The 230,686-nt window shown below is 46.1% G+C and carries 204 protein-coding genes, 4 tRNA genes, 1 pseudogene and 1 riboswitch (2 of these 210 only partly in view); of the genes and pseudogenes, 92 read left to right on the top strand and 117 right to left on the bottom strand.

The annotated features are described in order from the left end of the window. Together AKJ31_RS18200 and AKJ31_RS18195 are read right to left on the bottom strand one after the other, a co-directional pair. Positions 1 to 439, bottom strand: the 5' portion of a protein-coding gene (locus tag AKJ31_RS18200; protein WP_053410495.1) for a helix-turn-helix domain-containing protein. The gene continues 686 nt to the left of window position 1, outside the view; 439 of the gene's 1,125 nt are visible here — the first part of the coding sequence; it begins with the start codon at positions 437 to 439; the stop codon falls past the left edge of the window. After that, positions 432 to 1,115 (bottom strand): hypothetical protein, encoded by a 684-nt coding sequence (locus AKJ31_RS18195; RefSeq protein WP_245639070.1) that lies wholly within the window; start codon positions 1,113 to 1,115, stop codon positions 432 to 434. The genes AKJ31_RS18200 and AKJ31_RS18195 overlap by 8 nt, the downstream gene beginning before the upstream one ends. Positions 1,116 to 1,791: 676 nt before the next feature. Between AKJ31_RS18195 and trpS the strand changes: the two genes are divergently transcribed. Then, positions 1,792 to 2,814 carry a tryptophan--tRNA ligase gene (gene trpS, locus AKJ31_RS18190; RefSeq protein WP_053410494.1) on the top strand — a complete coding sequence of 341 codons (1,023 nt, stop codon included), beginning with the start codon at positions 1,792 to 1,794 and terminating at the stop codon, positions 2,812 to 2,814. Positions 2,815 to 2,924: 110 nt separating this feature from the next. Here the strand turns inward: trpS and AKJ31_RS18185 are convergent, their stop codons facing one another. Beyond that, positions 2,925 to 3,542: a LysE family translocator gene (locus tag AKJ31_RS18185; protein ID WP_053410527.1), complete on the bottom strand. Its 618-nt coding sequence runs from the start codon at positions 3,540 to 3,542 to the stop codon at positions 2,925 to 2,927. A 144-nt stretch (positions 3,543 to 3,686) separates the two neighbouring features. Between AKJ31_RS18185 and AKJ31_RS18180 the strand changes: the two genes are divergently transcribed. Then, entirely contained in the window at positions 3,687 to 4,244 is a 558-nt protein-coding gene (locus tag AKJ31_RS18180; RefSeq protein WP_053410526.1) for a helix-turn-helix domain-containing protein, read from the top strand. Between the two features lie 39 nt (positions 4,245 to 4,283). On the opposite strand, the gene AKJ31_RS18175 is transcribed toward AKJ31_RS18180, so the two are convergent. Both AKJ31_RS18175 and AKJ31_RS18170 read right to left on the bottom strand, forming a co-directional pair. Further along, on the bottom strand, positions 4,284 to 4,835 hold the full coding sequence (locus AKJ31_RS18175) for a sigma factor-like helix-turn-helix DNA-binding protein (RefSeq protein WP_072161395.1): 552 nt from the start codon (positions 4,833 to 4,835) through the stop codon (positions 4,284 to 4,286). Between the two features lie 115 nt (positions 4,836 to 4,950). Then, positions 4,951 to 5,637 (bottom strand): DJ-1/PfpI family protein, encoded by a 687-nt coding sequence (locus AKJ31_RS18170; protein ID WP_083439992.1) that lies wholly within the window; start codon positions 5,635 to 5,637, stop codon positions 4,951 to 4,953. A gap of 127 nt (positions 5,638 to 5,764) precedes the next feature. Here AKJ31_RS18170 and AKJ31_RS18165 point away from each other — a divergent pair, with 127 nt between their 5' ends. Continuing rightward, positions 5,765 to 6,715, top strand: a complete 951-nt coding sequence (locus AKJ31_RS18165) for a LysR family transcriptional regulator (protein ID WP_053410492.1) — start codon at positions 5,765 to 5,767, stop codon at positions 6,713 to 6,715. A gap of 58 nt (positions 6,716 to 6,773) precedes the next feature. Here the strand turns inward: AKJ31_RS18165 and AKJ31_RS18160 are convergent, their stop codons facing one another. The 3 genes from AKJ31_RS18160 to AKJ31_RS18150 form a co-directional block, all read right to left on the bottom strand. Further along, entirely contained in the window at positions 6,774 to 7,400 is a 627-nt protein-coding gene (locus tag AKJ31_RS18160) for an START domain-containing protein (protein ID WP_245639068.1), read from the bottom strand. 145 nt (positions 7,401 to 7,545) lie between these two features. Next, positions 7,546 to 9,351, bottom strand: a complete 1,806-nt coding sequence (locus AKJ31_RS18155) for a cation:proton antiporter (protein WP_053410490.1) — start codon at positions 9,349 to 9,351, stop codon at positions 7,546 to 7,548. Between the two features lie 212 nt (positions 9,352 to 9,563). After that, a complete protein-coding gene (locus tag AKJ31_RS18150) occupies positions 9,564 to 10,448 on the bottom strand; it encodes a LysR family transcriptional regulator (protein WP_053410489.1) in 885 nt (294 codons plus the stop codon). 119 nt (positions 10,449 to 10,567) lie between these two features. Here AKJ31_RS18150 and AKJ31_RS18145 point away from each other — a divergent pair, with 119 nt between their 5' ends. Continuing rightward, positions 10,568 to 11,239, top strand: a complete 672-nt coding sequence (locus AKJ31_RS18145) for a type 1 glutamine amidotransferase domain-containing protein (RefSeq protein ID WP_053410488.1) — start codon at positions 10,568 to 10,570, stop codon at positions 11,237 to 11,239. A gap of 75 nt (positions 11,240 to 11,314) precedes the next feature. Here AKJ31_RS18145 and AKJ31_RS18140 read toward each other — a convergent pair whose 3' ends face one another. Further along, a complete protein-coding gene (locus tag AKJ31_RS18140) occupies positions 11,315 to 13,219 on the bottom strand; it encodes a bifunctional metallophosphatase/5'-nucleotidase (RefSeq protein ID WP_053410487.1) in 1,905 nt (634 codons plus the stop codon). Positions 13,220 to 13,674: 455 nt separating this feature from the next. On the opposite strand from AKJ31_RS18140, the gene AKJ31_RS18135 reads away from it, so the two are divergent. After that, entirely contained in the window at positions 13,675 to 14,490 is an 816-nt protein-coding gene (locus tag AKJ31_RS18135; RefSeq protein ID WP_053410486.1) for a phosphate/phosphite/phosphonate ABC transporter substrate-binding protein, read from the top strand. Between the two features lie 9 nt (positions 14,491 to 14,499). After that, positions 14,500 to 16,158: an ATP-binding protein gene (locus tag AKJ31_RS18130; protein WP_053410485.1), complete on the top strand. Its 1,659-nt coding sequence runs from the start codon at positions 14,500 to 14,502 to the stop codon at positions 16,156 to 16,158. 146 nt (positions 16,159 to 16,304) lie between these two features. On the opposite strand, the gene nosR is transcribed toward AKJ31_RS18130, so the two are convergent. The 6 genes from nosR to AKJ31_RS18100 form a co-directional block, all read right to left on the bottom strand. Further along, positions 16,305 to 17,609 carry a response regulator c-di-GMP phosphodiesterase, NosR family gene (nosR, locus tag AKJ31_RS18125; RefSeq protein ID WP_053410484.1) on the bottom strand — a complete coding sequence of 435 codons (1,305 nt, stop codon included), beginning with the start codon at positions 17,607 to 17,609 and terminating at the stop codon, positions 16,305 to 16,307. A gap of 116 nt (positions 17,610 to 17,725) precedes the next feature. Beyond that, entirely contained in the window at positions 17,726 to 19,036 is a 1,311-nt protein-coding gene (locus AKJ31_RS18120) for a sensor histidine kinase (RefSeq protein ID WP_157052389.1), read from the bottom strand. 12 nt (positions 19,037 to 19,048) lie between these two features. After that, entirely contained in the window at positions 19,049 to 19,633 is a 585-nt protein-coding gene (locus AKJ31_RS18115; protein ID WP_053410482.1) for a chemotaxis protein CheC, read from the bottom strand. After that, positions 19,630 to 19,998: a response regulator gene (locus AKJ31_RS18110; RefSeq protein ID WP_053410481.1), complete on the bottom strand. Its 369-nt coding sequence runs from the start codon at positions 19,996 to 19,998 to the stop codon at positions 19,630 to 19,632. The genes AKJ31_RS18115 and AKJ31_RS18110 overlap by 4 nt, the downstream gene beginning before the upstream one ends. 9 nt (positions 19,999 to 20,007) lie before the next feature. Further along, positions 20,008 to 21,159 carry an HDOD domain-containing protein gene (locus AKJ31_RS18105; protein WP_053410480.1) on the bottom strand — a complete coding sequence of 384 codons (1,152 nt, stop codon included), beginning with the start codon at positions 21,157 to 21,159 and terminating at the stop codon, positions 20,008 to 20,010. Between the two features lie 318 nt (positions 21,160 to 21,477). Continuing rightward, complete coding sequence (locus AKJ31_RS18100) at positions 21,478 to 21,726, bottom strand: Rho-binding antiterminator (RefSeq protein WP_053410479.1); 249 nt, start codon at positions 21,724 to 21,726, stop codon at positions 21,478 to 21,480. A 183-nt stretch (positions 21,727 to 21,909) separates the two neighbouring features. On the opposite strand from AKJ31_RS18100, the gene AKJ31_RS18095 reads away from it, so the two are divergent. Continuing rightward, positions 21,910 to 22,431 (top strand): DUF2058 domain-containing protein, encoded by a 522-nt coding sequence (locus tag AKJ31_RS18095; RefSeq protein WP_053410478.1) that lies wholly within the window; start codon positions 21,910 to 21,912, stop codon positions 22,429 to 22,431. A gap of 75 nt (positions 22,432 to 22,506) precedes the next feature. Here AKJ31_RS18095 and AKJ31_RS18090 read toward each other — a convergent pair whose 3' ends face one another. The 3 genes from AKJ31_RS18090 to AKJ31_RS18080 form a co-directional block, all read right to left on the bottom strand. Continuing rightward, complete coding sequence (locus AKJ31_RS18090; protein WP_053410477.1) at positions 22,507 to 25,230, bottom strand: sensor domain-containing phosphodiesterase; 2,724 nt, start codon at positions 25,228 to 25,230, stop codon at positions 22,507 to 22,509. Positions 25,231 to 25,378: 148 nt separating this feature from the next. After that, entirely contained in the window at positions 25,379 to 25,816 is a 438-nt protein-coding gene (locus tag AKJ31_RS18085; RefSeq protein ID WP_053410476.1) for a DUF3859 domain-containing protein, read from the bottom strand. Next, positions 25,795 to 26,187, bottom strand: coding sequence for an ATP-binding protein (locus tag AKJ31_RS18080; RefSeq protein WP_053410475.1), 393 nt, complete (start codon positions 26,185 to 26,187; stop codon positions 25,795 to 25,797). The genes AKJ31_RS18085 and AKJ31_RS18080 overlap by 22 nt, the downstream gene beginning before the upstream one ends. A gap of 131 nt (positions 26,188 to 26,318) precedes the next feature. On the opposite strand from AKJ31_RS18080, the gene metA reads away from it, so the two are divergent. Further along, positions 26,319 to 27,263, top strand: coding sequence for a homoserine O-acetyltransferase MetA (gene metA / locus AKJ31_RS18075; RefSeq protein ID WP_053410474.1), 945 nt, complete (start codon positions 26,319 to 26,321; stop codon positions 27,261 to 27,263). Positions 27,264 to 27,419: 156 nt separating this feature from the next. Next, entirely contained in the window at positions 27,420 to 28,133 is a 714-nt protein-coding gene (gene pilW / locus AKJ31_RS18070; RefSeq protein ID WP_416340964.1) for a type IV pilus biogenesis/stability protein PilW, read from the top strand. Between the two features lies 1 nt (position 28,134). Here the strand turns inward: pilW and AKJ31_RS23285 are convergent, their stop codons facing one another. The 5 genes from AKJ31_RS23285 to AKJ31_RS18050 all read right to left on the bottom strand — a co-directional run bounded on the left by AKJ31_RS23285 (position 28,135) and on the right by AKJ31_RS18050 (position 31,455). Beyond that, a complete protein-coding gene (locus AKJ31_RS23285) occupies positions 28,135 to 28,323 on the bottom strand; it encodes a hypothetical protein (RefSeq protein WP_072161388.1) in 189 nt (62 codons plus the stop codon). A 15-nt stretch (positions 28,324 to 28,338) separates the two neighbouring features. Beyond that, positions 28,339 to 29,400: a 23S rRNA (adenine(1618)-N(6))-methyltransferase RlmF gene (rlmF, locus tag AKJ31_RS18065; RefSeq protein ID WP_053410472.1), complete on the bottom strand. Its 1,062-nt coding sequence runs from the start codon at positions 29,398 to 29,400 to the stop codon at positions 28,339 to 28,341. Further along, positions 29,397 to 29,909 (bottom strand): M48 metallopeptidase family protein, encoded by a 513-nt coding sequence (locus tag AKJ31_RS18060; RefSeq protein WP_053410471.1) that lies wholly within the window; start codon positions 29,907 to 29,909, stop codon positions 29,397 to 29,399. The genes rlmF and AKJ31_RS18060 overlap by 4 nt, the downstream gene beginning before the upstream one ends. Positions 29,910 to 29,992: 83 nt before the next feature. Beyond that, the gene (locus tag AKJ31_RS18055; RefSeq protein ID WP_053410470.1) at positions 29,993 to 30,754 is read right to left on the bottom strand and encodes an SDR family oxidoreductase; all 762 of its coding nucleotides are present in this window, start codon (positions 30,752 to 30,754) and stop codon (positions 29,993 to 29,995) included. An 86-nt stretch (positions 30,755 to 30,840) separates the two neighbouring features. After that, on the bottom strand, positions 30,841 to 31,455 hold the full coding sequence (locus AKJ31_RS18050; protein WP_053410524.1) for a Crp/Fnr family transcriptional regulator: 615 nt from the start codon (positions 31,453 to 31,455) through the stop codon (positions 30,841 to 30,843). Between the two features lie 157 nt (positions 31,456 to 31,612). Here AKJ31_RS18050 and AKJ31_RS18045 point away from each other — a divergent pair, with 157 nt between their 5' ends. Next, on the top strand, positions 31,613 to 31,843 hold the full coding sequence (locus AKJ31_RS18045) for a glutaredoxin family protein (RefSeq protein ID WP_053410469.1): 231 nt from the start codon (positions 31,613 to 31,615) through the stop codon (positions 31,841 to 31,843). Between the two features lie 66 nt (positions 31,844 to 31,909). Here AKJ31_RS18045 and modF read toward each other — a convergent pair whose 3' ends face one another. Together modF and AKJ31_RS18035 are read right to left on the bottom strand one after the other, a co-directional pair. Next, the gene (gene modF / locus AKJ31_RS18040; RefSeq protein WP_053410468.1) at positions 31,910 to 33,373 is read right to left on the bottom strand and encodes a molybdate ABC transporter ATP-binding protein ModF; all 1,464 of its coding nucleotides are present in this window, start codon (positions 33,371 to 33,373) and stop codon (positions 31,910 to 31,912) included. 115 nt (positions 33,374 to 33,488) lie between these two features. Next, positions 33,489 to 34,367, bottom strand: coding sequence for a LysR family transcriptional regulator (locus tag AKJ31_RS18035; RefSeq protein WP_053410467.1), 879 nt, complete (start codon positions 34,365 to 34,367; stop codon positions 33,489 to 33,491). Positions 34,368 to 34,474: 107 nt separating this feature from the next. On the opposite strand from AKJ31_RS18035, the gene AKJ31_RS18030 reads away from it, so the two are divergent. The 3 genes from AKJ31_RS18030 to AKJ31_RS18020 all read left to right on the top strand — a co-directional run bounded on the left by AKJ31_RS18030 (position 34,475) and on the right by AKJ31_RS18020 (position 37,016). Further along, a complete protein-coding gene (locus tag AKJ31_RS18030; protein ID WP_053410466.1) occupies positions 34,475 to 35,737 on the top strand; it encodes an MFS transporter in 1,263 nt (420 codons plus the stop codon). Beyond that, complete coding sequence (locus tag AKJ31_RS18025; RefSeq protein ID WP_053410465.1) at positions 35,734 to 36,294, top strand: DUF1415 domain-containing protein; 561 nt, start codon at positions 35,734 to 35,736, stop codon at positions 36,292 to 36,294. Before AKJ31_RS18030 ends, AKJ31_RS18025 begins: the two co-directional genes overlap by 4 nt. A gap of 146 nt (positions 36,295 to 36,440) precedes the next feature. After that, positions 36,441 to 37,016 (top strand): nucleoside triphosphate pyrophosphohydrolase family protein, encoded by a 576-nt coding sequence (locus AKJ31_RS18020; RefSeq protein WP_053410464.1) that lies wholly within the window; start codon positions 36,441 to 36,443, stop codon positions 37,014 to 37,016. A 288-nt stretch (positions 37,017 to 37,304) separates the two neighbouring features. On the opposite strand, the gene btuD is transcribed toward AKJ31_RS18020, so the two are convergent. The 9 genes from btuD to AKJ31_RS17975 form a co-directional block, all read right to left on the bottom strand. Further along, positions 37,305 to 38,060, bottom strand: a complete 756-nt coding sequence (gene btuD, locus AKJ31_RS18015) for a vitamin B12 ABC transporter ATP-binding protein BtuD (protein WP_053410463.1) — start codon at positions 38,058 to 38,060, stop codon at positions 37,305 to 37,307. Next, entirely contained in the window at positions 38,047 to 39,042 is a 996-nt protein-coding gene (gene btuC, locus AKJ31_RS18010) for a vitamin B12 ABC transporter permease BtuC (protein ID WP_053410462.1), read from the bottom strand. Before btuC ends, btuD begins: the two co-directional genes overlap by 14 nt. A 116-nt stretch (positions 39,043 to 39,158) precedes the next feature. Further along, entirely contained in the window at positions 39,159 to 40,187 is a 1,029-nt protein-coding gene (locus tag AKJ31_RS18005; RefSeq protein ID WP_053410461.1) for a succinylglutamate desuccinylase, read from the bottom strand. A 204-nt stretch (positions 40,188 to 40,391) separates the two neighbouring features. After that, positions 40,392 to 42,182 carry a M3 family oligoendopeptidase gene (locus AKJ31_RS18000; RefSeq protein ID WP_053410460.1) on the bottom strand — a complete coding sequence of 597 codons (1,791 nt, stop codon included), beginning with the start codon at positions 42,180 to 42,182 and terminating at the stop codon, positions 40,392 to 40,394. A gap of 26 nt (positions 42,183 to 42,208) precedes the next feature. After that, the gene (locus tag AKJ31_RS17995) at positions 42,209 to 42,823 is read right to left on the bottom strand and encodes a histidine phosphatase family protein (RefSeq protein ID WP_053410459.1); all 615 of its coding nucleotides are present in this window, start codon (positions 42,821 to 42,823) and stop codon (positions 42,209 to 42,211) included. Position 42,824: 1 nt separating this feature from the next. Then, on the bottom strand, positions 42,825 to 43,355 hold the full coding sequence (gene cobU / locus AKJ31_RS17990; protein ID WP_053410458.1) for a bifunctional adenosylcobinamide kinase/adenosylcobinamide-phosphate guanylyltransferase: 531 nt from the start codon (positions 43,353 to 43,355) through the stop codon (positions 42,825 to 42,827). Then, positions 43,356 to 44,129, bottom strand: coding sequence for an adenosylcobinamide-GDP ribazoletransferase (locus tag AKJ31_RS17985; RefSeq protein ID WP_053410457.1), 774 nt, complete (start codon positions 44,127 to 44,129; stop codon positions 43,356 to 43,358). Continuing rightward, entirely contained in the window at positions 44,129 to 45,157 is a 1,029-nt protein-coding gene (gene cobT, locus AKJ31_RS17980) for a nicotinate-nucleotide--dimethylbenzimidazole phosphoribosyltransferase (RefSeq protein WP_053410456.1), read from the bottom strand. Before cobT ends, AKJ31_RS17985 begins: the two co-directional genes overlap by 1 nt. A 6-nt stretch (positions 45,158 to 45,163) precedes the next feature. Next, positions 45,164 to 45,775 (bottom strand): flavin reductase family protein, encoded by a 612-nt coding sequence (locus AKJ31_RS17975; RefSeq protein WP_053410455.1) that lies wholly within the window; start codon positions 45,773 to 45,775, stop codon positions 45,164 to 45,166. A gap of 410 nt (positions 45,776 to 46,185) precedes the next feature. On the opposite strand from AKJ31_RS17975, the gene AKJ31_RS17970 reads away from it, so the two are divergent. From AKJ31_RS17970 to cdd, 6 genes are all read left to right on the top strand, one after another. After that, entirely contained in the window at positions 46,186 to 46,872 is a 687-nt protein-coding gene (locus AKJ31_RS17970; protein WP_053410454.1) for an NAD(P)H-binding protein, read from the top strand. Positions 46,873 to 47,058: 186 nt separating this feature from the next. Beyond that, positions 47,059 to 48,432: an L-cystine transporter gene (locus tag AKJ31_RS17965; RefSeq protein WP_053410453.1), complete on the top strand. Its 1,374-nt coding sequence runs from the start codon at positions 47,059 to 47,061 to the stop codon at positions 48,430 to 48,432. A gap of 142 nt (positions 48,433 to 48,574) precedes the next feature. Then, a complete protein-coding gene (gene sbcB, locus AKJ31_RS17960; protein ID WP_053410452.1) occupies positions 48,575 to 49,999 on the top strand; it encodes an exodeoxyribonuclease I in 1,425 nt (474 codons plus the stop codon). A gap of 139 nt (positions 50,000 to 50,138) precedes the next feature. Next, positions 50,139 to 50,504 carry a CidA/LrgA family protein gene (locus AKJ31_RS17955; RefSeq protein WP_053410451.1) on the top strand — a complete coding sequence of 122 codons (366 nt, stop codon included), beginning with the start codon at positions 50,139 to 50,141 and terminating at the stop codon, positions 50,502 to 50,504. Then, complete coding sequence (locus AKJ31_RS17950) at positions 50,504 to 51,181, top strand: LrgB family protein (protein ID WP_053410450.1); 678 nt, start codon at positions 50,504 to 50,506, stop codon at positions 51,179 to 51,181. The genes AKJ31_RS17955 and AKJ31_RS17950 overlap by 1 nt, the downstream gene beginning before the upstream one ends. A 250-nt stretch (positions 51,182 to 51,431) precedes the next feature. Beyond that, positions 51,432 to 52,319 carry a cytidine deaminase gene (gene cdd, locus AKJ31_RS17945; RefSeq protein WP_053410449.1) on the top strand — a complete coding sequence of 296 codons (888 nt, stop codon included), beginning with the start codon at positions 51,432 to 51,434 and terminating at the stop codon, positions 52,317 to 52,319. Between the two features lie 31 nt (positions 52,320 to 52,350). Here cdd and AKJ31_RS17940 read toward each other — a convergent pair whose 3' ends face one another. Beyond that, positions 52,351 to 53,553: a cyclic di-GMP phosphodiesterase gene (locus tag AKJ31_RS17940; protein ID WP_053410448.1), complete on the bottom strand. Its 1,203-nt coding sequence runs from the start codon at positions 53,551 to 53,553 to the stop codon at positions 52,351 to 52,353. Positions 53,554 to 53,907: 354 nt separating this feature from the next. Here AKJ31_RS17940 and purT point away from each other — a divergent pair, with 354 nt between their 5' ends. Next, entirely contained in the window at positions 53,908 to 55,083 is a 1,176-nt protein-coding gene (gene purT / locus AKJ31_RS17935) for a formate-dependent phosphoribosylglycinamide formyltransferase (RefSeq protein ID WP_053410447.1), read from the top strand. Between the two features lie 74 nt (positions 55,084 to 55,157). Here purT and AKJ31_RS17930 read toward each other — a convergent pair whose 3' ends face one another. Then, positions 55,158 to 55,805, bottom strand: coding sequence for a thiopurine S-methyltransferase (locus tag AKJ31_RS17930; RefSeq protein WP_053410446.1), 648 nt, complete (start codon positions 55,803 to 55,805; stop codon positions 55,158 to 55,160). 314 nt (positions 55,806 to 56,119) lie between these two features. Between AKJ31_RS17930 and AKJ31_RS17925 the strand changes: the two genes are divergently transcribed. Further along, positions 56,120 to 56,893 carry a nucleotidyltransferase family protein gene (locus AKJ31_RS17925; RefSeq protein ID WP_053410445.1) on the top strand — a complete coding sequence of 258 codons (774 nt, stop codon included), beginning with the start codon at positions 56,120 to 56,122 and terminating at the stop codon, positions 56,891 to 56,893. A 62-nt stretch (positions 56,894 to 56,955) separates the two neighbouring features. Then, positions 56,956 to 57,426, top strand: coding sequence for an ASCH domain-containing protein (locus AKJ31_RS17920; protein ID WP_053410444.1), 471 nt, complete (start codon positions 56,956 to 56,958; stop codon positions 57,424 to 57,426). Between the two features lie 55 nt (positions 57,427 to 57,481). Here AKJ31_RS17920 and AKJ31_RS17915 read toward each other — a convergent pair whose 3' ends face one another. Then, complete coding sequence (locus AKJ31_RS17915; RefSeq protein ID WP_053410443.1) at positions 57,482 to 58,225, bottom strand: sporulation protein; 744 nt, start codon at positions 58,223 to 58,225, stop codon at positions 57,482 to 57,484. Positions 58,226 to 58,419: 194 nt separating this feature from the next. Here AKJ31_RS17915 and hutC point away from each other — a divergent pair, with 194 nt between their 5' ends. From hutC to hutH, 5 genes are all read left to right on the top strand, one after another. Then, positions 58,420 to 59,130 carry a histidine utilization transcriptional repressor HutC gene (hutC, locus tag AKJ31_RS17910; protein ID WP_053410442.1) on the top strand — a complete coding sequence of 237 codons (711 nt, stop codon included), beginning with the start codon at positions 58,420 to 58,422 and terminating at the stop codon, positions 59,128 to 59,130. Between the two features lie 114 nt (positions 59,131 to 59,244). Then, entirely contained in the window at positions 59,245 to 60,483 is a 1,239-nt protein-coding gene (hutI, locus tag AKJ31_RS17905) for an imidazolonepropionase (RefSeq protein WP_083439991.1), read from the top strand. After that, positions 60,476 to 61,489, top strand: a complete 1,014-nt coding sequence (gene hutG, locus AKJ31_RS17900) for a formimidoylglutamase (RefSeq protein WP_053410441.1) — start codon at positions 60,476 to 60,478, stop codon at positions 61,487 to 61,489. Before hutI ends, hutG begins: the two co-directional genes overlap by 8 nt. A gap of 88 nt (positions 61,490 to 61,577) precedes the next feature. Further along, complete coding sequence (gene hutU / locus AKJ31_RS17895) at positions 61,578 to 63,275, top strand: urocanate hydratase (protein ID WP_053410440.1); 1,698 nt, start codon at positions 61,578 to 61,580, stop codon at positions 63,273 to 63,275. Between the two features lie 26 nt (positions 63,276 to 63,301). Beyond that, positions 63,302 to 64,834 (top strand): histidine ammonia-lyase, encoded by a 1,533-nt coding sequence (gene hutH, locus AKJ31_RS17890; RefSeq protein WP_053410439.1) that lies wholly within the window; start codon positions 63,302 to 63,304, stop codon positions 64,832 to 64,834. A 48-nt stretch (positions 64,835 to 64,882) separates the two neighbouring features. On the opposite strand, the gene AKJ31_RS17885 is transcribed toward hutH, so the two are convergent. From AKJ31_RS17885 to ydiJ, 3 genes are all read right to left on the bottom strand, one after another. After that, on the bottom strand, positions 64,883 to 66,499 hold the full coding sequence (locus tag AKJ31_RS17885; RefSeq protein ID WP_053410438.1) for a S1 family peptidase: 1,617 nt from the start codon (positions 66,497 to 66,499) through the stop codon (positions 64,883 to 64,885). A 117-nt stretch (positions 66,500 to 66,616) separates the two neighbouring features. Next, positions 66,617 to 67,078, bottom strand: a complete 462-nt coding sequence (locus tag AKJ31_RS17880) for a methyltransferase family protein (protein ID WP_053410437.1) — start codon at positions 67,076 to 67,078, stop codon at positions 66,617 to 66,619. Between the two features lie 65 nt (positions 67,079 to 67,143). Beyond that, complete coding sequence (gene ydiJ / locus AKJ31_RS17875; RefSeq protein ID WP_053410436.1) at positions 67,144 to 70,176, bottom strand: D-2-hydroxyglutarate dehydrogenase YdiJ; 3,033 nt, start codon at positions 70,174 to 70,176, stop codon at positions 67,144 to 67,146. A gap of 201 nt (positions 70,177 to 70,377) precedes the next feature. Between ydiJ and AKJ31_RS17870 the strand changes: the two genes are divergently transcribed. Further along, the gene (locus AKJ31_RS17870) at positions 70,378 to 71,061 is read left to right on the top strand and encodes a DUF3334 family protein (protein ID WP_053410435.1); all 684 of its coding nucleotides are present in this window, start codon (positions 70,378 to 70,380) and stop codon (positions 71,059 to 71,061) included. A gap of 65 nt (positions 71,062 to 71,126) precedes the next feature. On the opposite strand, the gene AKJ31_RS17865 is transcribed toward AKJ31_RS17870, so the two are convergent. Beyond that, positions 71,127 to 72,128 carry a DUF3187 family protein gene (locus AKJ31_RS17865; protein ID WP_053410434.1) on the bottom strand — a complete coding sequence of 334 codons (1,002 nt, stop codon included), beginning with the start codon at positions 72,126 to 72,128 and terminating at the stop codon, positions 71,127 to 71,129. Positions 72,129 to 72,548: 420 nt separating this feature from the next. Here AKJ31_RS17865 and AKJ31_RS17860 point away from each other — a divergent pair, with 420 nt between their 5' ends. The 4 genes from AKJ31_RS17860 to AKJ31_RS23280 all read left to right on the top strand — a co-directional run bounded on the left by AKJ31_RS17860 (position 72,549) and on the right by AKJ31_RS23280 (position 75,530). After that, a complete protein-coding gene (locus AKJ31_RS17860; RefSeq protein WP_053410433.1) occupies positions 72,549 to 73,232 on the top strand; it encodes a DUF2786 domain-containing protein in 684 nt (227 codons plus the stop codon). Positions 73,233 to 73,374: 142 nt separating this feature from the next. Next, positions 73,375 to 74,043 (top strand): YiaD family glycine zipper/OmpA-like lipoprotein, encoded by a 669-nt coding sequence (locus AKJ31_RS17855; RefSeq protein WP_053410432.1) that lies wholly within the window; start codon positions 73,375 to 73,377, stop codon positions 74,041 to 74,043. 169 nt (positions 74,044 to 74,212) lie between these two features. Further along, positions 74,213 to 75,184: a tetratricopeptide repeat protein gene (locus tag AKJ31_RS17850; RefSeq protein ID WP_245639067.1), complete on the top strand. Its 972-nt coding sequence runs from the start codon at positions 74,213 to 74,215 to the stop codon at positions 75,182 to 75,184. Between the two features lie 169 nt (positions 75,185 to 75,353). After that, complete coding sequence (locus AKJ31_RS23280; protein WP_169780642.1) at positions 75,354 to 75,530, top strand: hypothetical protein; 177 nt, start codon at positions 75,354 to 75,356, stop codon at positions 75,528 to 75,530. An 81-nt stretch (positions 75,531 to 75,611) separates the two neighbouring features. Here the strand turns inward: AKJ31_RS23280 and maiA (AKJ31_RS17845) are convergent, their stop codons facing one another. Genes maiA (AKJ31_RS17845) through hppD form a run of 4 tightly spaced genes read right to left on the bottom strand, consistent with a single transcriptional unit; the run spans position 75,612 to position 79,487 of the window. Continuing rightward, positions 75,612 to 76,259: a maleylacetoacetate isomerase gene (gene maiA, locus AKJ31_RS17845; RefSeq protein WP_053410430.1), complete on the bottom strand. Its 648-nt coding sequence runs from the start codon at positions 76,257 to 76,259 to the stop codon at positions 75,612 to 75,614. Next, on the bottom strand, positions 76,259 to 77,269 hold the full coding sequence (locus AKJ31_RS17840; protein ID WP_053410429.1) for a fumarylacetoacetate hydrolase family protein: 1,011 nt from the start codon (positions 77,267 to 77,269) through the stop codon (positions 76,259 to 76,261). Before AKJ31_RS17840 ends, maiA (AKJ31_RS17845) begins: the two co-directional genes overlap by 1 nt. Before the next feature lie 24 nt (positions 77,270 to 77,293). Then, positions 77,294 to 78,421, bottom strand: a complete 1,128-nt coding sequence (locus tag AKJ31_RS17835) for a homogentisate 1,2-dioxygenase (RefSeq protein ID WP_053410428.1) — start codon at positions 78,419 to 78,421, stop codon at positions 77,294 to 77,296. Then, positions 78,414 to 79,487 carry a 4-hydroxyphenylpyruvate dioxygenase gene (gene hppD, locus AKJ31_RS17830; protein ID WP_053410427.1) on the bottom strand — a complete coding sequence of 358 codons (1,074 nt, stop codon included), beginning with the start codon at positions 79,485 to 79,487 and terminating at the stop codon, positions 78,414 to 78,416. The genes AKJ31_RS17835 and hppD overlap by 8 nt, the downstream gene beginning before the upstream one ends. Positions 79,488 to 80,008: 521 nt before the next feature. Between hppD and AKJ31_RS17825 the strand changes: the two genes are divergently transcribed. The 3 genes from AKJ31_RS17825 to AKJ31_RS23625 all read left to right on the top strand — a co-directional run bounded on the left by AKJ31_RS17825 (position 80,009) and on the right by AKJ31_RS23625 (position 83,446). Beyond that, positions 80,009 to 81,115, top strand: a complete 1,107-nt coding sequence (locus AKJ31_RS17825; protein WP_053410426.1) for a M20/M25/M40 family metallo-hydrolase — start codon at positions 80,009 to 80,011, stop codon at positions 81,113 to 81,115. Between the two features lie 337 nt (positions 81,116 to 81,452). Beyond that, positions 81,453 to 82,883: a hypothetical protein gene (locus AKJ31_RS17820; protein ID WP_053410425.1), complete on the top strand. Its 1,431-nt coding sequence runs from the start codon at positions 81,453 to 81,455 to the stop codon at positions 82,881 to 82,883. A 416-nt stretch (positions 82,884 to 83,299) separates the two neighbouring features. Further along, positions 83,300 to 83,446, top strand: coding sequence for a hypothetical protein (locus AKJ31_RS23625; RefSeq protein ID WP_169780644.1), 147 nt, complete (start codon positions 83,300 to 83,302; stop codon positions 83,444 to 83,446). A gap of 311 nt (positions 83,447 to 83,757) precedes the next feature. Here AKJ31_RS23625 and AKJ31_RS17815 read toward each other — a convergent pair whose 3' ends face one another. Next, positions 83,758 to 84,495 carry a hypothetical protein gene (locus AKJ31_RS17815; protein WP_053410424.1) on the bottom strand — a complete coding sequence of 246 codons (738 nt, stop codon included), beginning with the start codon at positions 84,493 to 84,495 and terminating at the stop codon, positions 83,758 to 83,760. A gap of 14 nt (positions 84,496 to 84,509) precedes the next feature. Then, positions 84,510 to 84,668 (bottom strand): hypothetical protein, encoded by a 159-nt coding sequence (locus AKJ31_RS23270; RefSeq protein WP_169780641.1) that lies wholly within the window; start codon positions 84,666 to 84,668, stop codon positions 84,510 to 84,512. Positions 84,669 to 84,919: 251 nt separating this feature from the next. On the opposite strand from AKJ31_RS23270, the gene AKJ31_RS17810 reads away from it, so the two are divergent. The 3 genes from AKJ31_RS17810 (at position 84,920) to AKJ31_RS17800 (ending at position 88,305) form a co-directional block, all read left to right on the top strand. Beyond that, positions 84,920 to 85,258, top strand: a complete 339-nt coding sequence (locus tag AKJ31_RS17810; RefSeq protein ID WP_053410423.1) for a YggL 50S ribosome-binding family protein — start codon at positions 84,920 to 84,922, stop codon at positions 85,256 to 85,258. A 297-nt stretch (positions 85,259 to 85,555) separates the two neighbouring features. Continuing rightward, a riboswitch (glycine riboswitch) is annotated at positions 85,556 to 85,661 on the top strand. Positions 85,662 to 85,765: 104 nt separating this feature from the next. Then, complete coding sequence (locus tag AKJ31_RS17805; protein WP_053410422.1) at positions 85,766 to 87,136, top strand: alanine/glycine:cation symporter family protein; 1,371 nt, start codon at positions 85,766 to 85,768, stop codon at positions 87,134 to 87,136. A 170-nt stretch (positions 87,137 to 87,306) separates the two neighbouring features. Continuing rightward, on the top strand, positions 87,307 to 88,305 hold the full coding sequence (locus AKJ31_RS17800) for an LLM class flavin-dependent oxidoreductase (RefSeq protein WP_053410421.1): 999 nt from the start codon (positions 87,307 to 87,309) through the stop codon (positions 88,303 to 88,305). A gap of 55 nt (positions 88,306 to 88,360) precedes the next feature. On the opposite strand, the gene AKJ31_RS17795 is transcribed toward AKJ31_RS17800, so the two are convergent. From AKJ31_RS17795 to maiA (AKJ31_RS17770), 6 genes are all read right to left on the bottom strand, one after another. Further along, positions 88,361 to 89,032 carry a 3-oxoacid CoA-transferase subunit B gene (locus AKJ31_RS17795; RefSeq protein ID WP_053410420.1) on the bottom strand — a complete coding sequence of 224 codons (672 nt, stop codon included), beginning with the start codon at positions 89,030 to 89,032 and terminating at the stop codon, positions 88,361 to 88,363. After that, positions 89,029 to 89,685, bottom strand: coding sequence for a CoA transferase subunit A (locus AKJ31_RS17790; protein ID WP_053410419.1), 657 nt, complete (start codon positions 89,683 to 89,685; stop codon positions 89,029 to 89,031). The genes AKJ31_RS17795 and AKJ31_RS17790 overlap by 4 nt, the downstream gene beginning before the upstream one ends. 13 nt (positions 89,686 to 89,698) lie before the next feature. Then, positions 89,699 to 90,904 carry an acetyl-CoA C-acetyltransferase gene (locus AKJ31_RS17785; protein WP_053410418.1) on the bottom strand — a complete coding sequence of 402 codons (1,206 nt, stop codon included), beginning with the start codon at positions 90,902 to 90,904 and terminating at the stop codon, positions 89,699 to 89,701. Positions 90,905 to 91,026: 122 nt separating this feature from the next. Further along, on the bottom strand, positions 91,027 to 92,313 hold the full coding sequence (fahA, locus tag AKJ31_RS17780; RefSeq protein ID WP_211263068.1) for a fumarylacetoacetase: 1,287 nt from the start codon (positions 92,311 to 92,313) through the stop codon (positions 91,027 to 91,029). Between the two features lie 109 nt (positions 92,314 to 92,422). After that, the gene (locus tag AKJ31_RS17775) at positions 92,423 to 92,956 is read right to left on the bottom strand and encodes a VOC family protein (RefSeq protein WP_053410416.1); all 534 of its coding nucleotides are present in this window, start codon (positions 92,954 to 92,956) and stop codon (positions 92,423 to 92,425) included. Between the two features lie 72 nt (positions 92,957 to 93,028). Further along, the gene (gene maiA / locus AKJ31_RS17770) at positions 93,029 to 93,670 is read right to left on the bottom strand and encodes a maleylacetoacetate isomerase (RefSeq protein ID WP_211263067.1); all 642 of its coding nucleotides are present in this window, start codon (positions 93,668 to 93,670) and stop codon (positions 93,029 to 93,031) included. Positions 93,671 to 93,928: 258 nt separating this feature from the next. Between maiA (AKJ31_RS17770) and AKJ31_RS17765 the strand changes: the two genes are divergently transcribed. Genes AKJ31_RS17765 through AKJ31_RS17750 form a run of 4 tightly spaced genes read left to right on the top strand, consistent with a single transcriptional unit; the run spans position 93,929 to position 97,236 of the window. Continuing rightward, positions 93,929 to 94,960: a TRAP transporter substrate-binding protein gene (locus tag AKJ31_RS17765; RefSeq protein ID WP_053410415.1), complete on the top strand. Its 1,032-nt coding sequence runs from the start codon at positions 93,929 to 93,931 to the stop codon at positions 94,958 to 94,960. After that, positions 94,960 to 95,475, top strand: a complete 516-nt coding sequence (locus tag AKJ31_RS17760; protein ID WP_053410414.1) for a TRAP transporter small permease — start codon at positions 94,960 to 94,962, stop codon at positions 95,473 to 95,475. Before AKJ31_RS17765 ends, AKJ31_RS17760 begins: the two co-directional genes overlap by 1 nt. Beyond that, the gene (locus AKJ31_RS17755) at positions 95,472 to 96,776 is read left to right on the top strand and encodes a TRAP transporter large permease (protein WP_053410413.1); all 1,305 of its coding nucleotides are present in this window, start codon (positions 95,472 to 95,474) and stop codon (positions 96,774 to 96,776) included. Before AKJ31_RS17760 ends, AKJ31_RS17755 begins: the two co-directional genes overlap by 4 nt. A gap of 10 nt (positions 96,777 to 96,786) precedes the next feature. Continuing rightward, complete coding sequence (locus tag AKJ31_RS17750) at positions 96,787 to 97,236, top strand: MarR family winged helix-turn-helix transcriptional regulator (RefSeq protein ID WP_053410412.1); 450 nt, start codon at positions 96,787 to 96,789, stop codon at positions 97,234 to 97,236. Positions 97,237 to 97,302: 66 nt separating this feature from the next. On the opposite strand, the gene AKJ31_RS17745 is transcribed toward AKJ31_RS17750, so the two are convergent. Further along, on the bottom strand, positions 97,303 to 97,938 hold the full coding sequence (locus tag AKJ31_RS17745; RefSeq protein ID WP_053410521.1) for a LysE family translocator: 636 nt from the start codon (positions 97,936 to 97,938) through the stop codon (positions 97,303 to 97,305). A gap of 209 nt (positions 97,939 to 98,147) precedes the next feature. On the opposite strand from AKJ31_RS17745, the gene AKJ31_RS17740 reads away from it, so the two are divergent. Then, positions 98,148 to 99,638, top strand: coding sequence for a carboxypeptidase M32 (locus AKJ31_RS17740; RefSeq protein ID WP_053410411.1), 1,491 nt, complete (start codon positions 98,148 to 98,150; stop codon positions 99,636 to 99,638). Positions 99,639 to 99,715: 77 nt separating this feature from the next. Here the strand turns inward: AKJ31_RS17740 and AKJ31_RS17735 are convergent, their stop codons facing one another. Beyond that, positions 99,716 to 101,008: a diguanylate cyclase domain-containing protein gene (locus tag AKJ31_RS17735; protein WP_245639066.1), complete on the bottom strand. Its 1,293-nt coding sequence runs from the start codon at positions 101,006 to 101,008 to the stop codon at positions 99,716 to 99,718. A 531-nt stretch (positions 101,009 to 101,539) separates the two neighbouring features. Here AKJ31_RS17735 and AKJ31_RS17730 point away from each other — a divergent pair. After that, positions 101,540 to 101,794, top strand: a complete 255-nt coding sequence (locus tag AKJ31_RS17730) for a hypothetical protein (RefSeq protein ID WP_053410409.1) — start codon at positions 101,540 to 101,542, stop codon at positions 101,792 to 101,794. Between the two features lie 10 nt (positions 101,795 to 101,804). Here the strand turns inward: AKJ31_RS17730 and AKJ31_RS17725 are convergent, their stop codons facing one another. The 4 genes from AKJ31_RS17725 to AKJ31_RS17710 form a co-directional block, all read right to left on the bottom strand. After that, positions 101,805 to 102,716: a pirin family protein gene (locus AKJ31_RS17725; RefSeq protein WP_053410408.1), complete on the bottom strand. Its 912-nt coding sequence runs from the start codon at positions 102,714 to 102,716 to the stop codon at positions 101,805 to 101,807. Positions 102,717 to 102,880: 164 nt separating this feature from the next. Then, a complete protein-coding gene (locus AKJ31_RS17720; RefSeq protein ID WP_053410407.1) occupies positions 102,881 to 103,636 on the bottom strand; it encodes a DeoR/GlpR family DNA-binding transcription regulator in 756 nt (251 codons plus the stop codon). Further along, positions 103,633 to 104,619 (bottom strand): 4-hydroxythreonine-4-phosphate dehydrogenase PdxA, encoded by a 987-nt coding sequence (pdxA, locus tag AKJ31_RS17715; protein ID WP_053410406.1) that lies wholly within the window; start codon positions 104,617 to 104,619, stop codon positions 103,633 to 103,635. Before pdxA ends, AKJ31_RS17720 begins: the two co-directional genes overlap by 4 nt. Then, on the bottom strand, positions 104,616 to 105,920 hold the full coding sequence (locus AKJ31_RS17710; RefSeq protein ID WP_053410405.1) for a four-carbon acid sugar kinase family protein: 1,305 nt from the start codon (positions 105,918 to 105,920) through the stop codon (positions 104,616 to 104,618). Before AKJ31_RS17710 ends, pdxA begins: the two co-directional genes overlap by 4 nt. Positions 105,921 to 106,112: 192 nt before the next feature. On the opposite strand from AKJ31_RS17710, the gene AKJ31_RS17705 reads away from it, so the two are divergent. The 9 genes from AKJ31_RS17705 to AKJ31_RS23065 all read left to right on the top strand — a co-directional run bounded on the left by AKJ31_RS17705 (position 106,113) and on the right by AKJ31_RS23065 (position 114,818). After that, on the top strand, positions 106,113 to 107,249 hold the full coding sequence (locus AKJ31_RS17705; RefSeq protein WP_053410404.1) for an iron-containing alcohol dehydrogenase: 1,137 nt from the start codon (positions 106,113 to 106,115) through the stop codon (positions 107,247 to 107,249). 9 nt (positions 107,250 to 107,258) lie between these two features. Continuing rightward, positions 107,259 to 108,134: a dihydrodipicolinate synthase family protein gene (locus tag AKJ31_RS17700; RefSeq protein ID WP_053410403.1), complete on the top strand. Its 876-nt coding sequence runs from the start codon at positions 107,259 to 107,261 to the stop codon at positions 108,132 to 108,134. 31 nt (positions 108,135 to 108,165) lie between these two features. Then, positions 108,166 to 109,164, top strand: a complete 999-nt coding sequence (locus AKJ31_RS17695) for a TAXI family TRAP transporter solute-binding subunit (RefSeq protein ID WP_053410402.1) — start codon at positions 108,166 to 108,168, stop codon at positions 109,162 to 109,164. A 116-nt stretch (positions 109,165 to 109,280) separates the two neighbouring features. After that, the gene (locus AKJ31_RS17690) at positions 109,281 to 111,161 is read left to right on the top strand and encodes a TRAP transporter permease (RefSeq protein WP_053410401.1); all 1,881 of its coding nucleotides are present in this window, start codon (positions 109,281 to 109,283) and stop codon (positions 111,159 to 111,161) included. A 77-nt stretch (positions 111,162 to 111,238) separates the two neighbouring features. Next, a complete protein-coding gene (locus AKJ31_RS17685; RefSeq protein ID WP_053410400.1) occupies positions 111,239 to 112,396 on the top strand; it encodes a sialidase family protein in 1,158 nt (385 codons plus the stop codon). A 61-nt stretch (positions 112,397 to 112,457) separates the two neighbouring features. Then, positions 112,458 to 112,934, top strand: coding sequence for a NanQ anomerase/TabA/YiaL family protein (locus AKJ31_RS17680; protein WP_053410399.1), 477 nt, complete (start codon positions 112,458 to 112,460; stop codon positions 112,932 to 112,934). Continuing rightward, positions 112,931 to 113,608, top strand: a complete 678-nt coding sequence (locus AKJ31_RS17675; RefSeq protein ID WP_053410398.1) for an SDR family NAD(P)-dependent oxidoreductase — start codon at positions 112,931 to 112,933, stop codon at positions 113,606 to 113,608. Before AKJ31_RS17680 ends, AKJ31_RS17675 begins: the two co-directional genes overlap by 4 nt. 385 nt (positions 113,609 to 113,993) lie before the next feature. Beyond that, positions 113,994 to 114,203, top strand: a complete 210-nt coding sequence (cspE, locus tag AKJ31_RS17670) for a transcription antiterminator/RNA stability regulator CspE (RefSeq protein WP_053410397.1) — start codon at positions 113,994 to 113,996, stop codon at positions 114,201 to 114,203. A 471-nt stretch (positions 114,204 to 114,674) separates the two neighbouring features. Further along, on the top strand, positions 114,675 to 114,818 hold the full coding sequence (locus AKJ31_RS23065) for an adenosine deaminase (protein ID WP_157052387.1): 144 nt from the start codon (positions 114,675 to 114,677) through the stop codon (positions 114,816 to 114,818). Between the two features lie 101 nt (positions 114,819 to 114,919). On the opposite strand, the gene AKJ31_RS17665 is transcribed toward AKJ31_RS23065, so the two are convergent. Together AKJ31_RS17665 and AKJ31_RS17660 are read right to left on the bottom strand one after the other, a co-directional pair. Continuing rightward, entirely contained in the window at positions 114,920 to 115,942 is a 1,023-nt protein-coding gene (locus AKJ31_RS17665) for a phospholipase A (protein WP_053410396.1), read from the bottom strand. A gap of 119 nt (positions 115,943 to 116,061) precedes the next feature. Then, positions 116,062 to 116,703, bottom strand: coding sequence for a MarC family protein (locus tag AKJ31_RS17660; RefSeq protein ID WP_053410395.1), 642 nt, complete (start codon positions 116,701 to 116,703; stop codon positions 116,062 to 116,064). A 199-nt stretch (positions 116,704 to 116,902) separates the two neighbouring features. Here AKJ31_RS17660 and nfsA point away from each other — a divergent pair. Beyond that, positions 116,903 to 117,624 (top strand): annotated as a pseudogene (gene nfsA / locus AKJ31_RS17655) (oxygen-insensitive NADPH nitroreductase). Between the two features lie 77 nt (positions 117,625 to 117,701). Here nfsA and AKJ31_RS17650 read toward each other — a convergent pair. Then, entirely contained in the window at positions 117,702 to 118,757 is a 1,056-nt protein-coding gene (locus AKJ31_RS17650; RefSeq protein ID WP_053410394.1) for an Ig-like domain-containing protein, read from the bottom strand. Between the two features lie 411 nt (positions 118,758 to 119,168). Here AKJ31_RS17650 and AKJ31_RS17645 point away from each other — a divergent pair, with 411 nt between their 5' ends. Beyond that, entirely contained in the window at positions 119,169 to 119,936 is a 768-nt protein-coding gene (locus tag AKJ31_RS17645) for a DUF4344 domain-containing metallopeptidase (protein WP_053410393.1), read from the top strand. Positions 119,937 to 120,123: 187 nt separating this feature from the next. Here AKJ31_RS17645 and AKJ31_RS17640 read toward each other — a convergent pair whose 3' ends face one another. Next, positions 120,124 to 120,954 carry an HDOD domain-containing protein gene (locus AKJ31_RS17640; RefSeq protein ID WP_053410392.1) on the bottom strand — a complete coding sequence of 277 codons (831 nt, stop codon included), beginning with the start codon at positions 120,952 to 120,954 and terminating at the stop codon, positions 120,124 to 120,126. 337 nt (positions 120,955 to 121,291) lie between these two features. Between AKJ31_RS17640 and AKJ31_RS23060 the strand changes: the two genes are divergently transcribed. Further along, complete coding sequence (locus AKJ31_RS23060) at positions 121,292 to 121,435, top strand: hypothetical protein (RefSeq protein WP_157052386.1); 144 nt, start codon at positions 121,292 to 121,294, stop codon at positions 121,433 to 121,435. A 58-nt stretch (positions 121,436 to 121,493) separates the two neighbouring features. On the opposite strand, the gene AKJ31_RS17635 is transcribed toward AKJ31_RS23060, so the two are convergent. Then, positions 121,494 to 122,117 carry a bifunctional 4-hydroxy-2-oxoglutarate aldolase/2-dehydro-3-deoxy-phosphogluconate aldolase gene (locus AKJ31_RS17635; protein ID WP_053410391.1) on the bottom strand — a complete coding sequence of 208 codons (624 nt, stop codon included), beginning with the start codon at positions 122,115 to 122,117 and terminating at the stop codon, positions 121,494 to 121,496. Positions 122,118 to 122,254: 137 nt separating this feature from the next. Further along, positions 122,255 to 123,211: a LysR family transcriptional regulator gene (locus tag AKJ31_RS17630; RefSeq protein WP_053410390.1), complete on the bottom strand. Its 957-nt coding sequence runs from the start codon at positions 123,209 to 123,211 to the stop codon at positions 122,255 to 122,257. Positions 123,212 to 123,316: 105 nt separating this feature from the next. Here AKJ31_RS17630 and AKJ31_RS17625 point away from each other — a divergent pair, with 105 nt between their 5' ends. Continuing rightward, complete coding sequence (locus tag AKJ31_RS17625) at positions 123,317 to 124,645, top strand: MATE family efflux transporter (protein WP_053410389.1); 1,329 nt, start codon at positions 123,317 to 123,319, stop codon at positions 124,643 to 124,645. 104 nt (positions 124,646 to 124,749) lie between these two features. On the opposite strand, the gene AKJ31_RS17620 is transcribed toward AKJ31_RS17625, so the two are convergent. Beyond that, entirely contained in the window at positions 124,750 to 125,721 is a 972-nt protein-coding gene (locus AKJ31_RS17620) for a porin (protein WP_053410388.1), read from the bottom strand. 642 nt (positions 125,722 to 126,363) lie between these two features. Between AKJ31_RS17620 and AKJ31_RS17615 the strand changes: the two genes are divergently transcribed. Together AKJ31_RS17615 and AKJ31_RS17610 are read left to right on the top strand one after the other, a co-directional pair. After that, the gene (locus tag AKJ31_RS17615) at positions 126,364 to 126,816 is read left to right on the top strand and encodes a hypothetical protein (RefSeq protein WP_053410387.1); all 453 of its coding nucleotides are present in this window, start codon (positions 126,364 to 126,366) and stop codon (positions 126,814 to 126,816) included. Positions 126,817 to 127,125: 309 nt separating this feature from the next. Next, complete coding sequence (locus AKJ31_RS17610) at positions 127,126 to 128,556, top strand: OprD family outer membrane porin (RefSeq protein WP_053410386.1); 1,431 nt, start codon at positions 127,126 to 127,128, stop codon at positions 128,554 to 128,556. A 232-nt stretch (positions 128,557 to 128,788) separates the two neighbouring features. On the opposite strand, the gene kdgR is transcribed toward AKJ31_RS17610, so the two are convergent. From kdgR to AKJ31_RS17565, 9 genes are all read right to left on the bottom strand, one after another. Further along, positions 128,789 to 129,577: a DNA-binding transcriptional regulator KdgR gene (gene kdgR / locus AKJ31_RS17605; protein WP_053410385.1), complete on the bottom strand. Its 789-nt coding sequence runs from the start codon at positions 129,575 to 129,577 to the stop codon at positions 128,789 to 128,791. Positions 129,578 to 129,898: 321 nt separating this feature from the next. Next, positions 129,899 to 131,863: a methyl-accepting chemotaxis protein gene (locus AKJ31_RS17600; RefSeq protein ID WP_053410384.1), complete on the bottom strand. Its 1,965-nt coding sequence runs from the start codon at positions 131,861 to 131,863 to the stop codon at positions 129,899 to 129,901. Between the two features lie 95 nt (positions 131,864 to 131,958). Next, entirely contained in the window at positions 131,959 to 133,659 is a 1,701-nt protein-coding gene (locus AKJ31_RS17595; protein WP_053410383.1) for a dipeptide ABC transporter ATP-binding protein, read from the bottom strand. Beyond that, the gene (locus AKJ31_RS17590; RefSeq protein ID WP_053410382.1) at positions 133,659 to 134,819 is read right to left on the bottom strand and encodes an ABC transporter permease; all 1,161 of its coding nucleotides are present in this window, start codon (positions 134,817 to 134,819) and stop codon (positions 133,659 to 133,661) included. Before AKJ31_RS17590 ends, AKJ31_RS17595 begins: the two co-directional genes overlap by 1 nt. A gap of 3 nt (positions 134,820 to 134,822) precedes the next feature. Next, positions 134,823 to 135,830 carry an ABC transporter permease gene (locus tag AKJ31_RS17585; RefSeq protein ID WP_053410381.1) on the bottom strand — a complete coding sequence of 336 codons (1,008 nt, stop codon included), beginning with the start codon at positions 135,828 to 135,830 and terminating at the stop codon, positions 134,823 to 134,825. A 439-nt stretch (positions 135,831 to 136,269) separates the two neighbouring features. Beyond that, a complete protein-coding gene (locus AKJ31_RS17580) occupies positions 136,270 to 138,195 on the bottom strand; it encodes an ABC transporter substrate-binding protein (RefSeq protein WP_053410380.1) in 1,926 nt (641 codons plus the stop codon). A 275-nt stretch (positions 138,196 to 138,470) separates the two neighbouring features. Further along, positions 138,471 to 140,279 (bottom strand): alpha-L-fucosidase, encoded by a 1,809-nt coding sequence (locus AKJ31_RS17575; RefSeq protein ID WP_053410379.1) that lies wholly within the window; start codon positions 140,277 to 140,279, stop codon positions 138,471 to 138,473. Between the two features lie 264 nt (positions 140,280 to 140,543). Then, positions 140,544 to 142,463 (bottom strand): ABC transporter substrate-binding protein, encoded by a 1,920-nt coding sequence (locus AKJ31_RS17570; RefSeq protein WP_053410378.1) that lies wholly within the window; start codon positions 142,461 to 142,463, stop codon positions 140,544 to 140,546. Then, positions 142,453 to 144,213, bottom strand: coding sequence for a DUF2264 domain-containing protein (locus tag AKJ31_RS17565; protein ID WP_053410377.1), 1,761 nt, complete (start codon positions 144,211 to 144,213; stop codon positions 142,453 to 142,455). The genes AKJ31_RS17570 and AKJ31_RS17565 overlap by 11 nt, the downstream gene beginning before the upstream one ends. A gap of 205 nt (positions 144,214 to 144,418) precedes the next feature. Here AKJ31_RS17565 and AKJ31_RS17560 point away from each other — a divergent pair, with 205 nt between their 5' ends. Beyond that, a complete protein-coding gene (locus tag AKJ31_RS17560) occupies positions 144,419 to 145,870 on the top strand; it encodes a sulfatase family protein (RefSeq protein WP_053410376.1) in 1,452 nt (483 codons plus the stop codon). A gap of 17 nt (positions 145,871 to 145,887) precedes the next feature. Here the strand turns inward: AKJ31_RS17560 and AKJ31_RS17555 are convergent, their stop codons facing one another. Continuing rightward, positions 145,888 to 147,090 (bottom strand): anaerobic sulfatase maturase, encoded by a 1,203-nt coding sequence (locus AKJ31_RS17555; protein WP_053410375.1) that lies wholly within the window; start codon positions 147,088 to 147,090, stop codon positions 145,888 to 145,890. Between the two features lie 135 nt (positions 147,091 to 147,225). Between AKJ31_RS17555 and AKJ31_RS17550 the strand changes: the two genes are divergently transcribed. Both AKJ31_RS17550 and AKJ31_RS17545 read left to right on the top strand, forming a co-directional pair. Next, positions 147,226 to 148,704 (top strand): sulfatase family protein, encoded by a 1,479-nt coding sequence (locus tag AKJ31_RS17550; RefSeq protein ID WP_053410374.1) that lies wholly within the window; start codon positions 147,226 to 147,228, stop codon positions 148,702 to 148,704. 3 nt (positions 148,705 to 148,707) lie between these two features. After that, positions 148,708 to 150,174: a sulfatase family protein gene (locus tag AKJ31_RS17545; RefSeq protein ID WP_053410373.1), complete on the top strand. Its 1,467-nt coding sequence runs from the start codon at positions 148,708 to 148,710 to the stop codon at positions 150,172 to 150,174. A gap of 67 nt (positions 150,175 to 150,241) precedes the next feature. Here AKJ31_RS17545 and AKJ31_RS17540 read toward each other — a convergent pair whose 3' ends face one another. The 10 genes from AKJ31_RS17540 to kdgK form a co-directional block, all read right to left on the bottom strand. Further along, positions 150,242 to 152,812 (bottom strand): polysaccharide lyase family 8 super-sandwich domain-containing protein, encoded by a 2,571-nt coding sequence (locus AKJ31_RS17540; protein ID WP_053410372.1) that lies wholly within the window; start codon positions 152,810 to 152,812, stop codon positions 150,242 to 150,244. Positions 152,813 to 153,085: 273 nt separating this feature from the next. Then, positions 153,086 to 155,101: a polysaccharide lyase family 8 super-sandwich domain-containing protein gene (locus AKJ31_RS17535; RefSeq protein ID WP_053410371.1), complete on the bottom strand. Its 2,016-nt coding sequence runs from the start codon at positions 155,099 to 155,101 to the stop codon at positions 153,086 to 153,088. Positions 155,102 to 155,157: 56 nt separating this feature from the next. Then, complete coding sequence (gene gnpA, locus AKJ31_RS17530) at positions 155,158 to 157,344, bottom strand: 1,3-beta-galactosyl-N-acetylhexosamine phosphorylase (protein WP_053410370.1); 2,187 nt, start codon at positions 157,342 to 157,344, stop codon at positions 155,158 to 155,160. A gap of 58 nt (positions 157,345 to 157,402) precedes the next feature. Further along, on the bottom strand, positions 157,403 to 158,572 hold the full coding sequence (locus tag AKJ31_RS17525; RefSeq protein ID WP_053410369.1) for a glycoside hydrolase family 88 protein: 1,170 nt from the start codon (positions 158,570 to 158,572) through the stop codon (positions 157,403 to 157,405). A 169-nt stretch (positions 158,573 to 158,741) separates the two neighbouring features. Continuing rightward, a complete protein-coding gene (kduD, locus tag AKJ31_RS17520) occupies positions 158,742 to 159,503 on the bottom strand; it encodes a 2-dehydro-3-deoxy-D-gluconate 5-dehydrogenase KduD (RefSeq protein WP_053410368.1) in 762 nt (253 codons plus the stop codon). Positions 159,504 to 159,632: 129 nt separating this feature from the next. Beyond that, positions 159,633 to 160,688, bottom strand: coding sequence for a UDP-glucose--hexose-1-phosphate uridylyltransferase (locus AKJ31_RS17515; RefSeq protein WP_053410367.1), 1,056 nt, complete (start codon positions 160,686 to 160,688; stop codon positions 159,633 to 159,635). 14 nt (positions 160,689 to 160,702) lie between these two features. Beyond that, entirely contained in the window at positions 160,703 to 161,719 is a 1,017-nt protein-coding gene (galE, locus tag AKJ31_RS17510; RefSeq protein ID WP_053410366.1) for a UDP-glucose 4-epimerase GalE, read from the bottom strand. Positions 161,720 to 161,723: 4 nt separating this feature from the next. Next, positions 161,724 to 163,346, bottom strand: coding sequence for a SulP family inorganic anion transporter (locus AKJ31_RS17505; protein ID WP_053410365.1), 1,623 nt, complete (start codon positions 163,344 to 163,346; stop codon positions 161,724 to 161,726). A gap of 18 nt (positions 163,347 to 163,364) precedes the next feature. Next, positions 163,365 to 164,000, bottom strand: a complete 636-nt coding sequence (locus tag AKJ31_RS17500) for a bifunctional 4-hydroxy-2-oxoglutarate aldolase/2-dehydro-3-deoxy-phosphogluconate aldolase (RefSeq protein ID WP_053410364.1) — start codon at positions 163,998 to 164,000, stop codon at positions 163,365 to 163,367. A gap of 15 nt (positions 164,001 to 164,015) precedes the next feature. Beyond that, positions 164,016 to 164,954 (bottom strand): 2-dehydro-3-deoxygluconokinase, encoded by a 939-nt coding sequence (kdgK, locus tag AKJ31_RS17495; RefSeq protein ID WP_053410363.1) that lies wholly within the window; start codon positions 164,952 to 164,954, stop codon positions 164,016 to 164,018. Positions 164,955 to 165,182: 228 nt separating this feature from the next. On the opposite strand from kdgK, the gene kduI reads away from it, so the two are divergent. Together kduI and AKJ31_RS17485 are read left to right on the top strand one after the other, a co-directional pair. Further along, positions 165,183 to 166,019 carry a 5-dehydro-4-deoxy-D-glucuronate isomerase gene (gene kduI / locus AKJ31_RS17490; RefSeq protein WP_053410362.1) on the top strand — a complete coding sequence of 279 codons (837 nt, stop codon included), beginning with the start codon at positions 165,183 to 165,185 and terminating at the stop codon, positions 166,017 to 166,019. A 350-nt stretch (positions 166,020 to 166,369) separates the two neighbouring features. Beyond that, positions 166,370 to 168,106, top strand: coding sequence for a methyl-accepting chemotaxis protein (locus AKJ31_RS17485; RefSeq protein WP_053410361.1), 1,737 nt, complete (start codon positions 166,370 to 166,372; stop codon positions 168,104 to 168,106). Positions 168,107 to 168,201: 95 nt separating this feature from the next. Here the strand turns inward: AKJ31_RS17485 and pheT are convergent, their stop codons facing one another. Together pheT and pheS are read right to left on the bottom strand one after the other, a co-directional pair. Continuing rightward, a complete protein-coding gene (gene pheT / locus AKJ31_RS17480) occupies positions 168,202 to 170,589 on the bottom strand; it encodes a phenylalanine--tRNA ligase subunit beta (RefSeq protein WP_053410360.1) in 2,388 nt (795 codons plus the stop codon). Positions 170,590 to 170,607: 18 nt separating this feature from the next. Continuing rightward, positions 170,608 to 171,591, bottom strand: coding sequence for a phenylalanine--tRNA ligase subunit alpha (gene pheS / locus AKJ31_RS17475; RefSeq protein WP_053410359.1), 984 nt, complete (start codon positions 171,589 to 171,591; stop codon positions 170,608 to 170,610). Positions 171,592 to 171,855: 264 nt separating this feature from the next. Between pheS and AKJ31_RS17470 the strand changes: the two genes are divergently transcribed. Next, positions 171,856 to 172,338, top strand: coding sequence for a GNAT family N-acetyltransferase (locus AKJ31_RS17470; RefSeq protein WP_053410358.1), 483 nt, complete (start codon positions 171,856 to 171,858; stop codon positions 172,336 to 172,338). Here the strand turns inward: AKJ31_RS17470 and AKJ31_RS17465 are convergent. The 5 genes from AKJ31_RS17465 to AKJ31_RS17445 form a co-directional block, all read right to left on the bottom strand. Continuing rightward, positions 172,325 to 173,434 carry a GGDEF domain-containing protein gene (locus AKJ31_RS17465; RefSeq protein WP_053410357.1) on the bottom strand — a complete coding sequence of 370 codons (1,110 nt, stop codon included), beginning with the start codon at positions 173,432 to 173,434 and terminating at the stop codon, positions 172,325 to 172,327. The two genes, AKJ31_RS17470 and AKJ31_RS17465, sit on opposite strands and share 14 nt — an antisense overlap. Positions 173,435 to 173,649: 215 nt before the next feature. Next, on the bottom strand, positions 173,650 to 174,819 hold the full coding sequence (locus tag AKJ31_RS17460; protein WP_425425100.1) for a hypothetical protein: 1,170 nt from the start codon (positions 174,817 to 174,819) through the stop codon (positions 173,650 to 173,652). A gap of 20 nt (positions 174,820 to 174,839) precedes the next feature. After that, positions 174,840 to 175,628, bottom strand: coding sequence for an outer membrane lipoprotein-sorting protein (locus AKJ31_RS17455; protein WP_053410355.1), 789 nt, complete (start codon positions 175,626 to 175,628; stop codon positions 174,840 to 174,842). Between the two features lie 10 nt (positions 175,629 to 175,638). Further along, a complete protein-coding gene (locus AKJ31_RS17450; RefSeq protein WP_053410354.1) occupies positions 175,639 to 178,017 on the bottom strand; it encodes an efflux RND transporter permease subunit in 2,379 nt (792 codons plus the stop codon). Between the two features lie 176 nt (positions 178,018 to 178,193). Then, on the bottom strand, positions 178,194 to 178,982 hold the full coding sequence (locus AKJ31_RS17445; RefSeq protein ID WP_053410353.1) for a TetR/AcrR family transcriptional regulator: 789 nt from the start codon (positions 178,980 to 178,982) through the stop codon (positions 178,194 to 178,196). A 220-nt stretch (positions 178,983 to 179,202) separates the two neighbouring features. On the opposite strand from AKJ31_RS17445, the gene AKJ31_RS17440 reads away from it, so the two are divergent. Then, complete coding sequence (locus tag AKJ31_RS17440; protein ID WP_053410352.1) at positions 179,203 to 180,282, top strand: PQQ-dependent sugar dehydrogenase; 1,080 nt, start codon at positions 179,203 to 179,205, stop codon at positions 180,280 to 180,282. Positions 180,283 to 180,386: 104 nt separating this feature from the next. On the opposite strand, the gene AKJ31_RS17435 is transcribed toward AKJ31_RS17440, so the two are convergent. The 4 genes from AKJ31_RS17435 to AKJ31_RS17420 all read right to left on the bottom strand — a co-directional run bounded on the left by AKJ31_RS17435 (position 180,387) and on the right by AKJ31_RS17420 (position 180,799). Further along, a tRNA-Gly gene (locus tag AKJ31_RS17435) sits at positions 180,387 to 180,462 on the bottom strand. Between the two features lie 14 nt (positions 180,463 to 180,476). Further along, positions 180,477 to 180,563, bottom strand: a tRNA-Leu gene (locus AKJ31_RS17430). A gap of 83 nt (positions 180,564 to 180,646) precedes the next feature. Next, positions 180,647 to 180,722 (bottom strand) — tRNA-Gly (locus AKJ31_RS17425). Between the two features lie 3 nt (positions 180,723 to 180,725). Further along, positions 180,726 to 180,799 (bottom strand) — tRNA-Cys (locus AKJ31_RS17420). A 453-nt stretch (positions 180,800 to 181,252) separates the two neighbouring features. Between AKJ31_RS17420 and ansB the strand changes: the two genes are divergently transcribed. After that, positions 181,253 to 182,311 carry an L-asparaginase 2 gene (gene ansB, locus AKJ31_RS17415; protein ID WP_053410351.1) on the top strand — a complete coding sequence of 353 codons (1,059 nt, stop codon included), beginning with the start codon at positions 181,253 to 181,255 and terminating at the stop codon, positions 182,309 to 182,311. 60 nt (positions 182,312 to 182,371) lie between these two features. Here ansB and pgsA read toward each other — a convergent pair whose 3' ends face one another. The 3 genes from pgsA to uvrY form a co-directional block, all read right to left on the bottom strand. After that, positions 182,372 to 182,929: a CDP-diacylglycerol--glycerol-3-phosphate 3-phosphatidyltransferase gene (gene pgsA, locus AKJ31_RS17410; RefSeq protein WP_053410350.1), complete on the bottom strand. Its 558-nt coding sequence runs from the start codon at positions 182,927 to 182,929 to the stop codon at positions 182,372 to 182,374. Between the two features lie 72 nt (positions 182,930 to 183,001). After that, the gene (gene uvrC, locus AKJ31_RS17405; RefSeq protein ID WP_072161383.1) at positions 183,002 to 184,834 is read right to left on the bottom strand and encodes an excinuclease ABC subunit UvrC; all 1,833 of its coding nucleotides are present in this window, start codon (positions 184,832 to 184,834) and stop codon (positions 183,002 to 183,004) included. Next, positions 184,834 to 185,478, bottom strand: coding sequence for a UvrY/SirA/GacA family response regulator transcription factor (gene uvrY, locus AKJ31_RS17400; RefSeq protein ID WP_038138544.1), 645 nt, complete (start codon positions 185,476 to 185,478; stop codon positions 184,834 to 184,836). The genes uvrC and uvrY overlap by 1 nt, the downstream gene beginning before the upstream one ends. Positions 185,479 to 185,838: 360 nt before the next feature. Here uvrY and AKJ31_RS17395 point away from each other — a divergent pair, with 360 nt between their 5' ends. From AKJ31_RS17395 to AKJ31_RS17385, 3 genes are all read left to right on the top strand, one after another. Continuing rightward, positions 185,839 to 186,324 (top strand): DUF3015 domain-containing protein, encoded by a 486-nt coding sequence (locus AKJ31_RS17395; protein WP_053410348.1) that lies wholly within the window; start codon positions 185,839 to 185,841, stop codon positions 186,322 to 186,324. 144 nt (positions 186,325 to 186,468) lie between these two features. Beyond that, positions 186,469 to 188,322 (top strand): Lnb N-terminal periplasmic domain-containing protein, encoded by a 1,854-nt coding sequence (locus AKJ31_RS17390; protein WP_053410347.1) that lies wholly within the window; start codon positions 186,469 to 186,471, stop codon positions 188,320 to 188,322. 72 nt (positions 188,323 to 188,394) lie between these two features. Continuing rightward, entirely contained in the window at positions 188,395 to 190,758 is a 2,364-nt protein-coding gene (locus tag AKJ31_RS17385) for a DNA polymerase II (protein WP_053410346.1), read from the top strand. Here the strand turns inward: AKJ31_RS17385 and AKJ31_RS17380 are convergent. Further along, the gene (locus tag AKJ31_RS17380; RefSeq protein ID WP_053410345.1) at positions 190,726 to 192,828 is read right to left on the bottom strand and encodes a PTS sugar transporter subunit IIC/EAL domain-containing protein; all 2,103 of its coding nucleotides are present in this window, start codon (positions 192,826 to 192,828) and stop codon (positions 190,726 to 190,728) included. The genes AKJ31_RS17385 and AKJ31_RS17380 overlap by 33 nt on opposite strands. Positions 192,829 to 192,909: 81 nt before the next feature. Next, positions 192,910 to 193,677, bottom strand: coding sequence for a nucleotidyltransferase domain-containing protein (locus AKJ31_RS17375; protein ID WP_053410344.1), 768 nt, complete (start codon positions 193,675 to 193,677; stop codon positions 192,910 to 192,912). Between the two features lie 129 nt (positions 193,678 to 193,806). Between AKJ31_RS17375 and yeiP the strand changes: the two genes are divergently transcribed. Both yeiP and AKJ31_RS17365 read left to right on the top strand, forming a co-directional pair. Continuing rightward, positions 193,807 to 194,373: an elongation factor P-like protein YeiP gene (gene yeiP, locus AKJ31_RS17370; RefSeq protein WP_053410343.1), complete on the top strand. Its 567-nt coding sequence runs from the start codon at positions 193,807 to 193,809 to the stop codon at positions 194,371 to 194,373. A 2-nt stretch (positions 194,374 to 194,375) separates the two neighbouring features. Further along, positions 194,376 to 194,696 carry an HI1450 family dsDNA-mimic protein gene (locus AKJ31_RS17365; protein ID WP_053410342.1) on the top strand — a complete coding sequence of 107 codons (321 nt, stop codon included), beginning with the start codon at positions 194,376 to 194,378 and terminating at the stop codon, positions 194,694 to 194,696. A gap of 102 nt (positions 194,697 to 194,798) precedes the next feature. Here AKJ31_RS17365 and ihfA read toward each other — a convergent pair whose 3' ends face one another. Further along, positions 194,799 to 195,095: an integration host factor subunit alpha gene (gene ihfA / locus AKJ31_RS17360; RefSeq protein ID WP_053410341.1), complete on the bottom strand. Its 297-nt coding sequence runs from the start codon at positions 195,093 to 195,095 to the stop codon at positions 194,799 to 194,801. Between the two features lie 547 nt (positions 195,096 to 195,642). On the opposite strand from ihfA, the gene AKJ31_RS17355 reads away from it, so the two are divergent. The 7 genes from AKJ31_RS17355 to AKJ31_RS17325 all read left to right on the top strand — a co-directional run bounded on the left by AKJ31_RS17355 (position 195,643) and on the right by AKJ31_RS17325 (position 201,860). Then, a complete protein-coding gene (locus AKJ31_RS17355) occupies positions 195,643 to 196,833 on the top strand; it encodes an acyl-homoserine-lactone synthase (RefSeq protein WP_157052384.1) in 1,191 nt (396 codons plus the stop codon). Continuing rightward, on the top strand, positions 196,826 to 199,330 hold the full coding sequence (locus AKJ31_RS17350) for a hybrid sensor histidine kinase/response regulator (protein ID WP_053410339.1): 2,505 nt from the start codon (positions 196,826 to 196,828) through the stop codon (positions 199,328 to 199,330). The genes AKJ31_RS17355 and AKJ31_RS17350 overlap by 8 nt, the downstream gene beginning before the upstream one ends. A gap of 157 nt (positions 199,331 to 199,487) precedes the next feature. Beyond that, a complete protein-coding gene (locus AKJ31_RS17345; RefSeq protein WP_053410338.1) occupies positions 199,488 to 200,039 on the top strand; it encodes a septation protein A in 552 nt (183 codons plus the stop codon). 98 nt (positions 200,040 to 200,137) lie between these two features. Next, positions 200,138 to 200,536: an acyl-CoA thioester hydrolase YciA gene (gene yciA, locus AKJ31_RS17340; protein ID WP_053410337.1), complete on the top strand. Its 399-nt coding sequence runs from the start codon at positions 200,138 to 200,140 to the stop codon at positions 200,534 to 200,536. 105 nt (positions 200,537 to 200,641) lie between these two features. Then, positions 200,642 to 200,938 carry a YciI family protein gene (locus tag AKJ31_RS17335; protein WP_053410336.1) on the top strand — a complete coding sequence of 99 codons (297 nt, stop codon included), beginning with the start codon at positions 200,642 to 200,644 and terminating at the stop codon, positions 200,936 to 200,938. 2 nt (positions 200,939 to 200,940) lie between these two features. After that, a complete protein-coding gene (locus tag AKJ31_RS17330) occupies positions 200,941 to 201,336 on the top strand; it encodes a GspS/AspS pilotin family protein (RefSeq protein ID WP_053410335.1) in 396 nt (131 codons plus the stop codon). Positions 201,337 to 201,638: 302 nt separating this feature from the next. Beyond that, the gene (locus AKJ31_RS17325; RefSeq protein WP_053410334.1) at positions 201,639 to 201,860 is read left to right on the top strand and encodes a hypothetical protein; all 222 of its coding nucleotides are present in this window, start codon (positions 201,639 to 201,641) and stop codon (positions 201,858 to 201,860) included. A 73-nt stretch (positions 201,861 to 201,933) separates the two neighbouring features. Here AKJ31_RS17325 and AKJ31_RS17320 read toward each other — a convergent pair whose 3' ends face one another. Beyond that, entirely contained in the window at positions 201,934 to 202,182 is a 249-nt protein-coding gene (locus AKJ31_RS17320) for a DUF1289 domain-containing protein (protein WP_053410333.1), read from the bottom strand. 196 nt (positions 202,183 to 202,378) lie between these two features. On the opposite strand from AKJ31_RS17320, the gene AKJ31_RS17315 reads away from it, so the two are divergent. The 5 genes from AKJ31_RS17315 (at position 202,379) to AKJ31_RS17295 (ending at position 207,257) form a co-directional block, all read left to right on the top strand. Beyond that, complete coding sequence (locus tag AKJ31_RS17315) at positions 202,379 to 202,825, top strand: META domain-containing protein (RefSeq protein ID WP_053410332.1); 447 nt, start codon at positions 202,379 to 202,381, stop codon at positions 202,823 to 202,825. A 357-nt stretch (positions 202,826 to 203,182) separates the two neighbouring features. Continuing rightward, positions 203,183 to 204,328 (top strand): ABC transporter substrate-binding protein, encoded by a 1,146-nt coding sequence (locus AKJ31_RS17310; RefSeq protein WP_053410331.1) that lies wholly within the window; start codon positions 203,183 to 203,185, stop codon positions 204,326 to 204,328. An 8-nt stretch (positions 204,329 to 204,336) separates the two neighbouring features. Further along, positions 204,337 to 206,046, top strand: a complete 1,710-nt coding sequence (locus tag AKJ31_RS17305; protein ID WP_053410330.1) for an ABC transporter permease — start codon at positions 204,337 to 204,339, stop codon at positions 206,044 to 206,046. Beyond that, the gene (locus AKJ31_RS17300; RefSeq protein WP_053410329.1) at positions 206,012 to 206,659 is read left to right on the top strand and encodes an ATP-binding cassette domain-containing protein; all 648 of its coding nucleotides are present in this window, start codon (positions 206,012 to 206,014) and stop codon (positions 206,657 to 206,659) included. Before AKJ31_RS17305 ends, AKJ31_RS17300 begins: the two co-directional genes overlap by 35 nt. Beyond that, entirely contained in the window at positions 206,652 to 207,257 is a 606-nt protein-coding gene (locus AKJ31_RS17295; RefSeq protein WP_053410328.1) for a CDP-alcohol phosphatidyltransferase family protein, read from the top strand. Before AKJ31_RS17300 ends, AKJ31_RS17295 begins: the two co-directional genes overlap by 8 nt. Before the next feature lie 39 nt (positions 207,258 to 207,296). Here AKJ31_RS17295 and AKJ31_RS17290 read toward each other — a convergent pair whose 3' ends face one another. The 4 genes from AKJ31_RS17290 to AKJ31_RS17275 form a co-directional block, all read right to left on the bottom strand. Beyond that, positions 207,297 to 208,232, bottom strand: a complete 936-nt coding sequence (locus tag AKJ31_RS17290) for a class I SAM-dependent methyltransferase (RefSeq protein WP_053410327.1) — start codon at positions 208,230 to 208,232, stop codon at positions 207,297 to 207,299. Between the two features lie 11 nt (positions 208,233 to 208,243). After that, a complete protein-coding gene (locus AKJ31_RS17285; protein ID WP_053410326.1) occupies positions 208,244 to 208,939 on the bottom strand; it encodes a TIGR01621 family pseudouridine synthase in 696 nt (231 codons plus the stop codon). A 49-nt stretch (positions 208,940 to 208,988) separates the two neighbouring features. Beyond that, positions 208,989 to 210,602, bottom strand: coding sequence for a methyl-accepting chemotaxis protein (locus AKJ31_RS17280; RefSeq protein ID WP_053410325.1), 1,614 nt, complete (start codon positions 210,600 to 210,602; stop codon positions 208,989 to 208,991). Positions 210,603 to 210,846: 244 nt separating this feature from the next. Continuing rightward, positions 210,847 to 212,277, bottom strand: a complete 1,431-nt coding sequence (locus tag AKJ31_RS17275; RefSeq protein WP_053410324.1) for a sodium-dependent transporter — start codon at positions 212,275 to 212,277, stop codon at positions 210,847 to 210,849. A gap of 360 nt (positions 212,278 to 212,637) precedes the next feature. On the opposite strand from AKJ31_RS17275, the gene cls reads away from it, so the two are divergent. Both cls and AKJ31_RS17265 read left to right on the top strand, forming a co-directional pair. Continuing rightward, on the top strand, positions 212,638 to 214,092 hold the full coding sequence (gene cls, locus AKJ31_RS17270; RefSeq protein WP_053410323.1) for a cardiolipin synthase: 1,455 nt from the start codon (positions 212,638 to 212,640) through the stop codon (positions 214,090 to 214,092). A 66-nt stretch (positions 214,093 to 214,158) separates the two neighbouring features. Then, positions 214,159 to 215,364 carry a cystathionine beta-lyase gene (locus AKJ31_RS17265; protein WP_053410322.1) on the top strand — a complete coding sequence of 402 codons (1,206 nt, stop codon included), beginning with the start codon at positions 214,159 to 214,161 and terminating at the stop codon, positions 215,362 to 215,364. Between the two features lie 69 nt (positions 215,365 to 215,433). Here the strand turns inward: AKJ31_RS17265 and AKJ31_RS17260 are convergent, their stop codons facing one another. From AKJ31_RS17260 to pspA, 7 genes are all read right to left on the bottom strand, one after another. Continuing rightward, a complete protein-coding gene (locus AKJ31_RS17260) occupies positions 215,434 to 216,000 on the bottom strand; it encodes a DNA-3-methyladenine glycosylase I (RefSeq protein WP_053410321.1) in 567 nt (188 codons plus the stop codon). A 59-nt stretch (positions 216,001 to 216,059) separates the two neighbouring features. Then, positions 216,060 to 219,161, bottom strand: a complete 3,102-nt coding sequence (gene vmeI, locus AKJ31_RS17255) for an efflux RND transporter permease subunit VmeI (RefSeq protein WP_053410320.1) — start codon at positions 219,159 to 219,161, stop codon at positions 216,060 to 216,062. After that, complete coding sequence (locus AKJ31_RS17250) at positions 219,154 to 220,242, bottom strand: efflux RND transporter periplasmic adaptor subunit (protein WP_053410319.1); 1,089 nt, start codon at positions 220,240 to 220,242, stop codon at positions 219,154 to 219,156. The genes vmeI and AKJ31_RS17250 overlap by 8 nt, the downstream gene beginning before the upstream one ends. 1 nt (position 220,243) lies before the next feature. Then, positions 220,244 to 221,275: an efflux RND transporter periplasmic adaptor subunit gene (locus AKJ31_RS17245; RefSeq protein WP_053410318.1), complete on the bottom strand. Its 1,032-nt coding sequence runs from the start codon at positions 221,273 to 221,275 to the stop codon at positions 220,244 to 220,246. Positions 221,276 to 221,407: 132 nt separating this feature from the next. After that, positions 221,408 to 221,797, bottom strand: a complete 390-nt coding sequence (gene pspC, locus AKJ31_RS17240) for an envelope stress response membrane protein PspC (protein ID WP_053410317.1) — start codon at positions 221,795 to 221,797, stop codon at positions 221,408 to 221,410. Continuing rightward, on the bottom strand, positions 221,790 to 222,023 hold the full coding sequence (gene pspB / locus AKJ31_RS17235) for an envelope stress response membrane protein PspB (protein WP_053410316.1): 234 nt from the start codon (positions 222,021 to 222,023) through the stop codon (positions 221,790 to 221,792). The genes pspC and pspB overlap by 8 nt, the downstream gene beginning before the upstream one ends. Positions 222,024 to 222,207: 184 nt before the next feature. Further along, the gene (gene pspA / locus AKJ31_RS17230) at positions 222,208 to 222,876 is read right to left on the bottom strand and encodes a phage shock protein PspA (RefSeq protein WP_053410315.1); all 669 of its coding nucleotides are present in this window, start codon (positions 222,874 to 222,876) and stop codon (positions 222,208 to 222,210) included. 200 nt (positions 222,877 to 223,076) lie between these two features. Between pspA and pspF the strand changes: the two genes are divergently transcribed. The 6 genes from pspF to AKJ31_RS17200 all read left to right on the top strand — a co-directional run bounded on the left by pspF (position 223,077) and on the right by AKJ31_RS17200 (position 229,441). After that, complete coding sequence (pspF, locus tag AKJ31_RS17225; RefSeq protein ID WP_053410314.1) at positions 223,077 to 224,069, top strand: phage shock protein operon transcriptional activator; 993 nt, start codon at positions 223,077 to 223,079, stop codon at positions 224,067 to 224,069. Positions 224,070 to 224,217: 148 nt separating this feature from the next. Next, entirely contained in the window at positions 224,218 to 225,831 is a 1,614-nt protein-coding gene (sapA, locus tag AKJ31_RS17220) for an ABC transporter substrate-binding protein SapA (protein ID WP_053410313.1), read from the top strand. Continuing rightward, positions 225,831 to 226,793 carry an ABC transporter permease gene (locus tag AKJ31_RS17215; RefSeq protein ID WP_053410312.1) on the top strand — a complete coding sequence of 321 codons (963 nt, stop codon included), beginning with the start codon at positions 225,831 to 225,833 and terminating at the stop codon, positions 226,791 to 226,793. Before sapA ends, AKJ31_RS17215 begins: the two co-directional genes overlap by 1 nt. After that, on the top strand, positions 226,780 to 227,667 hold the full coding sequence (sapC, locus tag AKJ31_RS17210; RefSeq protein ID WP_053410311.1) for a putrescine export ABC transporter permease SapC: 888 nt from the start codon (positions 226,780 to 226,782) through the stop codon (positions 227,665 to 227,667). Before AKJ31_RS17215 ends, sapC begins: the two co-directional genes overlap by 14 nt. After that, a complete protein-coding gene (locus AKJ31_RS17205) occupies positions 227,667 to 228,665 on the top strand; it encodes a peptide ABC transporter ATP-binding protein (protein WP_053410310.1) in 999 nt (332 codons plus the stop codon). Before sapC ends, AKJ31_RS17205 begins: the two co-directional genes overlap by 1 nt. Further along, positions 228,662 to 229,441, top strand: a complete 780-nt coding sequence (locus AKJ31_RS17200; protein WP_053410309.1) for a peptide ABC transporter ATP-binding protein — start codon at positions 228,662 to 228,664, stop codon at positions 229,439 to 229,441. The genes AKJ31_RS17205 and AKJ31_RS17200 overlap by 4 nt, the downstream gene beginning before the upstream one ends. Positions 229,442 to 229,514: 73 nt before the next feature. Here AKJ31_RS17200 and AKJ31_RS17195 read toward each other — a convergent pair whose 3' ends face one another. Together AKJ31_RS17195 and AKJ31_RS17190 are read right to left on the bottom strand one after the other, a co-directional pair. Continuing rightward, positions 229,515 to 229,895 (bottom strand): DUF2750 domain-containing protein, encoded by a 381-nt coding sequence (locus AKJ31_RS17195; protein WP_053410308.1) that lies wholly within the window; start codon positions 229,893 to 229,895, stop codon positions 229,515 to 229,517. A gap of 69 nt (positions 229,896 to 229,964) precedes the next feature. Next, positions 229,965 to 230,686 carry the 3' portion of a manganese-dependent inorganic pyrophosphatase gene (locus AKJ31_RS17190; protein ID WP_053410307.1) on the bottom strand. Its footprint extends 184 nt past the window's final position, so 722 of the gene's 906 nt are visible here — the last part of the coding sequence; the start codon falls outside the window, past its right edge; it ends in the stop codon at positions 229,965 to 229,967.

The raw sequence follows: 230,686 nt of genomic DNA, 5'->3' as shown, positions 1-230,686 counted from the left end.
AAATAGACAGTTCACCTAAGCCCCAATGTTCCCGTAGAAGTTGTGCGGCACTTTCAGGATCTGCGAAATCTTCGCTGCTGCAATCTAAAACATCATGTTGCTTTAAATTGAATCGACTTTCTAACCAGGTATTAAACTCAACAGCCAATGTTCCGGCACTGAGAGCTGCGTCTCTTTTGGACGCACTAAGCTTCGTCATCGCTCGGAAGCTTACGCCTTCTTTTACAATTTGCTCAGGATTATCGGCGTAGAAAAATTCAACAGGGTAATTGAGTATATCTGCTATACGACTAACTAAGGTTGAGTCAGTTGTGTCCAGAAGACCCTTATTTTCATATGTTGAAAGCGTTCTCGTAGTAATCCCTGTCAGTTCGGCCAACGCCTTTTTTGTATATCCTCTTCTTTCTCTAGCAATTTTTAGTCTTAATGAATTAAACATTGTCGTTACTTACTTCTTCGATATCAAAGTCAATTTCATCATTGAAATCGACTTGTGAATCAACGATTTCTTCGTTGTCCATGTCAATAATTATACGGTTTTCAAGATCAAATCCTGTCACGTAACCTCTCTTATTGTAGGATACAGGTCTCGCCAGCTCAGCGGTAAGTTTATTGGTATTTTTATCAAAATTATGGAGAAGGAACCAAACATCACAATTTAGTTTGGTTTTGGGATTCGACTCAGGAAGGGTTTCTGGAAACAAGTCATAGTTGAGATTTTCTTCAAACTTAAGCGCTAAAAGATCAAGAGTAAAGTCGCCTTTTTCTGTAATGGATTGCGGGAAACCTGCTAGGTTTCCAGTCTGCTCACAAGCACTACAAAGGTAGATTGCAATTTTTTCTTCTTTATTGATCGTAAGCTCTACATTACGAATGGACTCTCTAACATATCCGTGTGGTTTTAGTAGTTCGCGGAGAGCGCGGATAGTATCACCATAAAAATACTGACCACCACTTGTCACAGGGTTGTTTTCAGTCATTCTTTTTCTGGCACTTAAACCTCGTTGCAATGCTTCCTTAATATGTGGAAGATTAGAAACTAAGCGAGCTCGCTGGGGCTCTTCGATTTGATTGCTTTTTTCTGTCTGGGCGTTACTGGTTAGTGCTGAGTTCATTTTGTCATCCTCAATTCTATTTCCTATATTCTAACCTCGATCGAGATCGAAAAACAAGAAACGAAAGGAGGTGCTGTCTTTCCCCCCAAACTTAACCCTAATTTCTCGTCAGTGTCGTCGTACTAACCACGCTCAACAATTCCCGACGGCGACGTCAGTCATAACATGCGAGTAATCAGGAGATGTGATTTTGCTGGTGGGATTAGGCGTGATTCGAGGCAGGACTACTATGTTGATTGTGCGGAGAGGTTGGGTCAGACCTTCGCTCATAATCGTTAAATGGGTAGGAATACTGAACAGACTGAGATTTTCAACGTCATTTGCCATACCTGAAGTTATTCGTCCTTCAATAATTTAATTTATGACTCTAAACAATTTATGCCCAACTCCGTGTTACCAACAGCATATCCTTAATCTGTAGTCCCCACCCCACACACCAGTACCAAACATTTGTCTTTTAAGATAAATCCCCATTAACCAACAGGTTGAGTTTCTAAATCATTGTTGTTAGATTGGCTGAATGAAATATATCCCAACGACTACATCATTCTTCTTTTGGTGGCGCTCTAATTAGAGCGGCACTGAATTCTTACATTCTTTAGCTGCTGGAAGGTAGCTAAGACTGTAATCTCTTTATATCTCCAGTAGCGATCTGTTTTAACTAGGAGATATCCCCATGAACACCAAGCAACCTACCGACAAACCTGAAATTATTTTGACTGGCGATAGAGCAACAGGCCCACTGCATCTCGGTCATTATGTTGGTTCTTTAGAGCAACGAGTCGCGCTACAAGAAATCCACGAACAAACTATCCTCGTTGCTGATATGCAAGGTCTTACCGACAACGCCCATAACCCGAAAAAAGTCTCCTCTAATATTCTCAATGTGGTTGCCGATTATCTGGCTGTTGGCATCAACCCTTTAAAAACGACGATTTGTCTTCAATCACAGCTACCTGCCCTTGCGGAACTGACTATGTATTACAGCAACCTAGTCACCATCAGCCGTTTAGAAAGAAATCCAACGGTCAAAAATGAGGTTCAAAACAAGGGCTTTGAACGTTCTATTCCTGCTGGCTTTTTAACCTACCCCATCTCTCAGGCAGCCGATATCACCGGCTTTAATGCAACCTTGGTTCCGGTTGGCGATGACCAATTACCAATGCTTGAACAAACCAATGAGATTGTAAGAAAGATTAACTCGCTAGCAGGACGCGCGGTTTTGAATGAATGCAGGCCATTGTTGAGTAACTCGCCTCGCCTGCCTAGTACCGATGGAAAAAACAAAATGTCTAAGTCGATGGGCAATACGATTAACCTCGGCGCGAGTGAAAAAGAGATAACCGCAGCAGTCAAATCAATGTATACCGACCCAAACCACCTAAGAGTTAAAGACCCTGGGAATATCGAAGGAAATGTCGTGTTTACCTATCTAGATGCTTTTCATCAAGATAAGGCTTATGTAAGTCAGCTCAAAGAACACTACCAACGTGGTGGCCTTGGTGACGGGACAACCAAGAAGGTATTGGAAGAGTGCTTGCAAGACATGCTTAGACCAATAAGAGAAAGGCGCGCAGAGTATTTAAGTGATAAAGCTCAGCTGATTGATATTTTAGCCAAAGGAAGCCAAATCTCTCGAGAGAAAACAGAAAAGATCCTGTTTGATGTTAAAGAGATCTTTGGGCTGAATATTTTCTGAATAGCTTGTTTTAACAAAACAGATTAGAGCCGGCGAGATCTCCGCTGGCTCTAATATGCAAAGCTGAACTAAATGGGTTTACGGGATTCGACTTTGTTTCCGAACTGCACCTAAACAGCCGTTAACTGCGACCATACATCGAGAGCGACAGGCAAAACCGAAATCACGAGTAACAAAGCCATTGAGATATTAAACCAACGTAAATAGGTTTGATTCTCTAATTTTTGACGCAGTAAAGAACCAAACATGAGCCAAACCCCAACACAGGGAAACGAAACAATAAAGAATGTTGTCGCAATTGTAAGGTTTTGAGTTGCGTACTGCTCCCCTACTGTTGTGAATGCTGAAATCGCTCCAATCGCGACGACCCAAGCCTTCGCATTCACCCACTGGAAAATAGCGCCTTTCAAGAAACCCAAAGGCCTTGCCTGCTGGTTTCCGTTAGCGACAGAGCTAGTGCTCGCAATAAGCCAAGCTAAATAAAGAAGATACGCTGTCCCTACTATTTTTATAATCAAGCTCAGATGAGGGAACATGTTAAAGAGTTGGCTGAACCCTAAACCAACCAGCAAAAGCATGATCGCAAACCCGACACAAATTCCTGTAAGCAGAGGTAAGCTCTTTTTAACACCAAAATTCAATCCCGAAGTCATAACCATAATGTTATTGGGGCCAGGCGTCACCGAGGCAGAGATAGCAAATAGCGCTATAGATATCATGTAGTCCAATTCCATTCCCTCTTGATGTTGGCTGTCCTGATTTCGTTCATTTAACTGAACAAGTGATTTTTATAATGAACAAGAACAACCGTACTGTCAATAAAACGATCGTTTGTTATAATGAACGAAGTTTTTCTTACCTGGCTTTTAACCATGCATAAAAATGAACCACCTATTGCACAAATTGCCGCTACATTAAGTTCAGAAAGAAAGCGATCAGGGCTGAGTATTGCGGAGGTTGCCAGACAAGCGAACATTGCTAAATCGACCTTGTCACAACTAGAAAACGGCGTCGGAAACCCGAGTATAGAAACGCTGTGGGCTATCTGTGTGGTGCTTGATATTCCAGTCTCCCGCTTGCTTGAAGCCCCCAAGCAAGAGATAAAAGTGATTCGCTACGGGGAAGGCGTAACCGTTGCATCAAAACGTAAGACTTACCAAGCGACTTTGCTTGCTGCATGTCCGCCGAATGCCAATCGAGATATATACATGATTGAAGTTGCGCCTGGGCAACCGCATTACTCGGAGCCACACAATCAGGGAGTGATCGAGCACGTCCTGATTATGCAAGGAAGCGCGCGACTTGGCTTGGTCTCAGAAAGCTATGAGTTAAATGAAGGTGATTACATTTGTTATCCGGGAGATTTACCGCACATGTTTGAAGCCTTACAAGAAGGAACACGTGCAATATTGATCTCTGAACATCGATAACCAATTACCTACTCGACGATTTAGGTTCGATCTAAGTACTTATACACTTGGCGTTGCACTACTGCAGGTTAAGGTGGCCAACGCGTGATCATCCTGTTGTTTCTTCAGTTGCATACGTGCGTTAAACAAACGAGTCTCGACTGTATTGGCGCTAATTCCCAAAACCTCGGAGATTTGCGCGTTGTTCAGCCTAACCATTAAGCTCAGCACCAACGGTTCGCGGTATTCCAATGGCAGAATCATTATCTGCTGTTGGAGCATGTGGTGCTCACTGTTCGATGACGAACAATATTTTCCGTCACGTTTGTTGCAATCAAAGCACGCAAGACGCTTTGTGTACTCCATACGCAAAATAGAGATAAGCGACAATATAACGCTTGTTTCGTTTTTTAAGCTGTCGAGACGATGCCACACTTCGCGATAAGTTGCGTGTACTAACTCTTCCGTCATTTTCTGCTCTATGCACAGCCAAAAAGCGTAGCGGTAAATGGTTCGATACGTATCTTGAACAACCGCTTCATAGCGGCTCTGTTTGTCCACAGTGCAAAGGTCAGGTGCTACTCGGTCTCTCTTGTTCAATAAGTCAGTCATCGCCATTTAAACCTTTAGTCAGGAACAGCTAGGCGAATACGTTTTTGATTCGATGCTTAACATTACCTAGCACCCAGATCCTTATTCGCTCTAGCCATTCCCCAATCAAACACCCTTAAAACGGTTGAGTGGAAAAGCGCGAGTATTGAAGCGCGTCGGCGACTTCCTGCGCTTTGGACTCCGAACTCATAAGATGAAGTAACTTTAACGCCGCTTGATAGCTGACGAGACTACCGTTCGAGGTAATGACCTTATCATCGACAACAAAGTTCTGATTCACCTGCACTTTCACCGCTGGGTAATCTTTTTGTAGATCAGATTCACCACCAGCCCAAGTTGTGGCTTTTTTGCCATTCAGAAGACCAGCTTCCGCCAACAGGTACGCGCCTGAGCAGTTGCTCGCCATCCAGTCAGCCTCTTTCGACGTTGCTTGAATAAACTCGATTAACTGATTGTTCTCGATAAGTGGGTCCATATCGTAGCTGGAAGTTAGAATGAGCACGTCCAACTCTGGAAGCTCCCCTATCCAAGCATCGACACCAATCTTTAAGCCTTCTTCGGTGGTGATTGTTTTCTGGTCCGAGACTGAAACCGTGATCGCTTCATAGTCACTAAACCAAGTCAGTCGACTCGCGACACCAAACACTTCCAAAGGCGCGGTCACGTCCGATGTTAGTACGCCGTCATAGACCAGAATACCGATTCGTTTATCCGCGGCTTCTGCAGATGTCGCCACCGAGAAGAACATGATCAACGCTGCTACCGACGTGCGGAGTAAGACTTTTAATCCATTTTTCACCATCATTTTTTACCTCGTTATTAGAGCATCAAGTTGTTGAGTTCCATTATATTTAGGCAAATTAGTGATTGAAGACCCGCTTTCCACTATCTATAGTGAACAATATTCATGAATAGAATTGACTCACGGTATGGATAAGATTCGGTCTTTGCGCTTTTTTATCGCGACTCTAGATGGCGGAAGTTTTGCGGCGGCAGCCAAAAGCTATGGCACCGACCCTTCTACGGTGAGCAAGGCCATCCATCGACTTGAAAGTGATTTAGGTATTCAGCTCTTCCAGCGCTCTACGCGGCAACTCCGCTTGACCGAAGGTGGACGCTTATACGCAAACACCGCAAGACTTGTTTTAGAAGAACTCACCGCCTGTGAAGAGGCGTTAAAGCGTCAGAATGATGAGTTATCGGGTACGCTCAAGATCAATGTGCCCGTTTCCTATGGCCGGCTTTATATCCGTCCGTTGATAAAAGAGTTTTGCTTGCGCTACCCGAATATCAGCGTTGATATTCATTATGACGACGCTTACGTCGATATTATTGAGCAAGGAATTGATGTCTCGATTCGGTCTGGCTCAGTTCAAGATAGTCAGTTAATTGTCCGACAACTCAGCCCCATCGACCTTATCATTTGTGGCAGTAAAGATTATTTGGAACGACACGGCGTCCCACGTGGTTCTGAATCATTTAACGATCATTCATGGATACGTTTTCGCTTTAAGCAAACGGGTAAACTGTTACCGATCAAGATGCCAGAATCGAATGGCGAGAGTGAGTATGATCCCTTCAACAACTTTATCGTCAATGATGGGGAATCGATGGCTGAGCTTTGCGCCGACGGTTTAGGGCTTTCACAAATGCCGCATTTTATCGCTAGAGACTGGTTGAAATCAGGTCGCCTGTTGCCTCTATTCCCAAGTGTTCGCCAAAGCGGAACAGGTGTGTATCTCCTTTATGCCAAGCGAGAATATTTGCCAGCGAGGGTGAGAGTATTCATCGACTTTCTCACCCAAGCTATCCAAGATCAGGGAGAAACCCCGCTAAAAACTTGGGCTGAATCATTAAAGGTTTATCAACCGGAATCATAGCTTTTGGAGGTTTGTAAGGGCATTGGTGGCATTTCAAATTACCGTTCAAACCGTAGCCCTACTCATCGATTTGTGGGTGCGTATATTGTTGATATTTGGGTAGTTGCTCGCGCAAGTTATGAAAGGTAGCTCTAGCACTCTGCTTAGAGAGTTTGTTCATTAACCAGTTGGGAAGCAAACCTCCCGGATCAGCAAAGGCTTTGTACTCGATTAATGTGGTGCCGTTGGTGAGTTTTTGTAACACCCAAGTAGCATCGACTGAACGGATACGAATATAGCCGTTTTGCTCAGCCATAGCGGACTCCGGCGCTGCTTTGATGGCTAAAGTAAATCCGAACTCATCAACCGAATATTTTGAATACGTGACCATGTCACGGTCTTTCGCTGGCCACGGTGCAGAGAATTGGGTATAGACGATGTTCTCTGTCGCGGAAATCTGCTGCAAAACACGGCTATGACTGGCGTTATCAATCCAGTTTGGGATATTGTCACTGTCTTCCAATAACGTTAAAAATGCGCCATAGCTGGTTGGCGTGAACATTCGAGCTCGAATCTCAACCAAGCCATCTTTGTGTTCTCGCGTATAGATAGTTATCCCGTCATTGTCGCTATCAAATTGCCAGTAGTCGTTCTCTTGTGCCCACACAGCCGCTGATAATAAAGCGCCCGCTATAAGCACACTCATCCGTAAGCTCGCCATCACTCAGTTACTCGTAAAGTATTCCTGATTTAAGCTTATACAACTTAGCTCTTGAGATACAAAAAAGGCTTGGATACTCCAAGCCTTTTGAACTCTATTCTAAGCAAACCAATGCCTTTATTTGGCTACCTTAACTGGCTGCGCTTTCTTTGCTCTCGTTCTCTTTTACCAATGCTACCACCGTTGATCCGGCTACGATCTCTGGTTGGTTTGAGGTACTGAACATGCGAACTTTATTGCGCGCATCAACAATAAACAAAGGCAGTAGGAGTGCACTCTTATATTGGTTTTGATAGTCTTCAAAACTGAATGCTTCGCTAATTTTGGTGTGTTTTATTTCTGCGCCTTGGTTAATTAGGCTTGCTAGCTTTTTGTAGCTCACAGGCTCTGAGAAGAGGATTTTTCCGTGGTGCTGTTCCGCGGTAATATGCTTATCACCGCCGTTTGTATTGCCGTTTAAGCAGTAAACGTTTTGCTCGCCAAACTCGTTGATAAAACGCATCCCCGCAGTGACGTTTAAGTGCTTATCTGGCGTCATTGCCATCACTTTACCGATGCCGATTAAATCCAGATACTCGTCTGCGTGACTCGACATCGGATTACCATAATAGGTTTCTAGCCCAGACATCCTCGCTTGTTTAATGTAATCCCAGTTCGAGTCTGTAACCACAACACGGCAGTCGTATTTCTTGATCGCTAAACCGACAGCACGCGCTACATCGTTCGCACCGACGATCATCACACCGCGTGGTGATGGTTCAGCCACATCCAACATCAACGCGATTGGTCTGGCTGAAATACTCTGCAGCACAACGGTGCCGATGATCACCATGAACGTCAAAGGAACCAGTAACTGTGCCCCTTCCACATTGGCTTGGGTGAGTTTGATAGCAAACAGTGATGAAATCGCCGCCGCAACAATACCGCGAGGTGCCACCCAAGCGAGAAACGCTTTTTCCTTAAAACTCAAGTTGCTGCGTAAAGTAGAAATAAAGATCGATGCCGGACGGGCGATAAGTTGAATCACGACAAACAGCAGCGCAGCGCCCCAACCTAACGCATGGAAATCATCTACCGTAATGCGCGATGCAAGCAGTAAAAACAGACCTGAAATCAACAAGATCGTCAAGTTTTCCTTAAAGTGGAGAATATGTTTAATATCGACTTCTTTGGCGTTAGCAAGCCACATCCCCATGACAGTAACTGCCAAAAGTCCCGCTTCAGATTCAATCGCGTTCGAGCCAGCAAATACACCAAGTACCACCGCCAACACCGCAAAGGGTTGAAGGTATTCCGGCAGCATCTGACGGCGTAACACCACCGCGATAAATTGCCCCGCGGCGGCGCCAATTAAGAAACCGACCACGATGATAATGCCGAACACTTCAAAGCTGTGCGCTTTACTGTTCGAGACAATAAACTCATACACAATCACAACAAACAGCGCGCCAATTGGGTCAATCAGAATCCCTTCCCAGCGCAATATGTTGGCGAGTTTTGCTTTAGGTCGAACAGTACGTAGCAAAGGCACAATCACGGTTGGGCCAGTCACGACGGTCATACTGCCGAATAGCCAAGCCAGCGGCCAATCAAAGCCGAGAATATAATGAGTCGCACAACTGGTGATCACCCAAGTTACGAGCGCCCCTAGTGTGACGATACTTTGCACCGTTCTGCTGACTTCTTTAATCTCTTTAAAGTTGAGCGTCAAACTGCCTTCGAACAGGATCACCGCAACCGCTAACGAAATGAGAGGAAACAGCAGTTCGCCAAACAATGCGTTGGGCTCGAACAAACCAGTAAATGGCCCGATCGCCAAGCCAGCAATCAATAACAATAAAATGGCTGGAAGTTTTAATCTCCAAGCCAACCATTGGCACATTAAGCCGACTACACCAAGCGCGGCCAATGTTAAGCCAATCATTTCCTCATGCATTTTGTATCTCGCAAGTTATTTAGTTGAGCATGTATCTATTGAATCTAATACAAGTATTTTTATTTATCGGTATTACGTTAGCGAAGCGGTTACTCGCTTTGAAATTTTAATCGCTAGTTTGCGATTTTATCATTACAACTATGGTCAAATTTGATACTTCCACAAACTCTGTCTAGCAGAACCCGACCTAAAACAGTCACTCGCGATCTCTGCTACTCACTCCAATCAGAAAAATGGGCGACTAAGAAATCGATCGCGAGTCTGACTCGTAAGGGCAAAAATCGTCGGTTTTGATAAACAATCCAACTGCTGGTGCCGCTTCCCCAATAGTCCTCAAGCACAGGAACGAGTCGACCACCACTCAGCGCGCCGTTGTAACTGCTTTTAGGCAAATAAACAATGCCAAGCCCTTCTTCACACGCTTTAATCACCGCGCTAGAGCTATTGCTACGCCAGCGCCCTTGAACCCGCACCTGATTTAGCGGCGCGCCGTCTTTTTCAAACAACCAATGATCATTGTTCGCAATAATACAGCTGTGATGTTTCAGTTGTTCTGGATGTGTTGGAAGACCAAACTGTTCAATGTAGCCTTGACTGGCCGCCGCTGCCATTGGCCTGTCCACCAGCTTTCTCGCAACCAGACCAGAGTCGTTGAGTCGGCCGTAGCGAATCGCGAAATCAGTGCCGTCTTCAATGAAGTTAACCATTCGCGTATTGAAGTTCATTTCCACGCTAAGGTTTGGGTGTGCTTTGCAAAACTCCATCAGTGCAGGCGCGACATAGTTTTCGGCAAACGCACCGGCCGCACTGACGCGCAATGTACCGCTTAGCTGGGTTTGTTGTGAGGTGATCTGCTCGTTGGCTTGCTGCAGACCCACCACCAAGTCCTTGCAGTGTTGATAGTACGCTTGCCCCGCTTCGGTCAGGGTGACCATACGCGTCGAACGAGCAAATAACGCAACGCCGACTCTTTCTTCTAGCCGTGATATTTGACGACTCACGTGGCTGGTGCTGCACCCGAGTTGCTTCGCCGCAGCAGAAAAGCCATGACTCTCTGCGACAACAACAAACTCATTGATACCTTCAAAACTGTCCATCACTCACCTTTGCTATATAGCAATAATGTTTTGCTTATAAGCCGTATTATCACTCATTTGGTTTAAGTTTAATATCAATGCATCAAACAAAGACAAGTCAGAACAAATAGGAAAGCGTTATGAAACGAGTACTAATCCCAGTGACTAACCACGCGACTCTTGGCGATACCGATCAAGCGAACGGTACTTACGCTCCAGAACTTACTCATGCACTCAATGAGCTTCTTGCTGCGGGTTATGAGTATGACATCGCCTCTATCCAAGGTGGTAAAGCGCCACTGTACGGCACAGACATTGAGGGAGATGCCGTCAACGCAAGCATTTTAGTTAACGATGATTTCTTAAACCGTATCAACAACACGATTCCTGTTTCACAGGTTAATGGCGAAGATTATGATGCGATTTTCTATCCAGGCGGCTTCGGCTTGCTCTCAGATTTGTCGAGCAACGAAGAGTTTGCTCGTATCGCAGCGAAACATTACGAAAACGGCGGTGTGATTGCGGCGGTCTGTCATGGTCCTGGTGCGTTGCTACCAATCACGCTAAGCAATGGCGAGAAGCTACTGGCGTCTAAATCGGTGACAGGTTTTACCCGTGAAGAAGAAATTGATTTTAACACCATCAACGACATTCCATTTTTGCTAGAAGAATCGCTGGCGCGTAGCGCGGCTCGCTATAACAAAGTTCAGCCATGGCAAGAGTTTGTGATTGTTGACGAGCGCGTTATTACTGGTCAAAACCCAGCAAGTGCTCACGGCGTTGGTAAAGCACTGGTAGATTTGCTGTCATAGCTCTATCTGCACTAACAGAAAAGGCTTGGAGTGATCCAAGCCTTTTTACGTTCTACGTAGAGTTGATGGAAAGAATTAGTTCAGTGCGTCGATTAGAATTAACTCGCGCTCTAGTGCCACTTTCTCTGCATCACTCGCGTTCTTCAACATATCTTTACGCACAGCAATCGCTTGCTGCTTATCTTTATCTGAACCGAACATCAATGACTTAACATTAATCGATTCAATGTTACTGTAGCGGCCATCTGCACTGCTTGGTACGTCAAACTTGCCGTCGTTGATCAACTGCTTAACCACGTCACGCTGTTTGGCATAACTGTCTTCCAACCCTTTAAGCTGCCAACGCTGCATTGGTTTACCCACATAAACACCGTCTTTCACCTCAGTTAAATAACGGATGGTTAAGTTGCGAATGGTACCCTGCTCTTCGCCATATTCCGCTTCGGTGTCAAATAGGACTGGGAAATCGCGCCCTTCTAACACGCCACCTTTTTTGGTTAAGTGACCCATTCGGTAGCTATTCATACCAATACGAACTTCACTGTCATCTTGCACCAGTGTTCCGTCTGCAAATTTGAGCTCTGTGATTCGCTTGCCTTTCGGTTGCGTCAGGTCGATGGTGTAAGTCACGCCAGCAAAGAAGTCATTGGTCGAGTATTTCGATGCGCGTCTTTCAGGGTCAAAGCTGTATGTCACATCGCCCGGTTTTACGGAGTTGAAATAGCCTGCCGACCACTCCATGTACGTCTTCAGCTCTTTGCCTGTCATTTGGTAAACCGTGATTTCACCACCTGCGTATTGATAGTTATAAGCGATGTCTTTCGCTTTGATCGGGCCAACATCCAACTCGGCGTTGTCATTGTCGATTTGTAGCGCGATAACGTTCGCTTTTGGCGCGTAATAGAAACTCGCTTCTTGGAATAGCGCACTGATACCAGTGTCTTGAATATGGACTTGCGGAATGCCGCGAATTTCATTTTCAGGAACAAGGTCGACGCCTTTTAACTCGGCCACTTCGCGGTTCGCCATTTCACGCAAACGCTTGTGATACGGCTGATAGAGACTTTCCATCGTCTTATCAGACTCAACGCCATTGATCTTGTAGGTAAAGCTGTCTTTGTTGATGAGGGTGAACTTGCCATCGCGTTCCTCGAATTGGAGGTCAATTCTAGATAGCGCGCGACCGTATTTATCCGGTTCAGTCACGATAACACCGTTGATCACCGCTTTATCGATGCGAGTATGCATGTGGCCTGCAACGATAGCATCTAACTCTGGGTTTGAATTGGCGATGTCACTCACACCGGTATCAGCGATATCGTTCTCGTTGTCTAATCCCATATGGGCAACCAGCACAATCGCATCGACTTTGTCATCAATCTCGGCGATCAGCTTTTTCACTTCGAGGGTTGGATTGGTAAAGGTGACGCCTTCGAGACGATTGGTGCCCTCTGCAAATACTTGCGTCATCGGTGTATCCATACCAATCACACCGATCTTAATGCCATTTCTCTCAAGTACGGTATAACCCGGTAAGAAAGGATTACCATCTGGACGTTTGATATTGCCACCCAAAGACTTGCCTTTGAACTGGCTAAGAGAACGGTTTAACACATTCAAACCAAAATCAAATTCGTGGTTACCCAGCACCCAAACATCGTACTTCATTTGGTTAAAGCCGAGCATCATTGGATCCACAGGCTCGTCTTTAAATGTTTCAACGAAATTGCCCTGAATGGTGTCGCCCGCATCAACCAAGATGGTATTTGGTTGCTGCTGACGGATTTCTTGTACTTTGGTGGCGATTTGGCTCAAGCTACCGCGCATATTGAGCTTGTCAGCGGCGTAATCCCAAGGCATAAAATGCCCGTGCAGGTCTGACGTGCCCAAAACGGTGACTTGGTGAATATCACCGTCAGCCGCCCATGTGGGCAGTGACAGCGAAAGTAGAATTGCGCTAGAGAGGAAGTTCTTTTTCATATTGTTATTCATTCTATTGTAGGTAAATCAGATGAATACTATTTTAGAACCAAAGCTTTATTTGTGATCGAGTTCCTCTTTAAACAATCCGTTAACATGGTGTTGCATATATTTGAGAGATGAAGCTCACAAATAGTATATCGATAAGCGCCGCAAGCCTAATCATATGTTGAAGCCTTTAATCGACAAAGCCACCTATGATCAGGTGGCTTTTATTTCATGGGCGTCGCAATGGATAATAAATCAGTTCAATATAATTATCTTGATAATAAAACCGAACAGCCTTCACAGTAAAAGCGTAAGAGAAACAAATTCGCACTAAGGGAGTGGCGCTTACGTCAAATAGTTCAACTTTTTGCTTTCAAAGTCATGAAAATTGGGGAAAAAACTCGTAAATGAAAGTCTATTGGCTACGCTTTAATTAGATCTGTCAACGAAGGTGGTAAGGTTAAAGTATGAAGAAACTATGGTTGTTAGCATTATTCGTTTGCATTCCCGTTCACGCTCAAGAAAAGATATTAACGTTTGGCATTGTTCCGCAGCAATCCGCCATAACCCTAGCGAAAAACTGGGGACCAATTTTAGAAAAGCTGTCTGAAGACACGGGTTATAAAATCGTGTTTAGAACGGCCAAAAACATCCCAGAGTTTGAACAGCGCGTTTTGAATGGGGAGTATGACATTGCTTACATGAATCCTTATCACTACACCGTTTTTCATCAAAAACCTGGCTATCAAGCTTTTGCAAAACAACAAGACAAGCGTATACGGGGTATTATTGTTGTGAAGAAGGATAGCAATATTACCGACCTCAAACAGCTTGATGGAGAAACTCTGGTTTTCCCTTCCCCAGCCGCCTTTGCCGCCAGCGTAATTCCTCGCTCATCGCTTAAGGCAATGGGAATCAACATCACGCCTCAATATGTTTCTTCTCATGATTCGGTTTATCTGAATGTCGTCAAAGGACTGTTCCCAGCTGGTGGAGGCATTGAACGTACACTAAACAACACCGACAACGCAGTACGCGATGACCTAAAAGTACTTTGGCGAACTCCAGACTATACTCCACATGCGTTTGCTACCCATCCTGACCTACCGAAAGAAGTCAGTGACAAAGTGTCTAGCGCGATGCTAGCACTTAATGATACAGACGCAGGGAAAACGCTCTTATCACGTATTAAGTTCAAAGGGATCGAAGCCGCTCAAAATGAAGATTGGGACGACGTGAGAGCCTTGAATATTACCCTGCTCGATAAACTCCTTGAGCAATAGGCGTTTGCAATGTCTTTAAGATTAAAGACCATTTTTGGTGTTGCACTGATTGAAGCGGTATTGTTGGCGATATTACTGTCGCTTACGCTCAATTACCTTCGCACCACCAACTTTGACGGTTTGGATCAGCGGGCTTTCTCCACTTCGGCATTGTTTGCCTCTACGGTAAAAAATGCCGTTTTGTCTTACGATCTAGCGACTGTTGAATCATTCTCACAGGAACTGGTGAGCCACGACAGTATCGACTATGTCGCGGTATTTAGCGACGGAGGACAGCTTCTCTCTGGCGTCGGTGAGCTTCCCGATGATTTTAACCCCTCCCGCCTTGAACGAAAATCCAGCGAAGTAAACGACGGTATTTTTGATGTATCAAGCCCTATTGAAGAAGCGGGAATCAACTTTGGTTCTGTCTGGCTTGGCTATGATATGTCTGAACTAAATGCAGCAATCAATGATGCAAAAAAATGGAGCACCTTCATCGTTGTCGGCGAGATGACTTTAGTAGCGTTGTTTTCGTACTTCTTAGGCGGATACTTGACCCAACGACTTAGTGAGCTCAGAGATGCAGCGGATGTGATCGCCGCAGGTGGCCGTGATATTCACATCCAGGATGAGGGCAAAGATGAACTGTCAACCGTATCGCGTGCGTTCAAGAACATGGTTGATCAAATCAAACTATCCGAGGGTAAAGCGGAGCGTTACTATCGAGAGCTGGAACAAGCCAATGCGACTTTGGAAACTCGAGTGAAAAAGCGTACACAGGCGTTACTTGATGCGAATAACCAACTTACCGCCACCAACGAGCGACTGAAACGTACTCAGAAAAAACTGGTCGAGTCAGAGAAAATGGCGTCAATAGGTACAATGGCAGCAGGCGTTGCCCACGAGATTAACAATCCGATGGCGTCTGTAAACAGTAACCTTCAAATGTGTCAAAAGTACCTAGCAACTTACCAAGAATGGCTGTTACAAAGCGAGTTGATGCACCAAAAACAAATCACTGACGCCGATAAAGAACAGCTTGCTCGCTGGAAACAAGAAAATTACGTTGAGTATCTCGATGAAGACTTTAATGACAGCTTGAACGACGCAATGATTAGCGTCGAACGTGTACGCAATATCGTGACTGCATTGCAGCAATACGCCAACCAAATCAACCAAGAAAAAGGCATGCGGAAGCCGGTCTTCCTCGATCAACTTTTGTCTGAATGCGTAAGTAATCTCCCTCGCCCTGAGAAAGTACAGGTGTCGATTGCTCCGACATTATCCCAACTCCCTCCTCTACTGATTCACCAAAACGATTTCCGCCAACTGTTCACGGAGTTAATTAAGAATTCAATCCAGGCGTGCGCGCGTCAAGGTCATGAAGCTCAAGGAACAATTGAGATTTCAGCGGAAGAAACCGAGCACCATATCATCGTTTCAGTAGCCGATGATGGCGAAGGCATTTCTGATGATAACCTGACACGTATTTATGACCCATTTTTCACAACACAACCAGTCGGACAAGGGATGGGATTAGGCCTTACGTTTGCCTATAACATCGTTCATAGCCATGAAGGCATTATGCACATCGAAAACCACGGCTCAGAGGGAACAACGGTGCTGCTAACATTCCCGATATCCATACTGGCGAATACCGCAAATGATACTGCAAGTAATGCCTAATCCACCTTACGTGCTTATATATCTGAACGTCTGAACAAATAGAGTAAGAAGCTGGCTTTATCCGTCTCTCAGTTACAATGAGCCCCTTGAATCTAACTTCAATTAGGTTCAAGGGGAGAAAAATTGCGGATTAAAACTTGGCGTAGCTAAATATAAACAGCGATGGGCACCGATACGGAAGCTTCAATTTGCTTCAATCGACTCAACATTGCGGAAGTAATTTCTTGTCCTGCTGATAGCATCATTTGTCCATTTGGATGGTAAACGTCTTGCTTTAAAACCGCGCCGATCTTCAGTTCATCCAGACCAACACAAAGGTCAACATTCGACTGTTCAACATCGTGTTTTAATACGTCAATGAAATGCTTAACAACATCAGGGTCATACAACCCTCCCGCATTCTGACTTAAGAAAGCTCGAGCGCTACTTGGTTTTAAGCGACCAGAGTTTTGTTCACTAGAGACAAAAAACTCATAGTTCTTAACGACACGTATAATACGCGCACCGATTGGGATAGCATCGCCCGCTAAATGATCGGGGCTCCCGGTACCATCAAAGTTTTCGTCTTGGTGACGAATGATATCCACCAAAGGGGCGAAGCGTTTGATCTGACCAATAATAATCGCACCAACTTCTGCATTCGCAGGTGGTGCCCAACGAATTTGAGTACCATCAGAGCGTGCAGTATTGTGCCTTACATTGTGAGTATCACTTCGCTCAATTAGCCCAATTTCGTGTAAAAGCGCACTCAAATAACATTGTGTCACTTGTGCTTCTGACAACGCCATTCGAATTGCTATGAGTTTAGTATACTCGGCAATACGATCGTTCTGTTTATGCGGCTGTCCTGTCGCGTGTTGTATGATGGCAGACAACGCAGCGAGGATATCTTTAAATGTGCGGGTACGATTAGCCAACAAGGCTTCCAGCTTTTTGTTCGATTCTTGCAAGGCAGCCGTTCGCTGTTTCACTTTGTCTTCTAATACGTTGTTCCACTCGCTCAACTGTTGGTTTTTTTGTTGCAGCTCTTCGGTTAACGCCTGTTTCTGCAAGCGTAACTGAAACAGCTCTGATGCCTGTGATAGTGTCTGCTTTAAGCTCTCATTATCCCACGGCTTAGCGAGGTAAGTCTGAATACCTCCACCATTTACCGCACGGATCGTTGATTCAATATCACTGTAACCTGTCAGCAAAAAACGGATAGAATCAGGTTTTATCACTTTTGCTTTGGTCAGAAATTCCGCCCCATCCATTTCAGGCATTCGCATATCAGAGATAATGATCGACACATCGTTATCCGCTAGATGATCCAATGCTTCTTGCCCACAAGTAAAGGACACCACATCGTAGTCATATCTCAGAACCCGAGTCAGAGACTTCAAAATGTCTGGTTCATCGTCCAGTAGCAACAGCTTCAATTTTTCTGTTGGAGAGTTCAGGTCGTCGTTCATATATCGGCTCCTGCAACACAGTGTGTTAGAAATACATTACATTCATCCATGAATGGTATAAGACTGATTTAATTAGTTATTTTTCAGCTAAGCGTTAACGGCTTATCAATATGCTTTTACTTAGCCACCGCTTGCGCTTCTTGTTCGTTCGTTTTATGGACCGGAAGGGTAACCGTAAACGTCGTCCCTACTCCGACTTCACTCTCAACCTCAATCTTGCCTTTATGCTCTTTGATGATTCCATAGGAAACCGACAGTCCTAATCCGGTCCCATGACCAACAGGCTTGGTGGTAAAAAAGGGTTCGAATATATTACTCAAGTTCTCTTCAGGTATTCCTGTGCCATTGTCTTGAATCTTAATTTGAACATTGTCGTCGTTAATTGATTGCAAGCTAACTCGAATAACCCCATTTTCCTTGATCGCTTGGCTCGCATTGACCAGAAGGTTAAGGAAGACCTGATTGAGCTGCATAGGTTGACAATAGACAAGAGGCAGTTCGTCGTCATATTCGCGCTCAACCGTTGCTGTGTATTTAATTTCGTTGTTAATGATGCGTAGTGTGGAATCTAAGCCCTGACATAAGTCGCTGTACGCCCATTCTGAATCATCGGCATGAGAAAACTCTTTAAGATTTTTCACGATTGCCATAACGCGTGATGAACCTTCAAGTGACTCTGAAATCAAATCCGTGACATCTTCTAGCACATAAGCTAATTGCGACTGCTCCATCAACATGCGCTTCTTGGCAACTAGCGCTTCATCGTCCGTATCATCAATTACCTGCTCTAACGATTTCACTACTTCCGTAATCTTGCGAAAGTAGTCATCTAGCGTCTGAATATTCGATGTAATGAAACCCAATGGATTGTTGATCTCATGGGCAATGCCCGCCGATAGTTGACCAATAGAGGCCATTTTTTCGGATTGTAGTAATTGGCTCTGAGCCTTTTTCAAGTTGATCAGTGTTTTTTTCAGCTCATTCTGCTCACGACGAAGACGGCGTGATAATGTCGTCAGTTCATTTTGCTGACACGCCTGAGTCGTCAAGTCATAAACACAAATGCACACGTGGTCGAGCGAACCATCCTGAGTGTGAATTGGGATAAACTCTAGGTTCTGGAACATTTCATCTTCTTGCCCCGAGACTTGGCGAGAAGATTGGAATGGCAGTACGTGAGGCGCTTGCTCCCACGAAGAAAAGCTGGGCGATTCGATCACAAAAGCGGTATCAATCTTTCTCTTCAATACAGACGCCCCATCAGGGAACACTGTCAGGACGTTCTTGCCAACTATATCCTCTTTCGCTAATCCAGAACGAGTCTGAAAATAGGCATTCGCCATAGCAATGGTGTAGTCTTTACGAACGATACATATGGCCACAGACAGTTGATTCAGCAAATCCGAGAGTGCTAACTTTGCTTTCATAATCTCTCCTTCCTAGAGCCATTCATCCAACCGCTTAACCACGACATTAAATCCATCTTCTGAAAAACAAATAATGGTCTTGGTTTCAAAACTTACGGACTCAACGAGAAACGACACGTGCAGCACAAGCGCTTGCTTCCATTTGTTCTTTGGTATCGGTTGGCGCGCTGGCGAATACATGACAGGAGGTTGAGTTCTTGTCGCTAACTGAATTTGCTCACATAACCCTCTCAAGCTTGCGCCTGACAAAATGTTTGAGATCTCCAATAGGCAGTCTTTAAATGTTTGACTATCCATCGCGTCCTCATCGTTAAGAGCAAGCAACTCACCCGCGAGAGTTCTCCCACCTTGCTTGGTCAACTGGGTTATCACTTCCCCTGCCATCTGTCCAAAGAAGGGTTGGCGCGTGAAGTAGTACTCGTCAAGATCACCAAACATTTCCATTAACCTCTCAGGCGATGCAAGATCAACACTGGGGACGGTTAACGTCACTGGGTGGTTAGATAACATGGCAAGTTTACATGCAGCTTGCCCCATTGAGATATTGAGTAACTCTTTGAGAGAGTCTTCGTGATCAGCACTGAGTATTTGATTCATATCAGGCCTACCTCATGTAACAGCTCTCGCAATGAGGATGCGTCTAACGGTTTTTTCAGAAACGAAACCGCCCCAAGTTCCATAACTTTTTGTTGGGATGCTGGTTGGATATCAGCGCTAATGACGAACACAAAGTTTCTCGCGGCCTGTTTTTTTAACTCAGAAAGGACTTCAAACCCATCCATCTCTGGCATGGTTAAGTCCAAAAACATCACATCAGCTTTGCCTTCACGAAACTTTTCCAACGCTTCTAATCCATTAGCAGCTTCATGTACGTTGTCGCTTAACTCCGGAGGAAGTGCGCGGATAACCGCTTTCCTCGACATTTTGGAGTCATCAACAATAGTAATCGAAACGGACGACATAGCTTCCTCCTACTCTACTGGTGATAACAAAGGTTTAGACAACATGACGAGTTTATCAGGCAATGAATCATGCCAATCATTCAATGACGCTTCTGACTGCGCCTCTAGAAAAGTATTAGCAAACTTAGCAATGTGGCAGATGCCCCAGTGGGTTGGATCTTCACCAAGCTTGGCGCGACCTAACTCCAATACGGCTTCGGCAACTTTTAAATCATAGCCCCACAAAATCAAAACATAGGCACTGATAACATCACTATCTTGGTACTGATGCTGTAAAGCCAGTGGATTTTCCTTGCAGACTTCTGGTACGTACCCCATTTCTCGCAAGGTCAATTTGCCAATAGCAGAGAGTAAACAGACCAAATACAATTTCTCTTGCTGTTCACTATCCCACCCGAGCATCTTAGCAATAGTCACTGAGACGCTAGCAAGATCCCGATGATGCAGCACTATGCGTTCATGTTCGGTATTATTCAGTCGTTTAAAACAATGGCGACTCAACATCGCAAGTGCAAAAGCGCTCACAACACTCATACCCAGCCTTGATACGGCGGTGTTGAGAGAGCTGGTTTGCGTTTCAAATCCAAAATAAGCAGAGTTAGCCGCTTTGAGGACTTGGCCGACCAACGGAGGTTCATTTGCCACTATTTGTGCAAACTCAGCACAACCGCATTGGTCATCTTTAATGCAACGTTCAAGTTGTTTGACGATGCTGGGCATAACAGGCAAGGATTCGATACCTGCTAGCTTTTCTCGGCACAAAGAAGAAAATGGAAACGTTCTTAAACGCTCAGCACACGTTAAGACCAGCTCGAAGTCTTTCTCAGTGAACGGTTTAGGTAAGATGAAGTGCGTCCAGTTGTTGCTAAGCGCATCAATCTCGACCGTAGTATCACCAGTAATCAAAGCTCGTGTGCTATTGGGAAACTGTTTACGCACTTGAACCAGTAGCTCGTCCCCTCTGATTCCCGGCATCAGTAAATCACAAAGAACTAAATCTGGAGATATGGAATGCGACGTCACATAGTTCAGCCATGAAATCGGCTCTTCAATTAGCGTAACAGACCATTCAGGCCTGAGTCGTCTCAACAGTCGACTGGCCGCTTTCAACATGAATTTATCATCGTCAATGTACAGAACATGAAAACCACTACTTGCCATATCTGCTCGCTATTGGTTCTACCACGTAAAGTTTGCACGTGGATTCAAACGCAAACTTACTCTCTATTTTGAGCATAGCTAAGAACTAAAGTTTTGCAGCCAGATCACCAACTTGTGTGAGCATTTGTGCTTTAGAGCACAGCGTACAATGAATTTTATTTGTATCGATGGGAAATTTTGCCGTACTCCGTCACGAAAGGAGCCGAGAGAATATCGTCAAGTATCAACATTTGCGTATGAAACTAAATTCACCTAACAGCCCTCCACTCATCTATTAAGCAGTGGCATCTATACGCAACAACAGCTTCGGTCTACCTCTTATTGTGAAAAGCGCACCGACTGAAAATGAGGATTAGCGACCAGTACGTCTAAACTAACGAGCGAATCGAGCTCAATCAACGTGTGCTCGCCGTTTTGTTCGACTTTTATGCACTCTTTACGAACGTTATTGCGTGCAGTATCCAGAGCAACACACTCCAACACCTCACCAGACTTGAGTGTCAGTTTAATTGGGTAACGATACATACACGCGATTTCGATGTAGTCATATTCATTGCAGCTTATCATTAACGTTTTCCTATTTTCGGTGGTGGTGGGGCTACTTTACGCCCAGATTGCGCTCTAATGCTATCTCTTATCCCTCAAGGTTAGAGAATAGACTGGTGAAAAAGAAGGAATCTTTCCTGCTATTCTTTATTTGATTTCGCTGTCCTTATACAATGCGGACAAATTGGAAAAAACGGATTAATCATGGCAAAACTAACGCTACAAGAGCAGATGCTAAAAGCTGGCTTGGTGAATGAGAAGAAGCTGAAAAAAGCGAAGAAAGGCTCCAAAAAATCTCGCGTTCAAGCACGTGAAGTGAAAGCCGCAGTTGAAGAGAACAAACGCCTGCAACAACAGCGTGATAAAGAGCTCAGCACGCAACAGAAAGAGCAGCGCTTAAGTAAAGAAGTTCAGGCTCAAATCAAGCAGTTGATCGAGATGAATAAAATTGATTTGGCTGACGGTGACATTAAATACAACTTTACCGATGGAACACTGGTTAAGTCACTTTACACACCAGCCCTTGTCCGCGACCAGCTTGTTAAAGGCATTCTTGCAATTGCGCGTTATGAAGAAAGTTATGTAGTGATTCCGAGCAGTGTGGCAAACAAGATTGCACAACGTGATGAGCAAGTGATCATTGCACAAAACGAAACTGAATCGGATGCGGTTGACGAGGATGACCCGTACGCGGATTTTGTCGTACCAGACGACCTAATGTGGTAATCACCACCAGCCCATCCCCCAAAGTAAAAAGTAGCCCGTATTGGGCTACTTTTTTATGGTGAGATATACCACCGACTATCGCTGAGCGATAACGAACGCCTCTTCCACTGGCATCGGTTTATAGAAATAAAACCCCTGAATCTCTTCGATGTTCCAGTTTCTCAACTTACGTACCTGAGACGCCGTTTCAACGCCTTCCGCGACTGTGGTCAAACCAAGTTCCTGCGCCATTTTAACGATATTACGGATAAGAATTTTAGCCCGCTCGTTTTGGTCCAACTGATCGATATAAGACTTATCCAGCTTAACGATATCCAGCGGGAAACTGCACAAAGTACTGAACGACGAGTATCCTGTCCCAAAGTCATCCAACGCAAGCTGAATACCCAGAGACTTAATCTCTTCCATTCGGCTTATCACTTCAGTTTCGACACCCATCAGCATACTTTCTGTCATCTCTACCACTAACTGCCCCGCTTGAACTTGGTGCTGAGCGGTGACTTCTTCTAAGTATTTCACTAAGTGGGTGTGATAGAAGTGCGTTGAACTCAAATTAACGTGGACCGTCACTGGGCGAAGATTCGCGTTGCCACGTTGGGTATTCACTTTTTCGATAAACTGACAGGCTTGTTCAATAATCGATTCACCTAGCTCGATTTCAAGGTTGTTCTGCTCAGCAAGTGGAATGAACACCCCCGGCGAAACAATACCCAGTGTCGGATGAAGCCAACGTGCCAAAGCCTCAAAGCCGTTAATCTCTCCGGTTTTGGTGTCTACAATCGGCTGATAATACGCCACAATTTGTTGCTCGCGGATCGCGTTAGGTAGCTCGCGACAAATATCAGAAGAAAGCTTCGCGCGTTCAAAGATTTCACTACCAACTTTGATGATCTTTAATGTCGATTCTTTACTCGCCTCATTTTGCACCGCATACACCGCTGCTTGGAGTAAGTAGTCTAGTTCTTCATGAGTGATTTCAGGGTCTAACATTGCCGCTTGAGCGCTCAAGTCCAGTTCCACACCCAAGATCTGTTTCTTCGAAGACAATTCGTCTAACACACGGGTCGTACCGTGAACTGCTTCTTCGCACGCTTTGTAGTCTGGGATCAGTACAACAAACTCGTGCACGCTAATACGACCTACCTGAAACTGCGGTAGATAATTAACAAACATAGAAGCGATATAGCGAATCGCATCATCGAAAATTTGGTTGCCGAACACCTCTGATACGACTTTTAAACGTGGGATACTGATGTAAATAAAGGAAAACTGGTTCGGTGTAGATGTAATAAAGCTGTTTGCTTTATCAAAAATGGCTTTACGGTTGCTAAGCTCAGACAAGTAGTCTCGTTCACTCAATGTCTCAATCAATTGCTCTTGCAGTTTCTTCTCTCGCTGGTCCTGAATCGCTAGCATGATCGCGTCTTCACCTTCATGCTGGATCAGTGTCGTCTCAATCGTACACTCAACCTGCTCTCCTTTGCTGGTCAACACACAAGCTTCGAAGTGCTTTTTACCGCGATTAAATTCGCGATACATGATGTCCACCTGACACTCTGGTTGGTCTTCATTATCAGGACAAAGCAAATCCAGCGGGTGCTGTAACACATCTTCCTTCTCGTACTCAAGAAGCTCCAATGCGGTCTGATTTATATCGATAATTTCTCTGTCACGTACCAGCACCATCGCAATATTACGGCTCTGATAAAGAGCTTCAAACTTTTGCAACGTATCTTTTAAACGTTCTTGAGTTGTCGATGTGTTGCTTGATAGCGCCTGAAGAAGGTGCGTTAAAAGATCCAGCTCATCTTTGCTTTTCGACTCTGAACGCTCAAGTTGATGAGTCGAGAACAACTCTTCAATGTTCTTTTCCAGATCAGAAAACCGTATCGCCACCTTTTTACGGAACAACAATAACGTGATGAGTGATATAACCGTAGTAGCGGCGACAAACGCGGCAAGCAAGTACTTAAATAACTGACTGCCTTTAATATAGTGTGTGCGTTCAATTTGCGTGCATAGCGCAGCAATCGGTTGACCCGATAGGCCAATCAGCTCAGACCATTCGGTTAACGTTGTTGCCGATTTGTCTATGTGGATGTGACCATCTTCAGTGCTGACGTAAGACTCAGGGAGCCTCTCAATCACATTATTGCCAGTCAGAATATTCGAGTAATCCCCTGGAAAACGTGCCGAGAGATTTTGACCCCAAATCATCCAACCGGAAGAGGCCGATGTCCCCTCACTGTTTCTGACTGGCGTTAAACTCACCGACCAAATATTATCGCCAAGCCAAACCAAACCACTTTTGCTGACGCGTTTGTCGTCTAACGTCTGGTTCATTGCTTTGATGTGACCAACAACATATTGGTTGGTCAATAACTCAGAAATCCACCCATCTAGATGACTATCCCCTTCATAACGAGAAAGAGTAGTGACAACGTCACCCTTTAGTGTCATAAACACCATAAGATCAAGGTTCAACGCATCGAGCGTTTCCGCCATCAAATTGCGCTCTATATAGGCGTCGACGTCCCCGCCAGAAAGTAACTCATGTGTTTCGTCCCACATCGCCCAATCGTAAGAATGGTCTTCTTGGCTGGTGACCATCATACTGATCACGCTACTCGCTTGTTTTCTAGCGGCTTCTGCGTCCATCCTTTCCAGCTCATCTAAGCTGACCAAAAAGAAATAACGAATGATGAATAAGCTACTTAGTGTGACCCCAAGTAAGCCTATGGCGAAATAGAGCGCGGTTTTGGTTTGCAAATTGAAGTTCAGAAAGCGAAAAAGTCTCATATGTAATTGTTATATTTTTATAATTACAAAGAGTTTATGAAATTTATCAGTATGCGGGTTTGATATAGTTCTAAATTATTGATTAATACGTCACAGTATCCTGTAAAAATGGCGCTGAATTAAGAAACCAGCGCCATATGATGACTGGCTAGAAACCGCGGCTTTTCCAGAACTCCCCTTCGTCTCTAGCGTAAACGTCGAACGTTTTGTCTGCGATCACTTTGCCGCCTAGCGTGATCGTCATGCGCCACTTACCGATGTTAGACTCCATGCCATTGATTGGGTCGAGCAGTTGAATCGTGTCACCTAAGTAGAAGTCCCAGTCATTGCTACCGACGTGCAAATCACCGGTAAACGGTTCGAGTACCTGCCCTTTTTTACCCAGCACGCCCGGATGCTCGATACAGAACTCAATCACTTCACCCTTGGCTTTCTTGATATTGATGATGTAGCCAAACTCAACCTCTTCGTCAGCGGGTACTTTGGTGGTGAATTCTTGGATCTTCGGTAGATGCTTAGAATGAGAATCCCACTCTTTGTAAATGCCATAAGAAGTCATTTCAACTACTGGGGAACGCTTTGCCATTCTTGCCACCGCTTTTTCATTTTTTCGATTGTTTCAGGCTCGACGCCATGAATATTGCCAAAGTTCTCTGTGCATTCGATCACTTCAAGTGTAGCCCCGTAGCGCTTTGCCATCTTGAAGTAAGGCGCCATCTCCCAACGACGAACAAAAGTATTGGAGACCACAACACTTTGCTTACGCGCCAAACTTTTCGCCGTCATCGCCTGGCACCATTGATGCGCCAACGCGATCTTTTCAGCTTGGTACGAATAACAACCTTTGTTATCAACAAAGTACATATCAGCTTCGTAATGATTGGCGGGAAAGGTTTTCGCTAGAGTGCTTTTTCCTGAACCGGGTAAACCACGAATAAGGGTCAGTTTGAGGGTCATCAAATGTGAGATTAGAGTTTGTTTGCCCGAATCATAATATGAAATGGCTCTAAATTGCTATCGACAAGCCGATCTTATTGGGTTAAGTTTAGATGTATAGACGTCCATAAACAATGCTTAGGGAGTAAGCTGTGCCTATTAAGATCCCCGATCAATTACCTGCAACTGACGTATTAAGACAGGAAAACATATTCGTCATGCCAGAATCTCGTGCTTCCACGCAGGAGATTCGTCCGCTCAAGGTTCTGATCCTCAATCTTATGCCTAAGAAAATTGAGACGGAAACTCAGTTTCTGCGTCTACTGTCTAACAGTCCGCTGCAAGTCGATATCGAACTGCTGAGAATCGATGATCGCCCGAGCAAAAACACCCCAACCGAACACTTGGATAATTTTTATCGTCAATTCGAAACCATCAAAGGACGTAACTTTGATGGATTGATTATTACTGGCGCGCCTTTGGGCTTGGTTCAGTTTGAAGATGTGATCTACTGGGATCACTTACAAACGATTATGAGCTGGGCAAAAGACCACGTCACCTCAACATTGTATGTCTGTTGGGCGGCGCAAGCGGGTTTGAAACTGCTCTACAATTTGCCAAAACGCACTCGCAAAGAGAAGTTGTCTGGCGTGTATCATCACGAAATCCATCACCCGTACCATCCTGTTTTACGTGGTTTTGATGACACATTCTTAGCGCCGCATTCTCGTTATGCAGACTTCTCGCCAGAATACCTCGAAGAGCATACTGACCTTGATATTCTTGCGACGTCTGATGTCGCGGGTGTCTACCTTGCAACAACCAAAGACAAGCGTAATGTGTTTGTCACCGGACATCCTGAGTACGACCCGTTAACACTGCATAACGAGTACATCCGTGATTTGGGCGAAGGTATGGAACCAGCGATTCCAGTTAACTATTACCCGAACAACAACCCAGATAATAAGCCAAGCGCAAGCTGGCGTAGCCACGGACATCTTCTGTTCGCAAACTGGCTCAATTACTGCGTTTACCAGCAAACTCCATACGATCTTGAACACTTTAGCGAAGCCAACTTCACTAAAGACGACGATTAAACCATCCAACAAAGGGCTGACTTCAAGCCCTTTTGTTTTCTCTGCCTTTTCATTCTGGCGATAATTGCCGAGTCAGTCGCATACTTCCGTTATGCACCTAATCACAAGCCGTTGTTTACGTTATACATGCTACTAAATTCTTCAGGGTAGAAAGATATTATGCGTCGTTTAGGAATTCTGTTGGCGATAACTCTATCAGGCTGTGTCACTGTGGAAACGAGTAGCAACTCGGAACCCGTCGCCGAACCAAAAGAGCGCGCAGAAGCGCGAATTGCACTGGGGATTGGATACCTAGAGCAAGGCAACATGTACAAAGCGCGAGAAAATCTAGAGAAGGCGATGGAGCACTACCCTGGTTACTACCGTGCTCAGCTCTCGATGGCGCACTACTTTGAGAAAGTCGGTGAAGCAAAGTCTGCACAACGTATGTATGAAACGGCGCTAAGACAGCACCCACGAAACGGTAACGTACTCAATAACTACGGCACTTTCCTATGTAAGCTCGGTGACTATGACAAAGCCGATAAATTTTTTAGGAAAGCCGTTGAACAGCCCTATTACTATCTCATTTCTGCCAGCTACGAAAATGCTGCGTTTTGCGCGTTGAAAGCGGGAAATGTCGATCAAGCGAAAACCTACTTCAGTCGCACTCTAGACCACGATCCAAACCGAGTTCGAGCGCTGCTTAACTTGGCGAAGCTAGAAATAGACGCTGGCGAATTTACCGAAGCAAGAATTCGACTAATGAAGTTTAATCAGAGATACGGAGTGCAAAAGGCGTCGCTACAACTGCTGGCAGAGTTAGAGAGCAAAGCCGGAAACGAAGCGCTAGAGCAGAAGTATCGTAAGACGCTTGAACAGCTGGGATAAGTTATTTTCGACGTCGGTGGTGCGTCCTGCGCCTCCGACGTACTCTCGAAGCGCGTAGGATCTTCTGATGTTCTTTGTAGAGAATTCGAATGAACCCAACTAATCCAATCAACAACAGAACGCTAAAAAGCCATAGAAAGCTGGTACAAAACCATTCAGGTTGACAGGGCATATAAATTTCAAAGTCCATACACCCTCTCCTTTATCAACTCTTTAGTTTTAACCAATCTTGGCGCTGCTTAGGCGTTTTGAACGTCCAAGCCATAAAGCGACTCACTTTTTGTCCTTGGCTCATTTCAACAATCTGAACTTCTTTCGCCCCTGCTTTCTCGAGGTTTTTACGCATCCAACGCACGTTGTCTTTTTTCGAAATCAGGGTTGAGAACCAAAGCACTTGGTCAGCAAAATCTCGGCTTTCAAAAGCCATATTCTTGATGAACGCGGCTTCGCCACCCGGACACCAAAGCTCGGCGTTTTGACCGCCAAAGTTGAGTATAGGTGATTCTTTTGGCTTAATATTTTGACTTACTTGGCCTCTTTTGGCTTTGTTCGCCGACAGATTCCTCAATTTGCGATCTGTGCCTTGTTGGGCCTCTTGCAAGGACTTATGGAATGGCGGGTTACAAGTCGTCAGATCGTAATGCTCGCCCGGTTGAATGATGCCTTTGAAAAAATGTCGGCTATCACTTTGTAGTCGACATTCGATCTTCCCTTTCAGACCATTATTCTGCTTCGCAATCAAATTGGCGTTTTTCACCGATACTGGATCAACATCAGAACCCACATACGTCCACCCGTATTGTGTGCTGCCGACAATCGGGTAAATACAGTTCGCACCGACGCCAACATCCAATGCACGAACCAAGTTATGCTTTAGCGACTTAGACTCTTTCGTCAACAATTCCGCTATACGGTGCACATAGTCTGCACGCCCCGGAATGGGTGGACAAAGATACCCCTCAGGGATATCCCAGAAAGTGACACCGTAATGATGAGCTAACAACGCCTTATTCAACAACTTAACTGCAGCCGGATCAGAAAAGTTGATGCTCTGTTCACCTTTTGGATTCTTAATCACAAAACGTTTCAGCTCTGGCAGTGCAGCAACCAACTTAGGAAAATCATAACGCCCTTGATGAACATTTCGAGAATGCAGTCCCGTTTTACCTTTGACGGTGGTCACTTTCATCTCAGAGGCGTTGACCGCCGGCTTCGCTGATGTGTTTGGCTTGGCTTTGGCTCGGTTTGGTTTATTCGCTTGGTTCATTTCGGTTCATTCTGTTTAGCGGTTTCAAGATAAATCATAAACAAACGAGCATCCAGCTCTAGCTGATGGTATTCCGGTTCCATGTGGCAGCACAGCTGATAAAACGATTTGTTGTGCTCTTTCTCTTTTAGGTGTGCCAGCTCATGCACGACTAACATGCGCAGCAACGGCTCCGGCGCGGTTCTGAACACACTGGCAATGCGGATTTCGTTCTTTGATTTAATTTTTCCACCATGGACTTTCGCGACATAGGTATGTAGGCCAAGTGCATTATTGATTAGGTGGATTTTACTGTCGTACACCACTTTACTTAGCGGCGCGGTCTTTTTCATATAACGATTTTTGATCGCCATGGTGTATTCAAACAGCGCTTTTTCACTCTTAATGGTGTGGTTCTCAGGGTAGCGGTTTTCAAACCAGGCTTTCAATCGACCAGAGTCCACCAGCTTAGTCACTGGCGTCGTTATGTGCTCTGGGTAGCCCTGAATGTATCGAAGTGCAGGATTCATTGGTCAGTTCATTAGTTATAGCGCCTACAGGATACCGTCTATCTATTCCTGTAGGCAACTAAACATAGCGCGGCCCTGCATTATTAGCTGCGATTAACAACCAAAAAACCGAGCGTCGGTTTGAGCCTCGCGAGTAAATAAGCAACTTTAGACAAGCCGATGCGAATCTCTTCCTGTCCTCGCCCCAGCTGTTGCAGCGTCTCTTTCGCGACGTTCTGTGGCGTCGTCGCTTTCACTGTCTCAGGCAAGCCATTGGCGTGAAATGGCGTGTCTACCAATGGCGGTAGCACTTCAATCACCTTTAAGTCGTGGTGTTTGGTCTGCTCTCTCAGGCTTTGCGTAAAGCTGTGCAGCCCTGCTTTCGCCGCACAGTAATATGGATTAGCAGCTTTAGGCTTGTACACTAAACCTGTGGTCACATTGATTATCATTGAACCCGGTTGGCGTAATAATCTTGGTAGTGCTTCAAGAGACATACCGATATGAGCTTCAAGATTGTGTTTGAGTTCCAGCTCATAATCATCCAGATCGTCCAACTCCAAGGCGCGAGACATACGTTCGACCAACTTATGTGAACGACTCCATCCAGCGTTATTTATCAGCACATTGAAATTGGGATAATGTTCATCCATCCAACGAAAGAACGCGGCTCGCTCCTCTCTAATGCTGATATCCATGCTAAAGGTAGTGACACCTCTGGCTTCCAGCTCGGCGAGTTTCTTCTTATCCCGACCAATCACGATCAATTGATTTTCCGCTTGTAACCTTTTAACCAACTCAAGTCCTATACCAGAACTGCCTCCCGAAATGACGATGGTTTTACCGACGAGTGTTGAATGTTGCATAGCTATTCCCCTGCTAGTTATCTGTACGAGCAACTACGATAGCGAGGTAACTGCTAAACAACTTTAACAAAGGTTAAAAGTAAACTTTATCCACGTTTATGATAGGCATTTTGTACTCCCAATCGAGCTCGTATACGCGATAAAGACACTTCGGAGATACCAAGATAAGAAGCGATATGATAGTTCGGTAGTACCTGACGTAATGACGGATAGCGCAAGCAGAAATCCTGATACAACTCTGTTGGCGACAATAGGAGTAAGTCGGCTTCTCGATTCTCTTTCTTTAGCGCCAAGCGCATTAACATCGCTTGCGTTAAGACCTGTAGGTCGGCTTGTTGGCTCGCTAGTGTCTGTAACTTGTCATACGGCAGGCTAATACATTCCACCGCTGTGAGTGCATCACAACCAAATCTTGCCGGAGATTGCTGGTGCATTGAAGACAAGCTTGAGGCTACCTCTCCAGTTTGCAAAAAAGACTTATTGCACCGTGTACCATCAAGTTTGATGTAGTAATGGCAGGCAATACCAGAGCAAACAAATCTTAGCTCGCGAGTGATATCTCCTGGATTGAAAATACTCTCACCAGAAGCAAATTTAACGTACCTGCCAGCCTTTACGAGTAACGCCTTCGAGTCATCCGAGATTGGCGTTAGATTGTCGAGAACTTTGAATAACGCTTCAAACGCGCTAGTGATCTCCATACCTGTTCTTCCTTCTAAACTCGTCATTAAAGACAACTGAGCGAAACACCACCATACGACAAAAGTACTCCTAACTTTCAAAAGAGTCCTTTCACCGGACTTGCCATTCATCGTCTTTTCATTACACTTCACCAGACTCGGAATTAGGAGCTCACGAATGAAACGACTTGTACTGTACGTTAAAGACAAATGCCCGCATTGCAAAGATGCGCAGCGTTATCTTGACTCAAAAGGTTACCAGTACCGTTTAACCAACGCGAAAATGCAACGCGGACGTAAAGAGTTAGACGCCATCGGTGCGCGCTCTCTACCTGTTTTAAAGATCGGTGATCGCTATATGATCGGTTGGAATCAGAAAAACTTTGAGCGTATGTATAAAGATAGCTAAGCCACTTTGCGCGGTCATTTCACAACCGCGCTTAGTCACTACCGCGCTTAGGTAGCTAATCCCAACCTATCTGTTCATATCTGTAATGGTTTGCGCTTTGTAGCACTGCGCACTGTCGTCAAACACAAACTCTAACTCATTTTTGATGCTCTCGAGCTTGTCCTTTTGATAGTGAGAGACATACAGCAATTGGCTTAGATTCTCGCGCGCGATTAACTCTAACGCATTCTTTACTAAGCGACGCCCTAAATAATCCAACCCTTGGTATGGTTCATCAAGAATCAGCAAAGCAGGCTGTTTGACGATCGCTCGAGCAATAAGCAGTAGGCGCTGTTGTCCATATTCCAACGAGCGAAACGACACATTGGCGTACTCGGTCATATGTAGGATTTCCAACCACTCGCGAGCAATTTGAATCTCTTTCTTCGACGGTTGCTGATATAAGCCAATCGAGTCGTAAAAGCCTGAAAGGATCACTTCTAACGCATTACAACTCACGCGGTACTGCAAATGCAGCGCGGAAGAGACCATACCGATATTCTTTTTGATTTCCCAAATCGTTTCACCGCTGCCACGCTTTTTACCGAAGATGTCTATGTCGTTGGAATAGCACTGAGGATGATCACCGAAGATAAGCCCTAACAGGGTACTTTTACCACAGCCGTTCGGGCCTTTGATTTGCCAATGCTGGCCGTTTTCTATGCGCCAGTTGAGGTCGGTGAAAATGGTTTTATCTGTGTACTCGACTCGCCCATTACGGATTTCAAATACTGGATTGGAGAAATAAGGATCGTGCTGGTGACGATGGATAAGTGCCAGCATCTCTTCACTTTGCTGTTGGGATTGCGACTTGATCTGCGCAATGACAGGATGGTTTTCCCACTCGCTCTTGCACATCACATTCTCTAAATGGCCGTGATTAAACAGCGCGATATGCTCTACCCAATCTGGCATGTCTTCTTCGCGGTTGAAGGTCACCAACATCTGAGTGGTTTTCGCCAACTCAGTCAGGTAAGTCGCAAGCGTTGCTCGGTGTGCAATATCCAAACCAGTGAATGGGTTGTCCAGCACCAGTAATTCAGGCTGAGTGGCTAACGCGCGCGCAATCATTACACGCCTTGTTTCACCAGTAGAAAGTACTCGAAAGCCGCTCGATGCTAAGTGGACTAAGTCTAAGTCTTCGATTAACCGCTCGGTTAACTCTTGATTTTGGCATTGGTCAAAAACCAGCGCATAGACGCTGCTACCTTTATCAATTCGGTCGAGAAAATCGGTGTCATCTTTGGCGATCTCATCTTCCAATAATCGTTGTTGTTCAACCAAAGAGACTTGAGCAATTTTACCTTCTCCCTTGCTCACGACGCCCGCAGTTACATCCAATTCATCGCACAGCAAACATCCTAGCGCTGAGCCAATATCGCCCTCGGTACTAAATACGCCCCAAGATTCCTTGTCGGCTACGTTCCAGTTGTCGATGGTTAAGCGGTTGGTTCCCGAATCTACGCTCAGGTCTTTAATGTTGATTTGCATGGTTAGGCTTCCTTACCCTCGTTCTTTTTAGAGTTTTAGACAAACTACTGTAATCAATCAGTTGGTGCGATTAAGGATGTAAAAAACGTGATACCGGCATCTAACTTTGTACCTCTTATTTATGCGCGGCATACTGCTTAACGAACTCGATAAATGTACGGTCAGCAACAGAAAGATAACCATCCCTGCGCCAGGCAAGCGCAAGGTTGAGTTTCACTCGCTCGTCAAACGGCACCGCCACGACTTCCGATTCGTGGTCGGTGACCAGTTCGAGCAAAGCGGTAATCGCAAACTCGTGTTTGACGATACTCAAAATCATCGGCAGCAAGTTTGTCTCAAACGAAAATTGCATTTCTGTGCCGTATTGCTGCGCTTTCTTCTCAATAAAATCACGATGAAAATAGCCACGCTGGAACATCACCAACTCGTGCTCAAAAAACTGCTCAAAGCTGATGGTCTGTTGCTGAGCGATGGGGTGCTGCTTGCCGACCACCGCGACCATTTCGCTGTCGAGTAACGAGTCTACTTCCAAGTCATCAGGTACGTTTTCGTTATTGATCACCCCGATATCGAGTTCACCATCGAGCAACATCTGTTTGATAGATCCCGTGCCCGCATCAACCAAGGTGAGTTTTAAATTTGGGTAGCGCATCTTAAACGCCATCATGATCTCTGGAAAAAAGTATGAGCCCATCATGCTTGGCGCACCCAATCGCACTTCGCCTTTTTCCAACCCTTTCAGCTCATCGATGGCCAGTTGCGCATCTTCAATTTGCTGTAAAACCCGTTTGGCGTGTTCGTAAAGCACTTTGCCTTCATCGGTCAATGCTACTTTGCGTTCTTCGCGGCGAAACAATTCAACGCCCAGCTGCTGCTCGAATTTCTTAATAGAAATACTCAATGCGGGCTGAGCGATGTGCAGCGCTTTCGCCGCGAGCGTGAAGTGATTGTGCTCGGCAACGGCGACAAAATGGCGTAGGTGTTTGGAGTCCATAACTCTTGATATATAAAATATATGAGGTCGATATTTTTAATATATTTTATCAATCCAACTTCCACTGATACATTGCTCACACTATCCACACAAAAGCTAACGGCAAAATGATTGAATCAGGCACGAAAGAGTATCGACAAGTCACCTTATGTTTGGCATTGGGCTCTTTCCTTGTATTTTGTAACTTGTACTTATTCCAGCCAATGTTGCCTTACATGGCGCAACACTTTGCCGTAAGTGAAACACAAATCAACTGGATCTTCGCCGCTTCAACATTGGCTCTTTCTGTTTGTTTAGTGCCTTGGGCGGTGGCTTCCGAGTCCTTTGGTCGCCGTAACGTGATGCTATTCGGCTTACTTGCCATGCCTGTCATCGGTATCGCGATGCTGCTTAGCCAGACGTTAATCAGCATTATCATACTTAGAGCGATCATGGGCATTGCCTTAGCTGCGTTTGCTTCGGTTGCCGTGGCTTACATGGTGGAAGAACTTTCAGAGCAAGCGTTTAGCCGCGCCATTGGTGGCTACATTGCAGCTAACTCATTGGGTGGTATCGTAGGGCGAATCGCTGGCGGTACGTTAACCGATGCGTTTGGCTGGCAACAAGCAGTGGTTGTTATCGCCATTGTCACATTAATTGCGGGCATTGCCGTTGCGTATCTATTACCAAAGCAGCAACACTTTACTCCGCAACGTGGCATGCTGCGTTATCACAACCGCGCGTTGGTCAAACATCTTCAAAATAAGACCATCTTAATTGCGATGCTGATCGGCGGTGTTAACTTTGCACTGTTCGTCAACCTCTACTCAGTAATGGGCTTTAGAATGGTCGCGGAGCCGCATTCCCTACCGATTGGTTTAGCATCGTTGATCTTCTTGTGCTATCTGGCTGGCACGCTGAGCTCAAAACTCACCTCGGTGTGGAACAAACATTACGCGCCGATTCCGGGTATGGTGGTGGGCTCTCTGATTAGCTTATCTGGAATGTTGATCGCTTACTTCGAGAGCATTCCAGCGATGGTCATTGGTTTGATGTTGATAAGCTCGGGCGCGTTTTTCACTCACACACTTGCCTACGCTTGGGTGAGCCAAAAAGCCACTCACGCGAAAGCCACCGCAACGGCACTCTACCTAGTGCACTACTATGTCGGTGGTAGTTTGGGTGGATTCTTCCTAATTTATTGTTGGCAGCATGGTGGGTGGGGAACGGTGATTCAGGGTGGCTTAGCACTTTACACTGCTTTATTCGCGCTGTTTTTCATCTTGTCTAAGACCTACGCGTCTAGGGTCAGCTCGAGCGCTACACAAAACGCGCCACAATCCAGAGATTCTGCTATTCTTGCAGCAAATTCAAATCTGGAACCAAAATGACAATGAATCGCTCAACGGTTGAGATCGCTGAACAAGTAAACCAGTGGCTCAACGATGTGGTTATCGGGCTTAACTTATGCCCTTTCGCCGCTAAGCCTCAACGCAATAAACAGATCAAAATCTACGTCAGTGAAGCAAGCCAAGAAGAAGCACTGCTAGAAGATATTCTCACCCAGTTGATGGAACTGGACTCGACAACCGCGGAAGAGCTAGAGACAACGCTGGTGGTTGTACCCAACATGCTGAGTGACTTCTACGATTACAATTTGTTTATTGACTGGGTTGAAGCGCTGATTCGTCAGCAAAACTGGGAAGGTGTTTTCCAGCTCGCGACTTTCCATCCAGACTACTGTTTTGGTGGTACAGATCCAGAAGACGATGAGAACTTGACCAATCGCTCGCCGTATCCAGTCTTCCACCTGATCCGCGAAGAGAGCATGGAAAAAGTACTCAAGCACTATCCAAATCCAGAAGCGATTCCTGATACCAATATTGCACGCGTTGAATCACTGACTGATGAAGAGAAACGCAAACTATTCCCTTATCTCTTCAGGTAAACGCCAGCACACAAAGAGCATCTTAATGGTGCTCTTTTGGTTTCTGTCTGGCCATCAACATTGACCGCTCTATCTTGCATAAAAATGGCAGCTTGCGCCCAGCTTTGGTAGTATTGCGCCACCATAAATTAATCCAGGTTCAAGACATGCACCTTTCAAAACTTACCAACGAAATCTTTGAGCATCTTTACCGCGATATCACTGAATTCCGCAGTACTTTCGACCTTCCAGTCGCCTCTCCAGAAAGCTTAGATGAGAAAGCAGATACGCTACACACATCATTAGCAATTGAAGAGCTAACTGAGTTAGCCGAAGCGGATTGTAAAACAGAGCAAGCAGATGCGATCGTTGATAGTGTTTATGTCTTAATGGGTCGTCTGGTTCATTTGGGCCACGATAAAATCGAAGATAACCTTGCGATTAACTACTTAATTGATCTGCTACTTAACGTTGCTGTAAACCGTGGCATCGACTTTGTTCCTTGTTGGGATGAAGTGCATTCAAGCAACATGAGCAAAGTATGTCGCAACGAAAAAGAGTACGCAGATACAGAAGCGTACTACGCTGAGCAAGGCATCAAGCTGATGGCGGTTCAGAAAGGCGATTACATCATCGCTAAATGTGCAGAAGATTTCGTGTCTGACAGCAAAACTATTCGCCAAGGAAAAGTACTGAAATCGGTATACTACCGCCCAGCGGATCTTGCGTCTTTGACGGCATAATCAATCGTCAGATAAAAAGCCGCCACCTTGGGCGAACCCTAGGTGGCGGAAGCTGCCATAAAACAAAGTGGCTTTAATTTAAACCAATTCTCTGGTTTCCCTTCAAATTGGCCAAGCCTAACAAGAACGAGAATGTATCGATTTAACTAAAGCGATTAGCGTGCCAAGTTTGCATACATTCGTAAGTTATTGATTTATGGTACAGCTCGATTTCCTGTCTCTATTTGAGTTGATGAGATTGAGCAAAGTGAGTGCAACTTGCACCACATTGAACAAACAATTCCTCAGTTATTCAAAGATCAGCACGGGTTTGTCGTTAACCCAAGCTTTAGTGACACTGGTTTTAAATACCCGAGCCAATTCTTCTTCGCTCAGCACATATTCTGGGGTTCCCCATTGCTGGAGTACGCCGTTATCCAACATCAAAACTTTATCTGCGTTGTGCAGAGTACGGTTAAGGTCATGATTCGACATCACCACCGCAATACCCATGTCAGCAACCGTGCGAATCAATTTATACAGCAGCCCTTCCTGCCCGATGTCTAACGGCGCCGCAGGCTCATCAAGCATTAGAACTTTGGCGTCTGGATTGAGCGTCGGCCAAACCTGAAGACAAATCGCACATAGACGTACACGTTGCCACTCACCGCCGGAAAGGTGATGAATTGGGCGCATCAACTTGTCTTCGAGTTCAAGTAGCTGCGCGAGATCTCGCACTACACCATCGACGACGTTCAGCTGCTTTTGAGCACGTGTCGGTACAGATAACATGAGGTACTGGGCAACAACTAAGTTAAACGCAGGTCGGTCGCTTTGGCTCAAAAAAGCGCGATAACTCGCCAACGCTTCCACCGAAGCTTGCTGTACATTGAGATCCGCAATCGTGACGTCACCGCCGTGCTCAAGCAAGCCCGAAATCGCTGATAAAAACGTACTCTTACCACTGCCATTCGGGCCAATAACATGGAGTATTTCACCCTGCTCTACCGTCAATGAGAGCGGTAAAAGACGTGAGCCGACCGATAAACTACTAACGCGAATCATGATTTTTCACCAACATCCAAATGAAAATTGGTGCTCCGATTGACGTTGTCACGACGCCTAAAGGCAGCTCCGCTGAGTCAAGTGAGGTGCGAGCAATAATATCGGCGAAAACCAGCAAGGCCGCACCACTCAATGCCGACATGGGTAACAAGTAGCGGTTTTCGCTGCCAAGTGAAAGGCGCAGTAAATGTGGAACTACCAATCCAACAAAACCGATCACTCCGCCCAATGCCACTGCGCCGCCAACCAATACCGAGACGGCGAGAATCAGCTTCCATCGCACAGCTTCCACATCGATACCCAATTGTTTCGCGTGCGTTTCACCCATCATCAGTTTGTCTAACACTTGTCCTTTAAAGCAGAGCCAAATCAAAACTGGCAAGAGCATTAGCGTCAGAATATGGTGATACCAACTCGCACCGCCAACACTACCCATTAACCAGTACATAAGCTGTCTTAGGCTTAGGTCATCACTGAAGTAGAACGCCCAGGTCACTACTGCGCCGCTCAAGATGCCTAGAGCCACACCAACCAGCAGCAAACGCGTGGTGGTTAAGCGGGCAACTTGTGCGAAAGAGACCAAAAGCAAGGTAAAGAGTAACGCACCAACCACCGCGGCCAACATAAAGCCGACAGGCGTGGCAAACACGGGAATGAAAAACAGCACCAACACCATCATGACACTGGCACCGCCAGAAATGCCAAGTACACCCGGTTCAGCTAACACATTGCCGAGCAGCACTTGTAGCACCGCACCCGAGACAGCCAATGAGGCACCAATAGCAATTGCCGTCAACAATCGCGGTAAACGTAATTGCAGTACCAGTTGCTCCATTAGCGGAGTCACTTCAGAAAATGGGGAGATAAAGACTTCCCCTACCATTAGGTAGAGCGAAGAGAAAAGCAGAAGGCTCACAATGGCCGCAATCGCGAAGAGGTTCCAACGGCGCTGCTTTCTGTAGATAAGTTGGCTAAATTCCATGTGTGTCCGACAAAACGAGTTTGTTGATCCTTTTTGGTACAACAATTAATGGCTTAACGATACCGTTAAGCCATTTAAATAGAAAGCCTGAACAATGAATTTAGCGCAGGATAGCGTTAGTCGTAAACGACTTGCCCTTCTTCGTAGCGTGTTTTCACCGGGCATACCATCAGAGCAGCACGCTGACCGATTGCGACATGACGATTCGGGAAGACAATTGCTTCACCTTCGTTTTTCGCCATGAGCGGTTTGTCGCCATCGTGACCAAACACTTCGCCGTGCTTAAACGCTGTGAAGTTTTCTACATTGTCGTCAAACATAAAGTCAAAATCGTCGTGCAGACGAACGATGGTGCGACTCACGCGGTACATCACTGGCGTGCGAGGCAAATGCTCTGGTTTACTAGACGCCACCAAATCACGCAGTGCTAAATCAAACGCAACCAGCTTTTCTAGCTCGTTTTCGCCAATACGCGCGACGCGTCCTAACTCAATCGTTAACGCCTGTGCGCCAAAGTTCTCAGCACTGTACCAACTAAAGGTACTAGATGGCGCATTGGAGAACATCACCGCTTCAATATGGCCACTTGCAACAAAATCCATCAAGGCTTTGCTGCGCACCGGATGACGCGTTTTCGGGCTGACAACAAACGAATAGTGTTTAGAAAGGCGAATCGCACAGTGCATGTCTAGATGCCAACGCTGATGCTGTTCTGTGCCTTGATAAAAGTCACTCACAACACGTTTTAAATTGGCGGCAATATCGACTTCTTTTGAAGGCTCGTACTCTTTGTCGTCAAAAAGTCGGTTTAGGTTAACATCGATAAAGCGCGTATGTGCGTTGGTCGCCTCTGGATGGGCAACAATAAACAGCAGTCGCTCGGTCACTGGTTGAAAACCAGTTTGGATATCGGAAATGATCTTGTCGGCAATTTCCATCGGCGCAGTTTCGTCACCGTGAACACCGCAAGATAGAATAATGTGTTTGCTATCCGCAGAAAGGTTCTTAGGAATGACTTCCAGAACGCCGCGTTGATGCAATTTAAAGACGGTTCCACCAGCTACTGTCATTTCTGCAGCTGGCATTTCTTGTTCTAAATCTAAGCTGTCGAAAAGAAAAGATTGGCGAAAGAGTTTTTTCGTCATGCGCTACTCCTTTATTGCACAGCGAGTATGTTAATGAATTGTTTTGACAAATTATGTAGGGGGGATCTCACTTATCGACTCTAAATGCTATCCCGATTTGTAATTTGGTCAGTTTGTGCACTATGAGGTGCTACTTTATGCTCTCGCGATGCAAAATAGCCGAGGATTGCTCGGCTACGCAATAATACCATAAATGAAAAATGACTATAGTTGATCTAGCAAAGATTCAAACTCATCGATTTTACTTGCGACTCGATCGATACTTTGTTGCCAGAATTCAGCACCAGACAAATCCATACCCAGATGCTTCTGCACCACTTCTTCAGCCATCATTGAGCCTGTGTCTCGCAACAGGTTAACGTAGTCTTGATAGAACTGTTTACCTTTCGCTTCGCGTTGCGCGTAAACACCGATACTGAACAAATAACCAAACAGGTATGGGTAGTTGTAAAAGCTCACTTCTGAAATTGAGAAATGCAGCTTGCTCGCCCAGAAGTAAGGATCACTCCCTTCCATTGAGTCACCGTACCATTCCTGCCAAGTTGAACTCATCAGCTCACATAGCTGTGATGCTTCCAATTCACCTTCGCGGCGCTGCTCATAAAATGATTTTTCAAACTCGTATCGAACCGGGATATTAATCATCAGCGCGTAGCAGCTCGACAACTCTTCCCACAGCATTTCGAGTTTTTCTTCGCGAGTTTCGACTTGATCTAAGAGGTAATCGCGAACGATGTTTTCCGCAAAGATTGACGCGGTTTCAGCGAGAGTCATCGGGTAGCGCGTCATACACAGTGGCATATCACGCATCACCCAGTTGTGGAACGCGTGGCCGATTTCGTGTGCCAGTGTCAGCAGGTTTGATCGGCTTCCTCCCCAAGTCATGAATACAAGTGGGGTTCTGGTTGCGGCGAACTTGGTGCAATACGCGCCAAGACGGCGATTGTCACTTGGCGCCGCATCAATCCAACCATTGTTGACCATGGTCGTGACAAACTCTGCCATTTCAGGATCCACTGTCGCAAACGCCGAGCGAATGATTTCGATTGCTTCGTCAAACGGGTAAGTTTTCGGCTCAGCATCCGTCAGACTTGGCATTCCCGCTAAGTGGTTCCATGGTTTCATCTTGTCTAGGCCATGCACTCGAGCCATCAACGCGCCTGCTTTCTGGCCGACCGCTCGGTTTGCTTTCGCGGTGTCCATCATTGCGTCTAAGGTACTTGCTTCAATACGGCTACCGTGCAAACTCGGCTCAAGAAAATGAACGTCTCGTAGACGCGAGCGCTTTTGATACTCAGTCAAACGCCAACCCGACAGTGCGTTCAGAATCGCAGCGAAGGACTCTTGGTTCTGACGCATCGCGTTTTGGATGCCCTGCCACGCTGGCTTCTGAGCATCGAAATCCGTACCGTAAAGCACACTCGCCGCTTGTGAGAAACCCATTTTATTGTTTGAGCCGTCTTCTAACGTCACTTGCAGTGAGCCGGTAATATTGTCGTACAAGCGACCCCAAGCATCTTTACCATCCACTTGCAACGCAGACACAAGTTGCTCTTCGGCAATACTCAGTTTGGTATCCGCCAATTTACGTTGACAAGCAATCTGGAATCGTTGACCAGCGACATCTTCACTTTCGTGTGCCAACACTTCATCAATAAAACCTTCCGGCGCGCTGACCAGCGCATCTTGGAAAGGAGTGAATGCCTGTTCCAGTTCAGAGCTCAATTTCGCCAGACGTCCCACCAAGCTTTTTGCTTCAGCATTGGTTGCATCCACCGACGCATGACAGTTAGCAAATGTGTTGATGGTGGAGAGTAACTTACCGGCGGCTTCGCGGGTTTGAATTGCGTTTTGCATTACCGATACTGAGTTTCTGGAATCGGCGTGAACTTCAAGCGTTTGAATGCACTGCTGAATAAGTGAAATATCTTGCGTAATTTTGCTATCACCTAGCCCTTGGTAAGCGATAGTAAGATCCCATTTTGGTGTGGTCATCTGTTTGAATTCCTTACTGCAGTGACTTATTGAATCGGTGCTGAAATTGAGCATACCCGTTTGTAAGTCGTCTCTGCTTTAATGAGCTGTATATGGCTAATTGACTGATGGTTTATCTGCAATACTGAGTAAAGCGCACTGTTTTTCCAATCGAGCGGCAACAGTGATGCCAAAATCATCCTTATCGTACCACCATGACAAATAATCAATGTGTCGTCTGCGACATCTTCGACAAACTGCGTCCAGTAGGTTGATATTCTTGTATAAAATTCGTCTAGTCTTTCTGCATTAGGTAGGTTGTGTTGCGCTGGGTTTTCCCAGAAGCTTTCAAGCTGCGGCCAGTGCTCGGGGATTGAATCAAAAGCCTGACCATCCAAATCTCCGAAATCCATTTCGCGCAGTTCTGGTGCGATAGCGAGATCCAACTCAGGTTGAGCGAGAAGCAACTTTAACGCGAGGTCTCGACAGCGGGCTAAAGGAGAACTAACAACTTTAGTCACGCGTAATTGGCGTTTAACGAGCTGCTGACAGATCTGCTCTTGTACTCTAACGTCTACTTTTACGTCAGTTTTGCCATAAAGCGCGGGGTCGCCGAGCGTTTTACCGTGTCGAAGCAGATAGATATTGATGGTTTTGCTCATCTTAGCCCTTTAGTTTCATCGGTAAACCCGCCGCAACAAAAGTCACTTCATCAGCAACCTTTGCCAGCGCTTGGTTCATCCAGCCAGCATGGTCAACGAATAGCCTAGTCACCTCGCCCATTGGTACAACCCCAAGACCAACTTCATTGGAAACCAAGACAATATGCGCAGAGCTATTGGCAAGCGCACCCACCAACTCGTCGACTTTGCTACGGATGGTGTCGTCTTGCGCAGCTTCGCCTTGTTCAAAAATCACATTGTTCAACCATAATGTCAGGCAATCGACTAGCACAACGTCATCAGCAGTAAAGCGGCTGATCAGTTGTGGCAGTTGCAATGGGCATTCGTGCTCTTGCCAGCTTTCATCACGTCTTTGTTGATGGTGCTGAATGCGATTATGCATCTCTTGGTCAAACGCGATTGCCGTGGCAACGTAATGAAGTGCTTTACCTTCCCTACGTTGCTTAACGTTTGCTTCCGCAAAACTCGACTTGCCCGAGCGCGCGCCACCTAAGATCAAATGTACCGACATTTACACTCCAAACCACGCTAGGATAACCAGATAACTCAGCAGTTCCGTTAACTGTTGAGCAGCGCCCAAACAGTCACCCGTGAAACCGCCTAATCGCTTCAGTAACCAGCGCTTTAGTGCAAAACGAAATATCAGCCCCGCCGCGACGAGTGCGACCATCAATCCGGTGTCAAAACAGATTAATGGCAGTAACGAGGTCACGATCAGGATCGTCAGCTCCAATTGCGATTGCTTATTCGCCAGTGGCTTGCTTTTGCTAGTATCAATATCAGACACGTAAGGCATGTCATAAATTAAACTTGCAGCAACGCCTCGGCTGAACGCGTATACCGCGATGATCACGACGACTAAGTCGGCTGACTGCGCAAGCTGTGAAAGGAACACAAACTTACCCAGCAACGCCATGACTAGAGCGCTCGCGCCATAGGTTCCGATGCGACTATCTTTCATGATGGTCAAACGTCTTTCGACCGTCATACCACCACCGATGCCATCGGCCATGTCCGTCAAACCGTCTTCATGGAATGCGCCTGTCAGCATCAAGCTAAAGCACATCATCAAAAACACGGCGACTTCCGTGCTAAACAGCGTACTGGCGACCCAGTAAACCAGCGCACATAAGCAGCCAAGTAATAACCCCACCAGCGCGAAGTAGCGCCCGGCTTGGTTCATTCTCTGCTCAGAGTACGGCGTATCACTCGGTATCGGTAAGCGGGAGAAAAAGCCTAAAGAGAGCCAAAACAGCTCAAGCTGATATTTAAGCCCAGTGAGCATTACACTGTCACTCCTGCTTGCTCAAAGCTGGCCATATTGTTGTAGAACTCCACTGCCGCTCGTACCAACGGCACTGCCAGTACCGCGCCCGTGCCTTCTCCCAGTCTCAACGAGAGGTCAAGCAGTGGCTCAGCGTGTAGCTCTTCCAGCATGTACTTGTGTCCGGCCTCGTGGGATTGGTGGGCAAAGATCATGTAATCTCGACACTGCGGATTTAACTGCGTCGCCGCGTAAGCCGCTGCAGTGGCAATAAAACCGTCGACTAATACTGGTGTCTTCTGCTCCGTTGCTTCGAGATACGCGCCCACCATTTGGACAATCTCAAATCCGCCGACGTGTTCTAAAACCTTGTACACATCTTGTCCTGCACAGCGTTCTACGCCTTGTGCCACCAAAGTCACTTTCTTAGCGTATTGTTGGTCAGAAATGCCTGTGCCACGACCAACGCAATCAGCCACCGGACGATTAGACAGTGCTGCTAAAATAGCCGACGCACTCGATGTATTACCGATACCCATTTCGCCAAACATCACTAAGTTAGAGCCTGATTCGATAATGGTTTTGACCACTTGTCGACCGAGTAAAATCCCCTCACTCACCTGCTCGGCCGTCATTGCGGCTTGTTGGGCAAAGTTATTTGTTCTGTTGCCCAATCGCTGCACGATAAAGTCGTCACTTTGATGCTCCACTGGCAGCAAGATGCCACAATCAACCACCTTTAGCGCCACATCGTTTGCACGGCAAAAACAGTTGACCGCCGCACCACCCGCAATAAAGTTGAGCACCATTTGTTGCGTCACAGCACTTGGCGCAATGCTTACGCCTTCATCGGCGATGCCGTGGTCACCGGCAAACACAACTACGGTTGGCTGCGTAATCTCGAGTTTGGTAACTCGCTCACCTTTTTGATTGCTTTGAATCAGCGCGAGTTGATGAGCAAGTTGCTCTAATTGTCCTAGTGAGCCAAGCGGTTTGGTTTTTTGGTTAATGCGATGCCAGATAGCATCAGAATAGGATTGGTCTAACATGATGGTTTACTTCGGTCTCGCTACTGAAAAGGTCTTCTCTAACACAGCGTATTGACTGCCGCCCAAACGTGACAGCGGATTCACTTGTAACGCGTCAACCACCACACGGTCTTCACGCTCTCCGATCACTTGCGGATCGATATAAATATTCTCTATCTCGGCGAAAATCAGGCTTTGAGGCGTTTCACCGATCTCTTTAACTTCAAACAACTTACAGCCAAATGCGATTGGGCATCCTGTAATTCTCGGCAGCTCACAGCCTTCAAACTCAACCAACTCAACACCTGCAAGGTCAATTTCAGACTCGCCGTGTTCTAGCGTTGCAGCGCTTTGCGTCACCGCATCTGCAAAATCAACACTGGCGATATGGACAACCATTCGCCCTGTTTCCAAGGCATTACGCGTTGTATCTTTTACCTCTCCACTCGGCTTTTTGCCGACTGAAAACATCATCAACGGAGGATTACTCGATACTGGCGTGAAATAAGAAAATGGCGCTAAGTTGTAGTTTTCATCACCCGATTCAGTTAACACCCACGCAATCGGACGCGGAATGATGGTTTGAGTCATCAGATGATAAATTTGAGTCGGCGCAAGCGTGCTGAGGTCGATATTCATCGTAAATCCCTTTCTTGGCGTGTATTCCTGAGAAACCCTGAGTGTAACGTGAAATCATAGGGTTAACATCTGCTTTATGCTTTAGGGTGAGCCGCGGTTTGTCGACTCATACTTGAAAATGAGACAAGAACAAGAAAGATGAAATTTTTTCGGCGTTCGGTCTATCCTTATAATCGAACACCTTTTTTTATTTTAAGCAAAATACGAGGAAAGGTTTCAGATACTGAATGGTATAAAAAACATGATTCTAACAAGAATGCTGAGCTCGACTCAGCGTGTAGTGAAGGAGGTCTGTTATGCTTGCCAATCAACGACAAAAGAAACAGAAACAAAAAAAATCGAGTCCAAAAACACAAAAACGTGTGCCATTATCTCTTACCTGACTGTAATTTAATCAAACTCGAGATCTTATGACTAATCAGGGTAATCTCATCGTCATCACGGCCGGCGGTTCTGGCTTAATTGGACACGAACTGATCAAACAGCTCTTAGAGCAAGAACCGATTGATAAAATCTACGCACTCAGCCGACGGGAGTTACCCTTTACTCACAATAAGTTGGACGTCATTACCGATGCAAACCTAGAAGTGAAACATTGGGATGACGAACATGCGCGCCCGCAATACGGATTCATTTCTCTTGGTTCAACTAAAAAACAAGCCGGTAGCCAGCAAGGACTAGAAAAAATCGACTACGAGTTGGTGTGCAAAGTCGCGCAACAAATGAAACTGCTGGGCGTGACACGTTTGTGTGTGGTTTCCAGCCTTGGCGCTTCGCCTCATTCGCCCTCTCACTATTTGCGTTGCAAAGGAAAAATGGAGTTAGCGCTAGAAAAGATGGAGTTTGAACAACTGGTATTTGTCCGCCCAGGGCCTTTGGTCGGTATTCGCGATAACCCACGTACCGACGAGCAAGTCGTCCAATCTATTTTAGGCGCACTTCGTCCATTAATGATTGGCCCGCTCGCAAAACTGATTCCTATCCACGCCAGCGACGTCGCCAAAGCGATGCAATACAGCGTGTTTAAGCACTCCAATAAGCGAGTCACCATTTTAAACAGCATCGATATGCGCCAGCTAATCAAACAATATCAATAGCTTTTCTACTTCAATTGAATAGCAACATCATGCCTAAGAGAAAAATTAATAACTTTTAGGCATAAGAAATTACTTTTAATCACTTTATTCATTATCCACGAATCATTATCTTGCCCATCCGAATTCTATTCTTCATAAGCATTAAGTCCCTTAATGCACCTTAAAAATACATAAGGATAATCAGATATGTCAGTAGCTGCTATTGCGTCGTTAGCGGTATTCGCCGGCATTCTCTTCTTGCTGTTCGGTCAACAAAGAAAAGAGAATACTCTATCGCGCCTGGTACTTTTCGGTTTAGTGCTAGGTAGTGCTTTTGGTTTGGCTCTTCAACTGATCTTCGGTGAAGGCAACCCTGTAATTAATGAAACCCTAGAATGGGTAAACGTCGTGGGTCGTGGTTACGTCGGCCTGCTGAAAATGGTGATCATGCCGTTAGTACTTGTTTCTATGATCGCTGCGGTCGTGAAACTTGAAAAAGGCGGTTCATTAGGCAAAATTTCAGCGCTCACCATTTCTATCCTTTTGATCACGACAGCAATCTCTGCCATCGTTGCTATCTTCGTCACTCAGGCATTTGGTCTTTCGGCTGAAGGTCTAACTGAAGGTGCGCGTGAAACAGCTCGTATAGCAGTACTAGAGAGCCGTGCAGACCGTGTTAGTGACCTAACTATCCCGCAAATGCTGGTTAGCTTTATTCCGACCAACCCATTTGCTGATCTGACTGGTGCTCGCTCTACCTCGATCATCGCTGTCGTTATCTTTGGCGTGCTAACAGGCATTGCTGCACGTAAAGTCATGGCGGAGAAACAAGAGCTAGAAACGCCAATTCGCACTTTCGTCGAAGCGATTCAATCTATCGTCATGCGTTTAGTGAAAATGATCATGGCGCTAACACCTTACGGTATTGCAGCGTTAATGGCGAAAGTCGTCGCGACATCAAGTGCTGGTGATATCCTGAACCTGCTTGGCTTTATCGTGGCGTCTTACGTGGCAATTGCTCTGATGTTTGTTGTTCACGGTATTCTTGTGGCGTTCTTCGGTGTGAACCCGAAAGAGTTCTTCCAGAAGATCTGGCCGGTACTGACCTTTGCGTTTACGTCTCGTAGCTCTGCAGCGTCTATCCCACTGAACGTAGAAGCTCAAATCGAAAAACTAAACGTGCCGCCAGCGATTGCGAACCTTTCCGCGTCATTTGGTGCGACGATTGGTCAAAACGGTTGTGCGGGTATCTACCCTGCAATGCTCGCGGTTATGGTTGCGCCAATGGTCGGAATCGATCCAATGGATATCAACTTCATCCTTTCGCTAATTGCTATCATCGTAGTAAGTTCGTTCGGTATTGCAGGCGTTGGTGGTGGTGCAACATTCGCAGCGCTTATCGTTCTGCCAGCAATGGGCTTGCCAGTGACTATTGCGGCACTACTTATCTCTATCGAGCCATTAATCGATATGGCACGTACTGCGCTGAACGTATCAGGTGCGATGACGGCAGGCACAATCACCAGCCGCATCATGGGCAAGAAGACAGTAAGCGAAGAACTGGAAACGCAAAAAGCGTAAACAGAATAGTTCCTTCCTCAATGGCCGACATCATGTCGGCCATTTTTTTAGCACTCAGGCCAAGAATATCCCTTGCCGATTGCCTTGATGAAGCGGCAGTGTTCTAATACCTAAGTGAATTTCAAATACTTGGTAATAGAGCATGCAACAAGAGCACCAACCTACGTTTTTCTTTTTTGATTACGAAACGTGGGGAACTAGCCCTGCTAAAGACCGTCCGTGTCAGTTTGCAGGCGTTCGCACCGATCAGGACTTTAATATTATCGGTGAGCCTCTTGTCATCTACTGCCAACCACCTACTGATTATCTACCGTCGCCAGAAGCGGCGCTGATTACTGGCATCACACCACAAACTGCGCAAACGAAAGGTCTCTCTGAGCCAGAGTTCATTGCCAAAATCCATGAGCAACTGGCAACACCAAACACCACTAGCCTTGGCTACAACAGCATTCGCTTTGATGACGAAGTCACTCGCTACACCTGTTACCGCAACTTCTTTGACCCGTACGCGTGGAGCTGGCAAAACGGCAACTCTCGCTGGGATCTACTGGATGTTATGCGTGCATGTCATGCCCTGCGCCCTGAAGGGATCAACTGGCCAGAGAACGAAGAAGGTTTTATCAGCTTTAAGCTCGAACACTTGTCGGTTGCCAACGGTATTGAACACGCGAATGCGCACGACGCAATGGCGGACGTTATTGCCACTATTGAGATGGCGAAAAAGCTTAAAGCGGCACAGCCAAAACTGTTCGACTATTTCCTCAATATGCGCCATAAACGTAAGTTGAATGAGCTTATCGACATCGTCAATATGACGCCGTTGATGCACGTATCGGGCATGTTAGGTCGTGAATGCAACTACACCAGCTGGATTGTGCCCGTGGCTTGGCACCCGACCAATAAAAACGCAGTCATCACGGTGGATTTGGCGAAAGACCCTCAGCCATTACTCGATTTAACTACCGAGCAATTACATGAGCGTCTGTACACCAAACATAGTGAGTTGGCAGAAGGTGAGCTTCCAGTCCCAGTTAAACTGGTTCATTTGAATAAGTGCCCTATTCTCGCTCCGGCTAAAACGCTAACCGCTGAAAACGCAGAAAACATTGGTATCAACCGCGAGCAATGCTTAAAGAATTTGGCAACCTTGCGCCAGAATCCAGAAGTTCGTGAAAAGCTGTTGGGCTTATACAGCATCGAGCGCGAGTACGAAGGCAGCAATGACGTTGACACTCAACTCTATGACGGTTTTTTCTCTCCAGCAGACAAAGCGTCGATGGATATCATCCGTGAAACTGACCCAAACAATCTAGCCGCACTGGACATTTCGTTTAATGACCAACGAATCGCTCCACTGCTATTCCGCTACCGTGCCCGAAACTTTCCATGGACTTTGGACGAAACTGAGCAACAACGCTGGGCAATGCACTGCCGAGAGTACTTCGAAAGTCGTATTGAAGAGTATATGCTCAATTTGGAAAACTTAGTTCACGAACATGGAAGTGATGAAAAGAAGATGGCTATTTTAAAATCCGTATACCAATACGTTCAAAAGCTAGTATCTTAAGTAGTCAAAACGCCTGCACCCTACTCCTCACCGATTATTAAACTAAAACAGCTGGTGAGGTTTTGAACTCCAACTCCGATTGGAATCTTACGTTGTGAAAATGCAACGAGCAGTTTATATACTTGGACGACAACTTCATATGGCTAAAAATTTGCTTAAATACGTCGTATCTTTGGGGCTGATCTTCTTGTGCCTAATGGCAGGCATTAATCTTCAACACCTCTTAGACATTTCTATCCCGGGCAGCATCATTGGCATGCTTATTCTATTCGGCCTTATGGCGAGTGGATTGGTACCGGTTGAATGGGTTCGCAGTGGTGCCACGCTGCTTATCCGTTACATGGTGCTATTGTTTGTGCCGATCAGTGTCGGCCTCATGGACCATTTTGACTTGTTGTTTGCTAACGCAGTGCCGATTCTCGCGAGTGCCATTGGCGGTACCGCGATTGTGTTGGTGGTACTCGGATTGTTCTTAGATCGCGTACTTAAGGGAGGAAACAAGTAATGTGGTTATTAGTTACTATAATCGTCTTCCTCGCAGCACGCTGGATCTGCAAAAAATGCAACACACCGTTGATGAACCCACTCATCATCAGTCTTGTGGTGCTAATCCCAACTCTCACTTACTTCAAAGTACCGTTTGAAACCTATTACGAAGCGAATGGGTGGCTTAACTATCTGCTACAACCGGCTGTTGTTGCCTTAGCGTTTCCACTCTACGAACAACTGCCACAGATTCGAGCCAACTGGCGCATTATCGCGCTCGCGTGTGGTGTTGGCAGCGCGATGTCAATGCTGACCACCAGCGTTATCGCTGTATACATGCAAGCTGATATTACGCTCATCGCTAGTCTACTAGGTAAATCAGTGACAACGCCTATCGCGATGGAAGTATCGAGCCACTTAGGTGGTGAACCTGCAATCGCGGCAATTTTAGTCCTGTTAGTTGGTCTATTTGGGGCAATCGTCGCTTACCCAATTTACAACCTGCTCAACATTACCCACCCTATTGCGAAAGGATTAACCATGGGCACAGTGTCTCACGCACTGGGTACTGCGGCTTGCGCAGAAAGAGACGGGCAAGATGCTGCGTTCAGTTCGTTAGCACTCGTGCTATGCGGCGTGATCACCTCAATACTCGCTCCATCATTTTTTGCCTTTGCAGTCTGGCTAGCGGCATAACAATAATCTGCTACGCCGAGTATCGGGATATTTATTCGGCGTAGTTCACTTAATTTTGGACTGCAATCGTTATCATGTGTGACATCACTCTAACTATGAAACACAAAGTTTCATTGCATTATTTAATGTGATTGTATTCACAGATTTATTTACTGCTTTCCATAAAATGAAATGCCAGTATCGAAGTGGGTTCACGCTGTAATGCACTGCTTGTCTTCGATATCACCACATGTTTACACAAGGATTCAACATGAGAAGCCGCATTGAACAAGCGCTATCAGAAGCGCCAAGCAAGGTAGCAGAGTACCTGTCTCCGATTCTGCTCGCTGATGATTTTGACGCGACTATTTCTGCTAAGCAGTTCCAACAACTACTTACGATCTCTGGTCTGCAGGATGACGAACTGCGCGTTGCATTACTGCCGTTTGCTGCTGCCTATTCTTACGCACCTATCTCTAATTTTTACGTAGGTGCCATCGTGCGTGGCTTATCTGGTCGTCTTTATTTTGGTGCTAATGTCGAAATCTTAGGTGCTCAGCTAGGACAGACTGTTCACGCAGAGCAATCAGCGATTAGCCATGCTTGGATGAAAGGCGAACAAGGCATCTCGGACATCACGATTAACTTCAGTCCTTGTGGTCACTGTCGCCAGTTTATGAACGAACTGACGACGGCAAATGAACTGGTGGTTCAACTTCCACAACGTGACGAAATGACACTGCAAGAATACTTGCCAGAGTCATTCGGCCCTGCTGACTTAGGTATTGAATCAGGCTTGATGACGGCAGTTGATCACGGCAAAACAACCGAAGAATCCGACGAATTAGTCCTTGAAGCGCTCAAAGGTCTTAACAAGAGCCACGCGCCATATACGCATAACCTAAGCGGTGTCGCAATCAAAGCGAAAAACGACAAAGTATACTTGGGTGCTTACGCAGAGAATGCGGCATTTAACCCAAGCCTACCACCGCTACAAGTCGCGATGATTCAAATGTTGCTAGACGGTCAGTCTTTAGAGCAAATTGACTCTGTTGCGTTAGCTGAAATGGCCGATGGCAGCATTAGCCATTTAGCCGATACACAAGCGACACTAGAGGCTGTCAACCCAGACATTCAGGTTTCATACCTCGCAGTATAAAATTGATTAAGGCGCTCAATGAGCGCCTTTTTTATATGTCATAAAACGGACTTGGGTCGACTTCCAACTGGCTCGGGGCAATCGCCTTTTCTATATTGAGCTGACTGTGTTTGAGATCGACGAAACAGACATCGATAAAACGATGGTATTTACGCGAGTAGAAGCATTTTACTTCTGGCTTAAGAGGATTACCGCTGTTTGACGTCCAGACAATCCCTACTTTCCCGTCACTCAATTCAACCAACGCCCCGACTGGGTAGATACCGACGCAATTGATGAACTTATAGACCATTTTCTTATCCAACTGAAACGGTGTCAGACTAAGCAAAATCTTAAACGCTTCAGCCGAGCTCATACCGCGTTTATAGCAGCGGTCTGCGGTCAACGCGTCATAAATATCAACAATCGAGCTCATACGACCGTAAATTGAAATTTGATCGCCACTCAAACCCTCGGGATAACCTTGTCCATCGAGCTTCTCATGGTGCATTAAACAGACATCGCGGCTGATATCACTAACACCAACCACCGAACCAATCATCTGTTGGGCGTGTGTTTGGTGGCCTTTCATGTGCTCAAATTCTTCTGGTGTCAAACGCCCTGGCTTGTGGAGGATCTTATCATCCACTTTGATTTTGCCGATATCGTGGATAATGCCGCCAATTGCCACTTGTTTTAGTTCCTCTTTGGAAAGTCCTAAATGCTTACCAAAAGATACAAGCAGGGTTGCAACATTCACTGAATGCTCAAGCAAATATTCGTCTTTGTTTCGTAGTGCCGAAACACAATGAAGTGCGTCTGAATCAACTAAGACTTGCTCAATCAAATCATCCGCCCAACGCTCTAACTCATCGACGTGAACCGAATTGCCAGCAAATGTTTGGTTGAGAATTCTATGCGCGAGCGTTTTCGCCTCTCGAATGATTCGTGAAGCACGCTTCTGGTGAGAAAAACGACTTTTATGTACGCGTTTAAACTTAATCGGTGATGTCTCTTCGGGATCATCCTCGGTCAACTTTACTGGCTTAAACACACAACCTTTTACTGACAGGCTTTGGTCAACCCAAGCGTATTTGATGCTGTTCTTTTTCAGCTCGTCAATCGCACGTTGAGAAGACACCCGCCCTGCATTCGACAGGTTTACCCGCTTATTGTCTTCAATCGCGGTAACAAACATACCAATGCTTAAAGTGTCTAAAGGTATTTTTATTGAGTTTTTAGGATCGTAATGCATCTATTCAATTTCTATTGTGGCAATCAATGTCACTTTATCTATTAAACCCTCACCCCAATTGAGTGAGGAATGAACATCGGGTATCACCGCGATCCATGGCGACCCGTTAAATATAGTTTAAAAATCTTGCATTGACCCCATGAATATTTTTGAGAATGAACATAAAGTTGCATAAAAATTTAGAGTAATAATACTAACACACTTTCAAAAGTGTGATCTTCATCATATTGCAAAAATTACCAATCACGATGTGTACTACTCACTAAACAAGCTTGCGCAAACGTTTGCTTTTTGAATATTAATCAGTATGATCCGTCGCATTAATTCAAATCCGCTCTGTTAGAAAGGTTAATTATGTTTGGTACGGCTACTCGTAAAAATGCTACTCGCGTACTTCTATTAGGTTCTGGTGAACTAGGTAAAGAAGTGGCGATTGAATGTCAGCGTCTTGGATTGGAAGTGATCGCGTGCGACCGTTATGAATCGGCTCCAGCAATGCAGGTTGCTCACCGCAGCTACACTCTCGATATGTTGGACGGTGATGCTTTGCAGGCCATTATTGAAAAAGAGCAGCCTGATTACGTCGTACCAGAAATTGAAGCTATCGCGACCGACAAGCTCGTTGAGCTAGAAAGCCAAGGCTTAAACGTTGTACCAACAGCAAAAGCCACCAAACTGACAATGAACCGTGAAGGCATTCGTCGTTTAGCCGCGGAAGAGTTACAACTGACTACTTCACCATATCGTTTTGCTGACAGCTATGAAGAATTTACCGCTGCGATTGAAGCGGTTGGCATTCCTTGTGTTTGTAAGCCAGTGATGAGTTCATCAGGCAAAGGTCAGAGCGTGATCAAAAGTGCTGATGATGTAGATAAAGCGTGGAGCTATGCTCAAGAAGGTGGTCGTACTGGCGCAGGCCGTGTGATTGTCGAAGGCTTTATCGATTTTGATTACGAAATTACCCTTTTGACTGTGCGTGCGGTTGATGGCGTTCACTTCTGCGCGCCGATTGGCCACCGTCAGGAAGACGGCGACTACCGCGAGTCTTGGCAGCCACAAGTGATGTCAGACGCGGCTCTGCAAGCAGCGCAAGACGCAGCAGGCAAAGTGGTTAACGCACTCGGCGGTTACGGCCTCTTTGGTGTCGAGCTGTTTGTAAAAGGCGATACAGTTATCTTTAACGAAGTCTCCCCTCGCCCACACGATACTGGTTTGGTCACCCTAATGTCTCAAGACAGTTCAGAGTTCGCTCTACACGTTCGTGCATTCACTGGCTTACCAATCTCAGCCATTACTCAATACGGTCCGTGCGCTTCTGCGGTTATCCTTGGTCAAGGCACTTCTCAAGACATTCGCTTCGAAGGCATGGAATTGGCTCTGGCTCAACCTCAGACTCAGTTGCGTCTGTTTGGCAAACCAGATATCGATGGCCGCCGCCGTCTTGGCGTCGCCATTACACGCCGTGACACCATTGAACAAGCCATTGAAGACGCGGTCAGCAACGCAAACAAGGTTAAAGTTATCTACTAACGATAAACAACCGAAAAGAAAAAGGCTTGGATATTCCAAGCCTTTTTACGTTTTAAGCGATTTGTTTATGTCGTTTAAGCTTCCAACAAATAGACTTCTTCAGCAAAGCGCGACAGCCCTTTCTTGGCGATTTTAGGATGGTCTTCATCCGCGTCATCACGATTGAGTTTGGTTATCTTGAACTCTGCAAACAATCGACGTACTTCCTGCTCAGAAACCGAGAACGGAGGTCCTGACATTTCTTCCTGAACATAGTCCAAAGTCACCAATAAGATACGGCCGCCTGGATTGAGTAATGATTTCACGCGCTGAGCGTATTCTTCACGCATCTCTTGTGGCAAAGCAACCAGCGCTGCACGGTCATAAATGATATCCGCGTTCTGAACTGGCGCAGTAAAGAAATCACCAGTGTAAATCGATAACTCGTCGAACTGATACAGTTCGTGCATGCCACTGATTGACGTCACCATCGGTGTGTAAAAGTGCTCAGCAAAAAACGCTCGAACTGCAATTTTACTTAGCTCAACACCTTGTACATCCTCGTGTTTAGTCGCCAACCAAACCAAGTCTTCTGACTTACCACACAACGGCACCAAGACTTTATCTTCATAACTTGGGTTGGTGTGTTGCCAATATTTGATCAGTAGTGGATTCACATCATCAAGATGAAAACCGATCTGATTACTCGCCCACTTTCCGTGCCAAAATTCTGGATCTCTCATTGTTATCTCGGGTCTGACTTTAATAGCCATAGACTATACGAAAGCCGCCAGCAGTGGTATCCCCACATTAACTGACTGTTCATACTTGGTTCAGATTAGTTCTTTATACTCAAACACGTACTCAAAATTGAACGTTTGCTTTTTTGCCGCTCTATACGAATGAGAGCTAGCTCTAAAAACGCAAATAGTCAGAGTTGTTTGGATTGGGATTCACTATTTTGCCCCAAGATATCAAACAGAGAGTCGTAGGACTTAGTGCTTGAAACCTTTTTTCGACACCTTTTTCTAAGCCGCTACGAATCTAAGGAGAGTGAATGAGCTTATTCCTGCGAACAACAGCACTGATGCTATTAATGCTCAGCCGAGCACCGGCGTTTGCCGCGATTCCAACCGCTCCGGCTGGGGAACAAAATCGTTCTGGTAATCAGAACGAAATGTGTTCTAAAGCGTTTAGACATAACTTGAGTGGTCTGTATGGCATTGCCTCTACCGACAACACTCCACGCCAGCCATATTCTGACTTCGATATCCTCTACTCCAAAGCACATCAAGCTCAAGCCGAGCTGGAAACTCTATGTAAAAGTGCCGCACTACTGACCTCCACTGAAGCTTACTTCGCTGGTGTGAAGTCTTCTGACCGAGCAAAAGCGAAAATCGAACACGAGCTCGACGGACAAGTAGAGCGCATCACTGACTTGGCGCGCGCGACCATCGTTGCCGATGACATTGAGAGTCTGACCACCGTGTACGAAATCCTTAACCGCGAAACAACCATCGTAAAAGTGAAAAATCGCTTTAAAAACCCGGCAGCATCAGGCTATCGCGATCTAAACCTGCTTGTTCAATTGCCAAAAACTCAACTCGTAGCGGAAGTACAAATTCACTTAAAAGCGATTGCAGATGTGAAAAGTGGCCCTGAACACGATCTTTATGAGAAAATTCAAAAGATTGAACGACAAGCTGCAGCAGAAAGCCGTGACCTGTCTGAGTTCGAAATGGCGCAGATCCGCACTATGCGCAACCAGTCAAAAGAGCTCTACCAACACGCTTGGCAGCCTTATTTGACCACAAACCTAAGTGCTGCTTAACGGCCATAAACCAACGACAACGCCTTTCAGCACTGTTGAAAGGCGTATTTACAAGGATCCGTATGACACCCGAGCAACAAGTTTTTCTCGACCAATATTTGCAAACGCTGAGCGTTGAAGAACGTGATGCGATTCCTCAAACCATCGCTGAATACTTCTGTGCTGATGAATACAACGCGAACGAATGCGCGCGCTTGATCAATATTGGTCAAAAACGGGCGTCGTGTAGCCTTAAACAGGGTTATGAGATTGAGAACGAACCTTTCCCAGAAGTTGGTCGACTTACCGTTGTTCTCAACTGGAAAGAAGAACCCGTCTGCATTGTGAAATTAACCGATGTGTCTTTCTGTCCGTTTGACCAGGTAAGCGAAGAGTTTGCTCAATCGGAAGGCGAAGGAGATGGGACTTATGAATGGTGGCGAAAGGCGCATATCGATTTCTTCACCCAATACGCCAAAGAAATTGGAGCTGAGTTTACGCTCAGTTCAGAGTTGGTGTTAGAGTGCTTTGAAAAAGTCTATCCAATTGATTAAACATCAATAATCAAAGCGCTACCTGACGATGATCAGGTGGCGCTTTTTCTCACGTTTACACCGACAACACGCGGCTCACCGCTTGGCTGATTTCACCGTCACTTGCACCTAACGGCAGCGTAAAGGAAATGTATTGATCGCCACGCATACTCAGTGAGCGATCCACTTCAGCCAGACAATGCATCACGCCGCCTTCCAAGATAAACGACAGCTCAATTTCCTTTTTATTAATAAAACCGTTGTTGCGGAACTCAATTTCTTGATAGCAACCTGACTTCGATGAGAAGTTTCCGCCACGTAAGTAACCTTTTTCTACATCTGCTTTAACCATAGCAAAGCCCGCACTCTCAATGGCGCTAATCACTTTCGCAGCGACTGGTAGAGGTTTAACTTCGATAAAATCACGGTCTTTAGGATCGATCGCGAAATCGATGTCCAACGACGTTTCTACCCAAACGTGACACAGGTTCTTTAGCGCATTTAATGCCGTGATGGGTGTTTCATCATCAAGTTTTAGTTCGAAAGGCACTTGTTTGTTTTCATTGGGCTGAATCGTAAATGGCTGTACAGCTTGTAGCTTGCCAAGAACAAAACTTTGATAGCTGACACTGTTGTCGCTTTCGACTTTCACTTCTGTACATAGCTTCAAGTTGATTGCATCAATCTGTTGCTCGACATCCCCACCTTGGATATGTACAACACCCTTTAGCGTGTCACCTTGAAACACTGACATACTTTCTAAAACTGTATCGACTTTCGCAGCGCCAATGCCTAATGAAGCCTTTAACTTACCGAACATTCTTTTTCCTTTTGCCTTTCGTTGTTAGCAACACTGGTTTAACGTGCCCTTTGTGATAGATCAAGCCATTTTAGTGATTTGCCAAGGAAAATGTGGCGAACTCGCAGATTCGACTCAATGCTTAACAGCTTGCTTGAAAATTCCATTTAAATGTATAAACATTTGTATAGTCAAAAAGAATATAAGAACACAACATGAGCAACGCACCTTTATACCTGCAAATTAAGCAGTTCATTAACGATAAGATTGAGTCTGGTCAGTGGCCTGTTGGGCACCAAATCACCACCGAAATTGAACTCACCAAGCAGTTTGACGTCAGCCGTATGACGGTCAACAAAGCGATACGGGATTTAGTCTCCGAGGGCAAACTTCAGCGTAAGCCACGTTTAGGCACCTTTGTTTGTGCGCCTGAAGAGAAAGCGGAATCCCCACTGTTAGATATCAGAAACATCGCGGAAGAAGTCACGCAGCGCGGTAAAGCTTATACCAGTAAAGTAATCAAACAAGCCGCGATACGAGCCGATGAACGCATTGCGACCAAGCTCGGCGTGATGCTCAATACGCCAGTTTTCTATAGTGAAATCATACACTTTGAAGATAGCGCGCCAATTCAGTTAGAGTTACGTTGGGTAAACGCCGCCTACGCGCCGAATTATCTAGATCAAGACTTTACGCAAATCACACCCAACCAGTACCTGTCGCAAAACTGCCCTCTTAGCGCAATTGAGCACACGGTTGAAGCGATCGTCGCAGATTCCCATGTCCGCGCTTCCTTAAACCTAAGCGGCAATGAACCTTGCTTGCTGTTAAACCGTAGAACCTGGAGCCAAGACAAACTGGTGAGTTCAGCATTACTCTACCATCCAGGCACGAAGTACAAATTAAGCTCTAAAGTTCTACTCTAATCCAGCCAATTATTTTGCTTAATGATCACATTTTTATAACATTAAACTTGATCATTTGACTAACCCAAACCATTATTTGTATATACATTTAAGCATATGGATATAACTGGCAAAATGGACACTCATAACAATCACCATAATACGACCCAAAGCAACGACATGACGCTCATCAATGCGCGTATCGTATCGATGACTTCGGGCGCTGCCGGTTATCAGGTGTCGGAACCTACTCACATTCATATTCGTGCCGGAAAAATCGTTGCTGTCTCAAGCGATTTACCTGCAATTGGTCACGTTTACGACTGCCAAAACAAGCTCGTTACACCGGGTTTCATCGATTGCCATACCCACCTTGTTTACGCCGGTAACCGTGCCAACGAGTTTGAAATGCGCTTGAACGGAGTGCCTTACCAAGAGATTGCCAAACAAGGTGGCGGTATTTTATCGACGGTCAAAGCAACGCGTGCAGCCAGTGAAGAACAACTTGTTGAACTGGCTTTACCTCGGTTAGATGGGCTGATTCGAACTGGCGTCACTTCCGTTGAAGTGAAATCTGGTTATGGTTTAACCCTCAATGATGAAATCAAGATGCTGCGCGCTGCAAAAGCACTCGAAGATCATCGCCAGATCCGCGTGGAGACCACATTACTCGCCGCGCACGCTCTGCCGCCAGAGTATGCAGGCAAAGCAGATGACTACATCGACATGGTCTGTCAGGAAATCATCCCACTTGTTGCAGAAGAAAAACTCGCTAGTAGCGTCGATGTTTTCTGTGAATCAATTGGATTTGACCTCGCACAGACCGAGAGAGTCTTTATCGCCGCGCAGCAGTATGGCTTAAAAGTTAAAGGCCACACCGAGCAGCTTTCAAACCTTGGCGGCACTGCCTTAACAGCCCAGTACTCCGGCTTGTCAGCGGATCATATTGAATATCTTGACGAGCAAGGCGTTGTTGCAATGCGAGATTCAGGCACGGTTGCGACCCTACTGCCTGGCGCGTTCTATTTCCTAAAAGAAACCCAACTTCCACCCATCGAGCTGCTGCGTAAACATCAAGTGCCGATGGCGATTGCCACTGATCTGAACCCAGGCACGTCACCTTTTGCAGATTTGACTATGATGATGAATATGGGTTGTACCTTGTTTGGACTCACTCCGGAAGAAACGCTCAGAGGTGTGACTTGCAATGCAGCTCAAGCTTTGGGTTTTGCAGAAAGTCGAGGTCAGATTCAGACTGGATTTGACGCCGATTTCGCAATTTGGGATATCGAACATCCGGCGGATTTTAGCTACCAGCAAGGCGTATCGCGTTTGTCCGCTCGTATCATCAACGGGGAACTGAATCATGTCTGATCAAATGACGACTCGCCTACCCAATACGAACCAAGATTTTCATTGGCAAGGCAGACATGACGCGGAAGACGGCAGCTTAGGTAAGCGTGTCCATCATGTAATTAAAAAAATTCCGGTTCAGGAATTAGAACCGTATCGCAATGCAGTCAGTGTACTTGGTTTTGCCTGTGACGCAGGGGTTGCACGTAACAAAGGTCGCGTTGGTGCACGTAAAGCGCCGGACCTTATTCGTCGTGCACTCGCGAACATGGCTTGGCACAACGAAAGCACGTTGATCGACCTCGGCAATGTGGTATGCGAAGACGATTTACTCGAGCAAGCCCAATCGGACTGTGCGGCTGTGATTGCCCAAGCATTGCGTTCTACCCCCGTTATTACGTTAGGCGGCGGACATGAAGTGGCATGGGCTTCTTTCCAAGGTCTGGCACGTTATTTTGAATACCTCAGCCCAGCTAAGCCTCCGAAAATCGGCATCATTAATTTCGATGCGCACTTTGATTTACGAGCCTTTGAAAGCATGCAAGCGGACGTAAAACCAAGCTCGGGTACACCATTTAATCAAATTCAACACTATTGCCAACAACAAGGCTGGCCATTTCATTACGCCTGTTTAGGTGTCAGCCGTGCAAGCAATACCGAAGCACTATTTAAGCGCGCAGATGAGTTAAATGTTTGGTATGTGGAAGACAAAGACCTTGCCCACTTGAACCATATTTATCACCTAACTCAGCTGCAACACTTTATCGACAACTGCGATTACATCTACTTAACGATCGATTTGGATGTGTTCCCAGCCGCCACAGCACCGGGAGTAAGCGCGCCCGCGGCAAGAGGCGTCAGCATGGAAACGTTGTCGCCGTTTTTGGACCGAATTTTACATTACAAACAAAAGTTGGTTATCGCCGATATCGCCGAGTACAACCCGACCTATGACGTAGACAGTCAGACTGCTCGGTTGGCCGCTCGACTTTGTTGGGATATCGCCAACGCACTTTCAGAACAATAGTAGAAACCAGTGAGCAGTGAAGCTAGGCCTTAACGGGCTTGGCCACCCTACTGCTACCTGAATTTAGTGAAACACAAGGAGTCTTACCATGACGGAACGCCAAGTAGAAGATAAGCGTCTCGATACAACACGCACAATCCGTGCCCCTCACGGCACAACGTTGAGAGCAAAATCTTGGCTGACGGAAGCACCGCTTCGTATGCTGATGAACAACCTAGATCCTGATGTGGCGGAACACCCGCATTCACTGGTCGTTTACGGCGGCATTGGCCGTGCAGCTCGCAACTGGGAATGTTACGACAAAATCGTTGAAGTGCTAGAGCGTCTTGAAGATGATCAAACGCTTTTAGTCCAGTCTGGTAAACCTGTTGCGGTATTCCCTACTCACAAAAATGCTCCTCGTGTTTTGATCGCCAACTCAAACCTAGTGCCACACTGGGCAAACTGGGAACATTTCAACGAGCTAGATAAGCAAGGCTTGATGATGTACGGCCAGATGACAGCAGGTAGCTGGATTTACATCGGCTCTCAAGGCATCGTCCAAGGCACTTACGAAACATTCGTTTCCGTGGCGAAAAAGCACTTCGACGGCAAACCGAAAGGCCGCTGGATCCTAACTGGTGGTCTTGGCGGTATGGGTGGCGCGCAGCCTCTTGCTGCAACGATGGCGGGTTTTTCGATGATTGCGGTTGAGTGTGACGAATCACGTATCGATTACCGTCTACGTACGGGTTATGTGGATAAGAAAGCCACTAGCCTTGATGAAGCGTTGGCGATCATTTACGAATCTGATACGCCAGTCTCTGTTGGTCTGCTTGCAAACGCGGCGGATGTATTCCCAGAGCTTGTAGAGCGCAACATCACTCCTGACGTGGTCACCGACCAAACTTCGGCACACGACCCTCTCAACGGCTACCTACCTCTTGGTTGGTCAATGAAACACGCGGCTGAAATGCGTTTGAAAGACGAAGCGGCCGTCGTCAAAGCAGCGAAAGAGTCAATGGCTGTGCAAGTAAAAGCGATGCTAGAGCTACAAGAGCGCGGCGCGGCAACGCTGGACTACGGTAACAACATTCGCCAAATGGCACTGGAAGAAGGCGTAGAAAACGCGTTCGACTTCCCGGGCTTCGTACCGGCGTACATTCGTCCATTGTTCTGTGAAGGTATCGGTCCTTTCCGCTGGGCGGCGCTGTCTGGTGACCCAGAAGATATCTACAAGACAGACCAAAAAGTGAAAGAACTTATCCCAGATAATCCTCACCTACACAACTGGCTCGACATGGCGCGCGAACGTATTCAGTTCCAAGGTCTGCCTGCTCGTATCTGTTGGGTTGGTCTGAAAGATCGTAAACGCTTAGGCGAAGCGTTCAATGAAATGGTCAGAAATGGCGAATTGAAAGCACCTATCGTTATCGGTCGTGATCACCTAGATTCAGGTTCGGTTGCAAGTCCAAACCGTGAAACAGAAGGCATGATGGACGGTTCAGACGCTGTGTCAGACTGGCCACTACTTAACGCCCTGTTAAACACCGCAGGCGGCGCAACTTGGGTCTCTCTACACCATGGTGGCGGTGTAGGCATGGGCTTCTCTCAACACTCAGGCATGGTGATCTGTTGTGATGGTACCGATGACGCAGCAGAGCGTATCGCACGCGTTCTTCACAATGATCCAGGCACTGGTGTTATGCGTCACGCAGATGCGGGCTACGACATCGCCAAGAAATGCGCAGCAGAGCAAGGTCTAGACCTACCAATGCTCAACGAAGAATTGAAAAAGCTAAAATAAGCAGACCTGAATTAAGGAAAATGAAAATGTTAAATTTAATGCTAAAGCCGGGAAATCTTAGCTTAAAAGAACTGCGTCAAGTGAGCCGCTCCCCTGTGAATCTATCACTCGACCCAGAAGCATTTCCAGCAATCGAAGAAAGCACTAAGGTTGTTGAACAGGTCATTGCTGACGACCGTACCGTTTACGGCATCAACACGGGTTTTGGTCTACTGGCGAATACTCGTATCGCTCCAGAAGACCTAGAAACGCTACAAAAAAGTATCGTGTTATCGCACGCTGCGGGCATCGGCGAGTTTATGTCTGATGAAACTGTACGTTTGATGATGGTTCTCAAGATCAACAGCCTTTCACGTGGTTTCTCTGGCATTCGTTTAAGTGTCATTCAGGCGTTAATCCAACTGGTGAACTCGCAAGTCTACCCTTGTGTACCACAAAAAGGTTCTGTAGGCGCATCAGGTGACTTGGCTCCTTTAGCTCACATGAGTACGGTGCTGTTGGGTGAAGGTCAAGCTCGCCACAATGGTAAAATCATCTCTGGTTTAGAAGCGCTAAAAGTGGCGGGGTTAGACCCAATAACACTTGCGCCCAAAGAAGGTCTCGCACTGCTTAACGGTACACAAGCATCAACGGCATTTGCGTTGGAAGGTCTGTTTGCTGCAGAAGATTTATTTGCCTCTGCAACGGTATGTGGCGCAATGTCGGTAGAAGCAGCATTAGGTAGCCGTCGTCCGTTTGACCCACGAATCCACCGTGTACGTGGTCATCGCGGACAAATGGATGCAGCACTTGCGTACCGTCATATGTTGGATGTAAACAGTGAGATTGGTGATTCGCACACTGGTTGTGAAAAAGTACAAGACCCTTACTCACTGCGCTGTCAGCCTCAAGTTATGGGGGCATGCTTGCAGCAAATTCGAAACTCTGCAGAGACACTGGAGATCGAAGCGAACTCGGTATCTGACAACCCATTAGTCTTTGCTGAAGATGGCGACATCATTTCGGGGGGTAACTTCCACGCAGAACCTGTAGCGATGGCAGCGGATAACTTAGCCCTGGCAATCGCCGAAATTGGTAGCCTGTCTGAGCGTCGCATGGCTCTGCTTATCGACAGCGCACTGAGCAAACTGCCACCATTCTTGGTAGATAATGGCGGCGTAAACTCTGGCTTTATGATTGCTCAAGTGACGTCTGCGGCGCTAGCAAGTGAAAACAAGACATTGGCTCACCCAGCATCAATCGACAGTTTGCCAACATCTGCAAACCAAGAAGACCACGTATCGATGGCAACGTTTGCGGGCCGTCGTCTGCGTGACATGGCAGAAAACACTCGCGGCATTTTAGCGGTTGAATACTTAGCAGCAGCTCAAGGCATCGACTTTCGTGCGCCAAATAAGTCTTCGGCGAAAGTAGAAGAAGCGAAACAGATTCTGCGTGAAAAAGTACCGTTCTACGACAAAGACCGTTACTTCGCACCGGATATCGAGCAAGCGAACTCACTGTTAAAACTGGCAGTACATAATCATCTAATGCCAGAAGCCATTCTTCCAAGCTTCTAACATTGAGAGATAAAAATAGCCCCCACTCTTGAGTGGGGGCTATTTTGTTTATTTACGTCGTAATAACGGTAGTAACATTATCAGCGTTAACCAGCCTAAACTGCCACCACCTCCGCCACTACTACGGCGATCGGATTGTGTTTCAAAACTCGCTTTACGGAAGTTGGAAATATATGCCGCATTATCACCTACAAAATCGTTACTGTTCTTGTTGAACTCAAATGTAAGACTATTGGAATAGCTAGGTAGATATACCCATGGTTTGTAAACACCGACACCATTCACGCTGCCTATAAAATTCCCATTGACATACAAATCAGCATCATCATTTATCGAGGCAGATACTGTTAGATCAAATTCATAGTATCCAGAAGGAATGCCTTCAAATATCACTGATGAACGCTGTCCCTGAGCAATAACTGCAGAGCGTAAACCATCTGACGTGATTTGCCATGGATGCTCGTTAGAATACACGTCAACATTAGAGATAGAAAATGCATCCGCAATAGCTGTGCTCTGGGACTTAGCTATCGTGTATTGTGCTTCCAACTCCACGTTGTAAGTTACGCCATTAGCCGTATAGTTCAGCGTAATACCTAAGTTCCTTTTTCCATAATTGGCAGAATAAAAACTCGCCTCAACGGTACATGAGCCACCTGAAGCTAACGTATGTGGATTTGTTCCGTCAAAACAGCGCTCAGATGACGTAGTCGAAATATTAATATCATTCGACCAAAACGGTGCTGTCACGTTATCGATTGTTATATCATTTGCAGAAACGTTTTTAATAACAAACTCATGCGTATTGGTGCCAGTCTCTTTGTACGCTCTAGGACTCATCTCGCTATAACTCAAACCTGACTTAATTTGAGTAATCCAATCCGTATAGTGACTGATATTGGTGTATGCGCCATATGAGTTGGTCGCGCCACATCGTGTCGAACCAAAACTGACAATCCCAAGCTGTACACCTGAAGAGTCGATGACTAGTGGGCCGCCACTATCGCCTCGACACGAGTCAAAACCTTCATAAGCGTAGCCTGCACAAAAGTTATCTGAATCTTTGTCACTTACTACAGAGTCAAATGTCATCGCACAGATAGCTTGGTCAACCATAGGCACGGTAACTTGGAGCAACTGCGCCGAAGTTGTATGGTTGCCGTATTCGGGAGTGGTTGAGCCCCACCCCGCAACCGTCATGTCAGTACCATCAAGAGTACTTAATCGAGTGGTTGAGTCAGCAATAGTAACAGGCGTTGCTTCATGTGCTGCTAAAACCCTAGGCAGCTCTATAATAGCGATATCATTTGCTAAATTACTATAAGCGGGATGAATGTAAATCTGCCGCGGAGTTAACCTCACACCTTCTGTCGCTTCATGGTTGAGGTTGTTAATGCCCGCAATCACTTCAAAGTCTTGCGTTGTTTGACCTTCAACACAGTGAGCCGCAGTTAAAATATAGCGATCACCAATGTAGCTGCCACCACAGAACTGACCATCGTAAGCAGAAGCTCCGCGGGTAACAAGCGCTGTCATGTATGGCCAGTCAACAGAGCTGGCTGCCGTTCCGTCGATAATTCGTGGAGAGAAATCTTGAGCAATACTCGGAGCTGCGATCGCACACGTCGCGGCACCGACTAATGCGGAGAAATGCCAACGTATCATAAGTTTTACTTCCTATAAATTTCACATACATTGGCAGGAATAATATATTTGTCTGATAGGGTTAAAAACTAAAACCCTATTTCACAGCGATACTTTACTCTAAAATGCGAGTCATCACTAAATCCAGCGCCTAACCTTTTGTTTATAAACAATATACTCATTACCGAACAATTTCTCTAACGCTCGCTCTTCGGGCAAAATTTGAAATCGATTCATGTAAGGGATGAATAAAAAGGAGAAACCTAGAGCAAGCAGGTTCTGATGCCAGTAAGCAAAGCCGAACAAGAGGATGAACAACGCTAGGTACATTGGGTTGCGTGTGTAGGCAAATATTCCAGTTTGTACAACTGTAGAAGCATCTTCAACTTTGACTGGATGAACAGTGGTATTCGCTCGATGGAACTGATAAACACCAGACACACCAATGACACCGGATAAGACGAAGCAAACCGCCAAAAGTGGCGAATGCAGCGGCAGATCGACAGTAAACACTGGCAACGCGTGAGTGACGCGGTTAATCAAGATAATCAAAATAATGAACACCGCAACGGGTGGGATTTTTCTCTCTAACTTGTCCATATGACTCTTAGTACTGTTGTGATACCTAAAAAATAGCCCAGTGTCTGAAACTGGGCTACTTAACACTAAACGAGTTGTAATAAAGCTTGGACAGGATGTTTCATCTTCACACCTTCAAAACGTTTGACCTGACTGCGGCAAGAGTAACCGGTGATCAAGCAACGTTCTTTTGGTAGATCTTGCAAGCTCGGTTTCCAGCTTAGCCCGTAAATGTCTTTTGACATTTGCAGCTTATCGACTTCGTGACCAAACGTTCCAGCCATACCACAGCATCCCACTGGTACCGTGTTTAGCTGTCCACCAAAATGAGCGAATATCGCCCCCCACTCTTTTTCAGAGTTCGGCATTTTGGTTTTCTCTGTACAGTGAGCAAACAGATACCAAGGTTGTTGTTCTTGGCCAGACTGCGTGCCGAATTCTGCTAATCGAGGTAACAGCCATTCATGGGCGGTTAGCACTTGGAAATCACCACGCTTGTCGCCAAGCACTTCTTGGTATTCGTCTCGATAACACAATACCAACGCAGGGTCGACGCCAACCAGTGGAATCTCGATATCTGCCACTTGTTGTAAGAATGCGGCGGTGTTCGATGCGTTTTTCGCAAACTGCTTGAGGAAGCCTTTGATGTGTTGCGCTTTACCATTCGGTTTAAATGGCAACAACACAGGTGTTTTACCAAGCTTAAGCGCGAGTTTGGCGAAATCTTCCACCACTTCAGCATCGTAGTAGCTGGTAAATGGGTCTTGCACGATAACCACATGATTCTGCTTATCTTCCCTAGAAAGCGAAGCAAGGTATTGCAGGTCGAACGTTTTAAGCTCTGTTAAGCGCTGTTCCAAAGTTGGCACAGAAAGCAAAGGCGCATCGACATAACCGACCGTTGAAGCCGTCAAGTTCTGCACCCATTTCTGTTTCAACGCACCGTTAACCAGTTTTGGCGCTTTCGCCATGGTCGGTAGCATGGTTTCAATATTCGCGACCAAGTAATCTTTCATCGGACGTTGGTAGCGCGAGTAATAAATATTGAGGAAACGAGAACGGAAACTCGGTACGTCCACTTTGATCGGACACTGGCTGGCACACGCTTTACACGCAAGACAGCCATTCATCGCTTCATATACTTCGTGTGAGAAGTCGTCTTCATGGCGTTTGTTAAGTGTGTTCCTAACGCGGTCGATCATTGTTTTGATGGACGTTGTATTTTCCAGTGTTTGCTTCTCTAAATCGAGAATATCGACACCTTGCTCGGTCAATTGACGCAACCATTCGCGAACCAAGCCAGCTCGTCCTTTCGGCGAATGACGACGATCTGCTGTTACCTTCATCGAAGGGCACATTGGTGAAGAAGTATCGTAGTTAAAACACAAGCCGTTGCCGTTACACTCCATTGCCTGTTTGAAGCTGTCGCGTACTTTGACGTCGATTTGGCGGTCATAAAAGCCGCGTTTGGTATCTGTAACCTTAACGAGCTCAGCGTTGCTGTCCAACGGCGTACAGATCTTACCCGGGTTCATTTTGTTGTGCGGGTCGAACGCTGCTTTAACTCGGCGTAGCTCAGTAAACAGCTCTTCGCCAAAAAACTCAGGCCCGTACTGAGATCGGTAGCCTTTACCGTGTTCACCCCACATTAAGCCGCCGTATTTCGCGACCAACTTAACCACTTCGTCTGATACTTCGTGCATCAGTGCTTCTTGCTGGGGATCGCACAAATCCAGCGCAGGGCGAACGTGCAGTACACCCGCATCGACGTGACCAAACATACCGTAGTTCAGTTGCTTTGCGTCCAACAGTTCACGGAACTCGACAATGAAGTCTGCTAAATTTTCTGGCGGAACACAGGTATCTTCTGCAAACGCGACTGGCTTAGCTCGACCTTTCGCCGCACCAAGTAGACCTACCGCTTTTTTACGCATGTTGTAGATGCGGCCTATGCTCGCCAAATCGTCACACACTTGATAACCAATGATGCCAGCTTCGCCTTGTTCAAGCATCTCATCCAAACGCGCAGTTAACGCCGCCACTTGCTGAGCCACTTCTTGCTCGTCTTGGCCAGCGTATTCCACCATATTGATGCCCTGCATATCTTTACCAGGAACATCGGTTAGCAGATCACTTACGGTATGCCAAACAATGTCTTCTTTGGCGAGGTTAAGGACTTTCGAGTCAACGGTTTCAACTGAGAGCGCCTCTGCTTCCACCATAAATGGTGCATTGCGCAGAGCAGAATCAAAACTGTCATACTTTACGTTAACCAAGGTGCGCGCTTTGGGAATCGGCGTCAGGTTAAGTTTCGCTTCCGTGATAAACGCCAATGAACCCTCTGCGCCACACAAAACACGAGTCAGATTAAACTGATCGGTTTCTTCATCTAGTGCATTTTTAAGATCGTAACCGGTCAGGAAGCGGTTTAGTGGCGGAAATTTAGCGTTAATTTGTTCACGTTTTTCGCGACAAACTTGTTCGGTCACTTTGTAGGCTTGGTGAGCGTACTCGCCTTCTTCAGGCAGACCTTTTGACAGATCAGACTCAAGGACGGAACCGTCGGCAAATACCGCTTGTAGCGATAACACATGATCCGAGGTTTTACCGTATTTAAGAGAGCCCTGCCCCGACGCATCAGTGTTTACCATACCGCCCAACGTTGCGCGGTTACTGGTTGAAAGATCCGGCGAGAAGAAGTAACCATAAGGGCGAACCGCATCATTCAATTGATCCTTAACTACACCCGTTTGAACGCGTACCCAGCCTTCGTCTTCGTTGATTTCCAGCACCTTATTCATATGGCGCGACAGGTCAACCACAATCCCTTTCGTCAACGACTGGCCGTTCGTCCCTGTACCACCACCACGCGGAGAAAACGTAATGCGTTCGTAATTGGACTTAGTGCTCAGTTTGCCGATCAGCACCACGTCTTGTGTCGACTTTGGATGAACGACAGCTTGAGGAAGTTGCTGGTAAACACTGTTATCAGTGGCAACGGCTAAACGACTTGAATATTGGCTTTCGATGTCTCCGGAAAAGCCTGATGCTTTGAGTTCTTCCAGAAAACTGAGGACGACGGGATCCACGTCAGATTGAGAGTGTAATCTTGGTAACATTTGCTTCCTGCCCCTACTACGCTGATCCTGTCAGCATTGGGTTCAATATGATGAGTTATAATCTTTGAGTTAGGTCACTTTACAACATTTAAAAGAGTGATCAAAACAGAAATGCAGTGTCAAATTAGAACTTAGTTCATTTCTTTTCAACTCTTTAAAATCATGGACTTGATTTAAAGAGTCTTTACGAGCAAATCGCCAATGAAGAAAACAAAAATTATTACTACAGATGACATCCTTTTAACGCTTTGCCAGTCTGTATCAGGGGTCCTGACTTCAGCGACCAGTTCAAATGTCAGCTACTCAGCGATGGTGCAAAAAATCTCCAAAACCAGCCTAAAACCCGATTTTGGATGTTTTGTGCTGTTTGACGGTGGTTTCTCTGGGTTAGTGATCATCAACTTTACCTCCAAAGCCGCACTGGAGATCTACACCAACTACATGCGCAGTATGGGCATGCCAGAAGAAGAACTGGCTATTCTACATACGTCAGATGAAGTTGCGGACGTTTTGGGGGAACTAATGAACCAACTGGTTGGGCATTTCACCAATCAAATTCGCAAAACGTTGCAAACACATATCACTCAAAACCAGCCGAAAATGCTATCGCTTAACAAGCAGGTGATTTTATCGGTTGACACAAACCTAGATCGCCCTCAAGCGCGCCGTGTTACTTTCTCAACCGAGCAAGGTAACATCTTCTACTTAGAGTTAGCGATGGACAAAACCGAGTTCATTCAATTGGAAGAATTTGAAGTCGCTGAAGATGAAAGCCCTGACGCGATCTTAGAGCAAGCACGCCAGAAGCAAACTCCGGCAGAAAAAGACAAAGATAACGTCACGAACATCAACCCAGATGACCTACTCGACGAACTGGGTATCTAGCCAAGCGCTACGACTTTGTTATCGCTTTGGACTGACTCTTGATTTCACGCTAGTGATGTCGGGACTCAGTCCGAGCTAGAGAATTGATGACGGTAGCCTAAGCTAAATGCGATATCGGTACTGTTATCCATGTTGAACACATTCTCAATTGCAACCACTTCAATCGCCCCATAGCGAGTGTGATAACGGTAACCGAGCAAAAACTCCGTCGACGGTTCATCTAAGTCACTAATGGTGTCTGAGTTACCTTCATAGAGGTGGAATTCAGCGAGAATTCGATGCTTAGGATGAATCTCATACTGATAACTCACCCCAGACGAGAAAGAAAACGTCTTATATTTGATGTCTGCCAGCACGGTATCATCATGGCGATAAGTGACGCCAAGTAAGGTGTAGATGCTGTGTTTGCCAGTACGATAGCTGTAGTTTGCTTGCAAGCTTTGCTCAAAATTGCTGACTTCAAATGGCCCGCTGCTGACATAGTTGTAGTAGAGTGACCCGCCAAGGGATAAACCGTGCGTGTCGTTTTCTAATACTTGATAGCCAAGATAGAAATTGAACGCATTACCAAGTGTTTCACCTCTAAAGTCATGAACTTCAGCGCCGTACTTGGGCGCAGAAATATCAAATGAGTGATCATCGACCTCATCTCGCCCGTTTTGACCCAATCCGAAAAAGTCATGGAAGTCCTTGGTTAAGCTGTCCAGTCGATTATCGGCCGCAAAACGCCAAGTGTAACTGGCATCTAAAGACCAGCGCTCGTCCAATTGCCACAGACCGCCTATCGCTAAAGCATTTTGATAATAATCGGCGTGGTAATCATCGGTCCTTGCCCAAACGCTCGCGATACTCCCACTGGTATAGAGTTCAATCGTATCAGGACGATAGCTAAAACCACTCCTCACCAAGGGCGTTAAACTGCTCGATTGCAGTGGAGATTGGGCGTAGACTTTTAGCGGGCCAAAGTCGACATCAGAATGTTCTGCAGCTTGCACATAGATTGGGCAAGACAAAATGAGCAAAGTTACCCCAAATAGACTGTGACGACTTCTTTTCTGCATATTCATAACACTGCCACCTCTACAAACTGGCTGGATCCTAAAACGCCGCGGCAATCTTATGCTTCACAACGCAATGTATAGCATTTGAAGTGACGATGTTTTAAATCCAGCGCGATGGTTAAGCCCAAGGACGCGCTCAACCTTTTTATTTTTATTCAATGGATGAATAACTTGAGTATATAAAGAGGCTCAAAGGGTTGTTGTCTTAACTTTGCAATACAAGGTCCATTTGATTTTGATAGATGCGGAAAACTCGACGCTTGTTAACGCCGGCTACGAGTTTAATTCACTGTCGAATACCTCGAATAGAGTCGATGACGGCGTTTATCTCTTCTCAGCACTCATTCTATCCAACTCGATTTCCGTTTTGCCTGATAACACGTTAAAATGTCCGACTTTTCAAAATTGGTAACTCTTAAGCTGTCGATGGATAAACAAAAAGCCCTTAAAAAAATTGCGAAGTGTCTTGAGCTTGGTAATTCAGCTAACGTAAACGAAGCTGCTAACGCGATTAAAATGGCACACCGCTTAATGATGAAATATGGTCTTGATAAAGACGATATTGAGTTCATCAAAATGGGGAAAACTCAATCGACACATCTACTTCCTTCTAATGTCGGCTCACATTTGCTACGTATCATTCGTGGTATTAATACCAAGTTTGGCGTGGAAGCCGTGCTGCTTAATCACAAAGGTCTAAAACGCGCTGAGTTCATTGGTGAAGCTGACCGCGCGATCTTTGCCGCATTCGCTTTCGATATCATCTACCGCGAGATGAATGAACAAACGGGTAAGTTCCGCAATAGCTTTGCCGGTACTGGTACGCCATCAGGCGAAGTCACGCGACGCGTAGGCTCATTTTTGTCTGGCTGGGTAGAAGGCGCACTTGAGAAACTACCTATCATCAGCCCGGATGAAGAATCCGCGAAAAAGATCGACGACTACATCGATAAAGAGTTTCAAAATATCGACCGTGAGACCTTTAAACAACAGCTGCGAGAAGCGATGAAAAACCTTACCGACGATTACGAAGTCGGTTTAAAGAAAGGTCGTACTGTCTCCGTCAATCGCCCGATCAACGGCGCTCAAGCGCGCAAGATGCTACGCTGACATTCGTTAATCTCCGGTTAAGGATATGTCAATTACACTAGATTTGATTGACTTATATAGGCTGTATCTGGATGATTCTGCAGTCTTAATATAATTATTAATTAATCTTGGAAATGATTCCGGGACACATGGAGATGTACTTGTGAAAAAAATTACACTAGCTCTAGCAGTTGCTATCTCTTTATCTGGCTGTGCGGCAACGCAACGCCAAAACGCAACCACAGGCGAAACTGAAACTAACTCAGCAACGACAGGCGCTATCATCGGTGCAATCGCAGGTGCTGCTGTTGGTGTAGCAACAGGCGATGATGCAAAAGAGCGTCGTCAGCGTGCGCTAATCGGTGCAGCAGGTGGTGCGGCAGTGGGTGGCGGTGTCGGTTACTACTTTGACCGTCAAGAAGCAGCGCTACGTCAAGAACTTCTAAACTCTGGTGTTCAAGTTGAACGTGTTGGTGAAAACCAATTGCTACTTCGTATGGAAAACGGCATTGGCTTTACCTCTAGCTCATACGATCTAGACCCAAGCATCCACAATACACTACGTGGTGTGGCGCGTATCCTAGTTGAATACCCAGACACAAGCCTTGTGATCGATGGTCACACAGACAGCACTGGTGGCGACACACTTAACCAAGTCCTTTCAGAGCGCCGTGCTGAAGCAGTACGTACTTACCTGATTTCTCAAGGTGTAGCATCTGGTCGCGCAATCGCACGTGGTAACGGCGAGCGCTACCCACTATGTACTAACAGCACAACCGCTGGACGTGCATGTAACCGCCGCGTAGAGATTCAAATCCTGCCGCTGAAATAACAGCTCGCGGTTTCTCGATAATTTTTAATGGCTTCTTCGGAAGCCATTTTTTATTTGTCGTTTAAATGCATTAAACTCTACCTTTAGCATCACCAAAAATTAAGGGATTGAATTGAAACTGCTCACCTTTGTACTGCTCCTACTCTCTACTTCCACGTGGGCCATAACGGTGGACGAGTTAACCGAAAAAGCACAACAAAACGACACTGACGCTCAGTTTCAACTTGCAGAGAAATATCTCTCCGGTGATGGTGTAGAAGCTTCCGATCAAGAAGCCCGTTACTGGCTTGAGCGTGCGGCTAGCTCGGGTAACCACGGCGCGATACAAACGTTAATCACCCTCTCGTTACAGCAATCGCAAGACAGCAAACATCTTAATCAAGCCATCTATTGGCTGACGCAACTGGCGATCGATGGCGATACGCAAGCACAACTGAAACTAGGCGAGTTATACGAAGAGCAAACTGCGCCGCCTAAAGCTCTGGATATGGCGGAGATCTGGTATCGAATCGCCGCACAGCACGACGAAAACGCACAACTAGGATATGAAAGAGTACTGGAGCAGAAGTTCAACGCTCAGCGTGCCAAACAAGTCTCCTCCATCGATCAGTTGGAAGTGGCTTTTGATTCTCCCGAAATCGAACTTAACCCCGTAGAAAAATCAAAAGCCAGCGCAAGTAATGCTGCAGAGCCTTGGATTTATGTGGTTGCTGCCCTTGTGCTAGCGATTGTAGCGCTGTTGGTTTGGCACAAAAAGACAATGAACACTTTTGCCCAACAAGAACGCAACGCCGATGCAAAGTCTTCACAAGAGACGCTAAAACTGCGCGAACAGGTCAAAATGCAAGACACGACACTCAAGCAGCAAAAGCGCCAGCTGGATACCTTGTACCGCCAATTTAAAAAGCTACAAGCGAGCAAACAACCGAGTGTTGAACCAACTACCGCTAGAGACAATAAACTTGCCCTCGCCTGCGCGGTATTCGGCTACAAAGCGACCAATATTCCAAGCAGTAAAGAAGTGAAGGCAAGATATAAGCAACTTTGTAAAATCTATCATCCTGATTTACAAGGAAGTGAAGAAGAAATGAAACGTTTAAATGGAGCGCTAAAAATTGTGCTCACCTCCGTTAACAATTAGTTACAAAGACTCAATTTTTAACACGGCGTTTTTCGACACACTCGATATTAAAGGGCTGCGCAATCGATCACTCTCCCATATCCAATAACAAATGATTAACCTCGACGTATTTCTCGTGCAATAATTCGTCGCGAAGATATCACCTAGTTTTAAAGGTGGGGAGATCATAATGTTTACTATCGAAGGTATCTGCGACTGGTGTAAAAAGCCAAGCTTGTTAACTAAACACGAATACATTGATGGCAAGTGCAACCACTCGTGCCAAGAGTGCCATGACTTAGCTTCTTTGGACGTGCGTCAATTCAATATCGCTGAACTCCAGCAGCGCGAAAGACAGCGAGCATAAACTTCAGTTAAGCAGATTATCCAAACGCACAGGGCCACCATTTAGGTGGCCTTTATGTTTTCCGGCTTCTGGGAATATGAATTACACAGCGTCTGGCTGTTGCTCTGGTGCTGCGTTAATAAAAGCGGGATGGAGGCGAAGTGACGATGTCACACGACGGATAGTTGGGAAAGGGTCTAGGTTGACGTTAAAGCGCTCCGCGTTGTACATCTGAGGAACCAAACACACATCGACTAAACTGATCTCATCGCCAACACAGTACTCACCGCTGGTTTGAGCCAGTTTTTTCTCTAGCGCGCTAAAGCCAGTTTCAATCCAATGTCGATACCACTCGCCTTTTGCACTCTCTGACAGCTGCGCTTCATTGGTCAGATATTGAAGCACACGCAAGTTGTTGAGTGGATGAATATCCACCGCAATATCTTGCGCTAGGGCTTTGACTAGATAGCGCGTTTTCGGATCACTCGGCGTTAACAACACCTCAGGATACTGCTCATCCAAATAATCGATGATCGCCAAAGATTGGTTTAAGCATACATCGCCGTCCATCAGCACTGGGACTAGCTCGCTTGGATTCAATCGCTGAAACGTGGCGGAGTGTTGCTCACCGCCATGCTTGATTAAGTGCACCGAGCGCTGCTCGTAGTCCAGACGCTTAAGATTGAGCGCAATCCTAACCCTATACGCTGCCGAAGAACGCCAGTAGCCATAGAGAATGAGACTGGACATCAGTACTTCACCACTTGTTGGTCGATACTGCCGAATATCGACTGGCCGTTTGCGTCCAGCATTTCCATTTTGATTCGGTCACCAAACTTCATAAAGCGGGTTGATGGTTTACCATCGCGGATAGTTTCGATCATGCGTACTTCCGCGATACACGAATAACCCACACCACCTTCTGAAATTGCGGTGCCAAAGTCTGTACCTTGCTTATTAGATACCGTACCAGAACCAATAATCGCGCCTGCGGAAAGTGGGCGCGTTTTCGCCGCGTGTGCCACCAACTCGGGAAACTCGAAGGTCATGTCGACACCCGCGTTCGGACAACCAAACGGTTCATTGTTGTAGTGAGACAGCAAGGGTAAGTTGACTTTACCACCGTCCCAAGCATCACCAAGCTCATCAGGTGTTACTGCCACTGGTGAGAATACCGATGACGGTTTGGACTGGAAAAAACCAAAGCCTTTCGCTAACTCATTAGGAATTAAGCCACGTAGTGAGACATCATTCACCAGCATTAATAACTTAATCGCTGACGCGGCTTGTTCGGCAGAGGCACCCATTGGCACGTCATCGGTGATCACCGCGACTTCACCTTCAAAGTCGATGCCCCACTCTTCACTGGCGACAGGAATATCATCACGTGGACCGATAAACTCATCAGACCCGCCTTGGTACATTAACGGGTCTGTCCAAAAGCTTGGCGGCATTTCCGCTCCACGCGCTTTGCGCACCAATTCGACATGATTGACATACGCACTGCCGTCCGCCCACTGATACGCTCTTGGTAAAGGCGATTCACACAACTCTTGATCGAAGTCCATCTCGTTGACTAGCTCACCTTCATTTAAAGCGGTGTAGACTTCATTCAACTGCGGTTCAACTCGATCCCAGTGGTCGAGCGCTTGTTGTAAGTGTTCTGCAATTTCTGGTACAGCGACGCATTTGGTCAGCTGTTTATTGACCACCACAAGTAGTCCGTCACGAGTGTTGTTTTTCAGGGTCGCTAACTTCATTTTCTATCCCTTTCTTATGTAGCGTTATACTTTCCAACTGTAGACATATTCTTTGTTTTCGACACTTTGTGCCTCATCACTGAAATTCAGTGCATGACGGGTATCAATCATAACGGCGACTTCATCAGTGAACTTTTTCTTATATTCCTGACCAGCTTTAAACGCTTTCGGATGTGGTCCGTGTGTAAACCCAGCTGGATGAAACGTCACCATGCCTGCTTCGATATTATCGCGGCTAAAAAAGTCACCGGCGTGATAAAACAGCACTTCATCATAGTCGTCATTGTTGTGGTAAAACGGCACTTTCAGCGCACCTGGATCACTTTCGATTGGACGCGGTACAAAAGTACACACGACAAATCCACTGCCGACAAACGTGGTATGCGCAGAAGGAGGCAAGTGATAACGATGAGACATCAAAGGACGGATATCGCGCCAGTTCACTTTCACCACGGCTAAATCACCATGCCAGCCAATGGCGTCCAGTGGGTTAAATGGATATGAAATTACGCTGACTTTTTCGTGGCGTTTGACGTGAACTTGCGTTGGCTGTTCAGAATATTGCGCTTTGAATGGCGCGTTGATAGACGGCACTTCCAGCACCGCAGGATCAAACACTGCGTGGTTCCCCACCATTCCTTTATCAGGCAAGGTGTAGGCCGCATCAGTATTCTCCACCATCAGAATAAACATCGGTTCAGATGGTTCTAATCGCCAGTTGGTCGAGCGTGGGATCACCACATAATCACCTTCCGACACTTGGATATGGCCGTAGTCACAAAACAGATCGGCTTTGCCTTGGTGAATAAAAAGCAACTCATCGCCATCGGCATTGCGCACCAAGAAATCCATCTTTTCATCCATGCGCCAAACTCGGATCTTACAATCCGAGTTGTGCAGCAGGTGCGGAACATTCCAAGGCGAAATCTGGCTCGCTTTCTCAACCAAATTGAAGTTAAACGCTCTTGGGCGCAACTCCCCTTCCCATTCAGTCCAACCTGTAGGTGCATGTTGGTGATGAAAGTGCGCCGCCGGACCAAAGAAACCACTTCGGCCGGCTTCACGTTCATAGATAGCCTCTTCCGGGAAGTCCGCATGTGCTTGTTTTGAGCACACTCCCTCCCGATGAGGGAATGTGATCCATTTATGCATCGCTTAATACTCCGCGGCGAATCTGGTCTTCTTCGATCGACTCAAACAGTGCCTTGAAGTTACCTTCACCAAAGCCTTCGTTACCTTTACGTTGGATGATCTCGAAGAACACCGGACCAATCACTGTTTGGGTAAAGATTTGCAGTAGGATGCCATCTTTCATCGGCGCACCGTCAATCAAGATTTGCAGATCACGTAGCTTATCAACGTCTTCTTGGTGCCCTTCTACGCGCTCATCGACTTTCTCGTAGTAGGTATCTGGCGTCGGCATAAAGTCCATACCGCGATCACGCAGTGTTTGCACCGTTTGGTAGATGTTGTCAGTCGTTAATGCGATATGTTGAATCCCTTCGCCGTTGTACTCGCGAATGAACTCTTCAATCTGTGATTTATCATCAGACGATTCATTGATAGGGATGCGAATCTTGCCACACGGCGCGGTCATTGCGCGGCTGACAAGACCAGTTAGCTTACCTTCGATGTCAAAGTAGCGGATTTCGCGGAAGTTACCGATACGCTCGTAGAAACCGGACCAAATGTCCATGTTGCCTTGCTTAACGTTATGCGTCAGGTGGTCGATCTCGTACAGACCCACATCCATGTTATCTAAACGCTGCTGCGCATCTTCATAGAACTTGAAGTCCACGTCGTATATGCTTTGCTTACCGTAACGGTCAACAAAATAAAGCAGGCTCTCGCCAATACCGTAAATGGCCGGAATGCTTAGCTCCATTGGACCAATTTCGGTTTTGTATTCTTCAGCCCCATTGTTCAACGCATGTTGTAGCGCTTCAGCTGCGTTATGAACACGAAAAGCCATGCCACAAACTGACGGGCCATGAACTTTAGCAAAAGCTTCCGCTTGGCTGTGTGGTTGCGCATTGACGATAAAACTGATGTCGCCCTGGCGATATAGCCACGCTTCTTTCGAGCGGTGTTTTGCAATTTCGGCAAAACCTAGTGAGCCAAACAAGTCTTTAAGCGCTTGGATACCTTTGTCATCCGCCGCCGTGTATTCAACAAACTCAAAACCATCAGTGCCTAATGGGTTAAACGCCTCGTTCATTCTTGGTCCCTCTTTTCATGTTCCAGCGTGTCTACCCTTAAGTTTGCTGATTACGTGGTTAAAGGGAACCTTTTGCCGACAACTTGGGCGTTTACATAAAGTTAACCAAACGTGTAAACCAAGACTTTACACATTGCTCGTTCCCAATAAAAACAATGAGATAACAACGCAACCGAGTAACATTTTGTTTACATTAACATGTCAAATGGCTAACTTTTCGTACGTCTTCTGAGATGCGTTTTTCACTCGACAGAGGCGCTGAATTTCGCACCATTCAATCCATGTGATGATTTTGAGCAATTAATTTTGGAATCCGACGCCAATACACCAAACGAATGCCACCAACACCTCGCTATACAGCATGGATATCATTCAGTTACAAAGATTCACATAGAGAAGGAATGGTCTATCGCTCGATACGAATTATTCGCTAGGAGTTATCCATTCATTGATTTAACTCACCCTAGACTCCGATGAACAAGGATAAGGTATCCGCCTCTGTTCCTATAAGAGGTAGAACAATGACCCTAGTTAATCGTGAACGCTTAGTTGAACACTTTATTCAGCTAGTCAAAATCGACAGTGAATCCCGTGATGAAAAACAAATTGGCGAAGCTCTTGCAGAGCAGCTTGGCGAACTCGGCTTCACTGTGCACAAGCTTCCGGTACCAGAACAGGTATCGAATGGTTTCAACATTTACGCTCGCCTAGAAGGCAAGTTAGACGACAGCATCGTATTAAGCTGTCATATGGACACGGTTACGCCGGGAAAAGGCATCGAGCCCGTCATCGAAGATGGCATTATCCGCTCTAAAGGCAACACGATTCTTGGTGGCGACGACAAATCGGGCATCGCCGCGATCATCGAAGCCGTGCGTTGTATTCAAGCCGAGAACCTTGAACATAAAACGATTGAAATCGCTTTCACTGTCCATGAAGAAGGCGGATTGTTTGGTTCACAGCATTTCGATATGAGCTACATCAGCGCAGACAAAGCCATCGTACTTGATACTGGCGGCCCAATTGGCACTATCGTCAATGCGGCGCCGGGTCAGCAAAAGATCGTTGCGACGATCAAAGGTCGCCCTGCCCATGCTGGCTTAGCGCCTGAACAAGGCATTAGCGCGATTCAAGTCGCGGCTGACGCGATCATGCAAATGAAACTGCTACGTATCGACGAAGAAACCACCGCAAACATTGGCATCGTCCAAGGTGGTAACGCAACGAACATCGTCATGCCAGAGATCCGAATTGTTGCAGAAGCGCGTTCATTGAATGACAGCAAACTAGAAGCGCAAGTCGAGCACATGATTTCAACCTTCGAGACGGTAGCCGCCAAACACGGTGCCGAAGTCGAGATCGAATCGACTCGTGCCTACAACGCATTCGTCCTAGATGACAACCATCCGCATATTGCTGCGGTTAAAGCGTCTTTCGAAGCGATTGGCGCGTCGCCTTACACCAAAGGTACTGGTGGCGGCAGCGATGCGAACAACTTCAATGCTAAAGGCTTAACGACGATCAACGTTTCAACGGGCATGGCAAAAGTTCACACCACTGAAGAGTTCATCGCTATCGATGATATGGTTAAAGTGACTGAGTTTGTTAAGCACTATTTAACGCACTAGCTTAGCCTCCATTAACAAAAGAGCCACATCAATGATGTGGCTCTTTTATTATGTGTAGTAACTCATACTCGATCTTACACATCCGCTGGTTAGCCACAACTAGATCATACAGTCGGCTTGCTGGTGTCATAACTCGCAGTTGGACATAAGCTTGTTAGTGGCTTCGATAATGGAGTGTTTCATAAATAACCATAGGTATGTAACGTCTGTTAACTTAGTGTCCAATTATCTGCTGGTGCAGACTAGCAAGTTGCGTTATACAAATGTAATTATCTTGTAAACAATAGATTTCATTGCTAGAACTGATAGATGACTTTCTGGCGTCTAAGGGACTAGTATGAAAATTAGAAAGGTAAAAATTCAGGTTCGATCTGGTGGAAAAGTAGGTTGGGTAAACGACCAATATTTTTCTAAGCAAAGGTCTCACTATGTTTTGGCTGACTATTATTCTGAATATTTGTGGTTTAATTTGGGTGACGGGGAGCACGCATTTGTCAATTGCCAAACAGGAAGGTTTTTATGCTCAACATTTGTTGCTGGTAGCTCTATTTCTTTAAGTGGCTTTACTGATAAGAAATCGTCTACTCCAAATCACGTTTCAAAAATGTTTAGAGATCGTAAGTCGGACAGTTTCCACTACCCATACTTTTATTGTGATGATTTAGAAGTTGATAAATGGGTGATTCTTAAGGATGGAGTTAAAAGGATGACTTTTACTCTATTAACGCCGACACCAAAATACCACCCCGATAATGCTGTCTTTCATTGCTTCGGAGGTCCTGAAAGTTCTGAACCGAACGAGTTCAAACTAATACCCATAGAACCGTATGTAGATATTGTTGAACAAAAACCTGCGTATAAACCAGATAATTACGATTTTCCCGAAAGTCTGAAGATGCGTAACTACGATCACATGCCTGAGGGGAAATCCGAAGAGAGGCTTGTTGCATCAACAGTCATTCCTTGTTTCTACATAAACGAGGCTAGTCCTCAATGGCAAATAGAAAATTCCCCGTACTATTTACTTCAGAGGTATCAATATTGGGAAAGGCAAAATATGACAGCTTGGGGGGCTGAAGAACAAATAGATATAACGATCACTGTATCAGTTAAAGGGACTCTAACAAAGGAAATTGAAGAATCTACGAACCTAACGATAAAAAAAGATTTAGGTGTAAAAATAGAATTCAGTCCTTCTAAACAATTAAAGTATACCCTAACAGATAATTATTCACGAACACTCGAAAACTCTAACACCCTCAAAATTACCGAGGAAACAGAAAACTTTAGAAAGCGAGAAATAACTAGTAAGCGTAAATATGAAGCCAACACAAAGCTTGCTACTTGGATGCTAGTCAATAAGTATGTTGTTGTTAATGGAAAAAATTCAATTATAACGCAATGGAACGTGGTCGATACGTCTAAGAGGCAAGAAGATAAATACCCAGTGGATGCACAAGAACTTAGTCAAAAAATTATTTCAAACTGTGATGCAGAGGTAACAGTAAAAGATTTTACTGAAGATGGGGAGATCACCTTTGAAATTTATTGTGATTCTTCAGATTACCACAGAGGAAACTTTGATTATAAAGTAGAGTTATACGATGTTTTCAATGATGAAATAGAGGACTGGTCTTTTGGCAGCTATTGGCCAAGTAGTGCTGGCGAAAACCCACTAGAAGTTGCTGATAAGCCGTCAATTCCTGAGAATTGGATTGTAGTTAATGTAGTGGTAGAGTCCGTGGATTGTGAGGATCTTTCAAGATGACGAATAGAGTATTCTACTTGTATTGAACTAACAACCGAAGATTTTTAGCACCTAAACTGTATTAGTTCCGACGATTTGTAAACATGATCTAGGCATTAACGAAGACACGATGTGTAGTGGCTCGATTGGTATTGTTTAAACAGGTTGTGTCATTCTTGATCTGTGCGACATGTTGCGCTTCCGTCATATTAGAAAATGTCGCTCAAAGGTCTCTAGTTTTGCCATAGTGAAATTGGTTCAAATATTCCGTTTAGAGCCAGACTCTATGCGTTAATTAAGGAAATAAAAATGTCTGATTGTTGTTCAAAGTCCAATAGTGTTGCTCCTTTTCCAAGGATACATATTTGCCCAGAAAATAAATAAGCCTGTAGCTTAGTTTCTTCCGAAATTTTTAAGCATCGCATAAAAAACCATGGATATGGAAGTCTAATAATCAAGGTTACTATTTCTGCTCAGATCCTAATTGTTCGGTTGTTTATTTTGGTCAGGATGGCTCTGTAATTAAGTCTGATGCACTCCGAATTAAATCACAGTCAGATGACGATTTTGTCTGTTGTTGCTAAAGTATTACTAAAGCAGAGGCAAAAAACGACCCTATGAGACGTCAGTTTGTATTAGAAGAATAAAGAACGGAAACTGCGCTTGTAAAGCTAGAAAGTGCTGTCTGGCGGATTTTCCAAAAGGCAAATAGAGATTAGTAAAAATTGGGCAAATTTCTGACGTGAAATACATTACTTTGTTGCGCAAACTCGTCTTGGGGCAGAACCGATTTAGGGCAACCTGTCAGATCTAGTCACATCGAGACAACGAAACTGACAGATTGCATTTAGACTAATTCATGTTTTGTGTATGCGACATACAATAAGCAGATTTACTACAAACCAAGCTCTTCAGACAGCGCTTTCATTTGCTCAAGATCCATCTTGTAAACGCTGATCATTTGATTAATCTGACTGAGGCGGGAGTTGACTTTGTCCTGATTGTCACACGCGTCTGACTTTGCTTCCCACGACGTGCCTTCAAGATACGCATCGCAGTCTTTCTTCAATGCTTTGAGCTTCGGCTGCAATTCTTCGCGCTCTTTTTGTAGCGCTTCCAGCTCCATTTTGACTTTCAGTTCTTTCTGGAACAGTTCACGCGAACGTTCGAACATCGTCGCTTGCATATCCGCTTGACGGTTTAGCTGCGTATTACGCTTGTCGACTTGCGCCATCTGCTCTTTTTGCTGGTTAATCTGTTCTTCCAGAGCAAGGTTAACCTTCTCTAGCTCCGAAACTTGAGCTTTTATCGTCGTCAGCTGTTCTTCATGCCGTGCTTGCTGCTCCTGCAATTTCAGTTCAAGCTTTTGCGCGACTTCGTCATTTACATTGGCGACACGTTCCTCAACCTGAACAGCCAATTGCTTCTTCTCATCCACCAGCGCTTGGTATTTATCTTCGATTTCGTTGTAGGTTGACTCCCACTTGCCTGCTGTCCACGCAGAGCCGCCCAAACCACCCAACGCTAAGCCAAGCACTCCTGCAATCGCGATATAGAGATAAGTACGCTTGTCGCGCTCTTCAATCACAACAACGTCGTCATTATTGTCTTCTATCTCTGTTTGCTTACTCACGTAACGGCTCCTAACTAGCGTATCAATTCAGAAATCATCAAGGTCGCGGTGTAGATAACAAAGCCAGATAGCAGAGTAACCACGACATACTTTTGCAATTTTTCACTGGTTCGATAACGCACCAGCATAAACGCCAGCACGACCAAAAAGGCAATCGCAATCAATCGAGTCATAGACACTCCTTAGCTAAACTGCTCAACACGAGTTATGCTCCTTAACCCTTTAATTTATACCATCAAATCGCGGAAAAGAGTCAGAACTGAGTAGTTTTCTTTAAACTCAAGTCGAGTATTTGTACAATTGTGCGCAAAACCCACCAAATGTGGGTAACGATTAGCCAAACCTATCCACCACTTTAGAATACTGTTTGGTTGATACCAAGAAACAAGGTATAAAGACCCGGTAAACTAACAGAGGCCAAATAATGAAACCATTTAAGTTGGAAAACAAAAAACGCCGCATTCAGAAGAAACTATTCTTAGGCGAATTCGCAATGCTTGGCTTTGATATCAGCTGTGAAACCACGATCAAAGACTTCGATAGCTACGATTCATTTGTTGATGATTTCATCGACTACATCGACAGCATTGGTCTATGTTTCGGTGGTGGCGGCCTTGAAGTATTTGAAGGCTTCTTGTGCGCGCAAGAGCGTTACCAAAACGCGACTGAAGAACAGAAAGCGCAAGTTGTTGCTTGGCTTGAAGCGCGTGCTGAAGTGAAATCTGTGACAGCAGGTGAACTGGTAGACGCGAACTACTTCTAAGCCTGATTCATCAGCAAAAATCCCCGGCTATATGCTGGGGATTTTTTGTTTCTGCTCACTTTTTAGCCTTTCGATGAGTTTCCCCAATAAGACTGTTGAAATAGCATAAAAACATGATAGAGTTCACAAGTCATTAGCCACAACACTAATGACCAACTTTTGCTCACTTAGATGAGCAATTGTTCCGATGAAGACTGCAGGAGAGAGGTTATTAACCAATTATTAACAATTGGTCAGCATAACCCGCCGAAGAATTAACTATTTCAGGTGCTGTACTGTACAGCAGGGACTGTAGTTGGAGGAACCTCTGGAGAGAACCGTTAAATCGGTCGCCGAAGGAGCAAGCTTTGCCGCGTATTTGCAGCTAAGTGAAACTCTCAGGCAAAAGGACAGAGGAGTGGAAAGTACTTACCAGCTATAAGCCTTCTGTCTTTTGGCTCTTTGAGATCAATGATCTCTGCTTTTCTCTCTTCTCCTTAGTAACGTTTTATCACTAAAGGGGAAATCATGGATAACCTTCAATCTTTACTGACTACCATTGACCATTTTGTCTGGGGACCACCACTACTGATCTTGCTAGTGGGAACAGGTGTTTACTTCACTTTTAGCCTTGGCTTAGTTCAATTTCGACACCTTCCTTCCGCACTAAAGATGGTCTTTAGTAAAGATGATTCTGCAAAACAAGGCGATGTGTCTAGCTTCGCTGCCTTATGTACTGCCCTATCAGCAACCATCGGCACGGGTAACATTGTTGGTGTTGCAACCGCAATCAAACTCGGTGGCCCAGGCGCACTATTCTGGATGTGGCTTGCGGCGCTGTTTGGTATGGCAACCAAATACGCGGAATGTTTACTGGCAGTAAAATACCGCAAAGTCGACGACAAAGGTCAGATGGTCGGCGGACCAATGTACTACCTACAATACGGTGTTGGCTCAAAAGCGCTGGCGATCATGTTTGCCGTGTTTGCTTTGGGTGTAGCGTGCTTCGGTATTGGTACCTTTCCGCAAGTGAATGCCATTTTGGATGCCTCTGAGATTTCGTTCGGTGTATCGCGAGAAATTTCCGCAAGTGTGCTGACGCTGCTCGTCGCGTTTGTCACTTTAGGCGGTATTCAGTCTATCGCCAAAGTCGCAGGCAAAGTGGTACCAACCATGGCACTGTTTTATGTACTGGCGTGTTTAAGCGTGATTATCATGAACGCAGAGCACTTACTGGATGCGGTAGAGCTGGTACTGGTTTCGGCATTTACCTCAACAGCTGCAACGGGTGGTTTCCTCGGTGCTAGCATCATGTTGGCGATTCAGTCTGGTATCGCGCGTGGGGTATTCTCAAATGAATCTGGTCTAGGTAGTGCACCAATGGCGGCCGCAGCGGCGAAGACCGATTCTTGCGTGAAACAAGGTCTGATTTCGATGACGGGTACGTTCTTCGATACCATCATCATTTGTACCATGACGGGTTTAGCACTGATTCTCACTGGTGCGTGGCAAAGTGATTTCGCGGGTGCCGCAATGACGACTCATGCTTTTGCCGTTGGCTTGAACGCAGACACGTTTGGCCCGCTTCTGGTTTCGATTGGTTTGATGTTCTTTGCATTCACGACCATCTTAGGCTGGAACTATTACGGTGAGCGTTGCGTAGTGTTCTTGTTCGGTACTAAAGCAGTGCTGCCATACAAATTCATCTTTGTTGTATTGGTCGCATCTGGCGCATTCCTGCAACTGGATATGATTTGGATTCTTGCGGATATCGTTAACGGCTTGATGGCGATTCCAAATTTAATTGGTCTGATCGCCCTACGCCAAGTGGTTCTCGAAGAAACCAAACTGTACTTTGCCAATGCCGTCGGTAAAGCGTCACTGGCCAACGCGAACTAACTGATAACTCAGCATATTGACTTAACTTAATGGGAGCCTTTTGCTCCCATTTATCATTTAGATATACAGGAAGGTTATTAATCGCGTCTGTATTATTGATAAATTCAGGGTTTATTTCGTGCCACACCAACTCCACATAGTGATTAGGAACAACGCAACTCTGAGGTCATATGCAATTTCCACGAATCTCCGTCTTAGACCTAGCACCTGTCGCAGACGGCTCCAACTATCGGGAAACCTACCAAAAGTCGGTCTCCCTAGCCCAACTTGCTGAGAAGCTAGGCTACCATCGCTTTTGGCTTGCAGAACACCACAACATGCCTGATATCGCCAGTGCGGCAACGTCGGTATTGATCAGCCATATTGGCGCACAGACTCAATCGATCCGTTTAGGCTCAGGCGGCGTAATGCTGCCTAACCACGCACCGTTGGTGATTGCTGAGCAGTTTGGTACGCTCGAAGCCCTCTACCCCAATCGAATTGACCTTGGCTTAGGACGCGCACCGGGCACTGATTACCCGACTATGCACGCACTGCGCCGAGATCCAGAAAGATTCGACCCAGACTTTTCTGAGTTATTGGAAGAGCTGCAATTCTTTATGGGGCCGGTATCTCAAGGGCAACCTGTCAAAGCTTGTCCGGGAGCTGACTCAAATGTTCCGCTTTGGCTACTGGGTTCAAGCACTTACAGCGCACAGCTTGCGGCGCTAAAAGGACTGCCGTTTGCCTTTGCCTCACACTTCGCTCCGGATGCGATGATGCGAGCGCTGGACATTTACCGCTCAAACTTCCAACCTTCAGAGCAACTCGATAAACCTTACGTGATGATAGGTGTGAACGTTGTCGTTGCAGAAACAACGGAAGAAGCGAACTTTTTAGCCACAACAGAAAAGCAGAAGTTTTTGCAGTTGATCCGTGGCGGACAAGGCAAAATACCTGCACCAGTCAGCGATATGGACTCACTATGGCAGCCGCATGAAAAGCAACAGGTGAATAACCAACTGAGAGAGTCGATCCACGGTGACAAAGCGCTAGTGCTAGAGAAACTTCAATCTTTAGTCGAGCGAACGCAAGCTGACGAGATCATGGCGCACTCGGTGATATTCGACCACCAGAAGAAGCTACGCTCTTACGAATTGTTGGCTGAGCTGAAAAGTGAACAGTCATAAAAAGTCTGTAGAACCGTGAAAGAAAAAGAGCGACTTTAGAGTCGCTCTTTTGCTATCAAACCGTCATGGTTTTCAGACTCGGGGAGCAAATCAACCTTGCGCCCGTCACCGCCTGCACATCTTCAAATGAAAACTCCGGCGCAATTTCTGTCATCACCATGCCGTGCTCCGTGATCTCAAATACACCCATTTCGGTCACAATCAAGTTAACTTGCTCAACTGCCGTCAAGGGAAATGAGCACTGACTCATCAGCTTGGCTTGACCTTTCGCCGTGTGCTCCATCGCAACGATGACGCGCTTAGAACCGACAACCAAATCCATCGCACCGCCCATGCCCGGCACCATCTTATCCGGTACAATCCAGCTGGCGAGATTGCCTTTTTGGTCTACTTGCAAAGCACCCAATACGGTCGCGTCAACATGACCACCACGAATAATGGCGAAAGAATCCGCGCTGTTAAAATAGCTCGCACCCGAGATCGCCGTTATCGGTTGTCCACCTGCATTGACCAAATCCCAGTCAACTTCTTCGCTTTGTGCCAGATGACCGATACCCAACAGGCCGTTTTCTGCCTGAAAGAGTAATTCCACATCCTGACTGATTTCGTTAGCTACTAAGGTTGGTAGGCCAATCCCCAGATTGACCACATCACCATCTTTAAGCTCTTGCGCCACGCGTGAGGCAATACGCTTGCGGATCGCTTCTTTATCTAACTGACTCATCAGGCGTGCTCCTCCATATAAATATGGTCAACGTACAAACTCGGGGTATGTATGGTCTCGGGCGCAATGTCGCCAACTTCCACCAGTTCGACTGGCTCGACAATCACTACGTCGGCTGCCGTCGCCATTAATGGATTAAAGTTTTGCGTGGTTTTGTGGTAATGAATGTTGCCACGTTTATCGACTACCGAGCCGCGAATGATCGCTAAATCCGCTTTAAGTGGGGTTTCCAACAGAAAAGGCTGACCGTTCACTTCAATGACTGGTTTGTTTTCCGCGACAATCGTGCCTAACCCCGTCGGCGTTAGCACACCACCTAAGCCCGCACCTGCGCTTCGAATCCTCTCGGCTAATGTTCCTTGCGGGACTAACTCCACTTCTAGGCTGCCGTCGCACATCTGCTGTCCGGTTTCTGGGTTAGTACCGATATGAGAGGCATAGAGTTTCTTAACGCGTTTCTGCGCGATTAGCTTGCTCACCCCTTTCCCGGGAGAGCCCGTATCTGTGGTGATCAGCGTTATCTCTTTAATATCGTGTTCAATTAATAAGTCGATGAGTTTCTCTGGCGCTCCAACAGCCATAAATCCACCACTCATGATCGTCATTCCGTCGTGCAGCAGCGCTTTGATGCCTGCTGCGTTGATCGCTTTTTTCATAATCGCTCTCCCCCTAACAACGCTTAATGATGACAGCAGTTCCCATACCGCCGCCGATGCACAACGAGGCCAAACCAAACGTTGATTGAGTTCGTGCCAACTGATACACCAAGGTAGTCAAAATACGATTGCCAGACGCGCCAATCGGATGACCAAGCGCTATCGCGCCGCCGCTTAAGTTGACGCGTTGTTCGAGCCAAGACGGCTCAACGTTGTGCGCGCTCGCCAATTGTTGATTGACTCCAATAGCTTGTGCAGCGAACGCTTCATTGAGTTCAAATACCTCAATATCGCTCAAGTGCAGGTTGGACTTTTCAAGCACATTGCCGATCGCAGCAACAGGGCCGAGCCCCATAAATGCTGGGTCAACGCCGGCTTGCGCGTACTCAATCACTTCCGCCAATGGAGTCAAGCCATATTGCTCAACGGCACTTTCAGAGGCGAGTAAAATAGCCGAAGCGCCATCATTAATGCCGGATGCATTGCCCGCCGTAACCGAACCTTGTTTATCAAACGCTGGTCTCAGGTTCTGCAAGTCTTCGAGCGTGCAATCGAGTTTGGGAAACTCATCTTGATCGACCGTTTGGGTTTGTTTGCGGTAGGTGACAGAAACAGGCGCGATCTCTGCGTTAAAATGTCCGTCTTTTATTGCTGTTGCGGCTTTAAGCTGGCTGTCGAGGGCAAACTCGTCTTGCTGCTCGCGGGAGATAGCAAACTTCTTAGCAATGTTTTCTGCGGTAATGCCCATGTGGTAACCGTGAAAAGCGTCAGTCAGCCCATCTTTGAGGATGGAATCTTCCATCACCTGATGCCCCATGCGAACCCCTTGTCGGATATTGCCACTGGCTAAAAACGCAGCGTTGGACATGCTTTCCATTCCGCACGTCATCACAACCTCTGCGTCTCCTGCCCTGATATGGCTGGCGGCATCCATGACCGCTTTCATGCCACTGCCGCAAATCATATTCAGTGTGTGAGCGGGAACATGGTAAGGAATACCCGCTTTGATCGCGGCTTGTCTCGCAGGCCCCATTCCTGTACCAGCACTAAGTACATTACCAGCGATGACTTCATCAACCAGCTTTGGGTTAAGGTTTGCCTGATCTAAACACGCAGATATTGCATGCGCACCTAATTCCACGCTCGACAGCGCCGATAAGGAGCCGGAGAATTTGCCTATCGGCGTTCGCTTTGCGGCAACAATAAAAATCCGTTTCATAGTTTCAATCTCTAGAAATTCACTTAAACAATTGATAGTTATGTTTATTATTTTCTTGGCACGAACAACCCCGTGAACCTATCCGATGATTCAGATAAGTTCTCGGCGTTGTTGGTGGAACGTTAGTTAGATTTGCTTGGCAGTATTTTTCCGACCGCTTGCCCAAAGCCAACTCGATACGTTGCGGTTTGGCTGTAACCGGAGAGGATCAGCGTGTCGTTGTCTTCGATAAATGTTCGCTCTGAACCGTCCGCTAGCGTGATTGGATCTCGACCATTCCAAGTCATCTCCAACATTGAGCCACAAGAATCAGGCGTTGGACCCGAGATGGTTCCCGAGCCAAGTAAGTCACCAGTGCGCATTGCACAACCACTGGACGCGTGATGGGTTAGCTGCTGCGCACAAGACCAGTACATACCTTTGAAGTTGGTGTTGCTGATCACCGTGCTCTGCTGAGCGTCTTGCGGTAATAGCTCGACCGACAACTTAATATCGAAGTTTTGCGCCTGATTCTGCTGAAGATACTCCAACGGCTCAGGATCTTGAGTTGGTCCTGACACTCTAAAAGGCTCAAGTGCTTCTTGAGTCACCACCCAAGGAGAGATGGTGCTGGCGAAGACTTTAGCTTGGAACGGTCCAAGAGGCTGATATTCCCACACCTGAACGTCTCGCGCCGACCAGTCATTCAACAGCACGTAACCAAAGATCATGTCGTTCGCTTGAGAGGTCGTGATCGCGCTACCCATCTCGTTGCCATAACCAACGACCGCACCAATCTCGAGCTCAATATCCAGCTTTCTCGACGGCGCGAATATTGGAGCTTTGGCGTCTGGGGCTTTGAGCTGGCCAACCGGACGACGAATATCCGTACCGCTGACCACCACTGTACTCGCGCGACCGTTGTAACCGATGGGAATATGGAGCCAGTTCGGCATCAGTGCATTTTCTGGGTCGCGGAACATGCAGCCAACGTTGGTCGCATGCTCTCGAGACGCGTAAAAGTCGGTATATTCCATCACTTCAAACGGCAGATGCATGGTGGCTTCTGATTGGGCAACTAACACACGGCTACGAAGCGACTCGTCATCACGCAGTACAGCGTTATCTATGTTAAGGAGATTGGAAACATCGCGACGCACACGAGACCAAGCCGCCTTTCCCAATGCCATAAATGGATTCAGTTTGCTCTGGTCGAACACCTTGTTTTCTAGTGACAACAGCCCAGCCTGTTCAATCAAAGTTAGGTCGAGGATATAGTCACCAATCGCGACACCGACGTGCGGTTGTTGTAGATGCTCGATCGAGAAAACGCCAAAAGGCAGATTCTGGATCGGAAAAGGACATTCAGGCGCGTTGGCGCTTTCAACCCATGATTTCAAGTCACTATCGTGTGTTTCGTTTAAGTTCATATGTTGTTCCATCAGGCAGACTTAGTGAAGAAGTAACCGGTCGTACTTTGTAGTTGGTTAGATTGACGATCCGGCGTATTAGTAAAGATGCAGTTAAAACAAGATGGCACTAATTAAAGCTACCGTCGTGCATCCAGCGCACATGCTCTGGCGCACGTTTGGTCTTCGCCCACTCGTTCAACATGTCCCATTTGGCTTCATCAATCATTCTGTTCATCTCATCGGTCGCTGTATTCACCGCAAGTTCTAGGCGGTGGCCCGATGGGTCAAAGAAATAGATCGACTTGAATATGGTGTGGTCCGTTACGCCAACCACTTCTATACCATCCGCTTCAAGTTTGGCTTTTACTTCTAACAACTCATCCATCGTTTCTAGCTCAAGTGCTAAGTGCTGGCACCATTCTGGGGTGTTCTCATCGCGCCCCATTTCTGGACTGTTTGGCAGCTCAAAAAACGCGAGAATATTGCCTGCACCTGCATCGAGGAAAATATGCATGTATGGGTCTGGTTCTTTTGTTGATGGCACTTCATTCTCTGCAATCGCGGCGAGAAAGTTCATGTTGAGATATTTTCCGTACCACTCCACCGTCTCTTTAGCATCAATACAACGATAAGCAACGTGGTGAATTTTCTTGATGTTCATGGTTAGCCTCTGTCATTACTCTGTTTCATTAACTTTACTTGCGCGCAGTGGATACTTTTCCAACACGCGCCGTTATACCGATTTGTCTGGGCTTGCATTGGCAAACGCGGCCAACGCTAGGCAGTTCTGCTCAACCTCGACCATTCTTGGATAAGGCATTAAATCCAGTTCAAAACGGCGCGCATTAAAAAGCTGTGGGACAAGACAAACGTCAGCCATGGTGGGCTCTGTCCCACAGCAAAACGGGGAATCACTCTGGGCGAGCTTGCTTTCAATGGCGGCAAACCCTTGCTTTAACCAGTGGTGATACCAAGCCAGCTTTTCTTGCTCGCTGTGGCCAAGTGTCGATGTTAAATGCTTTAACACTCGTAAATTGTTCAGTGGATGAATGTCGCACGCGATATCCAAAGCCAATGCTCGGCACTCTGCTCTTTTCATTGGATCGGTAGGCAAAAGAGCAGGCTCTGGATACTGCTCTTCCAAATATTCGATGATTGCTAAAGATTGAGTGATAACGCCCTCACCGATCTCCAACGAAGGCACTAAACCAGTAGGGTTCAAGCTTAGGTATTCCGCACTACGCTGTTCACCGTCGAGCAATGAGACGGGTATAGACTGATACGCCAGTTGTTTTAGATTCAGCGCGATTCTCACTCGATAAGCCGCCGTCGAACGCACGTAGTCATACAATTTAATCTCAGTTCTCTCACTCATTCTGGTTACCTTTCGTCATCAATCCGCTCGTTCAAACATACAATCATTTAGTTTCATTTGTAATTAACTTATACACAAACCAAGATTAATGTGCAAACATTTATACATTGTCGTAACAAATACCTTACATTAATGTTGTTTTTATCCATTCAATGTGCTTTGATTTGTGGGGAAAGGCGAAATAACAAGCCGAAAATCCGAGCGAGAATCGCAAACACTCAAAAAATAAAGTTACAAAAGTAACAGGTGAGGTTAAAAATGAAGAAGTTAGTTTTGACTTTGATTGCTGCCGCTTCAACATGCATTGGAACCACCACTTCAGCTTTCGCGGCTGAAAAAACATTGATCATTAGTTCTTGGGGTTCACCCAACCACGGAATTAATACTTTGGTGTGGCCGACATGGGGCAAATGGGTCAACGAAGCCACGGAAGGAAGAGTCGATATTCGAATTGAGCACAATATGGCGCCGCCACCAGCACAAGCGGATATGATCACGGATGGCGTTGCAGACGTCACTTGGTACTTTCATGGTTTTAAACCCGGACGTTTTGAGTTGACGACGCTACCAGAGATCCCAACTTTTTCTAACACCCTCTCATCTGAACAAGCTTCTGCAGCTTACTGGCGCGTCTTTGATAAGTATCTGAAAAAAGGTAAAGAACACCGTGGCACCGTGGTACTCGGTGTTGGAGTTCATGGTCCGGGCACGATCATTACTCGTGAGAAAGTGAACTCGTTTGACGATCTAGACGGCAAAAAAATGCGCGTTGCAGGCGAAGTAATGTCGGTACTTGGCAAGAAAATGGGCGTTGCTCCGGTGGCACTTCCACCAACCAAAGTATACGAAGCCCTTTCTCAAGGCGTCGTTGACGGTGCTTTCCTCACACTTGAGGCGTTGAAAAGCTTCCGCCTGAATGAAGTCGCGCCAAACGTTATCACCTTCCCTGGCGGCTTGTATCGCGGCAGCTTCAGTATCTTAATGAACCCAGATACGTTGGATAGCCTGTCAGCAAAAGACCGTGAGGCGGTACTGTCGGTATCGGGTGAAAAACTGTCTCGCCTATTTGGCCAAATGATGGACCAAGCAGACCAAGCTGGCGTAGAAGATACACTTGCGAGAAACGGCAACATTCAAGAAGCGTCACCAGAGATGGTTTCGCAAGCGAAGAGTTTCGCACAAGGCCTAGAAGAAGAGTGGCTGAAAACAGCGAAGAAACGCCGCATCAGCAACCCAGAAGAAGCTTTGGCGTACTACCACGAGCAAGTTGAGCTTCTTGGAGCTGAGTAATGAACTTGACCTTTTCTGTCCTTAAGCAATTGCGCCAGATACTGGGCGTAATTGCTTCATTTACCCTGTTTTGCATGCTGGTGCTTACCGTCATCGATGTCGTCGGACGCTATTTCTTTAATAGTCCGTTTCCCGGCGGTGTCGAACTGGTCGAGATCATGCTGGCGATTGTGGTCTTTTCCGCGTTTTCGTTGATTACCTGGAGCGAAGAACACATTTGTGTCGACTTGTTAGATGACTGGTTTCCAGTCTCACTGACCAATCTGCGCCAAGCGTTCATCAATCTATGTAGTGCGTTTGCACTCGGTTTGATCGCTTGGAAAGTATGGGGCTTAGGCGCGCGTTCACTCTCTTATGGTGAAACCACTGACGTACTCGAAATTCCTATCGGCTATGTGATGTATTTTGTCTCGTTTATCGGCTGGATTTCGATGGTTATCGCTTTGGCATTGGCGTTCCAATACTTGTTTAGCAAAACGCCCGTTAGCAATTCCACACAGGAGAGTGACTCATGACGGTAACATTAGTGGGATTTGCAGCCCTCCTTATTTTGGTTTTATTGCGTATTCCATTGGCGTACGCGATGGGGATCGTCGGTTTTGTTGGCTTTGGTGTTCTGGTCGACTTTAACTGGTCTGCGACGTTATCAATGGCGGCGCGACGCATCATCGACACTGGTCAAGATTACAGCCTCTCCGTCATTCCATTGTTTGTACTGATGGGCAACTTGGTCAACCGAGCCGGTATTTCACAAGAGCTTTACGCAGCCAGCAACGCGTTTGTGGGGCACCGTAAAGGCGGGCTATCCATGGCGACAATCCTTGCTTGTGGTGGATTCTCTGCGATTTGTGGCTCTAGCTTGGCGACTGCGGCAACGATGTCGAAAGTTGCCATGCCACCGATGCGTAAATACGGCTATCAAGACAGCTTGGCTGCCGCATCTATCGCAGCGGGCGGAACTCTCGGGATTTTGATCCCGCCAAGCGTTATGTTGGTGGTCTATGGGCTACTGACCGAAACCAGCATTCGTGAACTGTTTGCGGCGGGCTTAGTCCCAGGCATTTTAGGCGTCGTATTGTACCTGGTTGCGGTCCGCTGGACGGTGCACCGTCAGCCCACGATGGCACCACCAATGGAGCGTGTACCTTGGCCACAGCGTTTGGTTGCGCTAAAAGGTGTGCTATCGACCATTGCGCTATTCATTTTGGTGATGGGCGGCATTTACGCGGGTGCGTTTACCCCAACTGAAGCGGCAGGCATCGGCGCGGCGGGCGCTTTACTGATCGCCATGATGAAGCGCGCAATTACCATCAAAGTGTTGCATGAAATCCTGCTCGACTCGGCCAAAACAACTGGCGTGCTATTCAGTGTGGTGATTTCTGCGTTGATCTTTTCAAACTTCATCAACCGCTCTGGATTCACCAATCAACTGTTGGAACTGATTACCAGCATGAACATGGCACCATTTATGGTGATCATTGCGATTATCTGTATCTACATTGTTCTCGGTTGTATCTTTGAAAGTATGTCGATGCTGCTGTTAACCGTGCCTATCTTCTTCCCATTAGTAGAAAGCTTGGGCTACGACCTAGTTTGGTTTGGCATTCTTGTAGTTGTAGTAACGGAGATCAGCTTGATCACTCCTCCTGTCGGGATGAATGTTTTTGTCCTCTCTGGTGTGGTGAAAGATATAAAGACGAAGACCATCTTTAAAGGTATCATCCCATTTTGGACGGTAGACATGCTTCGATTGGTGCTCGTTGCACTGATTCCAGCATTGTCATTAGCTTTACCACATTGGCTATACAGCGGTTAATTGAGGGAACATGGGACAATTTGCATTTTCACTAGACAACTTCTTACCTTACAAACTGATACAGACTTCCGAGCAAGTCTCAGAGAGTCTCGCGACTCTGTACAAGAAAGAATTTGGTATTACCCGCTCAGAGTGGAGAATCATCGCCAACTTAGCAGCGCGTGAAAATGTGATTGCCCGTGACCTATCCGAAATCACTAAGCTCGACAAAGTGAAAGTGTCACGCACGTTAACCATTCTCGAAGACAAGCAGTTGATCAAACGCACCAAATCAGAAAACGATTTGCGCGCGTCTAAAATTGAGCTAACCGAGAAAGGGTTGGAGCTTTACCAGCACATCGTTCCGCGTGCGATGGCGTGGGAATCACAAATCCTTGATGGTTTGACCGCGACGCAATATCGCGACCTTTGCCAAACGCTAGACGCGCTGAGAAAGTCAGTGGCAACACTCACCAAGTAATTTACAGCCCATAGATAGTAAAAGAGCGACGTCACCGTCGCTCTTTTGTTAGTTTGGGAATCCCAATTACTTATCTTCCAACATCAATTTGACGCCAAGCCCCACCAGCACTACACCGGTTGTGCCTTCCATCCAGTGCATGAAACGCGCGCTTTTGAGTAAGTTTTTTGCCGAGGTTAACGCGCCAGCAAGACCACATTGCCATACCATCGCGATCACAAAGTGAATCGATGCCATCAGGGTCGACTGCAAAAATGCAGAGCCTTCCGGATTGATAAACTGCGGTAAGAAAGCAAGATAAAACACCGCCGTTTTCGGATTTAGTACGTTAGACAAGAACCCTTCACGCATTGAGCGAGAGAAGCTGAACTCATGGCGAGCAACCGAGCCTGTCGCGGCTTGAGGCGCCGCATGGTTTTTCCACAAACCTCGCAACGTCGTTAAACCCAAGTAAATCAGATACGCTGCACCCACCATCTTAACCAAATGAAACAGCTCTGCCGATTGAGCAAGAATGGCTGAAATACCAATCGCAGAAAAAGTCGCGTGGACAAACAAACCAAGGCAAATACCCAAGCTGGTAACGGCACCGTCGGTGAATCCACCACGGGAAGAATTACGAATCACCAACGCCGTATCCAACCCTGGAGTTAACGTCAGTATGGTTATCGCGATCAAAAACGCTTCAAAATTGTGTATCACGCTTACATCCACCAAGCAAAAAGATAAAACTGATCCTTTATTGTCATATTTACACGGGCATTTCAATCAAATTTATTTCATCACCCCCTTAAAACCTCGCCTTCTCATGCGCTTTACACTAAGTCGCGACAATTTCTTTGCGAATGACTTGGTAAGCTCATGCAGCGTTGGTAAACTTTTGTTTTCTCTATAGTCATGGAAGGCGACACATGAGCGCATTCGAAAAACTCAAAGCACACTCTCAAAAACTTTCTCATTTTCAACATCTAGCCGCGATTTGTGGCTGGGACCAAGCAGCTGTAATGCCAAGCGGTGGCAGCCAAGCTCGATCAGAGGCGATGGCAGAGTTGTCTGTTCACATGCACAACTTGCAAACACAGCCACAGTTAGCAGATTGGTTTGCTGAAGCCGAGCAAGAATCGCTAAATGCCCAAGACAGCGCGACATTGCGTGAGCTTAAACGCACTTGGCTACAAGCGAACGTTCTACCTGAATCACTCGTGCAGGCCAAGTCATTAGCTGGCTCAAAATGTGAACATGCATGGCGCACTCAGCGCGGCCAAAACGACTGGCAAGGTTTTGAGAAGAACTGGGCGGAAGTGGTTAAGCTGTCTCAGGAAGAAGCGCAGATTCGCGCAGAAGCTACCGGCCTTTCTGCGTACGACGCAATGCTTGATATCTATGAACCCGGTACGACAACTGAGTCTCTAGATGTGCTGTTTAGCGATGTGAAAAGCTGGCTTCCAGAGATGATCGACCAAGCGATCGAGAAGCAATCTGCAGAAAAATTCATTGAGCCGCAAGGCCGCTTCCCAAGTGAAACTCAGAAGGCGCTGGGGTTAGACGTAATGAAGCTTTTGCAGTTTGATTTTGAGCACGGCCGACTTGATGAAAGCGTTCACCCATTCTGTGGCGGCGTGCCAAGCGATGTACGTATTACCACGCGCTACGATGAGCAAGAATTCGTACAGTCGTTGATGGGGATCGTACACGAGACAGGTCACGCTCGTTACGAACAAGGCTTACCAAAGTCACTAGCGGGTCTACCTTCAGGTGAAGCGCGCTCTATGGGCATTCACGAGTCACAATCGCTGTTCTTTGAAATGCAGGTTGGTCGACACGATGCTTTTATCGCCCATCTCGCACGCCTTGCAGGCCAACACTTCACTGGCCACGATGCAAACCTGTTCTCACAGGATAACTTTCAAAAGCTCTACACGCGCGTGAAAAAAGACTTCATCCGTGTTGATGCAGACGAACTCACCTACCCTGCGCACGTTATCTTGCGTTATGAGATTGAGCGAGATCTGATCAACGGTCAAATCAAGCACACCGATATCCCTGAACTTTGGGATCTAAAAATGCAAAGCTACTTGGGTTTGTCGACCAAAGATAACTATAAAAATGGCTGTATGCAGGATATTCACTGGACAGATGGCGCGTTTGGTTACTTCCCGAGTTATACATTGGGCGCGATGTACGCAGCACAATTTATGGCGTCAATGAAGCAAAGCGTGGATGTGGATTCAGTGATTCAATCTGGTGATTTAACACCGATCTTCACTTGGCTTTCAGACAATATTTGGAGTAAAGGCAGCTTACTCACTACAGATGAATTGGTGAAACAAGCGACAGGTGAAACACTTAACGCAACGTATTTCAAACAACATTTGAAAACGCGTTACCTAAACAATGCTTAAGCAACCTAACTAAGTTAGATGGTTAACTGTCTGATTGACGACGTCTTTCAGGCAATCTAATCAACTCTTATCGCGCTTCATGTCGCAGGTTCATAAGCGCGCTTTTCTTGATACATACTCTTGTCTGCTTTTGACAGAATGTCATTGATTGCTGATGGGTCAGCTTTACCGATATAGCTACAATATCCAATACTAATTGATAACCATATTTTGTGGTCATTCCAACGTAATACATTGTTTTCTATAAAAGAATGTATATTTCGAATGACTTGTTCAACGTCTTCAGGTTTCGCGGATCGCTGTAAAACTACAACGAACTCATCACCACCTACTCGTGAAACAAAATCTGATGATCGCACACATCGAGTCAGCAATGACGCAGTATGTTTTAAAACTTCATCTCCTGCCTCATGCCCTAGCGAATCGTTAATTGCCTTAAATTTATTTAAATCAATATTTAAAACGGTAAATTGAACCGAAGCACCTTTTCTTGACATGATCCGCTCCAACTCATTGAACAAATAACGTCTATTGGGCAATTTCGTCAACTCGTCATGTAGCGAGAGTTTGTGAGCACGTAAGTAGTTGTTAATTAGGAATAAAACTAAGATATAAATAACACTGAATGTCATCCAACCAAGTGCAGAAAATAAAACCTTAAAACTACCAATACTTTCGATTTCATCAAAATCGGTATATTTCGCAAACAACGTCCAGTTACCATTGGGCAGGTAGATGGGATAAATGACATCGTACTCCGTTATAACCTTTTCGTCCCCTTCGATTAGTTGATCTTGTTGACTAGCCACTAGAGCAATGTCTACTCCTTTCAACGTGTGAAGGTTTGACTTTTCGATTAACTTTTCATAGTTAATCACAACACTGAGTCCCCCCCAATATTCATTATTATGTGGTATATCAGTGAATATTGGATATCGAGCGATAATTGCCCTGCCCCCTTGCACCAGCTCTAATGGTCCGGCGATATATACATTCTTACTCTCTTTCGCGAGCAGCACAGTTTTGTACTGATTAGGAACGGTACGAAAATCTAACCCGACGGCTTTTTCGTTCCCTTCCAAAGGATAAACGTGAGATATGATGTCATTGGGCGCCAAGCCTATGTTTCTTACTAGTCTTGCTTTGGATAGAAGTTGCTCTGAGATAACACTCCAGTTTTTCATCGCAAAATCAGGGTTAAGGGCCACAAACGAGGCAAAGCTATCGGCAAGGAAAGTATCCCGATAAACATTCGCTTCTATAGCGTATCGAACCAAAGCCAGCTCATGCTGTACTTCTTTTCTTACCTGTTGCACCTGTTTTTCAACAAATTTATCGCTAACCAAGCCGATTACAGTATGAGAAAACAAGAGGTACGCTATCGTCAAAAAAACGAAATACCATGGGTTGAATTTGTACGTCCTTAGTAACACGAATATCTCAGCCTTATCTCGAATTTACATCCATAACCATATATTAGACTTAATTGGTCAAATAACTGAATTTATGGTGATAATTATCTTAAAGTATGATGTATGGTCGGTAAATACGGCTCCTCACAAATCTCAAACCATCCGAGTCGTACAAGTCACATAGTTCCATGTTGGCGGGCATTTACGCGCATCTCTACTCGATTTTTTGAAAGTAACCGCTGGGTTGAGATAATTCCTAGATACCGCGAAGTGGTTGTTACAGACAAAGGCTGTCGCGGACTGCATAAACACTTTCTAATCAACGAGTAAGTTCACTATAGGTTAAACAGAAGTGACTTTGCCTTCTGCTCCTTTACCATTTTCCTCCCATTTTCGAAACGCAGCATGTTCAAGACTGAATTAGTCATAAACTTGTCACACTCGACAAGTAGGCTCTCTCGGCAATTTGAACAACAGCAACATATTGAAATGGGACAAAAAACTCACCCGAAAGACGAGAAGATCGTTCAGCTACTCCAACAGCAAGGCTTAATCAAAAGTGAAGTGAAGACGCGTTTAAAGAGTGAAGTTTACCGCCTACACGCGGATGAAGTGGTTAAAATCAATAACTACGCCGAGCATTTCGGCCTAAATGCCAAACAAAAGCTAATCGATGAAATCCTCGACCTTCGACGCGAGACGATGCTTTCTCGGCTCACTCAAGCGCAGGTTCATTCGCTGTAAAATACCCCACTTAAGGTAAAGGGATAAGTTCCTTGTCATCACCGGGAATTTTCGCAAATCGACCTTGTGTCCAGTCATCTTTGGCTTGTTCAATCCGCTCTTTGCGGCTAGAGACAAAATTCCAGTCAATAAATCGCTTCCCAAGGCTATCACCGCCTATCACAGCAATGCGGGAGTCTTGCGTTGCCTCGATAACTACGCCTTGAGGGTTATCCAAGACAACCATAGAATGCTGTGGCATATCGGTGTCTTTAGCACGTAAATGACCGTGCACCACATACACGCCCATTTCTTCGCTTGTTGGCAACAACAATGATTGGCCTCGTTTTAGCTCGGCTTCAAGATAGAGTGTTTTTGAGAATGCTTTGACCGGAGATATCACACCATAAGCACTTCCCATCATCACGCGAATAGGAACGTCGTCAACACGAACGGCTGGAACTGAACTTGAGGGGTAGTGATGAAAGGCAGGCTCGTCTTCTTCATGATCTGATGGTAACGCGAGCCAAAGCTGCAAAGCATTTACGCTGTGATCCGTTTGAGTGACTTCTGGTCGTTCACGCTCAGAATGGACGATACCACTGCCCGCCACCATTAAGTTAATATCGCCCGGAGTGATGGGCTGAACGTTGCCAAGCGAATCTCGATGTAAAATCTCACCGTCAAATAAATAAGTGACTGTCGCGATACCGATATGGGGATGAGGACGCACATTAATCCCCTCGCCCGCTGGAAAGGTAGCAGGTCCCATGTGATCAAAGAAAATCCAAGGCCCGATGGTTTTAAGTTGTCTTGTAGGTAATGAACGGCGAACAGAAAAGCCACCTAAATCTTTATCCCTTGGCTGCAGCACCATTCGAACAGAACCACATCTTTCACCAAGCTCACAATCACCCATCACATCTTTGTTTATATTGCTCATAGTGCGGTTCCTGCTGGCGGGACTGATTAACCTCGTTACCGTTATGATAGTTGCAGATGGCTTAGCACGTGTAAGAAGTACGCCTAGATACTGAAAAGCCTCTGAAGTACAGAGGCTTTAAGAAGAGTATTTGCTTTTAACTTTATGATCTAGGGTAGATTCACTTACACCAAAATCAGCTCAATGTTCTTAGCTCTGATCTGATCTTGGGCTTGAATATCTAAATTATCATCGGTAACGATATGAGTTATGTCAGTCAGATCGCAAGCTTTGTACAATGAGTATGCACCATATTTAGAACTGTCAGAGATAAGCACTCTTCGATTTGAGTTCACAATGATGTCTCGCTTAAGCGCTGCTTTTTCTTCCGTTGGCGTAGTGATACCTTTTTCGACGCTCCAACTGTTACATGTTAAGAAAGCGACATCTGGGTTAATAGAACGGAGTAACTGCCTACCGTGTTCACCGATCGTCGATTGGCTACTATGATCAACGGTTCCTCCGGCAATAATGACTTCTATTTGCTTATATTCAGAAAGGTAAAGCGCGATGTGCAGATCAACGGTTATCACACGCAGCGGTAGATGAATGAGATTTCGGACCAACGCCATCGATGTAGTACCTGCATCTAAAACGACAGAATCCCCGGCCTTAACCATCTCAGTTGCAGCATCCGCAATATTTTGCTTTTCCCGTATGCTACGTAACATCTTCTCATTTGTCGTTGGTTGGTTTGCCACAAAACGATTTAACGAAACGCCACCATGTGTTCGAGTAATGACGCCTTGTTCATCAAGTTTTACCAAATCCCGACGTATCGTAGCAGGCGATGCTGCTACGACTTTAACCAAATCATCTACCGTAACCAAGTTATGGTGTTTAAGGTATTCAATTATCTGCTCAACGCGCTGGTTCTTCATATATTGCTCAATTTGACTGCCAACTCCACAGATTTAACCATGCTTTCTGGATTCGCTTTTCCTGACCAAGCGATATCAAAAGCCGTACCGTGATCTGCGGAAGTACGGAAAAATGGTAAACCTGCCGTGATGTTAACACCATCATAAAAGCCCATCAATTTCAAAGGGATGTGTCCTTGATCATGGTACATAGCGACAACGATATCATATTGCCCCTGAGAAGCTTGCAAAAACACGGTGTCAGGAGGACATGGACCATATACATCAAGGCCTTCCTGCTTCATCGTTTCAATACATGGGCCGAGGACTTCAATCTCTTCATGTCCAAATAAACCATTTTCTCCAGCGTGCGGGTTTACGCCAGCAACTGCGATTTTTGGTTGAGAAAATCCTGCCTTCTTCATAAATTCGTCAGCGATCTTTATCACCGTGTTTACACGCGATTTATTTAGCGTTTGTAAAAACTTAAGTAACGCAATATGGGTAGTGACATGGATTACACGTAGGGTATCCGTGTACAGCACCATCGCATAGTCTTTCGTGTCGGTTAACTTGGCAAGTAGTTCGGTATGCCCTGGATAATTATGACCCGCTAAGTGCAACGCTTCTTTATTAAGTGGAGCAGTCGCAATTGCACTAATGTCGCCTCCAAGAGCCAGCTCCGTGGCTTTCTCGATGCATCGATATGCGAGGTCACCAGCTTGAGCCTGAACTTGGCCGAATTCAAAGGTATTCATATCCGACATTGGAATGTCCAATACATTAACAATCCCAGGTTCAAAGTTCGCCTGCTCAACAGAAGTAATAATGTTGATTGTTTGAGGAGTAGCCAACTCTTTGTCGAGCACCATCTGTAATACTTCGGCACTACCAATTACCACACAGTTTGTACCTGATAGAGACTCGGTAGCGAGGGCCTTTAGAATGATTTCAGGACCGATCCCTGCAGGATCTCCCATTGTAATACCAATAATACCTTTCATTGTTTTACCTCTTGATTTAAATACTGAATTACTTGAGCAAAAGTGGTGACATCGCCAAAACCACCAGCTTTGGTGAAGATCGGGAATGGAGTGAAATCACTGTTTAAGGTTCCCCATGGAACACAATCAGCGACTATTCCACCAATTTGATAAGAAGAAGCATGTAATTTTCCTGCGGTTGCGATAGCAATATCGCCTCCACATAAAATCAGTCCGCCCAATCGTGCTTTAGGTGATAGCTGTTTGACGATCGAGCTAGCTAACTCCGCCAAACAGCCCCGAACATGCTCAGATAGCTGTTTTTGCGACAAATTGTTTTGCTCTGCTATACGACCAAGCTCGTAACGCAAGCTGAGATCCTGGCAACTTCTGATCACACAGTTCTGTTGCAGTTCCAGTATTCTGATAGCTTCATTTGCTTTAACGCCCAGATATGTTTCAAAGTTCTGAGACAATAGCTGCTCCAACTCTAACTCCACCACTTGAGCGATATCGTGTTCTAACAGGTATTCTGCTTGGAGAAATGTGGTCTGACTCATCGATCCAATGACACCTAAAACTGGCGCATGTGTAGGTTTTAGATTGGTCGCTGTGTGACTACCTAGAGTAAATAAAGCTTGGGTAAGCTCACCTGTGCTCACAAATACTGAAGGTACGTTTAATTGTTCTGTTGAAAGATAAAGTTCCGAGAGATCACAGCTAGACTGCGCATCACATACAATGATCTTTGCTCCCGAATGATAAAGACGAGTTAAGCATTCCAAATGTGTTGAATCACCTCGATCTTCGAAACGATATTCTTCTACTTTAGCGTGAGTTTGTTGCTTGAGAATATCGCTTATTCGAGAAGAGTTGATAGGTGACTTAGGATCTGATGCAAACTCGGTATCAGCTAACGGAACATCATTTACATAACACAAACCGCCCAGCGTCTTTCGGTGTGCATTTGGGGCAGCAATCGCAACAACGGCAAGACCAAACCCATTCTCAAGCAAAGCCTCTATTTCACTTCCGATATTACCTCGAAGAGTAGAATCTACTTTCTTAATAAGAAGGGGTTGGCTATCAGCCAGCTGATAACGGCATGCTAACTGTCCCACTACCTCTTTCGCTTCGTCTGCATCCAGATCTCTAGAATCCGTGCAAATGATAGATACAGACTCAGAAACTTCATGCCTGTCTTCCTGGGCAAATAGGACATGAGTCTCTAATCCTGACGACGCCAGAGCCACACCGATGTCATTCGCACCAGTAAAATCGTCGGCAACTATATAACGTAGTTTGTTTTTTCCCTCTTTCATGAGGCAACTCCACTTTCAACAACAAATCCATTGTAATCAAAAAATCACTTAAATAAAGCAAATTATGATTAAATTTAATCATAATGATTATTTGTGAGCTAAATCTCGCAAAATAATTTATAGATTAGGTATAAATATGAACAATCACTGCCATCAATGATTGAATTTAATCAATCAAAGTAAGGAAAGGGAATGAATATTTTTACAACAGTGCTTAGTGGTAACGTCAACCAAGTGTTGCAGGTTCTTTCGGTAGAACAACACATTTTAATCCTGACAGACGCCAACGTGATGAACTTAGAAAAAGTGCAATCATTCGTGTCATTGTTAGAGAGCTCTGGTTACCAATACACACTTATTAGCGATCTACCTGCAGAACCAACCGATAAGGACGTTGAGCAGTTATTAGAGAGAGTACCGAATAGTGTTGAAACGATACTCGGTATTGGTGGAGGAAGCGTTCTAGATATATCAAAACTAGTCGCAGTGCTCTATACAGAGCCTTCAAAACACTTAGAGCGTTTTACCCAGCTACTCAATGGAGAAAAGCCTGAATCTCGCATCCCTTTAGTTTTGGTTCCCACTACAGCGGGGACAGGGGCAGAAGCGACACCCAATGCGATCATTGCAATCCCAGACAAAGCAACCAAGGTGGGTATTATTTCTCCGGTCATGCTACCTGACTATGTTGTCCTCGCACCTGAACTAACAACCTCTATGCCGCCACATATCACCGCTTCGACGGGTATTGATGCGCTCTGTCATCTGATTGAATGTTATACGGCAAGCGTTGCTAACCCAGTTGGTGATAACTATTCGTTAATAGGGATGCAAAAGTTCTTTAGCAACATCGAGGGGGTCGTTTCAAACCCAGAAGATTTGCTGGTTAGGCTAAACTTGTTGTGGGCGTCATATTATGGTGGCGCGGCTATCTCTCATTCGGGAACCCACTTAGTTCACGCGCTTTCTTATCCTCTCGGAGGTAAATACAAAATTCCCCACGGGCTAGCGAATTCTTTGCTTCTCGTACCGGTCATGAAACATATCTACCCTCACTGCGAAACAAAATTGGCTAACGTATATCGTTTACTGCCATCAGCGAATCTTGATTTATCAGATGCACAGATGGCACAAGCTCTTGTGGAATATCTAGAGCAATTAGTGAACAAACTAGGGTTACCTACCTCCTTAAATGAGATAGGAATTCAACGCGACCAATTACCTGAGCTCGCCGCTGCAGCGATGCAAGTGACTCGTTTACTCAATCACTCTCCAGTTCAGGTCACAGAACAAGACGTACTGAAGTTATATCAAAGCATTACTAAATAAGGACAGACTATGACTAGCCGAATTACAGGTCCACATGTTGCGATCGTTACTCCTTTCGATGAACAAGGACAACTGGATGAAGCAGCGCTAAGGGCCCAAGTCCGCAGACAGCTCTCACACGGAAACAAAATTTTCTGTAACGGTACCAATGGCGAGTTTTTTGTTCTTCGCGATGCAGAAAAGCGTCGAGTAACTGAAATTTGCCTCGACGAAGCTCAAGACCGAGATCTGGTTGTGACGCATATCGGTGAGACGACACTCGCTCAAACAATTGCTCATGGTAAAGACGTTGCCGCCATGGGTGTAAAAGCAGTTTCAGTCATCACGCCTTGGTTTTCGGCACTAAGACCTCAAGAGCTAGTGCGTTACTACCAACAAGTCGCTGATGCCGTTCCCGTGCCTGTTTATCTCTACAATATTCCAGCAAGGACCGGAAATACCATTACTCCTGAAATCGCAGCTGAACTTGCGAAGCATTCCAATATTTATGGAATTAAAGACAGCGCAGGATCATGGGAAAGCTTGCAAGGCTTCCTTTCTATTAGCCAACGCATCGAAAACTTCGACGTGCTAACTGGTCCTGATTCCCTAATTCTCACTGGATATCAACAAGGCTGTGTTGGTTGTATATCTGGTATTGCCAATATTGTTCCAGAGTTGGTCAATCAAGTGTATGCCGGCTTTATTAATGACGACATGCAACTCGCTGATCAAGCACAAGAACGAATCAACTACCTGCGTGCGAATCTGTACCCCATTGCATTCGCACCAGCAGTTGTCAAAAAGACGTTGAATTTACTAGGTGAAAAGGTAGGAGAAAGCCGCTACCCAGTACACTTTAGCACCGGAGACGAGGATCAAATCCAGTCTATTTTGAATGGATAATTCTCAATATAAATAAAAAGGATACCCAATAATGTTTAGCAAAAATCTAAAGACTGCCATAAAAACAGCTGCACTGTGTTCATCTATGGTAGTAGGTGTCGCTCAAGCGGCATCTACTGCAAGTATCATCTCTCAGCCTCCGGGTAACGGTTGGTACACCTATGGCACCACCTTTTCTCAGCTCATTCCAAAGGCAACGAATGACGAGTACAAGATTAAATTGATTCCTCGCGGGGGCGGTATGACTAACCCAGTGGTAGTGAATCAGGAGAAAGCGGATTTCGGTTTCGCAACTTCCAATGCTGCAGTATGGGCTCGCGACGGACTGACCGACATTTATAAAGGCCGCACCAATAAAGAACTGAGAATGGTTCTAGACAACGTCCAACAAGCCTACACTATCACCGTTGCACGAAAAGCTTGGGTTGAGCAGACTGGGAATGACACCTGGGAGAAGATCATCAATGCCGATAAAGTCATTATTGCGATGAAACCAACTGGCTCTCAGGTACCTATTATTGCGGATTACGTATTCAAGTCGTTGGGCACAGACTTCAATACCCTTAAAGAGCAAGGCAAGATCGTGCAAATGGGTAGTGGTCAAGCAAGCCAGATGATGCGAGACAACGCTATCGACGTATACATCGATAACGTACCAGCAATGCACCCTAACTTAACTGAAATGACGTTAACCAGTGATGTCACTTACATCCCATATCCTCAAAAAACTTTAGATGAACTGGCGAAAGTTGGCTTGCCTACCGGAACAATGCCAGCAAAAACTTACGATGGTCAAAGTGAAGATTATGTAAACCCAGTAAGTGCTACTGTTTTCTTAACTAACTCGAAAGTCAGTGATGACGTGGTTTACAACGTGACAAAAGCGTTGGTTGAAAATCAAGACGACATCAAAAAAGCACACTCTCCTCTTAAATTTTGGCACCCAGAAACCATTGGTTCTCAAGAAGAGTTAGTTGAGCTACACCCAGGCGCAGCAAAATACTACCGTGAGCAAGGTTGGATCAAATAAGCCTAAGCCAATTAGTTAGTACCAACAGGGTGCATATATAAGGCTCTCGCTATATGCACCCTTCCCTTGACCAAATATAGAACACACTTATTTGGCTTGGTAAGTAGGATATCTTTATGAAATATCGTCACTTAATGAATGCACTAGCAGCGACTATCGGAATAGTTTACCTGCTATTTTTGCTTCGACAGTTCTTTTTTCCACTATCACCACTCACGGCAGCTAGTATCCACGTTTATATGGCAACAGCACTTGTATTGTGCTTCCAACCTTTAGAGTTTAAGAATCGTTCTTTGCTCTACATAGGAAGAGTCATTAACTTAATCTTCGTCGGTTTAACTCTGTCGGTGGTGTATCACTACTACACTTCAATCCCAAGGCTTGAAACCCGCTTAGAAATGATTGATGACGTGCTTTGGTCAGATAAGTATGCCTTCATTGTTGGACTTCTTATGCTTTTTGAAGCAGTCAGACGTTCTGTCGGTTTCTCGTTGCTCTCTGTCGTCATTGTTTTCGTCGTCTACGGTTTCTTCGGGCCTTATTTCCCAGGTTGGACCGCTTTTGAGGGCTTCAGTCTAGATACCATGACCGAACTAATCAGCATGCAAGCAGATGGATTGTTTGGTATTACGGCGAGCACAGCCATTAACTTTGTCTTCTTCTTCGTCATGTTTGGCAGCGTGTTCACTATGACAGGTGGCGGCAGCGTGTTCATCGACCTTGCGATGAAAGCCACCGCATCTCTTACTGGTGGCGCTGCTAAAATGTCACTCTTGGGCTCGGCGCTCTTTGGTATGGTTAGTGGTTCAGCGGTTGCTAACACTACATCTACAGGTGTATTGACTATCCCAATCATGAAGCGCTCCGGTTACAGTAAAGAGCAAGCTGCAGCTACCGAGGCTATCGCATCAACAGGTGGCCAGCTGATGCCACCAATCATGGGTATTGCAGCATTTGTTATGGCTGACATGCTGGGCATACCCTATGCTGATATCGCAGCAGCGGGTATCATCCCTGCAACAGCGTTTTACTTTGCTCTATTTGTAATTATCGATTTAAGAGCACGTAAAACAGGCACAGGTAATATCTCTAAAGAAGACCTGCAATTTGAACCTATCTTGCCACGCATCCACTTGCTGATTTCTCCGGCGTTTTTAGTGATCGCTCTTATATCAGGATACTCTGCGCCTTACGCTGCGTTTATCGGGACCGTTTTCGCACTGATTGCACCACTGTTTAGAAAAAACACGCGTTATAGCTACAAAATCATCTATCCAATGCTAATGGATGTCGCTAAACAGATGTCTTGGGTTTCTGTTCCTTTGGCCTCTGTCGGTATCATCATGGTGCTAGCGACTCAGTCTAACTTGGCGTTCAAGTTTGTCGAGATATTGAGCTCTGTTGGAGAGAACAATCTTTATCTTTCGCTCGTTATGGTTATTGTTGGCTGTATCATCATGGGCATGGGGCTACCAACAGTAGCGGCATACATTATCGGCTCAATCATATTTGCACCGGCCATGATCTCAATGGGTGTTGATGTCTTGGCAGCCAACATGTTCATCATGTACTACTGCGTGCTATCGATGGTTACACCTCCAGTAGCGCTATGTGCTTACGCCGCTTCGGCCATCGGACACAGTGATTCATCTAAAACTGGATTTATCGCGTTCTCGTATGCACTTGTTATCTTCTTGGTTCCATTCAGCTTCATTACCGACCCAGTTGTACTTTGGAAGGGTGCTTGGTACCTAATCTTAGTCGCATTCTTAGGCATGTTAATGGCGACATTCTGTTGGGCCGTTTTCTTACAAGGCTGGTTGAAGAAAAAGCTCAACTTAGTGGAAAGGTTGCTCTTCTTAGTCGCTAGTTTAGGAATTGTATTGGATAACTCCGCCACACCATTATGGTTCCTATTCATCTCAATGGCTGGGGTATTGATTTTCTGGTGTTGGAAGTCTTCGCCAAACAAAATTTCAAATATTTCAGCGGCGTAAATAATAAACTGTAGCCCACATTAGGTGGGCTATATCTCACAACGTTTTAATACGATTCAATTTATGGAGTCGAATCAATGAATCAAGAAACTGTTACTGTCGAACGTGACGGAAAACTAATCACTGAAAACCGAGCTGTTCCATACATTAGTGCCATGTTGCCTTCAGATTACCCTCAAAATCATGCCGCTAATTTGCTCGTATTGCCAAACGGTGACCTACTCTGCACTTGGTTTGCTGGCACTCAAGAAGGTGTCGCGGACATTTCCATTTTATGCTCACGTTTACGCAAAGGTGCGCAAACATGGGACGCAGCAATCAAACTATCCGATGACCCAGAACGTTCTGAACAAAACCCTGTGCTCTTTTTAGACCCAGACAATACCTTATGGTTAATGTGGACAGCTCAAGTGTCTGGAAATCAAGATACCGCTATTGTGCGCTGCCGAAAATCTTTTGATTTTGGTGAAACATGGCATGAAATTGAGGTACTGATTGACAAACCAGGTACATTCATTCGCCAACCTGTCGTTGTCTTACCCAATGGAAATTGGTTGCTACCTATCTTTAACTGCACCGTTAAACCAGGTGAAAAATGGGTCGGAAACTACGACACAAGCAGCGTAAAGATTTCAGAAGATAAAGGTAAAACATGGCGGGATGTTGACGTACCAAACAGCTTGGGGTGCGTTCATATGTGTGTTTCTCCACTAAAAAGCGGAGCACTAATCGCTGTTTATCGCAGCCGCTGGGCGGATAACATTTATAAAAGTTATTCCTATGACAATGGTGAAACATGGAGTGAGCCAACAGCAACACCATTACCAAATAACAATTCTTCCATACAGCTAACCACTCTAAATAACGGTGGTTTAGCTATGGTGTTCAATAACATGAGTGCAGAAGGCGCAACTGATCGTCGTAGCTCACTCTACGATGAAATTGATGATGGTAGTGACGCTAAAGAACCGGAAATTGTTGATGGAAAAAGTGCGTTCTGGGGAGCGCCACGTGCGCCGATGACACTTGCAATATCAAAAGATGATGGAGAAAGCTGGTCGATCGTTGCCAACCTTGATGAAGGTGACGGCTTCTGCATGACAAACAACTCTCAAGAAAAGCTCAATCGAGAGTTTTCTTACCCAAGCATCACCCAATCTGAAGATGGCGTAATTCATGTGGCATACACCTACTTCCGACAAGCAATCAAGTATGTGCGCATCAACAATCTTTAACTAAGTAAACCATTGCGAGTGGCCTCTGTTTAGAGGCTACTCGTTGATAAGGAATATGATCATGCTTTGTGGAAACTTATCTTCGTTAAACACCTGTGGCTTACCCAAGGGTTTAAGAGCCATTCTAGATAATACTCAATGTACATATGATGCTCTAAAAAATGCAGATGATGGAAAGTTACAACTCGAACACCAAGAGTGGTTTTGTAACATTGGTTTGGCAAATACTGAAGAAACACCTCTTCGTCAGACAGAGTTCCACCGACTCTATGCCGACATCCAAGTTGTCTTAGAAGGTGAAGAGATTATCAATTACGGTGTCGTCAACTGTACTGATGAACCCGCGATAGAAAAGAAACCCGATCTCTATATACTATCCTCGCCTATCCTATCTCAATCAGTACACTTAAAACCCGGCGATTTTGCCGTGTTCATGCCAGGGGAAGCACATCAAGCCTTATGTGCGGTATCCGTACCAACTCAAATTCGAAAAGCGGTATTTAAAGTGCCACTATCGTTCTTTAAGGACAGCTTATGACACGTCACGCAGTTGTCACCGGGGTGAGTTCCGGTATAGGTCAAGCGATCTCCGAATTACTGTTATCTCATGGTTGGAAAGTGACAGGATTGAGTCGAACTAAGGTTGAACATGAGAACCCAAATTTCACGAGTCACAGTGTTGACCTATACAACCAAGAACAACTAACAGATTGCTTAAATAAGCTCACTAATGTCGATACAGTTATCCATGCTGCGGGCAAAATGCTCGCAGCTCCTTTGGGACAAATTGATACTGTAGAAAGCCACTCCATATGGCACCTACACGTTTCTGTCGCAGAAATACTTGCCAATCATTTTGCCTCCCAGTTACCTCAAGGTGGACGAATTATTGTCATTGGCAGTCGAACATCTAAAGGCGTCGCTGGACGGTCTCAATACGTCGCAACTAAGTCGGCTCTTTTCGGCATGGTTCGTAGTTGGGCAGCAGAGCTTGCGCCAAGAGGCATAACAGCAAATATAATCGCGCCAGGTGCAACAGAAACGCCAATGCTTCTTGATCCTAACCGACAATCCTCATCACCAAAACTTCCACCGATTGGCCGATACATTTCTCCAAATGAAGTTGCTGAATATGTGAGATTTATTCTTTCTCCAGCCGCAGATGCGGTGACGGGTCAAGAATTAGTTGTTTGCGGTGGAGCTTCACTATAAGCAAACTTTTGGAGAAGCATAGGGTTTATCCGGCTGTGGTTAAGAGAGACAACTCACCCGCGAAGCACTCTGGGTGAAAAGAGGGACGCGATTCGACGCCAACACAAGTAGAAGAGCTACTAATCGCCGTCGTCTTTGTTTCTGCATTACACATGTTTATTACTAATTATTGTAAAAAAACGAAAATAACTCTGGTGATTATCGAAACAACGTGTATAGTGTTCCTAGCTCTTACAAACGAGCTATGTATGTAAAACAAGTAAAAGTCTTCTCTCAGTTACCTTTCGATACCTTTCGTTTAGCTCCTGCGACTGCTTCTCTTCATAATCCATAAATAGCTTTTGTTATCAGCTTCAATTTAAATTTTATTTATATAGAGGTATCTATGTCTAAAACAACTGGTTCAGTAAAATGGTTCAACGAAACTAAAGGTTTCGGTTTCATCACTCAAGACAACGGCGGCGCTGACGTGTTTGTACACTTCAACTCAATCGTTTCTGAAGGCTTCAAAACTCTTGCTGAAGGCCAAAAAGTTAGCTTCGACGTTGAGCAGGGCAAAAAAGGCCCACAAGCTGCTAACGTAACTGCGCTTTAAGATATTCTGGTGTGGTGAGCTTTCACCACACCAACTTCCCCCTTCTCCCCTTTTAGTTTCTCTACCCTTACTCAACTACCTAACACTTTTCATTTAGCCACCTCCTCTCACGGCTGCTTTTACACATCCATAGGAAAATTATGTCCAGAAGAACAACACGCCAACGACATTGGTATCAATTACTGCGCGATAAAGACGCACAACAAAAAAAGGAAGCAAATGTATAGAATAGATTTCGACTTATCACAGCAAAACACGCAATGGTCTTCACAAATAAACCAACTAAATAGCGATATATTAAAACGCCACATTCACCCCAGAATCACAACAAATAACTCTGCTATTCACTTTAGTTTTTGCGATAAAAGCAACCAAGGTGATATATTGACTGACGAAGGAACTAAATTAGGAACATTTAAGATCTATTAAGCCTAATATTTATTTTTTTATCCAATCAGAAGGCAGGGAAATATGAGCAAAAAAACTCAGCAAGAGACGGCAAGAAGCCCAAAGAAAAAAGCTCAAGAGCCAAAGGCGCCAACGGCTCATGAGACAAGAAAGAAGATTGAAGATATCTTAGCTCAAAGAGAGTTTGATAAATTATACGAACTCTAATCCGGTAAATATTTCATCAAACTCAGCGGTCATTAAACTGGTTTATGTACGAATTAAAATAATATTTACGCCACCGATATTATTTTAATTACTGCGATAAATTACAGTACACCGTTAATTGCAACACCAATACCGATACGTTGCTGGTTGTGGTTGTAGTCAATTAAGCTCTTACCATATCCAGTCGAGTATTGCGCGTAGCCTCGAAGTTTTCCCCAAATCGGGAATAATACACCGACCTCTGCATAGCCTTTATGCGTTTTGAAATTCTCTCGCCCGACAAATGTAAACTCATACTCATCCCATTTGTAAGCACTGGTCAGTTCAAAGTGTCCCATATAATCTTCAATATCTGGGTTATCATCACCACTTGGATCATCTGGTGAGGTTTTGTCATCTTCAGGTATGCGCCACCAAGGCTGTACCGCAATCGCAAAGTTGTCTTTCGCGAAGGTCAAGTTGGCATACACTCGATTCCAGCTACGCGATAAGTCTTGTCTCTGACCATTGGATTCATGTTCAATACCAAAACCCAGCCAAGTCGAACCATCAAACGGTTGCCAGTCGGTTGGCGTGTAATAAAAGAACTCGGGACGATAGTTAGTCTCACGGAATGGTCGCGAAGCGGCACCGGTATACACCTGCCAGAATGATTTGAGCGTCATGCCGAAGAACAAGCCATCGCCATCAAACAACAAATCGTCGTAGTTTAACGGGACTTTAAAACTGATCTGGAACTCTGCCTCTTCTTTGCGCAGTTCATCGCCATATTGGGTTTCAGCGTAAGCGCGTTTGTTGGCACGGTCGCTATATGTAAACGGCAGAATGTAGTTAACGCGATGCGCCACCAAACTAAAAGGTTCAAATGCGGTTTGTTTTTCTGACTCCAAACGTTTGTTGACCAAGTTCTCTTCCACCGTCTCTGGATTAGCGACGGGATCGACGGGCTTTGTTTGAGTCACCGCTTCCAGTTCACATTGCTGACGGATCTCTTGTATGGTTTCGCTACCACTGCTCTGTTCAATCGCTTTGAGCAAACACAAATCTCTAGCACTTACGTCTTCAGCCATTGTCATCGGAGCCGTTAACAGCCCCAATACTGATATGCTAGACACTTTCCACATACTTAGTTCCCTTATTTCTTCTTGTTAAGAACGCTGCAATTTTACTTTGGCTTGAATATCGAGTTTGCAATTGTAATGTTAACGTACCGTTAATTCCATTCAGTAGACATCAAATTCGCTTAGAAAAAACCTGTCTTGATCGCTTCTGCGATACCTTCGAGTAACATTTGCACGCCAATGACCGCTAGAATCAACCCCATCATTTTTGTCACCACGCTCAACGCACTCGGGCCAACCGCTTTAACAATCCTATCGCCAAATAAGAACAGCAAGTAAGTGACAATGCACAGCACACCGAATGAAACGATGGTAACAAGAGTTTCGTTAAATCCGCCGGTGGTAGCGAAGTTCATCGCGGTCGCGATTGTTCCTGGCCCCGCTAAGATTGGCATTGCAAGTGGCGAAACCGCGATACTGAGCGCTGCTTTTTGTTGCGCCGGTGATTTTGCTTTCTCTTTAGTTTGCTGATGGCTGGTATCGCCAAATAACATATGAAAGCCAATCAAAAATACTAAGATCCCGCCCGTCACTCGCAATGCATAAAGAGTGATGCCAAACAGTGAAAAGATAAGTTTCCCCGAGATAGCGACGACCGCGACGATAATAAAGGCGATAAGTACAGAGCGAAATGCAATTGAGCGTACCGTTTCTCTGTCTTCGTCGGCGGTCAAACTCAAGAAAATCGGCGTATTGGCGATCGGATTCATGATAGCGAAGAACCCCATAAACACCGTGACAGTGTGAATAATTAGTTCTTTCATATTGTTGCCCACTCGGCTGTTGCTGGTTCTTAGAAGTGTATACCTATGCTGAAGACTAAGTGGTGGCTGGCGGCTTATTTACGGCAACTATGCAAACTAAATTTGACAATTATTGCTTTTGAGATGGTTTACCCTACCCGAAAATGCCGTTATGGTGAGGCGTTACATTAAGATAACAATAAGAAGGATTTCAGTCGTCATGAACAGTACGATCCAAACCATGTTAGGTCACCGTTCCATTCGTAAATTTACCGCTCAACCTATCGACAAAGAACAACTAGATACTATTTTGCAGGCAGGCCTTGCCGCATCGTCATCCAGTATGCTGCAAGTTGTATCGGTCATTCGAGTCACCGACAAAGAGAAGCGTCAGCAACTAGCCAAGTATGCAGGCAACCAAGCGTATGTGGACTCTGCTGCTGAGTTTTTGGTGTTCTGCATTGATTATCAGCGCCACGCAACCATCAACCCACAGGTACAAGCCGACTTCACTGAGCTGACACTCATTGGCGCCGTTGATTCTGGCATTATGGCGCAAAACTGCCTGCTCGCCGCGGAGTCTATGGGACTCGGTGGTGTATACATTGGTGGCTTACGTAATAATGCCCAACACGTAGACGAACTGCTAGGACTACCACAAAACACTGCGGTACTGTTTGGGATGTGCCTTGGTCACCCAGACCAAGACCCGGAAGTGAAACCTCGCTTACCAGCGCACGTGGTTGTCCATGAAAACCAATACCAAGAGCTCGACCTTGACGATATCAAGCGTTACGACCAGACCATGCACGACTACTACGCAAACCGTTCAAGTAACCAAAAGCAAAGTACTTGGTCTCAGGAAGTCACAACAAAATTGGCGGGGAATCTCGACCACATATTTTGCCTTATCTAAACAGTAAAGGATTGTTGAAGCGTTAGTCACAAGCGATGTTGAGCTATACATAGCACTCAGCCAGCCCGATAGTCATCGGGCTGTTTCGTTTTCAAACAAGAAGTTATGCAGCGACCGACACGCAAGACGCGTAGACCGTGCGGTTTGGGAAGTCGGCAAGAGTAAAGCCATCATAAAGGCCAACATTGTAATATTTAGAACCGTTGGCGGTGTTCGACCAGTAAACCCGGCTGGCAGGCCAACCTTGAGCTAAATACATATGCCCAAACTCTCCGTATAGCTCTTGCAGTAACTCATTGCGAGACGCTAAACGCCAGTTGCTCCGACCTTCATATTGATTTGATGCCAGATACTTGCACCATTTGACCGCATTCGAGTGAGTAAAAACGGCAAACTCTCCTTCGGGCCCATCAATCCCCTCCTCACTATAAGTAGAGTCATATTGGCTGTAAGCCAAAGAAGTCAGCAACACCTCACTAGGAGAAGAGGTAAATCGCTTGCCTTGCTTATCGACCTCGCTTAAGCATTCGTCCTGTAGCTGACAGATTTTGCTAGTTGTTGGTTCACTAACAATACCTTCAACCGTTGCCGTGATGACTGCCTCTCCATCATCCAATGCTGTCAGCAGACCAGACGCGTCAATCGTCGCTGCCGCTTCGTTGTCACTGTGCCATTCGACCGATGCGCTAATCTCAGCCGTTGTCTCGTCATCGTAAATACCAAGCGCACTCAACTGGCGCTGTTTACCTTGAATAAGTGATAAGTAAGGCGGTGAGATTTGGATTTCGCTCAGTTGCGCAGGTAAAACCGTCAACGTCACTTCATTGCTGGTAATCCCATTTACATGAGCGGTAATCGTCGCTGAACCTGTTTCAAAACCAGTTGCAATGCCTTTAGAATCGACGGTAACTGAATCAGTGTCTGAGCTACGCCACTCTACTTCACTGGAAATATCGATAACATTCCCGCCACTCGTTGTTCCATTCGCTGTTAATTGCACACTCTCGCTTTTGGCAATATCTGCTTTTGGTGCGGTAATTTCGATTGTTGTGACATCACGAATCGATAACGGAGCATCTGTTTGATTCTCGGTGTTACAGGCAGAGATAAACGGTGCAGATACAATCGCGACCAAAAATTTATACAAAAGCTTGTTCATTGCTAACTGTTCCTTTTAAAGGACGGATGACTAAATCGCTATTCTCGTCTAGCCAAGTTCCTCGTTCAGAAGTTGACCAGACGCTAAATGCTTGAATCTTTATGTAATTAAAATGGACACACAATAAACTCATTGCCTACACCACCGATAAAGTACGCTATAACAACAGGTTAAACGTCTGACTATTTAAAGCGGAGGAGCGATAAGAGGTTTAAAGTATGACGATTGGGAATCTAGCGAATGAACAAAACGACAAACAGAACACAACTGAATATTAAAAATATGAATGACATGCAGTAAATAGCTTAAGGACACCAAGAGCTGAGAGGACTCATTCTCTTGCTTGCAAGAGAAGCAGATACAGCCGAAACTAACGTCAGATGAGCATCAGGTATTCAGGACGAGGAAAGCATGAAAAACGTAACAGCGCTACTTATCTTCTTCGCATGTGTAGGGCAAGCCGCTGCGAAAGGCGGTATAACGATAGAAATGCAGCCGCCGCAAACAACTCAAGAAAAGCAGGCGGCGTCGATAATTAAAGGAAGTGAGATAAATCAGACTTTTACAGAATTATCGAATCAGTACTTCCCTTTCAATCGGACGTTACGTGTTCAGTATGGTAGCTCTGATGGTCCATACTATGACCCAGAAAGTCACGCTATCCACATCCCTTACAGCTTTTATCTCGAATCCCATGATTACTTCTCGAAACATGGCTACGAAGAGAAATACGGTAAATCCGCAGAAGATGGCGCGACCGACACTCTTCTGCATACATTGCTTCACGAAGCAGGTCATGCATACGTAGAAGACCAGAACATTCCTGTGCTGGGTAAAGAAGAGGATGCGGTAGATAACTTCGCGACCATTATTCTATTGAACTATATCGAAAACGGAGATGACGTGGCGATCAGCGCCGCCGACATGTTTGCCTTTGAATCACAGTCTGAAGAATTACCAAATTACTACGAGATGGGCGACTACGCCGACGAGCACAGTTTTGATTTACAACGCTATTTTTCCACGCTCTGCTTAGTGTACGGCAGCAACCCTGAAAAATATCAATACCTACTGGATGAAGTTGAAGACGATTACCTAGAAAACAGAAAAGACTTTTGCGTGAGTAATTTCGATCTTATCAACGAAAACTGGCATCAATACCTGTCGGTGAAGCAGTAACGCGATCATGCCATCATGAAGTTCTAAGCTCTTGAAGAAAAAGAAGAGAGCTCCTTGTGTTTATTACGGATTAAGTATCTCTCGCAAGCTGAGGACTTCTCTTCTTTTTACATTTTTGGGTATATGTTATCTAAACAAATAGATTTTGTGGTTAGACGCATTACTTCCCTGATTTTATTCAACAAACTTACGCGGCTATCATTTGAGAAGCAAGTTCACGTCCAGTACCTCGATATTTGTCGATTATTTCCGAAAACTGACTAGAGAGACATAAAAGTCTTGAGTCTGGGTGTTCAGATAAGTAAATGGCTTTTAACGCATTGTCACCCAGAGCATCCCAATCTTGATGAATGGCGCGAGCCAAATGTATCGTCGTCGCCAGCGTAGGAGAAATATCAGCTTCCCTTGGTTCATTATAATGCTCTATAGCGTCTATCATCTCATCAGGAAATTTCCAAGCACGCGCCAGTTTCGCACCAAGAGAAGGCGCTGAAATATCCAATATTTCTTCTTGCGTTGCTATTGGATCGGCTCCTTTCTCGACACGTCGCGTAATCTCTTCCGCTTCTTCTGGCACTAAAGCATGAATCATTAACTCACCAATATTATGCAGAAGACCAGCGGTGAAAACCTCATTTTCATCCAACCCTGAAGCTGAGGCGAGCTTACTCGAAATTACTGAAACTTCAAAAGTGTCCTCCCAATATCGATTCATGTCTAACGTTTTGATTTTCGGAAATGCACTTGATAATACAGAAGCGACAACCAAAGTTTTGACAGGCCCGGTACCCACTCGTAACAGAGCGTCATTCACCGACGAGATAGTTTTACTTCCACCAAAATAGGCAGAGTTAGCCATTCTTAATAACCTAGCACTTAACACTTGATCCATAGCGATTTTTTCAGAAATCTGTTCGAAGCTAACTTCATCCTGATTAACCATATCAAGCAATTCTTGTAATACTTTTTGTATGCGTGGTAGTTCATTAAGGCGCAATATCAACGATGATTGACTCATAGGGGTTCTCCTTTCCATGAATACCTTATAAACCATGATACTAGGGTTTGTAGCCGCGACTCCGCTGATTCCAACGAAGGGAACCGATGATTCGCTACTGAGTTAACTATAGATTGCATTTTTTTACTGATACAAAAGTTTATTAAATAACTCGATAACTAACGTCAGGTCATACCTTTTGGCGATTGTATGACTTGCTGATAAGAAATGCTGGCCAAAGTTACGATGCTGGGGAAGATGGCCATCAATTTACAATCAGTCGTGCGTCTAATGGCTAATTTAGCTTCACCCATTAGGCGACAGCGCTACAACAAGATATATCTAACGTGAGGAAAGCATGAAAAGCGTTACAGCGATACTTATCTTCTTCGCTTGTATCGGGCAAGCCGCTGCGAAAGGCGGTATAACGATAGAAATGCAGCCGCCGCAAACAACTCAAGAACTATTCGTGGGCGCCGACCTGCGCCCACTTCAACATTAAAAAATCGAGCAATCTCTGTTAGCTAACTTTGAAAAAGTGGAGCCGTAAAACAGAGCGATTAGGCAATCACACCTGCTACTTCGCGAACGAGCTTTGCTAACTCATCCCACTGCTCATTATCAATCAACTCTCCCGGAACCATCCAAGTACCGCCACACGCTACAACGGAGGAAACCGCCAAGTAGTCTTTTACGTTACTTGGTGATACGCCGCCTGTTGGCATAAATTTCACTGGGTAAACCGCAGTTAGCGCTTTAAGCATGGCTACCCCACCCGATGGCTCGGCTGGGAAGAACTTTAACGTAGATAATCCTAATTCCATTGCTTGTTCAACAAGGCTTGGATTGTTCACGCCTGGGATAATTGGAACGTGTCTTTGCTGGCAGTACTTCACCGTTGTAGGATTCAAGCCTGGACTGACGACAAAATCGACGCCAGCGTAGATTGCTTGGTCAACTTGCTCGGTTGTGAGCACCGTCCCTGCACCAATAAGCATGTCAGGGAACGCGTCTCGAATGTTCTTTATCGATTGCAATGCGGCTTCAGTGCGAAAAGTAATCTCTGCGCATGGTAGACCGTTATCAATCAGCACTTGTGCCAATTTCACCGCTTTGTTGGCATCCTTAATCGCGATAACAGGTACGACTTGGATTTCGGATAACAATTTATCTAGGTCTTTCATTTTTATTCCTTTATATAGAGCGCTGTTCTCGTTCGCGTAAAGGAAACGTTAACAGAACAAGTGGTAAGGCTCAAAGTTGCCAGCAGTTTACGAATGGTAATTCGCTGATATAAGACGGATGGCTCGTGTTAGCTGAGTTAACGCAGCGCCACTTCTTGGTGGCTCCAATCAAATTTGTCGCACAAGCGTTCCAACTCGTGTAACTCGGCTTCTGTTTGATTGATTAACCAACTGAGTAACTCATCAGTAATCGCTGAGCGCCGTTTTTGATAGCAATAGTACTGCCACTCACTGTGCTGCAGTGCGGTGTTGTTTGGACACTTAAGGAACTGACGCTTAATTTCAGGCAGAACCAATAACAAATCCGTGACTGTCACACCCTGCCCCGCCAAACACGCACTTAACGCCATATCCAGACTATAAAAGACCGTATCACGACCTTTCTTTACTCCTTTTATACCCGAGGTTTTTAGCCACAACTTCCAATCTTGATGATCGAGCGTAGCGTGCAAATGTGGCAAATTGAGGACATCTTGCAGTTGAATCTCATTGCTTGAGAGCAGCTCTGAATACACCGGAGCCATGTATTCATGTCGTAGAAAAGTCACCCCTGGTTTGCCGATATACCGCTCACCTTTGCAGGTGTTGATGATCAGCAAATCGCAATCTTCAGACTCCAACACAGGGTCCTCTTCAATAGAAGGAATGATAACAATCTCGTGCTCGGGATACTTTTCATTTAACCAAAGTACCTTGGGCAGCAGTACACGTGTGGCGTAACTCAGTGCACTTTTTATCACGATGCGGCTCTTACTCGGCATATGCCACTGTGCCACTAGCGACTCGAGGTTGGTGTAATTTTTCCTGAGTACCTCGTAGAGATCTTTGCCTCTTTCCGTCAGCTCAATGGCTCTATGTTTTCGCATAACCAGAGGTGAACCAAGTTCGTCTTCGAGTTGTTTTATTTGTCGGCTAACCGCACTCTGTGTCACGTTTAGCTCTTGCGACGCTTTAGTAAAGCTCATAAGGCGCGCGACAGATTCAAATACTTTTAACGCGTTGTGCGAATATGGCAAATGAGGATAAGGAGACATAGTTGATTACGCATAACTTTAGATCATGCTAGATTGGCATAAATGTCATTTGAACACCAGACGATTAGCCTTTACCTTTATGTGATAACGATCACGAGGCTAACAATGAAAAAAATCCTAGCTCTGGCATTTCCGCTTATCATTTCACAACTCATCGCAATGGCATTGGTGCTGACTGATGTTTGGATGATGTCACGACTTAGCGTATCTGCAATTGCTGCCGGTGGATTGGGCGCATCAGTCTTTTCATTTATCTTTATTATTGCCAGCAGCACCGTAAGCTGTGTGGCCAACTTGATCGCGATCGCTTACGGTCAACGTATCGCTAGACCAGAATTTGGCAACCAACAGATTCGCTTAGCGGTAAAAGGCGCTGTCATGTTATCGGTATTCTTGAGCGTTATTCTGACGTTCAGTTTTGCGTTTGTACCAGAGTTGCTTGCGCTAGCAGGTCAGCCATCTGAGTTGGCGGCGCCAGCGATGCAATACGTTGATACGTTAAAATGGGCGATGCTGCCTTCATTGTTACTCCTTGTATTGCGTGGATTAACCAGTGCGTTTGGCAATGTTCGCTCGATCATGGTGATGTCATTAATGACCGTCACGCTTAACGTTCCAATTAGCTACGTACTCGCATTCGAGCTGGATCTTGGTTTGGCTGGTTTAGGCGCAGGTACGTCAATGGCGGCATTGATTGTGATGCTAGGTTACGGTGCTTGGGTATTTAAGCGTCCTCAATATAAATCTTTTGCTCCGTGGTTAAACATAGAGGATTACTCTCTCAAACTGATGAATCCTCTTCTGGCAATGGGTTTACCGATCGCACTTGCGGCTTTGCTAGAACACGGTTTGATTTATGGTGGCACCTTAATGGCAGGAACGATTGGCGTGGCCGCGCTCGCATTACATCAGATCCTACTGCAGTGCCTGAGCTTTACCTGGAACATCAACTTTGGCTTTGCTCAAGCCGCCGCCATCCTAGTAGGACAGGATTTCGGTGCCGATGACTACGAAGGTATCAAACGCACATCGATTCGCAGCTTTGCTCTGACTTCTGTCTTGAGCATCGTACTAGCGGGCGGATTTATGCTCTGGCCTGAGTTGATCGCGGGTATGTTTAACCTAGACGCCGAGCTGACCAAATTACTTATCGCGGTTCTTTGGGTTGTCGCGCTGTCATTTATTGTCGACGCTTGGCAGTTACTCGCCATTAACCTATTGCGCGGCATGAAAATCGTCGTGACACCAACGATTATGACAGCGATTGGCTACTGGTTGTTTGGCTTACCTGCAGCTTGGTTGCTCATGCAAAAGTTTGGTTTAGGCGGTATCTGGGCGGGTATCGGCATCGGGCTCGGCGTTACTGGCATTTTGCTACTTGCCCAATTACTTGCCTCACTTAACCGCTCGATGCAAGTTCGCTTGGCACATTAACATCGCTATGCCTGCCCCATCAAAAGCAAAAAAACCCGCATTCAATCCGGAATGCGGGTGGCTTTAATAAAAGTAAAGCAGTGGATTAATGATAGAACCGGGAATTAGAACGAGTACTTAGCTACAAACTTAACGCCGTAGCCGTCTTGCTTGTCACCATCCTGTTCTACAGAACCTGTTTGCAGTACGAAGTCTGTTTTGAATGCGTCTGTTACGTCGTAACCAAGACCTAGGTATGCCGTTTGTGCTTCTACAGCCGTACCTTGTAGGTCACCATCTGCGTATTGGAAAGAACCGTAAACTTTGAAAGATTCAAATTTGTAAGCTGCTGCTAGAGAGTATGTTTCGCCATCGTTTGGAGAGCTAAGAGTCAGTTCAACACTGTCGCTTGCTTTCAAGCTCGCTGCGTTTTCGAAAGAAATGAATGCTGCACCAAATGTGAAATCACCCAACGTTACGTCACCCGCTAAACCTAGAGAGTTTGCTTCATCACCGTCAGAACCGTAAGCAACCGCCGCTGAGAAATCTTCTGCTTTGTAGTTTAGAGATGCAGCATAGTTCGCTTCGTTCTCTGAATCGCTGTCAGTTTCGTAGTTTGCAGAAAACTCAAGATCGTTGATTGTTTTCTTGTAGCGGATACCTTGGCCGTCTACACCACCTTGACCGATGATGTATAGGTTAGAACCTTCGCCTTGTTTCGCTTTTTCAATTGCACCAAACGAGTTACCAGTGTCACCGAAAGAAAAATTACCGTAACCAACGTGGTCAAATTCTAATTTAATATCAGCAAATTCTGCGTTGCGGTTTTCTTTTGTCACACTGTCGCCAGCATTAATTGCAAAAGAACCAATTAGCTTCGCTTCTTCAGATAATTCATGCGTACCTTTAACGTTAAGGTGTGCATCTGTAAATACGTGTGGTTGTTTATCGCCTGCATCCGCATCAACGTATACTGCGATACCTTTTGCCCAACCTGATAGTTCAACTGTATTAGCGTCTGATTTGTAAATTTCGCCAGCGGCTGCTGCACCAGTGAATAGAACAGACATTGCAATAGCTAAAGGTTTGATGTTCATATCGTACTCCATATGTTGCATTGAAAAAGAGTTAACGCAACTAATTGTATTTAAAGTATTTTTAGACTAAGAAATTGCATTCATATCCAGAATGCGTTTCGGAGATAATATTATCGAAATAAATACAATTTAAAATTGAAATATTATTTTAATATTAATAAACAAGATCGAGATCATAATTAAACCCATATTTGCAAAGTCACTATATGCAGTTTGATGCGTTAAAAATAATAAAATACGACGTGAACAATTGATCAAAATCAAATATAAACCACTCACCACAAATGTAACAAAGTGTAATTTCTAAATATGATTTAAAAACAACCAATATATAGATGATAAAATCATGAAAACGGAAAAATAAAAATTTGAAGTGACTCGCAATTACATTTATAGTGAATATTAAATAATATTATAAAAATGCTATGCGAATATATTGATATATAAAAGTAGAGGAATTAAAAATAGATGCATATAAATAACAAGGAGAAGAACAATATTTAATCATATATGTCCTATTCAATTATTCGGTATGGCATTTGATTAATAGAGATCGCCGACATATGTATACGTCCGATTTACTCTTGCACTGCATTGTCCAGAAGTTCTATCATTTGCACCCTACTCCGACATGGGCTCCTTATGACCGATCTAGAACTTGAGTTTGAACACATCTATATAGAAGCAAGAGCTGAACGCTGGCCTTTGATAGAGCGTTTCTTATTTAGCTACTTTTGTATGCGGGAAGGCTACCTAAGCAAACAAGGCAAGCCCGATTGGGAGTTGGCGCGTAGCAATACGATACATTCTAAGTCGGTAACGCACCTCAAATGTTCAGAGCTAGAGCCACTTGTTCCACTAACGGTTATTATTGGGGAAATAAAGCGTTATCAGCGAGATGGCAGACTTACACCAAGCGTATTGCAGCGAATATTAAACAGCCTGCTCCACTACGCGGTAATCAGCAAAGATGAAAAATCGGCCCTTAGAAAGGCTGGGTTATTAAATACTATGCCCGCAGACTGGTATCAAAGTGACGCGAAAGACTTGTACTCACGCTTCCTTAAGGTGGGCATTCAACTTCTGCCGAGCTGAGTCCTTTATTCTCACATCTATAACACTATTAGAAATTGGCTAGCTCTTTAAGAGGTAGCCAGCTCTTTACGCCTCCGCCTTCTAAAAGCAGCGAACACCCCACCTATCTATAAACGATTTGCAATCGGTTTCTCATAACACATTTTGTATTCACATTGTTTACTCTTTCTACGTCACATTAATGTATCGAAATGTTATTTTAACCTTGATGAAGATCTGGTTTTTAATTTTTAAAACATCGTTTCTGTTTAAAAAACATTCTTTCTGTATATTATTGGAACAAGAAATCAAAACAATCAATACAACTAAATGGAAAGCATGGATATGAAACATAGAACCAATCTCTCTCTGGTTAGTGCCTCTATTATTGCGGCGCTAGTTTCTGGCTCGGTATTAGCAAATGATACGGATCCGACGGACGTACTTAACGAGAGTGCAGCAGCGGTTGATTTAGCAGCGCAAGCGAAACAAGCGTTTTACGATAGTTCAACATCTACTATTCACTCCTTCTTATACATTCGTGATCGTGAAGAAAAAAATGCAGATGGTCATTGGGTACCAAACATCGAAAACCAAACTCTGCAATTGGCTTGGGATTACAAATCAGGCTACTTCAAAGATACGATCGGCCTTGATTTGTGGGCAAATACCAACCTGAAGCTGGGTGATACTACAGGCATATCTGAGATCCTTTACTATGATCACGAATGTGAAGGTAACTCATCTTATGACGGCAAAGGTTGTGAAAAGTCCTATGCAGCGCTGACAATCGCGGCATTGAAAGCAAAATTTGGCGATGAAGATGTCGGTCTTGCTGTACGCGGCGGCTACACTCGTATCAACATTGGTACTATCCGTTCAAGCTGGGGTCTTAACCCACATGCATACCGCGGTATAGAAGCAAAAGCACACTTTGGTAACTTGGTGTTGGGTTACGCGATTGCTGACGAATTCAAGAACGACTGGCAAAAAGAATTCCTGCCTATGACCACTAAGTGGCATCAAAATCAAAAAGCAGGTTCTGATACGACTAATACCATCATTGATCATATCCAAACAGTAGGTGCGATCTACAAATTCGGTGACGGTCAAATCGACCTTGGTTACGGTGTCGGTAAAGATTACCGCACAAACTGGCAAGCGCTAGGTAAGTACAGTTTTGATTTAGGCGGTGCAGATCTGGGTCTAACCGCCTTCTACCACGGCTCTATCGCTGAAGAAAGCGATCTGAATCCAAACGTGAAAGATCCAAAAGCACAAAGCTACTACGGCTTAGGCGCTAACCTAAAACACGGTGGTTTCACCTGGATCGCAGGCTTGAGTGACACCGATACTCGTGGTCAAGAACTGACTTACAACTTCCGTTTAACGCCTTGGGCGAACTCAGACAACCGTAACTTCATGCAGTCGACTTCTCAGCTAGAAGACTACAACGTGGATGGTGCACGCGCAGCGAAACTGGCAGTGAACTACAACTTTGCCGATTGGGGTCTACCTGAACTAACCGCGAGTGTTGGCGGTAACTACGCAACAAACGTTCGCTCTAGCAAAGATGCGGAAGAATACGATGGTTCAATGACTTCATTTGACTGGCACGTAGGCTACAAATTCCTAGACGGTGCGCTAGAAGGTTTGAACATTCGTACTTACCGCGCTCAGTTCCGTGGCGACGACATTGTGCATAAGAACGATCGTAACGACCTGAAAGTTCTTATCTCATACAGCGTGAAGCTTAAGTAATCCTTTAAACCTGTCTTTTACTCTTCGCCCGGCCCTGCGCCGGGCTTTTTTGTCTATCTAACTCTATGTCTTTAACCGCTCTCGACCATCGTCGTTAAGCGCTTAATTAGCGGCCTGAATTATCTCGGTATAAAATCTAGGCAAATCATGAGCATTCAAGTGCATATTGGTTATCAAAAGGTAACAAAAAAGCCCGCTGCGATAGCGGGCTTGTAGAAGCTTGTATGAGCGATTATTTACCGTGAGGGTACTCTTTACAACCTAGCTTGTGAGAAATACGCGCTGCGGCTGCGTGAAGCTCAGCAATGTACTCAGCCTTCTTCTCTTCAGTAAAACGGATCGTTGGTAGTGAGACACTCATACCGGCCACTACATTGTTGAAACGGTCGTATACTGGCACCGCTAAACAGCGTAGACCCACTTCTTGCTCTTCGTTATCTTCACCAAAGCCAACTTCGCGTACAGTGTGTAGCTCGTCAATCAGTGATTCAATCGTCTCGTGTGTACGTTCTGTCGATTTAGTGAACTCTACGTCGCTTAGAATGCGTTTTACATCGTCTTCTTCACGCTCTGCAAGCAAGACTTTACCGATAGCAGTTGAGTAAAGAGGATTACGACGGCCTACGCGCGACTGCATACGTAGGTTGTACTTTGAGTCAATCTTGTGGATGTAGATGATGCTATCGCCGTCTAGCGCGCCCAAGTGAAGCGCTTCTAGCGTTAGATCAGAGATACGACGCATCTCGATATCCGCTAGATCGACCAAATCAACGTATTCTAAAGCTGTAGACCCCAGTTCAAACAGCTTTAAAGTCAGTGAGTAGTTTTCACTCTCACCTTCTTGTGATACGTAACCCATTGTTTTCATTGTTTGCAGAAAGCGGTAAACCGTGCTTTTTGACATCATTAAGCGCTGAGCCAATTCGCTGATGCCGATGTCTTTTTGAGTGCTCAGAGCTTGCAAAATACCGAATGTTTTTAGTACAGAAGAAACTGATTCAGGTTGTTTCCCATTAGTCATTATTATTACCTATCTCGTTATCCAGCACACTTCATTGAAGTTCAATGCGTCATGCAAAACTTCTTTGCTTTTCCAGTGATGCCTATTATTTAATTTTTTAGGCTATGCTGACAAATTTATTTCATACAATTTTTCATACAATTTAAAATAATGTTCTACAAAAAAAAAGAGTCATTACTCTGTTTTTGTATAGGCGCTCTCATATCTACCCGCGGAAGCACCTCTAAGCTATTGAAACGCTAAACTTTTGACCTTAAAGGTTTTTGAAGCAATATCACATTAATCAATATATCATTCGAATGTGTGATGGTTACTTGCCAATTAATTTTCATCACAAATAAAGAACTGCGTAACGATATTATTTTGTTTCTCGGATGTTAATTTTAGCTGCGTACCTAATTGGGCTAAGTTCTTAACTTTTTTGTGGTTATTTTGTGAGTGTTTTTCAACCACAGCTAATTGTTCAACTATATAATTAGCTAATTGTCGCTGTTTTATTGTTGCGGTCGAAATACTCTGAGCAATTCGATTAGTTTGCTCCAAACAAATCTTAACTTTAGTGACAGACTCAGACGTATTCGTAGCACTTTCCATTGAGACTTTCATATCGCGGCTACAGGATTCGATCTCACATACCGCTTTGTCAACGTCAAGGTTTAGCGCGTCAACAACGCCGTGGATTTCGTCCACGGTTTTTGAGGTTCGCTCTGCAAGATTTCTTACCTCATCAGACACCACAGCAAAACCGCGTCCGTGTTCGCCGGCTCTGGCCGACTCTATCGCGGCATTTAGCGCTAACAAGTTAGTTTGCTGGGCGACCTCTTCGATAAAGGTCATCGCTTTAGTAATTTGCATCGCGCGCTGCTGCAGGCGATGAATCACTTCCACTGCCAATCTCAGCCTTTCATCCAACTCATTGTGCCTAACAATGTTTTGACTCACGTTCTGGTAGCTCTTGAGCACTTCTTCTGTTGCGACGTCAGACTGCTGCGCACCGGATTCACTCTGCACGGCGATATTCTCAATCAAACATTGCAGTTCGTTGGTATGTTTTACCACCAGCGCCGATGTCTCGGCTTGTACAGCCATAGAGTCTGTGATTGCAGATGTGTACTCGGCATTCTTTGTGGTGGTTTCTCCCATCTCCTTTGCGCTGAGTTGCAGCGTATCAACAATGCTGAGTTGCGAGAGGCGCAAAATTTCTAAGTGTTCGGCTAACTGGGCAAACTCTCCTGTCAGTTTTTCATCGACAGCAAACGTGAGTTGTTTGTTCGCCATTTTTTCTATCGCACTGATTAGGCTCTTGAGACTGCGCTTTAACTCTCGTGACAACGTCACGATAAATACAACACCAACGCCGCCCATAATCGAGACAAATAAGACCAATTGCAGTTGATGCTGGCTCTGCTTTTCTTGTGAAGCCGACACCTGCATGTTGACCTGATCAAGCAACTGCTGTTTCGCTAACTCAAGATTAGTTTCGAGCAAGTGAAGCTTTTCAGAAATCATTTGCGCTTTCACGTGAATCGCTCGCTGATTCTCTAACGCGGTAAGATGCTTGTTCACTACGCCTTGTTCGTCAGTGGCGCTAAAAAGAACTTTCTCAACCAACGCTAAGTCGCGTTTAGAAAACTGGCGACTGCGTTCGTCTAACTGACTCCCTTGCTGGCGAATGGATGCGGCGAGCGAGCGGTTTTTGCCAATCAACTGCTCTACAACGTTGATATCGTTACTAAGCAGTGCGCGGTCGGTATTGAACGTTAGGCTGTCGATTTGGCCGCTATAGTTTTCCGCCACCATCGAAGTGTTCATATCATCGGTTGTCGCTGCCAAGGTATAGATGGTTCGCTTTACTCGATTGATCGCTGATTGATATCGATGCTGATCTTTTTCCAGTTCTTCGCTGCGCGCTAGGCTGTTATCCATATTGATAAACAGCTGATTCAAATCGTCATTAAGACCACTGCCAATATAGCCAGTGCTTTGGGTTTGAGCCGCCGCTTCACGAAGTGTTTGTACGCTACTTTTCAACTCTTGTTTGAGCTTGACCAACTGCTGCTCACCGGCACCAGGTATCGACAACACTTTGTTCTTAATGTCGCTGACTAGACTCAAGCTGCTCGCATTGGTTTGCATGTCAGCCATCTGATAAGCCGAAATTTGCTCGAGTTGCGCGATAAGGTGTTTTCCCTGCCAAATAGACATGGCACAAACGGTCAGTAATAGCGCGGTGACAAACATGACCATCAGGTAGACACGCTTAACAATCGACAAGTTTTTCAACATTCTCTGTTCCCTCAAAGGTTTGAATTGCACCGATAAAAAAGCCCCCAGTTGGACAGGAGGCTTTTCACAGGCTTCACCCCATAGAATCTATGAGGTTATGCGCTCTTTTTTATCGCCACCTCTGGCGGTAACTCCGCGACAGGAACCGCAGAGATAAGCTCTTTGGTGTACTCTTCTTGAGGGTTGAAAATCACTTGTTCAACGTCGCCCTGCTCAACAATTTTTCCGTGTTGCAGTACCAATACGCGGTCACAGAAGTACTTCACAGTCGCGATATCGTGAGTGATCAGAATAAACGCTGTACCGTAGGTGTTTTGGAACTCGATCAGTAGGTCAAGAACCTGTGAACGCAAAGACACATCCAGTGCTGCAGTTGCTTCATCGGCGATCACTACTTTCGGAATCGTCACCAATGCGCGAGCGATAACGATACGCTGACGCTGACCACCCGAGAAGGCATGCGGGTAACGGCTTGAAAACTCTGGCGGCAACCCAACCCACTTCATGATGTTACGCACGCGTTCTTCACGCGCTTTTTTGTTCATCTCCGTGCGCAGTTTGATTAGCGGCTCTTCAATGATATCGAATACCGTCATACGCGGGTTAAGCGAAGACCACGGGTCTTGGAAGATCAAACGTAGATCGGCAAACAATGGGTCGCGTTTTTGGCGTTTGTAGTCTGAAAGCTCGATATCCGTCTTCGTCTTCAAATCGACATATTGAATGCTACCCGAACTTGCCGGTGACATACCGAGAATCGCACGCCCAAGCGTACTTTTGCCCGATCCAGACTCACCAACGATGCCCAACGATTCACCCGGATAAAGGATTAAGTTTGCATCGTCTACCGCAGTCATAAACTGCTTCTTCTGGAACATCTTCGCTGGCTTCTCGAACACTTTCGATACGCTTTGAAGGTTAAGGATTGGGCTAGTCACACCTTGCGCTGACAAATCAAACGGGACTTTCACCGCTGAAGGTTTTTCTAGCGCGCGAGTCGCTTCCATCAGTTTACAAGTGTATGGATGTTGTGGATTTTCGAAGATCTGTCTGACTTCGCCACACTCGACCAACACGCCTTTCTCCATTACCGCAACACGGTCTGAGATTTGCGCGACCACACCTAAGTCGTGGGTGATAAACAGAATCGCCATGCCGAACTGACGTTGTAAATCCGCAAACAGGTCAAGAATTTCCGCCTGCGTGGTAACGTCGAGCGCCGTCGTTGGTTCGTCAGCAATCAAGATGTCTGGGTTTGACGCCACTGCCATCGCAATTACCACACGCTGGCGCTGGCCACCTGACAATTCAAACGAGTATTTGTTGATCAGCGTTTCCGGCTCTGGCATCTGCACTTGATGAAGTAGCTCTAGTGCACGAGCATGCGCGCCTTCTTTGGTGATGTTTGGGTCAACTAAACAAAGCACTTCTTTAATCTGGTCGCCAACGGTGTGAACTGGGCTCAACGCCGCCATTGGCTCTTGAGATACCAAAGAGATATTAAAGCAGCGCATGTAACGCATTTCTTTGCTACGTGGGTCAATCTGAGCAATATCAACAATTTGTCCAGATTCGTCTTCGTAGAGGATCTCCCCTGAGTCGATTCGACCCGGTTTATCCAATAGCTGCATGATGGCAGACGACGTCACCGATTTGCCTGAACCCGACTCACCAATCACAGACAGTGTCTCACCACGGAACAGTTCAAAGCTGACGCCTTTTACTGCGTGGAAATGTTCCGTACTGGTCGGGAAGCTCACGTTAAGATCTTTAACCTGTAAAATACGCTTTTTCATTATTTCGCTCCTTGGTCATGGTATGGGTCGCAAGCATCACGCAAACCATCACCAACAAAGTTCATTGCTAAGATAACCACCACTACTGCCACCGCAGGAATAAGTAACCAAGACGCTTCCGCAAGTGCACGGATGTTCTGCGCTTCTTGCAGTAGTACACCCCAGCTCACCATTGGCGCTTGTAAACCAAGGCCTAGGAAACTTAGCGCTGTTTCACCCAAGATCATTGCCGGAATCGCCAGTGTTACTACCGCAATGATGTGGCTAAGGAAGTTAGGCACCATGTAGCGGCGGATGATTTCAAACGGTGTATTGCCATCTAACCACGCTGCAGCAACGTACTCTTCGCTGCGCAGTGACATGAAGCGGCTTCGTACGACACGCGCCATATCTGGCCAAGAAACCAAACCAAGAATGATGGTGATCAGGAAGTATTTCGTCAGCGAACTCCACTCCGCTGGTAAGGACGCAGACAGTGCCATCCATAGCGGTAGGGTTGGAATCGACTTCATAAATTCGATACTACGCTGAATGAAGTTATCGATCGCGCCGCCAAAGTAACCTGAGATACCACCAATCACGATACCAAGCACGAACGTAGTGAATACCCCCATCAAGCCAACGGAAAGCGAAATACGAGCGCCGTAAATTAAGCGCGAAAGCATGTCTCGACCCATTCGGTCAGAACCGAGGATAAAGAACGGCTGCTTTGGATTATCCGGTGTGATGAACTTACGGTTCATCGGGATAAAGCCAAGTAAATGGTAAGTCTCTGTCTTGCCAAAAAATGAGAAGTACACTTTCTTGCTTTCATCCAAGGTGTAATGACGCTTTAACGTACGTGGATCTGTCTTGCTCTTGTAGAAGTCCAGATGTGGCGCCCAACGCCAGCCGTCATCCGTCGATTCAATAAAGCTCACCGCCTGTGGTGGCGCGTAAGTGTAGCGACGCCAGTTATCACTTGGATCAAACGGGGCGAAGAACTCAGCAAAGATGGCCACAAAGTAGATGAGTGCCAAGAACCACATGCTGTACCAAGCCAGTTTATGCTGGCGCATTTTAAGACCGATCAATTGCCACTGGGTTGCAGTGCTCAGATCCAGTTGTTTTTTCTTACGGCCGAAAACTCGACCAAATAAATTCAATGTTGAAGCGGTCATGACTTAAAACTCCTTCGCTACGCCTACTCGAACTCGTGGGTCAACCCAGTAGAGCAGCAGGTCTGAAATCAACGTACCGATGATGGTGAGAATGGACATAATCAGCAGAACATCGCCCGCTACATACATGTCTTGTGCGCGCAGTGCCGAAAGCATTAGTGGACCAAGCGTTGGAATGTTCATTACCTGACTAACGATGATGTCTGCACCAAGCAGAGCTGGCAGCATCCAACCAATAGTCGATACGATTGGTAAGATAGCGATACGTACCGGGTACTTCATGATCAGTTTTGCTTCAGTCTGACCTTTCGCACGGGCTGTCTTAACGTAAGGTTTTTTCAGCTCATCGAGTAAGTTTGCGCGCATGATACGGATAATACCGGCCAGACCTGCCGTACCGACTACTAGAATGTAAATCCAGCTGCGAGACGCGGCGTCAAGGAACTTCGCCCAAGACATCGGTTGGTCAAGAAACTCTTCTGAATACAAGCCTGATACAACAGTATCAAAGCTGTAGTAACCGATGAGTAGTGCTAGGATTGCGATAACGAAGTTAGGTGTCGCCATACCAATAAAGCCAAAAATCGTTGCAACGTAGTCCCCCCAAGAGTACTGACGAAGCGCAGAATACATGCCGATTGGAATTGCGATAAGGAATTGGAATAGGAATACAGCGCCTGCTAATGCAACGGTAGGCCAAATACGTGGTTCGATGGTTTCCCATACTGGTTGGTTGTTGGTAAGAGAGATGCCTAGGTCGCCTGTCATTAGACCTAACATCCAATCAGCGTAACGAACTAATAATGGCTTATCTAAGCCGTACATTTCACGCAGGGTATAGATCATCTGAGGGTCAACGGTTTGTCCCATTGATTGAAGCTCAGCAATTTTCGATGAAGCGAAGTCACCGGGCGGCAAATCTATCACCGCAAAAATAACAATAGATACGGCGAAAACTGTCACCAATATGGATAACAACCGCTTACCTATAAACAGAAAAAAACTGCTCATGTTTGTTCCTTAATTCCAGTCCTGTTGAGGAATAGTCAATCATAGAAATTTGAGAGTGTGAGTACGGAACTCTGCTAGCGCTCATCTGTAATGAAACAGATTTAATAATCACGCTCCCTATTCATTATTATTAGAACGCACCATTATTTATTTTTAAAACGCTTTTTCATTTTTGTGTGTGCACGATCGTTTAGAAAGACACAAATCGTGATCAAGTCCATACTATTTGTACTAGATATTCACGAATTACATGTTTAGAGCGCGACGGAACAAAAGGGCTAAGAACAGAGAATGAGAACCGGAATCAAGTCGAGAAAAGTGTGTATCGATTTAAGGCAGAAAAAGCCTACGTAGTAAGGGAATCATCTATATACGCCAGACACAAAAAAAAACCGCGTCTTATGACTTCACAAGACGCGGTTGGTTTGTTGAATGAAAACTACTTAGTTTCTTTCCACAACTGACCTAAGCGCATCGGCGCTGGTGTTGGGAAGTTATAAGATGCAGGCATTTCTTCGACTACGTTACGCAGTTGATTGTTCACGATAACGCTTGATTCAATTGGCTCTACGGTACCAATGGTAAAGAATTCTTCTTTCGCAATATCAATGATCGCTTTCATTAAACGGTTCTGCTCATCTTGAGACGATGTCGCTCTTAACTGTCTCCACAACTCAAGCTGTTGCTTGACCGACGCAGGCGGCTCAACCGCATCTGTGTGGTTTTTGTCTTGCAACCAACGTGAATATCCGTATCCCCAGTCGGCACCAGGACCGGTAGGCGCGTAAGCAATGCTGTTATCGATAATGCCAACACCGCCACTCATGGTTGAAGGAATCACATCGTAATCACCCGTCAGGCGTCGCGTTGTCATTAATTGCGTATCCACCAACATCATATCGAGGAAGACACCGACCTTTTTCCATTGCTTTTTAGTCAGCTCAATAATGTCTCTTTGAGACGGGTTGAGGAATGAAGCAGTCAAGAACTCAATACGCAGGCGTTTACCATTTTTCATCAAGCGGTAACCATCTTCGTCGTATTTGTCTAAGCCTAATGAGTCGAGAATCTGGTTCGCTTTATCTGGATTGTACTCCGTGTACTGCTTTTCCATCTCTTCATCATAAAACTTGGACATTTTAAGCGGTGAAGTCTGACGAGGTTCTACCGTGCCATAGAAAATCGATTCCGCAATTTCGTCACGGTCCATCGCAATCGACAATGCAATACGGAAATCTTTATTGGTAAACAATTCACGCTTAACTGGATCTTTTACCGTGTGGTTAATTTGGTAACCAAGCACCGACGAGTCCGTTTTCGGTCTGAAGTGAACCTTGTAATTGCCTTTCTCTTCGTTTTGCAAAATCGTAGAACGGAAGTTGGCCGCATCAATGTGGCGCGCTTGGAAGTCAGTACCACCAGCGATTGCGCGTAGCACCATATCGTTCTTATCTTCGGTAAATACCCAACGGACTTCGTCCAAATATGGTAATTGATTGCCTTCGCTGTCGACTTGCCAGTAGTACGGGTTGCGCTCGTACAACGCAAACGGTGCATTCACCCCGTGCGGTACTTTTACTTTCCACGCACTCAGCACTGGTCGATCAACGTTCTTGTACATACCATCGAAATAATGCACGCCACATTTATCTTCAAAGTAAGTACGCCAGTTCGCAATGCCTGCGTCTTTCGCGAGTTTAACCGCATCTTTGTTGAATTTAGGCTGGTACTGAGAACAGTAGGCGCGGTTGTACGCAACAAAGCTTGTGCCATCGTAGCCAGCAAGCGCACGGATAAATAAACCGTCAGGCTCTTTGAGGGTAATTTTCACCGTGTATTTATCAATCGCTTCCGCGGTTGCTGCATCTGGCGTTTTTAAGTTAAGGGGGCGGTTACCTGCGTGCTCTGGGTCACCCAGAACATCGTTAATGAAATAGGTAATATCGTTGGCTGTAAACTCGCTACCATCTGACCATTTAACGCCCTTACGCAAGTAGATGGTGTATTCGGTTGAATCTTCGTTGGCATCAAAGCCCGATGCAAGACCAGGAACCACTCCAGTGTAGCTGGTGTTAAAAGTAAATAAGTTATCGTGGCCAATAATACGGGTTCGGTGACCATTATCTGAAGCCAGACCAAGCAGGTTGAGTGTGCCACCATACTGACCGATAGAGTCATGTGGTTTCACGATCAAAGGGTTTTCTGGAAGACGTTGCTCCACGGGTGGAAGTTGACCAGCTTTTACCAACTCAGCAAGCGCTGGTGCTTCTGCATATTGGTTGGCAATGGCACTACCAGAGATAAGAGCGAGGGATGCGACGATAGCGTTAAAGCCAAAACAAGATACTTGCTTGATTTGCATCATTTTCTCCTGATATTAAATAAGCGGATGGATTAGGTTTGCCAAAAAACTCTGACATTAAGTTAAAATAAAAATTAAAACGTTATTTTATTTTTATAAATAATATCCACTTAAACGCAATTTAATAATCAGAAAATTCTCTAATGAGATAAGCCTCACAAAGGTTGTTTAAATTTGTATCTGAGCATGCCCGATTAAATAAAACTCATGCCCGAATCGAAAAATAAATGGAGATAAAAAGTAGTGACAAAGCCACTACTTTTTAAATCCAATAGTGTTTAATGCGCACTCGGTTTTATAGTCAGTGACTCGAAATTAACCATATCTGAACCATATTTGTCAGACTCATCAATCGACAACTCAATACCATTGAGATCCAATGTGTAGACCCCAGGTTGTTCGATCTCGATGGTCGCCAAATGGCTGAGCACATCCTTCCAAGGTACTTGCGCGTTGCTCTCTGTTAGCTCATTCATAGTGAGAGAAAACGCTTGCTCGCTGCCCGCACAACGAACAATGCCTCGCTTGCCATGATGTACCCATCGCGGCTGCTTGTGGTGCATAGACTCAGTCGAACGAAGCGACACGTCGTAACGCCCCGGCACAGTCACATGGAACTGCCATTGGTAGTGCTTATCACCTTGCCTAGCTTCATAGCAGTTCTGGCCATCCAAATAAACTTGATACAGTCTATCTTGATGAACCTCATTGTTGATTGACAACTCACCGTCATAGCACACTTCGATCACTTGCGGCATGCTAAAAGCTTGCTCAGGTGCTTGAATCGTCAGCTGAGTGTGTGTGGTTGTGTCACTGACTTTCTGCTGAAGCACTCCCACTCGCCCTGTGTTGTCATCCATGAATCGCGCGGAACACACTGCGTTGTTTAATCCTTTCAGGCTGATCAACTGGTGCTCAGGCAAACGCGGCAAAATAAAATAGAGAGTTCTCGTCTCGGGGTTGTGAGTCACGCATCCCCAGTCAAAACCGCCGTTAAATGGGTTTGCGTAACATTCATGGATAGCGTTGCCGTGTGCTTGCATCCAATCACCCACTCCAGCCAGCAACTGTTCTATCTCTTGTGGGACTCGCCCCAAATGATCCAGACCGATATTGAGCAAGAAGTTACCACCACGGCTGACGACTGTGCACAGTTGGTTGATCACATCACGTGCACGTTTCGGGTTTTGGTCGTATCGGTTAAAGCCCCAACTGTCGTTGGTCGTAGCGATCCCCTCCCAGAACCAAGGTTTAATTTTGGTCGGCTCCATGTAATTGTCGTGGCCTGTGACAATATCCCAATCGATAAGATGTTCTCTCTCCGGTGAAGTAATACGACTGTTGATCACCATGTTGGGTTGATGATGACGCAAACGCTGAATCAGCTCGTTGGTTTTGGCGACATGCTCCGACTCGGTCTGCAGGTCAAAGCCGCCCATATCAAACCACATCGACGTCAATTCGCCGTAGCTTGACGCGAGTTCTTCCATTTGCGCTAACGACTTGTTTTTCCAGTAACTCTGGTAATTACCCTGCGAGATATCATAATCCCAGCTATTGTATGATTTAGTGCATGCATCTTGGCTTTCCCAATCGATCACGTGGGAGTAATAAAGGCCAAAGCCGATGCCTTGCTCTTGACAGGCCTCACTCAGCTCTCGGACTGGGTCACGGGCGAAAGGTGTTGCGGTGGTAATATTAAACGGATGCGCTTTGCTGTGATACATGGCGAAACCATCGTGATGTTTTGCGGTAAACACCATGTAGCGCATACCCGTATCGTGAGCGAGTTGCGCCACTCGTTGCGCGTCAAACTCACTCGGGTTAAAGCTCTGTGCCAATTGCTTGTATTCCGACATCGGAATCTGCGCCGCGAAAGGAACCCATTCAGCTAACGTGTCGTATTGAACACCTTGATAACCACCAGAAAGATCCTTATGAGCGGATAATCCCCAATGAATGAATATACCAAAGGTCGCCTTTTTCCATTTTAGTAACCCTTGTGCAGAAACTTGACTGTTTGGTTTTCGGTCGAGAGCTAAACGTTGGTTGGTTTCTAATAACTCGCCAATAACTGATTTACTCATTATTAATCCTTTGACGTTGTAGGTTAAATACAAAACTCACTACTAACAAAAATATCTACAGAGAAAAATATTTAAGATTTAAAATCATTTATAAAATCAAAATAGAACTTGAATACATTTATTGAATATCCACTCTTTTAATAGTGGATTGCTTGTTAGTTGGTATTGATAAACGGTATTTAAGTTATATTTCAGTCAAAATGGAAACGTTTAATGACAAGAAAGCCCCGCTGGATCAGCGGGGCTTGGTCTTAAAGAGTCAGATTATTGTTTTTTCCACAATTGACCCATACGCATAGGTCCCGGTGTTGGGAACGTCCACGACTGTGGCATGTTCTCAGGCACGTTCTGTAGCTTGTCGTTCACGACAACACCGACAGGCAGTGATTCAACCGTACCGATAACATAGAAGTTCTCTTTAGCGATATCCATGATCTCTTCCATGTACTTGTACTGTGCTTCTTGTGAAGACGTTGCTTCTAGCTGTTTCCACAAATCAAGCTGTTTCTTAACGTGTGCTGGCGGCTCAACGGCGAACTCACTGTCTGGCTTACTTGCCCATAGGTAGTAACCTAGACCCCATGTTGATTCTGGGCTAAATGGCATGTAGTGACGCGCTTCATCGATGATACCTACACCACCATCACCCACGATTGGGATCATGTCGAAGTCGTTAGTCAAACGCAGGTTAACCACGTGGTTGATTTCTAGGATACGGATATCCAGCATCACACCGACGTCTTTCCATTGGTTCTTAACCAATTCTAACGAGTCAGCCAGAACGCCTTTGTCGTTCACTTTAGACATCGCTTCGATGCGTAGACGTTCGCCGTTCTTCATTAAGCGGTAACCTTCTTTGTCACGCTTATCCAAACCTAGAGAGTCTAAGATCTTGTTCGCTTTGTCTTGGTCGAACTCAGTGTACTGCATCGCCATCTCTTCATCGTAGAATGGCGAGATTTCTAATGGTGCAGCTTGGTATGGACCTACCGCACCAGAGAATACCGTTTCGCTGATTTCTTCACGGTCAATCGCGTGTGAAAGTGCGATACGGAAATCTTTGTTTTGGAAAAGCTCACGTTTAACTGGATCTTTTGCCGTTTGGTTTAGTGCAATGGCCAGCTCTGTACTGCGAGTGCTTGGACGGAACTCGTAGGTGTAACCGCTCTTCTTCTCGTTTTCGATCAGTAGTGAACGGTAGTTTGGCTTACCGATGTGACGGTGTTGGTAATCTGCCTCACCGTTTGCTGCACGAAGTACCATCTCTTCTTGGTCTTCGCTGTAACGCCAGCGTACAGAATCTAGGTAAGGAAGCTGATTGCCTTCTGTGTCAACCTGCCAGTAGTAAGGGTTACGCTCGAACTCTGCGAAACTTGCGTTTGGACCCGGTGGTGTTTTCACCTTCCAAGCAGTCATAACTGGGCGATCAACGTTGCTGTAGTGCTCCATAAAGTAATGAGCTTCACACTTCGTTGATGCGTACTGACGCCAAGAGTCAAAACCTGCCGCTTTCGCGTTCGCTTCTGCTTTGTCGTTAAACTTAGGAAGAAACTGAGAGCAGTAGTGTTTCGGGAACGCAGTAAAGCTTTCGCTATCTACTGTTGCAAGGCTGCGGATAAACAGACCGTTTGGTTTCGCCAGAGTGATCTTCACTGTGTATGGGTCAATCACTTCTGCTTTCGCCGCATCGTGCGTTGGTAACGCTAGTGGACGGTTACCAGAGTGCTCTGGGTCACCCACTACATCATTGATGTAGAACGCAATATCTTCCGCTGTGAACGGCGCGCCGTCAGACCATTTCACACCTTTACGCAGTGTAATGGTGAACTCTTTGTTGTCTGGGCTAGCTGTAAAACCTGTTGCTAGGTTGGGCAGTACTTTTGAGTAGTTTACGTCAAAGCTGAACAAGTTATCGTAAGCGATAGTACGAATACGATGACCGTTATCAACCACTTTGCCCACTAGGTTTAGTGTACCGCCGTATTGACCTACAGATTCAAAAGGTTGTACTACCAGTGGGTTCTCTGGTAAACGCTCTACCACTGGTGGTAGCTGGCCTGCGTTAACCATATCTTTAAGTTGAGGCGCTTCATTGTAGGTATCTGCCCATGCAGATACCGATACTGAAGCCGCTACTGCAACTGCTACTTTACCAAGTAGAGGTAAGTTCTTGTTATAGTTCATCAGTCACTCCCTGATGTGATTCATTATTAAAGGGGGATTCTTGTTTCCCAGCGCACACTTCAACAAGCAGGTTCGATATCCCTTGTGGGAACTGCCCTGCTATCGCCGGTACGCTGGCGTGGGGATAAAGTAAATTAGTGTTCGGCGCACACGGATAGACGCGTGTTTCGCCAGGTCCACTGACCAAAATCAGTTCGCTATACAGCTTGTCGGATTCAACCTTTGCTGCACGAGGCTCATTGTGACTAAACCACTGGCTCCACGTATCAACCGCGTGCCCTGTCATCAAAAACTCCAGCGGTTGATCGGTGGTGATCTGATTAAGACGCACCTCTTTACCGTCAGCAAATCTTTGAGTGGTTTTCACTTCGCAGCCCGGAAATGGCTGCCAAACCGACACTAAAGAGTCATCGAGTGCGTACGCTTCAAGGTTACGTGAACGGCTAATCCATTGCTGGGTATCAGGATGACGAAAAGCCAGAATGTTATCGCCCGCCCAGCCTTGTTCGATCCACTGACTGCTTTCAACACATAAACCATGATCAGAGCTATAAGCAAACTTAGCGTATTTATCGTCACAGTGGCGCAATTCGGCAGAGCCTGCACTATTAGTTAACAGGTACACGCCCCCGCGGCGCATTAGCAGATGTTTGGCGAGTTTGACCGGCTGCTCGGTATCAAGCAGTGGTGTTAACGACGCTTGCCAGAACGGATGGTCATCAGATAACGCCAGCGCGTTAAACGCCTTAAGTGCCAACATTGGCGACGCGTACGAGGTGTAAAATTCACTGCTTAGTAAGTTTGAATAGGCAAAGCCTGGAAGTAGTTGGGCGTTGTTGTCCCAAATCGGCTGCTCGCTCCACCAGCCCATAGTTTGCTGCCAGCAAGTTCTGGCAAGTTGAACATCAACGTCCGGATGACCAGAGCGAGCTAATTCAACCCAAAACGCAGCGCCCGCAAAGCGGTAGTTTAGTGAGCGTCCATAACAAAGCGGTTTGCCGTCTTCGCCAAACCAATATTGGTAGCTGTTGGAAAATTCAATCGCACGGCGCAGCAAAATCTGGCTGAATTCGCTGTGTGAGTTATCCCAACGCGCATAAACCAAAGCATAAAGTTGGAAAGCAAACGGGTTGTAATAATCCACTACTCCTGTGAGACCATCTTGGTACCACCCGTTTGCTAAATACATTTCATCAATAAACGCGAGGTCTTGTTCAAGCACTTGTTGCTGAATCTCGACGCCTAATAACGACAGTGCTTTTAAGATTAGAACTCGAAACCAGCGCCAGTTGTTAGGTGGCAGCTCTAAATCGGCAACCGAATTTAACCAAGCCGCAAGATTGGCGCGCTGCTCGTTATCCAGTGGTTGCCAGTAAAGTTCGTTGGCATCAATCAGTGCAACGGCAATCGAAGACATCTCCACGACACGTTGATCGTAGTTACGTGGAAACTGCCAAAAGTCTGGGTGTGATGGATTGGTACCGTTGACGATCAATCGGCGCAGCTCAGCGTGCTCTCTACTCAGTTCATCACCAGCAGGCACCGCGCCCCACATTAAACGGCAAATATGCTCAATACGAGCAACATTTGCTGTGTAGTGCGCCGCGCTATTGAAGTTTGGCAGGTCTTGTACTGTTCCACGAATCACCGCCATCTGACGATCTACAATCGCTTTTAGCATTTGTAGCGTTTCAGAACGGCCTACGCATCCTTGCACCGTATTTGCCAAACAATTCAAACTTATTGCCACGGGTTACTCGCTTAACAACAAAACCATCAATGAGGTGAATTAAAACCCATCAAATTTAATTATTGAAACGCTTTTTTATATTTATGATATGGAGATCAAAACTACGTTTCATTTTTTTAATCCAACGACCACTTAGCTCACAAATTTGAACTCACAATGACAATATAATTAAAACAACGTTTCAATTATTGATTTTGGAGAATGTATGAATCTTGCTCTGTTACTCATGGATCAAACTCGTGCAGATATGTTGGGTTGCTATGGCCATGAGATCGTACGTACACCAAATATGGATAAACTTGCCGCAGACGGTATGAGATTTGACAACGCCTATTGCGCGTCGTCTGTTTGTACGCCTTCGAGAACCTCGCTGTTTACTGGCAAGATGCCCTCTCACCACGGTGTGATGTGCAATTCCGACAAAGAAGGCGAGAAGTGCGATGTGCCTTTAGAAGACGCCAATCTGATTTCTGAGCTACCAGAGCACCAACATATCTATATCGGCAAATGGCATATCGGTCATAAAAAGCTTCCCGATGAATACGGTTTTGTTGGCCATAACTTTGATGGCTACGCCTATCCCGGAAGTGGTGTCTACAAGAATCTCGCGTTTGACAGCGTGCCGCAGAACGGCAACCGGTACTTAGAGTGGTTAACAGAGAAAGGCTTCGCGATCCCTGAAGTGACCGAACGTCGCTTCGGTAATAATCCCAATTTGCAGATTCAAGAGTTCTACGGTTTGTTAAACGCACCAGTCGAGGCGTCTATCCCGTACTTCTTGGTTGATGAAGCGATCACACACATTGAGCAGTGCATTAAGGATGGTCTCGCATTTACCTTATGGATGAACTTTTGGGGCCCGCACACACCTTGTGTGATCCCAGAGCCGTACTTCTCGATGTACCAACCGGAGCAAGTCACCTTTGATGAAAGCTTTTACCAACCGCTAGAAGGCAAACCAGAGCACTACTCCAATATTGCCAAAATGTGGGGCGTGTGGACGCTAGACGAAGACAGTTGGAAACAAATTGTATGCAAATATTGGGGCTATATCAGCCTGATTGATGACGCGATAGGCCACTTCATTGACTACTTGCAAAGCCGCGATCTATATAACGAGATGTTTGTGGTGCTTTCCGCTGACCACGGTGACGCGATGGGTGCACATCGCATGATAGAGAAAGGCGAGTTTATGTTCGACCAAACCTATCGAGTGCCTTTAGTCATTAAAGATCCCAACGCAGCGAAACCAAATGCTCGCAGCGATGAGATGGTCTACCTACACGATGTCTCCGCAACTTATGCAGAGCTTGGATCAGGCAAAGTACCTGACTCATTCGACGGGCGATCTTTACTGCCACTGCTTAGAAATCAGCCTTTCTGCTCACGTGAGGGCATTCTCGCCCAGCAAAATGGTCACTTTACCCCCTTCCCACAACGAATGTGGCGCACACCAACACATAAACTGGTGTTCAACGCCAGTGGCCGTAGCGAGCTGTATGACTTGGCGGTTGACCCAAACGAAATGGTCAACTGCATTGACGATCCCGAATACCAAGCGATCAAACAACAGCTTATCGAGCAGATGTACCTAGCAATGCAGCAATACCATGATCCACTTTGTACCTGGTTCTACCGCATGAAATCCGTCATCTAGGCGATGTATGCGCCAGCTTAGTTCTGGCGCATAAATCTTGCGTAATACAGCGGTGGTAGTCCGCGGTGCAAACATTGTCCCATCGCATCAAGATAAGGGCGAAGGTGTGAGAACAGTTGATAATACCCTTCGCACAGGTAGTGCTTAGCTGAAATTGAGAGCTCGCCATTTTCATCGATGCGCTGCGCAGGGCAAGCACCATGACAAAGCGAACGCTGGTCGCATCGCTGACAATGGGTTTGGCTACCAATCGGCTTTCGGGTAGAAAACTGTTGCTGGATGGGCGTTTCAATCAAGTCAGGATAATCACGCTGATTGATGTTGCCGACTTTAAACTCTGGATAGACAAAATGGTCGCAGCTATATACGTCGCCATTATGCTCGACCACTAGGTTCTCACCGCACTGAGGTGCATGGACACAGATAGACGACGGCATCCCTAAGTGCATGCCAAGCGCATTATCAAAGTGGCTAACGTACACCTTGCCGATATCCCCTTTGCGCCACTCTTCAAACACATCCACCATAAACTGACCAAACTGCGCTGGTGATACGCTTCGCTCAGAGACACCTTTGCCTTTTTCTGGCTCAACAATCGGGATGAACTGAATAAACCTCACCCCGAGTTGTTTTAAGTGTCGGTAAACCCGTTTGCCATGGTCGCCATTGTGGTTTTGAATGACGGTCAGCACGTTAGTGTCAACCTGATGCTTTTGCAGTACCTGCAGACCTTGAACTACCTGACGATAAGAACCTTTACCGCTGCGTGTTTTACGATAGTGGTCATGCAGCTCTTCGTCACCATCGATACTGATGCCAACCAAAAACTCGTGCTGTTTAAGAAAGGCAGCCCAGTTGTCGTTAATCAGCACGCCGTTGGTTTGTAGAGTATTGATGATCTTCATTCCCGGACGCGCGTACTTCTGCTGTAACGCCACCGCTTGACGAAAAAAATCCAACCCTCTAAGTGTAGGTTCCCCGCCCTGCCAACCAAATGTCACTTCACGACAGCCAACCGGTTGACTCTCAATGTAGTTTTTTACGTGTGCCTCTAGCGTGGTGTCACCCATATCAAACTGCCTGGTTTCTGGGTAATAGTCGGTTTTGTCGAGATAGAAGCAATACTCGCAGTCCAGGTTACACAGAGGTCCAATCGGTTTAGACAGAATATGAAACGGACGCTTTGCTTTAACTTTACTGGTGGGAATGATGAGTGACACTTGAACTACGCCTTTTGCATTATTGACGCTTTATTTTAAAACGCCATTTTAATTTATTATCAATCCGTGATCACAAACAACAATTTTAAAACGACGTTTCAATATAATATTTTAAATTCTTTACTATTGTGAATCATGAAAAAGCCCAATCTACTTTATGTCTTCCCCGATCAGTTCCGACTGATGTCGTTGGGTATCTGGCAAGATCCCGACTATCGCGATTTTATTCCCGGTGTGGGAGACCCTGTTTACACACCGAACCTTGACGCTTTTATCAAGCAATCGACTCTGCTCAACAACGCCGTGAGCAACTGCCCGGTTTGTAGCCCGCACCGTGGCAGCCTAATGACCGGACAATTTCCGTCACGCAGCGGCGTACCGCTAAACTGTAACTCAGACCGCGTGAACTCCGAGTTACCCGAAACCGCGATTTGCTTTACAGATGCCCTTTCCATGGCTGGCTATCACATCGGTTACATCGGTAAGTGGCATTTGGACGTCCCAACGCCAAACGATCCAGCTAAGCCTGGCCACTATGTTGACCCAAATGTTCCCGCTTGGGACTCATACACCGAGCCGCAACGCCGTCATGGCATCGATTATTGGTATGGTTACGGTACGTTTGATGAGCACAACAATCCGCACTACTACGACACCCACGGTCGTCGTCATGAGCCAAAGGTGTGGTCGGCAGAACATGAAACCGACAAGGCGATTGAGTACCTAAAAAATGAGAATGGCGAGCGCGACGGAGACAAACCATTTGCGCTGTTTATTTCAATGAACCCGCCGCACAGCCCATATGACAGTCTTGACGATTGCCGCTTAGAGGATTGGCTACGTTACAAAGACACGCCAATAGATGAGCTGTTGCTGCGTGACAATGCCGATACAAGCCTCGAGAAGGCACATAGCGCGCCCTATTACTTTGCCAATGTGACGGGAACAGACAGTGAGTTCGGTCGCTTGGTCGAGACACTGAAAGCACTCGGCGAATGGGATAACACCGTTGTGGTGTTTACCAGCGACCACGGCGAAACCTTATGTAGCCAAGGCGTAAACGACGCCAAGAACTGCATCTATAACGAAGCGTTCTCGGTGCCTTTTATCGTTAAAACGGCTCAGCAGAATCACGCAAAGCAAAACCCTGTATTCCTAAGCAGTGCCGACATCATGCCGACTATTTTGGGCGCGATGGGGCTGGATTCACTCAGCCCAAGAGGCATTCATGGCCGAAATTTAGCGTCGGCATTCAAAACCGATATCGGCACTGAGTTGCCAAAGAGCGCGCTGTATATCAAGAACATTGATGGCAAACGCGACCATGACAATAAGGTGGTTGACTACTTCCCTGTCAGCCGTGGAATCAAAACCAACCGCTATTCATTAGCATTAGAAATCGACGGTAACGCTAACTTAAGCCGCATACTGTTTTTCGATAACCACCACGACCCTTATCAACTCCACAATCTTTCCTTCACCCCAAGCGCACCTTTAGAGCGCAGTTTACTCGCTGCTTTAGCGGAAGAACTGGTGCGAACCAATGACCCTTGGGTGACCGACAACGTGCTCGCAGAGCTATTGCCGTACCCACTATTTACCAATCAAGGATAACGAATGAGTGACACTAAGCACCCAAATATCATCATCATCTACGCTGACGACTTAGGTTTTGGCGACGTTAGCTGCTATGGCGCCAACGACATTCCAACACCGAACCTAGACAAATTGGCTGAAGAAGGTCTTAAATTCCACCAAGGTTACGCGACTGCGGCGACCTGTACCCCTTCGCGTTATAGCTTATTAACTGGCTCTTACCCGTGGCGCAACCCAGATGCTGCGGTACTGCCGGGCGACGCACCGCAGATCATCGGCATTCGCGACAACACCATGCCGAAAATGCTGCAAAAAGTCGGTTACCGAACCGGTATTGTCGGTAAATGGCACCTTGGTCTCGGTGATGGTGACCTCGATTTCAATCGCGAAATTCAAGGCACGCCTAACGATGTTGGCTTTGACGATTCGTATATTATGGCCGCGACCAATGACCGCGTACCGTGTGTCTACATCGACAATCGTCATGTCGATGATCTTGACCCTGCTGACCCAATTGAAGTGACCTACGACTGGGATAAAGCGTTTGCTGACGTACCCACTGGTCGTCATAACCCAGAGCTATTGGATGTGATGTACGATCATGGTCACGACGGCACCATCATCAATGGCGTCAGCCGTATCGGTCACATGCGCGGTGGTCAATCCGCTATTTGGGACGATGAGACCATGGGAGAAGTATTCGCGGACAAAGCGATTGAGTTTATCGAGCGGAATCAAGATGAACCGTTTTTCCTCTACTACGCTCTGCACCAACCACACGTCCCGCGCATCCCGAACCCACGCTTTAGAGGTGTGACGCCTCATGGTGTACGCGGCGATGTGATCGTCGAAATGGACTGGTGCATCGGTAAGGTGTTAGATCGATTAGAATCGCTGGGCCTGAAAGACAACACGCTAGTGATCTTCTCGAGTGACAATGGTCCAGTATTGAACGACGGTTATAAGGATCAAGCGGTTGAGTTTAACGGTGATCATCGCATGGCTGGCCCACTGCGCGGAGGCAAATACAGTCTGTTTGAAGGCGGAACCCGAGTACCGTTTATTGTTCGCTGGCCTGCGCAAATTCAACCAGGCGAAACCGACGCACTGTTCAATCAGGTTGACTTGTATCATTCGTTCGCACAAATAGTGAATCAGCCGCTTGATTCGGTAGAAGCACCAGATAGCCAAGCACTACTTGAGACGTTAACTGGCCGCGATACACATGGTAGAGACTCAATGGTGCTAGAAGGGATGCAATACAAGAAAGTCTTCCGTGACCAGCGCTATGCTTACATTCCGCCACACGACGATGATTTTGTCTGCCAATACACAGGCAATGAAAAAGGCAACTTATCTAAACCGCAGCTGTTCGACCTTCATGACGATGTTGGTCAAGTGGTGAACTTAGCAGAGCAGATGCCAGAGAAAGTGGCCGAGCTAGAAGAAAAGCTGCAAGATGTGATTAACAGCGAGAAAACTCGCTAAGCTTTGACTCCTTTGACTTGTTTGACTCAGAAACTAAAAAGCCCAGCGATATCGCTGGGCTTTGTTTTTATGGTGTCACTATCAACTCTGGACCACTACCACTTTCTCGACTAGAGAAACTGACATCTGACTTGCCACTTGCTGGACCATTGTTTTCCAGCAACAGGGAAAGAGTGCCCGCTTGAATCAAATTGCTGACATCCACTTCCAACCAGGTACCGATCTGGCTTGGCGTGATCGCCACGCTTGCACCAACTTGGTCGACAGCAGGTAGAGTATTCCAAGTTAGATTACTCTCTTGCCAGTTAGAGCCCGACAAACGAGAAACGGTAATATCACGGCTAGCATCCGCGTTGACGTTACGGATGTGTAAGCGCAACAACGCTGTTGACGAACTGGTAAGATCCAAGCCGGTTAGGTCAAATTTCAATGCGGTTTTACGGCTATAACCGCTACCATCACTTTTCACCACTAGATAGCTGTTGTTGCCATAGCTTTGTGAAGCGTACTGACCGTCACGCACGAAAGCATCCGATTGAGCCGCCACGGTTTCTTTTTGCGGTGGTAATACTGGCGCGTTGAAATCCACCACCACACTTTTACCCATCCAACGTTTCTCTGCTGACGTCACAACCGTTGTCGCTTGCGCTTGTCCGTTATTGGTCAAAGTCACGTTGACTTGCGTGCCCTTACCCGGCGTAGCAACAGTCACTTCAGGTTCGGCTTTAGATTCGTTCACCAATACCACGCTTGGTTTATCAACCGCGATCTCTTTGCCGCTGCTCAGTACAAGGCTTCCTGCTTGGTGGAAAACAATTCCCGTGACCTTAAGCTGGCTGTGAGTAACCGCTTGTAGCGTATCAGTATTACTCAGGACAGTGATTGGCTTATTCGCTGCATATGCCTGAGTATCGTTGGCCGTGCTTTCAGGTAAAATAATGTACTGGTAAGACGCATTGGTTGGCTGCCAACTGTGACCGATTCTCAGCATAAACACGTCATCCGATACCACTTGATCCGGCTGACCGTTGTTGATCGCACGCCAGTTACCTTGCTTGGTATCGTTTTCCATCTGACCGTACCAGAAATCTGGGAAGACGTAGCCAACGCCATCATGATGAACCCAAGAAGAACCCACAAGTTGGCGACTGCCTTTTTGATAGACCTGTCCATCCACAGTGACCGGGCCATTCAAGCGGGTTTGGTTAACGGTAGTATTCACATATTCTGTACGCGTCGATGCGATTCCCGCGCCAAGAGCAACCAGTTCATCTTTAAAGCTAAACCATGCTTTCTTGGCTTGCGTAGAATACGCGTCCATATCCATGACCGACACGCCGTATGTGCCGTCAGAGACACCACCGACGAAAGACGTTTGCATTTCGATACGGCCCCAGTCTGCTGGTTTAGTCGCGAACTGTGGCGAGGTAACACCCGGAACTAGAGCCCAGTTCCACACTGGGAATAAGTTGTGGTACTCATCCCCACGCTGCATGATAAAGGTACTACCGAAACCCAACCAGTTACCCAGTAAGTTTTCACCGTTGCCCGCTTCCGTTGGACGAATGCGGTTGGAGTTCATCTTGATACCGATAAAGTGGTCAGCGCCAATTTTGGTCGCATAATCCGAGCGCCAGAACTGCTTGTAACCTTCAAGCCCTGAGTTCATACCCTGGATATGTTGCTTAAATTGAGCAGCTTCGGTGGCTCTGCTCGGTTTCAGTGCCGCAATGTAATCCGCTTGATTGATAAGACTGGTTCGATCCAAAGTTGCCGATCGGCTGATACCTCGCCCACGGGAGTTGTAATCCAATGTGCCATGGCTGTTTGCCCAGCGAACCCCTTCAAGGAAATAGTTCACCAACACATCGACCTTGTCTGCGGCAAACTTCCATTGTAAGTCACGCACTTGGTACGCCCAGTAAGAAGCCGCGCCAAAGAAGACTTCACCATAACCACCGATGTACAACTGTGGGCCGTGTTGTTGGAACGAGTAATCGGACTGCACACCTTCGTCTTCCGTCACAATAATGGTTTCTTCAATACCATCTAGACCTTTTTGAACTTGTAACGGATCGTTATTGAGTAGTCCGCCAAATATGACGCCTTTAGAAATATCGGTCCGGTTGGCACCAGTTTTATATGGCGCTAACGGCATATCTGCGGCGATTGAGTTAATTAAGCTTGTTGGTAACTGGTCACCCAACATTAAAGCGGCAGGACCTAATCTCAACTGTTTACCAATTTCGTTCCACCACCAGTTTTTACTCGTACGGTCGGTTGAGTACCAATAATCAATCGCCAAAATCGCAGCTTGCGCGGCGTTGACATCGTTATTTAAGTGAGACGCAGAAGCCAAGGTGACGATACGATCTAGGTGAGCACGAAATGGGGCTTCGTCGGTGAGGATCACGCTGTAATCAATATCTGGCCAGCTACCATCCGCTTGCTGTGAAGCAATATACTGCGCCGTGAGTTGTTCTAGGGTGTCGTCTTTGCTCTGAACTTTTACTGATTCAGCAATAGCAAAATCTGGTGCAACACGTTGCGATAATGTCGTTAATTCATTCGCCAAAGCAGGCTGGCATATTAAGAGTGCGGGGAGCACCCATTGTTTTGCAGTGAGTTTTAATTTCATCTTATTGTTCTCGCGTAAGGTAGTTATAAAAACGGTGAGATGTGTTCTTTTCATCGACTTTAAACACTCGCCCCACATTACAACCAACAAAATGAAATTGTATTTTATTTTTGTGAAAATATGGTTTTGATCTTATTTTGAGCGATTGCATTCATTCGTTACTTACAAACTGTTGCCAGAGATCTAAGCTATCCCTCGTTAATACAAAATAAGGTGCGTAAGCACCTTAATGTATAAAATAGAGGGTGAAATAGAACGCTATTGCTCAAACAATTAAACGCAAGATTTGACGCTTTTGGTAATGTAACAATGGACACTTTCACCTAATCTGGCTGCATCTGAATGTGTACACATTTGCGTTTGGTATGTGCGCCCTTGCTCAACAATCACAATGTTTACAGTGGTACCACGTCCTGGCGTTGCCACGGAAAGGCTATAACAATGCGCTTCGCTCTCACACGCAATTACGCATGGTTGATCGACTTGGATCGACAATCCACTTTCGAGGTTCAACGTCGCCGCTTGATAAAACACGCAACCGATCCACTTATCGAGCATCACCGCTTGAGTGCGCTTGCTATTCGATATCACTCGCGCCTTGGGTGCGTCAGCGTATTGCCGCGTTTGCTCAACATTCGCGCCTGGTAAGAGTGTATATTGATAGCTCGCGTCATTTGGGCAAACACCATGGTTAATTGTCAGCTCAAACACTTCTGCGTCTAGGCGGTGGTCACTCAAATGTTGGTTAATCAACTGCCAAGAAGAAGAGCGCGTTTCGCACTTCAGATCAGCACTGGCACTGTGCAACACATAACCGACGTTGCCATGATGAAGCCAATGCTGCACGTGAGCATTGAGCTCGCCAGATTCAGCGATACCATCTCTCCACAATCGACTTTCATAATGGCACTGGTTAATGGTCGTGACGACTGGCTGCGGATGAGTTGAACGAATACCTGCCCCCAACGCAACCACAATATCGCCAAAGAAGAACCATGATTTCAGAGCTTGAGTTTGCTGCACGTCTAGTTCAAACGTAAAAATGCCCCAGCGACTATTCGATACGCCTCCCGTCCAATGGGTGTGCTGCTCAATTCTACCCCACTCATGCGCGGGCATTGCGACTTGCGGGTTGGTCACGCCAGGAACCCGACACCAATCCCACATTGGGAAGATATCGCGGTATTCCAACCCATTAACCCCAATATTCATGCTGCCAAAACCTAACCAATACCCGAGCAAGTTTTCCTGGTTACCGGTTTCGATTGGCTTAGTCCGCGATGAGTTGGCTTTCACCGTCACTGAGTAACGGTCTGATACCGACACTGCATAGTCAGAGCGCCAAAAATGCTTGTAGCCAACGAAGGGATAGCTGTCACCATTCAAGTGCGCAATGTAGCTGTCAAATAAACAAGCATCCTGAGGAAAAACCGCTTTCAGCATCCGAGCTTGCGCGCCAAGAATCTCGCTACTATAAGGCTTTTCCAGATCGGGTTTGGCAATCGCCCTACCACATACGTTGTAATCCCACTGGCCATTTCGAGTCATCCAGACGCTACCGAGCAAGAAGTATTCGCCCAGTATCCACTGAAGATGTTTTGGAAATGCAAATGGCGTATTGTGCGTGGCATAACACCAAGGCAGCGCTACGTTGTAAAACGACTCGCCGTAGCCACCGTTTTGCAATTGCGGGCCGTGTTGTTGGTAAGAGTAATCGGCCTGAATACCTTCATCTTCGGTCACACAGATAGTGTTACAGATGTCTTCCATCGCGGCTTTGAACCGTGTTTCATCGCTGCTTAGCAGTGCGCCAAATGCCATAGCGTGGGCAAGGTCAGCTTTGTTCGCACCCGTCATCGTCGCGCAGGTTGGGAAATCGGCACTCAACTGCGCTTTTAATGCAGGGGTTAGTTTCGATGACAGCAACAAAGCTATCGGGCCTAACAAACGCTGCTTGCCGATCTGATTCCACCACCAGTTCCAGTTCTGTGGATTAACACGATACCAATATTGCAGAGCCTCTAGCGCCAGCTCAGCCGCCACTGAGCTTTGATTGCTGCGATATTCGCACGCCAACAACAATACTCGCTGTAAGTAGGTACGCATGACTTCACCATCTTGCTCAGCATCCGGCAAATCAATATCGTACCAACCGCTCTCATGGCAGAAACTTTGCTGCCAATTAGATAAATGCTTGTACCAACTGGCTCGAGGGTATACCTCATACTGTTGGCGGATGATTTCATCGGTCACCGCAGATTGAATATTCATCAAATGCTGAGAAATCATTGGAACGTCGATCCCTATATAAAAAAGAAGGCGCTCACGCGCCTTCTATATTCAGATTAATTATCCAACCATATCCATTGATACGGCTCTAAGCTGATTTCAACGACGCGGCCTTCGGTATTGCATACCATCGCAGTCTGCGGTTGGTCGCTAAAGTTCACCGCCGCCGCTTTGTTGGTGTGCGGATAAAACGCAACGTCAACGTTCGGGTTGGCTGACAACCAGCTAAAGGAGGTGCTTTCTTGCTGTGCTAACCAAATCAACACGTATTGCAGTAAACGTGCGTTGTCCATGGTGAATGGCAGGTTACCTAGGTAAACCGCACGGCCTTGACCATAATTACGCGCCGTAAACGCCAAGTGCTGGCCTTGAGCCGCAATCACGGTTAGATCCTGCGCTTGCGGATACACATAGCTTGCGTTACCAAAGTCTTCGTTGCCGGTAATAAACTGGCTCAGATAGTGGTCTTGAGCAATTTCAAGCGGCATCGCTACTCGACCCATAGTCAGAGACGTCTCTTTCTCTAGACCGAATACATCACCCAGCTGGAAGTAGCGGCCGTTTTTCTGGTAGGCAGAAGGATCCGATACACCCAGTAGACCGCCGCCAAGAGCCACAAACTCACGCAACTTAACGATGATGTCTGCGTCATCCCAGCATTCATCGCCACTCCATGCCGAGTTTGCGTCGCCAGTATTGATGATGACTTTGATTTCAGGGTCGATGCCGTTTTGTTTGATGTCATCAAAGCTAATGAATTCCACATCAAACGGTAGCCCAGACAGACACTCAAGCAGGTTGTTACCCACCAGCTCCATCACGTCCGGACGAGGCGGCACATAAAAACGCTGGTCACGAGCTTGGTTCTGCAACCAGCTACGCGCTTCCCCCCAGGCACTGAGTACAGCTACTTTACCCGGCAGTTTTTGTGATTCTGTGCGCTGAGTATTGTCGAGATACTCACCAAACTGCTGAGAAATATCAGTAACGTGGTCGATAAAGTGCGGGAACTTGTTCGCCAAAGACAAATAACCACCGTAACCAATACGATCAAGCGGCTTTTGTAGCATCGCACGGCGGATCTTAGTCCAGTTCGACATAGATTCCACTACTGGGTCATTGCCTTCACTGAACACATCTGGGAAGAAGTACGGGTAGAAACGTGCTTCACGGATTTGATCACCGCCCGAATCCGTCAAACGACGCAGTGCAACACCGTCTTCCACCGCACCAACGTTAATGTCGATACCAATTTGCTGGTAGCTCGCTAAGAATGGTTCAGTTCCGATCCAGTGGTCGCCCTGGAACATCGCTGTGCGCTTACCTGCATCGTGCGCCATTTTCACCAATTCCGCGGCAAACTCGACCACGAACTCTTGCACGAATGTCATCCAGTCGCGGTATTGCTGTGATGGCACTTTGTAGGTGCCGTTGTAGTAACCGGCATCCACAAAGTCTTCTGGCGATAACTTGTAGCCAAAGCGCTTTTCAAAATCCTGTAACGCACGTGGGCTGACTGTTTCACCGTAACCCGTCCAGTCGCGGTAGATGTCTTGGTTCTGTTCGCCAGTATCGATCACAAACAGGAACGCGAACGTCGTAAAACGCACGACTGTGGTGTTTGGATGCGTCTCTAACCAGTGTTGGAAGTGCTTAAGCAGATGCGCGCGGCACTCTGGGTGGTAAGGGTCAAGACTCTTGATGCGTGGGCCATCCCAGTCATTGGTTAGCGCGTTGTACATTGACACGCTGTCCCAAACTTGGCGAGCCATAAACGTCACTGTGTACTCGTGGTAACGAGTCACGTTGATAACTTCAACGCTCTGCGTCTGCGCGTCAAACGACCAGTTATCAACCGAGATCACTTCACCTGTGGTGCGGTTTCGAACTTCCCACCACTGTTTAGGATCGCTGTCGTCGTCCAGCTCATATTTGTCTTTGCTGTAGCCATCCAATGGTTGAATAGTCACGCTGTCACTCATTGCCGTCACAGGGAAAGACATCAGATATTTGCGGTGAAGATATTCAGGGTGCTGATTAGCGTAGTCTTGGTCTGCGCGCACAAGACACATCACTGAGTAGATGTCGCTGTCTTGTTCTGCCAATGAATCTGGCATGCTGGTGCCGTCACTGTCACGTAACGCATCCGCTTGCCAACGCTGGTAAAGATCCAGCACAACGTCTTCCTGACCGACTTCTACAGGCAGGGTCATATGACCTTTACGAGAGGCAACCTTGGTCATGATATGCTCCAAAAATGTGGGTAGAACGGGGGTGACTCCCCCGTAAGAAATCGAATAATTACCAGAAGAAGTTCTGGTAGCCATTAGCGCGCATCAGCGCTTCTAGGTAGTAGTAATCACCGTATGGCAACATGTTGTCGCACAGGCCAACTTTGACGAACGATGCACCGTGAGCCAGTAGACCAAGCGCATTCTCATCGCCCGTCAGGTCACACGTATCCATCAGACCTTGCAGCAGGTATAGACCCCAATCACGGTACTGTTTGGCTTCTTCTGCATCTTCAATGCATTGTGCAATCAGCAGTAAACCTGCCGCGGTAATCGCACCCGCTGAACTGTCTTTGTATTGAATTTCATCTGCTGGCAATGAGTAGTCCCAAACTGGTACACCATCATCAGTGATCTGTTCCACCGCGTAACGAGCCAGCTTTTTCGCCAGTGTCAGGAACTTCTCTTCACCTGTGTATAGGTAAGTTTGCGCAAAACCATGCACCGCCCACGATTGACCGCGCGCCCAACAAGAGTCGTCTGCGTAACCTTGGAAAGTTTCGCCTTTGATCGGCTGTTGAGTTACAGGATCAAAATTGAACGAGTGGTAAGTTGAGAAATCGTCACGAACAATGTGTTTTGCCAATGTTTCGCTGTGCGTTTTCGCCGCATGAGCGTAAACCGAAGAGCCCGTTACCTTCGCCGCCCAGAACAACAGAGCCGTATTCTGTAGCGAGTCGATGATCGATTTACCCTGGGTGATTTCAGGCCCCAATGGATGGGTATCATTCCACGCGACAATGTAGCCACCAATTTTTCTGAAACGATGAATAAGATGGTCAGCCGCGCGGATCGCCATCATTTTTGACTCTTCATCACCGGTTAGGTTGTAGTCCGCAACGCAGCTCAAGCTGTATTGAAAACCTAGGTCGTGGTCTAACCAAAACGGGTCCAACAACATGTCGGCAAAGTAGCGCTTACGCAGCTTTGCGCTGTTTTTAAATTGTTGGTCAGCGGTCATCTGGTAGCAAAGCCACAACTCACCTGTCCAGAACGAAGATACCCAGTCAAACTGACCACAGTAATCCCATTGGTTGTTTTCGGTACCAATCTTCGGGTTACGCTCGCCAATCTTAGGAATGTTTCGCTTAATCGATTCCACTACCGTTGGTAAATGGTCAATCACTCTCTGCTCGTCCAGCGCTTTTGGCAACGGACGTAAGGTAATAGCTTCGGTCATAAAAAATCTCTCAACACCTTTGCAACGCAAAGAAAAGGGTTCACAAATGTAATGGCGTTAGTGTATCGGCTTATCAAAAATCAAACACAACCACCGCTCACATTTTTTAAAACACCTTTTCACTTTTAAATTTAAATTCAAAAAAAGGCTGCAACGCAGCCTAAGTTGTTTATCGTGCCAGCCAACCGCCATCGACCGCCACGGTGTAACCGTTGACATAATCGGAGGCAGGCGATGCCAAAAAGACCACCGGGCCAGCTAAGTCACTTGGTAAACCCCAACGTTGAGCAGGAATACGTTCTAAAATGGCTTGGTTACGTTCTTCGTCTGCACGTAGCGCAGCAGTGTTGTTAGTCGCCATGTAACCCGGTGCAATCGCATTAACGTTCACGCCTTGTGCTGCCCATTCGTTAGCAAGCAAACGAGTAATGCCCATAACCGCACTCTTAGATGCTGTGTAAGAAGGCACGCGAATCCCGCCTTGGAACGAAAGCATCGAAGCGATGTTGATGATCTTGCCGCCGCTGTTTTGCGCTTTGAACTGTCTTGCCACCGCTTGGCTAAGGAAGAATACAGACTTCACGTTCAGATCCATCACGTCATCCCAGTCTTTCTCGCTGAAATCGATCGCATCTTCACGACGGATAATACCTGCGTTGTTGACCAAAACGTCGACACGACCTGCAAGGCTAACCGCCTGCTCGATCACGGAAGGGATAACTGAGTGATCGCTGAGATCGGCCGTGATTGGATGGAACTTTCGACCCGCCGCTTCAACTAAGCTTGGCGTGTCTTCCGCGTCTGAATAGTTCACGCCAACAATGTCACAACCTGCTTGAGCGAGTGCAACTGCCATGCCTTGCCCTAGCCCGGTATTACAACCCGTTACCAACGCAACTTTACCTTCTAGATTAAAAGCATCTAATACCATTTTTATTTTACCTTTTTTGTTTCTTGCCCCTTCCCAAAAAAGAAAACGCAAATTCCATTATATTGAAACATCGTTTCACTAAAAAATAAAGACAAAAAAATTTTGACTCTATGTTATGTGACTCGCTTCTTACTCACTCTGTGCAGATTTGAAATGCACGTCGCTGACGTTACGCAGACGCTCTGCAGCTTGCTCTGGCGTAAGGTCACGCTGGCTCTCCGCCAACATTTCGTAACCCACCATAAACTTACGGACTGTCGCACTACGCAGTAGAGGTGGATAAAAACAGGCATGCACCTGCCAATGTTCACTTGGATTCCCTTCAGTAAACGGCGCACCGTGCCAGCCCATTGAATATGGGAAGGAACACTTAAACAGGTTGTCATAACGTGTTGTTAACTGTTTTAGCGCGAGAGAAAGGTCTTGCTGCTGTGCCAATGACAGCTCTGTTAAACGGCCCGCTTTCTCTTTTGGTAACAACAAGGTTTCAAATGGCCATGCCGCCCAGTAAGGGACTAACGCCACCCAATGCTCGGTCTCCACTACGATTCGTTCGCCAGAATCCAGTTCACGCTGAACGTAATCCAACAGCATTGGGGTGCCGTGCTCAGCAAAATAGCGCTGCTGATGTAGTTCTTTTTTCTCAACCAAGGTCGGAATAAAGCTGTTTGCCCAAATCTGCCCATGCGGGTGCGGCTGTGAGCAGCCCATCGTCTCACCTTTGTTTTCAAACACTTGAACCCAAGGGTACGATTGGCTCAGTTCATCGGTTTGCTGGATCCAAGTCGAAACCACTTGGTCCAACTCATCCAATTCCAGTTCTGGCAAAGTGCGGCTATGGTCAGGAGAGAAACAGATCACGCGGCTCTCGCCCTTTGCGCTGTGCATCTGAAACAGAGGATCATCGCTTACTGGCGATTCTGGTGTTTCTGTTGTTAGCGCGGCAAAGTCGTTTTTGAACACAAACGTTCCTTTGTAATCTGGGTTAACATCGCCGCTTACGCGGGTGTTCGTCGGGCATAAAAAGCAATCCGGCTCGTAGGTCGACAACTGCTCGATGCTCGGTGTTTCTTGCTGTCCGTGCCATGGACGCTTTGCACGATGAGGTGACACCAGCACCCATTCACCGCTCAATGGGTTGTAACGACGGTGTGGATGTTCAGAGACATCAAATGTTTCCAACATGTGGGTTCCTTAATTTAAGATTGGTATCCGTTCGGGTTCGACTGTTGCCAGTTCCAGCTATGTTCAACCATGTCTGTTAAGCTGTACTTCGCTTTCCAACCCAATTCTTGTTCAGCTTTCGCCGGATTAGCGAAACACTCTGCAATATCACCCGCGCGGCGTGCTTCCATTCGAACCGGAAGATCTCGTCCCAACACGCCATTCATCGCGTTCACCATCTGCAATACACTGACGCCATTACCCGTCCCTAGGTTGTAAACATGCAAACCAGCAACGTCGCCACGTTTTTCCAGTGCCGCCACATGACCGTCAACCAGATCTTCAACGTGGATGTAGTCTCGCACTCCGGTTCCGTCTTCGGTTGGGTAGTCGTTGCCAAAAATAGACAGCGCTTCGCGGCGACCTATCGCTACCTGCGTGATAAACGGCATCAGATTGTTTGGAATTCCACTTGGGTCTTCACCTATTCGGCCGCTTGGGTGCGCCCCAATAGGATTGAAGTAACGCAATAACGTGATGCTCCAGTCCGAATTGGCGTTGGCGAAATCCGCAAGACATCGCTCAACCATATATTTGCTGGTGCCGTAAGGGTTGGTTGTTCCGCCAGTTTGGCTGTGTTCATCAATCGGAACGACAGCAGGGTCACCGTAAACCGTGGCTGAAGAGCTGAAGATCAGTTTGCTGACTTGCGCCTCACGCATTGCGGCTAGCAAGTTCAACGTGCCAGTAACATTGTTGTCGTAGTATTCCAGCGGTTTAGCCACGGACTCGCCCACGGCTTTCAAGCCAGCAAAGTGCATCACCGCGCCAATGTCTTGCTCGGCAAACACTCTCGCCAATGCTTTGCTGTCTCGAATGTCACTTTGATAAACCGTCAGAGGGGTGCCATTCAGTTCTTCGATTCGGCCTACCACGCTTGGATGACTGTTTGAGTAGTTATCCAATACGATTGGTGTATGCCCGGCATGGTGTAACGCGACACACGCGTGGCTACCGATGTAACCGCATCCACCAGTTACAAGTACGTTCATAGTGTTACTTCCTAGAAGTCAAAGTTAATAAAGGGGTTAAGCGCTCGGAAAAGTTCTCTTCTTGAACATGTTTAGAGCCGCTGAGTAACGCCTCTTTTGCCTTCGATTTAAATCGGCAGAAGTAAACCTGACGACCGCTGCTTGCGATATAGTCATCGAGCATTTGCACACCGAGGTGGTCAATGAAATTGATCCCGCGACCAAGAATGATCACTCGCTTTGCGGTGATGTTTTGCAACTCTTGGTTGAGATATTGAACACAGCCAAAGAAGATCGAACCGTTGATACGAATAACTTCAACGTCTTTATCTTCCAGATTGACTAACTCCGAAGTCAGCGACTCGATCACAGGCTGTGAAGTCCGGCGTAAATAGAAAAACAATGACGCGGCAACACCAACGTAGATCGCCCACTCCAAATGCAGCAACAGTGCGGCGACAAAGGTCGTGACCAACACCACCGTTTCTTTGATATCTTGTTCAACCAGCGTTCTAATGTGGTGGAAGTCGACTAAGTTCCATGCCACCACCAGCAACAAACCGCCCATACCTGCAATTGGAATATACGCCGCGTATTGAACAAACAGCGCCATGATGACCAATAGAATCAAGCCAGCAAATACGGCAGCTAACGGCGTTTTGGCTCCGCTGCTATAGTTCACCCCACTACGGGTAAACGACCCAGAAGAGACATAACAAGAGAAGAAAGAGCCCACGACATTTGATAAGCCTTGGCCGATAAATTCTTGATTGCTGTCGAGTTGCTGGCGAGACTTGATCGCCACAGAACGGCCGATCGAAATCGCTTCAACCAAACCCAGCATGGCTACAGCAATGATGCCACCGAGCATTGGCTCGAAATGGCTAAAACCAGTAAACGGTGAAGATAAACTCAAGTAGGCGCTGCTTACTTCGCCCACTAACGCCACGTCGTTGCCAGATAAATTCATGCCATACGCAGCGCCCATTGCCACCAGAGTGGCTAACAGCATGTGTGGCGCTTTTGGCGCAGCCTGCTTGACTAATACACAAGTCGCAATGGTGACCAAACCGATGATCATCTCTTTGATGTCGAGTTCAGCCAAATGAGAAAATAGCAGGTTAATGTTCTCGATAGCCGTCTCACCAGACGCGTAGCTTAATCCCAACACGTGCTTAAGCTGGCTAACCGCGATGATCACTGCCGCCCCAGCAGTAAAACCCAGCACGACCGAGTGAGAGACAAAATTCACCACCGCGCCAAAACGCAGCAGTCCAAACAACAGTTGCACGATCCCTGCGCACAGCGTCAGCGTGAAACACAACTGGATATAAAGTGATGTGCCCGGCTCAGCAAACTGGCTGACGGTAGTAAATACGATCACGGAAAGTGCAGCGGTTGGCCCCGAGATCAAATGATGAGAAGAGCCAAATAATGCGGCGAGGATGGCAGGTATGATCGCTGTGTACAAACCGTATTCGGGCGGTAAACCAGCGATCATTGCATACGCAACACCTTGTGGCAGAACGATAATTGCGCCGGTTAACCCCGCCCAAAAGTCCGCCTTTAGTGTGTGTGAGGTTACTTGGGGTAACCAGTTCAAGAACGGAAAATACAAGGCAAGCTTACGACTGCTTTTTGCCATCATGAAGGCTACCCCTATACCCTATTGCTCAGCCAGAGCGGAAACTACTTCTTCCACCAGCTTGCCAATTGTTGCCCAGTCTTGCGCGTCAATCAGATCACTAGGCACCATCCAAGTGCCGCCACAAGCAAGCACACTAGGAATATCGAGATACGATTCGATATTGGCAGCCGAAACGCCACCAGTTGGCATAAACTCTACTGGGTAAACCGCGCTAAGCGCTTTAAGCATCGCAGTACCACCTGACGCACTTGCCGGGAAGAACTTGAGCGTTTTCAGTCCTAATTCCATGGCTTGCTCGACCAAGCTTGGGTTGTTCACGCCAGGTACAATCACCACACCACGTTGCTGAGCGTACTTTACAACCGTTGGGTTAAGACCTGGGCTAACAATAAAATCAACGCCAGCTTCAATCGCTTGATCCACTTGTTGTGTAGTGAGAACTGTGCCTGCACCAATCAACATATCCGGGTAAGCTTCACGCATCAGACGAATTGACTCTTGGCCCGCTTCAGTACGGAACGTCACTTCAGCGCACGGCAGACCATTATCGACTAAGGTTTTTGCAAGTGGCACGGCCAATGCTGCATCTTTGATAGCAATAACAGGCACAACTTTGACATTACGCAGCTGTTGCTCAAGCGATAAATTACTCATATTCCTCTCCAAGGATTAATTAGAAATCAAAGGCATGTGCTGGATATCAATCACCGCGCCTTTATGCTGTATAACAGTGCCTGCTAAGGTATGTCCGGCACGCGCTGCTTTGATGCAATCCTGAGTCACAAGCCATTGGTACAGATAGCCAGCGTTAAACGAATCGCCTGCGGCGGTGGTATCAACGACGTGTGGCACTTCATCCGTTGTCACCCACTGCTCGGTTTCGTTCGTTATAACCATGCAACCGTCGGCACCGGATTTGATCACCAGTTGCGAGATGTTAAATTCACGTAGGCGTTCAAGCGTCGCTTGAGTCGAGTCATCACCGAACAGCAACTGTTCGTCTTCAAAAGTCAGTAATGCGATGTCGCTCAGTTGATAAAGCTGAATGAATCTTTGCTGCGCTTGGGCTTTAGTCAGCCATAGATTCGGCCGGTAGTTGGTATCAAAGGCAATCACACAACCTTCGGCTTTGAGTCGTTTAAGCAGATTGATCAGTAAAGTGCTTTGATTGGCGGTCAGAATGGCCAGCGTGATGCCGCTAAGATAAATCACATCGTATTGCTTTAGGCTTTGATAAAGATGCTCTGGGTCTTCGCGGCTTAACCATTGCCTCACCGCAGCATCATTGCGCCAGTAAAAGAAATCACGTTCGCCACACGGGCGGTTTTCGATCATATAGAGGCCAGGCAGTTTATCGGCATAACGACTCACCTGACTGGCATCAATGCCTTCGCTTTGCCACGCAGACACCATGTCGTCACTCAATTTATCTTCACCTAACGCGGTAAAGTAGCTGACCTGAAAAGCTTGCTGGTTTTGCTTGGCTAAACGAGACATGTACAGCGCGGTATTCAGCGTATCGCCACCAAATGCCTTCTCAATGCCATCTTCTGTTTTGCGTAGCTCCACCATACATTCGCCGATGATCGCTACTTTCTTGTCGTGCATGATCCACACCAAATCTTATTTAATTGCTGTCACTATACTTAACGCCAACATTTCATTCAATGTTTTTAAAACACCTTTTCATTTTAATTAAATTACTAATTTCAATTATGTGACCTAAATAGTAAAACAGCATTTCAAATTGGAAATGACGGTCATCAAAGTGCTAGGATTCGTTCATACAATTTATGGTTCCCGAACATTCGGACAAAAAATAAAGAGAGAAGTAGAATGCAAATTCGTCAAGCTATTCACAGTGAGCATGCAAAACAGCTAGATACTGAAGAACTGCGTAATGAGTTTCTTGTAGAAGATATCTTTGTCGCAGACCAGTTGACCATGACCTACAGTCATATCGACCGAATCGTATTTGGTGGCGTTAAGCCAGTGAATACTCAGGTTGAACTCGATGCAGACCTGGGCAAGAAGATCGGTGTAGAGTACTTTCTTCAACGCCGCGAGCTTGGCGTGATCAACGTAGGTGGTGACGGTGTTATCACTGTTGATGGCGAGACATACACGGTTAATTCTCAAGAAGCACTGTACATCGGTATGGGCGCACGTGAAGTTTCTTTCAGCAGTAACAATGCAGATGCGCCAGCTAAGTTCTACTACAACTGCGCGCCAGCACACACGAATTACCCAAATAAGCGTATTACGCTTGAAGAAGCATCACCAGTCACACTTGGCGATAGCGAAACAAGCAACAAGCGTACGATTTACAAGTACATCGTTCCTGACGTACTACCAACGTGCCAGCTACTTATGGGTCTAACCAAGCTTGAACAGGGTTCGCTTTGGAACACTATGCCTTGCCATACTCATGACCGTCGTATGGAAGTGTACTTCTACTTTGGCATGCAAGAAGACAGCGCGGTTTTCCACTTTATGGGCGAACCACAGCAAACCCGTCATCTTATTGTTCGCAACGAGCAAGCCGTTATTTCTCCAAGTTGGTCAATCCACTCAGGTGTGGGTACGCAAGCGTACACTTTCATCTGGGGTATGGTGGGCGAAAACCAAGTATTCACTGACATGGACCACATTGCCATTCAAGATCTACGATAACTCCGCTGACTTACTTTATACATTGGCCCTACGTATGTAGTTGTTTGAAGTAAGTAGGATATAGCTGGTTAATTAAGATATTGTTTGCAATTCAAGCGCCCAAAATGGGCGCTTTTTCACGAAAACAAACCCTACTTTTCTTCTCTATTAATTTTCCCTCAAATTCCTCAACTAAAGCATTAATTATTGACTAGTATTATTGATGGAACTGTTAAATATAAATATTAGAGCTTCAGTTCCTTATATTTTCTAGGATTTAACACTTTGCTGGAAAACTATCGGCTTAAGGGGAACACGTTAGATAACGGTTTCATCTTAGTTTGGCCCGGCACTTATTGGGACTTAGTGCTATGACGATTAACAACACGATGAAAGTAGTGTTTGGTGTAATTGGTTTGGGAATAATCATTAGTGTAGTAACCATCTTTCAGCTCAGCAGCCTTTTGCAAGAACTGGATGATATGGCCTCAGTACGCTATCAGTCCTATCAAGCGGCTGACGAATTACGCCAAAGCTCAGATGACCTAACTCGCTTAGGAAGAACATACGTAGTTACAGGGAACGAAGACTACGAGAAGATGTACATGGACATCTTAGCAATCCGCAATGGGGACATCCCCCGTCCAGAAAACTATCACACGATCTATTGGGATCTAGTGCTTAATTACGGTCAAAAACCGAAACCAGATGGTGAGCGCATCTCCCTCCATACCATGATGGAAAACTTAGGGTTTACCGAGACCGAATTCAAATTGCTCGAGGAAGCACAAAATAACTCCGACGCGCTCGTCAATATGGAAGTTAAAGCGATGAATGCCGTTAAAGGCCTGTTCCCTGACGCTAACGGTAACTATTCGGTACGTGGAACGCCAGACAATCAAATGGCGGTAGAGTTGCTGCATTCCAAGCAGTACCATCAAGAGAAAGCCAAAATCATGGCGCCGATTGATGAGTTTTTCAAAGAACTTGAAGCGCGAACTTCCGCTCAATTTGAAGCTCAAGCTCAACAGGTTAAAACAGTGGTGTTAATCGGTAACATCTCGTTAATCGCCGTGTTTGCCATTGCGATTCTTGGCTACGTAATGGTCAACCGCAAAGTGGTTAAACCAATCGATACCATGGCGAACATACTGCAAAAAGTGGACGATGATTCTGACCTCACGCTAAGAACCGACGATACTCGCAAAGACGAGTTAGGGATCATTAGTACCACCATTAATAAAGTGCTGGCAAGCTACGCGAATACGGTGAACAAAATTGACCAAGTAAACCGAACTATCTCGCATATTTCGGAAACGATGCAGGATATCACCCGAAAAAATATTGATTTAGCAGGTCAACAAAGCCAAGAGATGGAACTCGCCGCTACCGCGATGGAAGAGATGACCACAGCCCTTTCTAATGTTTCAGAAAACACAAACCTAGCTGAAGAGTATGCAGGCAGTGCCGAGAAAGAAGCAATTACCAGCAAAGAGGTGTTTGAAACGACCACATCTGACTTTAGTCGCTTAGAGTCAGAGTTTACGATTACCTCAGAGATCATTGAACATTTAGCGGAAGAATCCAATAACGTCGGTAATGTCCTTGATGTCATCAAAGGTATTGCTGAACAAACCAACTTGCTTGCCCTCAATGCCGCAATAGAAGCCGCTCGAGCGGGTGAACAAGGCCGAGGTTTTGCGGTCGTAGCAGACGAAGTTCGCTCGCTCGCCCAAAGAACTCAGGATTCAACCGGCGAAATTGAAACCATCATCTTATCTCTGCAAGATAAAGCTAAACAATCCACACAAACGATTCACAATAGCGCCGAGCAGATGCAGTTGACGAGAAGTAACATGGGCATTGCCAATGAAGCACTGACAACGATCAAAAACTCTGCGTCAGAGATTCATAACCTCAACACTTCTATCGCCGCAGCAACGGAGGAGCAGCTAACTGTTAGTGATGAGATATCGGGTAACTTGGCCAACATCAAGAACTTGTCGTCCGATATGAGTGATGCCATTAACCAAGTTGAGCCAATCGTGATTGACTTGCAAAACAACGTGAACGAACTAAATCAAGTGGTTATGCATATCAAACGCTAAGTAAGCCAATGCTTGTGGAGCGATCTTCACAAGAATAAGGCGAAAAAAAAACCTGCTAACAATTAGCAGGTTTTTTAATATCGTTTATTTACGATTTAGTCGCGCAGTGTTGCACCGAACTTCTCTGATACGTGCGCGACGATTGCTTCTACCGCACCCGCGATATCGGCATCTTCAAGCGTACGCTCAACAGATTGTAGGGTCAGTGCAATCGCAAGGCTCTTCTTACCTTCCTCAACACCTTTACCTACGTAAACGTCGAACAGTTTCGCGTCTTTCAGGAACTCGCCACCTTGCTCAAGACATGCTGCAACGATGTCACCCGAAGCAACAGCTTCATCAACAACGACTGCGATGTCACGACGGTTTGATGGGAACTTAGAAAGTTGTACCGCTTCTGGGATCACTTTCGTGTTGATCGCAGACCATTCGATTTCGAATACGATAGTGCGGCCATTCAGGCCAAACTTGCGCTCTAGCTCTGGGTGAACTGTACCGATTACACCTACTTCTTTGCCGTCTACGATGATTGCCGCAGATTGGCCTGGGTGAAGTGCTGGATGCTTCGCTGCTGCAAACGAGTATGCTTTTTCGTTCGCAGAAAGCTCAAGAATCGCTTCTAGATCGCCTTTCAGGTCAAAGAAATCAACAGTATTGGTTTCAATGTCCCAGTGCTCTTCACCGCGAGTACCTGCAATCACGCCTGCTAACATTGGCTCTTGGCGCATGCCGTTTTCTGCCGATTCACAAGGAATAAAACGTAGACCGTATTCGAATAGACGAACGCGTGGTTGCTGACGTTTTTGGTTGTGAACAACAGTATTCAACAGACCTTGGATAAGACCTAGGCGCATTGCTGACATTTCCGCAGAAATTGGGAATGGCAGAATCAAAGGCTCTACGTCTGGCACGATCAGTTTTTGCTGCTCTGGTTCAACAAAGCTGTATGTGATCGCTTCTTGGTAACCACGGTCAACCAGCAGGTTACGGACACGTTTAAGAGGAAGGTCCGCTTCTACGTGGTTGTGCATCTTAAGCGCAGCAACTGGGTGCTGGTTAGGAATGTTGTCGTAACCGTAGATACGGCCCACTTCTTCGATCAAGTCTTGCTCAATCGCGATGTCAAAGCGCCATGTTGGTGCCGTCGCGATCCAACCTGATTCTGTTGCTTCAACAGTCAGGCCAAGACGCTCTAGGATTTCTACCACGTCGGCATCAGGGATGTGATGACCAAGTAGGTTATCTAGCTTAGTGCGACGTAGTGCCACTGTGTTTGCTGTTGGTAGGTCTGATTCAGATTCTACCGCGACAACTGGTGCCACTTCACCGCCACAGATTTCAACGAGCAGTTCAGTTGCACGCTCCATTGCGCTTGCTTGTAGTGCGAAGTCGACACCACGTTCAAAACGCATTGAAGAATCAGTGTGCAGACCGTAGCTACGAGCGCGGCCACGGATGTGGTCAGGTGCAAAGAATGCACACTCTAGTAGCACGTCTTTTGTTTCAGACGTTACGCCGGATTCTTCACCACCGAAGATACCCGCGATTGCTAGCGCTTTAACGTGGTCTGCAACCACTAGTGTGTCCGCGTTTAGCTCTGCTTCTGTACCGTCTAGAAGAGTCAGTTTTTCGCCCTGCTCTGCCATACGTACTACGATGCCGCCTTCAATCTTAGCCAGATCAAATGCGTGCATTGGTTGGCCTTGCTCTAGCAGAACGTAGTTTGTGATATCAACCACTGGGTCGATTGAGCGAATGCCACAACGGCGCAATTTTTCTTGCATCCACAGTGGCGTTTCAGCTTGAACGTTTACGTTCTTAACAATACGACCAAGGTAACGAGGACACGCCGCGGACGCTTTAACGTCGATTGATACTGTGTCGTCGATTGCTGGCGCAACTGGGTTAACTGCTGGCTCAGTCACGTCTGCACGGTTTAGTACGCCTACTTCACGAGCAAGACCACGGATGCTGAAACAGTCAGCGCGGTTTGCTGTTAGGTCTACGTCTACCGTTACATCGTTTAGGCCCAGGAATTCGCGGAAATCGGTGCCGATGACTGCGTCTTCAGCCAATTCCATGATGCCGTCAGACTCTACGTCGATACCAAGTTCAGTGAATGAACAAAGCATACCGTGAGAAGGTTGACCACGTAGTTTTGCTTTCTTGATTTTGAAATCACCCGGAAGAACCGCGCCTACCGTTGCAACTGCAACTTTAAGGCCTTGGCGACAGTTTGGCGCGCCACAGACGATGTCTAGTAGTTCTTCTTCACCTACGTCTACTTTTGTTACACGTAGTTTGTCTGCGTCAGGGTGCTGACCACATTCAACAACGTGACCAACTTTAACGCCAGTGAATGAACCCGCTACAGGTAGAACGTCGTCTACCTCTAGACCCGCCATTGTAATTTGGTGAGTAAGCTCGTCAGTCGATACCGCAGGGTTTACCCACTCACGAAGCCATGATTCGCTGAATTTCATAGTGATAAATCCCCTGGATTACTTGAACTGTTTTAGGAAACGAAGATCGTTCTCGAAGAACGCACGTAGGTCGTTTACGCCGTAACGAAGCATAGTCAGACGCTCAACACCCATACCGAATGCGAAACCAGAGTACTTCTCAGGGTCGATGCCTACTGCGCGCAGAACGTTCGGGTGAACCATGCCACAGCCTAAAACTTCAAGCCATTTGCCGTTTTTACCTTTCACGTCAACTTCTGCTGAAGGCTCTGTAAACGGGAAGTATGAAGGACGGAAACGAACCTCAACTTCTTCTTCAAAGAAGTTACATAGGAAGTCGTGCAGAATGCCTTTCAGCTGTGCAAAGTTAACGTTCTCATCAACCAGCATACCTTCCACTTGGTGGAACATTGGCGTGTGCGTTTGGTCGTAGTCGTTACGGTATACACGGCCCGGAGCGATGAAGCGGAACGGAGGTTTGCCGTTTTCCATCGTACGGATCTGTACACCAGATGTGTGAGTACGCAACATCAAATCTGGGTTAAAGAAGAAGGTGTCGTGGTCAGTACGAGCTGGGTGATCTTCTGCAATGTTCAGCGCATCAAAGTTGTGGAATGCGTCTTCAATTTCAGGACCAGACTCAGTATTAAAGCCTAACTCACCAAAGAACTGTTCAATACGCTCAACTGTACGAGTTACAGGGTGTAGACCACCGTTCTCGATACGACGACCTGGTAGAGTTACATCGATAGTTTCTGCTGCTAGCTTCGCTTCTAGCTCTGCGCGTTGTAGTGCGTCTTTACGAGCAGCGATAGCTTGCTGAACAACGCCTTTCGCTTTGTTGATCTCTTGACCAGCTTCACGGCGCTCTTCTGGTGGTAGTTTACCTAGGCTTTGAAGCTGAGCCGTTAGCTCACCTTTTTTACCTAGATACTGAACACGCACTTCATCAAGTGCGACTAGCGAATCTGCAGCTTCAATTGCTGTGCTCGCGTTAGCAATGATCTCTTCTAGATGTTGCATCGTTTCCTCATCTACCTATGCCCACCTGCAAAGTAATAGGCATAAGTGGTAGTGTCCATTCTGGGTATCGCGTAGCAAAGCCGCCAATACCCGACAGGGATTTTTGGTCTATAAATAGCTGTACATAGTAACGAATGACAGGTGCAAATCCAAACTGAAATGCTTTTATTTAACGCCTTTGGTTGAAATTTCGTCCCAACGCTTGATAAAAGAGGATTTAACACCCACCTAAATAAGACGGACTCAGCAATCAAGGTGCAATCAATGGAAATCAAAATCACCCCTATTACCCCATCTCAAGATGATGCAATTTGCAAGATCATCCAATCTGTCGGGGCAGAATTTGGCGCGATTGGTGAAGGGTTTGGCCCCTCTGATGCCGAAGTCGAGGCCATGAGTAAACACTACACATTGAGTGAGAAAAGTTGTTATTTTGTCGCAAGCGTTGATGGCAAGGTAATGGGTGGTTGCGGGATTGCACCGTTCAATCAATCCGAGCAGCTTTGTGAGCTCAAAAAGCTCTTTCTGCTACCAGAAAGTCGCGGCTTAGGGTTAGGCAAAAAACTGAGTGAGCACTGTTTGGCATTCGCAAAACAGCAAGGCTTTGAGCAATGCTATTTGGATACTCTCACGAGCATGACATCAGCCATTAAGCTCTATGAGCATCTCGGCTTTGAACATTTAGACAAACCGATGGATGGCACCGAACATAATGGCTGTGATGTGTGGATGCTTAAATCTCTATAGTGGCAACGCGGTTGCGTCCTTGAGATTTAGCCGCGTACACCGCATTGTCTGCTTGCTTGATCAAATCATTATAATCCGCCATGTCAGAACTCTTCTCTGCAACACCAACACTGATGCTGCCGTGCCATACACCGGCCCCAGTCTGAATCAGCATTTCAGACACGGTTTGGCGGGTGATTTCGGCGATATACACGCCGCCTTGCAAATCGGTGTTCGGACAGATGACAAAAAATTCATCGCCACCGAGACGACACACCAAATCATCACTACGGAAGCTGTCGCTTAAGGTTTGCGAAAGCTCGACCAATAATCGGTCGCCCGCGTCGTGCCCCGCGCTGTCGTTCACTTGTTTAAAGTTATCTGCATCAATCATAATGCAAACTAACGGCTCAGCGTTTTGCTCCGCTTCATGCCAATAGGCTTTCAGTTTGCGTATCGCGCAGCGACGGTTAGGCAATTGGGTTAAAGAATCGGTAAGCGATAACTCTTCAAGCTTTTTGTTCGCGTTTGAAAGTTGGCGGGTACGCTCGGTGACTTTATCTTCGAGGTTTTGGTTCAGTTCCAGCAGGGCTTTGTTGCGGTCAGACACCTGTTCAAACAAACCTTTCAGCGCTTTAAGTAGCGGTTTGGTTGAGCTGTCTTGTTTTTTCTCTTCTTGTTCATAAGCGACTTTTGGATCGACGCCCGCTTCAATCTGCTTGATTTGGCGAGACATATTTTGATCAATACCCAAAATATGGTAGGCAAGCCAATGGATCAAAAAATTAAGAAGTTGCTCTGACGCTTGTTTGTTTTCTTCGCTGATGAACGCCTGCATGCTGACAATGTCAGACATAAATGCGCGGTGAATGTTGATATGCTCTTCGAGATGTTGATGGTAGATCCCTGCTTCACGCATCAACTGCTCTTCTTCTTTGAAATGAAATTCGGAGTAGCGCGATAGCTCAAACAGCGCGATGCGAATATCTTGCAAAGAGATATTGTTATCCGCGATGAGCTCTCCATAGCGGTTGATAATCTCAACCAAATATTGGTGCTGATCATCAACGTCCCCGATCCCCGTTTCGTAGCAATTGTCCCATTGAAATGAATTCATCCGTTTCAGCCTTTGTTGTCCACACCAAGAGTACGTCATCTAACAAAGCGTGACGCTTTTTATCCTTATTAAGCGAGTGGATTTTTACATAGCTTGTGAGAGATGCTAAGGCTGGAAAGACAAAAAGCGGAGCTAGATCAGCTCCGCTTATTGATATAGATATTAACTGCACATTTCGTAGCCGAATTGGAGTAATGCTACTAGGGCGTGTTGACCTAGAAATAATATTCCAAAGAGACTTCGATGAAGTCGTCTTTACGGCCAAAGTAGAGCAAATCATCCGGTGTGTCATTTTCAAACAACCAGCCGTCGATTCGCCAACTCAGATGATTGGTTAGGCGACTAGAGGCTTCGAGCTTTGCGTTGTAAACATCGCTATTATCCAAGTCTTGAGTAACTCCGAACAAGATCTCTGTGCTGTCTGCATCATTGAGTGCTAACCGCGTGCCGAGGAACATGTCATTTTGACCGATAGTCTGCGAGTTATTGCCGCGGCTATCGTAAAGATATTCGGCGATCAGGCCAACATCCCACACGCTACCCAATGCTCCGACAACCGTGTACTCAAACCCAGTCACCACACCAGTATGATGGTGTAGGCTGTCGCGATAAATACTTTCCAGCTTCCACAGCCAGTCTCCAACAATCCCTTGGACATCCAACCCAAACTGTTTAGCTTGAACGTAGTACGGCTTTAGTTCACCAGAATCAAAACGATAATAAGGATCGCGGTCAGTCCCTTGAAAGTAACTGACACCGACATCCCAATCACCGATCATCTTGGAATAGCGCGCCGCAAAATCCAAATGATTCTGCTCTCGCGATGACTCGTAGAGCCCATCCTCTGAGACTGCAATGGTTGGTCTCAAGCGGCCATCACTCCCAGCAAACGTACGTTCACGAAAGTACGGCAACATCATCGCATCCAGCGTGCCCCACTCTTTTATTGAAGTGAAATGAAGCATTGGTTGTCCCAGCTTATCTTCACCATCAACCGCTTCAATCGCATCTGTTTGGTTAACCACATCGACTAAGTGTGCCGATTCGGTGACGCCCCAAAACACTTTGCCGATACCAGCCCGCAACTCGTAGTCATCCCAGTAGGTTAAGTACAACGCTTCGCGAATATCACCATGACTACGTTCGTCATCCAAGCTATCGAGACGATAGAATGGCGTGAAGGTAAACTGCGATTGTTCGCCGATTTCCCAAAATAGTTCGGGTTGCAGAACCAGCGAACTCTGACCTTTATCCTGACCTTGTAAGCCATCAGAGAAAAACTGTCGGTGTTCTAGGTTTAACTGCCCAGACAGCTCAACACCGTGGCATTGCAGCGTCACCAAAGTCAGTGCAGCGCTACCTGTTAGCCGGGCAATAACACTCATTGCTTGTTTCATGGGACTCCTTATTTCACGCGCTTGAGGATATTTTTCTGGAAGTCTTTGTCACCCAGACCCGTTTGGAAGCTGAGTTCACTGGTGGTAAGAAGCGTACTTTTTCCTGACTGATGATTGACCATACTCATCGTATGCGCTCGCCAGTATTTATCTAAATACTGTTTGTAATCGGAGAAAGTCAGCGTTTTTAGTAACGCGGCTTTGCGGTCGTAAAACTCAATTTTCAACGGTCGATAGTGCTGTTGGTCAAGCCACACTAACTGCTTGGTGTAGCCTGAGTTTTTGTCCGTCGGCACTTGCTCAACCAAGTAAGTCGCAAAGCCATCCAACTCTTCATCACCGATATAGTTGAAGCGGTACTTTTCCAACTCAAACGAGCTTAAATCTTCATAAGCGAACTCACTGCCCATAAACGGACCCGATTTATTGCGGGAAGAGATGCGTTTTACGCGTTTTAGCGCTGGTAAATAGAGCCATTGATCATCTGCTTGAGTGACGTGAGAATGGTTTAGAAAAGCCGTTCCTTTCACGTCTCTTGGCTCGTCAAAGATCGTCAGACCTTTATCACCGTCACCGTCCACTTCCAGCGAGTTCAAACGCATTTCGCGCGTGCTGCTCTCTCCTTGTGCGTTTTTGAGGATCATCTGCATGGTTGCCATTGAGTCTCCCCAACCTTCATCACGGGCTTTACGCTCCGTGGCGATCTCTAAGCCGCGTTCCGGTGTAGCGAATGTTTGCGCAGAGCAAAGAACCAACGCCGATACAGAGATTGCTTTAATCATTGATAGTGTTTTCATTATTCATCCCTTAGTTTTGAATCTGTGGAGTCACATTGTTAGCAGGTGTCGCTTCACTCTTTTCCGACTCGGCGTAACTCGCGGTATCGAATCGCATCAGCAGGGCTGGCAAGAAGACAAAGTCGACCACTAACGCCAAGAAGATCACCATCGCGCTGAGCTGTCCCATATCTGCATTCAGTCTGAAACTCGACATCGCTAGGACTAAGAAACCAGACACCAATACCACTGTGGTGATCCATAACGCGCGACCTACGGTGTGGAAGGCATAGCGCACCGCTTCTTCCGCCGATTGACCCATTTTGCGTGCGCGTTGGTATTTCGACAGGAAGTGCACCGCATCATCGACAACGATACCCAAGGTCAACGTCACCACCACCGATAAGCCAAGGTTAATTTCACCTGAAAACAGTGCCCAAACACCAAAGCCGATAACCGCTGGCGCAATGTTAGGGACGATGCTGATCATACCCAGTCGGAATGAACGCAACGCAAATACCATCAAAGCGGAGATTAAGATCAATGTGATTGGCAAGGTTGAAAGCATGCTCGCCATGTTGGTTTCACCAATGTGGGCAAACATCAGTGATGGACTCGAAGCGACGACCTCATATTGCGGCGCAGTTGACGCAAACCAGTTGTAGATTCTGTTTTCTAAATCCACCAGCTCAACACTGCCGAGATTATCGGTAGTCAGGACCATCTTGATTGAAGATTTGTCGACATTGACCTGGTTATTCAAATCCAAGCCGTATGGCAGAGACATCTCGTACAGCAACAAATATTGCGCGGCGAGTTCACGCTCTAAAGGCAGGCGGTAATAGCTTTCATCATCAGCGTGCATGTTTTTGTTCAAACGCTTGTAGACATCTGACAAAGACGCCACGTGGTCGGTTTCCGGTTGGTTACGCAGCCAATCGGTAAAATCGCTGATGGTTTTCAAAAACTCAGGGTCGGCGATACCTTGTGACTCATTGGTTTTCACCGCAATGCTGATGTTCGTCATACCGCTAATATGATCTTCCATGAAGTCGGCGGCTTGGCGGAACTCACTACTGGTATCAAAGTACTTCACCGATTCGTCATTGACTCTATTCAATGGAATCAAAGCAGCGGTTGCAGCGATCACTAATACCGAACTTGGTAGCAGCCATTGGCGATACTTAACCACCAAATCGCCCAGTTTATCCATCACATCAGACGGCGCTTGCTCACCTTCTGGCTGCGGCTTGATGCGAATCGGTAGCAGCTTGAGCATCGCAGGCAACATAGAGACGGAAAGGAAGCAGGCGATCATAACGCCGAGTGCCGCCAAATTACCGAAGTCACGCAAGATTGGTGAATCAGACATATTCATCATCAGGAAGCCGATCGCGGTAGTGACCGAAGTGATCATGATCGGGACAAAGTTAATGACGATACTCTGATCGATCGCGTATTGCTTGCTATGCCCTTTTTTCATGTACTGACGCATGGTCGAGATCACGTGGACACAGTCGGCCACAGCAAGCGTCATCACTAGCGTGGGAATGTTGACGGTTGAGGTACTAAGAAATATACCGACCCAGCCTGAGATACCAAACGTTGCGAGCACCGACATAATAATCACCGCAAGCGTCGCTACGACACTCAACAATGAACGCAACATAGCGGTGAGGAAGACTAATATCACCAGCAACATGGTCGGGATCAGCGTCATACTGTCTTCCTGCGCCGAGTCCATAAACGCGTAGTTGAGCGCGACAATACCCGCTTTATGAAACTCTACATTCGGATACAGTTGCTGGTACTTAGCAATCAGTTGGTCTGAGCTGTGGCTGATCTCCAGTATTTCCGCCGTCTCATCCAACTGCGGCAGTTGCAGCGTAATGTTGACCACTGCAACATCACCGTTACGTGACACCAACGAGTCTTTCACCACTGGTTCTGATAGGGCAATTTGCTTAATTTTCTCAATCCGCTCTGACGTAAGTGGATAATCTTCCAGTAACAAGTCTTCAACGATCAGATCATCTTGATACGCTTCGGTATGCTGGTAGTTAGCCAACGAATCAACGCGGTTAGAAAAAGGAATTTGCCACGCGTCTTGGGTAATTTGCTGCAGCAAAGTAAGCGTTTCAGGTTCGAAGACCGTGCCGCTTTCTGGTGCGATTACGATCGCGAGGTTGTCAGACTTGGCAAACGTCGTTTGTATCTCGTCAAAGGCTCGCAACTGAACATTGTCATCCTCAAAAAAGATACTGTAGTCACCTCTGAAGTAGAGGTTTTTTGCGCCTATCGAAGCCGCGATAAGTATGAGCATCGTTGCCAATAACACCCACCAACTAAATCGCGTCGGCAACGTTAGCCAATGAGTTGCCGCGTCTGGGGTTGAGTTATTCGTCGTCATCACATTCTCCATTTAATGACGTTTCGTCAAAATAAGTGATATAAAAACCAGCAAATGCTGGTCATCAAGCAAAATTTCGGACACAAATATCCGTACAGATTGCTTTTATCAAAAATTGACGATTCGTCACCAAAGGAGATTTAAAAAGCCCACTCTGGGCTTTTTAAACTGCGATGCTATCTGCCGACCGACTCGAGATACTCCAATTCTTCGTGGAATAGCTCTTGTTCTACACGGCGCCAAGTCTTACGGTAATCCCACTCAGATGAGAGCGGTTTCCAGTTCAGACCATCAAGCAACATATTCGCATTGTTCAGTAATGAATAAGGGTCATGTATACGGTTAATACAACGGCTATTTGACGCATTTTGCGCGAGCGCATTCGAACCAAATGCGAGAGACCAGTTCGCAAACACAATCGCATCAGAGCTGATACCGGGTGAGAATTTCAAATCCCCTGCTTGCACAGCATTGGTAACCAACAAATCCGCTTCGTCTATGATCTGCTCTTCGAGCTTATTGAGTTCATTCACACGTTCAGGTGACGCCTTTTCTAATACCCAAGGGCTCTTAGCCATGATTGGGCAAGTAGACAACACTGGCTCCATCCGCGCATAAACACTAAAGCTAACGTGCATTGCGATGATTCGTTCTCGTGTCGAACCTTCAAATGCCGCCGCTCTAGCAAACAGTGCACTTTCCCTTTTTAACGAGTGAATGCACAACGCGAGGATAGCGTCCTCTTTGCTCGAAAAATGATTGTAGATAGTCCCTTTCGAATAGGCACTCGCAGCGGTCAACTTATCCATTGTTAAGTTGCTCCACCCTTGCTCTCTTACGATAGACTTCGCCAACAGCGTCAGTTCAACTTCTCGATCCGCTATCGCTTGCTGCTTTTTGGTTAAACCCACACCACAGCCGCCACTATCTTTCTTGTCATTTTTACTACAGCTAAAGCCAAACATGATTAATCCGTCTCTTTGAAGCTCCTTACACGTACCGATTGTAACACGAATATCAGAGGCGCTATAAATTCACTTTATGACGACTCGTCATTTTTGACACTTCGTCATAATAGTTCATTTATCGATCATTACAAGAGGTTTATGAAAATAATTTATTAGCCTAACTTATCGTTCTCAATGCTAAGATATTTACAAGAGCAATTTCAGCTAGGGAAATGCAATGTCGTTTAAACATCGAGTACTGTGTGCTGCACTATTGCTGCCAATGCAAAGTTTGGCAGCCAACTGGTCGGCAGAAGAAGTGGTATCAGGATTGAATGTGCCTTGGGGACTAAGTGCTGTTGACGCTGACAACGTCATGCTTACTGAGCGAAACGGACAAGTCAGTGTGTTAAACCTCAAGACAAATACCATCAAGTCACTACTCCAAGTAGAACGTGTAGCGGCCTATGGACAAGGTGGCTTATTGGATGTCGCCCGCTCTCCTTTTTCGCACAACCAATTCTATTTCACTTACTCCCAACGAGTTGACGATGCTATCGAAACCACGTTGGCTGTAGCAACTTATGACGGTAAAACGCTGAACGATTGGCAAGACTTGTTGGTTACCTATTCGGGCTCAGATACGGGTCGCCACTTCGGCAGTCGTATCGCCTTTGATGAAAAGTTCGTGTACTTCTCGGTTGGCGATCGGGGGGAAAGAAAAAATGGTCAGGACAGAGCAACACATGCCGGCTCGATCTTGCGACTCAACCCTGATGGCTCCGTACCTGATGACAACCCTTTTGTCGGTAACGCTAAGATCGAACCACAAATATGGAGTTACGGCCATCGTAACCCACAAGGTCTGTATTTTGATCCACAAACAAACTCACTTTGGGCTATCGAACATGGTCCACGCGGCGGTGATGAAATCAATTTGATCACTAGAGGAGCCAATTATGGCTGGCCCGTAACATCACACGGCAAAGAGTATTGGGGACCCATTTCGGTCGGTGAGGCGCAAGAAAAAGAAGGAATCGTCTCACCACGCAAAGTTTATATTCCTTCAATCGCGCCAGGTTCTTTGGTGCTGTATCGGGGGGAGCGTTACCCTTCCCTAGACGGGAAATTACTCGCTGGTGCGTTAAAGCTCACTCACATCAACATACTCAACTTAGATCAGTACAACAATGTAGTGAAAGAAGAGCGTATTCTCGAATCACTTGGCGAACGGATCAGAGATATCGAGGCACTCCCCAACGGAGAGATTATCTTTAGCACCGACAGTGGAAAGGTCTATCGCTTAGTTGAACAGTAAGATAGTCAAACGTGAAAGTCGCACAGTTAGCCATTCAGCGCATAGTAAAAATTGGCGAACGGTAGATACAAAAAATCCCAGCATTTCTGCTGGGATTTCTTATTTGGAGCGACACACGAGGTTCGAACTCGTGACCTCAACCTTGGCAAGGTTGCGCTCTACCAACTGAGCTAGTGTCGCATATGTCGGTTAGATGGTGCCCCGGGCCGGACTTGAACCGGCACAGCGCGAACGCCGAGGGATTTTAAATCCCTTGTGTCTACCAATTCCACCACCAGGGCACACAAATCTAAATTTGTGAGGCCTTTACTGAAGTAAGTAAAACACCATCTAAGATATCGAATAAAATCGCTATCCAAAAATTTGGAGCGACACACGAGGTTCGAACTCGTGACCTCAACCTTGGCAAGGTTGCGCTCTACCAACTGAGCTAGTGTCGCAAATGGAGGCGCGTCCCGGAGTCGAACCGAGGTCCACGGATTTGCAATCCGCTGCATAGCCACTCTGCCAACGCGCCTTTGTAACTCCAAGCTTAAGCGATTCGTTATCGGCTTCCTCTTGGGTACGGAAAGCATTCTACGGATTCGGACTTATGAGTCAACACTATTTTTCAATTTTTAAATCGTTTGTCTAATTAACATCCAAAAAGCTCTAATTTGCTCAATTTAGTAGCAAAAACGCCCGTATTTTAAAGAGATAAGTACCGATACCTTTACAGGTATCAGTCACGTAAATTCTAAAAAAGATCCATTTTTCATACTTTTAGCACTCGCTCTCTAGTTCGAATCACGCTAGTACTACCGTTTAACGATTTGGCGTATTTCTACGACGTAAAGTTAAGTCCCATTACTTTCTCATCATTTTAACCAATAACGAAAATAGTGAATCCCTGCCAAGAAGTCTCAACAAAACCATATATTATCCCAATTGAGATCTAATTCTCGACATTTAAATTCAAGTGGTGAATGAAATGAAGAAAATAATGATACAGAGTATTACCTTGATAACTTGCTTGCTACTCAGTAACTTTAGTATTGCAGGTAACGGGCGGCCTAACGTCGTTATATTGGCAACAGGCGGGACCATTGCCGGAACCAGCCAATCTACCACTGCCGCGAGTTACACCGCTGGCAAGGTTAACGTAGAAGCACTCATCACAGCCGTTCCCCAAATCAAAAACATCGTAAATATTAGTGGTGAACAGATCGTCAATATTGGTTCCCAAGATATGAGTGACTCTGTTTGGCTCAAACTTGCTAAACGTGTCAATCAACTACTTGAAGACGATGAGGTTGATGGCGTTGTTATTACTCACGGGACAGACACGATGGAAGAAAGTGCTTACTTTCTAGATTTGGTCACCAATAGTAATAAGCCAGTTGTATTTGTTGGTGCGATGCGCCCTTCAAACTCTCTAGGGGCAGACGGCCCCCGCAATCTTTACAACGCGGTATTAACCGCAATAGATGACGACTCTGTAGGGCGTGGGGTTCTGGTGGCAATGAATGATCAGGTATTTGATGCGCATAATGTTACTAAAACCAGTACAACAAACGTCGAAGCTTTCCAGTCCCCAAATTCCGGACCAATTGGTCAGGTCTACAATGGAGATGTCACTTACTCTGCGCAAACAGACCGTATCGAAAAAGATCTGTTCTTTGATATTTCGAATATCAAGAAGCTGCCAAAAGTCGGAATTATCTACAACTATGCGAATGCATCTGATTTGCCAGTGAAAGCGTTAGTTAGCGCCAAATATGATGGTATTGTCAGTGCTGGGGTCGGCAACGGAAACCTATATCACACCGTCTTCAATGAACTTGTAAAAGCCAGACAACAAGGTATTGCAGTCGTAAGAAGTTCACGAGTCGTTTCTGGTTCAACGACTCTGGATGCGGAAATTGACGATGAGAAATTTGGCTTTGTTGCGTCAGGTACACTAAATCCACAAAAAGCGCGAATATTGTTGATGTTGTCGCTAACGCAAACCGAAGATTATAGAGAAATCCAGCAACACTTCCGTTACTAGCTAGGCGAGTTACACACTAATAACAAAATGGGTTACTTACGTAACCCATTTTATTCAAAATCAGTGATGTTTTTCGTCTAGCAAATCGTCTTTAGCGGCCATCAAGTATTGCGCCATAGACCAATAAGTGAGGATTGTTGCGATATAAAGTGCAGCGTACCCGAGCCAAATCATCCAATCATCATAGCGCCAAATGAGCACCCAAAGTGCAAACATCTGCGTTAATGTTTTCACTTTGCCAACCCATGATACCGCGACACTGGCACGTTTGCCGATTTCCGCCATCCATTCACGCAGCGCAGAAATAATTATCTCACGCGCAATCATGGTCACAGCCGGAATCGTAATCCAGATAGAATGGTAATGTTCGGTGATCAGAATAAGAGCCGTAGCGACCAACACTTTATCTGCTACTGGGTCGATAAAGGCGCCGAAACGAGAGGTTTGCCCTAACTTACGGGCTAGCATACCGTCCAGCCAATCCGTGAAACCCGCTACCCAAAAGACCATAGCTGCAGCAAAAGGCGCCCAACTAAAAGGAAGATAAAAAGCGACAACAAATACTGGGATCAGAAGAAGTCGCATCAAAGATAAAATGTTAGGGATGTTTAGACGCATATTTATTAGTGGCTCTTATCGTGTAGCGCTGTTTACTGCTTTAAAACAGGCCCTTATGGTGCGGGATTTTTACTATTGTTTCAATGCTTGATAAATGTTTTCTGCCAAAGAATGACTGATGCCCGGAACTTTGGCGATTTCTTCAACGGTCGCACGTTTCAATTCCTGCAGCCCGCCCATATACTTGAGTAACGCTTGTCGACGCTTAGGTCCAATGCCTTCAATCCCTTCAAGAGCACTGGTTCTACGGGTCTTACCGCGCTTCGCTCGGTGGCCTGCGATGGCGTGGTTGTGGCTTTCATCACGGATGTGTTGCATCAGGTGAAGCGCAGGTGCATCACTTGGTAAGTTAAACTCTTCACCCTCAGTGGTAATCAAAGTTTCCAAACCTGGTTTACGCGTGACACCCTTGGCGATACCGATCAATCGCGGTTTCTTCGGCCAATCACCCCAGTAATGGGAAATGATCTCGTGGGCTCGGTTAAGTTGCCCTTTACCACCATCGATAAACACGATGTCGGGAATCTTATCGATATCCAATTGTTTTGAATAACGTCGCTCTAACGCTTGCCCCATTGCGGCATAGTCATCACCGCCAGTGATTCCTGAAATGTTGTAACGTCGATATTCTTGCTTGAGCGGCCCTTCATGGTTGAACACCACACAAGACGCAATAGTACTCTCACCCATGGTGTGCGAGATATCAAAACACTCCATGCGCGAGATGTTGTCCATCCCCAACACTTCTCTCAGCTCTTTAAAGCGCTGAGAGATCGTCATTTTATGATTGATCTTAGTGGTTATCGCCGTTAACGCGTTGGTATTCGAGAGTTTCAAGTACCGGCCACGTGTTCCAGTCGGATTCACATGGAAGTGCACTTTTCGCCCAGCGATAGCCGTCAGAGCCTGTAGTAGCGGCTGCACATCGTCGATCAATCCATCGTTGAGAATAATCCGAGTAGGAATAGTTCGAGCTTCGTTGTGGCTCAAGTAATATTGACTGAGGAAACTATAGAATACTTCTTCCTGGGTGGTGTCATTTGGGATCTTAGGAAAGTGGCTTCGGCTGCCCAGCACTTTACCCTGACGAATCATCAAAATATGTATACACGCGATGCCGTTTTCTTGGGCAAAGCCCAGCACATCCATGTCATCCATCGAATCTTCAGAGACAAATTGCTGTTCTTGCACCCGGCGGATCGCTTGTATCTGATCGCGGAATCGCGCTGCATCTTCAAACTTTAACGCTCGACTCGCCTGCTCCATTTTATCCACCAGCGACGCCAATACCTGTTGATCTTTGCCTTGCAAGAATAGTCTCACCAAACCCACCAAATCGGCATACTCTTCGTCAGAAATAATACTGCTAACGCAAGGTGCAGCGCAGCGGCCAATCTGATACATCAAACAAGGACGAGTACGGTTGCTGTAAACCGTGTCTTCACACTGACGAACAGGAAAGATCTTTTGGATTAAATGCAGTGTTTCACGCACCGCACCAGAATCTGGATACGGGCCAAAATATTCACCCTTACGCTTCTTCGCGCCACGATGCATCGACAAACGAGGATGCTTGTGCCCGCTAATAAAAATGTAAGGGTAAGATTTGTCGTCACGCAGCAAAACGTTGTATTTAGGCAGATATTGCTTGATGTAGTTGTGCTCTAAGATCAGAGCTTCCGTTTCCGTGTGGGTCACGGTGACATCAATCTTAGCAATATTGCTGACGAGAGCGCGGGTCTTTTCGCTGTCTACTTTCTTACGAAAATAACTCGAAAGGCGCTTTTTTAGGTCTTTGGCTTTACCAACATAAATAACGACAGCCTCGGCGTTATACATTCGATAAACACCGGGCTGATTAGTTACTGTTTTTAGGAAGGAAACCGAGTCGAAAGAAGGGGTCACTACAAAGTCTCGGTATCTAACATTCCATGGCGAATTGCAAGGTGGGTTAACTCGACATCTCCACTGATGTCTAGCTTATTAAAAAGACGATAACGATAGCTGTTTACCGTTTTAGGGCTCAGGTTTAACTGCTCTGAAATGTCAGTAACTTTCTGGCCTTTGGTAATCATCATCATGATCTGCAATTCACGTTCAGACAGATCGGCAAAAGGGTTTTCCGATGCGGGAGAAAACTGACTTAACGCCATTTGCTGAGCGATCTCTGGCGAAATGTAACGTTGGCCACTATTAACCACTCGAATCGCATTGACCATTTCATCTGGTCCTGCGCCTTTTGTCAGGTATCCGGCTGCACCGGCCTGCATCACCTTGGTTGGAAACGGATTTTCCGTATGAACGGTTAACACGATGATTTTCACATCAGGATTGAATCGCAGGATCTTTTTAGTCGCTTCCAAGCCACCGATGCCAGGCATATTCATATCCATTAAAATGACATCAGCATGATTGCTACGACACCATTTTACTGCGTCTTCACCGCTTTCAGCTTCCCCTGCTACGTTCATTCCACGGACGTCTTCAATAATACGTCGTATCCCTGTGCGAACCAACTCGTGATCATCTACAAGGAAAACACTTATCAAACTTGTATCTCCACACTATATGTTCAGCTTTGTCATCACGCTCAAGCGCGAGTAACGGGATGGTTGCCCATTTTAACGCAATATTTAAAAATTGCTTCCTTTGAATATGTGCTCAAACGCAAAGTTTAGCAAGAACTTATTTGAAGTTCTGCGCCTACGTTCTTTAATTATATTTCAATCAGTATTTTAGGGGGATGAAGACTAAAAAGTCTCAAAAACGGCACTCGAATGTGCAACCAACCAAATATCGATTGAAATCCGGAGAGTTTTCATCTATTTGTAAAAAGGTGTGAATAAAATTAAATTCCACCGTGCGCTAACTCTCTGTTAGCAAAGAACTAAATTTAATAAGGAATTGTTATGAAAAAGCTACTAGCAGTGGCAGCTCTGGCTTCAACTTTACCACTTTCAAACGTTGCAATGGCTGACTCAGACATCGGTTGTGGTCTAGGTACTATGGTATTTGACGGTAAGTCTGGCAAAGTATTCAAAGTGCTAGGTGCTACTACTAACGGTACTTCTGGTAACCAAACTTTCGGTATCACTTTCGGTACTCTAGGTTGTGACGGTTCAGGCACTATCAACTCGGCTCAAAAACTAGCTCTATTTATCGATGGCAACATGGATAACCTAGCTCGCGATATCGCTAAAGGCGAAGGCGAGACTCTAGCAACTCTTTCTGAAGTTTGGGGCATCAACGAAGCAGACAAGTCTGCATTCAACGAGCTTGCTCAACAAAACTTTGCAGAAGTTTTCAAATCTGAAAACGTAACTTCTCAAGAAGTATTCACTAACCTGAATACTCTAGTTGCTGGCGACGACGCTCTAGCAGCTTACGCTATCTAAGCAAATTTGCTTAATGCTATGAAAGGTGCTCATTGAGCACCTTTTTCATGCCCTCATCCCGTCCTTAATAGCTAAGTCCTTTAATATTCAGGTAATTACCTATAGAGTGCTTAGCTATTCTCACGGATTGAACAGCAGTATTACATGAAGCTATCTCCCCTTTGTACATCTCTTCTCGCCAGCTTTGGCGTACTTGTCAGTGCATCAACGGTCGCACAATCGAACTTTGATACCGAACAACTCGCAAGCGATCCTTACTGGCTGAAGTTAGGTCACTACTTGCCAAATACATTTTCAGGCTATGAGAGCAGTGTCGACAAGGATGAGTTTTTCTTCTCTCCACAAGGTAAAACTTCACCACTTGCGGAGCTCAATGCGACTGTCGCCGCTCTGTATAACAGTGATTCTGAGGCCGCCAACGAAGCACGCTGCCAATACCCTGCGCGTTTTACCTGGTTAGAATCCAAAGCAGGTCGTCAAGCTCAGCTAGAGTGTGAAGAGATGCAAACATGGCGAGATGTGATCGATCCCGAAGGCATGACACTGGTGTTTCCGACCGCGTTTATGAATAACCCATCTTCGATGTTCGGCCATACCTTGTTGCGTGTGGATGCAAAAGATCAAACCAGACATAAAGAGCTGGTCGCATTTGCCATTAACTTCGCCGCAGAGCCAGAAACGCAAGACAACGCTGCGCTATACGCTTTCAAAGGCTTGGTCGGCAGCTATCCCGGGCGCTTCACCGTGATGCCGTATTACCGTAAGGTGCGCGAGTACAACGACATCGAATCTCGAGACATTTGGGAATACAAACTCAAGCTAAACGAAGAAGAAGTGAATCGTGTCTTGCTTCACTTGTGGGAAATGCAACGCGCTGAATTTGACTACTACTTCCTTGACGAAAACTGCTCTTATCAGTTGCTCGCACTACTTGAATTGGCACGCGATGACTTATCACTGATTGCCGACTTCCCTTTACAAGCGATTCCATCGGACACCGTTGAAACGCTCGCAAAGAATGGCTTACTTGAAGAGCCCAAGTATCGTGAAGCATTCGGTACTCGCCTTCTCCATCAAAGCGAAGAGATCGATCCACGTCTATTCGAAGCGGCCAAGCAAGCTAAGCTGGGGCAATTTCCTTCAGCTGACGAATACAGTGACACCGAGCGCGCAGCCATTTTGGAATTTGCGTACGAATGGCTGAACTTTGAGTTGTATGATGTTGGTCTTGAGCGAGATCCGACGGCAAAGCGTCTTACTGAACTGCTGTATCAACGCAGTCGTATTAAAGTGGACTCACCGTTCTCGCAAGTACCTAAACCAAGCATATCGCCGGAGCAAGGCCACGCGTCAGCAAGAATTGGTCTGAGTTACCAGTACAGTGATAACTACACCAACAAAGCGACCTTTGAATGGCGCCCGGCGTACCACGACTTACTCGACTCTCAAGATGGGTTTATTCCAGGAGCCAAAATCAGCTTTTTGGATACACAATTCAGTGTTGATGAAAATGGAACGAGTCGCGTCGATCGCTTCTACTTTATGGACTCTATGGCGTTGGCGCCATCGAACCGTATCTTTGACAGCTGGGCATGGAATGTACGCCTAGGTTTTGACCGCCGACCAGATGAAGACAAACTCGCCGGACGCACTTTTGCGCAAGGTGGATTCGGTAAAGCGTGGGGCGATTCGGACGGTTTGCATTTGTACGGTTTGTTCTCTGCAGAACTCAGCGGCGGACAACTCACTGACTACGACGCAGTACCAGGTGCGGGTATCGAAGCAGGTATGCTCTACCAATTAGGTGACAGCCACCGCATTGGTATTCAAGGACAATACCTCTCTTTGTTCAAAACAGACGCCGACCAAAATGCCAGTGCAACTGCGAGCTGGCAATGGTCATTTAACCGCAACTTAGCTGTGCGTAGTCAAGTGACCTACCAACACTGGCAAGAAGAAGACGTCAGCGCAAAAATTACTGGTTATATCTACTACTAGCTAACATTGTGCTAAGCTACTGAAGCGAAACATTACGTTGATGTTTCGCTTTTTTATTTTAGTAGTACTTCGATGACCATTAACCAAGGCTTTCTCCTTACTCGCCAAGCGCGAGACGTATCAGGCACCACCAATATTGACTTATGGCTCGCGACCGAGCAAGGTCCTGCACAACTGATCATTGAGGGTGAAAAGCCGGTATTCTTCGTTTTACAACAAGACACAGCTCTCATCGAAGAACAGATTGCCAATATGGCGATACCAGCCGAACTCAAGCCGTTGCCTCTACACAGCTTTGACTCCGAGCCGCTGGCCGCGTGTTATTGTGCAACGGTAAAAGACGCACAAGCGCTGAGTCAGGCGCTCAAACTTCAAGAGTTGCTGGTACTCGAAGACGACATTCGCTTAGCCGATCGATATTTGATGGAGCGCTTCATCAAAGGCAGCGTGGAATTTACTGGCACCGGCCAATCTCGAAATGGTTATCAGCGCATCACAAACGTAAAGTGTCGTCAGGGGGATTACACACCACAACTCAAAGTGGTGTCCCTCGATATTGAGTGCTCGGAAAAAGGCATTCTCTATTCGATCGGCCTCGACAGCCCGTTGGATAGCCGTGTCATTATGATTGGCGAACCTCAACCCGCAGAGACATCCATTGAGTGGGTGAAAGACGAGCGCGAGCTGCTACTCGCGATGGTCAACTGGTTTAAGCTGTTTGACCCAGATGTCATCATCGGTTGGAACGTGATTGATTTTGACTTCAGGTTGCTGCACAAACGAGCAGAATGGAACAAGCTGAAGCTTTATATCGGCCGCGGGAATCAAGCCAGCTACTTCCGTACTTCCAATACAACGCAACAGGGATTTATCTCGATTCCCGGACGTGTGGTAATGGACGGCATTGATACGCTCAAAACCGCGACTTATCACTTTCGTAGCTGGTCGCTAGAATCCGTATCACAAGAATTACTGGGCGAAGGTAAGCAGATCCACAACGTGCATGACCGCATGGACGAAATTAACCAGATGTTCAAAAACGACAAACCGTCTTTAGCGAAATACAATCTGCAAGATTGCGTACTGGTGAATAAGATCTTCGCCCACACTCACCTACTCGAGTTTGCCATTGAACGCTCAAGGTTAACCGGCGTTGAACTGGACCGTGTTGGAGGATCGGTCGCCGCGTTTACTAACTTGTATTTACCTCAGATTCATCGTGCTGGTTATGTCGCGCCAAACTTACATCCAGAAAACTGGATCGCAAGCCCTGGTGGTTATGTGATGGATTCGATCCCGAATCTCTACGACTCTGTATTGGTACTCGATTTTAAGAGTCTGTACCCTTCGATTATCCGTTCTTTCTTAATCGATCCAATGGGATTAATTGAAGGACTCAAGTTGGAAATTGGCAAAGCGGATAATCAAGCGGTACCTGGTTTTCGCGGCGGTCAGTTCGACCGACGTAAGCACTTTTTGCCTAAGATGATCGAAGATTTGTGGGCAGCGCGTGACGTAGCAAAGAAGAATAACGAGAAAGCGTTTTCTCAAGCAATCAAGATCATCATGAACTCGTTTTATGGCGTTTTGGGTTCTTCCGGTTGTCGTTTCTTTGATACGCGTTTAGCTTCAAGTATCACTATGCGCGGCCATGAAATCATGAAACAAACCAAACGCTTAATAGAAGATAAAGGCTATCAAGTGATCTACGGTGATACTGACTCTACGTTTGTCTCTTTGAATGGTCAATTCAGTCAACAAGAAGCAGATAAAGTCGGTAATCAGTTGGTCGAACATATCAACCAATGGTGGACGCAGCACCTTAAGCAAGAGTACAACTTAACTTCCATTCTTGAACTGGAATACGAAACGCATTATCGCAAATTCTTAATGCCGACTATTCGCGGGCAGGAAACGGGGTCCAAAAAACGCTACGCGGGCTTAATTGGCGAAGGTGAGCAAAAGCGCATCGTGTTTAAAGGATTAGAGAGTGCACGAACAGACTGGACGCCACTTGCCCAGCGCTTTCAGTCCAACCTCTATTCGATGGTTTTTCACGACCAAGACCCAAGTGAATACGTGCGTGACACCGTTGAGCGCACGCTCGCGGGTGAATTTGACGATGAACTGGTTTACCAAAAGCGCCTGCGTCGTAAATTGCACGAATACCAAAAGAACATCCCACCTCAAGTACGGGCGGCACGCATGGCTGATGAAATCAATGCTCAGCTTGGTAGACCGCTGCAATACCAGAGCAAAGGTCGAATTGAGTATCTGATTACCGTATCAGGGCCAGAACCGAAAGAGTACTTAAAGAGCACCATCGATTATCAACACTATATCGATAAACAGCTTAAGCCTGTCGCAGAAGCAATTTTGCCATTTATTGGCTTAGATTTTACTTCATTGAGCGAGCCTCAGCTCGGCCTGTTCTAAGTCTCGTTTAAGTACATATTCGACAAATTGATTCAACGATAGTGATTTGGAGTAGTACCATCCCTGAATCGCCACCGGATCATTTTCTTCAACGATAAAATTGAGCTGTTGATCGGTTTCTACACCTTCAACCACCACACCCATCTCAAGTTCTTTGGCAATCGACATGATACTTTTAAAGACTTTCTCGCCTTTCTCGTTTTCAAGTGATAGCACAAACGAGCGGTCCACTTTAATCACATCAACATCGAACTTGTTTAAATAACTCAGGGACGAGTAGCCCGTACCAAAATCATCAATATGGACTGGGATTCCCATCGAATGGAAATATTTGAACGCCTCTTTGATACGCTGCTCATCGACTAACAGAGTATCTTCAGTAATTTCAATGTGGATATAGTTTGCATAAGGACGGACTAGCTTTTCAATTTTTGCTAAGTACTCAGAGTCCATCAGAGTATCTGGTGAGACGTTAATACTGACGGGCACAAACACGCCCTGTTGCTGCATTTTGTCCAGATCCTTGATGACTTGTTTAAACACCCACAAGTCGACGTCTTTCATTAGTTTCGCCTTTTCTAACCAAGGCAAAAACGTACCGGGATATTTGACGGTACCATTTGAATCAATCGAGCGAATCAGCGCTTCACAACCGACCGTTTTACCGGTATTTGGACACACTTGCGGTTGATACTCTAAACAAAAGTCTCGTTGGCCGATGATCACCAGCTGTTTTTCCACCAGCAAGTTGTCTTTCTCTTTAATTTGCGCACGCGCGATCGGATCATCCGTTAACATCTCAGCCTCTTCTTGTCGCCGAGAATAGGTTGTGTCGAAAACTGACAAGTGGATATCGCCCTTTGACATGCTGGCATTCAATGCTCTTACCGTAGGTATATACAACAATGTTCCCACGCCGATATTGAGCAATTGCAACAACACCGCTGACATCGCTCCGTCTGTCGCCATCCAAGCGTTAAGCAAAATTGGGCTGTTAAATGGTACCGACACCGAGGGTGAAGGCACCAATCCGAGTGACACCGCTGACATACTCGTTAGCACGTTAACAATCGGTACGATTAAAAACGGCCAGAAAAGACGCGGATTTAAAATGATCGGTAAGCCGAACAGCAAGATTTCATTAATGTTCAGCAAGCCAATTGGAATGCTCGCCAAAGCAAGCAACCTAAGGCTACGTTGGTCTGAAAACCATAACAACGCCATCACCAGAGAAAAAGTCGCACCGCTGCCGCCGATAAACACAAACGAACCCATAAAGGACAGATTCATGTCATAAACCACCTGCCCGCCTGCGAGAATCGTCGCTTGATTGAGATTGCTTGCCTCTTGCAACAGGTCAACCATCGGCAGCAAAGCATAGTAACCGTGGACACCAAAAAACCAGATAACCGAATTTAACGCAGCGAACACAACACCAAACATGGTCGGCTGATTGGCGTAGTCCACTGATATGTAATCAAGAACGTTAATACTGCTGCTCATTCCAACGATGGCATAGTTAACCGATAGCACCGCAACAAAGGTGAGAATAGACGGGATAACAAAGTTGAGAGATTCTTTAACGATTCTCCCAGCACTGTCGGTTGATGTAAGTTTTAGCGCGTCGATTTGCAGCAATTTAGCTAACACTGGTACCGCATAAATTGGGGTGGTAATCGCAATCACGATTTGGAACGTCTTCAGCATTACCGCAGAGGGTAAAATCTGAGTCACAGTGAGAAGAAACACCACCATTAACAACATTACAGGTGGCCTTGGCAGACGCCATTGCATCGCTAAAACGTAGGAGATGGCGGCTGTCATCAAGTAAGGAAAGAAGTCAGCTATCGCACCATGAAGTGAATAGAGTTGTTCAATCCAAGCCGCTCTGTTTCCTGTCGCAAACTCACCGATACTGGCAAAAAACAGGGCAAAAGAAGAAAGCATCAAACAAGGGATTAGCCAGATCATGCCATCCCTAATCGCTTGAAGTGAAGCAAACACGCAGCGTTTAAATCTTAATTTAATAGACTCATATAAATCTGGGTGTTTATTAGGCTCAATATCCATACTAGCCCCCTCATGGGTTCTCTTATAAAGCTAGCACAACTGATAATTAAGTGAGTAAAAAAACAACTAGATTTCGGTAACTTAGCCTATTTTGAATTCTGTCTTTTTGTACTGGGTTACCAACCAGTCTCCATACCCATCGAGGATACCAATAACTGAACGCTTGGCGATAAGGCGACCAGACAACAAGATACCTAAACGTTCTATCTCGATTTTCTTCTCTGGGTAGTAACGCAAAAACTGCTGACCACATTCAATCGGATCGTCAAACCATTGCTTGTCTCGGTACATAACGAGAGAGTAGCTAGCTCTGAGCAACTTCTTTGCGATGATTTTCTGCGCTTTAATTTGCTCCGTGTCCTTATCCGCTTTCACAATTCGATAGCGATAGACCGCTATCCAATCTTCAACGTCCATATTCCAGTGTTTGGCAATTTCCCAACTCGGCTCGTAATCCCCAAAGCACTGTGACAAGTCTTCGCCAAAAACACACACCGCACAATGACGAAGCTGGAATCCCCATGAAAAAATACTCTCCAAGCTCGCGATTTCACTCACCAAAGCGCATTTAAATGAAACTTCAGTGATAAACGGATAACTTTTTTGAAAACGCCACTTAATCGAGTTCAATAGCGCCGTGCGCGAGTCAGAAAACGATTGGTTCGTCACAACGATAACGTCTAAATTCGATTTCCCCGGCTGAGCAACTTTGCGCGCAACACTACCATAAAGATAGACGCTATGAAGATTTGCACCCAAACCTCCTTTTAAAAAACGCAAAAGATCATCGATGGCAGGTTGGTACTGCGACTGGAAAGGTTGCTTGGGATCGATAGTAGAAAGAGACATTTAGCCATGAATGCAGATATTACGAATCTGCTTATGTTCTCTCAGCACTGAGTACGAATCAAGATATTCCTTCTGATTACACCTAGGTATATAATGCCCTGATTTAATACCATACAAAGGAAGACGTTCATGCCTAAGGCAAGTGAGCTGAAAAAAGGTTTTGCCATTGAATCTAATGGTAAAACACTACTAATCAAAGATATCGAAGTAACGACTCCAGGCGGCCGTGGCGGCGCAAAAATCTACAAGCTACGCTGTACTGACCTATCGACAGGCGCTCGTGTTGACGAACGTTTCAAGTCTGACGACGTACTAGAAACCGTTGACATGTTCAAACGCGCTTCTTCATTCTCTTACGTAGACGGTGACGAGTACATCTTCATGGACAACGAAGATTACACTCAATACACGTTCAAGAAAGAAGAAATTGAAGACGATTTACTTTTCATCACTGAAGATATTCAAGGCTTGCACATCATCCTAGTAAACGGCACTGCTGTAGGCATCGAACTACCTGCTTCTGTTGAACTTGTAATCGAAGAGACGGATCCATCAATCAAAGGTGCGTCAGCGTCTGCTCGTACAAAACCTGCACGTTTTGCTACTGGCCTGACTGTTCAAGTACCTGAGTACATTGCAACGGGTGACCGTATCATCATCAATACTACTGAACGAAAATACATGAGCCGCGCTTAATTATGTCTGATTTGATTTCTTACGACGACACCATCGACACCGCTTACGACATCTTTCTAGAGATGGCACCGGACAATCTAGAAGCTGCAGACGTGATCATCTTTACTGCACAGTTTGAAGAACGCGGAGCTGCAGAGCTGGTTGAAACAGGCGATGACTGGAACGGTCACGTGGGGTTTGAAGTAGATAAGGAAATCTATGCAGAAGTTCGCGTTGGTTTAGTTAACGAAGAAGATGATGTGCTGGATGATGTCTTTGCTCGCCTACTGGTAAGCCGAGACCCAGAAAATAAATTCTGTCACATTCTTTGGAAGCGTGATTAACACAGTCCAGAAACACAAACACCCAAGCATGACTTGGGTGTTTTTTTGTAGTCTAAAGCTGAATCGTCAAGTAGACCTTCAGATTAAAGCTTAAAAGCAGCATTAATCGTTAACTTTAATGTTCTCTACACGTGCTTTCAGTTTTTGACCAGGACGGAAGGTAACTACACGTCGAGCACTGATAGGAATGTCTTCACCAGTTTTTGGGTTTCGACCAGGGCGTTCATTTTTATCACGGAGATCGAAATTACCAAAGCCAGACAGTTTTACCTGTTCGCCACTTTCTAGTGCTTTACGAATCTCTTCGAAAAACGCCTCAACCGTTTCCTTGGCATCCCGCTTGCTGAATCCGTGCTGCTCAAACAGGTTCTCAGCCAAATCGGCCTTTGTGAGCGCCATAAAACTTTCCTCAAAGCTGTGTTAAACCTTGCCACCAGACAGGTGACACCTGAACTTTCGCAGGCCAATCAACAACATATCAGCCGTACTTTGGAAAGTGTATGCCAACGTTATGATTTTCGCCAACTTTTTTATTTAATGTATAAGATTTATAGCGAAAACATGCGTAATTTCGCGTTGTTGCAACGCTATTTCATCACTAAACAACCAAGTTTTAGCTTTAAATTTCAGTAAATTAAGCCAAATTGACAAATTTATCGATATAAAAATCTAAACTTTGGACTGAATCGTCATTTATTGATCGCATTTGCCTTTAAATCAGTTGGTTAGGCTGATTAGTCGCTCAATTCAAGCTGTGAACACGCTCATAAGAACGTGGTTGAGTAAACATACTCCCCCGTCGTATTTGCTGCCTATGCGACAATATTAGTGAGCTTAATGGGATTTTTTATAAAATCATTTGCGTATTCAATCGATCAACCTAGTATTAGGAGAAAATAATAAACACAAATTTCGTCAAATGGCATGGATTGAGAAAAGCGCTTACATGGATGCGAATACCTCTCAAAGCGCGGTCGCCTTATTTACTGAAATTCATCATCAGTTTGGTACAGACAGTCACTCCTTTTTCAAACAAGTCCTTACGGATCGTTTGAAGGTTTTTCATGCCCGCTATCCAGACATGGCGAATGAAACGATCGCCTATCAAATTAACTCTCTTGCTTTCCAACACTCATTGCGCAGCCACCCTAGCCACTGGCCAACACTCTGGTCAAAGCTGGAACATTCTGCACTTAGCTTATTTAATAATTGGGCTGAAGCATGGTGTTACTTCCTACTATGGAAGCTGATGCGTAAGTACAATCAACTGAGCAGCGAAAGTATCGAAACGGAAACGGTTGACCAGTTTCAGCCTCTGCTGTCACTGGACGAGCAAATCTATCAGGACGAGCTGGTTGACGATGTGCAGTCATCTATGCAGCTTTATTATACTTTGCATTATTCCAAGCCAGTGACTCTGCCAGATGCGATCATGATGATCAATTTATCGACCTTTGTCCTACAACAGCGTTGGTATGAAGTGCTTAATCACCTTGAGCTTTCCGCTTGTGGCACGCATTTTCTTTTAACTGCCAAACCAAGTGGTAGCGACTACCCTATCCTTGTCTCCAGTGCGAGAGTAAATCCACACCATACTGCCTACGAGTGGCTTTACTTCTCGCCTTTTTTCCAGACGTCACAATGGAGCACGTCAACGTCGCAACAGCCTTTGCGAGTTTTGCAAGAAAGAAAGCTGTTAAACTCGACCAAGAACATAGACAATAGCAACGTGAAACACCTCGACACTTGGTTGTGGCAGAATATGTCTAATCAGCAAGCTTGTTGTGAGATTATTCGCCTTACCGTTAGCGGAACCACCGCTCAGAAGCTTTTCTATTTGTACCTATCGCAAAAGCGGTTGATGCAAAGACTCGTTGAACGCAGTTTACAATTAGCGTTCGTTGTTATCGAGCAACCATTGATGATTCAGTTTTATGCCAGTCTGCCTAATGACGCCTTTTGTCCTTTGGTTTACAACCATATTTCTGGTTCCGAAAACCCAACTCATAAAGGCCTGTGGGTGATTCCACGCCTTAACGAAGAACTGACCCGTTGTGATTTCAAACGTTACAAATCTCTCGCCTTTACTCAAATGAAACAGAGAAGCCAAAAACAGCAGGGAGTGAATCATGCTTAATTCACTACTTGAGCACCTGCTTTACCCTAAAGCTATCGTTCTTATCCTCACGGGAATACTCGTTTTCGTTTGGGCGGGGTATTTCTGTACCTCAATGAACCGCCAATACGGTTCCAAAAGTATCAAGTCTTACAGCTACTACATCAGTTACACGTTTGGCCTGTTCGTTTGGATTATGAGTAATGCGTATTTCCACACCGGATACTTGGTCGAGTTTGGTGAGCATTCAGCCAAGATTATGGCTTTAGTGGCAAACCTCTCTGCGCTGCTTGCATTTAGCTCGGCGTATTTCTTTACCGTCAAACTGAAAACTCATTACACACAAACCAAGCCGTTTTTCATTCAGAGTTTTATCTCCAATGCGACCATTCTGCTCTGCCTAACATGGAACTTGCTACCAGATTTAACCATTAAAGGCGTATCAATCGATGGGCCTAGCCAATTTGTGCTCGATTTTGGTGAATACACTAAACCGTTTTTCTTAGGCCTGACCGTGCTGGTTGTTTTATCGTTTATCAACTTGTTCTCGATTCGTGGGAGCGCCAGTCGAATCCGCCGCACACGAATCAACTACATGATTCTCGGTATGACGATTTTCATGTGCTCTACGGCGGTGATACAACTTGGCTTCACCTATGTGTTTAACGATTTCTCGCTTACTTGGTTGCCACCAGCGCTCTCAATCAGCGAAATGATCTTCATGGGCTACGCGATCCTGGCGTCGCGCTTTTATAGCCTGCGCCACATGTGTGCAGTCTCGCTAACCGTGACTCTCACTGCGACCGTTTACACAGGGCTTATCTTGCTATTAGATCGCTACTTTGTGGTCACCACGATGTCGATTTTAGCGACATCAATGTTTGTTGGTGTGACTTGGCCACTCTGCTTTAAAAGACTTAAAGTACTGGTCAACTATGTGTTGTATGGTAATGCGCTCTCTCCTACCGACAAAATCGCGCGATTGGAGAGCCAGTTTCAGTACTCACCCACTGCAGCAATGGACACTCTCGCCCAATACTTAGGCGTACCAAGCGATAAACTGAAACTGCTTGATGATTATCAAGGTGCGAGTAAATTCCGTAGCTACTTTGAAACTAACTCTACACCTCTCGTGCTTGATGAGCTGGAAGACAAACTTGAACAATCAACGACTGAAGAACTTTCAGAGTTGCACAGTAGCATGCACCAAACTCAATCTGCGCTGGTGTTGCCAATTTACGAGAGTAAAAACAAACTGTCTCACGTGTTGGTTTCAAGCCATAAACTGGCTGGCGTGACATTCTCTTATGAGGAGCTCAAAGCACTTGAGCGCGTACTGAAAAAAGTTCAGGTTCACATCAACTACGATCAGAAGCTGCGACAAGCACAAGCGCTGGCAAACTCCATCGCTCATGAGATGAGAAACCCGCTTGCACAAGTTCAACTTGAATTTGAATCATTGAGCGAGAACTTAGCCAATTCCGCACCGTACCATCAGCTCTCGCAGCATGTCGTCAAAGGCAAACACGCGATTACTCGTGGTCGTCAGTTAATCGACATCATTCTGCGTGAAGTCAACTCGTCTTCATTGGAGTTAGAGCCGGTTGAGCCTATTTCGATGAGAACCACTATTCAAAACGCGGTCACTTTATATGGCTTTGACAAAGAATCAGACGCGCAACGTGTGCATGTTCATTTAGAGCACGACTTTGTCGCCAACATCAATGAGACCTTGTTTAACTTCGTGATGTTTAACCTGCTGCGCAACGCGGTCTATTACTTTGATTCTTTCCCTGAAAGTACAGTTGAAATTCGTACCGAAGCCGACGAGTTCGAGAATAAGATCATTGTTCGTGATACGGGCCCGGGCATTCCCGAAGTGCTGCTTGCTCGCATTTTTGATGACTTCTTTAGTCATAATAAAAGTGGTGGTAGTGGCTTGGGCTTAGGTTACTGTAAACGCGTTATGAAGTCGTTTGGTGGTTCTATACGCTGTTTTTCTCAAGAAGGTCACTACACCGAATTTGTTCTCGCCTTCCCAATCAGCAATATCAGTTTAGCGAATGTTCAACGTGAACAAATAGAGACACCAGCATCGCCAGTACAACCTGTTGTCACTTCATCAAGCAAACAAGCACCTGTGAGCAAAAACCAGATGATTTTGGTAGTTGATGACAAAGAAGTGCAACGCGCCCTAGTTAAACTTTATCTCGAACAATTGGGCTACGGAGTAGTTCTTGCCAACAACGGTAAAGTGGCGATTGAGATTATTCAAAACAACCCGATTGACCTAATCTTTATGGACATTCAGATGCCAGTAATGGATGGTTTTGAAGCGGCGGAAATCATTAAGAAGTCGTTCCCTGCCATCCCGATTATTGCGCTTTCAGGCGAAGCCGCTGAAGAAGATCTGGCTAAAATCGGCGAGTTGATGGACGGGCGTTTGTCTAAACCAGCCACCAAAGATGCGCTTAATTCGACTCTAGAATCGGTCTTCTCAGCCGAAAGCGTCGTATAGTCAAATTCATTGCATCCACACCTTTCGAATCAACTCATAACTATTTGCATTTCAAGCAAGTTTACTACTGAGTTGTTTCAGATTGTCACTAAGCCCTTTGTCTTCCGGTTTGATTTGGTTAGACTGAGAGCAATTTGATTACTACAAGATATTTTTAATGAAACAACTGATCGACTTTATCCCGCTGATAATCTTCTTTGCCTTATATAAGATGCAAGACATTTACGTAGCAACAGGTGCGCTGATTGTCGCGACGGCCATTCAGGTTGTCGTGACCTACTTGATGTACAAAAAAGTAGAGAAAATGCAGTTAATCACCTTCCTAATGGTTGCCGTATTTGGTGGTATGACTATCTTCCTCCACGACGATAATTTCATTAAATGGAAAGTCACCATCGTCTACATGGTGTTTGCAATTGGTTTAGCGGTGAGCCATGCGATCGGCAAGTCAGCAATCAAAGGTATGCTAGGCAAAGAGATCACACTGCCAGACGCGGTATGGGCCAAAGTCACTTGGGCATGGGTTGCTTTCTTCTCGTTCTGTGCGGGTCTAAATATCTATGTCGCGTACGAACTGCCACTTGATGTATGGGTCAACTTTAAAGTCTTCGGCCTCCTGGCTGCGACATTTGGTTTTACTCTGCTAACTGGTATCTACATCTACAAGCACATGCCAAAAGACCTCAGCAAACCAGACTCTAGCGATTAACCCTATAACTTTGTTACAATCGTGATTATTTTCCCTCCTTGCGGAGGGCTTACAGCGACCGCTTTGGTCGCTGTTTCGTTTGTTACGGGTGTCAGAATATGAGTCAGCAAATCAGCGCGCCGAAAGGCCAACTATTACTTCGAACTTTAGCCATGCCAGCAGATACCAACGCCAATGGTGATATTTTTGGTGGTTGGATCATGTCTCAGTTGGACCTTGCAGGCGGCATCTTAGCCAAAGAAATCTCGTCAGGTCGTATCGTTACCGTCTCCGTTTCTAGTATCACTTTTAAAAAGCCGGTTCGTGTCGGAGACGTGGTTTGTTGCTATGGTGAATGCACCAAGATAGGTAGAACATCAATGTCGATCAACCTAGAAGTGTGGGTAAAGCCAGTTACGGAAGATGGTATTCAAGACCGCTACCAAGTTTGCGAAGCGACATTTAACTATGTTGCCATTGATACCGAAGGAAAGCCGCGCCCTATCCGCACGGTTTAACGATAAGATTCACACTTTGTCTTTGAATTGACTTCTATTATTAAAGTGTTGCGGTACAGTAAGAACTTATTTTTTCTCGAAAATACCAAATAAGGAAATTGAGTCATGTGGTATGTTATCTTTTCTCAAGATATTGAAAATTCACTTGAAAAACGCATGAGTGTCCGCCCTGCCCACTTAGAGCGCCTACAGAAACTGCAAGATGAAGGTCGTTTGCTAACCGCAGGTCCAATGCCAGCCATTGACTCAGATAATCCCGGAGAAGCAGGCTTTACCGGCTCTACCGTTATTGCCGAATTTGACTCACTAGAGCAAGCACAAGCGTGGGCAGATGCTGACCCGTATATTGAAGCTGGTGTTTATCAAAGCGTCATTGTTAAGCCATTCAAAAAAGTATTCTAATTATGAATAACTACTTAAAACTTAGTGCTCTAGTGCTAGCAGGTACGATCCTTGGTGGATGTTCCTCTTCAGCTGAAAAGCAGCGCCACTTAGAGTTACTCGCGGATAACCGAGCGGGCTTACTCGCTGCTGAGTTGCCGCTTGAAGCTGGGCCTCTTTCGATACTCAGAGCGACAGCGAAAAGCACCACTATTGAGCTTATGATGGTTTACAACCAAGATGCGCCTGGCGCGAAGCCAATTAGTGAAGTGTTAAAGCGTAGCATCCAAACTTACTGCACAAACAAAGACACCAAGAGTAACTTAGAGGTCGGTCTAAGTTACCGCATCAAAATGCGTAACTCACGCGGTCAATTGCTGATTGACGAATTAATCACGCAGAAAACCTGCGAGTCTTAATCTCTAAGCCCTGCCGTCGCAGGGCTTTTTTGTGGCTGTTGAACCCCTTCCAACAAAAGGTTGTTATAGCCTTCAAGTTTATAACAAATCCGAATATGAATTTTTTGTGTCATTCCACGAGAGATCTAGTTATTGAAACATTCGGTTTATTAACGGCTTAGGCTTAAGCCGCCCGATAGATGTCCCCACTCTAAAATCGTTCGATGGGTATTGCGACCGGTAAAGGCATTTTTCCACGTTGACGATCACCAAATCAGCTTCTAACTTTTCATATTAGTGTCATAACCAAGGAGGATCACTTAATGAAACGTGCAAGCAACTCATACCGTCTTCAACTGATTAAAGAGGTAGCAACTCGGCACGAACGACTGCAAAGTGGTGATCCTATGGCGAGCTACATTCAACGGTTAATTGACGCAAAACCCGTAAATGAACAAAACGTAGAACGGAATCATCGATTTTCTGGCAGTCATTATGACGAGCACGCAGGCGGATGGGTTAGCGATCATTGGGGCTTAAAATAGCGCATAGTAAGCAAACTAAGAGAGTCTACTAATAGGCTCTCTTTGATGATTAGGCTACAGCAGCTTTTGGACGTTAAAATAGGTCTTGCTGCGGACTCTCTGGCTCTTGCCCATCGATATTATCAATCTGGCCTTTACGCAGTTTACGAAGATAACGCTGCCGACATAACTTAATGACATGCAATTGCTGAGCAGGAGACATATTCAGCCAATTGAAGCGCTCATCGCGGTTGCGCATACAACCACGACAATAACCTCGCTCATCGACAGTACAGACACCGACGCAAGGACTGGGGACGTTGAAAAACTCTAACTGCTCCAATTTCGCCTCACTAACCTTGATATAATGACCGACTTTATGCCATCTAACGTTGAATGTTTATCAAGTAATTCAACAGTGTGACTTAGTCCAAACTATGACGCTCCGTTGACAAAAACAGTGTTTTATTACCTATAATGCATTGAATTGAACAACAACCAGTGTTCAATACCTTATCCACATATTGGAGTTGATTATTATGAAGCTTAGTCCAAAAACGCTACTTGCAGCAATTACCCTACCTGTACTGATGACAGCTTGTTCAAGCACTGGTGAAGATGTGAAACAAATTACAGCTCAAGATCTACAGCACCACAACTGGGAGCTAGTAAGCATTGATGGTAAAGAGTTCGTAGCAGAAGGCCGAGCAAAAGCACCTCGTCTAGAAATTGGCGAAAACATGATGGCTAACGGTAACGCTGGCTGTAACAACTTCTTTGGTCAAAGCGAACTAAAAAACAACCAACTACGCATCAACAAGATGGGTATGACAATGAAGATGTGTATCGGCGACATCATGGATGTTGAACAAGCGGTATCGCAAACACTGACTGAGTGGAGTGATGTCATGCTAACAGACAACACGTTGACACTGAAAAATGATGTGCACACGTTGTCATTTAAGTTAAGCGACTGGAAAAACTAATTCCTCAGCATTTATAACTCTGAATTAAAAAAGCAGCCAAACGGCTGCTTTTTGTTTATCTCAACCAAATAGATTATCCAACCGCTTGCCTAAATCATCATCTCTTTCGATATTCTCGCACGAAAACCCTCTACTTAATGAAAGAAACGCTCTACTTCTCCGGTCTGGTGATTCATGTGGTTATGCGGTGAAGAGAATTCCAGCCACTCCAATAATTCTATGCCGCAGTGATGTTAATTGACTGAATCTATTATCAAATCCAACGTTGATAATCGTTCAATATGAATTACTATCCTTTGTAAGGGAAAGGGCTAAGTACAAGCCTAAATTCAAATAAGTAGATAAAACGGACACAGCATGAAAAAGCTATTGAGCACCATAGGTATTCTGGCTGCCACCATTTCGGCACCCACTTTTGCAGATAATTGGCAAGACGTAGAGCAACAAGCTAACGGCCAAACCGTCTATTTTCACGCTTGGGGTGGAAGCCAAGAGATCAACCGATACATCCAATGGGCGGGCAAAGAGCTAAAAGACCGTTATAACGTGACGCTTAACCACGTGAAAGTAACCGACATCGCGGAAACCACCACTCGCCTACTCGCAGAAAAAGCAGCAGGCAAAAATACAGGCGGTAGCGTCGATATGGTTTGGATTAATGGTGAGAACTTTAAATCGATGAAAGATAACCAGTTGCTGTTTGGGCCTTTCGTTGAGCAGTTACCTAGCTGGCAATACGTTGATAAGACACTGCCAGTGGATGTCGACTTTTCAGAACCAACAAACGGTCTTGAAGCCCCATGGGGTGTCGGTCAGCTAGTGTTTATTCACGACAAAATGACGCTGAACAACCCACCAGAATCCTTTTCTGAAATGCTAAGCTATGCCAAAGCGTTTCCTAACCGCCTAACCTACCCTCGTCCACCAGAGTTTCACGGCACCAGCTTTTTGAAGGCGCTGTTAATCGAACTGACAGGCAATGATCAAGCGTTGCAGCAACCCGTTTCTGAAGATAACTTTGAACTTGTGACCAAACCACTTTGGCGCTATTTAGATGAGTTTCACACCGTCGCTTGGCGTGGTGGCAAGCAGTTTCCAGCGGGCACAGCAGAGACCATTCAGCTACTTGATGACGGCCAAATTGACCTCGCCATCACGTTCAACCCAAATGCGGTTTACTCAGCTCAAGCCAATGGCAATTTAGCAAAAAGCACAACCGCTTATGCCATGAATCAAGGTGCGTTATCGAATATCCACTTCTTGGCTATCCCTTGGAATGCGAATGCCAAAGCAGGTGCTCAAGTGGCGATTAACTTTTTATTGAGCCCTGAAGCTCAGTCACGTAAAGGCGATCTGAATGTTTGGGGTGATCCATCGGTACTAAGCGGCGAATACTTAACGGGCAGTGCGAAAAACACCCAGCAGTTTAAGTCGATTGCCGAGCCACACCCTAGCTGGCAAAGCGCGCTAGAGAAAGAGTGGCTTAAACGCTACGGTAACTAAGGCCAACAATGTTAAGAGCGCTCTATCTCGTCATTATTGCGGTGTGTATTCTACCGACTATCCCCGGGTTGCTGGGGGTAGTCGTATCAGCGCTGGGCTATATTCCGCCTCTTGGACTGCATCAGTTTACCTTTGATGGCTTTAGAGAAGTATTCGGATGGGCCGGTGTTTGGCAGTCAATCAGCATGACGCTTTACACCGCATTCATCAGTAGTTACTTGGCTTGCTTAATCACTTTCGCTGTACTCCAATCCGCTTGGGGAACACGATTTTGGCGCAAGATTGAGCTGGCATTATCACCGCTGCTTGCGATGCCTCATGTCGCGTTTGCGATCGGGTTTGCTTTTCTATTTGCGCCAACAGGCATGGGTGTACGTCTACTAGCAAGCCTCTTTGATTATGATCCAAGCGGTCAGGGCGTAAATGACTTAGCTAGCTTAGTCAGAGATCCCAAAGCGATTGGCTTGATCGTGATGTTAGCACTGAAAGAAGTGCCTTTCTTACTGCTAATGAGCATACCGATTTTGCAACAGCTCAACGTAGATAAGTTGGAAAAAGTAAGTCATTCGATGGGCTACACCTCATCACAAACGTGGTGGAAATGTATTTTGCCACAATGGTTTAGTAAACTTCGCTTCCCAATGATGGCGGTGCTTGCCTACAGCTTGTCGGTGGTTGACGTCGCATTAATCGTCGGTCCGAGTAACCCACCCACATTTGCAGTATTGGTATGGCGATGGTTCAATGACCCTGACCTCTCACTGCTACCCCGCGCTGCAGCTGGTGCCGTGGTGCTGTTTATCCTCGCCAGTATCACCATCGCTATCTCTCGGTTGATTGAATGGCTGGTTACACGCTACTACCGAAGCTGGCAATATTCCGGTCGACAAGGTTTGTCACTACCGGGGAAAAGCCTATTTAGCCTGATTACGATCGTTACTGCGGTAATGCTACCACTGATGGTTATCTGGAGTTTCGCACAGCGTTGGCGCTTCCCTGGCTTACTCCCTTCTCGTTTTAGTTTTCGATTTTGGCAGTATGAGTGGGACAGCATCCTCAGTACCCTAGAGCAAAGTTTGCTATTGGCCGTAGTCAGTGCTTCTATAGCGCTCGTTTTAGCGCTGCTCAGCCATGAGTATCGCCTGCGTCATCGCTGGCAAATACCAGGTTACATTATCGCAGTACCAATGCTAGTTCCGCAGTTGTCTATATTGTTTGGCATGCAGGTTGCCACACTCTATGTGAGCAGCGATAGCTATTGGCTATGGGTATGTTGGTCACACATCTTCTTCGCCTTCCCATACGTGTATCTGTCTCTCGATGGACCATGGCGAGGCTTTGATGATGGTTTAACCCGCGTATCGCTAAGCTTAGGGAAATCACCACTGTATACGTGGTTCAAGGTGAAGCTGCCGATTCTTCTACCAGCGGTTGTATTCGCTTGGGCAGTGGGTATTAGTGTCAGTTTGGCGCAGTACTTGCCAACCCTTGTACTCGGCGCAGGTCGCATCAGCACGTTGACGACTGAAGCAGTGGCATTATCAAGTGGCTTTGACCGCCGTGTCACCGCGATTTACGCAATATGGCAAGCAATTTTACCGCTGATGTTCTTTGCGTTTGCGATTGCCATCAGTCGACTACAAAGCCGATACCGCAGACTAACAATTAAAGGTCTATCAATTAATGAGTCTTTGTCTCGAAAACCTCGCCATCCGTAAAAGAAGTGGTGAGGCCTTGTTCTCGTCGCTTAATATCACCGTAGAAAACGGCGAAATCATTACGTTAATGGGACCAAGTGGTTGTGGTAAATCCACCCTATTGGATGCCATTGCTGGCCATTTGTCTTCGGAGTTCACCTGCACCGGAGCGATCGCTCTAAACGGTGTGGATTTGCAAGCTCTACCTGCACATCAGCGTCAAGTCGGAATTCTGTTTCAAGATGACTTGTTGTTTCCGCATTTGAGCATCTGGGAGAATCTAGCATTTGCATTGCCAAACCACATCAAAGCAAGCGAGCGAAAGGAAAAAGCCTTACAAGCGCTGAAGCACCTTTCATTGTCTAAGCTGGCCGACTCATTTCCTGACCAGATTTCTGGCGGCCAACGCGCACGAATTAGCTTAAGTCGAATGCTATTAGCCGAACCTAAAGTCGCGTTGTTGGATGAGCCCTATAGTAAGCTCGATAAAGAGTTAAGAGTGCAATTTCGTTGCTGGGTTATCGAGCAGTTAAAGCAGGCGAATATCCCTGCGCTACTAGTAACTCACGATGAAGATGATATTCCCGACGGGAGTCGTTGTATCCATTGGCCATGGGAGCCAGAACATGCTTGATCGACTCAGTATAAAAGTGATTCGCCAGCCTCTCACTCAAGGGGCGAAGGTGCTTGATAAAGCAGGCTTTACCGCAAATCAAGTCACCGTTTTTGGCTTTATATTGGGCTGCATGGCTTTTCCGGCGCTTATTTTCGAGCACTATGGTTTAGCACTGCTGTTCATTGCTCTCAATCGAATCTGCGACGGCCTTGATGGCGCATTGGCGAGGATCCAAGGTATCACGGACGCCGGAGGGTTTCTGGATATCAGTTTAGATTTCCTTTTCTACTCACTGATTCCGTTTGGCTTTGTCTTGGCAAATCCTGAGCAAAATGCTATCGCTGGCGCGTTTTTGATTTTTGCGTTCATCGGTACAGGCAGTAGTTTTCTTGCCTTTGCGACGATGGCGGGCAAGCGTGGTATTGAGAATCCGGTTTATCAGAACAAGTCGTTGTATTACATGAGTGGATTGACCGAGGGAACCGAAACCATCGCGTGCTTTGTTTTGTTCTGCCTTCTTCCGCAACACTTTGCCGTGATAGCCTATGTATTTGGTGCAGCGTGCTGGTTCACCACCTTCACCCGTATTTATTCGGGCTTCCACACTCTCAAATAACGTAAAGGCCAGTATGTCGTTGATACTGGCCTTTTCATCTTAGTAGCAAAACTCCAACACTTTGAGACTTGCCTGCTCATCAATGTCAGCAAACTCGGGCGGGTTTTCCAGCCGCTTAACAAAACTTAACTGTGGTGCTTCCTCTTTCATACTATCGATAAGGAAATCACAGTCCACTTGAGGAGAGTTGACGCAAGCTAGAACCTGCCCACCCGGTGCAAGTAAATCCGGCAAACGACGCAAAATCTTTTTGTAGTCTTTGGTTAGTGCAAAGCTGCCTTTTTGGAATGAAGGTGGATCAATAATGATCAACTCATACGGCCCTGATTTTTTAATCTTGCCCCAAGATTTGAAAATATCGTGAGCGAGAAACTTCACCTGATTCAAGTTATGTTCGTTGAGTCTGTGGTTGTCACGCCCTTTCGATAAAGATGCTTTAGCCATATCGACGTTAACCACCAAATCGGCACCACCAGCAATTGCTGCAACAGAAAAACCACAGGTGTAAGCAAACAAGTTAAGTACGTTTTTATGCTTGGCATGTTCACGTACCCAATCGCGGCCATAACGCATGTCTAAAAACAGGCCAAAGTTCTGGTTACGACCGATATCCAATTGGTACTTAAGCCCCGACTCCACCACTACAGGTCGACTGTTCAGTTCACCAAATAGCACTTCCGACGGCGCTCCGTCATCGTAACGGTGCTGGAGAACAATCGCAGAGCCTTGCACTTCCTGCCAAACAGGCTGCTGAGTAAGCTCAAGCAAGCCTTGTTTTAGCTGCGCTAAGAACGCTTCATCGGCTTGTTTAAACAGATTAACCAGCAATTGTCCCTGTGCCCAATCACAAGTAATTTGCTCAAGACCCTGATATTTTCTACCGCGGCCATGGAACAAACGGCGCACTTCATGCGGAGCGTTGGTAAGCTGTTGCTTGAGCTTAGCAAAAAAGAGTTCGAGTGACGATGCTTGCATATTGGGTCCTGTTATTTGTTGATCTTTGGCCACGAAATGTCCCATGGTGTCAGCCAATCGTTAATCCCTTGACTGACTGTCTCTTGATTCCATTTCTCACCCATTTTTGAGTCATTTCTCGGGTCACAGACAAAGCGAAAGATCTCATTTTGAAATGGGAATGAGAGTGCAAACGCATGGAGATAACCGCGGTCGGCTTGGCTAGCACTGTTATAAATCGGATCGCCAACAATCGCTGAGCCAATCGATTTCAGTGCAACGCGAATTTGGTGAGTTTTCCCAGTGTGGGGCTTACAAAGAAACAGTCGTTCACCGGGCTCCGCAGCGGCTGAGAAAAATTGCGTCACGGCTGGATTGTTTTGGCTGTTGAGTAGTTTCCACGACGCGCGTCGAGAGCGTTCCATATCCCCACTGATCAGGCCTTGCTTTTTCTTGGGTTTCTTACTGCCAATCGCCAGATAGAACTTATCTACTTGGCGATCAGCAAACGCTTGAGACAATTCACTCGCGGCCTTCGCTGTTCTTCCGAGCAACAAAATCCCCGAAGTCATTTTATCCAGTCGATGGATAAGATAGAGCTTTTCGTCACCCGATTGCATTGCCACTTCTTGTAGCAACATCGTATCTCCATCGTCTTTATGAACAGAGACGTTGGGGTGTTTGTTGATGATCAGAAAGTCTGGATGCGTATGTAGAATTGTGAACATAAAAAACTGGCTCCACGTTTGGAGCCAGAAGTATACCGATTCTAAGCGATTAGGCGAGCTTAAACTTGCCGACTAAGCTTTCAAGTTCTTGCACTTTATGGTTTAGCCCTTCAACGCTTTGCGAACTATCCGTCGCCAACTGTAGTGAGCGTACCGAGATGTCACTGATAGAAGTAATGTCAGCCGCGATCTCTTTCGTCACCGCGGTTTGCTCTTCTGCGGCGGTGGCAATCGAGTTCACCATTCCTTGAACATTACCCGCGCCCGCGACAATTTCTTCAAGTGACGTCACTGCACCGGAGCTCTGTTCAACACCAATTTCCACTAGACGGCAGCCATCTTCGGTGTAACTTACCGCTTCGTTGGTGCCCACTTGGATTGCATGGATAATCTCACCCACTTCTTGGGTCGCTTTGGTGGTTCTCTCGGCTAGCGCGCGAACTTCGTCTGCGACAACAGCGAATCCTCGACCAAACTCACCAGCACGCGCCGCTTCGATTGCCGCGTTGAGTGCCAACAAGTTAGTTTGTTCCGCGATATCTTCGATCACTTTAATTACCGCACCAATCTTTTCACCGTGCGCACCTAGGCTGTTCATCTGCACGGACATATCTGCCATTTGTTGAGAGACCTGCTGAATGCTTTGCACCATCTCAACGATAACGCCACGACCCTGCTCTGCTGTCGCCTCTGAGCTGCGTGCTTCTTCAAACGTTGAAGCGCCCTGCTCTGCCACTTGAGCAATGGTCAAGCTGAGCTCTTCTGCTGCGGTCGCAATTAAGTTGGCTTTATCGGCCTGACTACTCGCACCAGATACGATGTCTTGGCTCATCACGGAAAGCTCACCAGTCACTGATTTCACTTCATCCGATACCACCGAAATTGAACCAATCAGACTGGTTAGCGAAGACTGCATCTGGTTTAAAGAGCTAGCGAGATTCGAAAGCTCATCGCCAGAGTCATCTTTAATTGGCTCTGCCGTTAGGTCACCTTCCGCCACACGTTGCGCCAAGGAATCAAGCGCGGTTAGACGGCCAGTAATAGAATTAGACAGCAAATAAGCGATCACTAGAGTCGCAATAAACGCAACACTGCCAAGAGTGTAGATGGAGTATTCAATATCGTTAAAAGAGTCTGTGAGCTCTAATAATGCTTCTTGCGTACCTTGGCGGCCATCGGTCGTTGCTGCATTCAGCATATCTTCGATCGGTGCTAGGTTTGCTTCATACAATTGTCGAACGTGTTCTACGTTGTCTCGTAGGTTTGCGTCACTGACATTAGGTAAAATTTGGCTTTCAAACGCGTCGATAAAGGTATTCATGTAACGCTCGATCTTTTCAATGTTACGGTAATCTTCGCCACCGACAGTCTCTAGGCGTTTAACCTCTTCGAGCGCAATTGAAAACTGCTCTTTGTTTGCACCATATTCGCTGGATGCGCCACTGGTATTGATAATGATGCCCACTGCATCTCGGTAAATGTCACCCGACTCATCAATCAAAGCCATATAGCCAACGGTTTCAGGGACATCATCGGTTCTCAATTCTTCCGCGATAGTATGCGAATTGACCACTTCTACGGTAATAATCCCAATCATCACTAGCATTGTTGCTAATATGGCACCGAAACTCGTATACAATTTTTTGCGAACTGACATTCTCACCGTCTAGGTTCCTTTTTAAATTATGTGCTTAATTAACTTCTCAGTATCTGAAGTTATTGCTCGTGATTTCATACGGGGTTGGGAATAACCCCTTACATTGCGTGCATATTTTATGTGACATAAATCACATTACAATTAAATTTATGTAAAAACGCTCAATTAATCTAAAAAGGTCAGTGCGAAAAATGCACAAAAAAAGCGGGAACCCTTGCGAGCTCCCGCTTTAGTATGCTTTTGATTCAGCTTAGAGTTTCTTCGAGAAGATACCCGTTAGTGCAATGATTGCGATACCTAGCATCATGATTTCGCCTTTACCGCTATCGAAACCAGACTTAATACCCATGAATGCAACGACTGCAATTGCTACTGGAATTACGTACTTAACTAGGTTGTACCAAAGACCAAATAGTGGGAAAGAGACTTCGCCATCGTTGGTGATTTCTTTCTCTAGGTCTGCGCGACTTAAGCGCCAACCAGCAAAGATACATACCAACATACCGCCAACAGCAAGGAAAATCTTGTCTGTTAGTAGGTCGAAGATATCAAACGCGCCTGTACCGAATAGTTGAGGACCAACGCCGCCAAGTGATAGCGAAGCGAAGATACATAGCGCCGCCATAACTGAGCTTGCTGCCACAACCGCTGTTGAACGCTTCATGCCTTTCTCATCGATCAAGTACGAAACCACAACTTCAAGTAGCGATACTGAAGATGTTAGTGCCGCAACACTTAGGCCGATAAAGAACAGTAGCGCTAGCAATAGACCAATGATGCCGCCCATTTCAGCAAATAGCTGAGGAACAACCACGAATACTAGGCCAGGACCTGCTGCTGGTTCCATGCCAAATGCAAACATCGCAGGGAACATCGCTAGACCCGCTAGAATCGCTACACCAGTATCCATCGCAGTAACCATACCCGTGGTTTGAACTAGGTTCTCTTTCTTCTTCAAGTAAGAACCGTAAGTCATCATACAGCCCATACCCAGACTTAGAGAGAAGAACGCTTGTCCAAGAGCCGCAAGTACAACCGTACTGTCAACTTTAGAGAAGTCAGGCATAAATAGGAATTCTAAGCCCGCGGTCGCGCCTGGTAGCATCAAACCTTTCACTGACACGATAATCAGAATCAGGAACAGTAGCGGCATAAGGATCTTACCCGCTTTCTCGATACCACCAGAGATACCTTTCATTACGATAAGTACGTTAAGGAATAGGTATAGACCCATCCACATTAGCGGCTGAACAGGGTCAGAAATGAACCCGCCAAAGCTGTCGCCAATGGCTTCAGGCGTGCTCAGAAGACCACCGCCCACTTTAAAAATATACGCTACAGCCCAGCCACCAACTACAGGGTAGAAACCCATAATCAGTAGGCCACTGGCAACACCCATGACACCGGTAAACGTCCAGCGACGATCCGTTGACTTAAATGCACCAACTGCAGAAAGACCTGTCTTACGGCCAATAGTGAACTCAGTGAGCATCACGCTAAAGCCGATGAAAATTACAAAGAATAGGTAGATTGCAACGAACGCGCCGCCGCCGCTCTCACCCGCCGTATATGGAAACTTCCAAATGTTGCCCAAACCAACAGCAGAACCTGCTGCAGCCATTACGAAGCCTAATTTAGACCCCCACGTATCACGGGGCTTTGAACTTGTAGTTGTAGCCACGGTTACTCCATTAAACTAGTTTTATATGTTGTGTATGCTTCGGTTAGACGTCTTTAAAAGTAGAGTGTATTTATTTTTTTACACTTATTAGAATTTTGAGTGACGCTAACGTTATAGCAAGTAAATCAGTTTAGGATTAAAATTGGAAGAGCGCTCAGTATATTTTTTCGACATAATTGTAAATAATATGTTTAAATGCTGCTTTTTTGCTCAGCAGCCTACTCTTTTGCCTGCCGTTTACGATTAGCTAACTGTTTTTAACTTTTCGTTGCATATTCCCACACCTGACTACGCTATTCCTTGTCGCTATGCGCATGTGGCATGTACTATTAAGTGGCGCTATTGCTCCTAGGTAACTGAATGGACAAGTTTTATCACTTTCTAACAATCGCAAGCATCGTCTTGTACTGGGTCTTGGTTGCTGGTGTCACGATTCGCGTCGTACTTAAACGTCGTGCTGTTAGTGTGTCACTCGCTTGGCTAATGATCATCTATATCCTGCCCGTTGTCGGTGTAGCTTGCTACTTCTTGTTTGGCGAACTGAATTTAGGTCGCACACGTGCTGAACGTGCAAAAGAGATGTTGGCTCCGTTTGCCGAGTGGTTCGCAAAACTCAATGATTGTCATGCCCATAGCCCAGAGAGCTTTGGTCGTCATATCTATCGTATTGATGAATTGTGCAACAACCGATTAGGCTTGCCTGCACTGAGTGGCAACACCCTTTCGTTACAAAGCTCACCAGACGACATTCTTCACTCGATCATTGAAGACATCGAAAATGCCAAGTCGCACATTCGTATGGTCTTTTATATTTGGCATCCAGGCGGACTGGCAGATTCTGTGGCCTCAGCGCTTATTCGCGCGGCCAAACGAGGTGTCGACGTTAAATTACTGCTCGATTCAGCAGGGAGTCCACGCTTTTTCAGAAGTCAGTGGTACACCATGATGAAAGAATCCGGTATCGAGGTTCTTCAGGCTCTTGAAGTTAGCCCTTGGCGTATTTTCCTGCGTCGACTCGACTTACGCCAACACCGTAAGATCATCGTTATTGACGACAAAGTCGGCTATACAGGTTCGATGAACCTCGTCGATCCTGCTTACTTTAAGCAAAGTTCGGGCGTTGGTCAGTGGGTCGATATTATGGTGCGTGTTACTGGCCCAACGGTAAACGTACTTTCAGCGATTCACTGCTGGGATTGGGAAGTCGAAACCGGGTCTCGAACAATGCCTCAGCTTCCTGAGTGCCGCATTGACCCCAATGAGCCCCAGCATCCGGTTCAAGTCGTGCCATCTGGTCCGGGTATGCCTGAGCATTTGATCTCTCAGGTACTGACTCTGGCGATCAATCAGGCCAACAAATCGGTGTGCATTACTACCCCTTACTTTGTACCAAGTGCGGATCTGCTAGAAACCCTGAAGATGACCGCGCAACGGGGGATTAAGGTTGAGCTGATTATCCCACTGAAAAACGACTCGATAATGGTGCAATGGGCTTCGCGTTCTTTCTATACCGAATTAATGGAAGCAGGTGTTGAGATTTATGAGTTCTACGGCGGCTTGCTACACACTAAGTCGGTCGTGATTGACGAACAGTTCTGTTTGGTGGGAACGGTAAATATGGACATGCGTAGCTTATGGCTCAATTTTGAATTGACGCTTGCCATTGATGATGAAGCCTTTACTAAAGAGATGTACTGGCTACAAAAGAGCTACATGGACGCCTCGCATAAGGTCAAACTTAAAGAGTGGCATAAGCGTTCGATGTACTCTCGATTCCTCGAGCGGGTGTTTTACTTGTTCAATCCGCTTCTTTAGGGCCTTGATAATAATGTGTTGCCATGTTTTAAATAGGGGCAACACACTTTTTGATAAGGACTTCAGATGTCGGAAGGCAAGAAAACCAAATACATTACCGCAGGTCGAGATAAAAAATGGACGAATGGAGTCGTCAACCCGCCTGTGCAACGCGCATCGACGGTGGTGTTTAACACCGTTGCCGAGAAGCATCACGCAGGTGTAAATCGCACCAACAAAACCCTTTTCTACGGACGCCGAGGCACCACCACTCACTTCGCATTCCAAGACGCGATGACAGAGATCGAAGGTGGCGCAGGCTGCGCACTCTACCCTTGTGGTACGGCTGCGATCTCCAATGCCATCCTTTCATTTGTTGAAACAGGCGATCACATCTTAATGGTGGATACCTGTTACGAGCCAACCCGAGACTTCTGTGACCAAATTCTGAAGAAGTTAGGGGTTGAGACTACCTACTACGACCCAGTGATTGGAGAAGGCATTCAAGAGCTGATTAAGCCAAACACCAAAGTGCTATTTTTAGAATCGCCAGGTTCTATCACCATGGAAGTGCAAGACGTGCCAACTTTGGCCAGTATCGCCCACGACCACGGTATCATCGTCATGCTCGATAATACTTGGGCAGCAGGCGTCAACTTCTCTCCGTTTGACCATGGCGTAGACATTTCTATTCAAGCAGCGACGAAGTACATCGTCGGTCACTCAGATGTCATGTTAGGAACAGCAGTTGCGAGTGAAAAATACTGGGATCAATTGCGCGAGCAGAGTTACTTAATGGGGCAATGCGTTTCGCCTGATGATGCGTACTTGGGTTTACGTGGTATCCGTACTTTGGATGTTCGCCTGCGTCAGCATGCTGAGAACAGTCTTAAAGTGGCCGAGTGGCTTCAATCTCGCCCAGAAGTAGATCATGTTCGCCACCCTGCACTAGAAAGCTGTCCAGGTCACCAGTTCTTTAAACGTGATTTTACTGGCGGTAACGGCTTGTTCTCATTTGTATTGAAGACGAGTTACCCGCGCGCGACCACCGCGCTACTCGACGGCATGCAACACTTCAGCATGGGCTATTCTTGGGGAGGCTTTGAGAGCTTGATTCTGGCGAACGAGCCAAAGAGTTTCAACAGTCTACGTACCGTCGCAAACCCTAACTTTGAAGGCACGCTACTCCGTATTCACGTTGGCCTTGAAGATGTAGACGATTTGATTGCCGATTTAGAGCAAGGCTTTGCTCGCTACAATGCGTTAATTCTAGAGAAAGAAACCACCGCGTAGTTATCGCTCGATTATCGATTAAACGATAAAAATCCCCGCTTAATAGAGCGGGGATTTTTGTTTAATAAACTATGCCTGTTGTTTTTTCGGGCACCCGACAAGGTGGTCGTCGACCATGCCGACCGCTTGCATAAACGCATAACAAATAGTCTCACCAACGAACTTAAAGCCCTTTTTCTTTAAGAATTTACTCAAGGCTTTAGATTGCTCGGTTGAGGCAGGGACTTGGCTCATCTCAGTCCATTGGTTGACAATAGGTTTGCCGTCAACAAATTGCCAAAGCGCTTTAGAAAGACTGCCGTATTCTTCAATTAGCGCTTTTGCAGCTTGAGCATTGCTAAATACCGAGGCAATTTTCCCACGGTGTTTCACCACGTCAAACTGTTCGATAATGCGCTCGACGTCCTGTTCACCGAAATTCACCAACTTCTCCAAGTCATAGTTTTCAAATGCTGCGCGGTAGCCTTCCCGCTTTTTCAAAATGGTGATCCAGCTTAAGCCGGCTTGAGCACCTTCCAAAGTAATAAATTCAAACAGAACTTGATCGTCATAAACAGGTACGCCCCATTCTGCATCGTGGTACGCACGTTCTAACTCATGGTTCATTGCCCAAGCGCAGGTATTGTCGGTACTCATTGACTTCTCCTTATAAAAAACGCCCCTGAGATTGTCAGGGGCGTCGTTCCGTATTCTCTCTAGTTTGGTATTTTAACCCTATGGAACAATCGGTAAAGCACCGGAACCACGATTAGTGTTAGCACGGTAGCAAAACCCAAACCAAACATGATGGTTACCGCCATCGGTTTAAAGAAGATATCCGGTAGCAGTGGGATCATACCCAAAATAGTGGTAATCGCCGCCATACATACCGGACGAACACGACTTAGCGCCGCATCTACCACCGCGATGTAAGGGTCTTTACCTGACTGCATTTCAATCTCAATTTGATCCAGCAGTACGATACCATTCTTAAGCAACATACCCGATAGACTCAAGAAACCAAGTAGCGCCATAAAGCCAAATGGGGTATTTAGAGCCAACAAACCTGTCGTCACCCCCATGATCGCCAACGGCACCGTCAACCAAACAATCAATGGCTCTTTCACTGAGTTAAACAGGAACACAGTGACTAAGAACATGAACAGGTAGCCCATCGGCATGGTCGTAAACAGAGACGCTTGCGCATCACCTGACGACTCATACTCACCGCCCCACTCTAACGAGTAACCCGGCGGCAGCTCAATCGCCTCGATTTGAGGCTGGAGGCTCTTCTGCAGCGTCGCGGCAGTTTGCTCACCAAGAATGTCTGGGTCAGCCATTACCGTTAGCATACGTTTACGGTTCTTACGCACGATGATCGGATCTTCCCAACGCAGGTCGTAACCCATTGTCACTTGTTGTAGCGGAATGTATTCGCTCAATGCAGGACTCCAGATCTTCATACCTTCAATGTTACGGATATCAACGCGCTCGTTTTCTGGTAAACGTGCCACAATTGGCATCAAGGTAGTACCGTCTCGGTAGACACCGATGGCTTTGCCTGAGAACGACATCGCTAGGAAGTCATCCACATCTGACTTAGTAATACCGTAACGACGCGCCTGACTTTCGTTAAATTGCGGTTCAAGCACTTTAGTACGCTCGCGCCAGTCGTGACGAATATTGGTCGCCCCTGGATTCGCGTACATGATGTCTTCAACTTGCTTAGCAATGCTACGCAGAACCGTTGGATCTGAACCGATAATACGCGCTTCAATCTTCGCACCACCACCAGGGCCCAATTCAATCTGCTTCAGCTTGTAGTTGATTTCAGGGAAGTTAGCTTCCAGATACGCTCTGAAATTTGTCATCAAGTCGTGTAGCTGCTCATAGTTTTCAACACGTGTTGTGATTTCACCATAAGCCGCGTAGCTCTTCTCTGGCGCGTAGGTCAGCATAAAGCGTTGCAAACCTTTACCAGCTGTCGTAGTCACATGGGCGACACCATCTTGCTCCGCCAACCAAGTTTCTAACGCTTTGAGCTTAGTATTGGTTGCGCGAATATCTGTCCCTTCCGGTAGCCAGATATCGGTTTGGAACATCGGCGTTGTCGATGACGGGAAGAACGACTGCTTAACGAAGGTAAAGCCGTAGATGCTCGCGACCAAGCCTAGAATCAGCACAATCACTGTTAGCCAAGCACGCTTCATACAAAACTCGAGGAAACCTTTGTAGACCACAAAGATCATGCCGTTGTATGGGTCGCTATCTTCACCTTCTTCGGAAAGTTTTTGCCCTTTAAAGAAAATATCGGCAAAGAATGGCGTCAACGAAATCGCGGTAAACCAACTCAACATGAGTGAAATAAGTAACACGGTAAACAAGGTACCACAGTATTCACCCGTCGAGTCTTCGGACAGACCGATCGGTGCAAAGGCCGTTACCGCAATCACTGTCGCGCCAAGCAATGGCCATTTGGTTTGCGTAACAATATCCGTCGCGGCTTGCAGTCTCGTTCGCCCTTTTTGCGTACCGATCAATATCCCTTCGACCACCACGATGGCGTTATCCACCAGCATACCCAAAGCGATGACCAAGGCACCAAGCGAAATTCGCTGTAGATCGATGGCAAAGTACTTCATAAAGATGAAGGTACCTAAGACGGTTAGCAGGAGAATCAGCCCGATCAGTAGGCCGGAACGAAGCCCCATAAAGAACAGCAGCACGATGATTACGATCGCTACCGCTTGACCAAGACTGACCACAAATCCGCTTACAGACTTATCGACTTCTTTTGGCTGGCTGTAGATTTCAGAGATATCGACACCAACAGGTTGTTGATATTTCAACTCCGCCAGACGACGGTCAAAGCGCTCACCCACTTCCACCACGTTCACACCTTGGGCAAACGAGACACCGAGGTTCAACGCCATTTTGCCGTTAAATGTGATGATATTAGTTGGAACTTCGACATAGCCGCGCTTAATCTCCGCAACGTCTCGCAGGTAAATAAGCCCTTGAGCACCACTCTCGGTGATAATCAAATCACCTAGTTGGTCTACGTTTTGGAACTCGCCAGTTGGATGGATACGAATGTACTCATTACCGATACGTATCGCCCCTGCGTCAGACACTAGGTTTTGCGTCGAAAGCAGGTTAAACACGGTATTTGGCGACAAGCCCAAGCTACTCAAGCGCTTCATCGAGACTTCGATAAATACCTGTTCTTGTTGCTGACCCGATACCGATACTTTGCTCACGCCATCGATTAGTTCAAGTTCACGACGCAAATAGTCGACATAATCGAGCAGTTCTTTGTAGCTGTACCCATCGCCCGTCACCGCTAGCAAGATACCGTAAACATCACCAAAATCATCAATGACTTGCGGTTCATTAACACCTGGTGGAAGCTGGTTTTTTACGTCATTCACTTTGCGGCGCAACTCATCCCAGATCTGAGGAAGATCATCAGGACCGTAGTTGTTTTTCATCGTTACGGTGATCTGTGAAAGGCCGCGACTCGAAATCGAATTAACCTCATCGACATAAGTCAGCTGTTGGATTGCTTTTTCAAGTGGATACGTTACCTCTTCTTCCACTTGCTGTGGTGTAGCTCCCGGGTAAGAAGTCACAACCATCGCATCTTTGATGGTAAAAGCTGGGTCTTCAAGTTGCCCTAAACCAAAGAACGCCGCAGTACCGCCGATTAAGAAGATCAGCGAGATCATCCAGCTAATAACACGGTTGCGGATGAAATACGCCGCAATGCCTGTTACGTCATCATCGCTTTGAGGCACGTTGTTTTTTTGCTCACTCATTACCTGCCTCCTGTTCCACGATCTCTACTTGCATACCTTCGCGCAGTCGCGCAATACCGGAGACAATAATGGTTTGATTTTCACTTAATCCGCTCAGCACCTGAACCGCCTCTTTACTTGCTTTACCCAGCACGACTTGTTGTTTAGATACCGTCCCGTCTTGGTTCAGTAGCCAAACATATTTGTTATCGCGTTCGATATCATCGCCATCTTGGTTAAACACCGCTTCAATCGGGATCTGAACGCCAAGGTTTAGATCCAAACCAACGTCTTCACCTTTGGAGGTCACTTCCACCGCCATGCCATCGAGAATGTATTCATCTTCCGGCATAGGAAGTGACAATGTCACGGTAAATGTTCCAGTAGCAGGATCAGGTTCAGTGGTAAACTCTTTGATAGCCGCGTGGTATTCATTCCCACTCGGCACTTTTACTAGCGCGTCGACTTCCGCGAGTGTTTCTTGAGTTGGTTGATTGATGTACAAACGATCTGGTAACTGAATTAAAATCTCCACGCTATCCAAACTGTGGATATTGACGATGTTTTGTCCGACTTGAATATTCTCAAACTGGTCAACGCTGACACGAGAGATGACACCATCAACAGGCGCGGTCAGTTTGGTGAAAGAGAGCCTTAGTTTCGCTAGTTGAAGCTCGGCAAAAGCTATCTGTCTGTTTGCTGCAATTTCATCAAACTGCGACTTGGCAAGTAAGCCTTTATCCACTAGCGGCTTAGAGCGACGGAACTGGCTATTCACCACGCTGTAGCGTGCGCTGGCATTGTCGACATCTAGTTTGTAGTCAGTTGGGTCCAACTCCGCAATCACGTCGCCTTTCTTCAGTTTGTCGCCTTCTTTGACATACAACTTACTTATTTCACCTGCCACGCGAAAACTCAAGTGTGAACGTTCTGCCGCATTCGCAACCGCGGGAAAGTACAGTTTTGCTTCGTTTTGCGACTGAGAACCAATCTCCAGCACTTTGACTTTAGGTAAACCGAAATCGGTATGTTGAGGCTCTCCGCCGCAGCCAGCTAAGATTGCCGCCGATGAAAGGGCGAAAACACTTATCCACTTATTCATCTTACAATCCTCGCTCTTTGATCCACTCGCGAACCTTGATGCCCGCCTCTATATCACCCACACCGGAGATAATGACACGATCACCATCATTTAGGCCGCTCTTCACTTGGCGTTTTTCATTCAGCACGACGCCCACTTGCTCGACGATTCCGTCTTGGCCAACGCGCCAAACAAACGTCTCACCGTTTTGTTCAAACAGAGCTGAATGCGGAATCGGCGTATCACTCATCGATTCAACAACCGCCCGAACAGAACCGGCCATACCCGGCAAAATACCCACATTCTCAGGTCTTTCCATGCTCATGGTGACTTTATATGAACCCGTTTTAGAGTCCGATTCTGTATCAATTTCTTGGAATGTCAGCGGATAGGCAATATCAGGAAACGCGTCAAAGGTCATGGCTGCACTGACGTTCTCACCGTTGGAAAAGCGGTTAAGTAAGTAGTCTGGCAATTGGAAAGTCACTTTGATCAACTGATTCGTTTGAATATTCAGCACACCTTGCTTGGCTGCGACATATTCATGATTTTCTGCCGGAATCAGTGAAACGGTGCCATCGTAAGGTGCCACAAGTGTCGCGTAGCGCAAATTTGCTTGAGCTTGCTCAAGGCTTGCCTTTGCTGCGTTGCGGTTGGCTTTCGCTTGGTCAAAATCCTGCTCAGACACCACTTTATCTTCTCTCAGCTTTTTGTAGCGCTGAAACTGAACATCCGCGAGCTTAAACTCCGCGTTGGCACGGTCTGCAAGAAGAGTGTATTCGTCTGGATTTAGTGTCGCTAACACATCACCTTTTTTAACAGGTTGACCTGCGACGACATCAATAGATTGCAGCATTCCTGGAACACGGAACGCGAGAACGGCTTTATCACCAGCCTCTGTAGTTGCGGGAAACTGTCGCTCAAAAGAAGAATTACCAACAGAGATAGTGAATAGTTTTGCTGGCCTAGAATCAGGCTCGGGAACAGGAGGAAGCTCCTTACCACACCCACTTAAAGAAGCGGTGATTGCAAGGAGCAAAACAGATTTTCGCATAGTTAATCATCTACGTTGTTAACCGATAGGACTAGAATAGATGATTGATGACACTACTGCCAATAGGGAAAACGGAAAATCGTTTTAAAATTAATAATTTGCTGAAAAAAGCATGTAACCTTTGCACAAAGGTTACAATTTATTAAACTCCCGGTTAACTTTAAATGTATCCGATGTAACATACGCTTCCATCGAGCGTAACTTGTTTTCTAGCTTATCGAAGTCTTTTTCCAACGTATCCAACAACGCCACTGGTGACTGTCCTTGCTGCCACGGTTTACTCTTAAGCTTATGTTCTTGTTGGTTTTTAATTGCTTCAACATAGTTTTCAGGTTGCTTTTCTAACATCAAGGTCATCGCGACATACGCAAGCAAAACCAAAAAGCTACCACCGAGCAAAGCGGCAGAAATGACCAGAATACGAATCAACCAAACTTCTGCGCCTAAATAGTTCGCTAAGCCAGCACAAACACCAGATATTTTGCCGTTGGCGGTATCACGATAGAGCTCTTTATTATTCATATCGACCTCTCCATTGTGGTGATTCGCTGTCTAGAATACGCTCTAGCGTATCAATACGTTGCTGCATCTTTTCCGCTTTTTCAGACAACGTCTGTAAACGAGTTAGATCATCTTCAGACAAACCACTCGCCGCTTTCTTTTTACTTCTGTAGTGAAGAATCAGCCAAAGTGGCGCGACAAAGATGAGAAAGACGATCAGCGGTCCAGCAATAAAAAATGAAGACATAAGTAACTCCTACTACATCGTCGTATCAGATCACCTGACTCGACAATGAACAAATAATATCTAGAGAATCCCAACTTTACCTTGGGACAATATCATACGCCCATGGTCAACTGGCACAAACAGGTATCGATAGCTTCGAAATGAGACATCACAACGAAGCTATCTGGTTAACTCGATAAAAAACTTACTTTTTATCTTCCATTTGCTGTTTGAGTTTTGCGAGTTCTTGCTCAATTTCATCTTGAGCCTGAAGCTCAGCAAACTCTTGCTCAAGAGACTTAGAGTTACCTGACTTCGCATACACATCCGCTTCGGCTTCTAGCTCGTCAACCTTACGTGAGTATTGCTCAAACTTCGCCATCGCTTCAGACGTACGTGCGGTGTGTAAATGCTTTTGCACGTCACGGCGGTTAGATGCCGCTTGAGAGCGAATCGCCAGCGCTTGTTGTTTAGCACGAGTTTCAGTGATCTTGCTTTCTAATTTGCCGATTTCCCCGGTCAACTTGTCAATCGTTTCTTCAACGAGAGTTTGCTCTGTGTGTAAACCTTTAAGCACGTCTTGCAGCTTTTGCTTTTCAATCAGTGCCGAGCGAGCCAAATCTTCACGCTGTTTGGTTAGCGCCAACGTTGCTTTATTTTGCCAATCTTCAATTTGATCTTCTAAAGCTTCGACTTTACGTGCCAACTCTTTCTTATCAGCAATCGCTTTTGCAGAATTCGTACGTACTTCAACCAGCGTATCTTCCATTTCCTGAATGATCAGGCGAATCATCTTTTCAGGGTCTTCCGCTTTATCAAGTAGTGCACTGATGTTTGAATTAACAATATCCGCGAATCGAGAAAAAATACCCATAGCACAGCTCCTTATCTATAATTTCAGCGACAGCGTGGTTCGATGTCAGCCAGTTCTTGCGTTTCCTAAAGTATTCCAAGATGCATGCCAACTTTTAAACCACTAAAAATCAATAACTTAAATAAACTACAACTCTTGCACTTATCTGTGTATGATGAATTTAACCAACTATAGGTAAATTTCACCAATGGAGTGTGCACATGCAACAGAATCTTATCGGCGAATCCCCTGCTTTTCTGTCTGTACTGGATAAAGTATCGAAACTTGCAGCGATAGAGCGCCCGATTCTCATCATTGGTGAACGAGGCACAGGTAAAGAGCTCATTGCCCAACGCTTGCATTATCTGTCAAAGCGCTGGGACCAGCCTTTAGTGTCACTCAACTGCTCAACCCTAAGCGAAGGTTTGATCGACTCAGAATTGTTTGGTCATGAGCAAGGCTCTTTTACCGGTTCTAAAGGCCGCCATAAAGGTCGTTTCGAACGCGCTGAAAACGGTACTTTGTTCCTTGACGAACTAGCCACGGCGCCTCTGCTGGTACAAGAAAAGCTGCTGCGCGTCATTGAGTACGGCCAATACGAACGCGTCGGTGGTCATCAACTATTGAACGCAAACGTAAGATTGATTTGCGCGACTAACGCAAACCTTCCGGAAATGGCCGCTAATGGTAGTTTCCGCCCCGACCTACTCGACCGATTAGCCTTTGACGTGGTGCATCTTCCTCCACTCCGCGAACGTCAGGAAGACATCTTGCTGCTTGCCGAGTACTACGCAATGAAAATGTGTCGTGAACTTGGCTTTGAGTATTTCGTTGGCTTTAGTCATCAAGCTGAACAAGCATTATTAGACTACCGATGGCCGGGTAACGTTCGTGAACTCAAGAATGTGATTGAACGGGCGATCTACCAACACGGACAGCAAGAGTTCCCCATCGAGCATCTGATTTTTGACCCGTTTATGGCCGAGTGGCAACAAAGTGAAGAGCTAGAGCAACTGGCCGAAGAAGCGACGATTTCGCAATTAACGTTTCCATTGGATTACAAGCAGTGGCAAGAGGATCAAGACCGCCACATCCTTAACGCTGCGCTTAAGGAAAGTAAATACAACCAAAGAAAGGCTGCCGACCTGCTAGGCTTAAGTTATCATCAACTTAGAGGCATGGTGCGAAAGTACGACTTGTCCAGTCCAGAGTAAGATGATGACAGAACCCATTTGGCGTGAAACACCAGCAGTAAAACCTTAGCTTTACTTTGGTTAAATCTAACAAATGATGGTAAATTAATAACATAGTAAGGCATAATGATTGATCTCATTGTGCTCATCGCTGACAGCCGTTCTTTCTATGAAAGCAATCATTCAACTAACACTAGGTTTATTTAGCTTCGGTCTTTTAACAGGCTGTGGCGAAGCCATTGACCACGAGAAAATCAGACAAAATGGTTTTGTCTATTGTGGCCAAGGTGGACCATACACATTTAACCCGCAGCTCACCGACAGCGGCATCACGCCTGAAACGCTCAGCCCACAACTGTTTGATTCTTTATTGACCATAGACCCAGACACTTATGAGCCCGTCGCGAACCTAGCAAAAAGCTGGCAAGTCGATGAGTCCGGCACGGTGTATACCTTTAATCTGCGTGATAACGTCGCTTTTCAAACCACGCCGTGGTTTACGCCTTCAAGAGCACTCAACGCAGAAGATGTGGTTTTCAGTTTCCGCCGTATCCTCGACTCCACCAATCCGTTTCATTACGTAGGTGGTGGCATTTACCCTTGGTTTAACGGGATCGATTTCCAAAACCTTGTGGTTGACGTCTCTGCAGTATCGAAAAATCAGGTCAAGTTTGTCCTTAGCCGACCTGACAACTCATTCCTTTCCAGTATTGCCACCAGCCATGCGGTGATTCACTCAAAAGAGTACGCAACCCAACTTGAACTGCGTGACGATAAAGGCATGCTCGATTCGCACCCTGTCGGCACCGGTCCTTTCTATCTGTATGAGTATCAGTTCAATGACCTGATCCGCTTGAAGCAACACAAAGACTACTGGAAAGGTCAGACGAAAATGAGCCAGGTTGTGTTTGATATCTCCAACCGAGGCACAGGCACGTTAGCGAAGCTACTGCGCAAAGAATGTGATGTGTTGAGCGCGCCACTTTCGAGCCAGCTCCCAGTGATTGAAAGTCGTGAAGATATTACTCTGACCGCTAAACCAGCGATGAATATCTCGTTTGTCGCGGTAAACACGTCGCACCCTGCGATGAATGATTCCAGGGTACGCAAAGCACTCAACTATGCGATTAACCGCCAAAACATCCTCGACTCGGTTTACTACGGCACAGGTACGCAAGCTTATTCGATTCTTCCGCCTTCGTCTTGGGCCTATCAAAAAGACACCACCCAAATCCGTTATGACCGTAACTACGCCATCGCGTTGCTGAGAGAAGCGGGTTATAGCAAAGGTTTGGAACTAACGATGTCTGTTCCGCTTGAGCCACGCGCTTACAATCCAAGCCCACGCAAAACCGCCGAGCTGATTCAAGCAAACTTAGCGGACGTAGGTATCACGCTGCATCTTTTGACCGATGATAGATACGATCGCACCGATTCAAGCGCCAATATCGACTTGTACTTAACCGGCTGGATTGCCAACACGGGTGACCCTGATAGCTTCTTCAGACCATTGCTCTCATGCGATTCGAAGCGCGTGGGACTGAACGTATCGAGTTGGTGTAACCCAGACTTTGACTTCCTGTTGGACTTAGCACTCGAAGTCGACAAGAAGCGCTACCGTTTGAACTTGTACCGTCAAGCGCAAAACATTCTCAATGAACAGTTTCCAGTGATTCCACTTAACCACGGCATGCAATTACAAGCTCAGCATCATTCATTAAAAGGATTCAAAGTGAGTCCGTTTAACTCTCAACCTTTTGATAACGTCGAGAGGGTTAAATAATGTTTCTTTATACCGTTCGACGCCTGAATCTATTCATCATTACCATGTTAATTTTGACTATGGTTGGGTTCAGCATTCTCCGTTTAGAGCCCAATTCGCCTTGGGCGATTCAAGACTTCTGGTCCGGTTGGATGACATACCTTACCGAACTTATGCAGCTTAACTTCGGCGTAGACAAACACGGCATGCCAGTAGTGGAAGAGTTGGCGGTTGTCTTCCCTGCCACGCTTGAACTCTGTTTTATCGCGTTTGTACTCTCTTTGCTGATTGGTATTCCACTCGGCACCGTTGCAGGCATGAAGCAAGGAAAGTGGACGGACACCATCATCTCGTTTACCTCGATGACCGGTTATTCTGCTCCGCTGTTTTGGGTTGCGCTGTTGATGATCATGGTGTTCTCGCTACACTTTGAGTTTTTCCCGGTCGCCGGCCGCTACGACATGTTGTATCAGATAGATCATGTGACTGGCTTTGCCATCATCGATGCCTTCTTTGCCGAAGGCCCTTACCGAGCTCATGCACTGCAAAGCGTCATCGAACACTTGATCTTACCGTGCTTGGTGTTGGCTCTAGCGCCAACCACGCAGGTTATCAGTTCGATGCGTACCTCGGTGGCGGAAGTCATGAGTCAAAACTACATCCGCGCCGCGCGTATTAAAGGTTTATCAACACGTGAGATCGTCACGCAGCACGTACTACGCAACGCGATTCCACCAATCATTCCTAAAATCGGCGTACAGCTGTCGAGCATGCTAACGCTGGCAATCATTACCGAATCCATTTTCAACTGGCCAGGAATTGGACGTTGGTTGCTTGACGCCCTCTCCGACCAGGATTATGTCGCGATTCAAGCCGGTGTGATTGTGGTGGCAACACTAGTTCTTACCGCAAATATTCTGTCCGATTTGATTGGCGCAATGATCAACCCACTAGTAAGGAAGGAATGGTATGCTAACCGATAGCGTCTATCAGGAAGAACACATTCCAACTCAATTCGAACGCTTCTGGCGTAGCTTCAGAGGTAACAACCTCTCGATGTTTGGCTTGTGGTGTTTGATGTTCATCATCATCATTACGATTGTGGCGCCTTGGATTACGCCACATGACCCACAAGCTCAGTCGGGCGAACTACTGATCCCACCGTCATGGAATCCAGCTGGTACCGTCGAATACTTCTTAGGCACAGACGACCTTGGCCGCGATATCCTTTCTCGCTTAATTTCAGGTTCACAGCTTACTTTTGGCTCCGCGGTGATCATCACCACCATTGCAGGCTTGGTTGGTTGTGTGATTGGTATCTTGGCGGGCATGACCAAGGGCTTGCTCTCGAGCACGCTCAACCACTTGCTTGATACGGTAATGTCGATCCCGTCGTTGCTGTTGGCGATCATCTTCGTTGCCTTCTTAGGCTTTGGTGAGTTCAATGTGCTCTTGGCGATTTGCCTCGCGTTGATCCCGCGCTTTGTCCGCTCGGTCTATATCGCGGTACACACTGAAGTTGAGAAAGACTACATCATGGCTGCGCGTCTTGATGGCGCTAACGAGTTTTATTTGTTGTGGAACTCAATTTTGCCAAACGTATTGGTCGTTATCGCCGCAGAGATTACATCTGCCCTTTCTATTGCCATACTTGATATAACCGCTCTTGGTTTTCTTGGGCTGGGCGCACAAGCACCAAGCACCGAATGGGGAGCAGTGTTGGGCGATTCGGTTGAACTGATTTACTTAGCACCTTGGACGGTGACCCTGCCCGGCCTAGCGATTATGTTTACTGTTATCGTGATTAACTTAGTAGGTGAAGGAGTTCGCCGAGCTCTGAACGCGGGGATCGAATAATGCCGTTATTAGATATTCGACATCTGACCATCGAAATTGAAACGCCACAAGGGCTGATGAAAGCCGTTGACCGCATGAGCTTAACCTTAAATGAAGGTGAAATCCGCGGCCTAGTGGGAGAATCAGGTTCAGGTAAAAGCCTCGTAGCCAAAGCCATCGTTGGGGTATGTAAAGACAACTGGAGAGTGACTGCGGACCGCATGCGCTTGGGGAATATCGATTTATTGCAATTGACCCCACGCGAACGTAGGCGCGTTATCGCCCGTGATATCGCGATGATCTTCCAAGAACCCTCAACCTGTTTGGACCCGTCAGAAGAAGTCGGTCGCCAACTGATCGAAGCTATTCCATCACGCTCATTTGAAGGCAAGTGGTGGGAGCGCTTTAAGTGGCGAAAAAAACAGGCGATTGGCCTACTGCACAAAGTTGGGATAAAAAACCACCGTCAGATCATGAGCAGCTACCCATACGAACTCACCGATGGGGAGTGTCAAAAAGTCATGATCGCGATGGCCATCGCAGCAAAACCAAAACTGCTTATCGCCGATGAACCAACGAACGATTTAGACCCGATCACTCAGTCGCAAATTCTGCGTTTGCTCAGCCGTATGAACCAGGTCAACAATACCTCAATCATGTTGATCGGGCATGACTTAACCACCATTACTCAGTGGGCGAATCGTATTACGGTGATGTACTGTGGTCAGTCGGTTGAATCCGCCGATACGCAGAAAATTCTTGAGAAACCGAAGCACCCTTATACGGTCGCGTTGCTTAAAGCGATGCCAGATTTTAACGACTGGATCCCTCACAAAGAGAAACTGCAATCGCTGCCTGGTTCAATCCCTCCCCTTCAGCATCTGCCTATTGGGTGTCGATTGGGTCCTCGTTGCCCGTATGCACAGCGCCAATGTGTCGAAATACCTATGACAAGACGAATTAAAAACCACAAGTTTGCCTGCCACTTCCCACTGAACATGGAGAAGAAAAAAGCATGAGCGCATTGTTAGAAGTCAACGACCTGTCGAAAGAGTTTATCAGTCGTCCGGGACTATTTCGTAAACGCACACACCAAGCAGTAAAACCGGTTAGCTTTACCTTAGAGGTCGGACAAACCATCGGCTTCATCGGCCAAAACGGTTCTGGTAAATCGACACTTGCACGCATGTTGGCAGGCGTTGTTGAGCCAACCAGTGGTGAAATCCGCGTGAATGGCGAGTTGCTTGAACACAAAGACTATTCGACGAGATGTAAGCTTATCCGGATGATTTTTCAGGATCCTAACACCTCGTTAAACCCGCGTATTCAAATCGGGCGTATTTTGGAAGGTCCGCTAAAACGAAACACTAATATGCCGCCAGAAGCGCGCATGAAGCGCGTGAAAGATACTCTACTGCGAGTGGGGTTGCTTCCTGAACACGCTTACTTTTATCCGCAGATGCTTGCAACGGGCCAAAAACAGCGTGTGTGCTTAGCTAGGGCGTTAATTCTGCAACCGTCGATCATTATCGCCGATGAAGCATTAAACGGCTTAGACATGGCAATGCGCTCGCAAATCATCAACTTATTCTTGGAACTGCAAGAAGAGATGGGGGTGTCATTTGTGTATGTGTCGCAGCACCTTGGAATCATCAAACACATCACAGATAAGATCATGGTGATGCATGAAGGTGAAGTGGTAGAAAGCGGCGATACGCAACAAGTTCTCGCTAACCCAGAACACATCATTACGCAGCGTCTGGTCGAGAGTCACTTTAGTAAACCTAAATTTTAGCCTTGCTCTAGAATTTGCGATTGATAGCCAGCAGCAATAGTTTGCTACTGGCTAATCGATAGAAAACCGCTGACTAACCGCGCTTTTTCAACTCAAATTCAAACTCGTCAGGGTAAAGCACTACCCCTTCTTCGTTGCTGTTTGGGAATACCACAATAGCGAGTTCATCTTCCTCCAGACCATATGTCCAGCGACTGAACCACTTAGCGGTTGAAATCGACTCTGCTTTGCAATGCTCCCACTCACCTGTCGCCCACTCGTTGGCAAACTCTTCATTTGGCCAAACTGGTACACAGTCTTCATCTTCGGTGTTGAGCATTACACAGCCATGTTCATCGGTCAGGATCCACACTTTACGCTGCTTTGCGATTTCTTTGATGCAGTAGTTAAAACGCTCGTCCGGACGCATTTTATTAACCGTATCGATCTGTTGTTGAGTTAATGCCTCTGACATGAATGTCTCCTTAAACAAAACGCCCACGGCATAACCATGGGCGTTTAAAAACTCATCTGAAACTTGCGATTACGCTAGTTCAGCTTGTAGCCACGGCCAGCCTTGTTTCTTACGGCTTAGCGTGTTTTCCATCATTAGCATGCCGTCTTGTTCATGCTTCACTAGCTTCTCAGCCCACTCGCCTTTGTATAGTAGACGAGTTTGCGCTGTTGTGATGTCTGTTAGCATTACTGCAGCGAACGCTAGACCTTCATCGTTACAACGACGTTCAAGGTCTGCTTCTAGTGCGTCAATCATGCCGTCAACTTGCTCTAGCGTTGCAAGTTCAACCTGACCAACAACCACGTCACGACCGTTGAATGGGTAACCTTTTAAGTCTTTTTCTACTAGCTCAGCAGCAGAAAGGCCTTCGATGTTAGTTTTTGCGATCAGAAGATCTTTAATGAACGCATCAACATCAGCAACGTCAGCGATCTGCGCTAGCTCCGCTACTGCGTCTTTGTCTTTTTGCGTACATGTTGGAGATGCAAAACCAACCGTGTCAGATAGGATTGCTGACATCATTAGTTTAGCGATTTGTGGAGTGATCTCGTGACCTTCGATCTTGAACATGTTGAACAGTACTGTGTTTGTACAACCAACAGGCCAGATCCAAGCTTCCATTGGGTTCACAGTCATCACGTCACCCAGACGGTGGTGGTCAACGATACCTAGGATTTCAGCTTCAGCCACATCATCTGGTGCTTGTGCTAGATCTGAGTAGTCAACAAGCCAGATTTTCTCACCAGCGA

This window comes from Vibrio hepatarius (genome assembly GCF_001274785.1).
GTDB classification, from domain to species: Bacteria; Pseudomonadota; Gammaproteobacteria; order Enterobacterales; family Vibrionaceae; genus Vibrio; species Vibrio hepatarius.
Note: the sequence above shows the minus strand (reverse complement) of the source record. Positions and strands in the feature narration are given on the sequence as shown.

What these genes read in the sequence shown, in the direction of transcription:
- AKJ31_RS17730 (WP_053410409.1), top strand. Translation starts at nt 101,540, where the DNA reads ATGGGACAAAAAACTCACCCGAAAGACGAGAAGATCGTTCAGCTACTC.
- pheT (WP_053410360.1), bottom strand. Translation starts at nt 170,589, where the DNA reads ATGAAATTCAGCGAATCATGGCTTCGTGAGTGGGTAAACCCTGCGGTA.
- AKJ31_RS17825 (WP_053410426.1), top strand. Translation starts at nt 80,009, where the DNA reads ATGACCCTAGTTAATCGTGAACGCTTAGTTGAACACTTTATTCAGCTA.
- AKJ31_RS17625 (WP_053410389.1), top strand. Translation starts at nt 123,317, where the DNA reads ATGAAAAAAATCCTAGCTCTGGCATTTCCGCTTATCATTTCACAACTC.
- AKJ31_RS17500 (WP_053410364.1), bottom strand. Translation starts at nt 164,000, where the DNA reads ATGAGTAATTTATCGCTTGAGCAACAGCTGCGTAATGTCAAAGTTGTG.
- AKJ31_RS18100 (WP_053410479.1), bottom strand. Translation starts at nt 21,726, where the DNA reads ATGATAAGCTGCAATGAATATGACTACATCGAAATCGCGTGTATGTAT.
- AKJ31_RS17700 (WP_053410403.1), top strand. Translation starts at nt 107,259, where the DNA reads ATGACTAGCCGAATTACAGGTCCACATGTTGCGATCGTTACTCCTTTC.
- AKJ31_RS18060 (WP_053410471.1), bottom strand. Translation starts at nt 29,909, where the DNA reads ATGAATCCTGCACTTCGATACATTCAGGGCTACCCAGAGCACATAACG.
- sapC (WP_053410311.1), top strand. Translation starts at nt 226,780, where the DNA reads ATGCTAACCGATAGCGTCTATCAGGAAGAACACATTCCAACTCAATTC.
- AKJ31_RS17515 (WP_053410367.1), bottom strand. Translation starts at nt 160,688, where the DNA reads ATGTTGGAAACATTTGATGTCTCTGAACATCCACACCGTCGTTACAAC.
- AKJ31_RS17390 (WP_053410347.1), top strand. Translation starts at nt 186,469, where the DNA reads ATGAAGCTATCTCCCCTTTGTACATCTCTTCTCGCCAGCTTTGGCGTA.
- AKJ31_RS18120 (WP_157052389.1), bottom strand. Translation starts at nt 19,036, where the DNA reads ATGAAAGCAAAGTTAGCACTCTCGGATTTGCTGAATCAACTGTCTGTG.
- AKJ31_RS17630 (WP_053410390.1), bottom strand. Translation starts at nt 123,211, where the DNA reads ATGTCTCCTTATCCTCATTTGCCATATTCGCACAACGCGTTAAAAGTA.
- AKJ31_RS17345 (WP_053410338.1), top strand. Translation starts at nt 199,488, where the DNA reads ATGAAACAACTGATCGACTTTATCCCGCTGATAATCTTCTTTGCCTTA.
- AKJ31_RS17775 (WP_053410416.1), bottom strand. Translation starts at nt 92,956, where the DNA reads ATGAACATCAAGAAAATTCACCACGTTGCTTATCGTTGTATTGATGCT.
- AKJ31_RS17505 (WP_053410365.1), bottom strand. Translation starts at nt 163,346, where the DNA reads ATGATGGCAAAAAGCAGTCGTAAGCTTGCCTTGTATTTTCCGTTCTTG.
- AKJ31_RS17685 (WP_053410400.1), top strand. Translation starts at nt 111,239, where the DNA reads ATGAATCAAGAAACTGTTACTGTCGAACGTGACGGAAAACTAATCACT.
- AKJ31_RS17660 (WP_053410395.1), bottom strand. Translation starts at nt 116,703, where the DNA reads ATGAAAGAACTAATTATTCACACTGTCACGGTGTTTATGGGGTTCTTC.
- AKJ31_RS17820 (WP_053410425.1), top strand. Translation starts at nt 81,453, where the DNA reads ATGAAAATTAGAAAGGTAAAAATTCAGGTTCGATCTGGTGGAAAAGTA.
- AKJ31_RS18025 (WP_053410465.1), top strand. Translation starts at nt 35,734, where the DNA reads ATGACAATGAATCGCTCAACGGTTGAGATCGCTGAACAAGTAAACCAG.
- AKJ31_RS17885 (WP_053410438.1), bottom strand. Translation starts at nt 66,499, where the DNA reads ATGATACGTTGGCATTTCTCCGCATTAGTCGGTGCCGCGACGTGTGCG.
- hutH (WP_053410439.1), top strand. Translation starts at nt 63,302, where the DNA reads ATGTTAAATTTAATGCTAAAGCCGGGAAATCTTAGCTTAAAAGAACTG.
- AKJ31_RS17800 (WP_053410421.1), top strand. Translation starts at nt 87,307, where the DNA reads ATGCAATTTCCACGAATCTCCGTCTTAGACCTAGCACCTGTCGCAGAC.
- AKJ31_RS18140 (WP_053410487.1), bottom strand. Translation starts at nt 13,219, where the DNA reads ATGAAAAAGAACTTCCTCTCTAGCGCAATTCTACTTTCGCTGTCACTG.
- galE (WP_053410366.1), bottom strand. Translation starts at nt 161,719, where the DNA reads ATGAACGTACTTGTAACTGGTGGATGCGGTTACATCGGTAGCCACGCG.
- AKJ31_RS17465 (WP_053410357.1), bottom strand. Translation starts at nt 173,434, where the DNA reads ATGAATTCATTTCAATGGGACAATTGCTACGAAACGGGGATCGGGGAC.
- AKJ31_RS17750 (WP_053410412.1), top strand. Translation starts at nt 96,787, where the DNA reads ATGGGACAATTTGCATTTTCACTAGACAACTTCTTACCTTACAAACTG.
- ydiJ (WP_053410436.1), bottom strand. Translation starts at nt 70,176, where the DNA reads ATGTTACCAAGATTACACTCTCAATCTGACGTGGATCCCGTCGTCCTC.
- kdgK (WP_053410363.1), bottom strand. Translation starts at nt 164,954, where the DNA reads ATGCACGACAAGAAAGTAGCGATCATCGGCGAATGTATGGTGGAGCTA.
- trpS (WP_053410494.1), top strand. Translation starts at nt 1,792, where the DNA reads ATGAACACCAAGCAACCTACCGACAAACCTGAAATTATTTTGACTGGC.
- AKJ31_RS17395 (WP_053410348.1), top strand. Translation starts at nt 185,839, where the DNA reads ATGAAAAAGCTACTAGCAGTGGCAGCTCTGGCTTCAACTTTACCACTT.
- ansB (WP_053410351.1), top strand. Translation starts at nt 181,253, where the DNA reads ATGAAGAAAATAATGATACAGAGTATTACCTTGATAACTTGCTTGCTA.
- gnpA (WP_053410370.1), bottom strand. Translation starts at nt 157,344, where the DNA reads ATGACCAAGGTTGCCTCTCGTAAAGGTCATATGACCCTGCCTGTAGAA.
- pdxA (WP_053410406.1), bottom strand. Translation starts at nt 104,619, where the DNA reads ATGAAAGGTATTATTGGTATTACAATGGGAGATCCTGCAGGGATCGGT.
- AKJ31_RS18180 (WP_053410526.1), top strand. Translation starts at nt 3,687, where the DNA reads ATGCATAAAAATGAACCACCTATTGCACAAATTGCCGCTACATTAAGT.
- AKJ31_RS18085 (WP_053410476.1), bottom strand. Translation starts at nt 25,816, where the DNA reads ATGGCAAAGCGTTCCCCAGTAGTTGAAATGACTTCTTATGGCATTTAC.
- sbcB (WP_053410452.1), top strand. Translation starts at nt 48,575, where the DNA reads ATGCAACAAGAGCACCAACCTACGTTTTTCTTTTTTGATTACGAAACG.
- AKJ31_RS17560 (WP_053410376.1), top strand. Translation starts at nt 144,419, where the DNA reads ATGAATCTTGCTCTGTTACTCATGGATCAAACTCGTGCAGATATGTTG.
- AKJ31_RS17805 (WP_053410422.1), top strand. Translation starts at nt 85,766, where the DNA reads ATGGATAACCTTCAATCTTTACTGACTACCATTGACCATTTTGTCTGG.
- kduD (WP_053410368.1), bottom strand. Translation starts at nt 159,503, where the DNA reads ATGGTATTAGATGCTTTTAATCTAGAAGGTAAAGTTGCGTTGGTAACG.
- AKJ31_RS17965 (WP_053410453.1), top strand. Translation starts at nt 47,059, where the DNA reads ATGTCAGTAGCTGCTATTGCGTCGTTAGCGGTATTCGCCGGCATTCTC.
- AKJ31_RS17375 (WP_053410344.1), bottom strand. Translation starts at nt 193,677, where the DNA reads ATGTCTCTTTCTACTATCGATCCCAAGCAACCTTTCCAGTCGCAGTAC.
- AKJ31_RS17570 (WP_053410378.1), bottom strand. Translation starts at nt 142,463, where the DNA reads ATGAACTATAACAAGAACTTACCTCTACTTGGTAAAGTAGCAGTTGCA.
- AKJ31_RS18170 (WP_083439992.1), bottom strand. Translation starts at nt 5,637, where the DNA reads ATGGTGAAAAATGGATTAAAAGTCTTACTCCGCACGTCGGTAGCAGCG.
- AKJ31_RS17580 (WP_053410380.1), bottom strand. Translation starts at nt 138,195, where the DNA reads ATGATGCAAATCAAGCAAGTATCTTGTTTTGGCTTTAACGCTATCGTC.
- btuC (WP_053410462.1), bottom strand. Translation starts at nt 39,042, where the DNA reads ATGGAATTTAGCCAACTTATCTACAGAAAGCAGCGCCGTTGGAACCTC.
- AKJ31_RS17595 (WP_053410383.1), bottom strand. Translation starts at nt 133,659, where the DNA reads ATGAAAAAGCGTATTTTACAGGTTAAAGATCTTAACGTGAGCTTCCCG.
- AKJ31_RS18115 (WP_053410482.1), bottom strand. Translation starts at nt 19,633, where the DNA reads ATGAATCAAATACTCAGTGCTGATCACGAAGACTCTCTCAAAGAGTTA.
- AKJ31_RS17540 (WP_053410372.1), bottom strand. Translation starts at nt 152,812, where the DNA reads ATGAAATTAAAACTCACTGCAAAACAATGGGTGCTCCCCGCACTCTTA.
- AKJ31_RS18105 (WP_053410480.1), bottom strand. Translation starts at nt 21,159, where the DNA reads ATGGCAAGTAGTGGTTTTCATGTTCTGTACATTGACGATGATAAATTC.
- AKJ31_RS17930 (WP_053410446.1), bottom strand. Translation starts at nt 55,805, where the DNA reads ATGAGAGATCCAGAATTTTGGCACGGAAAGTGGGCGAGTAATCAGATC.
- AKJ31_RS17215 (WP_053410312.1), top strand. Translation starts at nt 225,831, where the DNA reads ATGTTTCTTTATACCGTTCGACGCCTGAATCTATTCATCATTACCATG.
- AKJ31_RS17810 (WP_053410423.1), top strand. Translation starts at nt 84,920, where the DNA reads ATGAAACCATTTAAGTTGGAAAACAAAAAACGCCGCATTCAGAAGAAA.
- AKJ31_RS17695 (WP_053410402.1), top strand. Translation starts at nt 108,166, where the DNA reads ATGTTTAGCAAAAATCTAAAGACTGCCATAAAAACAGCTGCACTGTGT.
- AKJ31_RS17195 (WP_053410308.1), bottom strand. Translation starts at nt 229,895, where the DNA reads ATGTCAGAGGCATTAACTCAACAACAGATCGATACGGTTAATAAAATG.
- AKJ31_RS17245 (WP_053410318.1), bottom strand. Translation starts at nt 221,275, where the DNA reads ATGCGAAAATCTGTTTTGCTCCTTGCAATCACCGCTTCTTTAAGTGGG.
- AKJ31_RS17285 (WP_053410326.1), bottom strand. Translation starts at nt 208,939, where the DNA reads ATGTTCACAATTCTACATACGCATCCAGACTTTCTGATCATCAACAAA.
- AKJ31_RS18045 (WP_053410469.1), top strand. Translation starts at nt 31,613, where the DNA reads ATGAAACGACTTGTACTGTACGTTAAAGACAAATGCCCGCATTGCAAA.
- AKJ31_RS18145 (WP_053410488.1), top strand. Translation starts at nt 10,568, where the DNA reads ATGAAACGAGTACTAATCCCAGTGACTAACCACGCGACTCTTGGCGAT.
- AKJ31_RS17300 (WP_053410329.1), top strand. Translation starts at nt 206,012, where the DNA reads ATGAGTCTTTGTCTCGAAAACCTCGCCATCCGTAAAAGAAGTGGTGAG.
- AKJ31_RS17600 (WP_053410384.1), bottom strand. Translation starts at nt 131,863, where the DNA reads ATGTTGAAAAACTTGTCGATTGTTAAGCGTGTCTACCTGATGGTCATG.
- hutC (WP_053410442.1), top strand. Translation starts at nt 58,420, where the DNA reads ATGAGCAACGCACCTTTATACCTGCAAATTAAGCAGTTCATTAACGAT.
- AKJ31_RS17650 (WP_053410394.1), bottom strand. Translation starts at nt 118,757, where the DNA reads ATGAACAAGCTTTTGTATAAATTTTTGGTCGCGATTGTATCTGCACCG.
- AKJ31_RS17790 (WP_053410419.1), bottom strand. Translation starts at nt 89,685, where the DNA reads ATGAAAAAAGCGATCAACGCAGCAGGCATCAAAGCGCTGCTGCACGAC.
- AKJ31_RS18135 (WP_053410486.1), top strand. Translation starts at nt 13,675, where the DNA reads ATGAAGAAACTATGGTTGTTAGCATTATTCGTTTGCATTCCCGTTCAC.
- AKJ31_RS17575 (WP_053410379.1), bottom strand. Translation starts at nt 140,279, where the DNA reads ATGAGTAAATCAGTTATTGGCGAGTTATTAGAAACCAACCAACGTTTA.
- AKJ31_RS17330 (WP_053410335.1), top strand. Translation starts at nt 200,941, where the DNA reads ATGAATAACTACTTAAAACTTAGTGCTCTAGTGCTAGCAGGTACGATC.
- AKJ31_RS17755 (WP_053410413.1), top strand. Translation starts at nt 95,472, where the DNA reads ATGACGGTAACATTAGTGGGATTTGCAGCCCTCCTTATTTTGGTTTTA.
- cspE (WP_053410397.1), top strand. Translation starts at nt 113,994, where the DNA reads ATGTCTAAAACAACTGGTTCAGTAAAATGGTTCAACGAAACTAAAGGT.
- AKJ31_RS17925 (WP_053410445.1), top strand. Translation starts at nt 56,120, where the DNA reads ATGAGCTTATTCCTGCGAACAACAGCACTGATGCTATTAATGCTCAGC.
- AKJ31_RS17635 (WP_053410391.1), bottom strand. Translation starts at nt 122,117, where the DNA reads ATGAAAGACCTAGATAAATTGTTATCCGAAATCCAAGTCGTACCTGTT.
- AKJ31_RS17460 (WP_425425100.1), bottom strand. Translation starts at nt 174,819, where the DNA reads ATGAGTGTTATTGCCCGGCTAACAGGTAGCGCTGCACTGACTTTGGTG.
- AKJ31_RS18165 (WP_053410492.1), top strand. Translation starts at nt 5,765, where the DNA reads ATGGATAAGATTCGGTCTTTGCGCTTTTTTATCGCGACTCTAGATGGC.
- AKJ31_RS17725 (WP_053410408.1), bottom strand. Translation starts at nt 102,716, where the DNA reads ATGAGCAATATAAACAAAGATGTGATGGGTGATTGTGAGCTTGGTGAA.
- AKJ31_RS17610 (WP_053410386.1), top strand. Translation starts at nt 127,126, where the DNA reads ATGGAAAGCATGGATATGAAACATAGAACCAATCTCTCTCTGGTTAGT.
- AKJ31_RS17785 (WP_053410418.1), bottom strand. Translation starts at nt 90,904, where the DNA reads ATGAAACGGATTTTTATTGTTGCCGCAAAGCGAACGCCGATAGGCAAA.
- AKJ31_RS17550 (WP_053410374.1), top strand. Translation starts at nt 147,226, where the DNA reads ATGAAAAAGCCCAATCTACTTTATGTCTTCCCCGATCAGTTCCGACTG.
- AKJ31_RS18005 (WP_053410461.1), bottom strand. Translation starts at nt 40,187, where the DNA reads ATGACGAAAAAACTCTTTCGCCAATCTTTTCTTTTCGACAGCTTAGAT.
- AKJ31_RS23065 (WP_157052387.1), top strand. Translation starts at nt 114,675, where the DNA reads ATGAGCAAAAAAACTCAGCAAGAGACGGCAAGAAGCCCAAAGAAAAAA.
- AKJ31_RS17615 (WP_053410387.1), top strand. Translation starts at nt 126,364, where the DNA reads ATGACCGATCTAGAACTTGAGTTTGAACACATCTATATAGAAGCAAGA.
- AKJ31_RS17470 (WP_053410358.1), top strand. Translation starts at nt 171,856, where the DNA reads ATGGAAATCAAAATCACCCCTATTACCCCATCTCAAGATGATGCAATT.
- AKJ31_RS17840 (WP_053410429.1), bottom strand. Translation starts at nt 77,269, where the DNA reads ATGAAGTTAGCGACCCTGAAAAACAACACTCGTGACGGACTACTTGTG.
- AKJ31_RS17385 (WP_053410346.1), top strand. Translation starts at nt 188,395, where the DNA reads ATGACCATTAACCAAGGCTTTCTCCTTACTCGCCAAGCGCGAGACGTA.
- AKJ31_RS17585 (WP_053410381.1), bottom strand. Translation starts at nt 135,830, where the DNA reads ATGAGCAGTTTTTTTCTGTTTATAGGTAAGCGGTTGTTATCCATATTG.
- AKJ31_RS17665 (WP_053410396.1), bottom strand. Translation starts at nt 115,942, where the DNA reads ATGTGGAAAGTGTCTAGCATATCAGTATTGGGGCTGTTAACGGCTCCG.
- AKJ31_RS17620 (WP_053410388.1), bottom strand. Translation starts at nt 125,721, where the DNA reads ATGAACATCAAACCTTTAGCTATTGCAATGTCTGTTCTATTCACTGGT.
- hutU (WP_053410440.1), top strand. Translation starts at nt 61,578, where the DNA reads ATGACGGAACGCCAAGTAGAAGATAAGCGTCTCGATACAACACGCACA.
- AKJ31_RS17335 (WP_053410336.1), top strand. Translation starts at nt 200,642, where the DNA reads ATGTGGTATGTTATCTTTTCTCAAGATATTGAAAATTCACTTGAAAAA.
- AKJ31_RS17870 (WP_053410435.1), top strand. Translation starts at nt 70,378, where the DNA reads ATGAAGAAAACAAAAATTATTACTACAGATGACATCCTTTTAACGCTT.
- AKJ31_RS17645 (WP_053410393.1), top strand. Translation starts at nt 119,169, where the DNA reads ATGAAAAACGTAACAGCGCTACTTATCTTCTTCGCATGTGTAGGGCAA.
- AKJ31_RS17880 (WP_053410437.1), bottom strand. Translation starts at nt 67,078, where the DNA reads ATGGACAAGTTAGAGAGAAAAATCCCACCCGTTGCGGTGTTCATTATT.
- AKJ31_RS17640 (WP_053410392.1), bottom strand. Translation starts at nt 120,954, where the DNA reads ATGAGTCAATCATCGTTGATATTGCGCCTTAATGAACTACCACGCATA.
- pheS (WP_053410359.1), bottom strand. Translation starts at nt 171,591, where the DNA reads ATGCAACATCTAGAAGAGATCATTGCTAACGCGAGCACAGCAATTGAA.
- AKJ31_RS17680 (WP_053410399.1), top strand. Translation starts at nt 112,458, where the DNA reads ATGCTTTGTGGAAACTTATCTTCGTTAAACACCTGTGGCTTACCCAAG.
- nosR (WP_053410484.1), bottom strand. Translation starts at nt 17,609, where the DNA reads ATGAACGACGACCTGAACTCTCCAACAGAAAAATTGAAGCTGTTGCTA.
- pspC (WP_053410317.1), bottom strand. Translation starts at nt 221,797, where the DNA reads ATGAATAATAAAGAGCTCTATCGTGATACCGCCAACGGCAAAATATCT.
- AKJ31_RS17955 (WP_053410451.1), top strand. Translation starts at nt 50,139, where the DNA reads ATGGCTAAAAATTTGCTTAAATACGTCGTATCTTTGGGGCTGATCTTC.
- AKJ31_RS18160 (WP_245639068.1), bottom strand. Translation starts at nt 7,400, where the DNA reads ATGAGTGTGCTTATAGCGGGCGCTTTATTATCAGCGGCTGTGTGGGCA.
- AKJ31_RS17265 (WP_053410322.1), top strand. Translation starts at nt 214,159, where the DNA reads ATGTCGGAAGGCAAGAAAACCAAATACATTACCGCAGGTCGAGATAAA.
- AKJ31_RS18050 (WP_053410524.1), bottom strand. Translation starts at nt 31,455, where the DNA reads ATGGAGATCACTAGCGCGTTTGAAGCGTTATTCAAAGTTCTCGACAAT.
- AKJ31_RS17860 (WP_053410433.1), top strand. Translation starts at nt 72,549, where the DNA reads ATGGATAAACAAAAAGCCCTTAAAAAAATTGCGAAGTGTCTTGAGCTT.
- AKJ31_RS17260 (WP_053410321.1), bottom strand. Translation starts at nt 216,000, where the DNA reads ATGAGTACCGACAATACCTGCGCTTGGGCAATGAACCATGAGTTAGAA.
- AKJ31_RS17985 (WP_053410457.1), bottom strand. Translation starts at nt 44,129, where the DNA reads ATGCTCACTGGGCTTAAATATCAGCTTGAGCTGTTTTGGCTCTCTTTA.
- AKJ31_RS17760 (WP_053410414.1), top strand. Translation starts at nt 94,960, where the DNA reads ATGAACTTGACCTTTTCTGTCCTTAAGCAATTGCGCCAGATACTGGGC.
- kdgR (WP_053410385.1), bottom strand. Translation starts at nt 129,577, where the DNA reads ATGACTAATGGGAAACAACCTGAATCAGTTTCTTCTGTACTAAAAACA.
- btuD (WP_053410463.1), bottom strand. Translation starts at nt 38,060, where the DNA reads ATGATTCGCGTTAGTAGTTTATCGGTCGGCTCACGTCTTTTACCGCTC.
- AKJ31_RS17380 (WP_053410345.1), bottom strand. Translation starts at nt 192,828, where the DNA reads ATGGATATTGAGCCTAATAAACACCCAGATTTATATGAGTCTATTAAA.
- rlmF (WP_053410472.1), bottom strand. Translation starts at nt 29,400, where the DNA reads ATGAACCAAGCGAATAAACCAAACCGAGCCAAAGCCAAGCCAAACACA.
- pspF (WP_053410314.1), top strand. Translation starts at nt 223,077, where the DNA reads ATGCAACAGAATCTTATCGGCGAATCCCCTGCTTTTCTGTCTGTACTG.
- maiA (WP_053410430.1), bottom strand. Translation starts at nt 76,259, where the DNA reads ATGTCCAGTCTCATTCTCTATGGCTACTGGCGTTCTTCGGCAGCGTAT.
- AKJ31_RS18150 (WP_053410489.1), bottom strand. Translation starts at nt 10,448, where the DNA reads ATGGACAGTTTTGAAGGTATCAATGAGTTTGTTGTTGTCGCAGAGAGT.
- AKJ31_RS17455 (WP_053410355.1), bottom strand. Translation starts at nt 175,628, where the DNA reads ATGAAAACACTATCAATGATTAAAGCAATCTCTGTATCGGCGTTGGTT.
- AKJ31_RS17975 (WP_053410455.1), bottom strand. Translation starts at nt 45,775, where the DNA reads ATGAATATCGACCTCAGCACGCTTGCGCCGACTCAAATTTATCATCTG.
- yciA (WP_053410337.1), top strand. Translation starts at nt 200,138, where the DNA reads ATGAGTCAGCAAATCAGCGCGCCGAAAGGCCAACTATTACTTCGAACT.
- AKJ31_RS17705 (WP_053410404.1), top strand. Translation starts at nt 106,113, where the DNA reads ATGAATATTTTTACAACAGTGCTTAGTGGTAACGTCAACCAAGTGTTG.
- AKJ31_RS17440 (WP_053410352.1), top strand. Translation starts at nt 179,203, where the DNA reads ATGTCGTTTAAACATCGAGTACTGTGTGCTGCACTATTGCTGCCAATG.
- AKJ31_RS17365 (WP_053410342.1), top strand. Translation starts at nt 194,376, where the DNA reads ATGTCTGATTTGATTTCTTACGACGACACCATCGACACCGCTTACGAC.
- AKJ31_RS17675 (WP_053410398.1), top strand. Translation starts at nt 112,931, where the DNA reads ATGACACGTCACGCAGTTGTCACCGGGGTGAGTTCCGGTATAGGTCAA.
- sapA (WP_053410313.1), top strand. Translation starts at nt 224,218, where the DNA reads ATGAAAGCAATCATTCAACTAACACTAGGTTTATTTAGCTTCGGTCTT.
- AKJ31_RS23280 (WP_169780642.1), top strand. Translation starts at nt 75,354, where the DNA reads ATGTTTACTATCGAAGGTATCTGCGACTGGTGTAAAAAGCCAAGCTTG.
- AKJ31_RS18000 (WP_053410460.1), bottom strand. Translation starts at nt 42,182, where the DNA reads ATGACCACACCAAAATGGGATCTTACTATCGCTTACCAAGGGCTAGGT.
- AKJ31_RS17315 (WP_053410332.1), top strand. Translation starts at nt 202,379, where the DNA reads ATGAAGCTTAGTCCAAAAACGCTACTTGCAGCAATTACCCTACCTGTA.
- cobU (WP_053410458.1), bottom strand. Translation starts at nt 43,355, where the DNA reads ATGTCGGTACATTTGATCTTAGGTGGCGCGCGCTCGGGCAAGTCGAGT.
- AKJ31_RS17450 (WP_053410354.1), bottom strand. Translation starts at nt 178,017, where the DNA reads ATGACGACGAATAACTCAACCCCAGACGCGGCAACTCATTGGCTAACG.
- AKJ31_RS17920 (WP_053410444.1), top strand. Translation starts at nt 56,956, where the DNA reads ATGACACCCGAGCAACAAGTTTTTCTCGACCAATATTTGCAAACGCTG.
- AKJ31_RS17485 (WP_053410361.1), top strand. Translation starts at nt 166,370, where the DNA reads ATGACGATTAACAACACGATGAAAGTAGTGTTTGGTGTAATTGGTTTG.
- cls (WP_053410323.1), top strand. Translation starts at nt 212,638, where the DNA reads ATGGACAAGTTTTATCACTTTCTAACAATCGCAAGCATCGTCTTGTAC.
- cobT (WP_053410456.1), bottom strand. Translation starts at nt 45,157, where the DNA reads ATGTTAGACCAATCCTATTCTGATGCTATCTGGCATCGCATTAACCAA.
- vmeI (WP_053410320.1), bottom strand. Translation starts at nt 219,161, where the DNA reads ATGAGTGAGCAAAAAAACAACGTGCCTCAAAGCGATGATGACGTAACA.
- AKJ31_RS17545 (WP_053410373.1), top strand. Translation starts at nt 148,708, where the DNA reads ATGAGTGACACTAAGCACCCAAATATCATCATCATCTACGCTGACGAC.
- AKJ31_RS17740 (WP_053410411.1), top strand. Translation starts at nt 98,148, where the DNA reads ATGAGCGCATTCGAAAAACTCAAAGCACACTCTCAAAAACTTTCTCAT.
- AKJ31_RS18080 (WP_053410475.1), bottom strand. Translation starts at nt 26,187, where the DNA reads ATGACCCTCAAACTGACCCTTATTCGTGGTTTACCCGGTTCAGGAAAA.
- AKJ31_RS17310 (WP_053410331.1), top strand. Translation starts at nt 203,183, where the DNA reads ATGAAAAAGCTATTGAGCACCATAGGTATTCTGGCTGCCACCATTTCG.
- yeiP (WP_053410343.1), top strand. Translation starts at nt 193,807, where the DNA reads ATGCCTAAGGCAAGTGAGCTGAAAAAAGGTTTTGCCATTGAATCTAAT.
- hppD (WP_053410427.1), bottom strand. Translation starts at nt 79,487, where the DNA reads ATGAACGAGGCGTTTAACCCATTAGGCACTGATGGTTTTGAGTTTGTT.
- AKJ31_RS17445 (WP_053410353.1), bottom strand. Translation starts at nt 178,982, where the DNA reads ATGTTTGGCTTTAGCTGTAGTAAAAATGACAAGAAAGATAGTGGCGGC.
- AKJ31_RS17200 (WP_053410309.1), top strand. Translation starts at nt 228,662, where the DNA reads ATGAGCGCATTGTTAGAAGTCAACGACCTGTCGAAAGAGTTTATCAGT.
- AKJ31_RS18095 (WP_053410478.1), top strand. Translation starts at nt 21,910, where the DNA reads ATGGCAAAACTAACGCTACAAGAGCAGATGCTAAAAGCTGGCTTGGTG.
- AKJ31_RS17250 (WP_053410319.1), bottom strand. Translation starts at nt 220,242, where the DNA reads ATGAATAAGTGGATAAGTGTTTTCGCCCTTTCATCGGCGGCAATCTTA.
- AKJ31_RS17205 (WP_053410310.1), top strand. Translation starts at nt 227,667, where the DNA reads ATGCCGTTATTAGATATTCGACATCTGACCATCGAAATTGAAACGCCA.
- ihfA (WP_053410341.1), bottom strand. Translation starts at nt 195,095, where the DNA reads ATGGCGCTCACAAAGGCCGATTTGGCTGAGAACCTGTTTGAGCAGCAC.
- AKJ31_RS23285 (WP_072161388.1), bottom strand. Translation starts at nt 28,323, where the DNA reads ATGGACTTTGAAATTTATATGCCCTGTCAACCTGAATGGTTTTGTACC.
- AKJ31_RS23270 (WP_169780641.1), bottom strand. Translation starts at nt 84,668, where the DNA reads ATGACTCGATTGATTGCGATTGCCTTTTTGGTCGTGCTGGCGTTTATG.
- AKJ31_RS23060 (WP_157052386.1), top strand. Translation starts at nt 121,292, where the DNA reads ATGAAAAGCGTTACAGCGATACTTATCTTCTTCGCTTGTATCGGGCAA.
- AKJ31_RS17950 (WP_053410450.1), top strand. Translation starts at nt 50,504, where the DNA reads ATGTGGTTATTAGTTACTATAATCGTCTTCCTCGCAGCACGCTGGATC.
- modF (WP_053410468.1), bottom strand. Translation starts at nt 33,373, where the DNA reads ATGCAAATCAACATTAAAGACCTGAGCGTAGATTCGGGAACCAACCGC.
- AKJ31_RS18130 (WP_053410485.1), top strand. Translation starts at nt 14,500, where the DNA reads ATGTCTTTAAGATTAAAGACCATTTTTGGTGTTGCACTGATTGAAGCG.
- AKJ31_RS18175 (WP_072161395.1), bottom strand. Translation starts at nt 4,835, where the DNA reads ATGACTGACTTATTGAACAAGAGAGACCGAGTAGCACCTGACCTTTGC.
- AKJ31_RS17690 (WP_053410401.1), top strand. Translation starts at nt 109,281, where the DNA reads ATGAAATATCGTCACTTAATGAATGCACTAGCAGCGACTATCGGAATA.
- AKJ31_RS17535 (WP_053410371.1), bottom strand. Translation starts at nt 155,101, where the DNA reads ATGATTTCTCAGCATTTGATGAATATTCAATCTGCGGTGACCGATGAA.
- AKJ31_RS17350 (WP_053410339.1), top strand. Translation starts at nt 196,826, where the DNA reads ATGCTTAATTCACTACTTGAGCACCTGCTTTACCCTAAAGCTATCGTT.
- fahA (WP_211263068.1), bottom strand. Translation starts at nt 92,313, where the DNA reads ATGAACTTAAACGAAACACACGATAGTGACTTGAAATCATGGGTTGAA.
- AKJ31_RS17720 (WP_053410407.1), bottom strand. Translation starts at nt 103,636, where the DNA reads ATGAAGAACCAGCGCGTTGAGCAGATAATTGAATACCTTAAACACCAT.
- AKJ31_RS18110 (WP_053410481.1), bottom strand. Translation starts at nt 19,998, where the DNA reads ATGTCGTCCGTTTCGATTACTATTGTTGATGACTCCAAAATGTCGAGG.
- AKJ31_RS17915 (WP_053410443.1), bottom strand. Translation starts at nt 58,225, where the DNA reads ATGTTCGGTAAGTTAAAGGCTTCATTAGGCATTGGCGCTGCGAAAGTC.
- AKJ31_RS17525 (WP_053410369.1), bottom strand. Translation starts at nt 158,572, where the DNA reads ATGACCGAAGCTATTACCTTACGTCCGTTGCCAAAAGCGCTGGACGAG.
- AKJ31_RS17295 (WP_053410328.1), top strand. Translation starts at nt 206,652, where the DNA reads ATGCTTGATCGACTCAGTATAAAAGTGATTCGCCAGCCTCTCACTCAA.
- kduI (WP_053410362.1), top strand. Translation starts at nt 165,183, where the DNA reads ATGCAAATTCGTCAAGCTATTCACAGTGAGCATGCAAAACAGCTAGAT.
- AKJ31_RS17940 (WP_053410448.1), bottom strand. Translation starts at nt 53,553, where the DNA reads ATGCATTACGATCCTAAAAACTCAATAAAAATACCTTTAGACACTTTA.
- AKJ31_RS17590 (WP_053410382.1), bottom strand. Translation starts at nt 134,819, where the DNA reads ATGACCGCTTCAACATTGAATTTATTTGGTCGAGTTTTCGGCCGTAAG.
- AKJ31_RS17710 (WP_053410405.1), bottom strand. Translation starts at nt 105,920, where the DNA reads ATGAAAGAGGGAAAAAACAAACTACGTTATATAGTTGCCGACGATTTT.
- AKJ31_RS17970 (WP_053410454.1), top strand. Translation starts at nt 46,186, where the DNA reads ATGACTAATCAGGGTAATCTCATCGTCATCACGGCCGGCGGTTCTGGC.
- AKJ31_RS18035 (WP_053410467.1), bottom strand. Translation starts at nt 34,367, where the DNA reads ATGGACTCCAAACACCTACGCCATTTTGTCGCCGTTGCCGAGCACAAT.
- AKJ31_RS17290 (WP_053410327.1), bottom strand. Translation starts at nt 208,232, where the DNA reads ATGCAAGCATCGTCACTCGAACTCTTTTTTGCTAAGCTCAAGCAACAG.
- AKJ31_RS17835 (WP_053410428.1), bottom strand. Translation starts at nt 78,421, where the DNA reads ATGCATAAATGGATCACATTCCCTCATCGGGAGGGAGTGTGCTCAAAA.
- hutI (WP_083439991.1), top strand. Translation starts at nt 59,245, where the DNA reads ATGGACACTCATAACAATCACCATAATACGACCCAAAGCAACGACATG.
- AKJ31_RS17995 (WP_053410459.1), bottom strand. Translation starts at nt 42,823, where the DNA reads ATGAGCAAAACCATCAATATCTATCTGCTTCGACACGGTAAAACGCTC.
- AKJ31_RS17355 (WP_157052384.1), top strand. Translation starts at nt 195,643, where the DNA reads ATGGATGCGAATACCTCTCAAAGCGCGGTCGCCTTATTTACTGAAATT.
- AKJ31_RS18055 (WP_053410470.1), bottom strand. Translation starts at nt 30,754, where the DNA reads ATGCAACATTCAACACTCGTCGGTAAAACCATCGTCATTTCGGGAGGC.
- AKJ31_RS18155 (WP_053410490.1), bottom strand. Translation starts at nt 9,351, where the DNA reads ATGCATGAGGAAATGATTGGCTTAACATTGGCCGCGCTTGGTGTAGTC.
- pspB (WP_053410316.1), bottom strand. Translation starts at nt 222,023, where the DNA reads ATGTCTTCATTTTTTATTGCTGGACCGCTGATCGTCTTTCTCATCTTT.
- hutG (WP_053410441.1), top strand. Translation starts at nt 60,476, where the DNA reads ATGTCTGATCAAATGACGACTCGCCTACCCAATACGAACCAAGATTTT.
- AKJ31_RS17865 (WP_053410434.1), bottom strand. Translation starts at nt 72,128, where the DNA reads ATGAATATGCAGAAAAGAAGTCGTCACAGTCTATTTGGGGTAACTTTG.
- AKJ31_RS17765 (WP_053410415.1), top strand. Translation starts at nt 93,929, where the DNA reads ATGAAGAAGTTAGTTTTGACTTTGATTGCTGCCGCTTCAACATGCATT.
- AKJ31_RS18020 (WP_053410464.1), top strand. Translation starts at nt 36,441, where the DNA reads ATGCACCTTTCAAAACTTACCAACGAAATCTTTGAGCATCTTTACCGC.
- AKJ31_RS18195 (WP_245639070.1), bottom strand. Translation starts at nt 1,115, where the DNA reads ATGAACTCAGCACTAACCAGTAACGCCCAGACAGAAAAAAGCAATCAA.
- pspA (WP_053410315.1), bottom strand. Translation starts at nt 222,876, where the DNA reads ATGGGTATTTTTTCTCGATTCGCGGATATTGTTAATTCAAACATCAGT.
- AKJ31_RS17305 (WP_053410330.1), top strand. Translation starts at nt 204,337, where the DNA reads ATGTTAAGAGCGCTCTATCTCGTCATTATTGCGGTGTGTATTCTACCG.
- AKJ31_RS17325 (WP_053410334.1), top strand. Translation starts at nt 201,639, where the DNA reads ATGAAACGTGCAAGCAACTCATACCGTCTTCAACTGATTAAAGAGGTA.
- pgsA (WP_053410350.1), bottom strand. Translation starts at nt 182,929, where the DNA reads ATGCGTCTAAACATCCCTAACATTTTATCTTTGATGCGACTTCTTCTG.
- maiA (WP_211263067.1), bottom strand. Translation starts at nt 93,670, where the DNA reads ATGAGTGAGAGAACTGAGATTAAATTGTATGACTACGTGCGTTCGACG.
- AKJ31_RS18090 (WP_053410477.1), bottom strand. Translation starts at nt 25,230, where the DNA reads ATGAGACTTTTTCGCTTTCTGAACTTCAATTTGCAAACCAAAACCGCG.
- cdd (WP_053410449.1), top strand. Translation starts at nt 51,432, where the DNA reads ATGAGAAGCCGCATTGAACAAGCGCTATCAGAAGCGCCAAGCAAGGTA.
- purT (WP_053410447.1), top strand. Translation starts at nt 53,908, where the DNA reads ATGTTTGGTACGGCTACTCGTAAAAATGCTACTCGCGTACTTCTATTA.
- AKJ31_RS18030 (WP_053410466.1), top strand. Translation starts at nt 34,475, where the DNA reads ATGATTGAATCAGGCACGAAAGAGTATCGACAAGTCACCTTATGTTTG.